The organism is Pedobacter sp. AC212 (assembly GCF_979258625.1).
Window position 1 is genome coordinate 519,045 of record NZ_OZ409870.1, and the last position, 230,686, is coordinate 749,730.

The 230,686-nt window shown below is 38.3% G+C and carries 181 protein-coding genes, 3 tRNA genes and 1 pseudogene (2 of these 185 only partly in view); 87 read left to right on the top strand and 98 right to left on the bottom strand.

Features of this window, described 5'->3' with window-relative positions; genetic code table 11:
- Positions 1–50 carry the 3' portion of a gliding motility lipoprotein GldH gene (locus ACZZZC_RS02290; RefSeq protein ID WP_463486498.1) on the top strand. It extends 439 nt beyond the left edge of the window, so the window shows 50 of its 489 coding nt (coding positions 440–489); its start codon lies beyond the left edge, outside the window; it ends in the stop codon at positions 48–50.
- Positions 51–228: 178 nt separating this feature from the next.
- Positions 229–3,087 carry a TonB-dependent receptor gene (locus ACZZZC_RS02295; protein ID WP_463486499.1) on the top strand — a complete coding sequence of 953 codons (2,859 nt, stop codon included), beginning with the start codon at positions 229–231 and terminating at the stop codon, positions 3,085–3,087.
- A 242-nt stretch (positions 3,088–3,329) separates the two neighbouring features.
- Here the strand turns inward: ACZZZC_RS02295 and ACZZZC_RS02300 are convergent, their stop codons facing one another.
- Positions 3,330–4,631 (bottom strand): UDP-N-acetylmuramoyl-tripeptide--D-alanyl-D-alanine ligase, encoded by a 1,302-nt coding sequence (locus ACZZZC_RS02300; protein ID WP_463484636.1) that lies wholly within the window; start codon positions 4,629–4,631, stop codon positions 3,330–3,332.
- Between the two features lie 87 nt (positions 4,632–4,718).
- Here ACZZZC_RS02300 and ACZZZC_RS02305 point away from each other — a divergent pair, with 87 nt between their 5' ends.
- The 7 genes from ACZZZC_RS02305 (at position 4,719) to ACZZZC_RS02335 (ending at position 22,528) form a co-directional block, all read left to right on the top strand.
- The gene (locus tag ACZZZC_RS02305) at positions 4,719–7,214 is read left to right on the top strand and encodes a M14 family metallopeptidase (protein WP_463484637.1); all 2,496 of its coding nucleotides are present in this window, start codon (positions 4,719–4,721) and stop codon (positions 7,212–7,214) included.
- A gap of 355 nt (positions 7,215–7,569) precedes the next feature.
- Positions 7,570–10,734, top strand: a complete 3,165-nt coding sequence (locus tag ACZZZC_RS02310; protein ID WP_463484638.1) for a SusC/RagA family TonB-linked outer membrane protein — start codon at positions 7,570–7,572, stop codon at positions 10,732–10,734.
- 20 nt (positions 10,735–10,754) lie between these two features.
- Entirely contained in the window at positions 10,755–12,308 is a 1,554-nt protein-coding gene (locus ACZZZC_RS02315) for a SusD/RagB family nutrient-binding outer membrane lipoprotein (RefSeq protein WP_463484639.1), read from the top strand.
- Positions 12,309–12,779: 471 nt separating this feature from the next.
- Positions 12,780–15,755, top strand: coding sequence for a SusC/RagA family TonB-linked outer membrane protein (locus ACZZZC_RS02320; RefSeq protein WP_463484640.1), 2,976 nt, complete (start codon positions 12,780–12,782; stop codon positions 15,753–15,755).
- A 35-nt stretch (positions 15,756–15,790) separates the two neighbouring features.
- Positions 15,791–17,275: a RagB/SusD family nutrient uptake outer membrane protein gene (locus tag ACZZZC_RS02325; RefSeq protein WP_463484641.1), complete on the top strand. Its 1,485-nt coding sequence runs from the start codon at positions 15,791–15,793 to the stop codon at positions 17,273–17,275.
- Positions 17,276–17,917: 642 nt separating this feature from the next.
- Entirely contained in the window at positions 17,918–21,064 is a 3,147-nt protein-coding gene (locus ACZZZC_RS02330; protein ID WP_463484642.1) for a SusC/RagA family TonB-linked outer membrane protein, read from the top strand.
- A 12-nt stretch (positions 21,065–21,076) separates the two neighbouring features.
- Positions 21,077–22,528: a RagB/SusD family nutrient uptake outer membrane protein gene (locus tag ACZZZC_RS02335; protein ID WP_463484643.1), complete on the top strand. Its 1,452-nt coding sequence runs from the start codon at positions 21,077–21,079 to the stop codon at positions 22,526–22,528.
- 63 nt (positions 22,529–22,591) lie between these two features.
- On the opposite strand, the gene ACZZZC_RS02340 is transcribed toward ACZZZC_RS02335, so the two are convergent.
- On the bottom strand, positions 22,592–22,999 hold the full coding sequence (locus tag ACZZZC_RS02340) for a DoxX family protein (protein WP_463484644.1): 408 nt from the start codon (positions 22,997–22,999) through the stop codon (positions 22,592–22,594).
- 1 nt (position 23,000) lies between these two features.
- Positions 23,001–23,900 (bottom strand): S66 peptidase family protein, encoded by a 900-nt coding sequence (locus ACZZZC_RS02345; protein ID WP_463484645.1) that lies wholly within the window; start codon positions 23,898–23,900, stop codon positions 23,001–23,003.
- Positions 23,901–23,940: 40 nt separating this feature from the next.
- Between ACZZZC_RS02345 and metG the strand changes: the two genes are divergently transcribed.
- Entirely contained in the window at positions 23,941–26,049 is a 2,109-nt protein-coding gene (metG, locus tag ACZZZC_RS02350) for a methionine--tRNA ligase (protein WP_463484646.1), read from the top strand.
- 238 nt (positions 26,050–26,287) lie between these two features.
- On the top strand, positions 26,288–26,890 hold the full coding sequence (locus ACZZZC_RS02355) for an FMN-dependent NADH-azoreductase (protein WP_463484647.1): 603 nt from the start codon (positions 26,288–26,290) through the stop codon (positions 26,888–26,890).
- Between the two features lie 117 nt (positions 26,891–27,007).
- Here ACZZZC_RS02355 and ACZZZC_RS02360 read toward each other — a convergent pair whose 3' ends face one another.
- The 6 genes from ACZZZC_RS02360 to ACZZZC_RS02385 all read right to left on the bottom strand — a co-directional run bounded on the left by ACZZZC_RS02360 (position 27,008) and on the right by ACZZZC_RS02385 (position 31,891).
- On the bottom strand, positions 27,008–28,159 hold the full coding sequence (locus ACZZZC_RS02360) for a ligand-binding sensor domain-containing protein (protein ID WP_463484648.1): 1,152 nt from the start codon (positions 28,157–28,159) through the stop codon (positions 27,008–27,010).
- Positions 28,160–28,173: 14 nt separating this feature from the next.
- Positions 28,174–29,022, bottom strand: a complete 849-nt coding sequence (locus ACZZZC_RS02365; protein WP_463484649.1) for a carboxylesterase family protein — start codon at positions 29,020–29,022, stop codon at positions 28,174–28,176.
- Positions 29,023–29,085: 63 nt separating this feature from the next.
- On the bottom strand, positions 29,086–29,379 hold the full coding sequence (locus ACZZZC_RS02370) for a hypothetical protein (protein WP_463484650.1): 294 nt from the start codon (positions 29,377–29,379) through the stop codon (positions 29,086–29,088).
- A 419-nt stretch (positions 29,380–29,798) separates the two neighbouring features.
- On the bottom strand, positions 29,799–30,191 hold the full coding sequence (locus ACZZZC_RS02375) for a VOC family protein (RefSeq protein WP_463484651.1): 393 nt from the start codon (positions 30,189–30,191) through the stop codon (positions 29,799–29,801).
- A gap of 600 nt (positions 30,192–30,791) precedes the next feature.
- Complete coding sequence (locus ACZZZC_RS02380; RefSeq protein ID WP_463486500.1) at positions 30,792–31,079, bottom strand: immunity protein Imm33 domain-containing protein; 288 nt, start codon at positions 31,077–31,079, stop codon at positions 30,792–30,794.
- Between the two features lie 224 nt (positions 31,080–31,303).
- On the bottom strand, positions 31,304–31,891 hold the full coding sequence (locus ACZZZC_RS02385) for a hypothetical protein (protein WP_463484653.1): 588 nt from the start codon (positions 31,889–31,891) through the stop codon (positions 31,304–31,306).
- A 275-nt stretch (positions 31,892–32,166) separates the two neighbouring features.
- On the opposite strand from ACZZZC_RS02385, the gene ACZZZC_RS02390 reads away from it, so the two are divergent.
- Positions 32,167–32,601, top strand: coding sequence for a hypothetical protein (locus ACZZZC_RS02390; protein WP_463486501.1), 435 nt, complete (start codon positions 32,167–32,169; stop codon positions 32,599–32,601).
- 94 nt (positions 32,602–32,695) lie between these two features.
- Here ACZZZC_RS02390 and ACZZZC_RS02395 read toward each other — a convergent pair whose 3' ends face one another.
- Positions 32,696–32,887, bottom strand: coding sequence for a hypothetical protein (locus ACZZZC_RS02395; protein ID WP_463486502.1), 192 nt, complete (start codon positions 32,885–32,887; stop codon positions 32,696–32,698).
- Positions 32,888–33,368: 481 nt separating this feature from the next.
- On the opposite strand from ACZZZC_RS02395, the gene ACZZZC_RS02400 reads away from it, so the two are divergent.
- Positions 33,369–33,440, top strand: a tRNA-Arg gene (locus tag ACZZZC_RS02400).
- Positions 33,441–33,689: 249 nt separating this feature from the next.
- The gene (locus ACZZZC_RS02405) at positions 33,690–34,667 is read left to right on the top strand and encodes a phage integrase SAM-like domain-containing protein (RefSeq protein ID WP_463484655.1); all 978 of its coding nucleotides are present in this window, start codon (positions 33,690–33,692) and stop codon (positions 34,665–34,667) included.
- Positions 34,668–34,688: 21 nt separating this feature from the next.
- Here the strand turns inward: ACZZZC_RS02405 and ACZZZC_RS02410 are convergent, their stop codons facing one another.
- The 10 genes from ACZZZC_RS02410 to ACZZZC_RS02455 all read right to left on the bottom strand — a co-directional run bounded on the left by ACZZZC_RS02410 (position 34,689) and on the right by ACZZZC_RS02455 (position 45,839).
- Entirely contained in the window at positions 34,689–36,947 is a 2,259-nt protein-coding gene (locus ACZZZC_RS02410) for a peptidase domain-containing ABC transporter (protein ID WP_463484656.1), read from the bottom strand.
- Positions 36,944–38,149 (bottom strand): HlyD family secretion protein, encoded by a 1,206-nt coding sequence (locus ACZZZC_RS02415; protein ID WP_463484657.1) that lies wholly within the window; start codon positions 38,147–38,149, stop codon positions 36,944–36,946. The genes ACZZZC_RS02410 and ACZZZC_RS02415 overlap by 4 nt, the downstream gene beginning before the upstream one ends.
- A gap of 87 nt (positions 38,150–38,236) precedes the next feature.
- Positions 38,237–38,452, bottom strand: coding sequence for a hypothetical protein (locus tag ACZZZC_RS02420; RefSeq protein ID WP_463484658.1), 216 nt, complete (start codon positions 38,450–38,452; stop codon positions 38,237–38,239).
- A 74-nt stretch (positions 38,453–38,526) separates the two neighbouring features.
- Positions 38,527–38,760: a hypothetical protein gene (locus ACZZZC_RS02425; protein ID WP_055907032.1), complete on the bottom strand. Its 234-nt coding sequence runs from the start codon at positions 38,758–38,760 to the stop codon at positions 38,527–38,529.
- Between the two features lie 1,271 nt (positions 38,761–40,031).
- Positions 40,032–40,523, bottom strand: a complete 492-nt coding sequence (locus ACZZZC_RS02430; RefSeq protein ID WP_463486503.1) for a hypothetical protein — start codon at positions 40,521–40,523, stop codon at positions 40,032–40,034.
- The gene (locus tag ACZZZC_RS02435) at positions 40,510–41,181 is read right to left on the bottom strand and encodes a C40 family peptidase (RefSeq protein WP_463486504.1); all 672 of its coding nucleotides are present in this window, start codon (positions 41,179–41,181) and stop codon (positions 40,510–40,512) included. The genes ACZZZC_RS02430 and ACZZZC_RS02435 overlap by 14 nt, the downstream gene beginning before the upstream one ends.
- A complete protein-coding gene (locus ACZZZC_RS02440) occupies positions 41,100–41,468 on the bottom strand; it encodes a hypothetical protein (RefSeq protein WP_463486505.1) in 369 nt (122 codons plus the stop codon). The genes ACZZZC_RS02435 and ACZZZC_RS02440 overlap by 82 nt, the downstream gene beginning before the upstream one ends.
- A gap of 96 nt (positions 41,469–41,564) precedes the next feature.
- Positions 41,565–42,203 (bottom strand): DUF6266 family protein, encoded by a 639-nt coding sequence (locus tag ACZZZC_RS02445; RefSeq protein ID WP_463486506.1) that lies wholly within the window; start codon positions 42,201–42,203, stop codon positions 41,565–41,567.
- Between the two features lie 2,292 nt (positions 42,204–44,495).
- On the bottom strand, positions 44,496–44,774 hold the full coding sequence (locus ACZZZC_RS02450; protein ID WP_463484663.1) for a helix-turn-helix domain-containing protein: 279 nt from the start codon (positions 44,772–44,774) through the stop codon (positions 44,496–44,498).
- Positions 44,775–44,963: 189 nt separating this feature from the next.
- A complete protein-coding gene (locus ACZZZC_RS02455; RefSeq protein ID WP_463486507.1) occupies positions 44,964–45,839 on the bottom strand; it encodes a LytTR family transcriptional regulator DNA-binding domain-containing protein in 876 nt (291 codons plus the stop codon).
- Between the two features lie 285 nt (positions 45,840–46,124).
- On the opposite strand from ACZZZC_RS02455, the gene ACZZZC_RS02460 reads away from it, so the two are divergent.
- The 4 genes from ACZZZC_RS02460 (at position 46,125) to ACZZZC_RS02475 (ending at position 48,297) form a co-directional block, all read left to right on the top strand.
- Positions 46,125–46,511: a hypothetical protein gene (locus ACZZZC_RS02460; RefSeq protein ID WP_463484665.1), complete on the top strand. Its 387-nt coding sequence runs from the start codon at positions 46,125–46,127 to the stop codon at positions 46,509–46,511.
- Positions 46,512–46,629: 118 nt separating this feature from the next.
- On the top strand, positions 46,630–47,202 hold the full coding sequence (locus tag ACZZZC_RS02465) for a Crp/Fnr family transcriptional regulator (RefSeq protein WP_463486508.1): 573 nt from the start codon (positions 46,630–46,632) through the stop codon (positions 47,200–47,202).
- Positions 47,203–47,381: 179 nt separating this feature from the next.
- Positions 47,382–47,828 (top strand): MauE/DoxX family redox-associated membrane protein, encoded by a 447-nt coding sequence (locus tag ACZZZC_RS02470; RefSeq protein WP_463486509.1) that lies wholly within the window; start codon positions 47,382–47,384, stop codon positions 47,826–47,828.
- Between the two features lie 85 nt (positions 47,829–47,913).
- Complete coding sequence (locus ACZZZC_RS02475; protein ID WP_463486510.1) at positions 47,914–48,297, top strand: hypothetical protein; 384 nt, start codon at positions 47,914–47,916, stop codon at positions 48,295–48,297.
- Positions 48,298–48,349: 52 nt separating this feature from the next.
- Here ACZZZC_RS02475 and ACZZZC_RS02480 read toward each other — a convergent pair whose 3' ends face one another.
- The 3 genes from ACZZZC_RS02480 to ACZZZC_RS02490 are packed head-to-tail and all read right to left on the bottom strand — an operon-like array spanning position 48,350 to position 53,507.
- Positions 48,350–49,717 carry a RagB/SusD family nutrient uptake outer membrane protein gene (locus ACZZZC_RS02480; RefSeq protein ID WP_463486511.1) on the bottom strand — a complete coding sequence of 456 codons (1,368 nt, stop codon included), beginning with the start codon at positions 49,715–49,717 and terminating at the stop codon, positions 48,350–48,352.
- 11 nt (positions 49,718–49,728) lie between these two features.
- Positions 49,729–52,959 carry a SusC/RagA family TonB-linked outer membrane protein gene (locus ACZZZC_RS02485; RefSeq protein ID WP_463486512.1) on the bottom strand — a complete coding sequence of 1,077 codons (3,231 nt, stop codon included), beginning with the start codon at positions 52,957–52,959 and terminating at the stop codon, positions 49,729–49,731.
- Positions 52,960–52,961: 2 nt separating this feature from the next.
- A complete protein-coding gene (locus ACZZZC_RS02490; RefSeq protein ID WP_463486513.1) occupies positions 52,962–53,507 on the bottom strand; it encodes a TlpA family protein disulfide reductase in 546 nt (181 codons plus the stop codon).
- Positions 53,508–55,770: 2,263 nt separating this feature from the next.
- Here ACZZZC_RS02490 and ACZZZC_RS02495 point away from each other — a divergent pair.
- From ACZZZC_RS02495 to ACZZZC_RS02510, 4 genes are all read left to right on the top strand, one after another.
- Entirely contained in the window at positions 55,771–56,172 is a 402-nt protein-coding gene (locus ACZZZC_RS02495) for a helix-turn-helix domain-containing protein (RefSeq protein ID WP_463486514.1), read from the top strand.
- Between the two features lie 294 nt (positions 56,173–56,466).
- Positions 56,467–57,657, top strand: a complete 1,191-nt coding sequence (locus tag ACZZZC_RS02500) for an HNH endonuclease (protein WP_463486515.1) — start codon at positions 56,467–56,469, stop codon at positions 57,655–57,657.
- Position 57,658: 1 nt separating this feature from the next.
- Positions 57,659–59,434: an AAA family ATPase gene (locus ACZZZC_RS02505; RefSeq protein WP_463486516.1), complete on the top strand. Its 1,776-nt coding sequence runs from the start codon at positions 57,659–57,661 to the stop codon at positions 59,432–59,434.
- The gene (locus ACZZZC_RS02510; protein ID WP_463486517.1) at positions 59,427–61,103 is read left to right on the top strand and encodes a tetratricopeptide repeat protein; all 1,677 of its coding nucleotides are present in this window, start codon (positions 59,427–59,429) and stop codon (positions 61,101–61,103) included. The genes ACZZZC_RS02505 and ACZZZC_RS02510 overlap by 8 nt, the downstream gene beginning before the upstream one ends.
- Here the strand turns inward: ACZZZC_RS02510 and ACZZZC_RS02515 are convergent.
- From ACZZZC_RS02515 to ACZZZC_RS02525, 3 genes are read right to left on the bottom strand one after another with little or no spacing between them, the layout of a single operon-like run.
- The gene (locus ACZZZC_RS02515; RefSeq protein ID WP_463486518.1) at positions 61,093–62,784 is read right to left on the bottom strand and encodes a response regulator receiver domain; all 1,692 of its coding nucleotides are present in this window, start codon (positions 62,782–62,784) and stop codon (positions 61,093–61,095) included. The two genes, ACZZZC_RS02510 and ACZZZC_RS02515, sit on opposite strands and share 11 nt — an antisense overlap.
- Positions 62,777–65,734: an ATP-binding protein gene (locus tag ACZZZC_RS02520; RefSeq protein ID WP_463486519.1), complete on the bottom strand. Its 2,958-nt coding sequence runs from the start codon at positions 65,732–65,734 to the stop codon at positions 62,777–62,779. Before ACZZZC_RS02520 ends, ACZZZC_RS02515 begins: the two co-directional genes overlap by 8 nt.
- On the bottom strand, positions 65,724–66,827 hold the full coding sequence (locus ACZZZC_RS02525; RefSeq protein WP_463486520.1) for a DNA cytosine methyltransferase: 1,104 nt from the start codon (positions 66,825–66,827) through the stop codon (positions 65,724–65,726). The genes ACZZZC_RS02520 and ACZZZC_RS02525 overlap by 11 nt, the downstream gene beginning before the upstream one ends.
- 422 nt (positions 66,828–67,249) lie before the next feature.
- On the opposite strand from ACZZZC_RS02525, the gene ACZZZC_RS02530 reads away from it, so the two are divergent.
- A complete protein-coding gene (locus ACZZZC_RS02530) occupies positions 67,250–68,299 on the top strand; it encodes an HNH endonuclease domain-containing protein (protein WP_463486521.1) in 1,050 nt (349 codons plus the stop codon).
- 3 nt (positions 68,300–68,302) lie between these two features.
- On the opposite strand, the gene ACZZZC_RS02535 is transcribed toward ACZZZC_RS02530, so the two are convergent.
- Together ACZZZC_RS02535 and ACZZZC_RS02540 are read right to left on the bottom strand one after the other, a co-directional pair.
- Positions 68,303–69,532, bottom strand: coding sequence for an AbiH family protein (locus tag ACZZZC_RS02535; protein WP_463486522.1), 1,230 nt, complete (start codon positions 69,530–69,532; stop codon positions 68,303–68,305).
- 314 nt (positions 69,533–69,846) lie between these two features.
- Positions 69,847–70,440: a hypothetical protein gene (locus ACZZZC_RS02540; protein WP_463486523.1), complete on the bottom strand. Its 594-nt coding sequence runs from the start codon at positions 70,438–70,440 to the stop codon at positions 69,847–69,849.
- Between the two features lie 707 nt (positions 70,441–71,147).
- Here ACZZZC_RS02540 and ACZZZC_RS02545 point away from each other — a divergent pair.
- The 3 genes from ACZZZC_RS02545 to ACZZZC_RS02555 all read left to right on the top strand — a co-directional run bounded on the left by ACZZZC_RS02545 (position 71,148) and on the right by ACZZZC_RS02555 (position 76,186).
- The gene (locus tag ACZZZC_RS02545; protein WP_463486524.1) at positions 71,148–71,621 is read left to right on the top strand and encodes a hypothetical protein; all 474 of its coding nucleotides are present in this window, start codon (positions 71,148–71,150) and stop codon (positions 71,619–71,621) included.
- A 140-nt stretch (positions 71,622–71,761) separates the two neighbouring features.
- Complete coding sequence (locus ACZZZC_RS02550; protein WP_463486525.1) at positions 71,762–74,536, top strand: gliding motility-associated C-terminal domain-containing protein; 2,775 nt, start codon at positions 71,762–71,764, stop codon at positions 74,534–74,536.
- Positions 74,537–75,340: 804 nt separating this feature from the next.
- A complete protein-coding gene (locus ACZZZC_RS02555) occupies positions 75,341–76,186 on the top strand; it encodes a PRC-barrel domain-containing protein (protein WP_463484694.1) in 846 nt (281 codons plus the stop codon).
- Between the two features lie 155 nt (positions 76,187–76,341).
- Here the strand turns inward: ACZZZC_RS02555 and ACZZZC_RS02560 are convergent, their stop codons facing one another.
- Complete coding sequence (locus tag ACZZZC_RS02560; protein ID WP_463486526.1) at positions 76,342–76,890, bottom strand: NAD(P)H-dependent oxidoreductase; 549 nt, start codon at positions 76,888–76,890, stop codon at positions 76,342–76,344.
- Positions 76,891–76,984: 94 nt separating this feature from the next.
- Between ACZZZC_RS02560 and ACZZZC_RS02565 the strand changes: the two genes are divergently transcribed.
- Positions 76,985–77,353: a winged helix-turn-helix transcriptional regulator gene (locus ACZZZC_RS02565; protein WP_463486527.1), complete on the top strand. Its 369-nt coding sequence runs from the start codon at positions 76,985–76,987 to the stop codon at positions 77,351–77,353.
- A 1,556-nt stretch (positions 77,354–78,909) separates the two neighbouring features.
- Here ACZZZC_RS02565 and ACZZZC_RS02570 read toward each other — a convergent pair.
- Positions 78,910–79,392 carry a glycosyl-4,4'-diaponeurosporenoate acyltransferase CrtO family protein gene (locus tag ACZZZC_RS02570; RefSeq protein ID WP_463486528.1) on the bottom strand — a complete coding sequence of 161 codons (483 nt, stop codon included), beginning with the start codon at positions 79,390–79,392 and terminating at the stop codon, positions 78,910–78,912.
- Between the two features lie 1,544 nt (positions 79,393–80,936).
- On the opposite strand from ACZZZC_RS02570, the gene ACZZZC_RS02575 reads away from it, so the two are divergent.
- The 3 genes from ACZZZC_RS02575 to ACZZZC_RS02585 all read left to right on the top strand — a co-directional run bounded on the left by ACZZZC_RS02575 (position 80,937) and on the right by ACZZZC_RS02585 (position 83,779).
- Positions 80,937–81,548 carry a GIN domain-containing protein gene (locus tag ACZZZC_RS02575; protein ID WP_463484697.1) on the top strand — a complete coding sequence of 204 codons (612 nt, stop codon included), beginning with the start codon at positions 80,937–80,939 and terminating at the stop codon, positions 81,546–81,548.
- Positions 81,549–81,823: 275 nt separating this feature from the next.
- Positions 81,824–82,828 carry an aldo/keto reductase gene (locus tag ACZZZC_RS02580; RefSeq protein ID WP_463486529.1) on the top strand — a complete coding sequence of 335 codons (1,005 nt, stop codon included), beginning with the start codon at positions 81,824–81,826 and terminating at the stop codon, positions 82,826–82,828.
- Positions 82,829–82,888: 60 nt separating this feature from the next.
- Positions 82,889–83,779 carry a helix-turn-helix domain-containing protein gene (locus ACZZZC_RS02585; protein WP_463486530.1) on the top strand — a complete coding sequence of 297 codons (891 nt, stop codon included), beginning with the start codon at positions 82,889–82,891 and terminating at the stop codon, positions 83,777–83,779.
- A gap of 7 nt (positions 83,780–83,786) precedes the next feature.
- Here the strand turns inward: ACZZZC_RS02585 and ACZZZC_RS02590 are convergent, their stop codons facing one another.
- Positions 83,787–84,044 (bottom strand): hypothetical protein, encoded by a 258-nt coding sequence (locus ACZZZC_RS02590; RefSeq protein WP_463486531.1) that lies wholly within the window; start codon positions 84,042–84,044, stop codon positions 83,787–83,789.
- 259 nt (positions 84,045–84,303) lie between these two features.
- Here ACZZZC_RS02590 and ACZZZC_RS02595 point away from each other — a divergent pair, with 259 nt between their 5' ends.
- Together ACZZZC_RS02595 and ACZZZC_RS02600 are read left to right on the top strand one after the other, a co-directional pair.
- Positions 84,304–85,608, top strand: a complete 1,305-nt coding sequence (locus ACZZZC_RS02595; protein ID WP_463486532.1) for a paraquat-inducible protein A — start codon at positions 84,304–84,306, stop codon at positions 85,606–85,608.
- A 12-nt stretch (positions 85,609–85,620) separates the two neighbouring features.
- Complete coding sequence (locus ACZZZC_RS02600; RefSeq protein ID WP_463486533.1) at positions 85,621–86,955, top strand: paraquat-inducible protein A; 1,335 nt, start codon at positions 85,621–85,623, stop codon at positions 86,953–86,955.
- Between the two features lie 49 nt (positions 86,956–87,004).
- Here ACZZZC_RS02600 and ACZZZC_RS02605 read toward each other — a convergent pair whose 3' ends face one another.
- The 5 genes from ACZZZC_RS02605 to ACZZZC_RS02625 form a co-directional block, all read right to left on the bottom strand.
- Complete coding sequence (locus tag ACZZZC_RS02605; protein WP_463486534.1) at positions 87,005–89,443, bottom strand: outer membrane beta-barrel protein; 2,439 nt, start codon at positions 89,441–89,443, stop codon at positions 87,005–87,007.
- 155 nt (positions 89,444–89,598) lie between these two features.
- A complete protein-coding gene (locus ACZZZC_RS02610) occupies positions 89,599–90,324 on the bottom strand; it encodes a hypothetical protein (protein WP_463486535.1) in 726 nt (241 codons plus the stop codon).
- 56 nt (positions 90,325–90,380) lie between these two features.
- Positions 90,381–91,298, bottom strand: coding sequence for a DUF4097 family beta strand repeat-containing protein (locus tag ACZZZC_RS02615; RefSeq protein ID WP_463486536.1), 918 nt, complete (start codon positions 91,296–91,298; stop codon positions 90,381–90,383).
- A gap of 19 nt (positions 91,299–91,317) precedes the next feature.
- Entirely contained in the window at positions 91,318–92,106 is a 789-nt protein-coding gene (locus ACZZZC_RS02620; protein WP_463486537.1) for a hypothetical protein, read from the bottom strand.
- Positions 92,099–92,656 carry an RNA polymerase sigma factor gene (locus ACZZZC_RS02625; RefSeq protein WP_463484707.1) on the bottom strand — a complete coding sequence of 186 codons (558 nt, stop codon included), beginning with the start codon at positions 92,654–92,656 and terminating at the stop codon, positions 92,099–92,101. The genes ACZZZC_RS02620 and ACZZZC_RS02625 overlap by 8 nt, the downstream gene beginning before the upstream one ends.
- A gap of 329 nt (positions 92,657–92,985) precedes the next feature.
- Here ACZZZC_RS02625 and ACZZZC_RS02630 point away from each other — a divergent pair, with 329 nt between their 5' ends.
- Genes ACZZZC_RS02630 through ACZZZC_RS02640 form a run of 3 tightly spaced genes read left to right on the top strand, consistent with a single transcriptional unit; the run spans position 92,986 to position 98,954 of the window.
- Positions 92,986–96,294, top strand: a complete 3,309-nt coding sequence (locus ACZZZC_RS02630; protein ID WP_463486538.1) for a SusC/RagA family TonB-linked outer membrane protein — start codon at positions 92,986–92,988, stop codon at positions 96,292–96,294.
- A 25-nt stretch (positions 96,295–96,319) separates the two neighbouring features.
- The gene (locus tag ACZZZC_RS02635; RefSeq protein ID WP_463486539.1) at positions 96,320–98,098 is read left to right on the top strand and encodes a RagB/SusD family nutrient uptake outer membrane protein; all 1,779 of its coding nucleotides are present in this window, start codon (positions 96,320–96,322) and stop codon (positions 98,096–98,098) included.
- 16 nt (positions 98,099–98,114) lie between these two features.
- Positions 98,115–98,954 (top strand): endonuclease/exonuclease/phosphatase family protein, encoded by an 840-nt coding sequence (locus tag ACZZZC_RS02640; RefSeq protein ID WP_463486540.1) that lies wholly within the window; start codon positions 98,115–98,117, stop codon positions 98,952–98,954.
- Positions 98,955–99,033: 79 nt separating this feature from the next.
- Here ACZZZC_RS02640 and ACZZZC_RS02645 read toward each other — a convergent pair whose 3' ends face one another.
- The 7 genes from ACZZZC_RS02645 to ACZZZC_RS02675 all read right to left on the bottom strand — a co-directional run bounded on the left by ACZZZC_RS02645 (position 99,034) and on the right by ACZZZC_RS02675 (position 104,730).
- Positions 99,034–99,285, bottom strand: coding sequence for a hypothetical protein (locus ACZZZC_RS02645; protein ID WP_463486541.1), 252 nt, complete (start codon positions 99,283–99,285; stop codon positions 99,034–99,036).
- 102 nt (positions 99,286–99,387) lie between these two features.
- The gene (locus ACZZZC_RS02650) at positions 99,388–99,909 is read right to left on the bottom strand and encodes a thermonuclease family protein (protein WP_463486542.1); all 522 of its coding nucleotides are present in this window, start codon (positions 99,907–99,909) and stop codon (positions 99,388–99,390) included.
- On the bottom strand, positions 99,897–100,106 hold the full coding sequence (locus ACZZZC_RS02655; protein WP_463486543.1) for a hypothetical protein: 210 nt from the start codon (positions 100,104–100,106) through the stop codon (positions 99,897–99,899). The genes ACZZZC_RS02650 and ACZZZC_RS02655 overlap by 13 nt, the downstream gene beginning before the upstream one ends.
- A gap of 222 nt (positions 100,107–100,328) precedes the next feature.
- Positions 100,329–100,688: a hypothetical protein gene (locus ACZZZC_RS02660; RefSeq protein ID WP_463486544.1), complete on the bottom strand. Its 360-nt coding sequence runs from the start codon at positions 100,686–100,688 to the stop codon at positions 100,329–100,331.
- Between the two features lie 246 nt (positions 100,689–100,934).
- Entirely contained in the window at positions 100,935–101,600 is a 666-nt protein-coding gene (locus ACZZZC_RS02665) for a response regulator (protein ID WP_463486545.1), read from the bottom strand.
- Positions 101,601–101,611: 11 nt separating this feature from the next.
- On the bottom strand, positions 101,612–103,279 hold the full coding sequence (locus ACZZZC_RS02670) for a tetratricopeptide repeat-containing sensor histidine kinase (RefSeq protein WP_463486546.1): 1,668 nt from the start codon (positions 103,277–103,279) through the stop codon (positions 101,612–101,614).
- Between the two features lie 167 nt (positions 103,280–103,446).
- Positions 103,447–104,730: an ATP-binding protein gene (locus ACZZZC_RS02675; RefSeq protein WP_463486547.1), complete on the bottom strand. Its 1,284-nt coding sequence runs from the start codon at positions 104,728–104,730 to the stop codon at positions 103,447–103,449.
- 342 nt (positions 104,731–105,072) lie between these two features.
- Between ACZZZC_RS02675 and ACZZZC_RS02680 the strand changes: the two genes are divergently transcribed.
- Positions 105,073–106,689, top strand: a complete 1,617-nt coding sequence (locus ACZZZC_RS02680; protein ID WP_463486548.1) for an ABC-F family ATP-binding cassette domain-containing protein — start codon at positions 105,073–105,075, stop codon at positions 106,687–106,689.
- 147 nt (positions 106,690–106,836) lie between these two features.
- Here the strand turns inward: ACZZZC_RS02680 and ACZZZC_RS02685 are convergent, their stop codons facing one another.
- The 3 genes from ACZZZC_RS02685 to ACZZZC_RS02695 all read right to left on the bottom strand — a co-directional run bounded on the left by ACZZZC_RS02685 (position 106,837) and on the right by ACZZZC_RS02695 (position 109,006).
- On the bottom strand, positions 106,837–107,916 hold the full coding sequence (locus ACZZZC_RS02685) for an acyltransferase family protein (RefSeq protein ID WP_463486549.1): 1,080 nt from the start codon (positions 107,914–107,916) through the stop codon (positions 106,837–106,839).
- Positions 107,917–108,070: 154 nt separating this feature from the next.
- The gene (locus ACZZZC_RS02690) at positions 108,071–108,493 is read right to left on the bottom strand and encodes a VOC family protein (RefSeq protein WP_463486550.1); all 423 of its coding nucleotides are present in this window, start codon (positions 108,491–108,493) and stop codon (positions 108,071–108,073) included.
- A gap of 78 nt (positions 108,494–108,571) precedes the next feature.
- On the bottom strand, positions 108,572–109,006 hold the full coding sequence (locus ACZZZC_RS02695) for an ester cyclase (RefSeq protein ID WP_463484726.1): 435 nt from the start codon (positions 109,004–109,006) through the stop codon (positions 108,572–108,574).
- A 195-nt stretch (positions 109,007–109,201) separates the two neighbouring features.
- On the opposite strand from ACZZZC_RS02695, the gene ACZZZC_RS02700 reads away from it, so the two are divergent.
- Both ACZZZC_RS02700 and ACZZZC_RS02705 read left to right on the top strand, forming a co-directional pair.
- The gene (locus tag ACZZZC_RS02700) at positions 109,202–110,020 is read left to right on the top strand and encodes an endonuclease/exonuclease/phosphatase family protein (protein ID WP_463486551.1); all 819 of its coding nucleotides are present in this window, start codon (positions 109,202–109,204) and stop codon (positions 110,018–110,020) included.
- A gap of 21 nt (positions 110,021–110,041) precedes the next feature.
- Complete coding sequence (locus ACZZZC_RS02705; protein ID WP_463486552.1) at positions 110,042–111,430, top strand: Gfo/Idh/MocA family protein; 1,389 nt, start codon at positions 110,042–110,044, stop codon at positions 111,428–111,430.
- A 432-nt stretch (positions 111,431–111,862) separates the two neighbouring features.
- Here ACZZZC_RS02705 and ACZZZC_RS02710 read toward each other — a convergent pair whose 3' ends face one another.
- Complete coding sequence (locus tag ACZZZC_RS02710; RefSeq protein WP_463486553.1) at positions 111,863–112,729, bottom strand: aldose 1-epimerase family protein; 867 nt, start codon at positions 112,727–112,729, stop codon at positions 111,863–111,865.
- A gap of 153 nt (positions 112,730–112,882) precedes the next feature.
- On the opposite strand from ACZZZC_RS02710, the gene ACZZZC_RS02715 reads away from it, so the two are divergent.
- A complete protein-coding gene (locus ACZZZC_RS02715) occupies positions 112,883–113,206 on the top strand; it encodes a hypothetical protein (protein ID WP_463486554.1) in 324 nt (107 codons plus the stop codon).
- Positions 113,207–113,284: 78 nt separating this feature from the next.
- Here ACZZZC_RS02715 and pepT read toward each other — a convergent pair whose 3' ends face one another.
- The gene (pepT, locus tag ACZZZC_RS02720) at positions 113,285–114,538 is read right to left on the bottom strand and encodes a peptidase T (protein ID WP_463486555.1); all 1,254 of its coding nucleotides are present in this window, start codon (positions 114,536–114,538) and stop codon (positions 113,285–113,287) included.
- A gap of 59 nt (positions 114,539–114,597) precedes the next feature.
- Here pepT and ACZZZC_RS02725 point away from each other — a divergent pair, with 59 nt between their 5' ends.
- The 3 genes from ACZZZC_RS02725 to ACZZZC_RS02735 are packed head-to-tail and all read left to right on the top strand — an operon-like array spanning position 114,598 to position 117,722.
- Positions 114,598–115,329, top strand: a complete 732-nt coding sequence (locus ACZZZC_RS02725; RefSeq protein ID WP_463484731.1) for a hypothetical protein — start codon at positions 114,598–114,600, stop codon at positions 115,327–115,329.
- Between the two features lie 28 nt (positions 115,330–115,357).
- Positions 115,358–117,097 carry a M14 family metallopeptidase gene (locus tag ACZZZC_RS02730; RefSeq protein WP_463486556.1) on the top strand — a complete coding sequence of 580 codons (1,740 nt, stop codon included), beginning with the start codon at positions 115,358–115,360 and terminating at the stop codon, positions 117,095–117,097.
- Between the two features lie 4 nt (positions 117,098–117,101).
- Positions 117,102–117,722 (top strand): rhomboid family intramembrane serine protease, encoded by a 621-nt coding sequence (locus ACZZZC_RS02735; RefSeq protein WP_056849351.1) that lies wholly within the window; start codon positions 117,102–117,104, stop codon positions 117,720–117,722.
- Here the strand turns inward: ACZZZC_RS02735 and ACZZZC_RS02740 are convergent, their stop codons facing one another.
- Together ACZZZC_RS02740 and ACZZZC_RS02745 are read right to left on the bottom strand one after the other, a co-directional pair.
- Positions 117,723–118,688 (bottom strand): hypothetical protein, encoded by a 966-nt coding sequence (locus ACZZZC_RS02740; protein ID WP_463486557.1) that lies wholly within the window; start codon positions 118,686–118,688, stop codon positions 117,723–117,725. It abuts the gene before it with no gap.
- Between the two features lie 683 nt (positions 118,689–119,371).
- Positions 119,372–120,508 carry a hypothetical protein gene (locus ACZZZC_RS02745; protein ID WP_463486558.1) on the bottom strand — a complete coding sequence of 379 codons (1,137 nt, stop codon included), beginning with the start codon at positions 120,506–120,508 and terminating at the stop codon, positions 119,372–119,374.
- Between the two features lie 80 nt (positions 120,509–120,588).
- On the opposite strand from ACZZZC_RS02745, the gene ACZZZC_RS02750 reads away from it, so the two are divergent.
- Complete coding sequence (locus ACZZZC_RS02750; protein ID WP_463486559.1) at positions 120,589–121,620, top strand: dipeptide epimerase; 1,032 nt, start codon at positions 120,589–120,591, stop codon at positions 121,618–121,620.
- On the opposite strand, the gene ACZZZC_RS02755 is transcribed toward ACZZZC_RS02750, so the two are convergent.
- Positions 121,598–121,795 (bottom strand): DUF6358 family protein, encoded by a 198-nt coding sequence (locus ACZZZC_RS02755; protein ID WP_056849219.1) that lies wholly within the window; start codon positions 121,793–121,795, stop codon positions 121,598–121,600. The two genes, ACZZZC_RS02750 and ACZZZC_RS02755, sit on opposite strands and share 23 nt — an antisense overlap.
- Positions 121,796–121,937: 142 nt before the next feature.
- Entirely contained in the window at positions 121,938–122,255 is a 318-nt protein-coding gene (locus ACZZZC_RS02760; protein ID WP_056848082.1) for a rhodanese-like domain-containing protein, read from the bottom strand.
- Positions 122,256–122,380: 125 nt separating this feature from the next.
- On the opposite strand from ACZZZC_RS02760, the gene ACZZZC_RS02765 reads away from it, so the two are divergent.
- From ACZZZC_RS02765 to ACZZZC_RS02775, 3 genes are all read left to right on the top strand, one after another.
- Positions 122,381–123,505: a DUF4407 domain-containing protein gene (locus tag ACZZZC_RS02765; RefSeq protein WP_463486560.1), complete on the top strand. Its 1,125-nt coding sequence runs from the start codon at positions 122,381–122,383 to the stop codon at positions 123,503–123,505.
- 99 nt (positions 123,506–123,604) lie between these two features.
- Positions 123,605–125,437 (top strand): M61 family metallopeptidase, encoded by a 1,833-nt coding sequence (locus ACZZZC_RS02770; RefSeq protein WP_463486561.1) that lies wholly within the window; start codon positions 123,605–123,607, stop codon positions 125,435–125,437.
- Positions 125,438–125,449: 12 nt separating this feature from the next.
- A complete protein-coding gene (locus ACZZZC_RS02775) occupies positions 125,450–126,778 on the top strand; it encodes a M20/M25/M40 family metallo-hydrolase (RefSeq protein ID WP_463486562.1) in 1,329 nt (442 codons plus the stop codon).
- 121 nt (positions 126,779–126,899) lie between these two features.
- On the opposite strand, the gene ACZZZC_RS02780 is transcribed toward ACZZZC_RS02775, so the two are convergent.
- From ACZZZC_RS02780 to ACZZZC_RS02800, 5 genes are all read right to left on the bottom strand, one after another.
- Positions 126,900–127,394: an N-acetyltransferase family protein gene (locus ACZZZC_RS02780; protein ID WP_463486563.1), complete on the bottom strand. Its 495-nt coding sequence runs from the start codon at positions 127,392–127,394 to the stop codon at positions 126,900–126,902.
- Complete coding sequence (locus tag ACZZZC_RS02785; protein ID WP_056848087.1) at positions 127,391–127,951, bottom strand: hypothetical protein; 561 nt, start codon at positions 127,949–127,951, stop codon at positions 127,391–127,393. The genes ACZZZC_RS02780 and ACZZZC_RS02785 overlap by 4 nt, the downstream gene beginning before the upstream one ends.
- Before the next feature lie 61 nt (positions 127,952–128,012).
- Complete coding sequence (locus tag ACZZZC_RS02790; protein ID WP_463486564.1) at positions 128,013–128,645, bottom strand: thiamine phosphate synthase; 633 nt, start codon at positions 128,643–128,645, stop codon at positions 128,013–128,015.
- Between the two features lie 118 nt (positions 128,646–128,763).
- Positions 128,764–131,103: a TonB-dependent receptor gene (locus ACZZZC_RS02795; RefSeq protein ID WP_463488225.1), complete on the bottom strand. Its 2,340-nt coding sequence runs from the start codon at positions 131,101–131,103 to the stop codon at positions 128,764–128,766.
- 604 nt (positions 131,104–131,707) lie between these two features.
- Complete coding sequence (locus tag ACZZZC_RS02800) at positions 131,708–132,238, bottom strand: AAA family ATPase (protein WP_463486565.1); 531 nt, start codon at positions 132,236–132,238, stop codon at positions 131,708–131,710.
- A gap of 469 nt (positions 132,239–132,707) precedes the next feature.
- Here ACZZZC_RS02800 and ACZZZC_RS02805 point away from each other — a divergent pair, with 469 nt between their 5' ends.
- The gene (locus tag ACZZZC_RS02805) at positions 132,708–133,025 is read left to right on the top strand and encodes a carboxypeptidase regulatory-like domain-containing protein (RefSeq protein ID WP_463486566.1); all 318 of its coding nucleotides are present in this window, start codon (positions 132,708–132,710) and stop codon (positions 133,023–133,025) included.
- 14 nt (positions 133,026–133,039) lie between these two features.
- Here ACZZZC_RS02805 and ACZZZC_RS02810 read toward each other — a convergent pair whose 3' ends face one another.
- Together ACZZZC_RS02810 and ACZZZC_RS02815 are read right to left on the bottom strand one after the other, a co-directional pair.
- A complete protein-coding gene (locus ACZZZC_RS02810; protein ID WP_463486567.1) occupies positions 133,040–133,906 on the bottom strand; it encodes a DKNYY domain-containing protein in 867 nt (288 codons plus the stop codon).
- A gap of 18 nt (positions 133,907–133,924) precedes the next feature.
- Entirely contained in the window at positions 133,925–134,461 is a 537-nt protein-coding gene (locus tag ACZZZC_RS02815; RefSeq protein WP_463486568.1) for a hypothetical protein, read from the bottom strand.
- A 472-nt stretch (positions 134,462–134,933) separates the two neighbouring features.
- On the opposite strand from ACZZZC_RS02815, the gene ACZZZC_RS02820 reads away from it, so the two are divergent.
- From ACZZZC_RS02820 to ACZZZC_RS02855, 8 genes are all read left to right on the top strand, one after another.
- Positions 134,934–135,887, top strand: coding sequence for a hypothetical protein (locus ACZZZC_RS02820; RefSeq protein ID WP_463486569.1), 954 nt, complete (start codon positions 134,934–134,936; stop codon positions 135,885–135,887).
- 177 nt (positions 135,888–136,064) lie between these two features.
- Positions 136,065–138,902 carry a carbamoyl-phosphate synthase large subunit gene (gene carB, locus ACZZZC_RS02825; RefSeq protein WP_463486570.1) on the top strand — a complete coding sequence of 946 codons (2,838 nt, stop codon included), beginning with the start codon at positions 136,065–136,067 and terminating at the stop codon, positions 138,900–138,902.
- Between the two features lie 125 nt (positions 138,903–139,027).
- On the top strand, positions 139,028–141,223 hold the full coding sequence (locus tag ACZZZC_RS02830; RefSeq protein ID WP_463486571.1) for a S41 family peptidase: 2,196 nt from the start codon (positions 139,028–139,030) through the stop codon (positions 141,221–141,223).
- A gap of 150 nt (positions 141,224–141,373) precedes the next feature.
- Positions 141,374–141,931 carry an RNA polymerase sigma factor gene (locus tag ACZZZC_RS02835; protein WP_463486572.1) on the top strand — a complete coding sequence of 186 codons (558 nt, stop codon included), beginning with the start codon at positions 141,374–141,376 and terminating at the stop codon, positions 141,929–141,931.
- The gene (locus tag ACZZZC_RS02840; protein WP_235527247.1) at positions 141,924–142,469 is read left to right on the top strand and encodes a hypothetical protein; all 546 of its coding nucleotides are present in this window, start codon (positions 141,924–141,926) and stop codon (positions 142,467–142,469) included. Before ACZZZC_RS02835 ends, ACZZZC_RS02840 begins: the two co-directional genes overlap by 8 nt.
- Before the next feature lie 195 nt (positions 142,470–142,664).
- Positions 142,665–143,951 carry a hypothetical protein gene (locus tag ACZZZC_RS02845; protein ID WP_463486573.1) on the top strand — a complete coding sequence of 429 codons (1,287 nt, stop codon included), beginning with the start codon at positions 142,665–142,667 and terminating at the stop codon, positions 143,949–143,951.
- A gap of 158 nt (positions 143,952–144,109) precedes the next feature.
- Positions 144,110–144,652: a peroxiredoxin family protein gene (locus tag ACZZZC_RS02850; RefSeq protein ID WP_463484750.1), complete on the top strand. Its 543-nt coding sequence runs from the start codon at positions 144,110–144,112 to the stop codon at positions 144,650–144,652.
- Between the two features lie 110 nt (positions 144,653–144,762).
- Positions 144,763–145,368 (top strand): Pr6Pr family membrane protein, encoded by a 606-nt coding sequence (locus ACZZZC_RS02855; protein ID WP_463484751.1) that lies wholly within the window; start codon positions 144,763–144,765, stop codon positions 145,366–145,368.
- Here the strand turns inward: ACZZZC_RS02855 and ACZZZC_RS02860 are convergent.
- The gene (locus tag ACZZZC_RS02860; protein WP_463484752.1) at positions 145,365–146,255 is read right to left on the bottom strand and encodes a bestrophin family protein; all 891 of its coding nucleotides are present in this window, start codon (positions 146,253–146,255) and stop codon (positions 145,365–145,367) included. The two genes, ACZZZC_RS02855 and ACZZZC_RS02860, sit on opposite strands and share 4 nt — an antisense overlap.
- 138 nt (positions 146,256–146,393) lie before the next feature.
- Between ACZZZC_RS02860 and ACZZZC_RS02865 the strand changes: the two genes are divergently transcribed.
- Positions 146,394–147,917: an MFS transporter gene (locus ACZZZC_RS02865; RefSeq protein ID WP_463484753.1), complete on the top strand. Its 1,524-nt coding sequence runs from the start codon at positions 146,394–146,396 to the stop codon at positions 147,915–147,917.
- A gap of 11 nt (positions 147,918–147,928) precedes the next feature.
- Positions 147,929–148,180: a DUF6814 family protein gene (locus ACZZZC_RS02870; protein WP_463484754.1), complete on the top strand. Its 252-nt coding sequence runs from the start codon at positions 147,929–147,931 to the stop codon at positions 148,178–148,180.
- A 378-nt stretch (positions 148,181–148,558) separates the two neighbouring features.
- Here the strand turns inward: ACZZZC_RS02870 and ACZZZC_RS02875 are convergent, their stop codons facing one another.
- Positions 148,559–149,743 (bottom strand): class I SAM-dependent rRNA methyltransferase, encoded by a 1,185-nt coding sequence (locus ACZZZC_RS02875; RefSeq protein WP_463484755.1) that lies wholly within the window; start codon positions 149,741–149,743, stop codon positions 148,559–148,561.
- A gap of 149 nt (positions 149,744–149,892) precedes the next feature.
- Positions 149,893–150,927 (bottom strand): LacI family DNA-binding transcriptional regulator, encoded by a 1,035-nt coding sequence (locus tag ACZZZC_RS02880; RefSeq protein WP_056848099.1) that lies wholly within the window; start codon positions 150,925–150,927, stop codon positions 149,893–149,895.
- Positions 150,928–151,192: 265 nt separating this feature from the next.
- On the opposite strand from ACZZZC_RS02880, the gene ACZZZC_RS02885 reads away from it, so the two are divergent.
- The 5 genes from ACZZZC_RS02885 (at position 151,193) to ACZZZC_RS02905 (ending at position 159,611) form a co-directional block, all read left to right on the top strand.
- Positions 151,193–154,381, top strand: a complete 3,189-nt coding sequence (locus tag ACZZZC_RS02885; RefSeq protein ID WP_463484756.1) for a SusC/RagA family TonB-linked outer membrane protein — start codon at positions 151,193–151,195, stop codon at positions 154,379–154,381.
- An 11-nt stretch (positions 154,382–154,392) separates the two neighbouring features.
- Positions 154,393–156,189: a RagB/SusD family nutrient uptake outer membrane protein gene (locus tag ACZZZC_RS02890; protein ID WP_463484757.1), complete on the top strand. Its 1,797-nt coding sequence runs from the start codon at positions 154,393–154,395 to the stop codon at positions 156,187–156,189.
- Positions 156,190–156,200: 11 nt separating this feature from the next.
- Complete coding sequence (locus ACZZZC_RS02895) at positions 156,201–157,766, top strand: DUF4957 domain-containing protein (RefSeq protein WP_463484758.1); 1,566 nt, start codon at positions 156,201–156,203, stop codon at positions 157,764–157,766.
- 79 nt (positions 157,767–157,845) lie between these two features.
- Positions 157,846–158,868 (top strand): pectinesterase family protein, encoded by a 1,023-nt coding sequence (locus tag ACZZZC_RS02900; RefSeq protein ID WP_463486574.1) that lies wholly within the window; start codon positions 157,846–157,848, stop codon positions 158,866–158,868.
- Positions 158,868–159,611, top strand: coding sequence for a rhamnogalacturonan acetylesterase (locus ACZZZC_RS02905; RefSeq protein ID WP_463486575.1), 744 nt, complete (start codon positions 158,868–158,870; stop codon positions 159,609–159,611). Before ACZZZC_RS02900 ends, ACZZZC_RS02905 begins: the two co-directional genes overlap by 1 nt.
- A gap of 925 nt (positions 159,612–160,536) precedes the next feature.
- Here the strand turns inward: ACZZZC_RS02905 and ACZZZC_RS02910 are convergent.
- The 12 genes from ACZZZC_RS02910 to ACZZZC_RS02965 all read right to left on the bottom strand — a co-directional run bounded on the left by ACZZZC_RS02910 (position 160,537) and on the right by ACZZZC_RS02965 (position 176,404).
- Positions 160,537–162,162, bottom strand: coding sequence for an NADP-dependent glyceraldehyde-3-phosphate dehydrogenase (locus tag ACZZZC_RS02910; RefSeq protein ID WP_463484761.1), 1,626 nt, complete (start codon positions 162,160–162,162; stop codon positions 160,537–160,539).
- A 118-nt stretch (positions 162,163–162,280) separates the two neighbouring features.
- A complete protein-coding gene (locus ACZZZC_RS02915; protein WP_463484762.1) occupies positions 162,281–163,720 on the bottom strand; it encodes an MFS transporter in 1,440 nt (479 codons plus the stop codon).
- Positions 163,721–163,741: 21 nt separating this feature from the next.
- Entirely contained in the window at positions 163,742–164,404 is a 663-nt protein-coding gene (locus ACZZZC_RS02920; RefSeq protein ID WP_463486576.1) for a beta/alpha barrel domain-containing protein, read from the bottom strand.
- Positions 164,397–165,452, bottom strand: a complete 1,056-nt coding sequence (locus ACZZZC_RS02925; protein ID WP_463484763.1) for a PfkB family carbohydrate kinase — start codon at positions 165,450–165,452, stop codon at positions 164,397–164,399. The genes ACZZZC_RS02920 and ACZZZC_RS02925 overlap by 8 nt, the downstream gene beginning before the upstream one ends.
- A 231-nt stretch (positions 165,453–165,683) precedes the next feature.
- Complete coding sequence (gene uxaC / locus ACZZZC_RS02930; protein ID WP_463486577.1) at positions 165,684–167,084, bottom strand: glucuronate isomerase; 1,401 nt, start codon at positions 167,082–167,084, stop codon at positions 165,684–165,686.
- A gap of 257 nt (positions 167,085–167,341) precedes the next feature.
- Positions 167,342–168,988 carry a UxaA family hydrolase gene (locus ACZZZC_RS02935; RefSeq protein ID WP_463486578.1) on the bottom strand — a complete coding sequence of 549 codons (1,647 nt, stop codon included), beginning with the start codon at positions 168,986–168,988 and terminating at the stop codon, positions 167,342–167,344.
- Positions 168,989–169,004: 16 nt separating this feature from the next.
- Positions 169,005–170,501, bottom strand: a complete 1,497-nt coding sequence (locus ACZZZC_RS02940; protein WP_463486579.1) for a tagaturonate reductase — start codon at positions 170,499–170,501, stop codon at positions 169,005–169,007.
- A gap of 51 nt (positions 170,502–170,552) precedes the next feature.
- Positions 170,553–171,569, bottom strand: coding sequence for a pectate lyase (gene pelA, locus ACZZZC_RS02945; protein WP_463486580.1), 1,017 nt, complete (start codon positions 171,567–171,569; stop codon positions 170,553–170,555).
- Positions 171,570–171,676: 107 nt separating this feature from the next.
- On the bottom strand, positions 171,677–173,608 hold the full coding sequence (locus ACZZZC_RS02950; protein WP_463486581.1) for a glycoside hydrolase family 88 protein: 1,932 nt from the start codon (positions 173,606–173,608) through the stop codon (positions 171,677–171,679).
- Positions 173,609–173,613: 5 nt separating this feature from the next.
- Positions 173,614–174,600 carry a glycoside hydrolase family 28 protein gene (locus ACZZZC_RS02955; RefSeq protein ID WP_463488226.1) on the bottom strand — a complete coding sequence of 329 codons (987 nt, stop codon included), beginning with the start codon at positions 174,598–174,600 and terminating at the stop codon, positions 173,614–173,616.
- Complete coding sequence (locus tag ACZZZC_RS02960; RefSeq protein WP_463486582.1) at positions 174,485–175,288, bottom strand: glycoside hydrolase family 28 protein; 804 nt, start codon at positions 175,286–175,288, stop codon at positions 174,485–174,487. The genes ACZZZC_RS02955 and ACZZZC_RS02960 overlap by 116 nt, the downstream gene beginning before the upstream one ends.
- A 159-nt stretch (positions 175,289–175,447) precedes the next feature.
- Positions 175,448–176,404: a pectinesterase family protein gene (locus ACZZZC_RS02965; protein ID WP_463486583.1), complete on the bottom strand. Its 957-nt coding sequence runs from the start codon at positions 176,402–176,404 to the stop codon at positions 175,448–175,450.
- 291 nt (positions 176,405–176,695) lie between these two features.
- On the opposite strand from ACZZZC_RS02965, the gene ACZZZC_RS02970 reads away from it, so the two are divergent.
- A complete protein-coding gene (locus tag ACZZZC_RS02970) occupies positions 176,696–178,327 on the top strand; it encodes a glycoside hydrolase family 43 protein (RefSeq protein ID WP_463486584.1) in 1,632 nt (543 codons plus the stop codon).
- Between the two features lie 484 nt (positions 178,328–178,811).
- Entirely contained in the window at positions 178,812–179,600 is a 789-nt protein-coding gene (locus ACZZZC_RS02975; protein WP_463486585.1) for a rhamnogalacturonan acetylesterase, read from the top strand.
- 37 nt (positions 179,601–179,637) lie between these two features.
- Here ACZZZC_RS02975 and ACZZZC_RS02980 read toward each other — a convergent pair whose 3' ends face one another.
- From ACZZZC_RS02980 to amaB, 5 genes are all read right to left on the bottom strand, one after another.
- Positions 179,638–180,072: a carboxymuconolactone decarboxylase family protein gene (locus ACZZZC_RS02980; protein ID WP_463486586.1), complete on the bottom strand. Its 435-nt coding sequence runs from the start codon at positions 180,070–180,072 to the stop codon at positions 179,638–179,640.
- Positions 180,073–180,165: 93 nt separating this feature from the next.
- The gene (locus ACZZZC_RS02985) at positions 180,166–180,735 is read right to left on the bottom strand and encodes a Crp/Fnr family transcriptional regulator (RefSeq protein WP_463484774.1); all 570 of its coding nucleotides are present in this window, start codon (positions 180,733–180,735) and stop codon (positions 180,166–180,168) included.
- 49 nt (positions 180,736–180,784) lie between these two features.
- Positions 180,785–181,567: a GLPGLI family protein gene (locus tag ACZZZC_RS02990; RefSeq protein ID WP_463484775.1), complete on the bottom strand. Its 783-nt coding sequence runs from the start codon at positions 181,565–181,567 to the stop codon at positions 180,785–180,787.
- 5 nt (positions 181,568–181,572) lie between these two features.
- Positions 181,573–184,392 carry an outer membrane beta-barrel family protein gene (locus ACZZZC_RS02995; protein ID WP_463486587.1) on the bottom strand — a complete coding sequence of 940 codons (2,820 nt, stop codon included), beginning with the start codon at positions 184,390–184,392 and terminating at the stop codon, positions 181,573–181,575.
- A gap of 463 nt (positions 184,393–184,855) precedes the next feature.
- A complete protein-coding gene (gene amaB, locus ACZZZC_RS03000) occupies positions 184,856–186,397 on the bottom strand; it encodes an L-piperidine-6-carboxylate dehydrogenase (RefSeq protein WP_463486588.1) in 1,542 nt (513 codons plus the stop codon).
- A 123-nt stretch (positions 186,398–186,520) separates the two neighbouring features.
- Between amaB and ACZZZC_RS03005 the strand changes: the two genes are divergently transcribed.
- Positions 186,521–189,031 (top strand): M1 family aminopeptidase, encoded by a 2,511-nt coding sequence (locus ACZZZC_RS03005; RefSeq protein WP_463486589.1) that lies wholly within the window; start codon positions 186,521–186,523, stop codon positions 189,029–189,031.
- Between the two features lie 63 nt (positions 189,032–189,094).
- Here ACZZZC_RS03005 and ACZZZC_RS03010 read toward each other — a convergent pair whose 3' ends face one another.
- Positions 189,095–190,543 carry an ATP-binding protein gene (locus tag ACZZZC_RS03010; protein WP_463486590.1) on the bottom strand — a complete coding sequence of 483 codons (1,449 nt, stop codon included), beginning with the start codon at positions 190,541–190,543 and terminating at the stop codon, positions 189,095–189,097.
- Between the two features lie 162 nt (positions 190,544–190,705).
- Positions 190,706–191,170 carry a nuclear transport factor 2 family protein gene (locus tag ACZZZC_RS03015; protein WP_463486591.1) on the bottom strand — a complete coding sequence of 155 codons (465 nt, stop codon included), beginning with the start codon at positions 191,168–191,170 and terminating at the stop codon, positions 190,706–190,708.
- 250 nt (positions 191,171–191,420) lie between these two features.
- Here ACZZZC_RS03015 and ACZZZC_RS03020 point away from each other — a divergent pair, with 250 nt between their 5' ends.
- The 8 genes from ACZZZC_RS03020 (at position 191,421) to ACZZZC_RS03055 (ending at position 198,752) form a co-directional block, all read left to right on the top strand.
- Positions 191,421–192,824 carry a tetratricopeptide repeat protein gene (locus ACZZZC_RS03020; RefSeq protein ID WP_463484780.1) on the top strand — a complete coding sequence of 468 codons (1,404 nt, stop codon included), beginning with the start codon at positions 191,421–191,423 and terminating at the stop codon, positions 192,822–192,824.
- A gap of 60 nt (positions 192,825–192,884) precedes the next feature.
- Entirely contained in the window at positions 192,885–193,652 is a 768-nt protein-coding gene (locus ACZZZC_RS03025) for a phosphosulfolactate synthase (protein ID WP_463484781.1), read from the top strand.
- A gap of 84 nt (positions 193,653–193,736) precedes the next feature.
- Positions 193,737–194,480 (top strand): shikimate dehydrogenase family protein, encoded by a 744-nt coding sequence (locus ACZZZC_RS03030; protein ID WP_463486592.1) that lies wholly within the window; start codon positions 193,737–193,739, stop codon positions 194,478–194,480.
- A 60-nt stretch (positions 194,481–194,540) separates the two neighbouring features.
- Positions 194,541–195,128: a gliding motility lipoprotein GldD gene (gene gldD / locus ACZZZC_RS03035; protein WP_463486593.1), complete on the top strand. Its 588-nt coding sequence runs from the start codon at positions 194,541–194,543 to the stop codon at positions 195,126–195,128.
- Positions 195,129–195,134: 6 nt separating this feature from the next.
- Positions 195,135–196,436 (top strand): alpha/beta hydrolase, encoded by a 1,302-nt coding sequence (locus ACZZZC_RS03040; RefSeq protein WP_463486594.1) that lies wholly within the window; start codon positions 195,135–195,137, stop codon positions 196,434–196,436.
- Positions 196,433–197,071: an MBL fold metallo-hydrolase gene (locus ACZZZC_RS03045; protein WP_463486595.1), complete on the top strand. Its 639-nt coding sequence runs from the start codon at positions 196,433–196,435 to the stop codon at positions 197,069–197,071. Before ACZZZC_RS03040 ends, ACZZZC_RS03045 begins: the two co-directional genes overlap by 4 nt.
- Before the next feature lie 69 nt (positions 197,072–197,140).
- Positions 197,141–198,367 (top strand): ABC transporter permease, encoded by a 1,227-nt coding sequence (locus ACZZZC_RS03050; RefSeq protein WP_463486596.1) that lies wholly within the window; start codon positions 197,141–197,143, stop codon positions 198,365–198,367.
- A 1-nt stretch (position 198,368) separates the two neighbouring features.
- Positions 198,369–198,752: a hypothetical protein gene (locus tag ACZZZC_RS03055; RefSeq protein ID WP_463484786.1), complete on the top strand. Its 384-nt coding sequence runs from the start codon at positions 198,369–198,371 to the stop codon at positions 198,750–198,752.
- A 6-nt stretch (positions 198,753–198,758) separates the two neighbouring features.
- Here ACZZZC_RS03055 and ACZZZC_RS03060 read toward each other — a convergent pair whose 3' ends face one another.
- The 4 genes from ACZZZC_RS03060 to ACZZZC_RS03075 all read right to left on the bottom strand — a co-directional run bounded on the left by ACZZZC_RS03060 (position 198,759) and on the right by ACZZZC_RS03075 (position 203,943).
- A complete protein-coding gene (locus ACZZZC_RS03060; protein WP_463486597.1) occupies positions 198,759–199,130 on the bottom strand; it encodes a VOC family protein in 372 nt (123 codons plus the stop codon).
- A 200-nt stretch (positions 199,131–199,330) separates the two neighbouring features.
- A complete protein-coding gene (locus ACZZZC_RS03065; RefSeq protein WP_463484788.1) occupies positions 199,331–200,998 on the bottom strand; it encodes a sodium/sugar symporter in 1,668 nt (555 codons plus the stop codon).
- 114 nt (positions 200,999–201,112) lie between these two features.
- Positions 201,113–202,444 carry a xylose isomerase gene (xylA, locus tag ACZZZC_RS03070; RefSeq protein ID WP_463484789.1) on the bottom strand — a complete coding sequence of 444 codons (1,332 nt, stop codon included), beginning with the start codon at positions 202,442–202,444 and terminating at the stop codon, positions 201,113–201,115.
- 20 nt (positions 202,445–202,464) lie between these two features.
- Positions 202,465–203,943 carry a xylulokinase gene (locus ACZZZC_RS03075; protein WP_463484790.1) on the bottom strand — a complete coding sequence of 493 codons (1,479 nt, stop codon included), beginning with the start codon at positions 203,941–203,943 and terminating at the stop codon, positions 202,465–202,467.
- Between the two features lie 227 nt (positions 203,944–204,170).
- Here ACZZZC_RS03075 and ACZZZC_RS03080 point away from each other — a divergent pair, with 227 nt between their 5' ends.
- From ACZZZC_RS03080 to ACZZZC_RS03100, 5 genes and pseudogenes are all read left to right on the top strand, one after another.
- Complete coding sequence (locus ACZZZC_RS03080) at positions 204,171–204,506, top strand: tRNA-binding protein (RefSeq protein WP_463484791.1); 336 nt, start codon at positions 204,171–204,173, stop codon at positions 204,504–204,506.
- 159 nt (positions 204,507–204,665) lie between these two features.
- Positions 204,666–205,134 (top strand): annotated as a pseudogene (locus ACZZZC_RS03085) (nucleoside deaminase).
- Between the two features lie 179 nt (positions 205,135–205,313).
- Complete coding sequence (locus ACZZZC_RS03090; protein WP_463484793.1) at positions 205,314–205,922, top strand: superoxide dismutase; 609 nt, start codon at positions 205,314–205,316, stop codon at positions 205,920–205,922.
- 96 nt (positions 205,923–206,018) lie between these two features.
- On the top strand, positions 206,019–206,480 hold the full coding sequence (locus tag ACZZZC_RS03095) for a hypothetical protein (RefSeq protein WP_463484794.1): 462 nt from the start codon (positions 206,019–206,021) through the stop codon (positions 206,478–206,480).
- Positions 206,481–206,488: 8 nt separating this feature from the next.
- The gene (locus ACZZZC_RS03100; protein WP_463484795.1) at positions 206,489–206,707 is read left to right on the top strand and encodes a hypothetical protein; all 219 of its coding nucleotides are present in this window, start codon (positions 206,489–206,491) and stop codon (positions 206,705–206,707) included.
- A 15-nt stretch (positions 206,708–206,722) separates the two neighbouring features.
- Here the strand turns inward: ACZZZC_RS03100 and ACZZZC_RS03105 are convergent, their stop codons facing one another.
- On the bottom strand, positions 206,723–207,202 hold the full coding sequence (locus ACZZZC_RS03105) for a hypothetical protein (RefSeq protein WP_463484796.1): 480 nt from the start codon (positions 207,200–207,202) through the stop codon (positions 206,723–206,725).
- Positions 207,203–207,382: 180 nt separating this feature from the next.
- Between ACZZZC_RS03105 and ACZZZC_RS03110 the strand changes: the two genes are divergently transcribed.
- From ACZZZC_RS03110 to tsf, 5 genes are all read left to right on the top strand, one after another.
- Entirely contained in the window at positions 207,383–207,664 is a 282-nt protein-coding gene (locus ACZZZC_RS03110) for an ORF6N domain-containing protein (RefSeq protein WP_463484797.1), read from the top strand.
- A 476-nt stretch (positions 207,665–208,140) separates the two neighbouring features.
- Positions 208,141–208,584, top strand: coding sequence for a 50S ribosomal protein L13 (rplM, locus tag ACZZZC_RS03115; protein ID WP_010602007.1), 444 nt, complete (start codon positions 208,141–208,143; stop codon positions 208,582–208,584).
- Between the two features lie 3 nt (positions 208,585–208,587).
- Positions 208,588–208,974, top strand: a complete 387-nt coding sequence (gene rpsI / locus ACZZZC_RS03120; RefSeq protein WP_055913282.1) for a 30S ribosomal protein S9 — start codon at positions 208,588–208,590, stop codon at positions 208,972–208,974.
- A gap of 18 nt (positions 208,975–208,992) precedes the next feature.
- Positions 208,993–209,853, top strand: a complete 861-nt coding sequence (gene rpsB / locus ACZZZC_RS03125) for a 30S ribosomal protein S2 (RefSeq protein ID WP_056848141.1) — start codon at positions 208,993–208,995, stop codon at positions 209,851–209,853.
- Between the two features lie 96 nt (positions 209,854–209,949).
- Positions 209,950–210,795, top strand: coding sequence for a translation elongation factor Ts (gene tsf / locus ACZZZC_RS03130; RefSeq protein ID WP_463484798.1), 846 nt, complete (start codon positions 209,950–209,952; stop codon positions 210,793–210,795).
- Between the two features lie 77 nt (positions 210,796–210,872).
- Here tsf and ACZZZC_RS03135 read toward each other — a convergent pair whose 3' ends face one another.
- Positions 210,873–212,906 carry an O-antigen ligase family protein gene (locus ACZZZC_RS03135; protein ID WP_463484799.1) on the bottom strand — a complete coding sequence of 678 codons (2,034 nt, stop codon included), beginning with the start codon at positions 212,904–212,906 and terminating at the stop codon, positions 210,873–210,875.
- Positions 212,907–213,002: 96 nt separating this feature from the next.
- Here ACZZZC_RS03135 and nagA point away from each other — a divergent pair, with 96 nt between their 5' ends.
- The 3 genes from nagA to frr are packed head-to-tail and all read left to right on the top strand — an operon-like array spanning position 213,003 to position 215,471.
- A complete protein-coding gene (nagA, locus tag ACZZZC_RS03140) occupies positions 213,003–214,127 on the top strand; it encodes an N-acetylglucosamine-6-phosphate deacetylase (protein WP_463484800.1) in 1,125 nt (374 codons plus the stop codon).
- A 39-nt stretch (positions 214,128–214,166) separates the two neighbouring features.
- Positions 214,167–214,871 (top strand): UMP kinase, encoded by a 705-nt coding sequence (gene pyrH / locus ACZZZC_RS03145; protein ID WP_265799678.1) that lies wholly within the window; start codon positions 214,167–214,169, stop codon positions 214,869–214,871.
- A 36-nt stretch (positions 214,872–214,907) separates the two neighbouring features.
- A complete protein-coding gene (gene frr, locus ACZZZC_RS03150) occupies positions 214,908–215,471 on the top strand; it encodes a ribosome recycling factor (protein WP_463484801.1) in 564 nt (187 codons plus the stop codon).
- A 42-nt stretch (positions 215,472–215,513) separates the two neighbouring features.
- Here frr and ACZZZC_RS03155 read toward each other — a convergent pair whose 3' ends face one another.
- The 3 genes from ACZZZC_RS03155 to ACZZZC_RS03165 all read right to left on the bottom strand — a co-directional run bounded on the left by ACZZZC_RS03155 (position 215,514) and on the right by ACZZZC_RS03165 (position 217,054).
- Positions 215,514–216,554, bottom strand: a complete 1,041-nt coding sequence (locus ACZZZC_RS03155) for a LacI family DNA-binding transcriptional regulator (protein ID WP_463484802.1) — start codon at positions 216,552–216,554, stop codon at positions 215,514–215,516.
- Between the two features lie 177 nt (positions 216,555–216,731).
- Positions 216,732–216,875 (bottom strand) — tRNA-Asp (locus ACZZZC_RS03160).
- A 69-nt stretch (positions 216,876–216,944) separates the two neighbouring features.
- Positions 216,945–217,054 (bottom strand) — tRNA-Asp (locus tag ACZZZC_RS03165).
- A 156-nt stretch (positions 217,055–217,210) separates the two neighbouring features.
- Between ACZZZC_RS03165 and ACZZZC_RS03170 the strand changes: the two genes are divergently transcribed.
- Positions 217,211–217,687: an Lrp/AsnC ligand binding domain-containing protein gene (locus tag ACZZZC_RS03170; RefSeq protein ID WP_463484803.1), complete on the top strand. Its 477-nt coding sequence runs from the start codon at positions 217,211–217,213 to the stop codon at positions 217,685–217,687.
- A gap of 269 nt (positions 217,688–217,956) precedes the next feature.
- Here the strand turns inward: ACZZZC_RS03170 and feoB are convergent, their stop codons facing one another.
- From feoB to sov, 8 genes are all read right to left on the bottom strand, one after another.
- On the bottom strand, positions 217,957–220,065 hold the full coding sequence (feoB, locus tag ACZZZC_RS03175) for a ferrous iron transport protein B (protein WP_463484804.1): 2,109 nt from the start codon (positions 220,063–220,065) through the stop codon (positions 217,957–217,959).
- A gap of 10 nt (positions 220,066–220,075) precedes the next feature.
- On the bottom strand, positions 220,076–220,291 hold the full coding sequence (locus ACZZZC_RS03180; protein WP_010600239.1) for a FeoA family protein: 216 nt from the start codon (positions 220,289–220,291) through the stop codon (positions 220,076–220,078).
- Between the two features lie 174 nt (positions 220,292–220,465).
- Positions 220,466–223,234 carry an outer membrane beta-barrel protein gene (locus ACZZZC_RS03185; RefSeq protein WP_463486598.1) on the bottom strand — a complete coding sequence of 923 codons (2,769 nt, stop codon included), beginning with the start codon at positions 223,232–223,234 and terminating at the stop codon, positions 220,466–220,468.
- Between the two features lie 162 nt (positions 223,235–223,396).
- A complete protein-coding gene (locus ACZZZC_RS03190) occupies positions 223,397–226,213 on the bottom strand; it encodes an outer membrane beta-barrel family protein (protein WP_463484806.1) in 2,817 nt (938 codons plus the stop codon).
- A gap of 253 nt (positions 226,214–226,466) precedes the next feature.
- Complete coding sequence (locus ACZZZC_RS03195) at positions 226,467–226,865, bottom strand: VanZ family protein (RefSeq protein ID WP_463484807.1); 399 nt, start codon at positions 226,863–226,865, stop codon at positions 226,467–226,469.
- 11 nt (positions 226,866–226,876) lie between these two features.
- A complete protein-coding gene (gene gcvH, locus ACZZZC_RS03200; protein WP_463484808.1) occupies positions 226,877–227,257 on the bottom strand; it encodes a glycine cleavage system protein GcvH in 381 nt (126 codons plus the stop codon).
- 328 nt (positions 227,258–227,585) lie between these two features.
- The gene (locus ACZZZC_RS03205; RefSeq protein ID WP_463484809.1) at positions 227,586–227,816 is read right to left on the bottom strand and encodes a response regulator transcription factor; all 231 of its coding nucleotides are present in this window, start codon (positions 227,814–227,816) and stop codon (positions 227,586–227,588) included.
- Between the two features lie 243 nt (positions 227,817–228,059).
- Positions 228,060–230,686 carry the 3' end of a T9SS outer membrane translocon Sov/SprA gene (gene sov / locus ACZZZC_RS03210; protein ID WP_463484810.1) on the bottom strand. It continues 4,570 nt past the right edge of the window, so the window shows 2,627 of its 7,197 coding nt (coding positions 4,571–7,197); the start codon falls outside the window, past its right edge; the stop codon is at positions 228,060–228,062.

Here is a 230,686-nt window from a genome sequence, read left to right on the forward strand (position 1 = left end):
CTTTAGTGGAAGTGAGCGATGTTGGTATTTTGGTGGAGGAGGTTGAATAAAACTTTTTTATCGCTGTTTTTCTGTGCAGGGATTTAAGTTTGTATGATAAAAGGCGCATAAAATTTTAAAAAAGATTGCCGAAAGAATCGTTTTCGAAATTTTATTTGGAAAAGTGATTGTAAAATATTTGTTATTGTAATAAAATTGTTATCATTGCTGATAAACAAACAATAATTTATGATAAGAAATTTACTCAAAATCTCCCTCCCACTGTTTTTTCTAATTATATCCAGTCAGTTATTTGCACAAAGCTTGCAAGGAAAGGTAGCCGATTCTACCGGCGTGGCCATCCCAGGAGCCAGCGTACAAGTTGTTGGTCAGAAAATTGGAACTTCAACAGATGGCAACGGCCAATATTCATTAAAGTTTCCTGTAGCTGGAACCTATAAAGTTCGTGTCACTTTTACTGGTTACGTTAACGCAGAGCAAGATGTTACCATTGAGAAATCTGTTAAAACGCTAGATTTTACGTTATTGGAAACGAAATCTAATTTAGGAGATGTTGTAGTAATTGGTTCACGATCTACACCGAGAACGAACATTGAAAGTGTTGTTCCTGTAGATTTAATTTCTGCTAAAGATGTTAAGGTATTTGCCCAAACAGATTTAACACAAATTTTAAATTTCGTTGCACCATCTTTTAGTTCAAATAGGCAAACAGTTTCTGATGGTACGGATCACATCGATCCAGCATCTTTACGGGGTTTAGGGCCAGATCAGGTTTTGGTTCTCGTAAACGGAAAACGCCGTCACACTACAGCTTTAGTTAACATTAACGGTACTTTCGGCCGTGGGTCAGTTGGTACAGATTTAAACTCAATTCCAGTTTCGGCAATTGAACGTATTGAAGTTTTGCGTGATGGTGCTGCTGCACAATACGGTTCTGATGCAATTGCAGGCGTAATTAATATCGTGTTAAAAAAGGTTACACCGTATAGCATTTCTACGTCTTTTGGGCAATCATCATCAAGTGCTTTAGGTCGCGATTTTAGCGACGGTAGAACTTTTCAGGTAGATTTTAGCAAAGGCTGGGCTTTTAAAAATGATAAAGGTTTCATCAATTTTGCTGCACAATACTTACAACGTGGTTACACTAACCGGGGTGGTTTAGATACTCGCCCGCTTCTATATTCTGCTAATCCGACTAGAGGAGCAACAGAAACTGAAGCCGCTTTTCAAGCTCGTTTCGCCAGTTTAAAAGCTGCTGACGATGCAAGAGCAGCAGCAAATGGTTTAGATAGAAATAACATGCGTGTTGGCAATTCTGATTCTAAAAATGGAGGAGGTTTCTTAAACGGCCAATTTAATTTTGGTAAAACTACGCAATTGTATTATGCAGCCGGTTTCACACATAAAACGGGTAGCGCAGCTGGTTTCTATCGTTTGCCTACTCAAACTACTCAAATAGATTTGTCAATTTATCCTAATGGATTTTTGCCTTTTATTAATACCTCAATCAATGATTATTCATTTTCGGCCGGTTTAAGAGGTAAAATTGGCACCTGGGATTATGATTTAAGTAATACCAGTGGAGAAAATACTATCAAGTTCAATATCGATAATACGGTTAATGCCTCTTTACCAACTGGTACAAGTCCAAGGTCATTTTATGCTGGAGAATTGTTGTTCAGACAAAACACCAGCAATTTCGATATTAATAAAAAACATGAATTTGAAGGAAGCTTCCTTAGCACGTTAAACACTGCATTCGGTGCTGAATTCAGAATTGATAACTATCAAATCAAAGAAGGTGAATTATTATCCTATTCAAATGGAGGAAGATTAATTGGTACTTCACCAACGGCTTCAGGCTCGCAGGTATTTCCAGGATTTAAACCTAGTAATGCATTAGATAAATCAAGAAATAATGTTGGTGCATATGCAGATTTAGAAGCTGAATTTGGGACGAGAGTAACGATAGGTGCTGCAGGTCGTTACGAACATTACAGCGATTTTGGTTCTAATTTCTCTTATAAGTTTACAGGCAAAATTAAACTGTTTGGTGATGTTTCATTGCGTGGAGCTTATGCCACAGGCTTCAGAGCGCCATCTTTACACCAACAGTATTTTAATAATGAGAGTACGCAATTTGTTGGGACGGCTGCTACACAGGTGCTAACGGTAAATAATAGAAATCCTATTGTAGGTCAATTTGGTGTTGGTGCTTTAAAGCCAGAAATTTCGAAGTCAGGAAGTTTAGGCTTAGCCGGACGAATTGCCAAAACATTTACATTTACCGTTGATGCTTATAACATTGACATTAGCGATCGTATTGTTTTTTCTAGTCAGTATGCTCGTGAACGTTCAGGTGGTGTTCTTGTTCCAACAGGTGTGGTAAATCAAATTTTGAATACAGTAGATCCAGCTGCTCAGGTTAATAGTGTACAATTCTTTACCAATGCCATTAAAACAAATACAGCTGGTATTGATGTAGTTTTAACCAATAAATTTACTTTAGGAACCAAAAGCAGTTTAATTTTAAGCGTTGCTGGAAATATGAATAAAACTGTGGTTAGAAGTATTCAAGGATCCGATAAAATTGAAAGCGACCCAGCATTAAAAGCTAAACTTTTCGATAGGTTAGAACGTTCTCGTTTTGAAAGTTCCGTACCCAAAAACAAATTGAATATTACCGCTACTTATAACGTAGATAAATTATCTTTTGTAGCACGAACTGTTCGTTTTGGCGAGGTAACTTACTTAAACGCTATAGATCCTAATATTCCGGCAAATGGCTTGCCAACTCAATTAGACCAAACTTTCTCTCCTAAATGGGTTTCTGATTTCTCGGTAAGTTATGCGCCAAGTAAAATGTGGACTGTCACTGTAGGAGCGAATAACATTTTTGATGTTTATCCTGATAAGTTATACATCGATGCTCGTAACAATGAAACAAACTTTAACAGTGCTTCTACAAGCAGTTATACAGGAGGATTAGACAATACTTCAAATGGTAGATTTTTATATCCAAGAGCAGTAAGTCAGTTCGGTTTTAGCGGCCGGTATGTTTACGGAAAAATAGCTTGTACTTTTTAAGATAATACAACCAAACAACTAGAAGCGTTGTACAGAAATGTGCAACGCTTTTTTTAGCTCCGAACTCCACCCTATCAATGTTGGTGTTAGGCTAATTTCTGCGTTTCCTTCCCAAAGAGGAGGAAATTGAGAGAATTGTGATTTGAAATTTTTGGTTTAAAGTTCCGTACCCAAAAACTCTCTCGTCTGGAGAGGGCGGTTACAGCATTAGCCAAAAATCTTCCTTTCAATGGGTGAGGCCCCTACAAATACTCTAACAAACTTTCCAGCTTCATTCCCCTTGATCCTTTAAGCAAAACCAGGTTATTCTCTATTCTGTTTGCTACTAAATACGTAGCTGCTGCGGAAGGCGTTTCAAAAAACATACCATCAAAGCTATCTTTAAAAGCATAAAAATGGCTTCCTATAAAAACAATCTTGTTTAAACCGCTTTGAGTAGCTTGTTTTGCAACTAATTCGTGTTGTATAGCAGATTCTGGCCCAAGCTCAAACATATCGCCTAAAATAGCTGTCTTTTTATCTGCAGATAATACGGAAATGTTATTCAAAGCCGCCATCATACTGCTTGGGTTAGCATTGTAAAAATCACAAATCACGGTATTGCGCTCGGTTTTCGTTAACTGAGAGCGGTTATTTTTTGGCTGATAGTTGGCAAGCCCGCTATTAATATCTTCAGGGTCCATATCAAAGAAATCGCCAATGCAAATTGCAGCCAGAATATTCTCAAAATTATAACGGCCGGTTAAATTAGTTTTTACTGCCGTTGAAACGTCATGATTGGTCCATTCAACTTCAATAAAAGGATCACTGCTTTTTAACATTCCTTTAATGGTATTTCCATTTTCAGTGCCATAATAAATGAGTTTACTTAGCCCGGCTTGAGCACTCATTTCCAATAAATAGGCATTATCTCTATTAATAAAAGTATAGCCATTGGTTTCTTTAAGATAAGCATAAAGTTCTGCTTTGCCTTTCTTTACGCCTTCAAAACCGCCAAACCCATCTAAATGCGCCATGCCTACGTTCGTAATAATGCCGTGAGTAGGTTGGGCAATAGTACAAAGCAATTCTATTTCTTTCTGATGGTTTGCGCCCATTTCTATTACCGCAATTTCCACATTGTTAGTAATGGCTAAGATGGAAAGTGGAACGCCAATGTGGTTATTTAGATTGCCAGCCGTTGCAAAAGTTTTATATCGCTCTGCTAAAACGGCATTAACCAACTCCTTACTCGTTGTTTTTCCGTTGCTCCCTGTCAAACCAATCACTGGAATATTTAATTGTTTGCGGTGATGCCGGGCTAAATCCTGTAAGGTAAGAAGAACATCATCAACCAATAAACAGTTCTCATTTACCGCATACTCTTCCTCATCTACTACAGCAAAAGAAGCCCCTTTTTCAATAGCTTGTGCTGCAAAAGTATTGGCATTAAAATTATCGCCTTTCAAAGCAAAGAAGATGCAGCCACCAGAAATATCTCTGGTATCCGTTGAGATAAGCGGATTGTTAAGGAAGTGCTGGTATAATTCGGCTGTTGTAATCATCTTTATTGTTAATAATTATGCTGTAAAATTAAGGTTTAGCAATAACAAAAAGCAAAATTACTACATTAGATAAAATTTAATTGTTTTATGAAAAAAAGCATAACGTTCTGTCTGGTTTTTATGGCTTCTGTTTTGGTTTTGAATGCCCAAATCAAATCGCCTGATGAGTTTTTAGGTTATGAACTTGGTGCGCATTTTACGCCGCATTATAAAGTAGCCGATTACTTTAAACAAACTGCTGTTGCTTCTCCAAAAAACATCAAATTAATCGAATACGGAAAAACAAATGAAGGTAGACCACTATTGGCTGCCGTAATATCTGCGCCTGAAAACATTGCCAGATTAGAGCAAATTAGAACCAATAACTTAAAATTAGCTACTGGTGCAGATAATACAGTTGATATAAAAGCACAACCAGCCATCGTTTGGTTGAGCTATAATGTGCATGGAAATGAAGCAAATTCTACTGAAACTTCTATGAAAATGCTTTACACACTTTCCTCCGGCAAAAATGTGGAAGCCAATAATTGGCTAAAAAATACAATTGTAGTGATAGATCCGTGTTTAAATCCCGATGGAAGAGACCGTTATGTAAATTACTTTAATAGTGTGGTTGGCAAAACGCCTAATTCCGATCCCGCTTCCCGGGAGCATATTGAGCCATGGCCAGGTGGAAGGCCAAATCATTATTACTTTGATTTAAACCGAGATTGGGCTTGGCAAACCCAACTGGAAAGTAAACAACGTTTAGCGCTTTATAATGAGTGGATGCCTCAGGTTCATGTCGATTTTCATGAACAAAGCTATAATGAACCCTATTATTTTGCGCCAGCGGCAGAACCTGTTCATCAGGATATTACCCCTTGGCAAAGAAGTTTTCAAGTGGTTGTAGGGAAAAATAATGCTAAATATTTCGATGCTGAAGGTTGGCAGTATTTCACTAAAGAGCGGTTCGACTTACTTTATCCATCTTACGGCGATACTTATCCCTTGTATAACGGCTCAATCGGTATGACTTATGAGCAAGGAGGGATCAAGGCAGGTTTATCTGTGGTTACAAATGATGGTGATACGCTTACGTTGAAAGATAGAATTGCCCATCATTTCGCAACGGGCATGTCAACGGTCGAAGTATCTTCTCAAAATCAGGCGAAGTTAATGGAGGAATATAAAAAATACTTCCAACAAGAATTGATAGCAGCTCCGGGAGCTTATAAAACCTATATCATTAAGGCAAGTAATATTTCCAGATTGAAAAAATTGGCGGAACTGTTAAGTAAAAATAAAATTCAGTATGCTTATGGCGCAGACAAATCGGGTAGAGGATATGACTACGATACCCAAAAAGAGGAGAATTTCTCTATCGATCGAAACGACTTGATTGTAAATATTCAACAGCCTAGAGCAGTACTGGCCAATGTGTTGCTGGAGCCCCAAACTTTTGTTACCGACTCGAACACCTATGATATAACAGCTTGGGCGCTGCCTTATGTATATGGTTTGAAAGCTTATGCCAGTAAAGAAAGTTTTAAGGGCAAATATCCTGATCTATCTGTTGCCGACCCAACATCTAACGACATTGACAAACCCTTGGCTTGGTTATTTTCTTGGGGATCAGCTGAAGATGCTGGTGTTTTAATTAATTTACAGAAAGAAAATATAAAAGTGAGGCAATCAGATCAAGCCTTCACGGTAGCTGGTAGAGATTATCCTGCCGGAACCTTAATTGTTTTAAGAACTGAAAACGAAAAGACGGTTAAAGGTTTAAAAGATAAGGTTGTAGTGGTGGCGAAGAAATTTGATAAACCCGTACGAGGCATAACCAGTGGTTTTGTAGAAAAGGGGAAAGACTTTGGCTCTAATGTTTATCCTATTTTAAAACAGCCTAAAATTGCAATTGCATCAGGAAATGAGGTTTCTTCTTTAGCTTTTGGCGAGGCTTGGTTTTATTTGGAGCATGATTTAAATCTTTCGCCAAGCATCATTAATGCAAAAGATTTCAACAATTTGGATATCAATAAGGTAAATACTTTGATTCTTCCTGATGGAAGTTACGGTCCTTTTATAGGTGAGGGCTTAACCGCCTGGTTAAATAAAGGTGGAAAACTGATTTTAATGGAGGATGCTATCGAGAGTGTTCTGGAGAAAAAGGGTTATGATATTAAAAAGAAGGAAGCGGTGGTTAAAAAGGATGAAAAACCGGAGCCAAGTAAACTTCTGTTTAAAAACAAAGATAAAGATGATTTCGAATTTGCTATTCCAGGCGCAATCTATAAAGTAAATTTAGATGCATCTCACCCCTTCTCCTACGGTTTGGGTAAATTCTACTATACGCTAAAAACAGATCGTAAAATTTATGAGCCTTTTACAAAAGGTTGGAATGTTGGTCAGGTAAATGATAAAAGTTTAATGGCTGGTGTCGTTGGAAAAAAGGTAAGAGAAGAGCTAAAATCAGGTTTGTTAATTGGTGTCCAGGATTTTGGTAAAGGCCAGGTAGTTTATCTGGCAAACGATCCTCTTTTTAGAAACTTTTGGGAAGGTGGCAAGACACTTTTTGGGAATATTCTATTTTGTAGTTATTAGTAATATGATCTATTGCAGTGAGTTACATTCTTATCTAATTATTAGGGTTTTTTTCTTGATTTTTATCAACAATAAGGCGAAATTCGCTCATAATTGCCTCTTAAATTCTGATAACACTGGTTTATTTTGGCCTTATAAGTTAAAATTATCCAACAAAAAATTCGTAAATCTATTCATTGATTACAGGTGAGTAAAACTGTAATATTCTGATTATTAATTTCTTATGATCGTTTCAGCTCTTTTATTGGAGCAAGATTAAAACTATGTTAAAATATGTTAAGAAAAATTTTCTAACGTGCTCAACAACTCTTAAATTAGGCCAATCATTAATCATTAACTAACTTATTTCGTAAAAATGAAAAAACTTCTACAAAGTTTGTTCATCTTGATGTTCATTTCAGTAACTGCAATGGCTCAAGACCGAACAATCACAGGAACAGTTACTTCCTCGGATGACAAGCAGCCTATCCCAGGGGTAAGTGTAAAAATCCTAGGTGCAGCCGGTGGCACGGTAACAGGTGCTGATGGTAAGTACTCTCTAAGAGTTCCAAGTACTGCGACTTCGCTTGAATTCAGCTATATTGGCTATGTGAAGCAGACAAAATCACTTGGTTCGGCTTCAATAATTAATATTAGTCTGATTTCAGACGCCAAAGTTCTTAATGAAGTGGTTGTGACCGCTGTCGGTATAGAAAAAGATAGAGCGTCACTAGGTTATTCTGCTGATGTTGTTAAAGCACAGGACTTAACAAATGGTAGACAGACCAACTTAATAAATGGATTAACCGGTAAAACTGCTGGAGTTCAAATTGGTCGTTCGAGTGGTGGTGTTAACACTGCAACACGTATTACTATGAGAGGTATCAGGTCTTTACAGGGCGAACAACAGCCATTATTTGTGATTGACGGAGTTCCTATTGATAATGGTGCTAGACAGCCTTCTTCAACTTCAGCAAATCAAGTTGACGTTGGAAACCGTGTAGGTGATATTAATCCTGATGACATTGAATCTGTGACAGTTTTAAAAGGAGCGAATGCTGCCGCATTATACGGTTCTCAAGGTGTAAATGGAGCGATAATCATAACAACAAAAACAGGAAAGGATGCAGCTTCTAGAAATAAAAAAATGGAAATCAATGTTGTTTCAACTTTCCAAATAGATAACGTTCAAAAATTACCAAAAGTTCAAAACGAGTACGGTTCTGGTTATGAAACGGATATTGTTAATGGTGTGTCTGTTACAGAATATGATCCAATCGAGAACACAAACTGGGGGCCAAAATTAGACGGTTCTATCGTTCAGTCTGGTCCTACTCTTGCTAATGGTAATAAACTAATGATTCCTTACAGTGCTGTTGAAGATAACATCAAAAACTTCTTCGATACAGGAACAAATTTTCAGAATTCAGTTTCATTTCAAGGTGGAAGTGAAAAAGGCTCATTTTATGCCTCACTTTCTGACAATGAAGTTAAAGGTGTTGTTCCTGGCGACAAGTTTAGAAGAAACACATTCAAATTATCTGGAGCTACAAAGCTGGCTAATAATTTCAACGTAAGTGCTAACATCAGTTACAATAAGAACCTAACTAATACCTCTTTCGTTGGTGGTGGAAATAATAGTGTTATGGATGCTGTTTTGAATACCAGTCGTCAGATCAATCTTGAAGACTTCAAAGATTGGAAAAACTATGAGTTTGCTACTACACAGGGGTATTTCAATGGATATCAGCCTAACCCTTACTACAATATAGCTAATAATAGATATGCTGATAATCTAGATCGTTTTCTAGGTAGTTTCCAAGTAGGTTACGATCCAACTAAATGGTTGAATGTTACTTGGAGATTGGGAACTGATTATGCCTCTAGCAGAACGAAATCAACATTTGAAAAAACAACCTTTGGTGCAGGACAACGTCCAACTGCAACTCCAGGCGCAATAACTGAAAATGCATTTTCAAACAGGATTATGAACTCAGATTTATTGCTAACATTTAAAAAGGATTTGAATAAAGATTTCAATGCTACATTAATTCTATTGAACAACGTTCGCCAGGTAGATACTCGGAATTTAACTGCTTCAGCAAGTGCGCTTTCTACACCAGGTTTTTTCAATCTCTCTAATAGAGTAGGAGAATTAGGAGGTAGTGAAAGCATTAACAAGAAGCGTTTAATCGGATGGGCAGGAGATCTAACCGTAGGATACAGGAATTATTTATTCTTAAACGGAACTTTAAGAAATGATATTTCTTCTACTCTTCCTGAAGATAATAATTCATATTTCTATCCTTCTGTAAATTTAAGTTTCATTCCTACTTCAGCAATAGAGTCATTAAAAGATAATGACGTGTTATCATATGCGAAAATTAGAGCAAGTTATTCTAAAGTAGGGTCTGATGCCGGTGCATATAGCTTGCAGCCAACATTTGGTCCAGCTACCAACTTCCCTTATAGCTCACTTGCAGCTTTCTCGTTATCTAATACAACGCCAAATCCAAACTTGAAACCTGAATTTACAAAGGCATTTGAGGTTGGAGCTGAATTGTCATTTTTGAAAGATAAGTTAGGTTTAGACTTTACTTATTACAATACTAAAACGGATGGTCAAATCATTAACATTGGTGTGGCATCATCAACAGGTTTCACCGCTGCAACTGTTAATGCTGGTTTAGTTACAAACAAAGGTATTGAGGTGGCGTTGAAAGGTAACCCTTTCGCAAACCGCGATGGTTTTTCTTGGAATTTTAGTTTTACTTATACAAACAATAAAAATATAGTTGAGTCATTATATCAGGATTCTAAGCAGTTATCGCTTGGTGGTGGTGATCCTGTTCCTACAGCAATTGTTGGACAACCAATCTCGTTGGTAGGGGGAGCATATTTAAGAGATTCAGAAGGTAGGGTTGTTGTAGATGCAACCACTGGTTTCATTAGAAAAGATCCGACGTTGAGAAATTTAGGACAAGTTAATCCTAAACATATTTTAGGATTTAACAACACAATCTCTTATAAAGCGTTTTCTCTTTCCACAACTTTGGATTTTCGTTCGGGAAATGTACTTTTTTCAGGAACAAAAAGCCAACTTACCTTTACAGGATCGAGCTTAGAAACTGTTGAATATGGCCGTCAGCCATTTGTTTACCCTAATTCAGTAATAGAGTCTCCGTTAAATTCTGGTAATTTTATCCCGAATACTTCAGTGAAAACACGTAGCGGTAGTTATGATTTTTGGTACGGAAATTATGCCCAAATTGCAGAATCCAATATTATCGACGCAGCATTCTTGAAGTTAAGAGATATCTCTTTAACATATAGACTACCTGCTAATTTATTAAATAAAACTCCTTTTGGAAGAGTGAGCGTTGCTGTATCTGGTGCAAATATTTTATTATGGACTCCAAAATCAAATATTTATGTAGATCCTGAGGCAAGTATTTTCGGTACCAACAATTCACAAGGAAGAGAATTTACTAGTATACCTTCTACACGTACCTTTGGTATTACCTTAAGTGCTAGTTTTTAGTTATAATAAAATCTAAGAAAATGAAAATCAAAAATATCATAAAGGGAGTAGCCTTTTTATCATTAGCAGTCTCGCTAAGTGGTTGTGAAAAAAACTTTTTGGATATTAATAGTAATCCAAATACACCAACAACTACTACTCCAGAACTTGTACTGCCTGCGGCCTTAGCTTCGACAGGGACTGTTGTAAACAACAACTTTAATATACTGGGTAATTTGTTAGCTGGGAATTGGGCTCAGTCTCCTGACTTTGCATTCTACCAACCACAGGAAACGTATGCCTTCACATCATCTACATATGATGGAGTATGGACAACACTTTACGCAGACGCATTAAACGACCTAAAATATGTAGAGACTCAATCAACAATTAACGGAAAAGTAAATGCCCAGGCAATTGCAAAAATTATGCAGGCTTATAATTTTCAATTGTTAGTTGATACTTGGGGAGATGTTCCTTACAAGGACGCTTTGAAGGGTACAGATTTATTATCTGCAAAATATGATAAAGCTGAAGATATATATGATGGAATACTTTCTACTATTGATGCAAGTATTGCCATTATCAATACTACAGCAACAGGCGATAATCCTTCTACATCAAGTGACATCATTTTTGGTAATGGTTCAATAACAACAGCTCCAGCTGTTGCAATGAATAAATGGATAAGATTTGCTAATACACTAAAGCTTCGTGTTCTTTTAAGACAATCTTTGATTCAGTCTAGAGCAACGAAAGTAGCTGCGGGATTTGCGACATTGGCAGGTAAGTCTTTTTTGGCTGCGGGAGAGAATGTAGGAGTTAATCCGGGCTATTTTAATCAGGCCGGGAAGTATAATCCATTATATGGTGCAATTGGCTTCCAAGTTAATGGTGCAGAAACATCAAATTATCAAGCAACCAGAGGCAATAAGTACGCAGTTGACTTTTTATTAGCTAATAATGATCCACGTGTAGGCTTGCTTTACAGACCTGCAGTTACACCGGTAGCACCAGGAGCTACCTATGTTGGAGTATATCCAGGAACAACAGCAACAACGACCACTAAAAAAGATAACTATTCGGCGGTTGGTGCTGGGGTATTACCTTCAAGTGCTAATAGCGGATTTTCTAAACCAGCATATTTAATGACTGCAGCGGAAGGCTTTTTTCTACAAGCTGAAGCTATGTTGAAAGGCTACCTTCCAGGAGGAAACGCAGGTGCTCAAGCAGCATATCAAGCCGGAATCCAAGAGTCTTTCAAGATTTTAGGCTCTACAGCGGCAGCAGCTACAACCTATTACACCACTTCTACACAGCCGCTAGTTAACTGGGCTGTTGCTGGAACTCCAGATAAACAATTTGAAGCGATTATCACTCAAAAGTGGATTGCAAACAATGGCTTCAATGGCCACGAGGCATGGACAGAATATCGTCGGACTGGATTTCCTTCTAACTTGCCTGTAGGTATTAATAATGCTAGTGGAGGTAAATTACCATTACGTATCCCCTATCCTCAAAATGAGCTAGCAAACAACGGTGCGAATGTGCCAATTATTGACATTTTTACCAATAAGATTTTTTGGGAAAAATAATGTTATAAAATTCTAGTAAAATGTAATGCCTCTATAAAGTTATCAGCTTTTTAGAGGCATTTTTTTTTAACTTCCAAAATTTATGGTAAATGATTCACCAACTCTGATAGGTGCAACTTCCCGTTCTCTTCGAAAAGCGGATTATTGTTTAGCTAACTAATCTCAGAAAAAGTGATACATAATATCAAATATCAGTGTAGATTTCTAGTTATCCATACACAATTTTAATATCTGGAAACTGTAAATGTTATACCTGTTCCCATAGGATTTTCCCCTAACCGGCTCAAAGCAATATATAACTCACTCTTTATGTATTTGACTAATACAGTTTTAATACTATCGTAATTTTATTGTCATAGTTGTTTGCTATTCCTATTAATTGTGTTTTTTCTATAGGCTCATGCGAAGAAATCTGTTGTAATATTTAAATTAGATGTTCAAACAAATCAATCACTAACTAACTTAAATTTCATGAAAAAACTTCTACAAAGTTTGTTCGTGTTAATGCTACTTGCTGGATCTGCATGGGCACAAAACCGAACAATTACAGGTACAGTTACCGCTAAAGAGGATGGATTACCTCTCCCTGGTACTAGTATCAGAGTAAAAAATGGTACAGGTGGTACCACCAGCGATGTTAATGGTCGCTATTCGATAAGTGTTGGAGCAGGTGTGGTAGAAATTGAATTTACCTCTGTTGGTTACACAAAAATCACTAAATCTATTCCTGCAAATGGTAATATCTTGAACATTGCTCTTGAAAGTGATTCGAGAGTATTGGACGAGGTTGTAGTTAGCGGTTATGGTTCAGGCAGGAGAATTTCATCTACCGTTGGTACGGTCGCTGTTGTAGGTGCAAGAACCGTAGAGAGTAAGCCGGTAGCAAATGCTTTCGATGCTATGCAAGGTAAAGTTTCAGGATTACAAGTTTTCACATCGTCAGGTGAGCCATCTGCAACATCATCCATAAGATTGCATGGAGTAGGATCTTTGGGTGCGAGTAATGCGCCACTTTTCCTATTGGATGGTATCCAGGTAGATGAATCAACCATTCTGAATACAAATCCAAATGATATCGAAAATATATCGGTTCTAAAAGATGCGTCAGCCACTTCTATTTATGGTGCACGTGCTGCAAATGGTGTTATTTATGTTACGACAAAGCGAGGTAAAATAGGACAAGACGCAACAATTACAGTCCAAGGACAGTATTCGGTTGCAAATCCTGCAAGCGATAAATTTTATAGAAACTTTCTTAATACAGCGCAATTAAGCCAGTTGCAAATTGAGCAAGGCTTAAGAACTGCCGCTCAAACAGCTACACTTCTGGCGCAATACCCTAACGACACTAAATGGTATGATTATTATTTTAAAAAGGATGTGCCTACATACCAAACGGATATAACTGTTTCTGGTGGAGGGGGTAAAACTTCATACTATATTTCAGGAAGTTTTTTCGATAGTGAAGGTAATAGATTCCGTTCAAATTTTGACCGTTATACGTTAAGATCGAATCTCACTACAACCCTGAACGATTACATGAAATTGGGTTTAAATCTTGCTGGTGGTAGTTCTGATACACAAACTAACCCTTTAGCTGGTAATGATACGAACGGTCCGTTGGCTTTGTTAGCCCAGCCTTGGTTCTCTCCTTTCGATGCAAATGGAAATGAGTATTATGGTACGTTAATTCCTGGATGGGGTCGATACAGCCCTAGGTATTTGGCTGACAATACACCTTACAACAGAAATCGTTTAACTTTTACGCCAAGTGGTTTCGTAGAAATTACACCTGTTAAAAATTTGACTTTTAAATCACAAGCTGGTATTGATGGTTTTATTGATAGAACTACAGATGCAAGGTTACCTTCTTATGCAGCATTTCCTGGGGCTGGTACACTTTCTGAGTATTATTCAAGAAGGATCAATAAAACAGTTACCAATACACTAGAATATAAGTTTTCATTAAGTAAAAATAACTTCACTGCTTTAGTTGGCCAGGAATATGTAGATGGAACTACACAAGAATTTGGTGGTAGTACGGTTGGTCTGCCAAATGATAATTTATTTATCTTGCAAAACGGTAATGCTACTAACAGAGGCGTGAGTTCATTTAAAACTGAATACTCATTTAAGTCTTTGTTTGGACGTTTAGAATATAACTACAATAACAGATACTACATTGATGGTTCGATTCGCGAAGATAAATCTTCTCGCTTTGGCGTGAACAATAAAAGCGCAATATTTTGGTCCGTTGGTGGAATGTGGAAGGCTAAAGAAGAGAGTTTCCTTAAAGATGTTGAATGGTTAAATGATTTAACAGTTAGAGCAAGTACAGGAACGAGTGGTAACTCAGCGATTGGTAATTATGACAATTTAGCTACTGCAGCTGGTGGTACTAATTATAATGGTTTATCTACTGTTTTGCAGAATACAGCTGGAAACCCAGATTTGGGATGGGAAAAACAACAAAAAACATCTTTTGGTTTCAGAGCAGAGTTTTTAAAACGTTTCCGATTAGATGTGGAGCTCTATTTCCGCGAAACAAGTAGACAGTTATTCAATGTGCCTCAAGTATTTACAACAGGCTATTCACTGGTTAGAACAAATGTCGGTGCTTTGGAAAATAAAGGTTTAGATGTAAGTTTAAATTTTGATGTTTGGACTAATGACGAGCACAACGCGTTTATTACACCGTACATCAATGCCAACTTTAACAAAAACAAAATCACAGAATTATTTCAGGGTAAGAATTACTTCGTAAATTCTGGAACTGGGGTACTTTGGGCAATAGGCCAACCTGTTTCTTTCGTTTATCCGATGTGGGCGGGTGTTAACCCAGCAAATGGTTTGCCTCAATGGTATATCCCTAATGCAGGCGATGGAAGTATTAATACAAGAACAGATCCTAATGCAGTTACAAGCACGTTCTCGGCAGCTAACTTGCAACAAAATACTGGTATTGAACGCTATCCGTGGTTGAACGGTGGCTTCGGTTTCAATGCTGGCTATGAAGGACTTTCCTTAAGTGTAGACTTCACGTTCTCACAAGGTAAATACTTAATCAATAACGATAGGTATTTCTTTGAGAACCCTACTACATTTTCAGGTTTCAACCAAGCAGTAACAGTCTTAGACTACTGGAAAACTCCTGGGCAAAATGCTACATTTCCGAATCTTACTCAACAGTTTACTCAATTTGACAGCAGATTAATTGAAGATGCTTCTTTTTTAAGATTAAAGAACGTTCAATTGGCATATAACTTACCCCAGTCAATATTGAGCCATACGAAAGTAGTTAAAGGTGCAAAGATTTTCTTTGTATCAAGAAATCTTTTAACATTTACTGATTATACTGGTCCAGATCCAGAGGTAGATTCTAACTTAACCTTAGGCGTTAACCCTAATACCAGACAAGTTGGTTTCGGTATGCAATTGACATTTTAATAAATAAGAGATATACTTTAAAATATAATAAAGTTATGAAAAATATAATTTTGGGATTAGTAGGGGCCGCATTGACTTTTACAGCAATTACTTCATGTAAAAAGCTGGATCTAAAGCCATATGATGCCGTTGATATATCTACCGGTTTTAATAGCGTTCTCGATGCCAAATATTGGAATTCAGGGATATATTCGGCATTAAGAGGCCGTGTTTATGGTAGTTATAACATTTTACAAGAAGTACAAGGAGATCAATTGAATGCTTCAATAGATTTTGGAAACAGAAATGGAGCCCCTCACCGTTGGGGAAGTTTTTTAAATAATGACGATTTCGCTGGTGTTTATCAGGGATATTATTCAGGTTTATCAAATGTTAACGTAGTTATTAAGGGTTACGAGCAAATACAAGCCTCTGCCGGAGCACAAACAGACAGTTTAAACACCTACAAAGCTGATGCGAGAATGGCTAGAGCATACTACTTTCACGAATTAGTGAAAAGATTTGCAAAAGCATATAATCCAGCTACTGCAGCAAGTGATCCTGGTATTCCATTGGTTACCGAATTTGATTTGGCAGCAAAACCTGCAAGGGCTACAGTTAAAGCTACATACGATCAGATTTTAGCAGATTTAGCCTATGCTAAATCTCTCAATACCAAAAGAGCTAATATAAAAGGAGCAAGATATTTCACTCCAGATGCTGTATTGGCATTAGAAGCTAGAGTTAGACTAGATATGCAGGATTGGCAAGGAGCTTATGATGCTGCAAATACCTTAATTGCCTCCGGAAGGTACCCACTTTATACTACTGCTGCTGGATTAAAATCGTATTGGGCTACAGATGCAGCACAAGAAGATATTATGCGTATAAATGCGACATTAGCCGAAACTGTAAATACGAACGCCATATATTTGGGTTTAAATGGTGCAGGTGGCTTTTTCGCTCCAGACTTTATCCCAACACAAACCGTGGTTGATAGCTATGATGCTACTGATATAAGGAAGGGCGTTTATTTCGAGCAAAAGTTGATCCGTATGCAGGGCATCAATTATCCTAATGTTTGGTTAGTTAATAAATTTCCAGGAAATCCAGCCCTGTTTACTACGCAGTTTACTAATTATCAAAATGCAAATAAGATTTTTCGTATAGGTGAGGTTTATGCAATTGCTGCCGAAGCTGCTGCTAATTTAAGTCAAAGTGGCAATGCTTTAACGGCTTTAAATGCACTTCGTACTGCTCGTGGATTAACAGCATTATCTGGCCTAACTGGCCCAGCTTTAATCAACGAGGTAAGAGCCGAACGTACTCGTGAGCTAAATTTTGATGGTTTCCATTTGTTTGATTTGAAACGATGGGGTCAAGGATTTACTAGGGGAACTGCTCAAGTTCCTGCTGCTGTTCAAAATTCGACGGGTTTTACTGGCTTAACAATTGCAGCATCTGATCCGAAATTTGTTTGGGGGTTGCCAACAAATGATATTATCTTAAATCCAAACCTGGTTCAGAATCCAGGATGGTAGGTTAAATCATCTTATTATTTTAAAGGTCTCAGCGTATAGTTGAGACCTTTTTTTGTTTTTAGTAGACTGTGTCCATAGCTATTGCTTGGATTGTCGACATTTAAATAACCTTGTTTTATAGAAAGAACACCATTAGTAAACTCTTATAGTAATCTAAAGTCATAACATCTCTAATCTGTTTTTCTAATTGCGAATCAGGTTGTAATATTTGATTTACAATACTTTAAATATCACATTGGAACTCACAAAGCTTAATAAATCAAACAACTAATTTAAATTCATGAAAAAGCGTTACTGGCGTCAGGATACCTGTGATGTATGCCGAATGTTGTCGAAATCGGTTATAAATCGCATTAAATATTTTTATAAACCTTAAATATTTAATCTTCTCCCACAAGTAAAAAGTTTTGAGCTCATACTTTGATGAAAATTTTTGTTACTGTAGGTTTAATTCGATTATAGTATCTTTTTTTAGATAATATATTAATGGAGTTGGGCTAATTTATGGCTTTATTAGCCTTTTTATATGGCTTTATGCAGCGTTTTAGATTTTTAACGCTTATTTTTTATTATGTAAAATTTGTATTACAGGTTGTTAAATTTTATATTTAGAAAATCATTAACTAAACCAAACAAAATTTTATGAAAAAACTTCTACAAAGTTTGTTCATTCTATTGTTTATAGCAGGAAGTGCTATAGCTCAAGACAGAACAATCACTGGTACAGTTACAGGAAAGGAAGACGGCTTGCCGCTCCCTGGAGTAAGTGTAAAAATTAAAGGGGCTGCAGGCGGAACCACAACAGCTGCAGATGGTAAATATTCAATCAGAATCACCTCACAAGCCTCAGCATTAGAATTTTCTTACATCGGCTTTTCAACTCAAACGCGCCCAATCGGCTCGGGGAATGTGCTTAATGTTACACTATCAGGTGATTCAAAAACCTTATCTGATGTCGTGGTTACAGGTTATACCACTCAGGCCAAAAGAGACGTAACTGGTTCCATCGCCAGCGTAAGTGGTGAGAAACTAAAAAATCAGCCTGTTCAAAGTTTTGAGCAAGCTTTAGCGGGTAAAGCTGCTGGTGTTAACATCATTCAACCAAATGGTTTGTTAAACAACCCGCCTGTATTTAGGGTTCGTGGTGTTAATTCCATCTCTTTAAGTTCTTACCCATTAATCATTGTTGATGGTATTCCCGTTTTTACAGGTGATCAATCTAGTAATAGCGCTGCTGGTAATGCTTTGGGTGATATCAATCCAGCAGATATCGAGTCTATCGACATTTTAAAAGATGCGGCTTCTTCAGCTATTTATGGTTCAAGAGCAGCCAATGGCGTAGTGGTAATCACCACTAAAAAAGGTAAGCAAGGAACAACAAAGGTAAATTACGAAGGATGGGTGGGGTCATCTAAAGCTCAAAATCTTAATCCTTTATTAAATGCCGCAGAATATGTTCAAATCAAAAATGAAGCTAGAACCAATATCGGTTTGGCTCCTGCATTTTTCCTACAAACCAGATCTGATGGTTCTCAGGTTGAGACGAATTGGTATGACTATGCTTATAGAACGGCCACTTCTCAAAACCATGCTTTAAACTTTTCTGGAGCAAGTGAAAAAACTTCTTACTTTGTTTCCTTGGGTTACAGCAACCAGGAGGGTTTCATCATCAATAACTCATTCGAAAGAAAAAATGGCCGCGTAAACTTAGATCATAAGTTGTTTAAAAATGTAACGATCGGAACCAACTTTTCTTACAGTAATACGCTAAATCGTGCACCAAATACAGGTTCACTTCCAGGATCATCATTTAATACAGGTGGTTTAGGTCGTTTGGCGCTAGTTTTGCCACCGAACGTCTCTCCATACAATGAAGATGGCTCGTACAACGTTGCAGGTTCAGCAATAGGTTTAGGGGCAAATTTAATTGCATCTAACTATCCAAATGCTGCTGCTTTGGTTAATATGGATAGGAATACTTCCGAAAGTGACCGCTTAATCGCTAATGGGTATGTTTCGGTTCAAATCCTTAAAGGTTTAACTTTTAAAACCAATTACAGTATTGATAATTTAAAGCTTGATAATAATGTTTTTGTAAATCGCCTGCAGGGTGATGGATTTGCTTATAATGGCGGTGCAACAAGTAACTACGTAAAAAATAGCAGATGGAACTGGTCTAACACTTTAAACTATGCCAATACTTTTGGCGATCATACCGTTGGTGCTTTTATCGGTGCTGAAGATCAGTACACTAAGGCTTATGGTTACGGTGCTACCCGTCAAAATGTAATCGATCCTTTTATTGAGGTTTATCAAGGTTCATTTGGTGCAATTACACCGGCCAACTTAGTACAGTTTGACAACGCTTTCCGTTCATTTTTCGGAAGCGTAAACTATGACTATAAAAAGAAATATTACTTAACGGGCTCATTCCGCCGTGATGGTTACTCTGGTTTATCTGATGGTAACAAATACGGTAACTTTGGTGGCGCTTCGGCTGGTTGGGCTATTTCTGAAGAAAATTTCTACAAAGAATCTGGAATCAGCAAAATATTAACTCGTGTTAAAATTCGTGGTAGTTATGGAGAGGTTGGTAACATTAATATCGGAAACTACCCTGCTTTATATTTATACAGTCCGGGCTTATATGGTTCAGATGCCGCACTGTCTTTCACTCAGGCGGGTAATCCCAACTTAACCTGGGAAACAAGTAAAAAAGCAGATGTTGGTGTAAACTTAGAATTCTTAGGCGGTCGTTTCTCATTGGATGTTGATTATTATCATAATAATATAGATAATTTAGTGCAAAATGCACCTCAATCGCCATCTAAAGGTATTCCTGGAAATGCTATCACAACTAACGTTGGTAAGATGTATAACAAAGGATTTGAGTTTGCAGTTAACTCTAAAAATATAGACAATGATAACTTCTCGTGGTCGACCTCATTTACCTTTAGTACTTTAAAAAATGAAGTGACTGCATTGGGAAATAACAACGCTGACTTATTTGGAGTTACCCAATTGGAAACGGCTAACATTACTCGTGTAGGTTATCCTATCGGATCAATTTATACGGTACCAACTGCAGGTGTTGATCCAGCTACCGGAGAGCGAATTTTTGTAAACAGGTTTGGACAAAAACTAAGGTTTAGCTTTCAAAGAGCAGCAGCAGCCCGTTACCAATATTTAGACGGACCAAATGCAGGAACAAATGCACCAGCAATTGATGCAGCTTTAGATGCCACCATCACCGGTCAGGCAATTCCAAAGTGGTTTGGTGGTTTAGACAATAATTTCCGTTACAAAGCATTCGACTTAACATTAGGTTTAACCTTTTCAGGTGGTAATAAAGTTTATTACGGATCATTGGCAGGTCTTCGCGATCAGCGTTTCTGGAATAATGAAGCCGGAATGATGGACAGATGGACTACACCTGGTCAGGTTACCGATATTCCTCGTTTGGTTTACGGCGATAACGTATCCAATGGTTCTGCGTTTGCACAATCACAAAATGTATTCTCTGGTAACTTTTTAAAGGTTCGTAACCTCGCTTTAGGTTATACTTTACCGAAAGAATTTTTGAATAAATATGGAATTTCTAATGTAAGGGTTTATGCACAATCGAGCAACTTATGGATCATTTCTAACTATCCGGGACCAGATCCTGAGGTGTCGGTGAATGGTAACTCGACAGCCACAGGAAACAGTGGAAGTTTAGCACCTGGTGTGGATAGAAACTCAGTTCCATCTGCGAGAACATTCACTTTTGGTATTAATGTTGGATTTTAAACTTAGGTAAATATGAAAATTAATATAAATAATAAAATAAAATACCTTTTTGTTGCTGCGCCGTTGTTGTTTACAACCGCTTGTAAAAAGGATTTTCTAGATACAGCACCGAAAACATCATTGCCAACTGAAGAGGCATTTTCAAATCCTGATCGAATACTTTCTGAGCTCAGAGGTGTTTACGCAGGAGTAAAAAATGGCAACTTTTATGGGGGGCGTTATTTGGTTTATAACGACATTCGCGGGGAAGAATTTATTGTTAATAAACCAAACGGTGTTACAAACCTAGAAACCTGGCGCTTCAACCTGGTATCTAATACTAGTGAAGTTACTGGTTTGTGGGGTGCCATCTACGCGGCAGTTAACAGAGCTAATTTAGTGATGGAAGGGATCACGGCAAATTCGGCGATTTTGACACCTGCATTATCCAAACAATACATTGCGGAAGCAAAAGTAATGCGGGCATTATGCTATTACAGTCTTTTGCAACTTTATGCTAAACCTTATATCACTGATAACGGCGCAAGTTTAGGCGTACCGTTAAGGCTTAGGGCTGAAAAAGATTTAACAGGAAATGATTTAAAAAGAAGTACCGTAGCTGAGGTTTATACGCAGATTTTGAAAGATTTGAATGAGGCAGAGCCAGATTTGGCTTTAACGCTAATAGCAACCAGAGCCTCGAGAAATACGGCAATCGCATTAAAAACGCGTGTATATTTATCAATGGGCAACCTAGCTTCTGTTGTAACTGAAGCAAACAAAATTGTAACAGCCACCGCACCATTTACTGCTACTACTGGTGTGGCAAATAGATTAGATGCCAGTATTGCTAATGTTTTTGGTGGAAATTATGTTGGGCCTGAAGCGCTTTTATCTTTTCCGATGACGGAGCTTGATGCACCTGGTACACAAAATCAATTGGCTTATTACTACAATTTAGAAAGTTTAGGCGGAAATCAGGAATATTTCCTAAATACCGCTGGTATATTTGGTAATGCTGCATTTGCTGCAGCTTCACCAGATGCTAGAAAAGCCTTAACTACAGCAGTAGGTGCAAATACCTATTTAACCAAGTTTAAAAAACCTTCTCCCTATACAGATTACATTCCAGTAATCAGATATGCCGAAGTTTTATTAAACTTAGCAGAAGCAACAGTAGTAAGTGATCCTAACCGTTCTATCGCATTACTAACCGCAGTTAGACAGCGTTCAAACCCTACTTACGTATTTCCTGCGGCAGACTTATTTCCTGCAAACCTTAAAGCAACCATTCTCACAGAAAGAAGAATAGAACTTTTAGGCGAAGGATTTAGATCTCCAGATATCATGCGTTTAGGTGCGGGTTTCGTAGCTAAAAGTGGTCCGCAGGGTACAGCTCCAGCTATTCCTTTCAATACTGCTGGTTACATTTGGCCGATCTCGGCAACAGAAATACAGAATAACAAATTGGCTACACAAAATTAGTCATGACCATTCTTAACGCAAAAAGCCAGCATTCGCTGGCTTTTTGCGTTAATCAAAAATAACTTACTTCTTATCTACACTATATTTTCCAGGGCCGATAAAAATCAAGCTGAAAAATACAATACCCAACTCTATTGCATGGCTTGCGCCTCTCAGGCCATCGCCTTTTCCAAAATGAACCAAAGCGGCTATAGCCATTGTAAAAACCAATAACATACAGGCAGGGCGAAAAAATAACCCCACAATTAACAAGAAGCCGCCAAAGGTTTCAGCTACGGCAGCCATAAAGCCCCAAAAAACGGGTAAGAAATCAATGCCGACAACTTTCATGCTGCCGCCTAAACCTGCCCAGCCAGAAGGACCGCCAGCCAATTTTGGAAAACCATGAATAATAAACATCACCCCTAAACCAATGCGGAGAATTATTAGGCCAGTATTGCGATACTTACCCAAACTATCAAAAATTGCCATGTTATAAATATTTAAATTGAACGTCGTTTTTTTCTACTTTTAATTCTACTTCAGCCCCTAAAACCATACTTAAATTATTTTCAATATGTCCGGTGGGGAAATTGAAACAAACAGGATAATCGTAATCTTTCACGATATCCCAAATTACCTGCTCTGCCGTTTGGCCAAAAGAGATCTTCTCTTCTGCTATTTCATTAAATGCTCCGATAATTAAGCCTCGAAGGTTTTTTAGCTTTCCGGCACGCTTCAGCATTCTCAGCATTCTATCAATACTGTACTCTTGCTCACCCACATCTTCGAGAAATAAAATTTTATCATCAAAATCCATCTCCGAAACTGATCCCTGCATCATGACAAGTAATGTTAAATTTCCACCTATTAAAATGCCTGTTCCAACACCCGGTTGATTATTAAATTCGCTGTTATAATGATAAGTTTGCCGCTCACCAAAAATCACCTTTTTTAATGATGCTAAAGCTTCAGGGGTAGATTCATCGAAAGTGTAAGGCATTTGCGCATGTAAGCATTGCATCTGGGTTTGCGCTATAATGTGCGATAGTAAAATCGTCACATCACTAAATCCAATAAACCATTTCGGGTTCTGCTTAAACTTTGTAAAATCAAGCTCGTCGATAATTCGGATGGTGCCATAACCTCCGCGACCGCAGATAATCGCTTTCACGGTTTCATCATCCAAAAAACGCTGAATATCTTGGGTTCTCAATTGATCTGTACCGGCAAACTGATGGTGACTTGCATATACGCTTTCGCCCACTATAACTTCTAAGCCCCAATTTTCCAGAATGGAAATTGCACTATCAATGGATTTAGGTAATTTCTTTGCCGGACAAACTATGGCAATCTTATCTCCTTTTTTTAAATACGGGGGCTGCTTAATCATCTTTAAAACACTTATCTTTGCCAAATTAATAAAAATTGTTTTGGATAATAGTAAAATAAAAAGATATACCGTAACGGCAGCGCTTCCATATACCAATGGACCCGTACATATTGGGCACCTTGCGGGTGTTTACATTCCTGCTGATATATATGCTCGCTACCTTCGGTCGAATAAACGCGATGTGAAGTTCATCTGTGGGTCGGATGAAAACGGTGTGCCAATTACTTTGAAGGCAAAACGCGAAGGAATTACTCCTCAGGAAGTAGTAGATAAATACCATAAAATTATCGGCGATTCCTTTAAAGAGTTTGGGGTTTCTTTCGATATTTATCACCGTACCTCTTCTCAAACCCATCATCAAACGGCTTCAGATTTTTTTAAAACCCTTTATGATAAAGGTGTGTTTACCGAAGAAATTACCGAGCAATATTATGATCCTACGGCGAAACAATTTTTAGCCGACCGATACATCACGGGTACTTGCCCAAAATGTGGCAATGAGAACGCCTATGGCGATCAGTGTGAGAATTGTGGTTCTACTTTAAATGCTACCGATTTAATTAATCCAAAATCTACGCTTTCAGGAGATAAACCCATCTTAAAGGAAACTAAAAACTGGTTTTTACCTTTAGATCAATATGAAGATCGCCTTCGGACTTATATTGAAAGCCATAAAGAGTGGCGACCAAATGTTTACGGACAATGCCAAAGCTGGTTGAATGCTGGATTACAGCCCCGGGCCATGACTCGCGATTTAGATTGGGGCGTACGTGTTCCGCTTCGCGATGCCGAAGGTAAAGTATTGTATGTGTGGTTCGATGCACCGATTGGCTATATCTCTGCCACAAAAGAACTTTGTAACTATGCCAAACTCGATGTTTGGAATCCAAAAGCGGAAGAATATTACATCAGTAATTACGAAGCGGATAAATGTGGTTGGGAGGAATATTGGAAAAGTGATGAAACCAAATTGGTACATTTCATTGGCAAGGATAATATTGTTTTTCACTGCATCATTTTCCCGGCCATGTTAATGGCGCATGGCGAGTATACCCTGGCCGACAATGTACCAGCCAATGAGTTTCTAAACCTCGAAGGACAGAAAATTTCTACCTCTAAAAACTGGGCGGTTTGGTTAAACGAATACCTGCGTGAGTTTGAAGGCAAACAAGATGTGTTACGTTATGTACTTACCGCAACAGCACCGGAAACAAAGGATAACGATTTTACCTGGAAAGATTTTCAGGCCAGAAACAATAACGAGCTTGTCGCTATACTTGGCAATTTTGTAAACCGTGTAGTGGTACTTACACATAAATATTTCAATGGGATTGTGCCCACCTGCATGGAAATTACTGAAGTTGATCAAGCTGTAATTGATGAGCTGGCAGGTTATCCGGCAAAAATATCGGCTTCAATTGAGAATTATCGTTTTAGAGAGGCATTATCTGAAGTGATGAATGTTGCCCGTTTGGGGAATAAATATTTAGCAGAAACTGAACCCTGGAAGCTGATTAAAACAGATGAAGACCGTGTAAGGACCATTTTGCACTTGTCGCTCCAAATCGCAGCAAATATTCAAATCTTAATTGAGCCTTTCTTACCGTTTACAGCCGAGAAGTTGATGAAGATGCTGGTGAATGGTGGTCATGATTGGGATGATGCCGGAAGTGTGAGTTTGCTTAAACGCGGTCACCAGATTGGAGAAGGCGTACTTCTTTTCGAGAAAATTGAAGATGCTGAAATCGATTTTCAGATTGAAAAACTGAATCAAAGTAAAGCAACCAATGCCGCGAGTGCTGTTGTGGCTACTCCTGCTAAAGAGAATATTAATTTCGATGATTTTTCTGCAATGGATATCCGTGTGGCAACCATCGTAGCGGCCGAAAAGGTAGAGAAAACCAAAAAGTTATTAAAACTAACCGTAAATACCGGTATTGATGAACGAACCGTAGTTTCAGGTATTGCAGAATATTATAAGCCAGAAGATATTATCGGCAAGCAAGTGAGCATGATTGTTAATCTTGCTCCCCGTGAAATTAAAGGAATTTTATCACAGGGAATGATTTTGATGGCCGAAAATTCGGAAGGTAAATTAACTTTTGTTGCGCCGGTTGAAAAGTTTCAAGAAGGTAGTATTATTCGATAATATATCATTAGGATTTGCATCAAGCCCCGGAGTTATTCGGGGCTTTTTTTGTGCCTGATTTTATTGAGGCTATCCCAAAGGATAGCACTACCCTTTGGGATAGTAAGGAGGTTTGCTCAGGTGTTACGGCTAAATTTGTCTGGTAAATTTAAAAACAGGAAGCCTCATATTTTTTCGAAACCACTTAGTGGAATGAATCAATCTGATCGCTTCATCACCCTTAAAAAAATATATACAGATGAAAAATATCCTTCATATTATTTCAAGTCCTCGTGGAGAGGCCTCCATGAGCATTAAACTAGGTAATGCCATTGTCGATAAAATTCAATCGAAATACCCAGGATCAAAGGTTAAGGAGAGTAATCTTATCAACAAGCATTTCCCTCACCTGGAGGAAGCGCATCTCAACGCTTTTTATATGCCTGTTGAACAGAGAAGTCCTGAAAATCGGCTTGCGGTACAACATTCTGATGAGGCGATTCAGGAAATAAAAGATGCTGACATTTTAGTAATTGGTGTACCTTTTTACAATTTCGGCATCCATTCTACGCTTAAAGCATGGATTGATCACATCGCCAGAGCTGGCGTTACCTTTCAGTACGGAGCAAGCGGACCTGAAGGTTTAGTTAAAGGGAAAAAAGTTTATCTGGCCATTGCCTCTGGTGGCGTATATTCTGATGGGCCGATGCAGGCGTATGATTTTGCCGCACCTTATTTGAAAGCTGTTCTCGGCTTTCTGGGAATGACAGATGTTACTGTTTTCAGAGTAGAAGGCGTAAATATGCCTGATCTAAAAGAAACTGCTTTAGAAAAGGGGATAGAAAATATTGAAATTGCGTAATAATTTTTGCACTGATAAAAAATAAAAAGTTTGATTTCAAACTAAACCTGCCAAGCCATAAGCCACAGTAGCAGCTGCGACCTATTGGCTTGGTAGTTTAACTTACGGATCTAAAGTTCAAAATTTCCTTTCAAACCTATCTCCTGTTAACTGGTATACTCCACTTGGGTTTGCGCCGCCGAACCACAATTCGCCTTGCGGGGTTTTGTAGATTGTCCAGATGTGTTGGCTCTCCAGCCCATCTGCTTTAGTAAAATTTTTCATCAACTTTCCATCATATCGCCATACACCAGATCCTACGGTTCCAAACCAGATATTTCCAGCCTGATCCTCTGCAAGTGCAAAAACTTTTTCTAACGAATTCCCCCCGGTGTCGGCTTTTCTAAGTTTTTGTTCAACAGTAAAATTAACAGTCTTATTGCCGTCGTATCTCAATACACCTATCCCGTTGTTGCCAATCCAAAGGTTGCCTTCACGATCTTCCATGATGGCTCTGGCGTGAAGCCGCCTGGTTTTATCGCTCAAACCCAGAGTCGAGTCGTTCAGAATTTTAAAATTGTTCCCATCATAGCCCACTACTGCGCCATAGGAGCCAAACCAAAGTCTGCCATTTTTGCCTTTCACAAAAGCCGTGGAAATTGAGAAATGATTTTCATGCCCTATTCTGGAACGAATAGGAAATGTACGGTAGTAGAGCTTTTTTCCATCATATTCGTATACGCCGGGGTTGCCTTCAAGCTGATTATAGGCTTCCATCTCATTTCCCTTAAACCAAATACTGTTCTCGTTGAGCTTCCAGTCGTTTTTTTTATGGTAATCCTTCTGGCTATAAACTGCCATTTTACCGTCTTGATATCGGCTTAAGCCCCTGCCGCACTCAAACCAAACGATACCATTTTTATCTTCATAAATGTTCCTTACCTGATGATCACTTAAACCGTTCGCCTTACTAAAATATTGAAATTTCCCTTTATGAAGCAGCGCAACACCCTCCTGGTGACTGCCAAACCAGATATCTCCTTTGCGATCTGCAAAAATAGAGCGGATGCCAGTGGTGTACTTTAGCATTAAAGGGTTGATATTTCTTTGGCTGTATCGATTTTTGACAGTCAATCCGTTAATCCCTTTTCCAGCATTTGGGTCGATCATCGCTGCAACGATTAAGACGATTAATGAGCCGCCAAAAAGTAGCAGGTAAAGCCAAATTCGCTTCGCCTTCAACATCAAATTCCGATTGAACAGATACTGGTTTCCTGCAGGTGCGATCATTGTTTTCTCAAAAATTATTTCCGTTTGCTAAACAGCCATTTTGGAATCTCCTCAGTTAATAAAAAGGGGATTACAATGTTGTTATGGTTTAAATTGGTAAAGGTTGTGAAAACGAGATTTTTGTCGGAAACCAATCGATTAAACAAAGCCAAGCTACTCTGGTAAGGGTTTTCATCGTCTTTTTCGCCATGGATGAGCCAAATGTTTTTTTGACTAATCTTTTGAAGGTTAGAGAAATCTGAAACGGCTGCGATAGAAACTGTTGCTGCAAATTTGTCTGGCGCCAGGTTCAGTAGATTTTGTGCAGTAGAGGCACCCATTGAGTAGCCGATCAGGTAGATTCTATTTCGATCAATATCAGGATATTCATCTGTCAATTGGTCAATCAATTTCAATAAAGCAGAAACATCCGCAGAAGGTTTTGCAATTAAAGTACCCGCCTCATCCTTCGCATAATTGGACGATCGCCTGTTAAATTGCGGTGCCACCACATAGCATGGATAATCATGATAAATTTCAGGTCGGAGCCAGATTTTTGCCAGTGGCTCCAGTTGTTGCTCATTGTCATTTCCAATTCTGGTGGAGTTATGAAAAGTAATCACTAAAGGGTAACTCTTCTTGCCGGGTTTAGGTGCTTTAGGTAAAAGCAGTCGATAAGGAATTTGGATGCTATCAAGAATGAAATCCCTCTTGAGCCATACTTTAGAATTTAAGCTATTTACTATTTTCCTGTTCTGCAAGAAAGTCAAACTATCAACAATGGTTTCCTTTACAATCTTTTTTTGCGCAAAAGCAAGATTTGCATTTATTGTTAACAGGAAAAAAAGAGTGATTAAGATATGGTGGAATATTCGTTGGAGCATTTGTGTGATTAGCTTACTGGAGGCACTTAAATTCGAAATGTTGACAGGAGCAAGTTAGCTTATTTAAGCGATATTCAAATCTTTGTAAGCGGGACATAAATTCTTCCCATTACGTAGCCAATTGTTCTTAGCTTGGTCCATATCGATCGAGTAAAGCCTGCTGCTTTCTGGGTAATACGTTAAGCCAAAGACCTTGTCAAGCTCGGCCATTCGGCGGGCAATTTTAGGATCTTCAAAGCTTAATTTTTTCTCAATTACCTCGGGAATGATTTTGTGGTACAATCCTTCCAGATAATCTTCAAAATTCTGATTAAAATATATGTCGATTAAGCGCAGATTTTTGTTGTCGGATTCCACACTAGGTGCAGAATGCCTCTGAGAGCATAAATAGCAATTATTTTATTATTTCACTAGTACACATCAGCTTGTAAATCCTTCCTGGTTTAAGCCTATTTTTTAATCAAATAATGATATTGTACTCATTCTATGTGTCACTAAATCAATTAAATGAATGATGAGGATGATTTCTGAAAATCCAACTTGAAAGTGAATTCGTATTTAGGAATGTACATCTGGAACTAACTGATGTATAATTTAGGTTAAACACAAGTGAATCGCTCGTGTATTTAAACGTTACCTCAAGCACTTTAGACACACAAGTTAAAAAGTGATCACATCAGCAGATGCACAATATTGCATCTGCTGATTTTTTATGCTATATGTAGGTTAGCCTTTAGCGACTCTTTTCAACGGGTTTTTCGAAAGTAAATTTCAAATTAAGACGGCCAATAAAGCACGTTAAACTTATGTCCGTCTGGATCCGAAAAGCCAAAGGTGTAACCTTTTTGATAATTTTCTTTCCCGGCGTAAATAGTGGCTCCAGCAGCCTTCGTCTTTTCAAACCAGGCATCAACTTCTTCGCGGCTCTCTGCAGAGAGACTAAATATAATTTCAGTTCCGGTGTGAAGCGCCGTGCTTTCTAACTTTGCTGCATTGGTAAATTGCTGTTCCGTAAAGAAATGAATAATGAAATTATTATTGCCAAAAGAAAAGCTCACCAGATCGGTAGTTTGCTCCCCATTTTGTTTAAAGCCAAGCGCATTGTAAAATTCAGCGGTTCGGGCAAGGTCTTTTACGGCCAGATTAGCCCAGATCATTTTCGTATCCATAACAAAAATATGAGGTGAATATATAATGCAACAGATAACATCCGCTATTGTTTAGGATAGCCTCCTCCAAGGATATCATCCGAAACATTGAAAGTTATTTAGTTAAGGTTAAATATTGGTTTTGCGCCAACAGATGCGCCAAATTATATTTACACAACCCAAAATTGTTACCCCTAATAAATAGGTCGTGCGTTGGCTACATGAGCGTTTATGCCGTAGTTCCTTTTGGCGTCTTGGGAAGACAAGCTTAAATTCGTGTATTGTTGTATAGATACTTCCCAGCGTCACTTCTTAATATCCAGCTTTCAATGCTTTTCTTTCTTTTAAGGGGAAGGTTTAACTTATGGATATCAATGGTCAGCCTCTTGCTCACAAGTCAATCACCACCAATGCTCTCTCAACTCATCTTTCAAAAGTGATTCTGAGTTTTGCCTGCATACTTTACAAATACGCTCTAGCCGTTCATCTTCGAAAGCTAAATAGCCACAGGAATAACAACCTCAATTTGTTAAGAGATATGTTCACCTTCGATAGCTCATGTAAAGCTTTTAATGTCACATTTGGGGCAGATGTATAAAGACATCTTTGGTATTTGCTAAATCAATCAAGATTGAAAGGTTCCCATTTACAAGATTGACTTTCGCGGGTTGCACCAATACCCACTGGCATTTCATATAAATCGTTTATAGATTCATCAATTGCAGTTACTTCTTCTAGTGAAATCACTTTGTAATCGTCATCATTTTGATGGTCATCATGCCCACATAAGAATTGCCAAAAGCCATCTTCCGCTTCATGTGTTATATATAGTATTGGTCTTTGTTTGTTAAGAACATGCTTGCAAACAAAGCAAGCTGTGTTTTTTGGATTGTTAAATTTATAGTTCATGATAGTTGAGTAAGTAAGATATACAATATCTAAAATAGTTGCATTAACTAATGTTAAGAGGAAGTTTTGGATATGCTACAGTGCTTTGTTATCGATGTTGTATTTAAGAGGTAAGACGAATACGACTACAACTGTCTACCTTTTATAACGACTAGCAGTAGCGCCCATTTTTATATCGAAGAGATTGATAAAACAGATATGGTAGGAAGTTGTGCTAATCACAACTACCAGAACTTCCACCATGGCCTTGGTTTATCTATAATCTGTGTTTCACTGCTTATTACTGATGGTTGAACATTGTAAAACGAATCGAGTACTTTCTTTGTAAGCAAATCTACTTCGATTTGAAATTGCTTAGTAATATCTTGGTAATCAAAATAGGTTGCATATAGCTTACTACCCGTTATATTAGTCAGCTCAATATCATCGAAGCCGCTATACTCGAATAGACAAGTTTCATTACCGTGTATGTCAACTAATCTTAAGTCAAAACCATTTGAATAGTAAACAATAAGTTGCTCATCATCTACCAAAACCGTTTTAACATATGATGTTTCTGCGTTATAGACTAATTGATGAGTTGCGATATTAATTAGATAGGCTGAACCGCTAGCTATAACAAAAGCATATTTGCGATTATCCATTAGTCTAACTATCAGTGATTGATCAAGCCATCCTTTTTGAAATGAGCCCACCCATTCCTCTCCGTTAATGCTAGTAAATTTAACCCAAGAACAATCAGTATCAGTATTTCCGAAGTGCTTTTCTTGATACTCGCCTGAAGTTGGTCTATCGATAAATTCTGCAAACATTTGAAAAGATAATGTAAGTCAAGATAGTGGTTTTAATTGGATTGTAATTATGCTCACCGCCGGGAAACTGAGAGAATGTGTGAGGATCAGCAGTTGCACCGCAACGGTATCCGATCGACGTTTTAACACAAGCGATTGGTGAGATTTCTGTATCAATTCTACGAACTTATTCTAAGTGTTATCAAATCGTTAATTTGTCAAGTATGGAACGATTTGTTTAGCGAGATTGCTATAATTGCTGCTTACTATATAATATGAAAAACTCCCTCTCAATAATGCTACTAGCCCTTCTATTTGTGAGCTGTAAAAAGGATAGGCCTGACCTAACACTTCAAGGGGAATGGATTAGCAATGGATACAGCATAGCTTACTTCGATTCCAATAACCACCAAATCACTCCTTATATTCCCGAGTCTGATGTCCAGATCAAATTAACCTTTGATGGAGGTAATGTAAGTATTCTGGATTCATATAATAACGCAATAACAATTCCTTTCACCTCAAATAAATATGGCAAAGACATCAATCTTAGTTTAGGAGGGAAAGGTATTTACTTTGTCAATAACTGGAATGTTGTAAAAGAATCCGATGGCTCTTTGGCGCTAACAGGCGATATCACCCATGCGATGAGCCCGCCGTATTATGTTAATGGCAACAAAATAGAAGTAGATCATGTGTTGATCAAGTTGGACTTGAAAAGAGTAAACTGATAGGTTTTTATAAAGAACGCGTACCGAAGATGCGTATTGAGCGACCATCGTTGCAGTAAAGTTCGAAGAACGATGCAACGTTATGTTTTATTCCTTAGTCCTTCGCGGCTGTTACTAGATAAATAAACAGACCGACTCCAGTTCCACCAACTATAAAACCACTAATTAAATATAATGTCCCGTTGCCATTGGCAACCGTCCATGCATTTGATAAACAGTAAAAGCCCAATGCTATTAAAAACAGGGCTAAAATTGATATTAATGCGTTTACTATTGATGATTTCATTAGAACCAAATATAGCGTTTATAGTTGCTCACCGCCTGCGAACTGAGAAAATGTGTGAGAACTGGTAATTGCACAGCAAAGACTAAGCTTTTAAATTTCTCAGTAAACATTGGAAGGCTGTCTTCTTCCTTTTGTGCTTTTAGACGGCGTTCATCTCTTATCTTCTTTCGTCTGTCTCTATCTGCCACTCTATGGTGTATATGTATAAACCTACAAAACTTTACTCTTCATCACTTAAGCCACCCTTTTGAGGAAAGGTTGATAGGGCAGGTTTTATTCATCTTTTATAAGGGGCGAAACTCAGAAATCTGCGTCACCAGATGCGCCAAACCAATCTAAAAATTGGTGTTTTTGAGTTAAAAGTTTTATTATATTTGCAGAAATAATTAATTTTTCAATAGCAATAAATCATTATTTTATGCTGTCAATTAATTGATTATCAGATTGTAATAAACTATTTATTATAAGTTTAATCAAACTTGGTCCCGTAGTTCAACGGATAGAATAGAAGTTTCCTAAACTTTAGATATGAGTTCGATTCTCGTCGGGACCACTTTTATGTGTTTTAAAACGATTCAAAATCCTGTAAATCAATATGTTGCAGGATTTTGTTTTTTATCAAAAACCATCAAAAACAGGCTGTTTTCACCCACTTGGGTGAGTAATTCGGTGAGTTTTGGAAAGAATCGAATTTCTACCACGGATTGAGTCTAAAACACTGATTGTCAGCATGTTCGAATTCCGAACATCTTGATTTAGTCGGGTTGCAAATCTAACTTTGTTAACCTAGTAATTCAAGCGTATGAATCAGAACTTCAGCCTGCTTTTCTATCTGAAAAAGCAAAAAAAACACAGTGAAGATGGCCTTTCACCAATTTACCTTCGCATCAGCACTGGCGGGAAAAGATCAGAGATCTCTATCGGAAGGCAAATTGATCCCGATCAATGGGACAACAGTCGTAACAGGGTCAAGGGTACCCGCAAGGAAAGCCGTGCCCTCAACGATTATATGGGGAGTGTCGTAGGAAAGATCCGAAAGATTCACACTAGCATGATAGATCGTGACGAGGAAATTGATGCTGAGGCGATCCGCAACCATTATCTCGGGAAAGGTACCCGGTCGAAAATGATTCTCGAAATATTTGAGGAGCATAATATAAAGGTTGCCGAACTCATCGGAAATGGCTATAGCAAGAACACACTTAAGACCTACAAGAGCTCGATAAAACATCTGAAAGAATACATCAAAGCAACGTTAGATAAACCTGATTATCCTTTGATCAAAGTAGACTTTGGCTTCATTACCGGATACGAGCATTACCTTAGAGTTGAAAAGCAGTGCATGGCTATATCTGCGCAGAAGTATATCGTTCATTTAAAGAAGATCATATTTTTCAGCCTTGCAAGCGGCTGGATTGTCGCCAACCCTTTTCTTCATTATAAATTAACTGCCAAGCCTTCTCCAAGGACCTTTCTGACGCAGGCAGAGCTAGATGCCATGCGGTCGAAAAGGCTCCATGTACAGCGCCACGTTCAGGTAAGGGACATTTTTGTATTCAGCTGCTACACCGGACTGGCGTACATAGATGTGCAAAAACTCAAGAGAAGTGAGATCCAGATTGGCGATGATGGCAAGAAATGGATATTTACATCCAGGACAAAAACTGAGACACCCTCGCATATCCCTATCCTTCCAGAGGCAAGGGAAATTTTAGAGCGATATAAGGACCATCCCATCTGCGAGATAAAGGCTAAGGTTATTCAAGACTCTCAAAAATAATACAGGAGCCTAAATTAAATTTCAACTTTTAGGCTCAACTTTTCTTGCCTTCGTTTTCTTTATAGCATCGGTAATTGATGGAAATTGTTTATGCCACATGCTGGTATACATTCCATCCAATTTCACCAATTCTTGATGCGTTCCTTCTTCTATTAATTTCCCTTCTTTAAGCACTACAATTTTATCGGCATTAACCACGGTGCTTAGGCGGTGAGCGATTAAAATAATGGTTTTTCCCTGCTCACGAAGTAAAGATATTGCATTGTGAATGTGCTCTTCTGATGAAGAATCTAATGATGATGTGGCTTCATCCAAAATGAGGATTTCAGGATCCCGATATAAGGCCCGGGCAATAGCCAGACGCTGGCGTTGTCCACCAGATAAATTTGTAGCATTCTCACCAAGGTAAGTATCAAATCCGTTTGGCAAACGCTCAATAAAATCCATAATATTTAGTTGCGCACAAATGCGGATAATCTTTTTCATATCTGGCTCCATTTCACCAACAGCTATGTTTTCAATCACATTTCCAGCAAAAAGATGCACATCTTGAGGTACTACGGCAACGAGTTTTCTTAAACTTTCGTTGGTGATGTAATTGATGTCGAACTCACCAATCATAATACTGCCAGATTGCAATGGATAAATATTTTGGAGTAAAGAAAGTAAAGTGGTTTTGCCTGAGCCACTCTCGCCTACCACAGCTGTTATTTTTCCCTTTGGGATGTGGAGGTCGAAACCTTCAAAGACAGTAACCCGTGTACCATACCTAAAATTAACCTTTTTAAATTCAATATCACCAATCATATCAGTGGTAATATCCATCCGGTTTTCAGTCTTCTCCCGCTCCAAATCCATAATTTCAAAAAGCCTGTCTGCTGCAATCCGGGCATCCTGAAACACTTTGTTCATTCCAATTAAACTAATAACCGGACCTGTGAAATAGCCAATAATAGCGTAAAAAGAAAGCAGTTCGCCTGGTGTTATTAGATTTTGAAGTACAAAACTTGCTCCAGCCCAAAGCAAAATAACTGAAAATGTACTCGAAATAAAACCACTCGCATTACCCACCAAAAGAGAGTTAGTACCTGAAGTGTAAACTGTTTTCAGCAAGTTTATAAATCTGATTTCTGTTTTTAAATTAGAAAAATTTTCCAACCCGAAACGTTTAATCGTGCTTACCGAATTAACCGATTCCACCAGTTGATTTTCCAGTTCGGCACTCTTTTCCATCAGCTGCCGTTGTGTAGTCTTATTCAAACGATTCGAAATATAATAAACTAATGCATACAACGGAATAACGGTAAGCATAATTAGCGCAAGTTTCCAGTAATAGGTAAACATTAGCGCAAAAGAGAAAATGAGGATAAAAATATTGACTGCAAAACCCACCAGCACATCATTAATAAAGGCCCTGATTTTTACTGCATCGTTCATCCTGGAAATAATTTCTCCGACCCTCATCGTATCAAAAAATGCCTGTGGCAATTTTAGCAGATGCTTATAATAACCTAAAATCAACCTTGCATCTATTTGCTGACCAGTTTTTATTGTTAAAAGTGTTTTTGCATAGTTGATAAAAATTTGCAGGAGAATGATGATAATCATCACCGTGCCCATCAAATTAAGCAAGTTGGTATTGCCTTCCGGCAGCACATTATCAACTATTTTCTGCAAAAATATGGAAGTAGATAATCCTAAAATAGTGTAAAAAATGGCACCAATTAACACCTGAACCAATATCGACTTATGCGGCATCAAAAGGTATAAAAACCGTTTTTCGAGTGAAATTCGTTCTGTTCCAGCGGTAAAATCATCGCCAGGAAGCAACATAATTAAAACGCCGGTCCATTTTTGCCTAAATTCATTTGGCGTTAATCGCTGCATTTCTCCATAAGCCGGGTCCATTACCTCCACATAATTTTCAGTTACCTTATAAAGTACAATGTAATGGGCTAAGTTATTGTGGTTAACGTGGGCAATAACGGGTGTAGGTATAGTGAAAAGATTGTCATAAGTAGCCTTTACACCCTTTGCCGAAAAACCTAGCCTGGATGAAGCCTCGATCAACCCTAAAACATTAGTTCCTTTTTTATCAGTTCCGGCATATTGCCTTATTCTGGCAATTGGCAAATCCAATCCATAGTGAATGGAAATTGAAGCTAAGCAAGCGGCGCCACAATCTGTTACATCATGCTGTTTGATTATGCTGCGTTTAGCTTTCTTATTTGAAGCGAGTTTTGAGCTAAAAGCCTTAAAAATTTGACTTAATGATTTCATAGGCTAGACACTTGATTTTCTTTGCTTTCTGGTATTACATTTGGGTTCAACCAGTCGTCAGCTTTATCATATAACAATTGAAACAGCGTTCTTCTGGTTACGAAAAACCTTGCCTGCAGCGTCATCCCTTTTTTTATTTTACCCGTATAGCCGTTTTTGAGTTTTAAGCTGTTTTCATCGAGCAAGCAACGGACTTTGAAAAAAGGCTGAGATCCATTTTGCATAAAAACATCGCTGGAAACAGAAATTACTTTTCCGGTCGCCATTCCCCATTCGTTATAATTGTAGGCATCAATCTGGAACCTGGCCTTAGTACCCACTTTTAATAAACCAATATCTTTGGGTTGCACATAAGTTTCCGCAATTAACCCGGAATCTGGAGAAATTTCTCCTAGAATCTCATTTGCAGAAACAGAACTTCCGGGCTGTATTCCTTTTAGTTGTTGTACAGTGCCTGTTAAGGGAGCTTTAATGGTATAAAATTCTTTCTCTTCTTCGTATTGTTTATCTCTGGTGCCAAGTTGCTGGTTTTGGATGGAAAGTTGATTTAGTTCCATCTGCCATTTGCTGCCCTGTTCTTCACCGATTAGCCCCAACTCATTAAAAACGTTGTCTTTTTTAAGTTTCATTTCATCATATTCAACTCCTGAAACAGCCTTGCGGTTATACAAATAAGCATAACGCTCAAAATTTTTCAGCGCCAGTTGATAACGGGCTTTAGCTTCGGTAACCCGCTGCATAAAAAAACTATATTGCTGGCCATAAACGCCAGATTTGAGGGGTAACTTTTTCGACCAATCATTTCGTTTGTAAGCGCTAATCAGCAAACCCAAATCATGTAATTGATCTTTTACGTCGGTTTGCTGAAACTGATTTAAAGCATCCTGACTTTCTATGTTTTCCTTTTTAATGGTAAGTAAAACCTGGCCAGCTTTAACATGCATATTCTCTTTTACAAATAGAGAATCAATCCTCCCAGCAATTAGTGGCTTTATTTCATTTCGCTCTGCAGTAGGCCGGAAAAGGCCTGTGCTTTTAACATTCACATCAACTTTAATTAAAAAGATTGCAAAAAAGGAAATAACAAGGACCACCAGAATAACCTGATAAATTACCTTGGTATAAGAATTATGAGAATGAAAATGGTACTCTGCTGTATTTTCAATAATCTCTTTAGGAAATATGTATTTATCACTGTCCATATCTAAATTTTATATACGCATTTCAATTAATTTGGTTTTCGCGAACATAAAAAAAGACCAATATTCATGGTCTTTTTCTTGATATTTCTATTGATTTCTATTGACGAGCCCTAAGCCGAGATCGATATTGTTCCCTATTGAGATTTTGGTTTCGTTACGGCGATCACCATAATTACTAACAAATGTTATGCTCAATAAACTTTCTGATGATGCATGGATAGAAATTCCGGTAGCATTATAATTATTCCCAAAAATTCCACCCCCATTAATACCCATCATTTGTTCTTTAGATAAATTTTCCATGACGTTCCATTTTTTAATAATGTAAAAAAGGGATTCTGGTAAGAATCCCTTTTAATTAATTGAGCTTAATAAAATTAGCTAGTTAAGCTTTGGAATAACCCTTGTAAGCTTCCACCAATGTTATTCCCTAAAGAGAACGAGGTTTTACTCGATTCATCTCCGTCTTGTGTTTCATTCGAAAATGATAATAAATTACCAATTCCAATTGATCCTAATAATCCACCTGAATTCGATGAATCATTACCACCAAATAAACCACCACCGTTGATTTCTTTCATTTCGTTTAAATTTAACTCTTGAAGTTTCATAACGTTTTAATTTTAATTTTGCCTACTCTGTTTGAGGTTTTCGGCTACTCCTTTAATTTATCGCCTTTAAGTGCGAGGTTAATTAAGAAACGAATGTTATTGACAAACGGTTTTTATAAGTGCCTGATTAGTAACAACAAGAGAGAATAAATTAAACTTTAAGGTTGTTTATTTTTTAACAATATTTATCTGTTTCACCCGTTCGCGTGAAATAACTAATGCTAACGAAAAGATAAAGTTCATTCATCCAAATTAAATTAACTGATCTCCTTCGTCTATTGATCTTAATCAGCTAAAATAAAAGAGGCAAACTGGCTCGGCCTTTTAGAACATTGTTTCCCATTATGAATGACACATTATTGCATATGCGATGGCAAACATATTAACGCACCGCCTAAATTCCTGACGTTACGTAACCCAACTATATATTCTATGGCAAACACTAAGCTTAGTTCGGATTCGTGCAATTTTCAAGGATCTTTATGCTCATATCAATACCCATTATGGATCTAGACATTTGAGATAATATATTCTTTCCCGATTTGGAAATAAATTTATAACTCATTTCAATCTCATCATAAGCAGCCTTCAATAACGTAACATTATTTTTTCCTAAGGGCTTAGTCGAACAGGATGTTAGTATGAAACCAACCTCAAATAACAATATCAGTGTAAAATACTGATATTGATTCAGCGCAAAATTAGTTGACAACGACTTTTTGAGAGCCCTTAATTTGGATATTTCAGTCTTAGATCTAAACAGGGCTCTTATTTTTCCACTTGGCTTTTGATAGGACTTAAGATTCCTTTTAAGTTAATGTCTCAAAAAAGGAACTTAATTTGGGAAATCCAAGGTTGACGCTTTGAGTGTTCAATCTTGCTAGTGTTCATTTGTAATAGTCGATAAAAAAAAGTTCGAGAAGAAAGTGTATCCATATTATTAGCTTGTTTTTCTGATATCTTATTACGAAATTTAGCTCATTAGATATTGCAATATTTAGACTGATATCTGTGGTGAGTAACAGGTGAGTTTTGAATAAAAATATCGTGAAAGGTGCTTCTAAATGCCTTTAAATGCATTGAGTTCGATTCTCGTCGGGACCACTTTTTATATTAGCCCTTAGGCCTTAAAGACCACCTTTAAGGCTTTTTTTATGAGTACCCTAAAAGAAAACGGGAATCATCCAATTTTGGACAATTCCCGTTTGATCTAAATTAACGCTCTCGTATATTATACGGTCAGATACCCCGTTTATTGTGCGCCGTTTAATTTAAATCATTGCCAACTTCTTTCGCAACCTTGAATCCAGGATCACCCAAGCAAGGAATATCCCACCGGCTACTGCAAGCCAAAGCCAAATGGCTGAACCCCAATCTGATTTTTTGAGATGTTCCTCCAATTGAGTCTTCTTTATTTTTGTGGTCTGGGTTTGCCGGTAATTAACGCCAATGAGTTGATTCTCCTGGCGCTTCATCTGCCTTTGTTGCTGTAATTTTCCTTTCCATAACAATTGGCTGGCCATGCCTTTGTATCCGTTAACGGCATCATAAGTGAAAACGCCAAGGGGTGAAATCTCCACCAGGTAATCCTGCCGGGAACTGTCGGTAATTAATTCATTGGTGGTAGCAGCGATCGATAAATCCGTATTTATTTCAATGGCTTCCGCTTCGGAGGTACTTGCTTTCAGAAGCTGTTTATCTTTAATACTCCCACAGGCGGTGGTGAGGCTGATGATCATCAATAACAGTCTAAAATTTCTCATGCTTTGCTTCCTCCTTCCCTTTGGTCCAATCGGCAAAATACTTGACCGTATTCAGCAATCTCCGTTTTCGATACACACCATCACCTTCCCTGCTTCCGGCAACGTTTGTATTGCCTTCAATGGTGATGATCCAGTGCCCCTCCAGGCGCTCTACAAAACCACAATGGGCAATCCTTTTTAAAGCGGGAAAATAGATGCCAAATACAGTTGCAGGTTGGATGTCAGTCGTTCGATTTTGTAGCGGAAACAGCGCAGGGCTCCAGGCGGTTTTAGGCTGACCGAAACCCGCCCTTCCAAATACCCAGCTTACAAAGGCGGCACACCAGGGCGCTCCCTTCTGCTCTCCGGTATAGGCAAGGTATTGCGCTACGTTTAAACCGTCGTTTTTGCCTGTAGCCTCCCGCACACCGATCTGAGATTGTGCTATGGAGATAATGGCATTTTTATCCGCATAAGGGGCTACCTTTCTGGAAATAAGATGCAAAGGCTTTGCTTTTCTGTAAGCCACACTAAAGGCTGGCAACTGCTTACTAGCAACTGCCGACTCCAAAGTTCCAGCTCCAAACCCAGCCCGACCTACAAAACCGCCTCCAGGCAGCCCACTCCAGCCAAAAGCAGCAAGGCAAAAGATGCCCAGTAAAATCCTAATTGTTGCCATGTCATTAATGTTTGAAATTGTGAAACCATCTGTTTAGTTTGGGTGAGGCCGGCCAAGCGCCAAAAACGGTTAAGCAACAACCAGCAGAAAATTAGTAGTATGAAATAGCAAGTAAAACTCAATAGAATTACTTGAACAACTCCGGCATCAAGCAGGCCAGCAGTGGGCTCCAGGTAGCCAATAATCTTTGGGAGGCTGAACCATAAACCTAAAAGAAGCAAAGGCATTACCAGATGAATGAATGGAATTTTGAGCAGCGCCTGGCTGCCTAATAATAGTGTTTTCATGATTTTGATTTTTAAGAAAAGCTGCCTGATGGGGAACATCCCAATTGGCTTTTGGCTTTCAAAAGGTGCCCCATCAAGCAGACTTTAAGTGATTAATTAAGGCATGGTAAACGAACCAAGGTATTGACTGTTGGCTACAACATCGCCTTCTCTTTTTAAAGCAAACGCCCAGGTATAAAATACATCCCCGGCAAATTCAGGCCCTATGCTAACGGTATAGGTTAAATCAGCCCGGCTCATTTCCTCATAAATGAGATACATCATTTTTGTTTCATTGAAAATAATGACAATTAATGCATCATCGGCAAACGAATTGTACCTGTTCAAGATGTTTTGCCAGGTTAAGATTAAATCGCTTCCCTGCAATGTAGAGCCGAGACCATGGAATACTGACAGTGAGCCCTTGCTCATTACCATCTTTGAAAAATCGATTTCAAAATCAGGATAAACCCCACCCACGGCCTGTGTTAAAAATACTTTCACTGCAGCATTATAGCCCGTGATCTTGTTTAACTTTTTATCACCAAAACCAATATTAAGAATGTCTTTGATTGGCCTTAGATAAAGAGGAGCCAGGGCAAATTTTGCCCGTTGTGTAATCTGGTCTATCGTTGCCACTTTGGTGCTTTTTTTCGGTAAACCTTTTAGATAATCAATACTACGCCAGCTACTACCTACAACGCTTCCTACTTTACCAGAGAATGTGCCGTTGGCACCTTTTGAATAACTTCCCATAATGTTAAATTTTAAAATGTGATCATTGTTTAAATGGATGTTGAATACCGGTATATTTTGAAATCCATGATCAAACATAGTCCACATTATTAGGCTGAAATGCATTTTAGGCTGTATTGGGACGAGATGATCTATTATGGGCTGAAGTGAACCATAGACGATGCAATTCTCTTTTACGGATCGAAATCGTTTAGGTTTTGAACCATATAGGCATATAGAACATATAGCTTTTCTCCTTTCATCATTTGCCAGGCTGGATAACATGATTGCTATAGTGATATGCAGAACTACCAATCCCTCATCCAACCAATCCGTCATCTCGACCGCAGCGGAGAGATCTTTTAAAACGGGTATTAATCTCGCCAGTTGTCATCCTGAGCTTGTCGAAGGACCTCTTCAATCTTTCCCAGTAAGATTACAATCATTTAGGTTTTGAACCATGTAGACATATAGAACATATAGTTTTTCTCCTTTCATCATTTGCCAGGCCGGATAACATGATTGCTATAGCGATATGCAGAAATACCAATCTCTCATCCAGCCAGCCCGTTATCTCGGCGGTAGCGGAGAGATCTTTTAAGCTTGGTCCAGCCCTGAGCCGATGTCATCCTGAGCTTGTCGAAGGACCTCTTCAATCTTTCCAAGTAAGATTACAATCAGTTAGGTTTTGAACCATATAGGCATATAGAACATATAGTTTTTCTCTTTTCATCATTTGCCAGGCCGGATAACATGATTGCTATAGCGATATGCAGAAATACCGATCCCTCACCCAACCAGCCCGTTATCTCGAACGTAGCGGAGAGATCTTTTAAGCTTGGTTCAGCCCTGAGCAGTTGTCATCCTGAGCTTGTCGAAGGACCTCTTCAATCTTTCCCAGTAAGATTACAATCAGTTAGGTTTTGAACCATATAGGCATATAGAACATATAGTTTTTCTCCTTTCATCATTTGCCAGGCCGGATTACATGATTGCTATAGTGATATGCAGAAATACCAATCCCTCATCCAACCATTCCGTCATCTTGACCGTAGCGGAGAGATCTTTTAAGACGGGTATTAATCTCGCCAGTTGTCATCCTGAGCTTGTCGAAGGACCTCTTCAATCTTTCCCAGTAAGATTACAATCAGTTAGGTTTTGAACCATATAGGCATATAGAACATATAGTTTTTTTCCTTCATCATTTGCCAGACCGGATAACATGATTGCTATAGCGATATGCAGAAATACCAATCTCTCATCCAGCCAGCCCGTTATCTCGGCGGTAGCGGAGAGATCTTTTAAGCATGGTCCAGCCCTAAGCAGATGTCATCCTGAGCTTGTCGAAGGACCTCTTCAATCTTTCCCAGTAAGATTACAATCTCTCAGGTTTTGAACCATATAGACATATAGAACATATAGTTTTTCTCCTTTCATCATTTGCCAGGCCGGATAACATGATTGCTATAGCGATATGCAGAAATACCAATCTCTCATCCAGCCAGCCCGTTATCTCGGCGGTAGCGGAGAAATCTTTTAAGCATGGTCCAGCCCTAAGCAGATGTCATCCTGAGCTTGTCGAAGGACCTCTTCAATCTTTCCCAGTAAGATTACAATCTCTCAGGTTTGAACCATATAGACATATAGAACATATAGTTTTTCTCCTTTCATCATTTGCCAGGCCGGATAACATGATTGCTATAGCGATATGCAGAAATACCAATCTCTCATCCAGCCAGCCCGTTATCTCGGCGGTAGCGGAGAGATCTTTTAAGCTTGGTCCAGCCCTGAGCCGATGTCATCCTGAGCTTGTCGAAGGACCTCTTCAATCTTTCCCAGTAAGATTACAATCATTTAGGTTTTGAACCATATAGGCATATAGAACATATAGCTTTTCTCCTTTCATCATTTGCCAGGCCTGATAATATGATTGCTATAGCGATATGCAGAAATACCAATCCCTCATCCAACCATTCCGTGATCTCGACGGTAGCGGAGAGATCTTTTAAGACGGGTGTTAATCTCGCCAGTTGTCATCCTGAGCGTAATCGAAGGATCTTTCGCCTCCATGGAAGCAACCTCCATTGTTCTTGATAAAAAAAGCAAAAAATCTCTCTTGTAAATTACGACATGCTTTCCTTGCGCAGCCAGGACAATCTGGTTAGCGCTCGCGAACCAACACCAAAGCTTCACTTAACCTTAAGGGTTACTGCGAGGTAATGAAAGGGTATAGGATAGGTACAGGATAGGTAAAGAAAAGGTTTACATGGGGTAAAGTAAGGGTTAACCTTTGTGCCAGAAAGGGTGAAGAAATTATAATCTTCCTTTTCGATAGCTTTCCTGGAAAGCCGCCAGCAATTCACGCTTGTAAAACCGATCGCCACCAGGCATTTTGATTGGCCTTAATGTGCCATCTTTTACTTTACGCTTGTAGGTGCTCTCGCTAATTTTTAAATAATCTTTAACCTCCTGACGGGTCATTTGTTCCTCTTCAGGCATAAGCGGTGGCGAAGACAATAAAAGATTGGGGTGTTCCTTTAACAAAAGATAAATTTTATAAAGGATTTGAATGAGGGTATCGATCTTTTTCATAATTCAAAGTCTTAATTGCCGGCAACAGCAGTAATCGTTTCATGATTCGATTAAATGTTGCCTAATAATATTACTTGTAACTATGCACTGACCGATGATTAAATTTACTTAAAGAAGGATATAAAAACAGCTATTATTTCAATGAAATTATACACAAAAGCAATCTTTTTAACATATTGAAAAAGGACACTATTGCCTCTCGATATATTCTTTAAAGGCAACTTTAAATTTCGGATAACGGTTTCGCGTTACCGATACAGATCCATCAAAATTAATTCCGCTTTTTAAGATTAGCATACCTCCTTTACCATCGTTTTTATACGTTTCAATAGTGTCGAAACCAATAATCACGTTTCGGTTGATTTTGAAGAAATCTTGTGGATTAAGTTTCGCTTCCAACTCATCGGTTTTGAAATCGATAAACCAAATGGTATTGTCTTTTAAAAGTGCCATGCCTGCATTCGACTCCCGTTTGTAGCAATTTAAATCTCTTACATGAAAAACCCTTTTATTGATTCCCATGCTCCCATTGAACGCCAATAATGGTAACTGTACCGCAGAGGATTCACTCGATTCGCTTCCGGGTGAATCCGGAGGAGCAAGTTCCGGAGAATCATTAGCGATTGGCTGATTGCTGGAATAAACGAAGTAGTACCAGAGATTAAAGCCATAGATCAGTAACTTCACCAATGGAAATTCGGAAGTTAGATAATTGCTTTTTGAGAAATCGTAGCGAAATAACCAAAAAAAGTACTTCACAAGCGCTAAATCAAGTGCAATAGGAAACAAGGCGCAGCAGAGCAATTGAAAAGCCAGGCGTTTGTTGAAGTTGCGGTGCCAGGGATGATAATGATCCAGCGTTTTAGTGCTCTGATGAATGATGGCAATTAAAATGAATGCAATCCCAATACTGAATATGATGGTGATGATTACGTTAGGGTCAAAAATGACAACCCAAACCGGCCTTTGCTGTCCTTCCACTACTATATAAAAAGCAGCAGTAACAGCGAGGATTAAACGGGATGCCAGAGGTAAATAGGTTTTATTGGTTAATCTGGATTTCAATGGTTTTACAGGTTACGTTTCGTTTAGGCTTAAAAGGTATAAAATTTATTTCTTATCCACTGAAAACACCGCTGCTAAACCGCTTATCTACCTTATTTTTAAGCTTACCCAGGTAATTATTATGGACCATTTATACCTGGTTTTGGGCAAATTGCGAGCTATTTGGTGTCAAATAGCGCTGTAAATGGACACTTTATGGTTTTCCCGCTCGTCTGTATTTTGTTGGCTTTAGATTGATCTCTAAGTTTGAAGAGCACAATGGTGTGCAAGATTAAAACGAATACTATGGATAAAAATGAACTTAGTCCCGAAGGTTTATCCGAACTTTTGAGGCAGCTTTACCAATTGCCCGACGCCCAATTAAAGTTTGAAGCAGCAGCAATCATCGCCGATTTCAGGAGGTGGTTAACGGGGAATTTTAACCTGGCCGAAAGCCAGATTATTTTCCTTACTGCATTAAGCAACGAATTTATTGCCATGGCCGCGGTTAAAAGCGCTTACTTTATTGAAAACCGGCTTCCTGTCGTGCTAGTCAAGGCGGCCACTACTGCTGCCCGCTCCGAAACACAAGACAAGGTGGTTATTGTGCATGAAGATACGAAGGGTAAATATTCATCTGTTGAAGGGTTTACACAAGAAGAAACACTCACTTTTACCATTGAATATCAGTAGGCACATCCTGAAATCCGCAGTGCATTGACCGATACTTTGTTGCGGAGAGTAAAACACAACCATCCCTATTAGCTCACATCCCCTGTACATTTGGATCCAATTCATCCTAAATACGACCATGACCACCTTCAATGATTTTACAAAACACCTGAGTCAATACCATCCGCTATCCGAAGGGTTGACTGAATACCTGGAAGAAAGTGTTACCGAAAAAGTATTGCCCAAAAACTCCAAGCTGTTAGAGGCCGGTAAAATTCCAAAACACATCTGGTATCTGCCATCGGGTTCGGCAAGGGTACACCGTGTAGATGAAAATACTGCGGAAGATTTAACTTTATGGTACTGGCAGAATGAGTTGATCTTGCCGCTTGATGGCCTTTTTAGCCAAACCCCAGCCAGAACCACCATCTCACTCGATCAGCAAAGTACGGTAATTGCCCTATCGTATATTCACCTCAAGCACCTCAACCACCTTTTTCCGGAATACTACTTGATTAGTCAGGGCTATCTGGAGCGCATCAATCAAAAACTTAGTGAACATCTTGATTTGATTCAACATGCCGAAAGTGCTGCCCGCTACGCATTCCTGATGAAATACCATTCTTCCTTATTGCTGCATGCCGGCCTGAAAGATATTTCCTCCTTTTTGGGCATGAGCATCAGCACCATCAAACATTTGCGTTATGGCTAAAACCTGCGCATGCAGCTGAAGCCAATATCTCCATGTAAATCATCCATCAGATGGATTAACTCAACCGCCCAAAGCCGAATTGATTATAAGCGCTGCAAATTAAGCTTGCATTCGGTGCAATTCTAGCCCCCGTTACTCTTCCTTATCCGGCTAGCTTTATTCTATTCAAAACGAGGGATATGAAAAGCAGGTTAATCATCGGTAATCTTTTAAATACAGCAGGGTTGATGCTGCTCATCGCTTTGTGGACTTACGCCTTTTTTATCAAAATCATCGATTTTAATCATTACCAAAATCAAATGGCTGATCAGCCTTTTCCCCTCTTTTTTCAGGGCATATTAACTTACGGATTATTGATTAGCGAGGCCTTAGCGGCCTTCCTTTTAATGAGCGGTAAAAAGTTAACCGGCCTAATCCTTTCCTTAGTGCTTTTGATAGCGTTTACCATTTACATTTTACTGGTTCTTAATGGGGCTTTCCCTGAAAGGCCTTGCAGCTGCGGGGGCTTCATTTCCAAAATGAGCTGGAAAAATCATTTAAAATTCAATCTGATTTTAATCGCCATCAATAGTTTTTGTCTTTACACCATGAGCAAAAAAGGAAGGAGGTTAGCCGTTACAGCATAAATTATTTTAAAAAAGGGGCGAAAGCCCAAACCTTAAACTAAACTTTTTCACTGCTTTTTCAAATGCAAACAAGCAGTATTAAAACATGAATACAAACATTAAAAATTTAAGCAAAGGCCTGTTGGCCGCCGCTTTCGGATTAACATTGGTTTTCACAGGATCTGCCTTTAAAACAGAAAGCAGTGCAAAGAGAATCCAATACACCTTTCGTTTCAATGATGCCAATCATAGCGAAGCTAACGTAGAAGATGAAAGCAAATGGGTTTATGATGCAACAGCAGGAGATTGTGATCAGGAGCAGGAACAAGCCTGTTTAATAAAAGTAGATGCGGCCTATGTAAATGCAGGTGCTACCCCAACATTGAAATCTACCTTAAATCTAAATGCGAGTGCCATCTCATCAGCCAATGCGTACGTAGCAGGAAGTGCAGATGCCAGCATGGAAATTCAAAACCGTAGTATTCAATAGTACATCAATTTGATAAAACGGCAAAGGGCAGATAAATTTATCTGCCCTTTTTTTAATTTTGTGGCATGCCCGAAGCCTCAATAATATCTGTGGGGATCGGTAATGCATAATAGCCTGCATTTGGCAAAAGTGTATAGGTTTTGCCGTTCACTAATCTTTTCAGGATAATGTTCGCACCTTCTTTGTTGTATCGCTTCAAATCACCGAAGCGCAGGCCCCGCATTAAAAGCTCCTTTCTCCGTTCTAATCTGATTTTATCCAGGGCATCAATTCTGTCGACTGCCGTTATAGGTACAAAAGCTACTGAGTTTTTCCACCTGCTCTTCAATAAAGTGTTTAAATCGGCCATTGCGCCAGGCAAATCATTAAGATAGGCCTTAGACTCTGCGCTATTTAAATAAAGCTCGTCAGTTGCAAACCCTGAAAAATAAACTGTAGCGCTTCCGGTATAGTTCCCTTTAAATTGCTGGTACGGTGCGGCGGCTTTAAAAAACGCAGTTTTCCTTAAATCATTTGGACCATAACTGGCATATAAATTAGAATCAATCCTTATTCTGGCAGTTGTAGTTACACCAAAACTGGTTGATAATTCTGCATACCAAATGGTTTCTTTATTAAATTTTTTAACAGGTACAGCGTTACTCAATGCTAACAGATCCGTATCGCCGTTGAAATTCATGAGCTTGTTATTTAACTTAAGCGCTTCAGCAGCATATTTTAAAGCCAGATCATATTGATGCATGTAGAGATAACACCGCGAAAGCAAGGCCGCCGCCGCCCCTTTTGATGGGCGCATCACATGCTGCGGATAGTTGGGTAATAAATCGATTGCTCTGGTGGCATCCTCAATCACCTGCTGATAAACCTCGCTCACGCTTGCCCTTACTGATGGGCTGTTAAAATCGGTATTTAAACGCAGCGGAATTCCTGGATTGGAAACTGCTGACTGATCATAGGCTAAACCAAACTGGCTATTCAGCATCAGGAAATAATAGGCCCTGAAAAATAAGGCACTGCCCTTAACATGATCCCAGGCCTCCGCATTTGCCGTATCGCGGGTGATATCATCCAATAGCTCCAGACTTAAATTGCTATTGTAAACGGCAAGGTAGCCCATGCTCCAATCATTTTGATAGCGGTAAGCAGTAGGTTGCCAGGTATAAGCTTCCTGCCCCCGGGTAATAATAGCGTTGTAACTGGCTGGCGGCAGGAAAAAGTCATCGCTTGAAGCCTCGCCAAATGAAGGCGTAGTTCTCAGGTTCATTAAATTCGCATCATCCAGTAATCCCTGCGCATCAGCAAGTGTTTTCGGGATCACAAGCTTCGCATCGGATTTTATTTCCAGATATTTTTTACAGCCCAATATGGCAATGGTGGCATAGAGCCCCATAATGATTGCTATTGTGTATTTCTTTTTCATCGTTTTTGAATTTAAAATGAGCCTCTTAAGCCAAAGGTGAACTGGCGGCCTGGTGGGATGACATGGGTATAATCCGGATCGTAATCATCATGATTGGCTTTCCATAAAATGCCGGCATTTTGCAGGCCTGTATATGCCTCCAGGTTGCGGAAAGGAAACTTCCAGGTTGCTGTACTGAAAGTATAAGCCAAACGAATGTAATCCAGCCTGATGTGATCGCCAGGCATAATGTTGGCGGTTGCGCCTGCATAGAAAGCATCACGGTTACCATTAACAGGATAAATGAAAGCAGGTACATCGGTCGTGCGCTCATCACCTGGTTTTTGCCAGCGTGTGGCAAACTCCTTATTGCCGATCCCATTGCTGATCAACTGACTGTAAGCAATTGCAGGTTTCCGCACCTGATAGCCGAGTTTATAATTGATATTGAAGGATAAGCTCAACTGCTTCCAGCTAAAGGTATTGATTAACGATCCGAAATAGGTAGGGCTGGCAGTTCCTTTATATTCCAGGTTAGCACCAGTTTGCCCGGCCTCTTCGGCAATGGCATTATAGTCTGTACTCAATTGCCCCTTCAGGTAACCTTGCGGATTGCCCTGCCCATCCAAGCCGCCCCATTTGTAGGCTGCAATGGAGTAGAGTGGATAGCCTTCCAGTGGGGTAATAAAGGTGCCTCCCGAGAGGAGACTGACGATATTAACACCATATTGATTATAATACTTGGTTGTTTTACTTTGGTTATAACTAAGGTATAAATCGGTATTCCAACTGAAACGACCCCCATGGATGTTTCTGCTGTGTAAATCCAAATCGAAACCGTAACCTTTCATGTTGGCGATATTCCTCACTAAATCATCTCTGCCGCCCCAGGTGGTATAATCGTAAGGAGCATTGCCGTACAAATCAGCTCCTTTTTTAAGGTACCAGGAAAACGATCCGGTGAATCGCTGCCTCTTCAGTTCAAAATCAACCTTGAAGTTGAGTTGCGACAATTGCTCCCAGCGCAAACTGGGGTTGCCAATGGTGTTTACCCTGGTAATCGGAAAACCGGTTACTGTGTTGTTGGCATATCCGGCAATTGCCGATGCGCTTCTGCTTAAATCTACATTGCCACTATAACCGAAAGTGCTGGTTAATGTGAATACCGGCAGCCAATCCAGGGTATAAAAACTTTCTTCCGCCAGTTTCCATCCCAAACCTGCGCTCCACAAAGGTTTCCATTTATCGTTGGTATTCGCTCCAAATATATTAGAGCCATCACGGCGAACACTGCTGCTTAGGGTATAGCGCCCTTTATAACTGTAGGCAATATTGGCATATAAACTTACAAACCTGTAGTCGGTTTGCGTTATAGTATTGCCTCCTGCCAGCTGACTGTAATTACCGGTTAACAATTCAGGATAAGGGGTTAATTCATCCACCACACTAAAATAGAGCGGATCGGCCTGATAACCCAAACGCCTGCTGGCATGGCCACTGGTGCTTGCCGAACGCATTTCAGCCCCCAAAATGGCATTAATGGCATGCAGGCCCAATAGCTTGTTGTAATTAAACTGCGCCCGCCCGGTTTGAGAATACACTTCCGTTTGATCCATATTCAGGATGCCGCCCTTTGGCACGATATATTTGATCAAGCCTGTACTTTGATCATATTGACTAAAGGTATTTACCAGGTTCCGGGCAGCGTAGCTCTGCGCATCGGCCGTTTGGGTATATGCCGAATTCTGTTTCTGGTATTGGTAGCTCAACTGTAAATTTAAGCCGCTCATGATCTGATAGCGCAAGCCTGCGTTGGCAAAAAATTCCTGCGTTTTTCTTTTATACCCATCATGGTTATAATCGTCGAGCGGATAGTAAGCCCAATCGAGCAATTTGCCTCCTGCCAAAGTATCGGTATAGGCCGAACGGTATTGATAAGCCAATTTATCGCTTGATGCAAAATCGAGATAAGCCGGAAAACGACCGCCAACGGATAAACTGTTATATGCGGGCCGGCCGCTATTCGCTGTACTGTTGGTGTAATAGATATTGGTGCTTAAATCGAGGTTTTTAATAATTTTAAAATCGTTGGCAAAATGAAGGTTCAGTTTGTTATTTGTGGTGTAGGTTTCTCCTTTAGCCCGATCGTAAGCAATTCCAAATAAGTAACTGTTCCGTTCTCCACCACCCTTTACATTCAGATTGTATTGTTGGGTAACTGCATGGGTATAGAAATTATCCAGATACGATTGGCGGGTATCATTTTTGCTCAGGGCTTCCAATTGAGCTGCCCCGCTTTGCTGATTAAGCGACCCATTGCGCATGGCCAATAAAATTTCTACCGCTGGCGTGAGCGCATAAAAAGGCGTGGTGGTGATCCTATCATTAAAATAACCCGCATCAAATAATTGCCGCTCCACCATGATGTAATCACGGGCTTCCAGTTGATTCATTTCTTTCAGCTTAGGCAATGCCTGTGAAAAATAATTGGCTCCAAAGGAAATCTGCATGGCCTGGTTTAATTTTCCACGCTTACTGGTGATCACAATCACTCCATTGCCTGCCCTGGCGCCCCAAATTGATGCAGCCGCCGCATCCTTCAAAACCGAAACACTTTCTACGTCGTTCGGATTGATGTTGCCGATGTCGCCTTCATAAATAAAACCATCGAGTACAATCAGCGGATCCAAAGGGCCATTAATAGTGCCCAGGCCTCGGATGCTCAGGTTGGTGGTGTTTTGAGGATTGCCATTGCTTTTGCCGGTTTGCTGCATCAATCCGCTGCTTTGACCAATAATCCTGTCGAGGATATTGGTACCCACCCGGCTTTGAAGCGCCTGCTCATTAATCAGCGAAACAGCGCCATTAATCTCGTTTGGCTTTACCGTTTGATAACCGGTTTGTACCACCACATCTTCCAGTTGCTTCACTTCTTCGGTCATTTTAATGAGGAGAAAATCGCCCTCCCGATGGTAAACTTTTGTCAGGCTGGTATAGCCCAAAGCAGTAAAGCGTATGGTATCGCCAGGTTTAACAAAAGGGATGGTAAATTCGCCGTTCCTGCCATCGGCAAGCAGCATCCCTCCTTTAAACCTCACACTCGCCCCAACCGGGCGGCCATCTAAATCTGTTACCTTACCTGAAATTTTCGAAGGGTTTTGCGCATAGGCCGTAACAAATGCCAGCATCGATAAGATGATGAGCGTACTGATGATCATGAAGTTCCACTTCATTTTTTTAGCGTTAAAATGATTGTCGTTCATGGCTAGTCTTTTTTAAGTTTGAGGTTAAGCGTTAAGCCTGCAATCAACCGTTCGATGTTTGCAGGCTTAACCTGATCTGCCCGCGTAATGGCTTTAATGCGTCCATCTGCTCCAATCCAGATGTAGTGCGGCATACTTTTGATAGGGAAAACCCTTTTTATGGCTTCACTATATTGCACCAGTGGCATCGAAAAGCCCCTGTCGGCATGCAGCCTCTCTTCTAAAAATGCCTGTAATACAGCTTTCGTGTCTTTGGTATAGGCATCCATTAAAATGATTTGCAGGTTTTTAGCGTACTGGCGTTGCAGGGAGTCCATTTTTGGAAACTCCTTTAAACAGGCTGTACAATAGGTTGCCCAAAAATCAAGAATCACCGCTTTCCCCCTGAATTGTGAGAGCTGAATGGTGCTGTCTTTATAATTGAGTACCGTTGAGAATACTACATTGGGCACTTTATCGCCAACGATTAGGCGTTCCTGGGCCTGTGCGCCTGCCCAAAAATTCAGGAATAGCAATGCCATTACAGTAAAAAGTATTATTTTTTTCATGTTTAGTTTGTTTAGACCTCACCCCCCGCCCTCTCCTTTAAGAGAGGGAGCTCTGGGCGGCTATAGCATTGTGTCATAAATACTTCAATAAATCCCTTCCAACAAATCCGTTATCCTTTCCTTTAAGAGAGGGAGCTCTGGGCGGCTATAGCATTGTGTCGTAAAAGCCCCACCCTAACCCTCCCCAGAAGGGAGGGAACGCAGGACGGCTATAGCATGTTTTCATAAATCCTTAAAATAAATCCCCTCAAATCATCTTCATTGCCTGCCTGCGGTAGGCGGGCGAGGCCGGACAAGAGCGAGCCGAAGCAATCTCCTCGTCTACGCGATGCTTCCCTTAGACAAATTCCGTCCAACAAATCCCTCCCGAAAATCCGTCATCTCGACCGTAGCGGAGAGATCTTTTAAAGCAGGTATTAATCTCGCCAGTTGTCATCCTGAGCTTGTCGAAGGATCTCTTTCGCCTCATCGGCGGCGGCCTCCTACTTTTCTCTTGACAGAAAAGTAGCAAAACCGAGCCCTTCAGCGAGCTCATTAATACCTTGTAAAAAACAATAACAAAGTATTAATACCTCAAGGCTTCCCGATGAATCGGGACACGTGCATCTGATGTCGGCTATCCTCGTCGAAACTTCCATTGCGGCAACGCAAGTATTCCGACGAAGGGGTCGGAACAGAACGCGTTGCCTTGTTCCTGGTAATTCAACGTTAGTGCAAAGGTTTCAACGGGCTATACATCCGTCATTTGCTAGGCCGCATCAAACCTCCCAAACCCAATCCAACAAATCCCGTCCAGCCAATCCGTCATCCGCACTAACCATCCGTCATCTCGACCGTAGCGGAGAGATCTTTTAAAGCAGGTATTAATCTCACCAGTTGTCATCCTGAGCTTGTCGAAGGATCTTTTTCGCCTCATCGGCGGCAGCCTTTTACCTTTTTTCAGTAGTTTTTATTTTGGCTTTGGTCCTCAAGCTTGCTTCGCAGGTTTCTTGATAAAAAGGTAACCAAAAATCAAGGCTTGGATCCAATGTCGGATAAATTCGTCAAAGCTTAAACGTCGGCATCACAAGTCCCGACGAAAGGTCGGGAAGAACGCGATGCCTTGGGCTGTGGTTATTTGAACGTTATTGTAAAAAGCTTTAACGTTTTCTCCTTCCATCGTTTCCTATGCCGGATAGCAAGGAGCAGAAACCCACTCCAAACCCAATCCCACACCACCTTACGTCATTGCCTGCCTGCGGTAGGCGGGCGAAGGAGTATTTCACGACTGCGGCAATCTTCTCTTTTACGCGATGCTTCCCTTCAACAAATCCCCTCCAACCAATCCGTCATCCTCGCGTAGGCGGGGATCTTAAAGCGCTACACATTGAATAGGAAGTGAAAGACAAACCCCACCCGTTCCTTAAACCATTATTAAATCACCAATTTTCTACAAAAAAGAAGGAGCGGGCAGGGCTTGTTCATGCTTTACACAGGGTTTTTTGGCTTCAAAGCAAAGAGCCTGTCGAAAGGATAATGGCTAAATGATTTCATTACACATCGGGTTAATTATTGAGTTTGTTGATAAAAATCAAAGCAATAATCAGCCCCGAGCATACATTTATGTATACTTTACGGTAAACCGTAATAGACATTAGAAAAAAGATGCTTACCTTGGAATCGCGAAACACCTAGTAATACACCTGTGCCTAATCATCACGGGGCTGGTACCAAGTTTAAATTAACCCCTCCTCAAATCGGGTATGCGATCGCCCGCATACTCCCTTTTTATTTAGGGCGCTTTTTATTACCTGGAATTTCTGGCAATCATTAGGATGGAGAACAAATAACGTTCTTTAACAAATTTTGGAGGGAATGATTTTGTGCTACTTCTGTTAAGAAGCAGTAGGGTTTGATGGCGGTTAATTTCTTCGTTTTCATAAACGGTTGTTTTATGTAAAACGATGCTAACTCAAATAAAGCAGATGGAAACCAGATTGGTGAGAAACCAATAGGGCGAACTTCATTGCTTTTGGCAGTGGTACCGTCAAGAACCATTCAGAAGAATCTGAATTCCACAAAAGACTAACATGAAGTCCGCCCTATTGAATAAGATATCACGAAGATAGCAAAACTCAATAGACACGGCGAACTCACGAACATCTCATGTGGAAAGTTTGACGGTTTCTGCCATGAGTGACATCGTTAAAGCCAGATCTAAGCCTCGCTCTATTTGTCGCTAAAAAACTAATAACTAATCAAATATAAATATTACTTGACTATTATGCAAGTTTTTTCTGATATAATGTCTAAGAAGATAAATAAAATAGCTAAAGCCATCAAGGATTCGCCTCTTCAAGTCGCTGCCTTGGCATTATATCTCGATATTGATGATACAACAATAAGCAAATGGAACTCTAATATCGCTCAGCCTAGTTTGAAACGCTTAGATGAAGTTGGAGAGGTTTTGGAGGTCGATAATAGCGAATTGCTTAGTTCCCAAGATAGAAAGCAAACTGGGCTTGCTTCAGCATTACAGATCGAATACAAAAGATTGTTAGCTCTAGGGTTGACCAAGAAAGTGATTGTAAAAGAAAATGGAGCTAGTAAGGAAGTTAATAATCCTGAAATGGTAAAAGCATTACGGGATTTTGCTGAAAACTACAAAAAGAAACTAGGTAGCTAAACAAGCGACGAAGAAAAAAAAATTATTGAGATTATGGAAATAGGTTTTTTTTCAAACTAAAGATGGCGGAATATTGCTCAAAATGCGCAAAAAAATATGGTTTCAAAATAGAAGCCGATCCAGAGCTATGTGAGGGTTGCGGTGAAGTTAGACCGAATAAAAGCAAAAAGCTTTTGTGGGCTATTTTAATACTTGTTGCCTTATTTGTATTAAGATGGTTGGGATGTTGACGTTGTGGTGATAAGAAATATTTTATGAAAAGATTACTAAATCCTATAAATAACTAATACTTGAATGACAGAAACTATCCTTTCTAATATTTATAAAGTTTTAAAAGATGAGGATGGACCCCTAAATGCCAATGACATCCAAACGAGACTTACAAATATTGGCAAAACCAAACAGAATGCTAATCAAATAGGCACCGATCAAATTAGAAAAAGAATAAGAGAAAATCCGTCAGTTTTCAGTATAGACAAAAAGACTTCGCCAAATACTTATAGAGTAAAACCTAAAACAATAAACTTATGGGCATTGAAAACTGTTCCAGAAGATAAAAGAGCTCTACAGACCATTGATAGTTACAAAGATATTTTGGATAAAGCCTATAACTATAACAGTTTCGTCCCTAATCATAAGCAAATTGCAGCGGGGGATATTGCAATTCTAATAGACAAAGACAAAATTTTGGGTTTTGCTAAAATCTCAAAAATTAAAACATCGTTAGGTACGAAAACTTTGAGGAGATGCCCAACATGTGGAGGGACAACAATTGATAAAAGGAAGAATAGCTCTCCTAAATATCGATGCAATAAAGGGCACACTTTTGAAAACCCAGTAGAGGAAGAAAAATCTACTGTTGACTACAACGCTATATTCGATTTTTTTAAAGCCGCAACAAAAGAAAATTCGCTATCGTTGCTAAAGCCATTTTACCTAAATGGCTACAACCAGAACATGTCAATGCAGCTACTAAGCATAGATGCAATTTCTCAGTTTCAAGACATTCACCAAGAATTAACAAAAACGAAGGAATTAAACATTAGTCTACAACCTCAAGAAAGCTATGATGTGATAGATGATGAGCCATATATCGACAACGATTTCGACGAAAGGCAGCAAATACTCAGAGCAATCAAGATACGCAGAGGACAGCAAAGATTTAGACAAAGCTTACTAAACCGTTACAATAATACTTGTGTGATTACTGGTTGTAAAATTATAGATATCCTTGAAGCCGCACATATCAAGCCTTATAGAGGGGGTAATGATAACCATCCTTCAAATGGAATTTTATTGCGAGCAGATATACATACTTTATTTGATTTAAATCTTATGGGGATTGATCCAGAAACACTATTAGTCCATTTCCACACAAAAGTAGCCAGTGAATATTCAAAATACCATTTGCGAAAAATTTTGGTGAATGAGAAAACTTTAAGTTTAACATCCTTAATATGGAGATGGAGTAACAAATCATTTTAAAATGATGAACAAAGAGAAAACAGAAAAAATAATCAAGAGAATAGATCAGGCATTCAGTTCTGGAGCTTTTAAAAATTATATAGAATATATAAGATTTCCTATTTTCAAAAATTTGAAAATAGACAGTCGTATTGATTTTAATTTCCCTTTCACGGTTTTAACTGGAATAAATGGATCTGGTAAAAGTTCGGCTTTACATGCACTTTTTGGAGCCCCACAAGGTAAAAGTACAAGTAGCTTCTGGTTCTCTACTTCCCTAGACCCTATAATAAACGCTGCAGGACGGAAACCCGCATTCATATATGGATATAAAGATAAAGGTGATAATATATTAGAAGTAATAAAAACTAGGGTTGGTAAATCTAAGGGGGCTGATTACTGGGAACCATCTAGACCAATCAAAAAATATGGTATGGATCTTTTACCTGATGGAGCAAGAAATGCTGCATTAGAAAAAGATGTAATTTACTTAGATTTTCGTTCTGAACTTAGTGCGTTTGACAAATATTTCTATTTCGGGAATTTTAATTCAAGCATTACATTGAAGTCCAAACAAGATGTTCTAAGGAAATACTCTAAACATATTGAACGAACAATTAAAGAAAATAAGCAAATAACTTCGAGAAAAAGAAAAAGCAGCATTCCTATAATCCTCTCTCCTACCGCTGTCAGAGCAATAGCTGAAATCTTAGGAAAGCCATACAACGAGTGTAAAATTGTAAATCATGATTTTTACGACGGGAAAGGTTCGACGGTATATTTCACGACGAATCACCTGAATTATTCTGAAGCATTCGCTGGCAGAGGGGAGTATGCTGTTGTAAAGCTTGTACATGCGATTTTAGAGGCTCAAAATCATTCCCTAGTAATATTAGATGAACCCGAAGTGTCATTACATCCAGCGGCACAAGGGAACCTTAAATACTTCCTGTTAGAACAATGTTTGGCTAAGAAGCTACAGATTGTGATATCTACACATGCACCAAAGTTGGTGGAGTTTTTACCTAAAAATGCAATTAAATTATTCTATACTGAAAATGACAAGTTTAATATCATGAATAGCGCAAGTCATTTAGAGGTATTTGACAATATAGGAGAGCGCATAAGTTTAGAACATCAGAAAAATATTGTTGTCGAAGACAAAACAGCAAAAACGCTTATTGAAGCCGTTTTAGAGGAAATAGGCGGGGATTATCCTTTATTATTCAATATATTATTTTTTCCAGGAGGAGCCGATCATGCTAAAAAATCCGCTGTTCTTTATAGCCAGGAGGGTGAACTAAATAAATATCTTCTGCTGGATGGGGATAAAACAAAACCACATTTTGATCCATCAAACTTTACTCTCAAAGAGAGTGATGACCTTACTTTCCTAGATAGCAGATTGTTTGACAGCACCGGTTCTGATTTTAAATCTTTAGGATTTCGAGTAGATGGAAACGCAACTGGAGGAAATCAAACACAAAAGAAACAGAGCATAATAGATTTTTTGCTTTATCAAACTACCAATATGGATTACCTCCCATTAAATATTCCAGAAGAGTTTATTTGGGATGACGACACAGCGAATAGTCTACTCAGAGTCGTTGGAAAAGATGCAGTCGTATATTCAGATGATTTTAAAGAAAAATTTGTAGAATTTTCTGCCCTATTTTTTGGAAATACAGATGGTAAAACAATTGAGGACGCTCAAAAAATTTTTATTAAAAAGTTTATTTCAAAGAAAGACACGCACTATAATGCTATTGTCGAAATACTTGATAAGTTCCATGGATAATTTTTCTACGATAGCTGAAATTGTTACTGAAATAAAAGAAGGTAAATTATCAATTTTTTGTGGCGCAGGAATATCTTTAAATTCTGGATTACCTGTTGTAAATCAATTGCTTGATTTTTTATTTAAAAAAATAGACTTATCTGATATCGAGTGTAATGCCCTTTGGCATAGTGACACCCCATTTGAAAACATAATGGAAAAGCTTTTGAGTGAATCAGAAATAACGGAATTCCAAAATATATTCGCTGAAGGTTCACCAAATACAAATCACTTATTTATTGCAAAATTAATAAAGAGTGGTTTTGTTAAGATCGTCTATACAACAAATTTTGACTTATTAATTGAAACGGCGCTTGTTTCAGAAGGATTAGAATTTGATAAGGATTTTAAAGTTTATAAGACAGAGAAAGAATTCTGTAACATAAACTGGGATGAAGCGTCAGTAAAAATCGTAAAGATTCATGGATGTGCATCTGCTCAAGAAGAGATGGCTATTACTTTATCACAATTAGCGTCTAATAGATATCTTGATTTAAGAACAAATCTTTTAAGACATATCTTTTCTTCGACTACCTGTAGATCTGTAATGGTTTTAGGTTACAGTTGTTCTGACTTTGATCTTGTACCGATTATAGCATCATTGAAAAATCCATCCTCTCAGATTTTTTATATTGAACATAACTCCAGCGATTCTAAAATTGAATCTATTAGATTAAAGATCGAGAAAAATCCTTTCAAGCATTACAATGGTAAAAGGCTAATCCAAAACACAGATGTCTTTATTAAAAATTTGATTGATGCATTTCAACTAGAACTCATACCTGAAGCATGCATTTTAGAAACAAATTGGAAGTCAAAAATAGACTCCTGGTATTCCATAAATACCGAAATAAGTGGAGAGGGATTTAAACATCATATAGCTGCTAGGCTATTGTATGCTATCGGAGAAAATCAACAAACTATTGCGCATGCTGAAAAAGCAATTAAGATTGCTTTTGATGATAATAACGCCAAAGCATATTCAAGTGAACTTGGAACCATGGGGATGGCACATAATCGTCTCGGTAATTTTGAAGAAGCATTACAGTGTTTTGAGAAGGCACTTCCAGTTACAAAGGCAATTGGATATGAATATAATATTTCTGTACAATTACAGGCATATGCTAATATTTTACATCATGTCGGCAGGAACGCAAATGCTATCCAATATTTTAAACAAGCTTTAGATATATCTCGGGCCAACGGCAATAGATATACTGAGAGTAATATATTAGGGAATATAACTAATTGTCATATAGCTCTTAATGAATATTTAAGTGCTCGATATTATGTTTCGAAAGCACTGGAAATATCTCGTCTTATAGGAAACAAACAAGCAGAAAGTAGTCAATTAGGTATTCTAGCTCAGACTCAAACAAAGACTGGTCAAATTACAGAAGCATTAAAAACTATGCTTTCAGCAATAGAAATAAAAAAAATGTTAGCCGATAACAATGAGCTATGTAAACTTTACTTAAATTTAAGTGGAATTTATATTATGCTAAATGACTCTGAACAAGCCTCACGAAGTGCGAATGAATGCTTATTGCTAGCTAGGAAAATCGCAAATCAAAATATTGAGAAAATGATTCGTTTTGTGATTTCTAGCAACAACTTGACTAAATTTTAACAAAGTCAACCCCAACTCTTACAGAATGACCAAATGCGTGATTAGCAATTCTTTGCGCATAGTCGGTTCTAAGAGTAGTTACATACTCAACTTCAATATAATTCAATTTTTGATCAATTACTTCTTCGAAAATTTTATTAGTGATATCCCATATTCTGATTTTATTGTCTATTAACTTATTGTTCTCCACATTAAAAACCTTTGGTTTAATGTAGAACGGTTTATATAGAAAATTCTTATACCCTTTAATTTCATTCTCCAGCTTCCTAAGACGGTATTGATCCATCGTCTCTTCTTGTCTCTTGGGCGCTATCTTTTCCGATTTAGCACTCTCAAGATCACCCCAATATACCGCGGTGTTATTAGGTAGGAAACTGACAAAAGCCGTGTCTCCAAGTCTTAGTGCCGCATCTCTATCCTTTAATACGCTGCCTTTAACAAAATAAAAATTAAATTGAATTTTACCTGGCTCATAACAATCACATAAGGCTGTAATACATAGATAGTGAGTATGGCTACTATCCTTGAATACATCACCAAAGTTCAGATTTGGAATATCATCAACATTAAGACTTTTAACTTTTACTGAGTTGTAAAACACATTTAATTGAAAAAGATCGTCCTTCTCTATGGGCTCACCCCTCAACTCATTGCTCTTAAAGTCGAGAAATTCAGGCTTCAATAATTCAAGCTTGGCAGTCCGCAATTTCAACGTAGCTTGTTCCATCAACAGTTTTTTGATAATTGTTCCAAATGCCTTATCATTCTTCAAATGATTTCTAAAACGAAAAAGAGCTTCAGTAGAACTTTTCAAAATTTCCTCATCGATAAAACGTTCGTTTGAGTTAAATATGGACTGCATTTCTAAACCTAATAGTTGAAAAAAGCTTCCCTTATTCTTAATAATAATTTCTGATATCCTCTTTAAAAGATTGTTATAGTCTGAATCTTCAGCTGCATCTTTTTTTAATGTCAAGATAAATGTATTGTTTATAATAAACGAGTCGTTACCAGCATTTAAAACTTCATGTTGATTTACGGCCACTTCCGGTATCAGAAACTTATCAAGTGACAACGAGATATAGATATATTTAATTAACAGGGCAGCTGGTTTATTCTTTATGCTTGCTACGGGAAATGTTTCCAAATCAATCTGATTTTCTTCAAAAAAGCGATTGACGTCAGAGTCTTCATTATTCCAAAGTTTTAATATTTCTTCTCTTTCAATATATTCATAGCTATCTTTAATATTTTCAAAATCTCCTTTATTCAAGCCAGAGAAATAACCATCCAGAAAAAGTGGGATTTCGGTAAAATTGTTAGAGTTTGAATAGATGCAACAAAAATTTATATGCGAAGTGTTGAGAGCTTTGTTCAATAGCCTTAAAGAGTATTCTTGCCCTGAGAGATCCGCCAATTCCCAATCTAGAAGTATGAGATCACGTCCTTTAAATAAATAATCTAATGTCTTATCGTTGTCCAAATTCGTAGGTTCAAATCGGTGTACAGATAAACTTTTTCCATTATCTTTAAAAGTCTTAAAGAGTTCAATAGATAATGCTTCTTCAGGTATATTATTATTAATGGGCTGATCCGAAAAGAAATCTCGAGCCTTATCATCAATAAAAACAGCGGATGTAATTGATGCATTAAGTATATCGAATGCTTTTTGATTATACATTTTGAGAGGTTAATTTATTTATTACAAAGCATGCACCTTTTAAAGTGTTATAAATTTTATCGTTGGTAGCGTATATTTCCAGTCCAGCATCATTGAGACTTTGTTTAGATAGATATAATCCAATTCCTCTTCCGCTCGGACGTTGTGAATAAAATAGCTCAAAAATTCTTTCTAATCTGTAATCGGGTATTTTTTCACCAGAATTAGCGATAACTATTTCGTCATTTTCTCCTAAATAATCGAGCTTAATACACCTATCTTCTTTATTCCGCATCCAATAAATAGCATTATTAATTATATTGATAAATACAGTGTAAATAACGGGCTCTTTTACATTTATATAATGATTAGCGAAAGCTTCAGAAACATCAAAATAAATGTTATACTCCTTAATTTGGTTCTCAAAAAATTCTTGCAGATAATCTAATATAGCTCCGCATCTTACTTCTTTAAATTGAGCACCGGATATTCTGTATAGAGGAGATAGTAATGCATATTTGTCCTCTAACTGTTTAAAATTCTTTTCTAAAAAATTAAATTCTTTGATATTTTTAACATCAGCATTAGTACTTAAAACATTTAACTGGTTATTAATTTTTGCATAAAGTTGATTAAACTCATGATCAATAATTTCAACTGCAATTCCTAATTGCGCAGTATCACGAGTCTGCTCCCATTGATACTTCATCTGATCAAATTGAGCTTTATAGGCTCCCTGAACCTGCTCTTCGTCAATATCAAAAGACAGTCTACTTATATGTTCTACTAGGGGAAATAATGTTCTTTCCAATTCCTCAGCCAAACCATTATAGTTTTTTTCAACTTCCTGGGTTAACGCAAACACCTGTTCTTTGGAAATTATACTATCAATTATACCATCTTTATTTTCTTTAAGTGCATTGACTAATCTTTTCGACCTTTCGCTGTAATCGTTAGATAAACTTTGCGATTTCATGTGCAATCGTTGTTGATACTGCTTAATTGATTGTTCTAATGCAGAGATATAACCATTATATTTTTTGGTAAAATCGATTTTCAAATCCCTTACTTCTAATTTCTGTTGAGCTCTTTGATTTAACTCTTCCCGTTGTGGATGTACCAACTCGATAAATTTAGTTAGTTTATCTTCAAATTTAAATAAACGTTCTTTTTGAGTTTCAGTAGGTTTGTATCTTTTTGGTACTTTCGGAATTAGTAACTTAAATTCCATGTCCATCTTTTGAAGTTCGTCTAATATTCCTTCTACTTCTGAGTATCCTACGCCAATTTGATTTAATTTTTCATCTAGCTGAGTAAGTAGTTCTTGATATATAGCCTGATGGGCTTCTAATTTTTTTGGATAATCATTTAATGCCTTTGTAAAAGCAATTTTTTCGGCTTTCTCTCTAGCCTTATCTGCTTGCAAAGCTTCATTTTGATCATTTATTTCTTTTTGTTTATCCCTAAATAATGAAAATTTAGGATTCGTTTGAAAATAGTCTTGTGCTAAGGTGACAAAAAAATTGATTGCATCACTTGTAAACGCTCGATATTGGGCATTATTAATTAAGCCTTCTCTGCTTGATTTATCTTTAAGATGTTCATTCCTTTCTCTAGTAAGGTCTAAATATCCATACATTCTACGGTATGAAAAGTAATAAGTTCCGGCTCTTTTTGATCTTCTTTGTTCGAAGTTTAAAAAATCTGCATTTTCCCTACCATAGGGTAAAACTCTAAAATCGTCTCTGAATATATATAACCCACCATATTCTTTTACCTTTGCACTTATATAATCAAATTTAATCTCTTCCAAACTTGTGGATTTTTCTTCCCCTTGCGAATAACCTAGTTCAATTGGTATTATCCCATAGAATGATCGCTTGTCTTTTTTTCTTGGGTTTATATGTGAATAAGCAATAACGTCATTATATATTCTAATTTTTCCGGAAAAGACACCATTGCCATCAAACTCACCTTTAATATAAACATCAGCTAAATCGAAATCAGACTTAGTAAAAAAATTGCCTCTTGAATTTAACAAATCATAACTTTCAGCTTCGCTATAAATATTAAATTCAGTGGAAATTCTAATATCGGTATCTTTGAATGGGTTTGTAAAACCCGTTAGGCTAGAAATAACAAACTGCCTATCTTCTAACCCATCGCTATCACCTTCAGATAGTTCCAAAATTTGATTGATGGGATTGAAGGTAATGAACATTGTTCCATTACCGTCTTCCTTACCGAAAAATTCCTGAATTTTATCCAAAATAGGCAGTTCCAGAATGGCACTTTCCGTTTCATCAATGATAGTTTCTTTTATTTCGTTTTGTTTACCCTGCCAGTCACTTAATTCTTTAATTTCAGATAAATCATCCACTATAATCCCCCAGTTGTTAACTGCATATTTCTCTTGATACGACTCTCCTTTGAAATTAATTAAGAATTCACATTTTATTTTTTTAAAATGATCTTCAATTTCACCTAGGTTATCAATAGTTACTATTGGGATTGCTATATCATCTAAAAATAGATTATAGTTCTCCAATAATCGCCAGTCAAAATATACGGCTTGTAAAGGATAACCCGTTTTTTTAGTGAGCATCAACATTGGATTTCCGAGATAAGCTACAGAAAGTCTGCCAATACCCTTTTCACCAGCCTTAATCCTAGGGCGTTTCCAAAGAGTATCTTCTGATTCTATATCTAATTCTGCACGCGATTTGGAATCAGTTCCTAAAACTAACCATTTATCAAGAATATCTGTACTTGACATCCCTTTGCCATCATCAGAAAGGATAAAATAAGACTTCGATAAACCGTTATAGCCTTGTTTATATAAATCAGCTCTTAAATTATCTGCGTATGCATCATAACCATTTTTCCATAATTCAGTTATAGCTGTAGGCAAATCTGCAATTTGGCCTTTGCCTAATAAATCAACTGCTCTAGCTTTAGTTCTAAATTGCATTCAAATGGTTTTGTATAATTGCTCTACCTACTGCTTCAGCATATTTAGGAGGTACTGCATTTCCAATCATCCTAGCGGTATTTGCTATACTATTGGTTATAAATATGTAATCTTTAGGGAAGGACTGCAAAACTGCACCTTCTCTTAGTGAAATTGCTCTGTCTTCTTCGGGATGAACAAATCTTCCATTGGAGATGCTGAAAAATTTAGTAGTAATAGTTGGAGCAGGCTTGTCCCACCACATTCGGCCATAAATATCCTTAAAACCGTCTGTTTTGCCAAAATGGCAAGGAGCTGCTAATCTTTTATCATACACATAAGCAAGTCTTGTGCCTCCGTCGCGTGGAGTTAATGACAACCTCTCTAAGTTAAGTGCATTCAACCCTGCTACGGCATGCATGAACTTTGATTTGTCGATATGGCCTTGGGTTATTCTAGGAAAACCATTTTCCTCACCTAAAACATCCCTAACGGTTAATTTTCTTCCAGAATTTGCCACTGGAGCAAGTTCATCTTTAGTAACTCGATTTGCTATAAGTGTAAATCTTTTACGATGTTGAGGCACACCATAATTACTGACTTCATGAACTTTAAAATGAACCTTATATTTTTTTTTCTCTAGCCAGCTGATAAACTCATCTAAGCCACTTTCTTTTTTTCTCCTAAGTACGCCAGGGACATTTTCCACTACAACATACCCTGGATTAAAATATTTAACAAAGCGATGAAATTCTTTCAATAGGTTTTTTGACTGAGTAGACTTCTCTTTAGACGTATTTATAATACTCCAAAATTGGCACGGACTGCAGCCAATTAGAAGAAGATTATCATCCCCTTTTTTTAACGAAAGTTTTTCTTGTAAGACTTTCGCCTTTAAATCAAAAACATCAGCGTGAATAAACTCAGCACCTTTGATATTTGCTTTATAAGTTGCCTCGCAATTTTGATCAAAATCTATTCCTGCTAAAATTTCTATTCCTGCTTGCTGCATACCGTAGCTCATGCCGCCGCCAGAGCAGAAAAAATCAACGGCTCTGATTTTCTTTTGAGGTGCGGATAATGGCGTGATAATCGCTGTTAGTGATGAGGTCATGAGTTTTAGATTGTTCAATTTATAACAAAATTACAAACCTACAAAATTTAACACCGATTTAATAAATTAAGATTTTTATGATCTCTATGTAATATATAGTTCTAATCTAAAAAGTGAGCTAGATTATCAGTTAATTTGTAATCGGTATTAGCCCTGCGAAATTTAACTCTGTCTCCATTTATAACTGTATTTTTACCCTAAAGTTATAACCTGGGTTTTTCTAATTCCATATCCAAGTTGCAGCTGTGGTGCAAATCTTTTTCAAATAAAAAAGCTTCTTTTTTAGGGGTTTGTATTTTACCCTTAATCAGCGCATTTTGTAGGAGCAGGTTTCCTTGCTGTGTACATCGGCCATGTTCATAGAACAATCAATTAGTATAAACTTAGTTTGAGATTGATAAGAATCGATATCTTGCACCCTTATGATACCTTATCACGAACGCTTGCCGGTAAACCTTTTAGCTGCCAGTTTTAACAATACTGCTGCAGCCTATAAATTCTATTGGTTTCTGGCTATTTTAGATGAGGTAGAAAAAGGACATTACGCTATTCCGAAGCAAAAATTATTTTCGGGCATGATGGCTGCGAGTTGGTATACCATCAACTATTTTAAGATAAGCTTTGGTAAACAGGATCAATTACACGAAAAGGTAATGGAAATTGCAGGTGTTGAAGGGATCGGCATTGATGAAGATCGAAATAAGATCAAGCAACGTTTGAACGATACCAATATATCGGCAACACAGCGGTTGTTATGGCATTTTGATAAGCAGGTGCCGCATCGTTTTCTAAGTCCGTGGTTACCCTCTGTAGCGGATAAAAAAAATGCAGTCTATCAGGCATCGCAAAATTTTGAGAATGGTTGCCTTTACGCCCTTGATCAAACCCATATTACCATTAACCCGGTTTGGATAGAATACCTTAAGGCAAATGCAGGTATTTTAAAGAGCTTTTGTTATTGGCACCTGAGCCTTTATTTGCAAAAACACAACCCTAATGTTCCGGATATCCCAAACAAGTTGGTTAAACCGGCAAAAAGAAGTGGCCTGGCTAAGCAACGAAAAGTATGGGATGTGGTGATAGCGGAGTTAGGTGGGGTAGATTGCATTTACACCAATACCAGGCTACAAAAAGATAGCTTTGCTGTAGAACATTTTATTCCTTATGCCTTTGTATCGCATGATTTGTTCTGGAACCTGATCCCGGCCTGTCCTTCTTTCAACAGTGTTAAATCCGATAAGTTGCCGCGGCTGGAAAAATACTTTGATGCATTTTATGGGTTACAAAAAAGTGCTATCGAAATTATTAAATATAAGCTGCCGAAAGATAAGCACCTGGAGGATTATTTAAGCATTTTCCCCGATTTAAGTGGGGTGCAGCAATTACCGGAGGCCTATAAGCTGAAATTTAAAAGCACTATTGAGCCTTTGATTACCATTGCCGGGAATAACGGTTTTGAGTATATGCGGTAATGATTAGTCTTTAATTTGTGGAAAAGCATCGGCAACTTTATAGTCAACTATGAGTTTACGCATGTGGCCTTTGTTACTAAAATGCTTACTTACATTGATAACCTTATCATGAAAATCGCCATTGTAATGAAATAACCTGATAGCTTTGCAATTTTCGTGTTCAAAAATTTCTTTAAACATGGTACGGTCTGACAATCCACAAGAGTGGCCCATCACAAATACCTGATAACGGCCACTATTTAAAAACTTTAATAAATTACGGTAATTGGGCGTATGTAGATATTGATAAGATTTGATATGCTCAAAAAGTTCATTATTTCGATTCTCTTCAAATTCCAGATACTGCTTATCATGTTCATCGCCGAAACCAAAAATTATTGGGTTATCCGTTTTGTTCAACTGCCCATGGATATAGTTTATCTCCATATTCGAAAAATCTGTCCTTATTGAGTTTAAAGCATTAAGATACGGCTCTACGCTATCAGTATAATTGAAATTAAGGAAATACAATTTATGAGCTATTTCTGGTTTTACGGTTTTATCATATCCCAATTCCAACCTTGCGTCTTCATAGCCCATTACTGGTTCAAAATCCCCAATATCGAATTTACTGCCCATCGCAGTTAAAAGTTTTGGTATGATATTTACTTTTTCTTGCTGCAAGGCTAAGTATTCCTCTAATTCATTCTTTATGTAAGCGAAGTCGCTATTTAATTGCCTTACCTTTTTCATATCGAACTCACCCTTATACCTACAAAGCTTGAGCTGGTCGAAATATTCATTTTCAATATCCACCCAATTGCAATCTTGGCAATTAATTATTAAGCTTTTTAAAAAATCAGATATAATATGAATATGGAAAGGGTAACCATGGTAATTAATCTTCGGAGGAAAACCGTTGTCACTCACCCTTATGGGTTCGGGTACACTATCTTCATCAATATTCAAAAGTGCTTTTATAGTTTGTTCTTCAAAATGATTAGCTATAAAATCCTTAACATCTTGTTTCGTTACCTTATACACAAATGAACCTGACCCAATGGCAGAAAAGAAATCATTAAAAGAATTTAAATCTTTAAAGGTGATTTTTAACAATCTGTCTTCATGAATTTTTGGGGAATATCCTACGCAGCCAAGAGATTTTGTCAGGTACCAGATTATAAAATCTTTATAGCTCGTTTTCAAGCCATGAGCCAAATCGAAACCGTTGCCAACTAATATTAATCTATTCATAATAGTGAAAGTTTTTTGGTTGTATCAGATTTTTTGCCCTTGTTTAAGGTGGCTAAAGGCTTTAAGGTATTTTTGGAGGGATGTGTTCAAGAGGGTTAAAATGTTTCCAAAGCTAATCAAAAAAGGTATATTTGTGCTCCTTACACTGCCAGTTTCGGAGTGCGGAGTTTCGAAGCCCGATCCATCAAGATATGTACCGGGCTTTGCGGTTTAATACCTTCCGCTATTGTCTGATTTGATCAAACGAATTAAAATCGAACGGCAAGTATAATGGCAACCAAGCAGAATCATAATTGAATATGAATTTTTATTAGCTACTTTTTCCAATAAAGGGTGAGCCTGATTCGCTGCGTTCCGGCAGAAAAAATCAGGTTTAGATCAGCATGATAGTCATCAGTCTCCCAAAGCGTATTCTGGTTAAGATATTTTTGTCCTTCATCATTCACTGTTTTTGGCTGTTCATCAGCCTGATCAGGTTTGCCAAATGATTTAATGAGCTGCTGTCTGATCTGTTCATATTCTTTGAAATAGATTTCCGATTTTCCCGCCTGTTCTTTGCGGCTCTCCAGCATATCTTTTAGGTCGGCGTACCGCCCTTTTTCCCAGTCGTATGAAACCAGGCGCAATAGCGAATCATTTCGCGTATAAAAATATTCTGCATAAACCGGGAGCACACCAAGCGGCTTACGCTGTACAATAACGGGATTTACAGTCTTGTAATGATCTGCAAGGGGATAGTATTCCTTGTAAAGCCCTACATTCTTTGAAAGAAACTTTGCATCTGGATCAAGTTTCTTTTCAAAATCGATCACCTCGGAAATCTTGCGTTGTTTCGTCCAGATGCTTTCCTGAGAAAAACCCGCATGACTACAAAAGAGCAATGCGAGCGCTAAAAAGATTATTTTCATGTTGTGAAGTTACCATATTGTGCGGAAAAAACTTTCTGGTATGAAGTGTTAAGATTCAAGCCTTGAGGTATTAATAATTTGTTATTGTTTTTTTAAAGGTATTCATGAGCTCGCTGAGGGCTCTGTTTTGGTTATTTGTTATCAAGAACAAAGAAGAAGGCTGCTGCCGATGAGGCGAAAGGAATGATTGAAATGATCCTTCGACTACGCTCAGGATGACAAGCGAGGAGGCTAAAATTGGATTAAAGATCTCTCCGCTACGGTCGAGATGACGGATTTGTTGGATGGGGTTGATTGGAAAGATTTGCTGAATGGAAATGCGACGTAAAAGAGGAGATTGTCGCAGTCAGCGAAAGGCACTTCCTTCACCCGCCTACCGCAGGCAGGCAATGACGTCCTTAGGATTAAAGGCTGACATTTTGGGTTTTTAGATTATAAACTGGATTGGAATTTGAGAAAGAAAAACTTATATGTTCTATATGCCTTATATGGTTAATTGAAATTTAAGTTGTCCTCGTGCTTTAAGATCCCCAGTCAAGCTGAGGATGACGGATTTGTTGAGAGCTGGCTAGCTATAGCGGTTTCCCTACAAGGAAGAGATCTTGCAAAGAATTAAGCTTCAAAGGCTCTTTAAACACCTTTCTTCTGCTAATAAAAAAAGGTTAAATTCTATTACATTTGCTTTGTTAACAAACTGCGCCCTCTCCATGTTTCGATTACTGTTTTTGTTGCTATTCTTATCCACCTTTGGTGTGGTCCATGCGGAGATATTTATAGTGAGCAGTCAACTCGACAGCGGGCCGGGCACGTTGAGAGAAGCTTTAGAAAAAGCGGGGGCCAATGGAAGTGCTGAAACTGACTATATACATTTTGCGGCTACAGCCAGGCTCATTAGCTTGAAATCGCCACTAATACTTTCTTCTCATCTTGTTATTGACGGGACTACCCTACCGGGTGCGGTGCTTGGTTTATCTGATGCCAAAGTAACGATCGAAACCGTGATTCCTTATACCGATTATACCGAAAGAACGGCACTGAAAGGGACTGCTGTTAACCATCTTGAAATTTATGGTTTAAGTTTTTCGAATTTTGCGGCTGGAGGCCGGGGGCTAGCCCGATTTATATTGCACAAAGCACCAATATTACCATTGGAGCTGTTGGAAAGGGTAATATTTTCTTAACCTGCGATTACGATGTTTACCTGTTTAAATGTAAAACCATTAAAGTTTCGGCAAATTGGTTTGGCATTGCAGCCGATAAGAGAACAGCGGTTGGCCCTGCCTTTGGCGGTACGCTCAATTTTAGGTTATGTGATGATGTAATGGTTGGAGGCGACACCAAGGAGGAAGGAAACCTCTGGGGTTTTCGTGATTATGGGGTAATGATATCAGGGATTAACCCCACTACACAAGCTGTTGAGGCTACCGGTGAGAAGTGTATTGTTAAAAACAACAGTTTTGGGGTGGAGAGCGTAGGTGTAGGTATTGGCGCCCGCGGGTATATTCAGGATTTTAGGAATGTAGAACTCATCAATAATACCTTTTTGGGGAGTGGTGGTTTCGATTTCAAAAATATTCACAATTCTGGAAAGATACAGGGAAACAGGATGGGGATACGAAGTGATGGAAGCAAATCATATGCTTACAGTACTATAGGCTTGGAAAACTGCTCCAATATGATCATTGGCGGGAAAAATCCTGGAGAAGAAAATGTAATGGCCAACCGGGTAAGCTTTGGGCCGGGAACACCAGGTGTAAGTGCAAATAACTGTGGCGACATTTTATTGCAAAGAAATTCGATTTATTGTATTTCATCCATGCCCATTACCTATAAATCAGAAAAATCAAAAGTAGAAATCCCGGTTATTAAAATTGATGAATACGATAATGGTTCTTTAAAGGGAACCGCTACGCCTAATGCAGAAATTGAAGTGTTTTCGGATGGAGAATGTTACCAGTGTGATGCAAAGAAATATTTAGGAAGTACTTTTGCTGATGGGCAAGGAAACTGGAAGATTACCATTCCTGCAAATGTCGGCTTTACGGCATCGGCTACTTTAAATAATCGTACCTCGGAGTTTTTAGGGATGGGTTTACAAATGGGTAATTACATTATTAAACAGCCTACTTGCAAGCAGGCAAATGGTTCAATTACCGGAATTGTGGTGCAGGGTGCTACAGCCATTGAATGGCGAAACGCAGAAAAAAAATTAATCGGCACCAATGCCGATTTAAAAGACCTGCCACCTGGAACTTATTCTTTTACTGCATTTTTGGGTACGGCCTGTAAAACACAAACTTTTACCTGGGAGCTAAAAGATGTTACGCCACAGTTGTATACCGCTTTGATGAAAACACAGCCTGCTACCTGCAGCATGGAGAATGGTGGAATTAGCAATGTATTTTTATCAAATTTGGAAGCCGCAAAAACGAAGTCTGTTAGTTGGTTAAATGATGCGGATGAGGTTAAGGGAACTGCGCTTACTTTACAAAATGTTAAAGGGGGTAATTACAGACTGAAAGTGGTTACCACCGACAACTGTACAGTTGTTTTTGGCCCCTTTAATATCCCTGCGGAAGGCGCTCCGGTTGCAGATCTTACAAAAATGCTGACTGAACATGCGGATTGTGATCGCAAAAATGGCAACATAACGGGGTTAATTGCTTCGGGAAAAGGAGCCATAACTTTTATATGGCGAAATGAAAGGCAGGATATTTTGGGTACCGAAGCAAATTTACGCGGAGTACCTGCTGGTAAATATACCGTCGAAGTTAAAGACCAGGGTACTTGCGGATCACTTTTTTATCCCTTCATCATTGAGGAAAAAAATGGAATAACAGTTGATGATTCCGCATACGATTTAAGGAATGCAGGATGTACAACCAATGATGGCTGGATAAAAAACCTGAAGATTAGTTCTTCTGAACGGTTAACCTACAAGTGGACAAATGACGCTGGATTGGATATTGGCCATCAAATAGATGTTGTAAACCTTGCGCCAGGTAAGTATACATTAACCATTGCTAATACTTACTGTATCAAAACGCTGGAGTACAACATCATCAGGCAAAGTGCAAAGGTTTTTCCAGAACTGACTTACAAGATTACCGATGCCGCATGTGGTGAAGATTCGGGTATGATCACGGTTCAAACTTCGGGTATTGATGCAGGAACAAAACTGCGTTGGACGGATGCAACAGGTGCTACTATTGGCCATACGAATACGATAACTGGATTGAAAACCGGTAAATACAGTTTGTTTTTAACGGATGAAAAAGAATGTGAACAACATTATAAAGACTATACGGTTTCGCGTATTGAGCCCTTGATGTTGGATTTTGCCCAGGTAAATAATCAAGCTGATCATTGTGCAATGGGCCTTGGAGCAATTAGTAATGTGATGATTAAGGGTGGGGTTGCGCCTTATCAGTACGAGTGGTTGAACAACCAGGAAGAGGTTGTGGGTAGGCAGCCGATATTAGTAAATGTACCATACGGATTTTATAAACTCAAGGTAACTGATAACAGCGGTAGCAGCTGTAATTTTGTAGAAAAAGAATTTGTAATAGACAACATTGGAGAGGAGATTGAAGCGCCAGCAGTAGCTGATGTTAAGCTGTGTAGCGAAGGTGAGGGAACTATAAGGGTGTTAAACCCCGTTGTAGGCAACTATAAACTTTATCAATTTGAAACTGGCGGCCAGGCATTGATGGAAAACAATATGGGTTTATTTACATTGGAAATGGTAAAATCTAAATCGTATTTCATGAGTTTGGCTAATGGAAATTGTGAAAGCAAACGTACTGAAGTGCCGGTTACTTTTGCCGAGAAAGCGGTAGATGTTTCTTCATCATTTTCACCAAATGGTGATGGGGCGAATGATACCTGGATAATTAAGAATATTGAACAGTATCCTCAAGCCATCATAAAGGTTTTTAACCGTTTAGGCAATGTGGTATTTAATAGCAGGGGTTACGGAATCGCATTTGACGGGCAAAGTAATGGGAAAATCCTTCCTGTGGGGGTATATTACTATACTATTCATCTGGCGACAAACTGTAAAAGTATTTCTGGTAGTTTGATGTTGATGAGGTAGGCCCTGTTTTTATGGCAATTTTTTTTAAAGATAATTAATCTGTACGTGCTTTAAGATCCCCAGTCAAAGCTGAGGATGGCGGGATTGGTTGATGGGATTATTTGCGTTAACGAGAAGATTGTCGCAGTCAGCGGAAGGCGTTTCCTTCACCCGCCTACCGCAGGCAGGCAATGACGGCTCTAGGGTTATGGATGACGTTGTGGGTTTTGGGAATTAACGTCTGGGTTGGACCTAAGAGAAAAAAACCTATATGTTCTATATGCCTATATGGTTAATTGAAATTTAAGTTGTCCTCGTGCTTTAAGATCCCCAGTCGAGCTGAGGATGATGGATGTGCTGAGTGTGTTTAGGCTTTCAAGTGTTTAAAGGATATCAGGTTAGACTTTATTTGTCCTGGCCGGACAGGCTTTTTGCTTTTTGATGTCAAAAAGCAACAAAAAACACCGGCTTAAAATTCTTGTATTCAAGTTTCTGCTTAGGCCTTGACGGTGCATCCCCAAGAATTTGTCAGGCCGGATTGAAGGTTAACGGAGATGTTCTGCGTTGGCCTTATTAGGTGGCAAAGCAAAGTCGAATTGCAGGCGGTTGCGTTTTTCTGAATCAAAAATATAGAAGACAAAATTCTAGTTTAGTCCTTTTGCTTAAAGATCCCCAGTCGAGTTAAGGATGAGGGATTGGTTGAATGGTTTACCGACAGAAGACGAAATTTCTAGTACCTACAAATCGGTTGAATAAACCAAAACCATTTACCTGAGGTAATGTTTAAAAGATGGATGAGATTTTTTATCCTCTTAAATATTAGACATGAATTCAGGAAATATAACTTATTTAAACCTCAGAGAATTAGCCCATGAGGATTACGTGATTACAGATGGACAGGCAGATATCACCGGCTGGCCTGTGGTTGATGAAAGCCAAACACCAGTGGGAAAAGTGCGGGATTTACTATTCGATCCCGAGCAAAATGCGGTTCGTTATATCATTGTTGACCTTAATGATCAACATACTGCAATAGAAGATAAGGCTATCCTGATCCCGATCGGGTTTGCCAACCTAGGCGAGGATAAAAAGGAGGTGGTGATCCCGGTTTTGCATGAAGATCAGTACAATGCCATGCCCCGCTACATCATAGGCGAGGTGACGAGAGACACCGAAATGCAAATCAGATCAGCCATTGGAAGTCCGGCGGCATTACGCATAGAAGAAGAAATTCATGAGCTTGATCCTGCAGATTTTTATGCGCATCATCATTTCGATCGTGGTAATGTGATCTCGAGAAGGCAGGAAACTTCGCCATCTGGAGTAATTTCTGATGCGGCCATTGAAAACCGCGAAGAAGAACGACACACCATTCATCAGTTGGTAGAGCATGCGGAGGAAAATAAGGTGGAGCACGACGAGGTGAAGCCCGCTGCTGTATCAGAACATTCAGATTTTACGGTAACCGCAGGGCAGGGAATTTACACCATTTCGCCACAGGAGAACGGTACTTACCGCATTTTTCAAGGTGAAAACAAAATTGGCGTAATCTATGCTGAACCGGGTCATGAAGGTACAAAGTGGCGTACGATGGATCACCTGGATGAAAACCTGGTAAGCAGTTTAGGTCAATCCATTGCGGCACACAACCATTCAAATACTAGTCAGTAAAAATAATACTGGTTAGCAACGAGATCAGCCTTTGGTGATTTGCTAATTGAAAGAACTCATCAATCGTTATTGGTGAGTTCTTTGCGTTTCAGTGGATTTAACTTAAGGTCATTGAATGATCCTCGAGTTACGTCTACGCCTGTCGATCAATAACATTAAAGGGTTTGACCAGCCGATAAATGCTTTAGGTATTCCAGGTATAACGATACGCCTTTATCGATATGGCTTTCATCAACCTGATGTTCCATTCCATAAAAAGCAAACGGTGGCTGATAATTAGCTTTTACATACTCAAAACTGAGTTCAAAGGGTCTAATCAATTCGCTTAGTGGATATTTATAGATGCCAGAAGAACTTAACTCACTTTCTTCTACGCCTAATGATATCGCCAAAGCAATCTTTTTTCCTTTCATTCGGTATCCACTTTTGCTCCCATAGGCCCAGCCATGGGTGAGCACCTCATCAAGCCATTTCTTTAACAGCGCCGGGCAATTAAACCAATAATAGGGGAACTGAAATACAATCTGATCATACTGTTCAATCAGGCGTTGCTCTGCCAAGACATCTATTTTTCCATCTGGATAAGCTTGATGCAATTGGTGAATGGTATAACTTTCAGGGAATTTAGACAGTTCCTCAATCCATCTTTTGTTGATGACGGATTCTGCAATATTGGGATGAGTGACGATGACTAATGTTTTCATTTCTTTCATTTTTTATGATGCTACAAAGTTATTGCCTAACCAGGTGTTTTGTATATTGCCTGCCAATTGTTAGGTACTATATAAAATGTAAGTAATGAGTGAGATCAAAGAAACATCAACCAACTTTGCCAATAAAATCGCCCTGGCGGATGAATGTCCGGAAGCATACGCCTCGAATATCATCGGCGGCCAGTGGACTTTAGTGATTTGCTCCTGGTTGTTGAGTGGAAAAATGAGGTTCGGCGAACTTCGGAAGAAATTACCCAACATTACTGAACGGATGTTAACCTTACAACTTCGAAAGCTGGAGGAGCATAAGATCATCAGCAGAACAATTTATGCCGAGGTTCCGCCCCGTGTAGAATATGAACTCACTCCAATAGGTTATGCGCTAAAACCGGTGATCAAAGCCCTGGAAAGTTGGGGAGAAGAACATAGAGCGGTGTTAAAAAATCAACCGTAGCTCGGAATTTATTGCTACGCTCAGGATGACAAGTTGCGAGATTGATACCTAGCTTAAAAGATCTCTCCGCTACGGTCGAGATGACTATGCCCTAAAAAGTTGGCGCTCGCTATGGCCGCTCTGCTTTCCGGCATAGGAGCTGATGGGCGGGGAAAAACCTCTATCCGCCTATCGGCACCTTTCTCCTTAAAGAGAAAGGCTCGTAAAAGAATGTCATCTCCTCATTGCTATAATAACCCTGCTTCCCGGCATAGGAGATGATGGAAGAGGGAAAACGTTAAAGCTTATGCAGCAACGTTCAAAAACCACAAATCAAGGCATCGCGTATTCTGCGATTTTTCATCGCAGCTTGTGATGCCGCCATAAACGCTTTGACGAATTTACCCGACAGCAGATGCACGTGTCCCGATTCATCGGGAAGCCTTGATGTTATTAATAGTTTATATTGTTTTAAAGGTATTAATGAGCTCGCTGAAGGGCTCGGTTTTGTTTCTTTTGTATCAAGACAAAAGAAAGAGGCCGCTGCTGATGAGGCGAAAGAGATCCTTCGACAAGCTCAGGATGACAAGTTGTGAGATTGATACCTAGCTTAAAAGATCTCTCCGCTACGGTCGAGGATAGATTTCCTTTAGATTAGTTTAAAGAAAACATATATGTTCTATATGCCTACATGGTTAATTAACCCAGAGGAGTTTCTTTATGCGCTTTAAGGTCCCCAGTCAAGCTGAGGATGACGGATTTGGTGAGTGTGTTTAGGCTTTCAAGTGTATAAAGGATATCAGGATAGACTTTATTGTCCTGGCCGGACAGGCTTTTTGCTTTTTGATGTCAAAAAGCAACAAAAAACACCGGCTTAAAATTCTTGTATTCAAGTTTCTGCTTAGGCCTTGACTGTGCATCCCCAAGAATTTGTCCCAAAGGGATTCCTTTGGAATCAGGCCGGATTGAAGGTTAACGGAGATGTTCTGCGTTGGCCTTATTAGGTGGCAAAGCAACGTCGAATTGCAGGCGGTTGCGTTTTTCTGAATCAAAATATAGAAGACAAAATTCTAGTTTAGTCCTTGTGCTTTAGGATTCCCCAGTCAAGCTGAGGATGACGGATTTGTTGAAGGAATTTTTGCATAAACGAGCAGATAGTCGCAGTCAGCGGAAGGCACTTCCTTCACCCGCCTACCGCAGGCAGGCAATGACGGCTCCAGGGTTATGGCTAACGTTGTGGGTTTTGGCAATTATGAAATAGGTTAGACTTTGGAGAGAAAAACCTATATGTTCTATATGCCTATATGGTTAATTGCACCAGAGGAGTTTCTTTATGTGCTTTAAGATCCCCAGTCAAGCTGAGGATGACGGATTTCTTGAATGGGATTTGTTGGATGAGGTTGATTGGAAAGACTTGCTGAATGGAAATGCAACGTAAAAGAGGAGATTGCTTCGGCTCGCTCTAACTTAGCCTTGCAATGACGTAAGCTATTTTGGAATTAGAATAGGTTGAGCCTAAGAGAAAGAAAAACCTATATGTTCTATATGCCTATATGGTTAATTTAACCTGAAAGAGTTTAACCAAATGAAGCAGATCGCTGTTTCAATATCTGAAGATAACGGTCGATTCGCCTTTTGTTTTGCTGTTGTAATAACGTTGGGTAGAGGTTCATGATCAGGTTGACGATCAGCATCACTAGGGCAAACCAATACAGCCCCTGATACAGCCTGAATATGATGAAAGGCACCATAAACAAAAAAGCAAATAGGTGATTAAGTTCTGCCTTCATCATTTCCAATCTGTACGTTCCTAATTCGCTCGCCTTTATTTTCTTACTAAAGGATAGCTTTGGATTAAAATATTTAAAAAAGCTATGCAGGATAATCCATTTAAAAGGTTGCATTCCGAGTGCCGTATTGAGCTTCTCGTTGCTAAGGAAGTTAAGGCTGGAAAGTCGTTGCTGATAAAAATTGGTTTTGGAAAGCAGTGCGGTGATGATCATGCCAACAATCCAGGAGATAAAGGCAATAGATAAGCTGAAAGTGAAATACCTGATCATATAGGAGAATCGTCGTTTTTAGTTGGATGAACAATCGAAAGTAGTGAAAAATTTATGATTCTTTTTTCTTGAAGTTAGCTGTTGGGTTTTTACTGTGGAGAGGGGGAAATTTAATTTGCTTTAAGATCCCCGCCTACGCGAGGATGACGGACTGGTGGAGGGGGATGACGATGAGCAGAAAGGTTCATGTGGTGGTTTTTCCTGTGGTGGCTTCCTGCATTGCGGATGATGAATGGAGAAAGGCTATATGTACTATATACCTATATGGTTTAAAACTGGTTTGAATCAAGGAGAAAAAGAGGTTCTTCGACAAGCTCAGGATGGCAACGGACGAGATTGAGCTTAAAAGATCTCTCCGCTACGGTCGAGATGACGGATTGGTTGGAGTGGGATGATGATGAGCAGAAAGATTCATGTGGCGGTTTTCCTGTAGGGTTTTCCTGTAGGGTTTTCCGGCATTGCGGATGATGAATGGAGAAAGGCTATATGTACTATATACCTATATGGTTTAAAAATGGTTTGATGCCGTATAGGAGAAAAAGAGATCCTTCGACAAGCTCAGGATGACAACGGACGAGATTCAGCTTAAAAGATCTCTCCGCTGCGGTCGAGATGACGGACTGGTTGATGAAGACGACGGATTGATGTTTTTGCAAAATGCTATAGCCATCATGCTATCCGGCCTAGCATATGATGGAAGGAAAGCCTGTTGAAACTTGTGCACTAACGTTAAATACTACCTACAAGGCAACGCGTTCTGTTCCGACCCTTCGTCGGAATACTTGCGTTGCCGCGATGGAAGTTTCGACAAGGATAGCCGACATCAGATGCAAGCCTTGATGTTTTGTTTCTTTTGTATCAAGACAAAAGAAAGAGGCCGCCGCCGATGAGGCGAAAGGAATGATTGAAAGAGATCCTTCGACTAGGCTCAGGATGACAACGGACGAGATTCAGCTTAAAAGATCTCTCCACTGCGGTCTAGATAACGGATTGGTTGGTGGAGATGACGGATTGATGTTTTTGCAAAATGCTATAGCCATCATGCTATCCGGCCTAGCATATGACGGAAGGAAAGCCTGTTGAAACTTGTGCACTAACGTTAAATACTACCTACAAGGCAACGCGTTCTGTTCCGACCCTTCGTCGGAATACTTGCGTTGCCGCGATGGAAGTTTCGACGAGGATAGCCGACATCAGATGCAAGCCTTGATGTTTTGTTTCTTTTGTATCAAGACAAAAGAAAGAGGCCGCCGCCGATGAGGCGAAAGGAATGATTGAAAAGAGATCCTTCGACAAGCTCAGGATGACAACGGACGAGATTCAGCTTAAAAGATTTCTCCACTGCGGTCTAGACAACGAGTTGCGAGTGACATGCTCATCATTGGAAATTTTAATCGCTATACCAACTCCTTTTCGTCGACAAATTACAGGCGTTGGTCTGATCGTTACTTAAGCTGGTATAATACACCATTTTTCCCTGCAACGTTTTGGGGGTGATGGCGTCTTATTATCAGAAAACATTAAGAAACTTAAAATATAAAGTCATGAAAAATTTAACAAAAACATTATTCGCAGTAGCATTAACAGCAGTAGTATTTACTTCATCAGCAATGAGCAGCTTCGCTATAGCGCCAATCAAAAAAGAAACAAAAGTAAACGCAGTTCCTACATTCAAAAGAATTTGGGTAAGTGGAAATGTGAAAATTAACTTAACACAGGGAAGCAGCACGAGCATTTTAGGCGGTGACGGTTACGATGCAACTAAAACGTCGGTAATGAGTGATGGCAGAACACTTTTTATCAACTCTTTAGAAAACAGTCAGGTGACGTTAAACATTACCGTTAAAGATTTGGAAAGAATCGAAGCCTACGGACAATCGGTAGTGCTAAGCACCAATAACCTTGATGTTAAAAACCTCCAGTTATTTTTAAATCAAAGTGCCACGGTAAAAATCAAAGCCACTGCCGGAAGTTTATACACCGTTGTTAAAGAAGACGCAGTACTAAAATTAAATGGTACAGCTGATCAAAGCACGATGGTTGCCAGTAATAACAAAAACGTTAACATTGATAAATTTGCCAGCAAACAATCTGCTTCATACACTTCAGAAGCGATTATGAACGCCGCACAAAATGCAATGGTTTTAGCAAAATAAGCGCTAATTATTTATAGGTAAGCAGCTGTCTGGAAATGGGTAGCTGTTTTTTTATGACCTTATTTTTTTGACTTAGATTAGTGGTGAAAAATTAATAGATGAAAACTATACTTTTATATCTTTAAATAGATTCTGATAATATCAATTTTTTTGATGAATTTTTGTTGTCGGTGATGAATCGAAAATCTCCTTTGTTTTGCATACATTTTTCGGGGTTTTGCAAACATTGATACCAGAACGTAAGCCTAATTTTGGTTATTCAAAAACATCAGAAAATGGAAATTAAAAAGATTAAATTAGGCAATCAAGGTTTAGTTGTACCTCAAATTGGTTTGGGCTGTATGGGGATGACGGGTTTTGAAGATGCCAATATGTACGGAGCGGCAGATGAAACTGAAGCGATTGCTACCATTCACAAATCGCTTGAAATGGGTGGCAATTTTCTAGATACTGCAGATTTGTACGGTCCTTTGAAGAATGAACAGCTTATTGCAAAAGCAATGGGAGCAGATCGGAATAAGTACATCATAGCCACTAAATTCGGCTGGGAAATTAATGAAGAGAATAAAGTAACGTGGGCTATTAACGGGAAAAAGGAATATGTGAAAATGGCGGTAGAACGATCACTTAAAAACCTAAAAACTGATTATATCGATCTATATTACATGCATCGGTTGGATAAAAACACACCAATTGAAGAAACTGTTGGTGCCATGAGTGAACTGGTTAAAGAAGGCAAGATAGGTTATATCGGTTTATCAGAGGTATCTTCCGAAACGGTAAAAAGAGCACATGCTGTGCATCCGATTTCTGCTGTTCAAAGTGAATATTCTTTATTTGAGCGAACAGTAGAAGAGCGGGGCATACTTCAAACGTTAACAGAATTGGGAATCAGTTTCGTAGCATATTCACCACTTGGTCGTGGCTTTTTATCGGGCGATATTAAAAAAATGAGCGATTTACCAGAAAACGATTTCCGAAGGGCAATTCCACGCTTTCAGGAAGCTCACTTCCATAAAAATATCGAATTGGTAGAAGCCATTGAAGCCTTAGCTAAAGATAAAAATGTTAGTGCTTCTCAATTGGCCATTGCCTGGATTATTAATAAAGGAATTGTTCCTATTCCCGGTACTAAAAGAAGAAAGTATTTGGAACAAAATATGGCTGCGGCGAGGATAGAATTAACACCTGCTGATGTAGCTACATTAGAAAGTATAGTGCCTCTTGGTACGGATACCGGCAAAGCCTACGACGAATTTAGTATGGGCTTGCTCGATTAATTTCACGGCTGCACCGTGATGCAGCCGTAATTCTTTCCCTTTTATTTGTAAATTACATCCATGAATGCCATAAATTCGATTTCACAATTTCACCGGTTATTATCGCTTCCGGAACCATTACACCCTTTAGTTAGCGTCATTAATCTGGATCAGGCGATTTTTTTGGAGGATGAAATCTGGAAAGGTTTTATCAATCGTTTCTATTGCGTGGCGTTGAAAAGAGGTGCTACCGGCAAAATAAGGTATGGGCAACAGCATTATGATTACGATAAAGGCGTGCTCAGTTTTACTGCTCCAAACCAGGTTCAGTATCTCGATTTGAATCAAATGGAATGTGGTTCGGGTTATTTGCTCATCTTCCACCCTGATTTTTTACTTCGCCATAGCCTGGCAAACACTATTCACCAATACGGCTTTTTTTCCTACGCGGTAAATGAGGCACTTCATTTATCAGCAGAAGAAGAGGATAACCTAATTGCGATTTTAAACAAAATAAATAAAGAATGTGTGCATATCGATAAACACACCCAGGAAATTATTCTTTCACAAATAGAGCTGCTTCTTAATTATTCAAACCGCTTTTACGAGCGGCAGTTTATTACCAGGAAAAATAACAGCCATGAATTGCTATCCAAATTTGAAAGGTTACTGGAAGATTATTTTGTGAAAAACCAGAACAATGGTTTATTAACGGTACAATATGTGGCGGGGCAAATGAACCTTTCGCCCAATTATTTAAGCGATTTGTTGCGGGTGCATACCGGGCAAAATACACAACAACACATTCATGAAAAGTTAATTGAGAAAGCCAAAGAGAAACTTTCCACCACAAATTTATCGGTGAGTGAAATTGCTTACGATTTAGGTTTTGAGCATGCGCAATCGTTTAGCACCTTATTTAAAAAGAAAACCAATTTTTCTCCACTTGCTTTTAGGCAAGAATTCAACTAACAGAAATTTAGTTGGCTTCGATCTTTGCGGTAATTTCACTTAGCATTTTTTCGCTGAAATTATGATGGCCAGCCAGCCATTTGCTTACTTCTGCCAGCTGCGTATCTACCAGTTGGGCAAAAGTTTCTGCATCTATTCCTTTCTCTATTAAAACCTCGCTTACCTTTCTGGCCGTGTTCTGGTTGATGCTGGTTAATTTTTCAATTGCCGGGTTTCCGTTTTCCTGTATCCAGTTAGATACCATGTCTTCTTTTTCGGTATTCATTCCTTAACGTATCCTATTTTAATGTGGCGGCAAAGATATTGATTAGAAATTTAGGTGCAAAAAAATTGCGCCAGGCTTTGGAGTGCCCGCATTCATTATTTTTCAGGATCAAAACCTTTTAAGCACACCGCTGTTTTATTTGCCGATACCTAACCAAATCGTAAACCCGTTTAGCTGATCAGTTTCAATTAAAAACGATTACGTTAATTTGAGTAGGGGCAATACAAAACCAATCATCTTGCAAACACAACATAACCCTATGGAGAAGAAAAAGTCTTTCTTTCCTAAACTGATGCTTATCCTTTCTCTGGCAGTATTGCTTGGAGTAGAGGGCTATTTCGGTTTTAGGTTGCATCAGCTTTCTGATCAGCAGGAGCATATTAAGGAAGATTATTCCAATATCAACAACATCACCTACGGATTATTTTCTGTGCAAAAATGGAAAGATAATGTATCCAGAATTGTGCATCATCAGGTACGAAACCTGAAAATGACCAAAAAGCAAAAACGCGTTTTGCAACAGGAAGTAGAAAAGGTAATACTTGCTTTAATTGATAAGGCGGAGGCGCTGGTTAATAAACCTAAAAAAACCATTAGCGGTAAAATTCAAAAATTTGCCATCAAGAACTTTGTTAATTCTGACAGCATAAGGGCACAGGTACCCACTTTCGCCAGAAAAATTATTGCCGAGGTTGATGATCCAAAGAATAAGAAAGAGTTGAGTAAAATGGCTATTGGCGAATTTAATGAGCTGGCCACCGAAGAAATGAAAGACAGTGTTTTTGTAGCCAAACAAGCCGAACTGAAAAGGTTGTTTGCAGGTTACAAAGTAAACAACACCGATGAGTTGAACAGCAAATTAAGGGCTTCGCTATCTAAAATACGTACGCAAACCTATCAATATTCTTATGGAATGCTGGCTTGCGTAGCCGTGGTTTTGGCTTTTTGGTGGGGTTTAAGGAAGCGCCGCGATTTACACGTTACCCTTTTTGTGATGTCGCTCCTTTTTGCATTTATGTTGCTTGCCGTTGGCCTAACTGCCTCTATGATTGAAGTGGATGCCCGTATTCGCTCTATAGATTTTGTGTTGCTTGGCGAACATATTGTATTTGAAGATCAGGTGTTGTTTTTCCAGAGTAAGAGTATTATGGATGTGGTGAAGGTTTTGCTTGGTCAGGAAGGGATTGATTCTATCCTGGTAGGGGTGCTGATTCTCGCTTTTAGCATTTTGTTTCCGGTAGTTAAACTTACTTCCACTGGCATTCATTTGCTCGGCAATAAAAAATTGGCGGAGAATGGAGTTGTGAAATATTTCGCCTTCCAATCGGGAAAATGGAGCATGGCTGATGTTATTGTCATTGCGATTTTGATGGCTTACATCGGTTTGAACGGATTGTTAGAAGGGCAGCTCCAGGCACTAAATATTAAAAATGATTCGCTCACCATCCTCACGACAAACAACACGGCTTTGCAACCGGGTTATATCATATTCATCAGTTTTGTGCTTTATGGATTGATTTTATCCACCATACTTAAATTTATTACTCCACACGATGCGCATTAACCGGTTTTAATTATGATGGCGACAAATTCTTCCACTCCCGATACTCCAGGCAGAAAGAGCAAGGCAGCTCCGTTTGTACTCATTGTTGTATTAAGTATCCTGTTGCTTGGCGCAGCCTATGCGGGTTTTCGTTTTTATCAGCTTGCTGTTGAGCAAAAAAGCATTAAAGAAGATTATAGTTTATCTAACAACATCACCTTTGGTATTTTTTCTGTAGACCGCTGGGGCGATAAAATTTCTGCCGTTGCCGACCGTAGGGTGAAGGGTTTCAAACTCACGGGTGAGCAAAAACTGGAAATGCGGAAACAGGTAGAAAAAGAACTTCATGGGCTCATTAATCAGGCTGTTGCCGAAATTACCAAACCACAGAAGGGACTTGGCGGCAAGCTCAAAAAGCTGGCTTTTAACACATTTGTTGATCAGGATGAACTGCATGCCCAGGTACCTTCGTTTGCCAAAACCATTGTAGTGAAAATTACAAGTCCGGGGAGTTTAAAGAAAATTAAAGGCATTGCAACCAGTAAGGTAGATGAGTTGGAGGCGCAAACCTACGACCATAGCGATACCACCATTACTACCGTAGAACGTAACATTTACAAGAAATACCATGCAGCGAATGCTACTGCATTTGATAAAATTATTGAGACCAAATTGGCTTACATTAAAAAGATGACCATGACCTTTGGCTCGATTATGCTTGGCTGCATTTCCATTGCATTTTTAATGTGGTTATTTTTACGCAAACAGGTTCAGTTGCATGCCCCGTTATTTGTCATGTCGTTATTGTTTGCCCTGGTATTGCTTACCGTAGGGATTATCTCGCCAATTATTGAAGTGGATGCCCGAATTAAAACCCTCGAATTCGCTTTGCTGGGTGATAAAATTGCCTTCACCAATCAGGTGTTATTTTTCCAGAGCAAAAGTATTCTCGGCATTATAGGTACTTTGATCGAGCAGCCTAAACTCGATTCGGTATTGGTGGGCGTACTGTTATTGCTTTTTGTAGTGATTTTGCCTTTATTAAGGATTATAGCCAGAGGTTTACATGTAGCCTGTGCCCACCTCTTCGGAAGTAAAAAGGCTTTGCGGTTTTTAGCCTTCGATTTGGGCAAATGGGATATGGCTGATGTAATGGTGGTTGGTATTGCGATGACTTATATCGGCCTGAATGGCATTTTAAAAAGCCAGCTTTCTGGTTTGAATATAGAGAATGAAACCTTGAAAACGGTTACTTCCAATAATTCGGCTTTGCAACTGGGCTTCTTCGTTTTTGTGGCTTATGTTATTTTTGCCAAGATCCTGTCTTACATCCTTAAAAAGATCGACGAACGCAATGGCGAATGTTAATGCTTAGCCAAAGCCTGTTTGCTATGGAAACAGGCTTTGGTATTGAATATTAGCTCCCTGATTTGCTTCCCCCTGATTTCACATCATCGTTACTGATGCTCCGCTGATTTTTTTTAATGGCGTCTTTGAGTTTGCCAAATTTCCAGTTTAAACTTACATTGAAAGAGCGATTATAATTTTGTCCGCGGTATCGCTGCGAAAAATTTGGCCCCTCTGTTAAGGTTTCATAGTAGCGGTATTTCATAAACGGATTGTTAACACCTGCCGAAATGGTCAGCTTATCTTTCACCAGCTCTTTGCTTCCGCTGAACGACATGTAATAATATTGCCCGGATCTGCCCTGCAATAAAACATCGGCAGAGCTGTAGTTAAAACTTGCATTTGCCCGCCAATCTTTTTCAAATTTGTAGCCTGTATTGAGGTAGATACTGCCCGATAAACCTTCATTTTTGGTCGCTAAGCCATTAATTGTGCCTTCCAGCCAGGCGTAACCAGCGTTACCACTTACCGTAAGATTCCACTTTTTGGTAAGCGGATAATTGATGTTGATATTGGCTGTCAGGTTTTTATTACGCCCTACGTTTGCAAAGGTACTGCGGGTAATTTTATCTGCATCGTTGTAAATTGAAATGTTCTGAATGGTGTTGTTGGCAAAGTTATAGCCCACCCCAGCGTTGATAGAACCTTTTTTGAAGCGACTGTAGGTAAGATCAAAATTATTGCTCAAAACGGCTTTAAGATCCGGATTTCCGCTGTATTCGAAGTTTGGCACCGAACGATCGACGAATGGATTTAAATTATCTATTCCCGGGCGTTCAATTCTTTGCGTGAAACCAAAGTTTAAACTGCTTTGATTTTTAAACTTGCGGTTAACTGAAAACGAAGGGATAATGTTAAAATAATCGGTATTTACATTTGAGGCATTGCTGATGAAATCGGCTTTTACAAATGTTTCTTCTATCCTTACCCCAGCTTTGAAACCCCAGTTGGTTAAGTTATAAGCGTAAGAGTTGTAGGCGCCGATCACATCCTGGTTGTTGTTAAAAATGTTTGTCCGGGCCGGATCAATCTGATAATCGCCACCACTAACCTGCCTTTTGAATTCAAAATTACTGTTGTTATCTCTGAGGATCCCTTTCAAACCAGCTTCAATATTCAGTTTTTTTACGGGATGAACATAATCGAGCTGTATAGTCTGCTCCTTCGAGCGGCTTTCATTTTCCTGAATATAATTGGGATCGTTAAAGTTCTGGCGGTTGATGAAATTCAACTCGTTTCTTTGCGGATTAGTTCCGTTGCTGTATTTATAAGAAAAGGTAAGCAAACGTTCTTTGTTGCTTTTAAAACCGAGCTGGTAATTTAAACTTAAATCAATGCCGCCCCAATCGAAACGGTTGTTGCTAATTAAATCATAGGCGGTAACCTGTGCCGGAGAGGTTAGACTAAAAGATTGATTATTTGCCGATTTGTTGTAGCCGCCATAGGGATTGATTTCTGCAGTAATTAAGTTTAAGGTATCTATTTCAAAACTCAATTCTGCACCACCGTAGCGGTAATTATTATTGAATTTTCGGTTTCCGATGTTTAAAAGTTCAGAGGGGTTGGCGCCTGAAGTCGTTCGTGAATTGATATTTTGAGTGGTTGGCGTGCTATAAAATCCAGTTCCACCGTAAGCAGTTACGCCAAATTTCCCTTGTTTTACGGTGAAAAACCCGCCAATGCCGGGACCGCCAGCCGGAAACTGATGTCTTAAATTTAAACTGCCGTTATAACCGTTATCAATTTTTTTATTGGTGATGATGTTGATGATCCCGGATAAACCCTCGCTGTCGTATTTTGCCGGAGGCGTGGTGATGACTTCAATTTTCTGAATGGAAGAGGCTGGCATGGCTCGCAAAACATCTTTAGGACTTCTCGCTACCATGCTCGATGGTTTTCCGTTGATCAGGATTTTATAATTTCCACTTCCTTTCAGTTTGATGTTATCATCAGCATCCAAAGAAAGCAATGGCACCTTGCGCATCATATCCAGGGCGGTCAACACTTTGCTTTCGGGGTCGGCCTGAATATCATAACTGATTCTATCAATTTCCTGCTTAATTACCGGGCGGGTTACACTCACCGAAACCTCATTCAGGTTATTTACCTGCGAAGCCAAAGTAATCTGACCCGCATTGAAATCAGGTTTCTCGGCATTAATTTCGAACGATAAAATCTTTGCATTATAGCCAACAGCAATGGCTGTTAAACTGTATTTGCCGGCAACTATTTTATCAAATTTAAATGTGCCGTTTTCTGCTGTAACGGTTGTTTTAATAGCCTGTCCATCTTTTTTGATGGCCAGTGTAATAAATTCGAGTGCTTTTTTTGAAACAGAATCGATCACTTTTCCTTGTACAATACCACCCTTTTCCTGAGCGGAGGTGTGAAGTACAATTGTGGTCAGTAAAATGGTAAATAAGAGGTGAAAGCGTTTAAAGTAATGCATGAAGGATGAGGATTTCGTAAAATAAAAAGGGAATCGAAAATGATTTAGATTTTAAGTGTTAATTAGATAGAAGACGTTGAATGTTAACAAAGGTTGCATCAAAAAGAAAATTATTTTTCTTTTTGATGCAAATCGGTTGTTTTTGGAAGCAATTATTAAGGCTTCCTTAAATAGATATGGCCATAAGAAGAGCTGAAATCGTAGCTGGCACCTTTGCCTGGATTCGCATTAATGGAAGTAAAAAAACGCTGCTCTTTAATTTCTTCCGGCTTGAAATTAAAGTCAGTATAAATTTTGCCAAAACGGTTAGTCATTTTTAATGAGCCAATAGCTTTCTCCTGAAGCTTGGCATCGATACCACCATAAGTTGCATCAATTTTTATCGGGCCTTCAAAATCAACCAGTTCTACAATCCCATATGTAGAGCTTAAGTTAGTTTTCGTATTAGCCGGAAGCTTGATCTCAATACTAATCTCGATATTTCGACTTTGATAATTCGCTGTCACCGTACTGCCCTTTTCCCTCAAAAAAGCGTTCATTTCTTCTTTGGTATTGAAAATACTTTTCACACCATTTGTAACAGCATAAAAACGTTGTGGAATTTTGGCCATTTCGAGTTTATTTTTAATGGAGATTTGATCTTTGGTTTCAGTTTCAATCAAGCTAAAAACGTCTTCAGCGGCAACACCATCAACTTTAACCGTAGCCACAACAGCAATTTCTTTTTTATCCCAATTACTTATTTTGATGATTTCTGGGAAATCGAAATCGAATTTTACTGTTTGTCCGGTAGTGATTGGATAAGATTTACTGATTGTTTCCTGAGCAAAAGCAATACAAGATACCGTGGCCATTAAAAGCCAGCAAAAAAATGTTCTCATAAGGTGAAGGTTTAGGTTCCAACAGGCACTAAGCCCATTGGAAATTTGAGATTGAATTATTTTACGCGGAGATAAACGTTATCATAGTTGGATTTAAGGATAAAATTGGCACCACCACCATTTATTTTTCCTTTAATATCTTCAGAACTTCTTCCACCATAAACAGCTATTCCGTTTGCAACCCTGATGTTTTTATTATTGGAAATAATTGTTCCGCTACCGCTTGTTAGGCCGGAAATAAGAAGAGCTTCATTCGTTGCCGATTTAATCGTGGTAATTAAATCCTCATCTTTTGGCTTTTCTTCTGCAACATTTTTCTCCAGAACAATTTTAAGTCCGTCGGCAGCATATAATTTTCCATAGCTGGTAGATAGATCTACATTTGCCTTTACACTTACAGGGAGCGATACATCTACATGGCCATAAACAGAAACGATAGAAACCGGACCTTTAATGGGCTCAACAAAACTGGCATCAATGCTTCCGTACAATGATTTAATATTCATCGGTCCAGTATTATTTTCCAGTTTAATTTTATTGTAACTCGTTGATATTTCGAGCTCATTCTTTAAGTTTTTCAGAATGATATCTTCCTGGTAAATGCTGCTCTGATTGGCAAAAGTTACCTTGATGTTTTGTGGTACTTTAATTGTTAAAACACCATCAATTTTCTTGTTCACAACATTCACATTCACTTCAGTTCCCTTTTCTGAAATATCGAGACCTAAACCGCTGTTATCTACAAAACCAGAGCCACTGATTACACGAAGTCCTTTTGCCCGCTCATCTACTTTCTCCGTTTCGCCGGCTGGCAAAGAAAAGATGATTTCGTTTCCGCTATACCCTTCTACTATTGCACCGGCAACATGTAAATTCAGCTGACCACTTGTTTTGCTTATTTTGTATTCTTTCTGTGCAGAGGCGGTTATCGCCAGCGTAAGCAGAGAAAAAAGAACGATAAATTGTTTTTTCATGATTTTATTTTTTTAAATGTTATAATTTGTCTTGGTTTAGTAATACGTTATAAGCTTCATCTCTTACCGCGGCAAAGGTTTCCGGGTTATTCGCAATCGATTTAAGTTGATTATCGATCTTGAGTCCTTTCATTTTACCCAAAAAGCTAATCAGCCCAAGCTGCACAATCGGATCGTCCTGGTTATTTAAAGCGTTAACCAAAAGCGAGGCGGTATAGCGGTCGGCACTGTACTTTTGAAGCACACTCAAAGCTGCCAGGCGAACATTGGTATTTCCATCGTGATTAAGCGTTTTAGAAAGCATGTTCAACACGTGGTTGTTGATGTTTTCTGATTTCTCTATTTCCAAAATGGCGAGCAGCCTTACACTTGCCGAGCTGCTATCTGTTAATGCCTGATAATCGCTATTTGTGGTCTGCTCCGTTGTTGTTTTTGTTTTTAAATGTTTTGTTTGAGGCTGATAGGTCACTGTTTTTTGCACTTCCACTGGTGCCGTTTCGGTTGGTGCGGGTATTGATTCTGCCTTTCTGGTTGTTGGTTGAGGCTGAATCACTTTTGGTTTTACCGCCGTGTAAACCGGGCTTTTTGTCTGCTGCTGATCAAAAATAAACCAGGTTGCTGCAATGGCAATTAATACGGATGCTGCAAGCCACCACTTTTTGTTATTGTAAAGTGATACCGTTTTGGCCTTCGGTGCAGCCTGTGGTGCAACTTGCTGTTTAAAGCGTTGCATATCAAAAACAGGTGCTTCGAGATGATCGAATTCCTCCCTGTTCCGCTCCACAAAATCTTTCAATTGATCATTCATAATAAACTTTATCTTTTAATGATAGTAAAATCTTCTTCTTTGCCCTGTGGTATTGCGTTCTTACATTCGTTGCTGTTAAATCTAACATCACTGCAATTTCCTCATGGTTCAGTTTTTCAAAAACATGCAGGTTAACGATGGTTTTGTAACCAGCAGGAAGCGATTCAATACTCTTCTTCAAATCTTCTACCTTACAATCCAACACCTCAAAATCTTCTTCTACATCAGCTACATTTTCTAAATCCATTTCTTCCATATCAGAAAACAAAATTTTCCTTTTTCTGATGTGTGAAATAGAGCGGTTTATTGCTGCTCTTCTCACCCAAGCCTCAATGTTCAATACGCCATCTAACTTTGCCACTTCACTAAACACCGCACAAAAAGTATCTTGTAAAATATCTTCGGCTTCCCCTGTGTGACTCACAATTCTGCTAATCGAATTATAAACCTTTCTGGCATAACGGTTATACAATCCCGTATAGCCGCCCTCATGCCCGTTAAGGCAAAGGCCAATCAATTCTTTATCCGTTATGTGATCTGCAGACGGCAAGTTCGGAGCTTTTTAATGTGTTAATTAGGTATGTTCTATAGGGTAGTCGCAACTTATTTAAAAGTGTTACACTTTTTTAATTTTTTTTGAAAATAATATTTCAACAAGCTATTGATGATCCGAAAGATCGGGATTTGCATGGAGACCAAAAACCAGAATTTGGCTATATTTTATCAGTAATGGACTTTCATCGTCCGCCCATTCTTCAATTTATAAAATTAAAGAGGTTAAGGTAATTTAACATAGCCTTCATATCGGGCAGGTAGTTTTGCGGCATAATCAAAGCCCCTTGTGGCTAACGAATTCATTTATTGCCAAAAAACCAAACAATGAGAAAACCTTTACTGTTGACGCAGAAGATTGCGGTATATGCTACGTTGGCATGTCTGCTAACGAGTGCCATTACAGCGCCATCCCGGGCCATTGAAAAAATATCCGGCGTTTCCTTATCCAACACGAAACAAAATCCAGGTACCATCAGCGGAAAAATTGTTGATGAAAAAGGCGAGCCGCTTCCTGGTGCCAGTATCGTAATTAAAGAATTAAACAAGGTAGTTCAAGCCAATAACGACGGAAGTTATAGCGTGAGTGTTCCGGCAGGAAATTACAGTGTTGCCGTAAGCTTTATTTCTTATACTACCGCAACCTTAACAAAAATTGCCGTAAAAGCTGGTGAAACAACGCCGCTAAATGTGACGCTGAAAGGCGAAACAGGATCTTTAAACGAGGTTCTGGTAGTGGGTTACGGAACGCAGAAAAGAGAAAATGCTACTGGTGCTGTTGATCAGATTACTTCAAAAAGTTTAGAAAACAGACCCATCTCCAACCTTACGCAAGGCCTTCAGGGTTTACTGCCCAATCTTAATTTAAAGATGATGGACGGTAAGCCAACGCAGTCTCCTAGTTATAATATCCGGGGTACAACTTCCATCGGCCAGGGTGGTAGCGCATTAATCCTTATTGATGGTTTTGAGGGCGACCCAAGTTTGTTAAACCCGAACGACATTGAAAGTGTATCGATATTAAAAGATGCGGCATCGGCAGCTATTTATGGCGCCAGAGGGGTTTTTGGCGTAGTGCTCATCACCACAAAGAAAGCCGAAAAGGGGCGTACGAATGTAAGTTACTCTACCAATTACGCCATTAAAAGTCCGTTGCAGGTACCCGATTTTGTTACTGACGGTTACACCTGGGCAAAGATGTTTGCAGAAGCCTTTGTGAATGGCGATGGTGCTTTTCCACAAAATGCAAATAAAACACAGAAATTTTCACAAGCCTATCTTGATGAGTTTAAAAGACGTGTAGAATCCGGTCAGCCTTATAATCAGGTTGAAGTAAACCCAATTACGGGCGAATACACTTATTACGGTAGCACGGATTACTATGCTGAACTTTACAAGAAAAATACAGCTGCTTTCGAAAATAATCTTTCCGTGAGTGGCGGTAGTGATAAAGCTTCGTTTTTAGTGTCCGGTCGTTTCTTAAGTCAGGATGGTTTGTTCCGCTACAACAGCGATGATTACGATATGAAAAATATCCGTGCCCGAGGATCGGTACAGGTTTTCCCTTGGTTAAGCATCGAAAACAATGCCGATTACTCCATCATGAATTACCATAACCCCATCAACGTGGGTGAAGGCGGTGGGATCTGGAGAAATATTGCCGATGAAGGTAAGCCAACCATGCCCTTGTTCAATCCGGATGGCACTTTAACCTTCGCTTCTGCTTATACTGTAGGTGATTTTTTCTACGGTAAAAACGGAATCGATACCAAGCGTGAAGTTTTCAGAAATATAACCGGTTTAAGAAGTAATTTCTTTGATAATAAATTTAGGGTTAACGCCGATTTTACTTTTAGAAATACAAATAACGACAAAGAACAAAGAAGGGTTCAGGTGCCTTACAGCAGCACTCGTGGCGTTACTTCATTTGTGGGTACCACTACTAACGATTTGTTGTTCGATTTGCGTGAAACCAACTATCTGGCTACAAATATTTATGCAGAGTACGAAAATCGTTTCGGCAGCGACCATTATTTGAAAGCCATGGCGGGTTACAACTACGAACAATCTACCTATAACAGGGTTGCGGTTCAACGTAACGGAATTATTTTCGAAGATGCTACCGATCTTAACTTAGCACTTGGCCAATCTGTTACTACCGGTGGTGGTTACGAGCAATGGGCTATTTTAGGTGGCTTCTCCAGGTTGAACTATTCCTTCAAAGATCGTTATTTAGTGGAAGTAAATGCCCGCTATGATGGTTCATCAAAGTTTCCTGCCGACCAGCGCTACGGATTTTTCCCTTCCGTTTCTGCGGGTTGGAGAATTAACAAAGAGCCGTTTTGGAAAGTTTCGGATAAATTCATCTCTGATTTAAAATTAAGAGCTTCTTACGGATCTTTAGGTAACGGTAACATTGCATCTTATGCTTTTCAGGAGCAATTTAACATTTCGCAATCCGGCCAGATTTTGAATGGCTCGAGACCACAAACTACCCGTAATCCGGCTGTTTTACCTGAAGGTTTAACCTGGGAAACCTCGACAACCAGCAATTTCGGTTTAGATTTAACCATGCTTTCGGGCCGCTTAACTTTTAATGGAGATGCTTACATCCGAAAAACAACCGACATGTTCACCACAGGCCTTACTCCGCCAGCTGTTTTTGGTGCCGATGTGCCTAAAGGAAACTATGCTAACTTAACTACACGTGGCTGGGAAGTATCAGTAAGCTGGAATGACAGGTTTGGCAATGAAAATAAACCTTTCAAATATAATGTAAGGCTTACCCTGGCGGATAATAAAACCAAAATTGATAAGTACAACAATCCAGATAAATTGTTGAATGATTATTATGAAGGGCAAACTTTAGGAGAGATTTGGGGATATGAAACGGAAGGTTTCTTTATTGATGAGGCAGATATCGCTTCGCATGCCAAGCAAGATCCGCAGATGCGTGCCTCTCCAACAGGGCGTTGGTTTCCTGGAGACATTAAATTGAGAGATTTAAACGGCGACGGTTTAATTAATGTTGGCGAGAATAAAGTAGGCAAATCAGGAGATAGAAGAATCATTGGTAATTCTGCTCCAAGATATATGTATGGAATTAATTTGGGTGCAGATTGGAACAATATCTTTTTCTCTGTTTTCTTTCAGGGAATTGGTAAACAACAATGGTACCCTAGTACGGAAACAGAAATGTTTTGGGGGCAATACAACAGGCCGTACAATAACATTCCAACGTTTCATTTAGGCAATATGTGGACACCGGAAAACACAAACGCCTATTTCCCAAGAACAATGTCTAGAGCGGCATCAAGCAATACCAACCGTACCTTAGGTGTGGCACAAACGCGTTACCTGCAAAATGTTGCTTATTTAAGAATGAAAAATATTCAGGTGGGTTATAACTTGCCAACCAAATGGGTTAACCGTATTGGCGCCCGTACGGCAAAGGTGTTTTTCTCTGGTGAGAACTTATTTACCTATTCGCCGATGTACAAAGTGGTGAAAAACACAATTGATGTAGAAAATGCTGTACCAGCAGATCAGGATATCAATAATAATCCCACCAATGGCGATGGTTACAATTATCCACTGATGAAAAGTATTTCATTCGGTTTAAACATTGGATTTTAGAATCAATAAAATAGAAAAATCAACGATGAAAAAACAATATATATGGGCTTTATTGGCTTGCCTGAGTTTGGCAGCTTGTAAAAAGTTAGATCAGAAACCTGAATCAACAGCCACAAAAGATGCCGTTTTTGGCACTGAAAACGGACTGAAATTATATACAAATTCATTTTATAACATGGATTTTTTACCGAAAAACTCTACCAGTCAGGATGCAATGTCTGATTATTTAGCAGTGAGATCGGTTCAGGATTTTATTAGAGAAGGCGGTTTTGGAGCAAATAATAGCTCTGGATGGAGCTGGGGCGATTTGCGAAACATCAATTATTTTATTGCCAATTGTAATAATCCGGCGGTGCCAGCTTCGGTGCGCAATAATTATTTAGGTATCGCCCGTTATTTCAGGGCTTACTTTTATATGGAAAAAGTGAAGCGTTTCGGCGATGTGCCATGGATTGGTAAACCCTTAAACATTGATGATCCGGCATTAAATGCTGGTCGCGATAAAAGGGAACTAGTGATGGATTCAGTATTGGCTGATATTAATTTTGCCTGCGCAAACATTCAAGCGACTAACGATCCAAGTCGTACCACGGTTACCAAATGGGTAGCCCATGCTTATAAATCGAGATTGTGTTTATTTGAAGGAACTTTTAGAAAGTACCACACAGAACTAAATCTGGTTTCAACTGCAAATAAATGGTTGGAAGAGGCGGCTTCGGCAGCAAATGAAATAATCAAAAACGGAGGATATTCCATTAACAATAACGGTGGCCCGGGGTTATCTTATCGCCAGGTATTTACCAGCAACACCCCTGTAACGAATGAGGTATTACAGGCCTCGGTTGCCGATATTAATTTAGGCGTTTTAAATGAGGCCAACTGGTGGTGGACGAGTGGTACCTACGGCGCAAAAGCAAGTTTCACCCGTACATTCATCAACACTTACCTTAAATTAGATGGTACACCATTTACCAATGATCCGGCTTATCGGACCATGGTTTTTAAAGATGAAGTAAAAAACCGCGATTTAAGATTAAAACAAACCATTAGGTTAGGCGATTACAAAAGAATTACCAGCGGTCAGCCAGTGCCTGCCCCACCGGTTTTCTCTTACACCTTTACAGGTTATCAACCTATAAAATGGACTTTAGACGATACCTACTTTGATGCCGGGGCACTTAATACAAACGCCATTGCTTTATTTCGTTATGCTGAAGTTTTGCTGAATTATGCTGAAGCAAAAGCCGAATTGGGTACTTTAACTGATGCAGATTGGGCTTTAACCGTAGGTGCGCTTCGTGCCAGAGCAGGAATAACTGCCGGATTATCTACTAAACCAATATTGGCCGATCCTTATTTAATAGCGAATTATTTTCCTGGCATTACCGATGCGACAATTTTGGAAGTAAGAAGAGAGCGTGGTATCGAATTAAGCTTAGAAGGCTTGCGTTTCCCTGATATTTTGAGATGGAAACGCGGTTCCCTAATGGAACAAGAGTGGAACGGGTTTTACGTTCCTTCGTTAAATACACCCATGGATTTGAATGAAGATGGTATTTTGGATGTTGCATTTTATCAGGGCGCCAGGCCAAATCCAGGTGCAGCAGGTGTAACTTATGTTGATGTTTCGAACACCATCGGCAATGCAACAAACTCGCAAAAGTTGAAAAATGGTACATCAGGTGAGTTGACCTGGATGAATGAAATTCCAAGAAAATGGAATGAGCGGAACTATTATTATCCAATTCCATTAAACGATCTTCAGCGTAACCCGAATTTGAAGCAAAATCCGGGATGGCAATAACATCAACTAGATAGAGATGAAAATAAAAAATATATTAACAGCACTGATGTTATTGACATCAGTTGCTGTTCAGGCGCAAAAAATTACAGTTGGAACATTCAACATCAGGTACGATAATCCGGCAGATAGTGGGAATTTGTGGAAAGACAGGGCTCCAATAGTGGCAAATCTCATCCGTTTTCATCAGTTTGATGTATTGGGGGTGCAAGAAGCACTTAAAAATCAGTTGGCAGATATTTCTTCGGCCTTGCCAGAATACGATCGTTACGGTAAGGGTCGCGATGATGGAAAAGATGGAGGGGAACATTCAGCTATCTATTTCAAGAAAGACAGATTTAAACTGGTAAAGAGCGGCGACTTTTGGCTGTCCCAAACACCGGATAAACCAGGTAAAGGTTGGGATGCAACTTGTTGCAACAGAATCTGCTCGTGGGTATTGCTGGAAGACCTAAAAAACAAACAACAGTTTTATGCTTTTAATGTACATTACGACCATCAGGCTATGGTTGCTCGCAGAGAAAGCAGCAAGTTAATGCTCCAAAAAATTAAGGAAATTGCGGGTAACTCGCCCGTTTTACTAACCGGCGATTTCAATGGCGGCAGAGAAAGTGAGTGGTATCAAACATTGGCCAAATCGGGTGCCATTAGCGATGTTTACGGTGCAGTAAAATATCCTTACGCAAATAACGCTTCAGCTAACGGGTTTAGAACGCCTCGGGGTAATGGTGTTATCGACCATATTTTTATGAGCAAACAATTTACCGCCAGCAGATGGGGAATTTTAACGGATACTTATTTCGGCAAGTTTCCTTCTGATCACTTTCCTGTTTTAGCAGAAGTTGAATTGAAACGTTAAGCTAAAAAAACAGCTATTTACTAAAGAGCATCTCCTCAAGTGGGAGATGCTTTTTTGTTGGAAAACAGCAAAGTAGCGTTTAGCTATGTCCTGTGCCACTAAAATTTGCCTGTATGTCACCGGTTGGGGTATTCATATTATTCGGTATCGTTTCGTTATAGGATGTGGAAACAGCCTCTAAATATTCTTTGAGCTTTGTAATATTTTCATTTACAACCAGCCGATCTGCAGCGGTGTGTTCTGGTGCGCCATCCATAGATTTGATAACCTCAAGGGCATAGTCCATAAAATCTTTAACGTTTTCTGAGAGCAGTGGTTTTGGTGTAATCATCGTGATATGCTTTATTTGTAAAAGGAACAACGAAAGGTTACGAAAGTTTTTCTGAGGGTGGATTGATTGCATTATTTAATGCTCCTGCGAGGCATTTTTCGGCTACATGCTTTTAACCGATGGCCTGTTTTTTGGCTTCCGCCATTCCCATGGCGCAACAGGATGTGCATCGCTCCATAAACCTATTTTGCGTTTCCTTGCGCTGATTTCCAGTTGAGCGTAGAGCGGGTCTGACGAATACTTTTTAAAATGCCAGGCCATGCCCTGTTTAATCATTTCCTGATTGACAATCTGTTTATTTTGATTTGCCACCACAGCGATTAACCTTTTATAGCGGTCGTATTTTTCGCCATATACCTTAACCTGCTGCCCGAAGCATAAATTTGATAAGGCCGTTTTGGCATTATTTCCAAAGGGCTGCGAGCCGCGTTTCTCAGGACAATCGATATGCGCCAGGCGAATTTTTATGGGTGTGTTCTGATATAAAACTTCCATGGTGTCGCCATCCATAATCCTGATGACTTTGGCGCTGAAAGTTGCTTTTTTGAGGTCAGGATCTATTTCTTCAGCGGAAACAAATGGCTTAACCCAAAGCAATAAAATCAGTAAAGTTATTTTTCCCATCCACACTGTGTTTTGCCCTGGCTTTTTGCTTTGTCTAAAGTAGTTTCAATGATTTTATGCTGGCAATTGCTTAAACCACGACAAGTTTTTTTGAAGTGGTATTTTTTACCGCCCTCGCTATCGCAAAGGTACGCCGATTTGGTTTCGATGCAAGCAATGTTGGTAAGAAGGAAAAGGATGAGAGATAGGGATTTCATTGGGGGGATGGATTCAAGACATTTTAAAATGCAAGATTGCCCGCATTCCGTCCCTGAATGTCGAAGCAATCTGCATGTTGTGAGAGTTATTGAGTGTTAATTGTATTATCTTTTGAAAATATCTCTTGGTTTGTTTACAAAAATACAAGTGTAGCACAACCAATTATTACGGGAAACCGTAAAGGAGCAAAAAAATGTAAGAAAGAAATTAGCTGAATTTAACTATTGAACTGATAAGACATTTTGGTCAACAGCTTCCCGGAATTTAACTTCTGATTTTTCTTTCATCCACCAATTGCTATCTAAGCGTTTAATAGAATTGAATGGTCTTTTTACACCAACTTTCATGGTTGCCGCATCAAAATGCTTTTCCCAAACATGAATTAGGGTATCATTTCCGATTTTTACCCACCATAATTTTTTACCAAATCTTTGGGTATTATAAATTTCAGAAATGGTTCCAACAATAACTTTGTTGTTAAAATTAGGCTCCATTAATTGAAAGGTTTGCATTTTACTTTTTTGCGCACTGGCACTTCCGATTATGAAAGTGAAGATTATGGGGGTTAGAAAATTTTTCATCTATCTGTCTTTTAATCATAAACCTGGGATGTGTTAACGGGAGGACGATAGATTTGATAAATACTGCGTTATTGCAGTTATCAATAATAATGTAGTGCCAAAACTACAGAATTAAAAAAGTTTTGATTTACGGGAAACCGTAATGTAGATTGTTTTTTATGTAAAAATTTTGTAGCCGAAATGACCCTAATGGAGAAAAGGGTCTTATTGGAAATTTCGTTGCGAGGGCGTATGGCGGGAAGTGTTTTAGATGATTCCCAAATCTTTACAATAGGCAACCAACTGCTCGTTCTTAGAAAATTCGAGCGAATCTTTAATATTACCCAACCGTTTTTCGAGACTACTTAAGCTTACAGGTTTTATTTTATGCTGTGATAAATAGGTTGGAATATCTTTTTGTGGAGTGCCTTGGGAAAGCAAAGAAATAATGGTTACATCATATTCAGTAAACTCAAAGGCGTTTTTTTGCTTTAGCGAACGACGTAAATCTTCGGATAGATAGGTTTTGTGTTGAGCAATATTCTCAAGGGCCTTTTTCAAATCTTTAGCATCATGGCGGGCCTTGCGTACATAGCCATCAATCCGCAAATTTTTAAACAAACTATCAATTATTGCCGGATTGGTTTCCGCAGAAAATACCAATATTTTGATGAGTGGTTGAGTTTTTTTTACGGCTTCAATTAACGCCAAGCCACCAGAAAGTTTCTGTGTACGATGATCTTCTTCAAAAGAAAGGTCGGTAATGAGCAAATCAAAAGGTTGATCATCGCTTAAGTTTTTTTGAATCTGCATAAATGCATCATCACAATAGTAAGTGTATTCAGTTTTGGAAATTCCTAAATCTTCCAATGTTTTTCTAACTGAAATACTCGTGCTTTCGTGGTCTTCGGCAATTAATACTCTTTTGAACATTTTATTTTAAATTAAGAAACTGGAAAAAAAATATGAACTTTGAGTCCTTTCTCCAGCTTGGTTTCAAAGGTAAGTTTCCCTCCAATTCCATCTATACGGGAAACCGTATTTTTCCATCCATTATTAAAAATTTTATTTTCAGGCATGCCAATTCCGTTATCGGTATAAAAAATATTAACCTGGTTTTCTTCCTGTTCGAATTTCAATACAACGGTTGTGGCGTTACTGTGCTTTTTCATATTAACCATTAACTCCTGTAAAACCTGTTCGAGTTCGTATCGCACATTTGGCTGCACTTTTTCCCACAACTTATTGGAGTTTCCCACAATAAATACTTTGGTTTGTGGCGTAGCAAATGAGGTAAGTATTTCTGATATTTTTACTTCGAAAGATTGTACATCATGTTCGGGTTTATCGTAAGAAATATCTCTCGATTTTTCATAAAGGACCTCAATTTTATCGATGATTGCTTCACGATCAATTTCGGGTTGATTTTCCATTTCACTCATTACGCGGTACAATCCGTTTGCCACAACATCATGAACTTTCTTTGATGTTTTCAATCTGTTTTCCTGAATGGCACTTTCCTTTTCGAGTTCCATTTTTTGTTGTCTTTTTTTATACCAAAAGAAAGCACTAATGGATACTGCAGTAAAAACCACTAAACCAGAAGCCAGCAATAATTCTCGCTTGATAATTTGATATCGTTTTTCGGTATTGTCTTTCTGTAAGATTAAGTTATCGGCCTTGCTCTTTTCGGAATTGTATCTAACTACTGCAAACTGATTTTTAGCCGCACTGCGAGCTGTTTGCAAGCTGTCGTTTAGGTGTTGATACACGTCGAAATATTTCTTGATTTTTTTTGCAGGAGAAAGTTTGATAATTTTTTCTAAAGCTTCCAGCTGATCTGTTGGGCTCTCTAACTTTCTTGCAATTTGGTACATACCCTCAGCATAGAATAATGCCGAATCTGGCTTTTTGGTGGTATAGTAATCTGCCAGGTGAGCGTAGCTGGCATTAAGACCCCATTCATTTCCCAGTTTTCTACGAATATTTAATGCCGCTAGCAACTGTGGAAGGGGATTATATTTTGGATCTTGCAACCATTTTGTTCGTGCTGTATTTGAGGATACACGGGCGTACTCAACTTGATTTATTTTTTGACTGATGATTTGATTATAAATTGTTAAAGCCTTGGCATAATCTTTAACTTTTTGGAAAGCCAGCGCTTTATTATTCTTAATTGTAAGTATTGATTCCGGGTCACTGCTATAATGTATGGCTTGATCATAGTAGCCTATCGCCAATTCATGCAGTTTCAAATCATCATATGTTGAACCTAAGATATTATAGTTTGCGGCAAAACAACTGTAATGTTCCAGATTGTTTTTATTCAAAAATGAAAACGATTGTACTGCACTCTCTTGTGCGCCATAGTAATCGCCGCCATCAGTTTGTATGGTAGCCATATAGTTATAAGCCTTGGCTATCGTCAAACTATCTACGTTAGTATCCGTAGTTACCTTGTTGAAATAGTAAAAAGCTGAATCGTTGTTTAACTCGTAAAGCTTGATTGCTTTTGAGTAATATGAGTTTGCATTTGGAATAGGATGAAAGGCTTTTTCTTTACAGGACAAAAGAATAAGTGAGAGTAGAATTAATAATAGATAATTTTTCAAGAGGGACAAGTTTCTTCAAATATAAAAAAAGAGCGATTTATAATCGCTCTTTTTTTGTTTATGGTTTTGGGTGGATATGACCTTTTTCTCCTCCGGTATCATCTCCGTCAATGTTTACAGCCGTGCCAACACCAGAGAAACACCCATGCTAATCTTTTTTAAAAATTTCAATCAGAAATCAAATGTGTTGCAGACATCAGTCGGTGAAGCTGTTGACTTTCTTCCTCATTGGGTTTTAGTACGTTTTCCAACAGGGCCAACAGCGAATCTGCATCCTTCATTTGGGAAAAGATAAGATTCAAGGTCAGTTTTTCTTGTGCATCATTTAAGCCTTTAAACATGCGTGGCTGAATGCAGTAAATCGCTTTCACCAATTCGATGAAAAGCTCCTTTTGGTTCAAATCGTTATCGTTATTTCCAAATTTGGGCATTGAACCCGATAATAATAACTTTTGAATTAATTCATCAGCAGCATTATTTTTTACAAATTCCTTTTGCTTGTTGACGACAATTTTTTGCAGCTCCTTAATTAACTGTTTAAAAATAGGACTCTGTGGATTGGAACCAAACAGATTTCCCGTTTCTTCTGTATCATTGAAATTAAAAAGATTAAAATAATCTGATTCGATATAAACGCTGTGATAAAAATTAATCGCGTTATTGTTAAAGGATGTGAGCTGTTTAAAAACCTCTTTTTTATCGCTGTTTAAAAAATAGTAGTAAAACTTATCGCCAATTTTTTCGTTCCAGCGAACAAAGGTAATGGTAAACATAAATCTCGATGTGGAAGCATCTACAATTTCCCTTTCAAAAATTTCGTGGTCGGCCAGAAGGTCTTCATATATAATTCTTTCACCATTAATGCACAACTGAAAATTGTGTTTGCTATTTAACAATAAAAACCAGCCAAATTCTGATTTGAGGTGGTTGATAAAGGCATCGTTGGTGAAATTATAGGCAGTTACACCGAAAAGATTTACCAGTTTTAGTCGTGTGCCCGATGCATTCTTTACCCCCTTTTGTTGGTGTTCATCGGCATAAAAATCTTTGTTGCTGGCATTAATGGTGATGTCGTAAGTGGTAAATGCCTGTGTATTTTCATCAAAAAATGTAGTATTCCAAATGGCAGTTTGCGCAAAAGCAATAAAGGAAAAACGACCCTTGCCTTTTTTGCCCCGAACGTAAGATGAACGATGGTCGGTACTGCGTTTTAACGAATCGAGAAATGCCCCAAAGGTTTGGTTAAGATTATTGAGGTTAATGCCACTTCCGTTATCAATAATTTCTATCGATGGAATGAAATCAATTTCATTGGTATCAAAAACAAGATCAATTTTAGTTGCTCCGGCGTCAAAACCATTCCATATCAGCTCTGAAATGGCCTCCATGTAATCTCTGGTAATGCCCGAAAACTCGACACTGTTATTATTGATGCTAACCTTATTTTCCATAATGCGATCTTGATTTTACAAACCGCAAAATACTAAATTAATTAGTAAATAAAAGTAAAAATAATTTGCATTTAAACTGGCTCACTGCAATCCCTTTGAGTAAAAAAGGATACTCTAAACTCCAATTATTGGCAGCAATTTGGTGGTTAACATAGCTGGTCGGTAAACCGTATTCAGGCAAAATTTAGGGAGACAAAGACTTTGAATTTGATTACTTTGGATAAATCACTAAATTTGTCGTAAATCATCGCAGTATAAAATGTAAGAGCAAATTCTTTCGATAAAACAAACGGTATCCAATTGCATTGGATCAGAAATTATTTACGTTTTAACAAAGATATCATGCTTACTTTACAAGGTGTTGCCTACCAACATCCCAATCGGGATATACTATTTTCTAGTTTAAATTTTACCCTTCACGCCCATAACAAAGTAGCCTTAGTTGGTCAAAATGGTTCGGGTAAATCTACTTTGCTCAATCTTTTGGCTGGAACTTTAGAAGTTACTGAAGGTTTGCTACAGGCAGATGATCAACCTTATCTGGTTCCCCAAATTTTTGGTCAGTTTAATGATTTAAGCATTGCAGAAGCACTAAAAATTAATGATCGAATTGCGGCTTTACATGAAATTTTAGATGGCAAGGCAAGTGCAGAAAACTTTGCGCTTCTACAGGATGATTGGACTATTGAAGAGCGTTGCCATGAAGCTTTTGTCTATTGGGGACTTGAAATAGCGGACTTGAATCAAAAGCTGGATTTACTAAGTGGTGGGCAAAAGACCAAGGTTTTCCTGGCTGGAATCTTTATTCATCAACCAGAAATTATTTTGATGGATGAGCCGAGTAATCACCTTGATGTGGAAAGCAGGGATTTACTATACAAGTTTATCCAGGAAACTAATAAAACGTTGCTTATTGTAAGTCACGACCGTATTTTGCTCAATCTTCTTAACCTCACATACGAATTGAGCCAAGGGGAAATCAATACCTACGGAGGAAACTACGATTTCTATTTGGCTCAAAAACAGAGCGAAGAAGAAGCCCTATCTAATGCTCTTAAAGCCAAAGAAAAAACGCTTCGAAAAGCGAAAGTGGTGGCCCGTGAAACTATTGAAAGGGAGCAAAAATTAGATGCCCGGGGAAAGAGGAAACAAGAAAAAGCGGGTTTACCTACCATATCAATGAATACCTTGAAAAACAAGGCTGAGGGCAGTACCGCTCGTGTTAAGCAAATGCATGGTGAAAAAATTAGCAACATCAGTAAAGAATTAACGGAGTTAAGAAGCACTATTCCTTTAGCTGGACAGATGAAAATTGGCTTTGATCAATCCAATCTTCCCTATGGAAAAATACTCATTGAGGCAAGGGAAATTAACTTTGCCTATGGTGATAACAAGCTCTGGCTTTCGGCACTTAATTTTGATATAAAAAGTGGTGAAAGAATTGCATTAAAAGGCATAAATGGATCTGGCAAATCTACTTTGATCAAGATTATTTTAGGAGAGTTGCTCCCTCAAACAGGAACAGTTAAAAACGCCACCTACGATGCAATTTACATCGATCAGGATTATTCTTTAATCAATAATCAACTCACAGTTTATCTGCAGGCACAACAATATAATACCGGCGAGTTACAAGAACATGAAATCAAAATTCGGTTAAATCGGTTTTTGTTTAATAAAGAAGACTGGGATAAGCCTTGCAGTGCATTAAGTGGGGGCGAAAAAATGAGGTTGATGCTTTGCTTGCTAACCATCAAGAATACGGCACCAGATATGATGATCTTCGATGAGCCCACTAACAACCTCGATATTCAAAATGTTGAAATATTAACTGAAGCCATTAACGAATTTAAGGGAACACTTTTAATTGTATCTCACGATACTTATTTTTTGGAACAGATTAATATAGAAAGGGAAATAGTCTTAGATAATAGCTTGGTTAAAAAAGTCTGGAAATGAGAAAGCCTCATATCTCTATGAGGCTATATTGAATGTCTTATAAGTATCCACCGATAAAACTAAACCAAACAAACTATACTATAAACACAGGTGTAATTGGTTTGTTTTAAAATTTTTAAAAAATTTATAAATTTTCTTAAGATGGATTTACAGTGCCTTCATTCGCTTTTTAGAAAGGTATTTTCTAACAGGGATATCAAATATAATCATCGTTAAATAGGCTAGGGAAACTAAGGCGATTACCCCACCTGAAATTACTAAAGCCAATTCTGTTCCTTTTGGTTTGTACGCATTGTAATAATTGGCAAATACCCAAATGGCCATGTAATGTGTCATGTACAAAGGATAAGATATCTTGCCAAAAAAGGTGCATAATTTGGTTAACCCCTGGGTGGCAACGGTTCCGGCACCTAAGGCAACCAAAAGGGGGAAATAAAATAAAACCACTAGTGATTCAGTTAGCCAGTTATAGTTTGAATAAGGCATAAAAAAGGCGAACAACAGCAAGATGGATAAGCCAACAAAACCGAGCTTGTTTTTAATGATCCATTTGGAGCGATAAATTAATAAGCCAGCTGTAAAAGAGTATAATATCCTTGCCCCACCTTCCCAAAAATTTTCTCCGGCCCAACCGCCCAATAATGAACCCGTACGATAAGCAACTACTACCAAAATAATAGCGGCAACGCCAGCGAGTGCCATTAAATACTTTCTGGCCAATTTGTAGAGTACAAATGCATAAACAATGTTCGCCACATATTCCCAAAATAAAGACCAGGCTGGCGCATTTAAACCGAAGTTGTTAAAATAGCGCTCTTCCATTGTTGGAAAAGGAATTAATAAGGCGGAAGTTAAAAACAATAAAGTGATTTTGCCTATGCTATATTGGGCAGCGGTACCGCTAAAGGGATCGAAAATGAAAGTTAGCAGTCCTAATACAGAACCATAAATAACCAGAGGATGTAACCTGATGATCCGGGATTTAAAAAACTCCATAATGCCCATTTTTTCAAGGCGATCATCATAAGCATAGGCGATAACGAAACCCGAAAGGCAAAAGAAAAAATCGACAGCTAAAAACCCATGACCAAGAAAATTTTTGCTGAACTCAAAAACCACTTCCAAAAAATGGAAAGCAACAATAGCCAAAGCAGCCACGCCGCGTAATCCATCAAGAATAATAAAATGTTGTTTGGTTTTTAATAAACCTGGAGTTACGTTGTTCATGGTATGCCCTGTGCTCACATTATTAAAATAAGCAAGAAACAAGAATACGTATTTGACCAGATGATGTCAAATTAAAGCAGACGGGATTTTGATGGTTTGTGTAACAATAAAAGGACCTTCTGTTTGTTTGAAGGTCCTTTTATTGCTTTTTAAGCTAATAACTCCCAAAATTAATCATCCATTGGATCCCAAATTTATCTTTGAAGCTTCCAAAATAATCGCCCCAAAACATATCTTCCATGGGCATTTCTATAGTTCCTCCTGCTGATAAACCATTGAAAAGTTGATCCGCATCTGCCCTGCTTTCTGCAGCGAGATGAACATACATATTATTACCTTCTCTAATAACATGTCCTGCTGAAGGCATACAATCTGATGCCATCAAAATAGTATGCTCATTAATGGGAAGTGCAACATGCATAACCCGATTTCGCTCATTTTCGGATAATTCATCCGCGTTAGGCGCATCACTCATTTTTTTAAAAAAGATAAATTCGCCGCCCAATACCGATTTGTAAAAATTGAAAGCTTCTTCAGCCTGGCCGTCGAAGTTTAAATAAGGATGCATGGTTCTCATAAAATTTTTGCTATTTCTGCTAAGTTAAGCAGTACCTAAATTTTACAAAGGGGGGAGTTGAGACAAATTTGGGGCTTATTAAACTAGATTGTGTACTTCACTTCCTGTTAACTTCTGCATCAAACTATAAATGTCGGCAACTGCCCAATGTTCAATAATTTTTTCATCTCTTAAACGAACGATGTTTACTTCCTCGTACTCGATCTTTTTCCCTGTAGCTGGGATGTTAAGAAACGATTCTTTATGCGTTCCCGTTACAGTGAATTTGCACATCACTTTGTCGCCATCGCCCAAAATGTCGTCGAATTTTATTTTTAAATCAGGAAAACCCAGCTTAAACACCTCAACCGTATCGTAAAAGGCTTTTTCGCCTTCGCGTTGCCAAGGAAATGTTTTATGCACTTTAACTCCACTATCCACGAACTTAGTAATGGCATCCAAATTGGCATTGTTGAGCAGCTCATCAAAAAATACCTTGCAAATCGCTTTGTTTTTCTCTACTTGATTATCCATAATTTTTATATTTTTTGTTGAAGAATTAATAATTAAACAGGATAAAGTACATGTTGTTTCCTCAATTTTGAGATCGTAAAACTCAGAAAGCCATTTGATAAATTGCGTTTTGTTTCTTTTTATAACGATCGTATTACAATTTCTTTCGATTGGTTTTATTTTTTAAATTCGAAAAGCCATTAAGCCAACAAAACAATGACTAGATTTAACTTCGTTACCTATTTTTTACTTCTTACCATTTTGCTTTTTTCTTGCTCTCCTAAAACCAGTATAACAAGGAACGATCAAAGCACCATTCGAGTTTTAACGTATAATATCCATCACGCCAACCCCCCATCCAAAGCAAAAGAAGGCTTGATTGATTTAGATGCCATAGCCAAAGTGATTGAGGCGCAAAAACCAGATTTAGTTGCTTTGCAAGAAGTTGATGTAAACACGAAACGTTCGGGAAACATGAACGAAGCGGTTTTTTTAGCCACCAGGCTGAAGATGAACTTCTATTTTTTTAAAGCGATAGACCATGATGGCGGAGATTACGGGGTAGCAATACTTTCGAAATATCCGTTGAGCGATTCGCAAACCTATAAGTTGCCTAATACCGGCGAAGCGAAAGCAGAACCACGGGTATTGGGAATGGGTACGGCTACACTGCCCGACGGAAGAAAAATCCGTTTTGCGTCAACACATCTCGATGCACAGAAATCTGAAGAGAATAGAATGATGCAGGTAAACGAAATCAATAAGTTAACGGACACAGAAGCCCTTCCGCTGATTATTGCCGGCGATTTAAATGCCAACACTAGCTCGGAGGTGGTTAAAGTTTTCGACAGGCAATTTGTTAGAACCTGTACCGACTGTGGTTTTACAATACCTGTAATCAATCCTAAAAATACCATCGATCACATCGCCTTTAAAAAAGGAAATAATTTCGAGGTGATTTCTCATCAGGTAATTAATGAAACGTATGCTTCTGATCACTTGCCTGTTTTAGCCATACTGAAACTGAATAAATAAATCGACCTAAACCAAACACCTATGAACCGCAGAAATTTACTCAAAACTTTAAGTATAAGTTTAGGCGCAACCGTAGTGAGTACGGATGTACTTGCCCGCTTGGCGGATAATACTTACAGCTATCGTATAGCTGATAATCCTTTGCATAAACCCTTAGAAAAGCCCATTACGGCAATTACTTGTGGTGCAGGAAACCGAGGCACGGTTTATGGTAATTTTGCCGCAAGTTTTCCCGATCAGATAAAAATAATCGGTGTGGCCGAACCGATTGCTTACAGAAACGAACGATACGCTAAAAAGCACAAAATTGCTGATGAAAATCGGTTTAATACCTGGGAGGATGTATTTAAAAAACCTAAAATGGCTGATGCCGTTATTATTTCCATGCCTGATAATTTGCATTACGAACCTTGTATGCAAGCACTAAAGATGGGATACGATATCCTGCTGGAAAAACCCATTGCGCCTACCGAAAAAGAATGTCGTGATATTTTGGCTTTGGCTAAGAAAACGGGAAGAATTGTTGCGGTTTGCCATGTATTGCGGTATGCGCCATATTTTGTAAAGATGAAAGAGTTGATTGCAAAAGGCGCTATTGGCGAGGTAATTAGCATTCAGCATTTCGAACCTATTGAACATACCCACATGGCACATTCTTATGTGCGTGGAAACTGGCATAATTCCAAAGCCACAACGCCTATAATTTTAGCTAAATCTTGTCACGATTTAGATATTATGAAGTGGGTGATTAATAAGAAAGCCCAGCGTATTGTGGCCATGGGCGATTTAAAATGGTTTAAAAAAGAAAATGCGCCTGAAGGAAGTACCGCCCGATGCACTGATGGATGTGCGGTGGAGCGGGAATGTCCGTATTCGGCGATTAAAGAATATGTAGATCGTAACTCACGGACATCGGTTTTGGATATTCCTGAAGGTACAAGCGACAGAAAAGCGGCGATAATGGATAAACTTAAAACAACAAATTATGGTCGTTGTGTTTATCGCATGGATAATGACCAGCCAGACCATTATGTAACCAGTATTCAGTTTAGTGATAGCGTAACCGCAAACTTTTCTATGGAAGCTTTTACTTCATACCATGATAGAAGAACCCGGATTATGGGTTCGATGGGTGATATGGTTGGCGATATGACAGAGTTGGTGGTGCATGATTTTAAGACCAGAAAAGAAACGAAATTTATTCCAAAAGCTGATGATGTAGATGGCTATAAAAATAGCGGGCACGGCGGTGGCGACTGGCTTTTGGTTAAGGATTTTTGCCAAGCCGTATCACAGCAAAACCCTGCATTATTAACCTCCACAATTGATGAATCTATAGAAAGCCATATTATGGGTTTTATGGCAGAGAGCAGCAGAAAGAATGGTAAGGTAATGGATGTAAAGATTTAAATGATTTTCATCATCGTCATCCTAGCAGATGCGAGGATGATGATGATGTTTTTCTATGAGGTTTCTACTGGTTGGTGTCTCCACCAACCAGATTAAATTTCCCGGTGTCAACGCTTAACCGTCATCCTCGCGTATGCGGGGATCTTAAGGCAAAAGATTTAAATTTTTTCTACTGGTCGGTGTCTCCACCAACCAGATTTATAACATCATCTTGCATTAAGATTTCCAATTAAATTGGGAAAGACGACCGTTCGTATCGGGGACTTTTCTAATGGTTAGCCTGTCCGCCCACCAACCAAACTAATTTCCTGGTGTCAACGTTTAGTTGTCATCCTCGCGTATGCGGGGATCTTAAAGCAAAAGATCTACAACATTAAATTCTCTATTGGTTGGTGCCTCCACAAACCAAATAAAAAAGATCTAATTCACTAACTAAAAGCACTCCACCTCCCAAAAACGTGTCCAGTTTTTATGAGGTGCTAAAGAGATAATACCTTCCTTTTGTTGCAGTTCCTGATTATGATTTACGCCATCGGCTACGCCGCACCAAGGCTCCAAACATACAAATGGAGCATCGGGCGCCGCCCAAATGCCAAAAAATGGAAAGTCTTCGAAATGGAAATGCAGGCCGTAATCATTTTTATTGTTCAGCAAACTAATACAGCTGCTTTGCATCGTTTTAAAAACCAATGCATCATTATAAAATAGCTCGTGTTTTAAATTTAATTTATGCCCGTTAAGTTCAATAGACTCAGTTTCATTGGCAACCAAACCATCTTCCAGTTTCCAGTAAGTTAACTTCTCATCTGTATTAAAAGCCAAATAGTAATCTTCGTAGCTGGTGTTTGGCATGTTAGGAACCGCAAATGCAGGGTGCGCACCAATAGAAAATAACATTTCATTGGTACCGGTATTGGTTACTTCGTAAGTTAAATTCAGCTTTCTGTCTATCAATTTATAAATCAGTTTAAGCTCAAAATAAAAAGGATAAACCTTAAGTGTTTCATCGCTTTGCGATAAGGTAAAAACAACTTCAGTATCGCTTATCTTTTCAGCGGCAAAAACATGATCGCGGGCAAAACCATGGCGTGTCAACTTGTATTCAGCGCCATTATATTTGAAATGTTCATCTTTAAGCGACCCAACAATTGGGAATAACACCGGACTATGTTTTGCCCAATATTTTGGGTCGGCATTCCACAAATATTCTATTTTAGTTTCCTTGCTATAAAGGCCTTGAAGTTCTGCACCTTTTGCTGCAATACTTATTTTCAGGTAATTGTTTTCGAGGGTTATCATTACATTTTAAAAGTAATAAATATGCGGTGCTTTGGAAACTATTTTGTTAAATTTGATATGAAATCTCTATGTCTGCCATTAAGCCACTGATTATTTAGGTTGCACTATTTGTTTGCAGTTTAATTTAGGAAGGCACTCGTAAAACAATAAAATATGCCTGTTGATCTCTCTAAAATATCGAATTTAAAAGTTAAAGCTGCAATAAATGCCTTGCAAAAGGGCGATGAGAAAACCTGGTTCTCTTTGTTTGCTGATGATGTTAAATTTTATGACGACGGCAACCAGCTTCAGTTTAATAATTTCTTTAAAAAAGCTTTAGGACATGAACGCTTTACCAGCATTGATCAAGTGGAAAATAATGGCTTAGATGTTTATGGCAATTTCCACTCCGACCAATGGGGCGACTTTAAAACTTTCTTTAAATTTCAAATCGGCAAAGGCGGGAAGATTATCCGGTTGGATATTGGCCAAAGTTGAGTTGGGAATAGTGAGTCTAAAGTCTTTAGTCCAAAGTCGGTAGCTTTAAGACTTCGAACTCCCAACTCCCAACTACCTTCACCCTTTCTCTTCCCAGATTACGGCAATGTTAATAATGGTTTGTACGGCTTTCTCCATATCCTGAACGCTTACCCATTCTTGCTTGCTATGAAAAGCATGTTCTCCTGCAAAAATATTCGGACAAGGTAAGCCCATGTACGATAAGCGTGAGCCATCGGTGCCGCCACGAATGCTTTGTTGCTTGGCTACCACACCTGCCCTTTCAATGGCTTCTATTCCATATTCCACAATCTTTGGATGTTTATCCAGCACTTGTTTCATGTTTCTGTACTGTGGTTTTATCTCCAGATTGTAGGTGGAATTTGGATAATTTTGCAGAACATTTTTTACCGTTACGTCCAAAAATTTACCATGTTCCGCTAGCTTCTCATTCGTAAAATCTCTGATAATAAAATGTGCCTCTGCTTGCTCAACCTGGCCGCTGATACTCACTGGGTGAATGAATCCTTCTTTTTGATGAGTTGCTTCAGGGGTGAGCGTATCTTTTGGTAAAGAAGCAATGATATCAGCTATAATTTTGATGGCACTTTCCATTTTACCTTTGGCAAAACCGGGGTGTGTACTCACGCCATTAACGGTTAATGTTGCTTCATCGGCAGAAAATGTTTCATCCTCAATTGATCCTAAAGTTTCGCCATCTATAGTATAACCAAAATCAGCACCTAATTTTTCAAGATTTGCCTTATCCACACCTCTTCCAATTTCTTCATCGGGGGTAAAAAGAATTTTGATCGTACCGTGTTTAACATCCGGATTATTCATTAAAAAAGCAGCCGCGTCCATAATTTCCGCCAATCCGGCCTTGTTATCGGCACCTAATAAAGTAGTGCCACTTGCAGTAATGATATCGTTTCCAATTTGTTGTTTTAAATCGCGATGTTCTGCAAGTTTAATTACGATATTATTGTCGTCGGGCAATATCAAATCTTGCCCTTGATAATTGTCATGGATAATCGGTTTAACATTTTCTCCGCTGCAATCTGGTGAAGTATCCATGTGCGAACAGAAAAAAATTACAGGAAGATTTTTATCGCTCGTAGCAGGAATGGTTCCATAAACGTATCCATTCTCATCCATTTCAGCATCAGAAATGCCTATTTCCAAAAGCTCCTGAACAAGTACTTTTCCTAAATTCTTTTGCTTCTCTGTTGATGGGCAAGTGGCAGAATTTGGATCAGATTGTGTATCTATTTTGGCATACTTTATAAATCTATGCGCTAATGAATTGTTAAAGTTGATGTAATTGCTCATAATTCAAAGGTAAAAGTTATAGATATTGAATAAACATATTATTTTTGTAAAAAAACAATATGACTTATCGCCTCCCGAAGACAAGTGCGCTAACTGTTTTATTCTCTTTATCATTCATGTTGTCGTTTGCGCAATCAAACTACTTCAAATGGTCGTGGGGTTTAGGCGGCGGTGCCAATTACTCTAAAACCGACGTAGTGGAAGGGAATTGGGGATATACCGCAAAAGGCGAAATCAATTATCATTTTACACCTTTTATTACAGGTGGCTTAGAGGCACAATACGGAATGGTGCAAGGCGGTGATATTGTTACTGACCCACATAATCGACAATTTATTAACAAATACACCAGTATTACCGCAAATCTGAAACTGCATTTGGGTGAATTTATCCCTTACGAGCGAAAACCTTTTTTAGAAGCCATTAAGGGGATTTATGCTGGGATTGGTATAGGTGCAATAAATAACAACATTACTGATATTGTACGTTATAAACCCAGCTGGGCTGCTTTCGATCCTGGTTATGGTCCTTTTCCTGGTGAAGATAAGGGCGTTAATTTAATTGTTCCCATCAACTTAGGATTTAACTACTACCTCAACGATGGTTACGGTTATGTTCGCTATGTGATCAACTTCAATGCACAAAGCAATTTCACTTTCGGCGAAGGTTTAGATGGCTATAACGATCCCTCAACAAAATTTAAAAACTATGATCCTGATACATTTAACGTTTACAGTGTAGGGGTAAAATATTTCTTCGGAAATATAAAGGCGTATCGTAAGTTCTTCTAAACACTATTCATTCTCTTAAATCTTTTGCATGAGAAATTTGTTTGTCATCTGTTTTTTAATCTTATCTTTTGAAACAATGGCACAAAAAACACCTTTCGAAAACAGTGGTAAAAAAGAAACCACCACTTACGATGCAGCAATTGCTTACTACGAGAATATTGCGAAGAACTATCCTCAGGCGAAGCTTTTAACTTATGGAAGTACCGATTTTGGCAAGCCACTCCATTTGCTGGTTTTATCAAAAGATAAAGTTTTTGATCCTGTCGAAATAAAGAAAGGCAATAAGGCTGTTTTGCTTATCAATAATGGAATTCATCCGGGAGAACCTGAAGGTATTGATGCTTCCATGATGCTGGCAAGAGATCTGTTAAAAGAAGATAGACTTCCAAAAGATGTGGTGATTTGCATTATCCCTATTTACAATATTGATGGAAGTTTTAACCGCAGTTCTACCTCAAGAGCAAACCAAAACGGCCCATTGGCCTATGGCTTTCGCGGAAACAGCAAAAATTTAGATTTGAACCGCGATTTCATCAAAACCGATTCAAAAAATTCGGCAGCTTTTCAGTTAATTTTTAACACCTGGCAACCCGAAATTTTTGTAGATACCCATACCAGTAACGGTGCCGATTACCAGTACGTGATGACGCTCATTCCAACACAAAAAGACAAGTTAAATGCTCTTTTATCAAAGTATTTAACTAAAACTTTGGTGCCAGATTTGTATTCGATGATGGAGAAAAAAGGTTACCCGATGATTCCATATGTAAACTCCTTCGGCGAAGTGCCAGAAACGGGAATTGCTGGTTTTATCGAATCGCCCCGCTACTCTACAGGTTATACTACCTTGCACAATACCATTGGTTTTATGCCAGAAACGCATATGCTTAAAGCGTATGACTTGCGGGTTGATGCAACCTATAGACTGCTTCAAACCTATGTTGAAGTTGTTCAGCGTGATGCACAGGTTATTAAAGAAAATAAACGCAAAGCGGATGAGCTGGTGGTAAAACAAACCGAATTTCCACTGGCCTGGAAATTAAACAAATCTTCTTCTAATGATTTGCCCTTTAAAGGTTTTGAGGCCGGTAAAAAGCAAAGTGAAGTAAGTGGTTTTGATCGGTTATATTATGATCGGGATAAGCCGTTTACCAAAACTATAAAAGAGTGGAATAATTATGAACCGGCTATTGCGGTGCAAAAACCAGTAGCTTATATCATTCCGAAAGCATGGGATAGGGTGATCGCATTGCTTAAACTTAATAAAGTGAAGGTTGAAGAGCTCAAAACAGACACCAAAATTTCCGTAGAAAGCTATTACATCACCGATTTTAAAACGGCTACTCGTCCGTATGAAGGGCACTATTTACATTCTGCTGTAATGGTTAATCCAGTTAAAAATACTTTGCAATACTACGCTGGCGATTTTGTGGTGTACGCCAACCAGAAAACGAACCGGTTTATCGTAGAAACCCTGGAGCCACAGGCCACCGACTCTTATTTCAGCTGGAATTTTTTCGATTCCATTTTGGATATGAAGGAACATTTTTCGGCTTATGTTTTTGAAGATACTGCTGCTGATTTGCTCAAAAGCAACCCCGAGTTGAAAAATAAATTAGAGGCTAAAAAGGCATCAGATGCAGACTTTGCCAAGAATGCGGCAGCGCAACTTGATTTTGTGTATAAAAATTCTGATTATTACGAGAAAACACATAACAGATACCCGGTGGCTCGTTTGGAAACAGATGTAAAGCTCAACTTAAAATAAATAAATGGAATACCTCAGCATTGCTCCTGTAGCATCAATCATATTTGTTTTTACAATTGTTACCAGCTTGTATGCCTTTTACGATCAAAGCATATACGGTAAGTTTATGTTACATCCTTACAGTGTATCGAAAGGGAAAAATGTTTATACGCTAATAACCAGCGGGTTAATTCATGCCGATTGGATGCACTTGTTTTTTAACATGTTTACATTCTATGCTTTTGCATTTACCTTAGAGCAAATGATGGGCAGCTGGCAATTTGGCTTAATGTATTTTTTAGCCTTGATATTGAGTGATCTGCCAACTGTATTTAGACATAAAAATGATTTTCACTACAATAGTTTAGGCGCCTCTGGTGCAATTAGCGGCGTATTATTTAGTTTCATCCTTTTTAACCCTATGGCAGGAATTGGGATTTTATTTTTGCCTTTTTCTATTCCAGCAGTAATTTTTGGGGGAATCTATTTAGCCTATTGTGCTTACGCTTCGAAAAACTCGAGAGACAATATTAATCACGATGCCCACTTTTTTGGTGCACTAACCGGATTGATTTTCACTATTATTTTTGTGCCGGGCATCCTCCAAAACTTTTTCGCAATAATAGGCGCAAAGTTAGGAATGTAATTATCCTGCAGCAGGTAAACAGGGTCTTTCGAAAAAGCTCATCGGATGGTCAGGGTCTTTAATGATCTCGAACTTTACATATCCCCAGGGTTTCCAGAAATTTTCCAGCACTTGTGCATAAATTTTGTGCTGCCAAACATCAAATAAAGGCTTGGTCATATTCCCACGAAGCGGCATCGCTTCAATGTAGGTTGTGCCCTCAACAGGCATAAATGTGTATTCTGGCAAGCGGTTAAATAAATAAGCGGAGTAGTAAAAACGAGCGGTAAGCTCTTCAAATTGCTGTGCCGTAAGTGCTTTACCCTTCACCTCACTTATAATTTCCTGATGATAACGTTTATTGGTTCCGTTATCTTGCAAGCAAGCAATAATGCCAAAATCTTTCATCTTCAGCGAAAAGGTAAGCGTATTAATTTCATCTTTGAAACTGAATGGTGTTTGCTCATCTTCCAGCTTTACTACCGTGATCGACCAGGGTGTGAAATCTTCGAACTCGATGCTGGTATACATATTCTGCATCATAAAGTTGAGGTTGGCGAACTTCATCATCAGCGATTGAGACATGTTCAAGCCATCTGCCGTCATTTCCTTGCGTAAAGCAGAATGCATTTCAATGTAAACGAAGCCATATAAAAACTTCCCAACCCAATTAAATAGCTCAAGCTCTGGCAAAGCTGAAACAGCACTATAACCTGTAGCAAAGGCTTGCTGTATTTTTTCTTCCAGCGGATTTAAAAATTGCTCATTTACTTCGCTATTAACAGGAATCACGAGGGTATTATAAGAACGTATGCTTTCATCCAGAAACTGAATTTGCTCCTCGCCTGTTAATCCTGCCTGCTCCAACAACCATTTTGGAATTAGCAGAACCTGGATTACGGGAGAGTTAAAAGTGTTGCCACTTAGGAAACATTTTTTGTATAAGAAATCGAAACTTTGGAAAGGATTGTATAGGCCGGTATTCATCACTGCAATATTAGTTATTATATCGTTATTGCTTGTTAGCGATATTTTATTTTAACCCTGGGATTACAACATGATGGTTTTTGAAGGCTTTGTTTTAGCTCCTCGGTCTATGTCCCCACAGATCGAAAAAGTGTAAAATAATCTGTGAGGACACAGACCATAATTTCTTGAAATTTTGCAATAAGATTGCTTCGTCGGCTGAAAAAGCCTCCTCGCAATGACGAGATGTGGCTTATTTGGTAATTCCTTGCTCCTCGGTCTGTGTCCCCACAGATCGACACTGTAAAATGATCTGTGAGGACACAGACCATGGTTTTAGAAATATTGGAATTGAGATTGCTTCGTCGGCTGAAAAAGCCTCCTCGCAATGACGAAATGTGGGCTAATTTTGTAATTACTTGCTCCGCGGTCTGTGTCCCCACAGATCGACACTGTAAAATGATCTGTGAGGACACAGACCATGGTTTTAGAAATATTGGAATTTAGATTGCTTCCTCGGCCGAAAAGCCTCCTCGCAATGACGAAATGTCGGCTAATTTGGTAATTCCTTGCTCCTCGGTCTGTGTCCTCGCAGACCGAAACTGTAAAATGGTCTGTGAGGACACAGACCATGGTTTTAGAAATATTGGAATTTAGATTGCTTCGTCGGCTGAAAAAGCCTCCTCGCAATGACGAAAGGTGGGCTAATAACTATTATAAAATCCGCTTAAATTATCAATTAGCTGGCTGTAAATTGGCTTCGTAAACTCCAGAAACATCGTGCTTGGCGGTGGCGGAAGAACCTCTCTTTTTCTCGTTATAGCTAACTGATTTTTGTTCAGCGCCCTGTCGTCTCCTTTGTAACTTCCCCAACTGTCTCGCCAAACGAAAGTGCCGGGAAACTTCTGCTGACGAACAATTTTTTTGCTTTGCCAATCCATAATTGTCATGTCTAGCAAACCTGATGAAGAAATATTCTTTTCAAAAATACTCAGCGTAGCACTCACCGTTCCGTAAATAGGTTTACGTTCGCGGGTTTCGCCGATTACCACACTATCGCGTTTAAGCTTTTCTACTCTTTCTTTAACATAAGTTTGGCCGACTACGAAATCATCAAAATTTAAACTTAAAACCTGGTCGGGTATAATTTTTTGAGTAGTTGCCTGTTCTTCGCCATAAAATATCACAAACTTATTCCGCGAATAATTGGCAATAAATTCATCAATTTGCTGCTGAAAATAATCAGCACTCAACTTATACGGCCCGCCGTTCAAAATAATAGGTTGAACAACTACGCGGGTTACGGCAGCCCAATAGGCATCATCCATTTTGGCTTTTACATCTTTATAATTCGGCTGTAGGTTTTGCACTTTTTCAAATTCGTAATATGCCTTTTTTGCAGCTAAGCGGTTACGTTCATTTAAATAACCGATCCCTGAGTTGTACCTCGCAACTGCAGCATTGTATTTGCTTTCTGCAACTTCATTGATATATTTTGATGGTGTTGGAACAACTGCCAAACAAGCCGGACAACTGTTAATCTCATCTGCCAGCTGATTTATTTTCTGATAATCGTACATTACAGATTCCCATCTAAACAAATCGTTCGACATTTTTGCCTCGTTAATTCTGCGTAAATGATCTTGCAGGGCTAAATCATAAGCGGTTTTCAAAACCTGCATGGCCTCGCTGTTTCTGGGCGAATTTTGCAATCTGCTTACCGCCTTTGCAACTGATGCATCGTAATCACCTTTTTGTAAGGCATTTTTTCCTGTGGTACATCCTCCTAAAATTATTAGGGATAAATAAATAAAATACCGTAATCTTGAAATGTTTTTCATGGCAGGAGTGGTTTGCGTTAATAAACAAATATACTTTTGTAAAGCGATATCCGCCCTATTTACTTATTAGACGATAGACAATGAAGATTAGTTGCAAGCAATTCGAATTAGAATTAAAACACCCTTTTTCGATCTCCAAATTTACCCGCACAAGCACACCGGTAATGCTTTTAAAAATCCAGTACGAAAATGTGGTGGGTTACGGAGAAGCTTCAATGGTGCCATACATGGGAGAAAGTTTTGAAACTGCAGCTGCCTTTTTAAAAGAGGTAGATTTGAGCCAATTCGTCCACCCTTTTAATTTCGAAGAGATTATTAGTTATCTGGATCGTATTGCTCCTGGTCAGCCGGCGATAAAAGCGGCCATAGACATTGCTTTAAATGATATAAATGGAAAAATTTTAAACAAACCTTGCTACGAAATTTACGGTGCCAACCCAGCAGAAATGCCGGTAACTTCTTACACTATCGGGATTGATACCCCGGAAGTGATCCGCGAAAAACTGAAAGATGCGGAGAATTTCAAGGTGATAAAAGTTAAATTGGGAAGAGATAACGACCGGGAAATTATTGAAACCATCCGTAGTTTGACAAATGTGCCACTTTACGTGGATGCTAACCAAGGTTGGAGTGATAGAATTAAAGCCATCGATTTAATTTATTGGCTGCATAACCAAGGGGTGGTTTTAATTGAACAGCCTATGGATAAAAACGATTTGGAGGGCAATGCCTGGCTAACGGAACGTAGTCCGGTTCCTTTGCTGGCCGATGAGGCAGTGCAGCGTTTAGCAGATATGGATCAGTTGAAAGGTGCTTACCATGGCATTAACGTAAAACTGATGAAAAGTTGTGGAATGTATGAAGGTCATCAAATGATTCTGAAAGCGCAATCTTTCGGAATGAAAGTATTGATTGGTTGCATGAGCGAAACGAGTTGTGCAACCCTTGCTGCAGCGGCTTTGGCGCCTTTATGTAATTGGGCAGATTTAGATGGCCCCTGGTTAACTAAAAATAATCCTTTTACAGATCCGCCTTTTGAAAATGGGAAATACAGCTTGAAAAACTTACCTGGGCTTGGACTGGAAGGTGTTACTTCTGATCTTTTTCTTTAAAGTTCTTCCGCAGATCTTTCACGAGCTGATATTTAAAATAGGCAAGGCAAGCCGCAACACCAACTAAAAAACCACCTGGTAAAGGTTTGTGGTTGTTGTAACACCAAACTATTCCAAAAATAGAAAGGATGATGGCCAGATTGTAGAAAATATTTAAAGCAAATTTTTTACCCATAGTGGAAATGATTGAATGAGTGAATTTTGAATGAGTGATTTTCGAATGTAAGAAGTCGTCATTGCGAAGCCAGGTTTGAGCGAGCTGAAGCAATCTGATTTTTAAGAGAGATTGCGTCGTACCTCGCAATGACGAATGATTCTTAGTAAACTGGCATATTTGGATCGTAAGCCTCTTGCCAGGCTAAAATCCCACCTTTTAAATTGTATAGGTTTTCGTAACCATACTGCGCTTCAAGTTGCATCACTGCTGCGGCACTTCTTTTTCCGCTGCGGCACTGAATAATTACAGGCTTATCTTTTTCAACTTTATCAGCCTCAATTAAAATCCCGCCTAAAGGAATGTTCTCGCCGTTAAGGTTAGAAACTTCGTATTCGAATGTTTCGCGAACATCAATCAATTGAAAATCTTCTTTATTATCGATTTTTTCTTTTAATTCTTGTACTGATATTTCTTTCATCTTGAAAATTATTTATGCAAATATAGGAAAATCGATTTTAGTAGAATGAACAAAGTGGCGTCATATATTTTCTCAAAAATCTGTAACATATCAAACCCTTAGGCGTTTAATTATAAACATTACAAATGGACAAACTGAACCGTTTCTTTTGGTTTTGCTCTGGCGCTCACATCCCTACGCTGGAAAAGTATCCTACAGAACAAAATAAATATACTGGCATTGGTGCCACCATCTTCTTTACAGGTTTATTTGCCGCTTTATCTGGTGGTTATGCCATGTATTTCGTTTTTAAAGGCGATGATTTAGCTGTTGTTTTTGCCATCATTTTCGGTTTCTTGTGGGGTGCCGCCATTTTTAATATGGACCGGTATATTGTTTCGAGCATCAATAAAAGCGCAAGCACTAATAAACAGCTACTGCAAGCTACCCCAAGGATTTTATTGGCCATAATGATTGGTATGGTCATTTCACGGCCAATTGAATTGAAGATTTTTGACAAGGAAATTAAAGAACGGCTGAAAGTAAGTTATTTAAACGGACAGCGATCAAAAATTGATACCCTAAATAAGGCCTTTGAAAAGAAATACCAGGTAGAATTTGGAAGACTGAACCAGCAAAAAGCCACAAGAGATTCATTAGAGAAGGGAATCAAAGCGGATCGGCAGAAACTTAACTTCGAAATTTTTGGAAATAAAACCAATGAAACATCTGGCGTTATGGGCTACGGTCCGTATGCAAAACGTAAGGAGGTGGAAATTAAACAACGCGAATCAGAACTCGATTCGCTAAAAGCAAATATAAATAAAGCCGAAACTTTTGTTGATAACCGAAAGGAATTTGACGGTTTGTTTAATGAGAAATTATACACCAAAAAACAGCTGGATAGTTTGGCTGATCTTGCAGGTTTTGCCGATAGAAACTGGGCTTTAGGTCAGCTGAAGTTTAACGTTGATGGTACTAAAGATGATAACACCGCAATTGCAGTAACCTTTATTGGTCTGCTGTTTATCTTTTTCGAATGTTTGCCTGTGTTTGTAAAACTAATGAGTGCCCGTGGTCCTTATGATTTCGCTACGGCCGACGGCGATGACGTATCCATCTATCAATCAAAAAAAGACAAAGATTTCCATTTCGAAGTGGCCGATCATATTCATGAAACCCGGGTGGATGCCGAATCGTCAAAACGGAAGGAAATTATTAAGGGCAAAGCCTACCGCGAACTTGAAAAATACGATTGGGATAAGGAGTAGAATAGGAAATGGAAAATAGGGAATAGAGGCAACCCATCAACCATTTTACATCTTACCTGTTTCATTTTTTGTATTTTTCCACCACAAAACCGTTTTTTTATGAAGAAATTTTTAGGCGCCGCTCTGTTGGGTGTGTTGTCGCTCTCTGCGTTTGCTCAGAATGAAATAAGTTACGTGGTTTCATTTCCAAATGCAATCCACCACGAGGCTGAAATTGCCATGAGCATCGCCAATGTTCCGGCCGGAAATTTAAAGGTTAGAATGAGCAGATCATCTCCTGGAAGATATGCCACACACGAATTTGGTAAAAACGTGTATCATTTTAAAGCCTTCGATCAAGGAGGAAAACCACTAAAGATTAATCAAACAGCGGGCGATGTTTACGAAATTCCTTCACATGGAAATGAGGTTAAAATTACTTACACGGTTTTTGGAAACTGGATTGATGGCACTTATGCAGGCTTTGATGAAACCCATGCCCATATGAATATCCCCGCAACTTTTGCTTTCCCTGTGGGGATGGATGCACGGTCCCGAACAGTGCAGTTTAAATACCCTGAAATGCAAGGCTGGAAAGTGGCGACTCAGCTCAAACCCATAGAAAAAAATACTTTTTATGCCGCCAATCTTCAATATTTTATGGATAGCCCCATAGAAATCGCCAATTATAAAACGGCTAAATGGGAGGTGAAAAACCATGATGGAAAAACGCAAACCATCCATTTAATTGCCCACTCAAACGATACACAGGCGGCGATTGATAATTATGCTGGCATGTTGAAAAAAATGGTTGATGAACATTATGCCGTTTGGCGGGATTTTCCAACTTATGATTACGGCAACTATTACTTTTTGGAAGATGTGTATCCTACCAATGCCGGCGATGGAATGGAGCATAGAAACTCTACTTCCATTGTGCAGCGTACTGAAAAAATTGAGGGTTACGAATCCAACTTATTGGGCACTTTTTCTCATGAATATTTTCACAGCTGGAATGTAGAGCGTTTGCGGCCCAAAACATTAGAACCATTTAACTTTGAGCATTCAAATATCAGTGATGAATTATGGCTTGCAGAAGGTTTTACGCAGTATTATGGTGGCTTGCTTTTAACCCGGGCTGGTTTAAAAACGGTTGAGAATGCTGCTCAGGCTTTTAATGGGATGGTAAATGCTGTGCTCACGTCGCCTGGAGCCAAAAACTTCTCACCCATCGAAGCAAGCAGATATGCTGTTTTTGCTGATGCTGGTGTGGCGATTGATCAAACCAACAAGGGAAACATTTTCCTTTCGTATTACACTTATGGCGCCGCTACAGCTTTGGCGCTAGATCTTCGCTTGCGTTCGGAATTTAAACTTACCCTTGATGATTATATGCGGGCTTTATGGAAAGCTTATGGCAAGCCAGAAATTCCATACACCGTTCCTGATTTGGAAAAATCCCTCGCTTCTTTAACAAAAAATGAAGCTTTTGCGAAGGATTTTTTTGGTAGGTACATTTATGGTAAAGAGAAAAACGACTATACAAAGTTGCTATTAAATGCAGGATTTGTTTTGCGCAAATCAAAGCCTGGCCAGGCCTATACAGGTTTGGGGAACTTTAATCAGGCAGATAGCAAAGTAACGCTAATGCAAACATTGCAGGGAACACCGGCTTATCAGGCAGGTTTAGATGTGGGTGATGTTATTTTGAGCATTGACGGACGAAATGTAACGGATGCATCAGTTGTAGACAACATCACAAAATCTCATAAGCCAAGCGATGTGGTAGAAATTAAATATCAATATCGAGGCGAAAATAAAACAACAAAACTAACATTTACCGAAAACCCAGCTTTGGAAATTGTTTCGATAGAGAAAACTGGTGGAACATTAACTCCCGCAATGCAAAATTTCAGAGATAATTGGTTAAACTCGCAAGTGAAATCTAAATAGAAAAAATATATTATGAAAAAAATATTCCTTTTTACGCTTGTCGGTATGGCAAGTTTGCAGCTTCAGGCGCAAAACATTGATAAAATAATTACTAGAGAATACACTGATCATTTAATCAAAACTTTAAGTGGCGATGAAATGCAGGGTCGCGGTACGTTTACGCCGGGAATAGATAAAGCAGCCACGTTTATCGAATCAGAATTTAAGAAAATAGGCTTACAACCTTTAGCTGGTGAGAAAGGTTTCCGTCAGACTTTTTATAAATACCAGGTAGCCAATGTGAACAAAAGCATCAAAATAGATGGAAGCGAAATTTCTTCTGAAAATGTAATTCTTGCAGGTGCTAATGAAGAAAATATCACGCTCAATAAATCAAATGCTACCGTTGTGGTTTTGGATCCGGAGAAGCCTTTCATAAGTCAGTTTAGAGCTATGTTGGCCACGGGCAAAAATCAAATTATTTTGATTGATGATAAGTTTGCGCTAAAGGATGAAAAATTTTTAGAAAACTTCAAACGCTATAAAGCTTACTTTGATAAACCGACAACTTTGGATGAGAAAGATATGGGAGCCGGCAAATCTGCTGTTCAGGTTTTTGTATTAGGCGCTAAAAAAGCTGATGAGTTTACTGTAGAATTGAAAGGAAAAGTTAATAAAATGGCTTTGTTTAATGTTGCTGGAATGATTCCGGGCAAATCAAAAGCAAAAGAGCTGGTTGTTTTTTCTGGCCATTATGATCATTTAGGTGTGATTAAAACGGTAAATGGTGATAGTATAGCGAATGGTGCCGATGATGATGCATCAGGAACAACAGCGATGATTGCATTGGCTAAATACTACAAAGCGCAAAAAAGTAACGAGCGTACATTGATTTTTGTGGCTTTTACCGCAGAAGAAATCGGAGGTTTTGGGGCTAAATATTTCTCAAGCAAATTAAATCCGGATGAAGTTGTCGCCATGTTCAACATCGAAATGATCGGTAAAGATTCGAAATTCGGGAAAAATACCGCTTTCATTACCGGTTACGATAAATCTGATTTTGGAAAAATTCTGCAAAAGAACTTAGCAGGAACAGAATTTACTTTCCACCCTGATCCATACACAGAACAAAATTTATTTTACAGAAGTGATAACGCAACATTAGCTGCTTTAGGGGTTCCGGCGCATACCATCAGTACCGATCAAATTGATGTAGATAAATTTTACCACACCGTTAAGGATGAATACAGCACTTTAGATGTAGAAAATATTCTTTCAACTATCAAAGCAATTGCTAAAAGTGCAACCTCCATTGTAAACGGAACGGATGCGCCAACAAGAATTCCGAAATTGAAGCAATAGGATATAAAACTTTCCTTTCGACCGAAGTGGAGAATTCTTTGAAAAAAGAAAGGCCCCAGATTTGCAGATTAATGATTAGAATCTGTAAATCTGTGGCTTAATTTTATTATCCCGAGAAAATTTAAAACCGATACTCCATCACATAATCATCCATGAAGTAGCCTCCTCCGATATCCAGTTTTACAGATTCTTTGATGTTAAACCCACCTTTTAAATAGAAGTCTTTTGCCTTGTTATGTTTGTTTACATTGAGTTGCAAGGCAGTTCCGCCAGCATCTTTTACCTGATTAAAAACTTCGTTAATCAAGATTTTACCAACGCCCTTTCCATGTGCCGAAGGCAAAACATACAACTTGTGTAATTTGTAAATTCGTTCTTCATGATCGATAATCGAGTAGCCGGCAAAACCAAATTGATTCTCGTTATCTTCTGCAATGATGAAAATGTGGCCCTCTAATAATTGTCCGAGTAATTCCCCTTTACTATACATTTTATCGAGCATGTAATCGATTTGTTCCTGGCCTATAATGTCAAGATAGGTTGATGGCCAGGTTGCAGCGGCAATAGCTCTGATCACCTCAATATCCTGTTCTTTGGCTTTTCTTAGCGTAATCATATCGGCTCACTAATAAAAATGGGTTGTCCTGAAAAAGAAAACTCCACAAATCCATCATTTACCACTTCAAAAACCTCTTCTTCATTTTGCATGAGATTAGTAACTTCCAGGTATCGGTTTCCATGGATGAGAAACTGACTTCCTGCCGGTTTCCAAACAGAAAAGCCAGATTTGATGGGATAATGCTTTGCCCTTTCGGTAAAAACAACAATGTTAATCTTATCTTCAAAACCAGCAAATTTCTCCAGATCGAACTTCCTGGTAATTACATTTACTGCCGGGTATCTTTGTTCATAAAGAAAATTTATAGCGACCATGAGTGCATCAACAGGGCCTTGTACAATCCTGGTATCTTCCTGTACTTCCTGATTGCTTCCGTTAACCAAAACATCTACTTTCAGCCCCAACGAAACGATTTTATCGTAATTTTCGCCGTTGACCAAAAGCGTTGGGCTCCATTCTAAAAGCTGACCTAAAAGTTCTTCATTAAAATTGCCAAGCTCATCAATATATAAGGCAGGCTCTTGTTTTTCTTTTACAATGTGATGTGAAGACATGTTGCGAAGATAAGGTAATTTAAGATTTTAGAATGACGATTTTAGATTTTTTGGGCTATAACTATCCTTTCACCAAATCATAAAAATCCTGATAAGCCTGAATGAAATCATCAGCGGAATAAATCGCTTCAGAAACTGCTATCCCAAAAATTCCAGTTTGCATTAGCGGTTCTACATCATAAATTTTAATCCCGCCAGCGGCCAAAACAGGGATGTTGATATTTAAATCTTTAAGTTGATTTATTGAATTTAAATAGCCATCGATACCTAAAAGCGGAGAACCATTCGTGTTGGTTTCAACTGCAGAGAATGGACCTAAGAAAACGTAATCAACGCCTTGCTCTGCCAAACGAATTATATTTTCAACTGAATTTGCTGTGCCTCCTAAGGTGATATCATCACCTATTAATTTTCGCAAAGCGATGAAATCAGCGTTGCTATCTTCGATGTGGAAACCCTGAATATCTGCTTTTCGATTGAGGTGAATGTGATTGGCAACGATGAGTGTGGTTCCCCAATCATCGCAAATTTCTGCAACCGCATTGATGTCGGTTAAAAGTTCCTCCTCGTTTTTACTTAAACAACGGTATTGGATCCACTTCGCACCGGCTTCACAAGCCAGTTGCACTTGCTCAATATGAGATAAGTCAGGAATGTCGTAGGTAATATATTGAAGCTTCTCAATGTATTTCATGATCAAAAAAATCGTTATTGCCTGCCCGCAGCAGGCAGGCAATGACGAATGTACTAAAGTTTTGCGACTGGTTGCCGTGTTGCTTTTAACTTTAAGCCTATCCTTACGCCCTCTTATTTTAAAACTTCACGTTTAAACTCAATAAAAAGTTGCGGGTAGCTTGCGGATAATAATAGTTTGATCTGCTTAAATCACCGGCATATAAATAGGGATACGTGCCGCCATTACTTTCATATAAAGTGCTGAACACATTGTTGATGAGTAAACTTAGGCCTACATTTTTTGTTCCTACCAAAGGCGTATTGTACATTAAACGAACATCATTCACAAAAAAACTTGAAAGAACTCGTGAATCGGCCGAGGTGTTATCCAGATTTTGCTTGCCCACATATTTGCTTAAAAACGCAATGCTTGCATTTGGTAAAACAGTATAATTAATCTCGCTTGATGCGATAATTGAAGGTGAGAAAGCGATATTGGTATTGTTATAACTAAAAGTAGTTAAAGCGCCGTTGGCGTCATCATAAATAAATTCTGTAAACTCCTTAATTTTGTTCCGACTAAACGTTGCCGTTGCAGCCCACGATAAATTTTTGAAAATCTGCCATTTGCCATCTACCTCAATCCCTGCTCTATAGCTATCAGGAACATTTTGACGGGTTTGGCCCCCAACATCATTTAATTTTCCTGTGTTGATTAGCTGATCTTTATAGAACATGGCAAAACCATTTATACCAACATTGAAATTAGAAAATTGCGTACGGTAACCCGCTTCAATATCTGTTAGGTTTTCTGGTTTCGGGCGACTGTTGATGTTAGAATCCGTGAAATCTCTCCGGTTTGGCTCCTTGTTCCCAACAGCAACTGATGCATACACATTGCTTTTGTCGTTAAAATTATAAGTTATTCCAGCCTTCGGATTGAAAAAGTCCAAAGTCGCATTTTGCTGAGCCGGATCACCATTTGGATCTATACCAAAGTAGGAATAATAGACTCTTCTATATTGCAGATCGCCAAAAAGGTTGAACTTTCCAAGCTGATAATTCGCTCTGCCGAAAACATTGAAATCTGTTTTGAAGGCGTCATTATCATTATACCGGTGGCGGATGGATCCGCTTCCGTCGTAGTTGGCAAATTGTGCCCAAATTACCTCGTCAAAATGGCGGCCTTTATATTCGTTGTAAGCACCACCTAAAACGAAATTCAGGTCGTTTTTTGGTGTATAATTTAGGGAGTAGGTTACGCCATAAAAATCATTATCCAACCACAAGCGGCGAACTAAATCGGATGTGTTTTGTGTAACACCACCCAAAACCACAGGAGGAATTCCATAATCTTCGAGGTTTCGATCTTCCTTGTATTCTTCATAATAACCCCGTCCGTAAGTATAATGCAGGGCGGCATTGCCTACCAGCTGGCTGGTTATATTTCTGGTATAGAATAACTGATAATGATCTTGCTGATAATTATCGGTTTGATTGTCGTACGTAAAATCGTTATGTCTGCGGTTGGTAAGCAGCATTTCTTCGCTTATCCCATTCCAGGCCTGGTAGGTTTTTTCTGTACCGCTGAATACGTTGGCACGAAGGATATCTTTTTTGCCGTAATAAGCTCCGGAAACGAAAAATGATTTTAGGTTTGACGATGCACGATCTACATAGCCATCAGATTTTATCCGTGATAAACGCCCATCAAAAGTAAACTTGTTTGCAATTAAACCAGAGCCGACACTCACCGTGTTTTTCCAGGTATTGTAAGAGCCATAAGTATTGTTCAGTTCGGCATAAGCAGAATCTCGGCGAGTAGTGGTTTGAATATTTAAACTTCCTCCAAAAGCGCCTGCACCATTTGTAGATGTGCCCACACCACGCTGAATTTGGATGTTATCAACTGATGAAGCTAAATCTGGGAGGTTGATAAAAAAACTTCCCTGGCTTTCTGCATCGTTTAATGGAATGCCGTTAAGTGTAACGTTGATCCGTGTAGCATCGCTACCCCTGATACGAAGGCCGGTATAGCCCACACCAGCTCCTGCATCGGAAGTTACCACAACTGAAGGGGTCTGATTTAATAAATAAGGTAAATCCTGGCCCAGATTATTTTTCGCCAGCTCCGCTTTGTCAAGATTTCTAAAAGTTGTAGCAGAGTTCTTCGATGCACGGGTGGCGCTAACCACAACATCGTCGGCCAGAAAGTTTTGCTGAACCAGCTCAAAGTCTAAGCTGGCATTGCCATTTAGATTTACCGCTTTTTCCTGTGTTCGGTAGCCTACATAACTTACTACGATGGTGTAATTGCCACCAGCTAAATTGGCCAGAGTGTAATTTCCATTGGCATCACTTAATACGGCTGTTCGCTGATTTTTGATTTTAATGGTTGCGCCAGGCAAGGCGTTTTGATTGTTATCGGTAACTTTTCCGGTAACCGAATTTTGTGCCGATGCAAATAAAGGCAACATTGCAACAAGGGCTGCAAAAAGTAAATTTTTCAATGTTTTTGTTTTTAGTTAAACCCATCGGAAATAGGGGTACTCCCGATTTCAGTTAAACTTCCATAACTCCAATCCCTACGCCGGCATTACCCGGATCAGGTGCATTCAAGTTAAAAGTTGAGGGTTCAAAGTTGAAAGTTCGATGATTGACCAAACTTTTCACTTTTTACTTTTCACTTTCTACTTAAAATGGGTATGATCTCAGCCCGTTTTTGTGTTTATAACAAACAAGGCACCCCTAATGATGGGGCAAATGTAGAAAATATATTCAAAGATTTATCTTTTTTACTTTTTTAGAAAAGCAATTTCGGTGCGTCATCGGAATTTGCAGTCCCGCTTGCATTACAATCTTTTTATATCAAGTTACTAACCCTATTTAATTTCGCTAGAAGGGTTAGTAACTTGAAAAATATAAAAAGGATTTTCATTTTAATCGGGTTTAGTTAACCTAAAGTTGTGCTGCTAGGTTGCCACATAAACCCGACCCTAGCGAGATGCCCGCAATTTTTCATTGTGGCAGAAGCGGGGGCGGGAACAATTTGCCCTATAACCGCTGCCATTGCTTTCCAAATTATAAAGCTAAAAATTGATCTACTGCTGCAATAGCATGCTGTATCCTAACCTCACCCAAACCACTAATCACTTTATAGTTAGCATTTAGAGCCTGTAGTTCCTTATGCCAAACCTCCATAAAATATTCCCGTTGATTGGGGAAATCTCGCAGAGGGTCATCCTGCCAAGGTAAATCGATATCCATCAGCAGATAAAGATCATATGGTCTTTTCGGCAAAGCATCCAAAACTATTTGTGGCGTTTCGCCCAGCATTTCATCGCTCCAGATTTTTACGGTTACAAATGTGGTATCGCAGATAATGAACTCACTTTCTGTTGTCACTAAAATCGCATCTTCCAAAGCTACCTGACCATAATACATATTTACCTCATCTTGTAAAGTGTAAGGCGCAGTTAAATTTTCGCAGTAGTAGCGGGCATATTCTGGTACCCAGGATACTTTATAATATTTTGCAAGCAGCTGCGACATGGTTGATTTTCCTGTGCTTTCAGGGCCTACAATGGCGATTTTTCTTATAGATCGGCTCACATTAAAATTTTTTACTGTCAAATCAAATGTAAAGGAAAATGGCTGAAAAAGAAAAAATCCGGTTGAGGAGGGCTCCTCTAACCGGATAATAAACCAAACAAACTATTTATGAAGAAATCCTCATTGCGGTTAACTACTCCGCGGAGGAAGCTTTAGATCTTTTTCTAAAGTATATACAAAACGCATATATGTTCTGCTTATTACAACATTATTGCCAATTTTTTCGATACTATGCTTTCATGACGAAAACATGACTTCGTGTGTGTTTAACACTATAGATATGTTACATTCTAATCAGGTTTTAACGCTTTGTTAACTTCTGTAAGGGTTAAATTCTTAAATGTTGTACAAAAATTCAGACAAGGAATTAGCACAATTTTGTCTACTGTGCTAATTCTGCGACAAACAATTTTTGCATATCATACGTTTACTGAGGAAATTTGGATTCTAACTATTAAAATGTATTAAAATGAAAAAGCTAGGAGTTTTTTTAATCGCATTACTGGTATCAACTGTTTTCTTTTTTGCTTTTGCACTGATTAAGCAAGGAGGAATAGTTGGGCGGATTAATCCAACCGATGCTGTTGCAGGCATTTCACTGATTGCCGGAACAGATACAGTTAAGGCGCAGATGAATCAAGGTGCTTTTACTTTTACGAATTTAAAAGAAGGCGTTTATACTATATCTATTAGGGCTAATGCTCCTTACAAGGATTTTTTGATAGAAAAGGTTGCCGTGAAAGATAGTGCAACAACTGATTTAGGCGAAATTAAACTGCAGCAATAGATTGGATTACAGCACTAATTTTTTGTTCTCCCTTCAGGCGTATTATATTCTACCTTTTCCCCTTCTCTTGAAATTGTCCACGTTTTGTTTTTATCGCGATATTCTTTATCATCGAGCATTTCAAAGGTTGTTGCATCAGCTCCATCCAACACGGCATAATCTGCCCTTTCTGTAGCTTCCTTTTGATCTGATTTTAGCCCTCGTGTAATATAATATACTTTGTTTTTATCTTTGGCCACAGTGTAGTTAAGCACAATAAAGGTTGCAGCATCTATCTCTGGGCAAACCTTTATTTTACCCCAATCATCAAAATATACTTTGTTCTTATCTTTTAACCAGTTGTTGTGCAACGATTGTAAAGTAGCTATATCAAGACCAGGAACTTCTACTTTTTCTAAAGGCGGGTCCCCGAAAACATCGATAACATATAAATTTGTTTTATCAGCAAATAGCGTGGTTTGATATCCTAAAGAATGAAAGGTTGCTTGATCATAATCTCCTTTCAAAGGCATCAGTTTGTTTTTTGAATAAAGGGAAGTTTTTTCATAATACAATCCGTTCTTGTCGAAGTAAAATCCTTTATTCAAATTTTTGAATGTCTTACGATCCACAAAGTCAACAGGATTGCCGTTATAATAAACCTTTGTGCAGTCTACAGCTACGCTATAATCAAGCGGTCTAAATTCATTTGCTTTTATGTAACGTAACTCCTTGCCGCCGAAATATACTTTTCCATCTTTAAAATCGTAAAATGCTTTCGGATTAATAAAAAACGGTAAAATGGCAGTCGCTATTGACAACATGAAAATAGCCACCACTATTAAGATTATTTTTTTTTTATTTCGCTTATTCGATGCGTTAATCTGATCAACTAAATTCATGTCTTTATTGTCTTAAAATTAATCTGTATAAGTCTGTGGTTCTGTGATGTCATTGATTTTACCCTCACTAAGCCATTGTTTTAATTTGCTTTTTAAAAAATAGGTTTCCTGCCCTTTGTAATTATCAGAGTCATCAATTTGATAGGCACTTCCGTTTGTTGATTTAGTATTCTCATGTACAAAAACAGTATCGGCTACTACTCTACTCACCAACATGCTTGTATTTACGTCTTTTGCTTTGTGATAGAAAATAACGCAATTAGGTTTCAGGCCAGTTAAATTATTTTCCATGCGTTTTTTATTTTCCTGCGATCCCATAAAAACCAGCACTGTCGCACCAGTTATAAAAAGCAAAAGCAGTATAAGCCCTGAAAAGTGATACCAACGTTTTTTTGTTTGTTTTGTAAATTCAATCGCTTGTTGCTCATAAGCTGGAAATGCGGACGGATAATAGTGAGTGCCACATTTTCCACAACCGATATAGGCTGTTTTTTTGCCTGCAACAAACGGAATGAATAGTATATGATGAATTCTGCAAAAAGTTTCCAATTGCATATCATTTACAGCATCGCATTTTGGACATTTTAGCTGTCCGATTTCTTGTTTGCTGATTAATTTGGAATAATATCCGTGAACCATATTCGATTATTTTAAAAAGAGTAATGTAATAGATAACAAAACTCATTAGGTTTAATGAGTTGTTTGTAATGCAAATAAATATTTTTTATGCTTTTCAAAGTAGCTATTTACTATTCGTTGGTGATCAATTATTATTTGCGATAGATTGCGGAATAGATGAAATATTAAGGAACGGCGATTTGGTAACAAAAGGATTTAAGTTTGACTTTGTATGCACTGAAAGTATTATTCATATGTGGAAGGGGCCTATTAACAGGGGCTTAGCCAAGGCATCTTCGCTTTAGCAATTTAAAGAAAGTGTTTGTAAGATACGGATAAAGACTATGATGCCTTGGAAAGACATTCTAATTGAAAAGATTCCAATGAAATAATGCCTTAACCAATTAATTTGAGGTTAAAATGTTGGGGGAATAACAGAAAAATAATAACTTTATTAAACATCCCATTTATTAATAAAATTATTGGGATGAACCATCTAGATAGTATTAAGAAACAATACGCCAAATTTTCTGATCAAGAACTTCTCAGTTTCTATGAGAAAAACAAGAAAGATTTAATTTTTGAGGCTAAGCAAGCGCTAAATACCGAGCTCATTAAAAGAGGTTTTTTAGAAAATAAACCTATTGAGGAAAGCGGAAACTCTGAACAATCTAATTTTAGTGAATATTGGGATTATGCAATAAATAAACACCAGTATAAAATTGATCACGAAAAAATTTACAATGATTTGCTTAAGATGGGTTGTGAGGAAAAAAAAGCAAAGCGTATAATTAAAAAATTACCTCCTATTAATGAACTCAATACAGAGTTCGAAGAGTTTTTGCGGAAAAAAATATCAGCTGCAAATTTCTCTGCCATGTTTCTTAAGTTCTTAATTTACGCCGTTCCTATTGTTTGTATAAGTTATGCTCTTTTAACTGGAGTATACATTATCATCTTAATCGGCGTAGCTTGGCCTTTAATTATAAGTTCTAGGGGTACCAACTCTAATGGCGCTTTAAAAGGAAGCAGCTACTGGATTGACTTGATATCTTTAAACAGTACAAACATTGTGTGGGTAATGCCTATTGTTGAAAAAACCAAACTCTATTTTGTAGTTACAATTAATGAAGAAAAGAAATTTCAGTTTTTAACCAATGATAATTTGCATGTTACTTTTACCTGCAACACTGATGAAGAAAGAGCAATTTTATTTAGAGGAATAACCCAATTTCTACCAGATGCCCATATTGGCTACTCACCGGATACTGCTAATTTGTACTCAGAAGATCCTGAACGATTTTTTGTAAATATGGTTAGAACTGGTCAATATTATCCCGTTTCGAGACTCTCTTTTACATAAAAATTGACTATTGTTTTATTTTAAAATAATCAATTAAAATACTTCTAAAAAACCTATCTTTGCATCCCGACAGAACAGTTGGGATTTTCCTCCTCAAAAAGCAAAACACCTCCTTGCTTCTTCAGCCTTAACAGGTTAAAAAACTTTAGAATTTTAATTATTGTATTAAACTTTATCATGCCTAAAGACACTTCCATAAGCTCAGTATTAATTATCGGATCGGGACCAATTATTATTGGCCAGGCCTGTGAATTTGATTACTCGGGTTCTCAAGCGGCACTTTCTTTGAAAGAAGAAGGAATCACCGTTTCGATCATCAACTCAAATCCGGCAACCATCATGACGGATAAAGTTATCGGCGACCACGTTTATCTTCGCCCTTTATCTGTTGATTCAATTGAAGTTATTCTTCAAGAACACATTGATTCGCCAGATTTACCAAGAATTGATGCAGTATTGCCAACTATGGGCGGCCAAACTGCGTTGAACTTATGCGTAGAAGCTTCTGAGCGGGGTGTTTGGGAAAAATATGGCGTTAAGGTGATCGGCGTTGATGTTGCAGCCATCGAAAAAACAGAAAATCGTGAAGCCTTCCGCCAGTTAATGGTTGATATAGGTGTAGGCGTAGCGCCATCTAAAATTGCCAATTCATTTTTAGAAGGTAAAGAAGCGGCTCAGGAAATCGGTTTTCCATTGGTAATCCGTCCATCATACACCTTAGGTGGTTCTGGTGGTGGTTTTGTGCACAAAAAAGAAGAATTTGATGCCGCACTTAAACGCGGTTTAGAAGCTTCGCCAACTCACGAAGTTTTAGTAGAACAAGCCGTTTTAGGTTGGAAAGAATACGAATTAGAATTACTTAGAGATAGCAACGATAATGTAATTATTATCTGTTCGATTGAGAACTTCGACCCAATGGGGATTCATACCGGCGACTCTATAACGGTTGCGCCAGCCATGACATTATCTGATCGTTGTTACCAGGATATGCGTAACCAGGCGATTAAAATGATGCGAGCCATCGGAACTTTTGCCGGCGGCTGTAATGTTCAGTTCTCGGTTAATCCTGCAAATGATGATATTATTGCCATCGAAATTAACCCACGTGTATCTCGTTCATCAGCGTTAGCAAGTAAGGCCACTGGTTATCCAATCGCTAAAATTGCAGCCAAATTAGCCATCGGTTACAACTTGGATGAAATCGAGAATCAGATTACAAAAACAACTTCAGCTTATTTCGAACCTACTTTAGATTACGTAATTGTTAAAATCCCTCGTTGGAATTTCGACAAGTTTAAAGACGCTAACAAAGAATTAGGTTTGCAAATGAAATCTGTTGGTGAGGTAATGGCTATCGGTCGTACCTTCATCGAAGCTCTACAAAAAGCTTGTCAGAGTTTAGAGATTGGCCGTGCTGGTTTAGGCGCCGATGGTCGCCAGAACCGCAACATTAACGAAATTATGGACGGTTTGGAGCATGCTTCATGGAACCGTTTGTTCTTAATAAAAGATGCCATGACAATGGGCGTGCCTTTGGAATCTATCCGTAAGGTAACAAAAATTGATAAATGGTTCTTAAATCAAATTCAGGAGCTTGTTGCTTTAGAAGTTGAATTGAAACGTTACTCGCTAAACAACATCCCTCAAGATTTCTTCTTCACGCTTAAAACCAAAGGCTTCTCTGATATTCAGATTGCATGGTTATTGGGCAACGTTACCGAAGATGAAGTTTACGACCGCCGTAAAGCTTTGGGTATAAACAGGGTGTATAAAATGGTGGATACTTGTGCGGCAGAATTCCCGGCAAAAACGCCATACTATTATTCATCTTTCGATGAAGAAAATGAGTCTATTTCATCCGATCGCAAAAAAGTAATCGTATTAGGCTCGGGTCCAAATCGCATTGGCCAGGGTATTGAGTTCGATTACTCTTGTGTACACGGTTTATTGGCAGCCAAAGAATCAGGTTTTGAGGCCATCATGGTTAATTGTAACCCTGAAACGGTTTCTACCGATTTCAACATGGCCGATAAATTATACTTCGAGCCGGTTTTCTGGGAGCATGTTCGCGAGATTATCGAACTAGAAAAACCAGAGGGTGTTATCGTTCAGTTAGGTGGACAAACTGCTTTGAAAATGGCTGAAAAACTAACTGAAAAAGGTATCAAAATCATTGGAACCTCTTTTGAGAACATGGATATCGCCGAAGATCGTGGACGTTTCTCCGACTTGTTAAAAGAACTAGATATTCCTTATCCGAAATACGGTGTAGCAGAAAATGCTGAGGAGGCCATCGTTGTAGCAAACGAAGTGGGCTACCCGGTTCTGGTTCGTCCGAGTTACGTTTTGGGTGGACAAGGTATGAGCATCGTAATTAATGATGAAGACCTTGAAAAAGCAGTGGTGAAATTATTGGGCGATTTACCGGGCAACCGTGTATTAATCGATCACTTTTTAGATAGAGCAGAAGAAGCAGAGTCAGATTCAATTTCTGATGGAGATGATGTTCACATTGTAGGGATGATGGAACACATTGAGCCTGCAGGTATTCACTCGGGAGATTCATTCGCTGTGTTGCCAACCTTCAGCTTACCAGAATCCGTGACTAAATCGATGGAAGAATACTCGATCAAAATAGCGAAAGCTTTAGATGTTCGTGGATTGTTAAACATTCAGTTCGCCATTAAAGATGAGAAAGTTTATGTAATCGAAGCAAATCCAAGAGCTTCACGTACAGTTCCTTTCATCGCGAAGGCTTACGATGTTCCTTACATTAATATTGCCGCTAAAATTATGTTAGGTGTGGCGAAACTGAAAGATTTCACCATCGAGCGTAAACTTCAAGGTTATGCAATTAAAGAGCCCGTTTTCTCTTACGAAAAATTCCCGGAGGTGACGAAAGAGTTAGGTCCGGAAATGAAATCTACCGGTGAAGCAATCCGTTTCATTAAAGACTTGGAAGATCCTTACTTCCGCAAGCTTTACAAAGATAAATCAATGTATTTGAGTAAATAATAGCAAAAGGGCGATGGAAACATCGCCCTTTTTGGTTGATCAGAAATGATGTTAATGTTTGTTAAAACTAAATTTCAAAAAGGATTAGTCGTTATCTTAAGCTGTTTTTAATCAATCATCAGCCAATGCGGTTCCTGTTTACAATCTTCCTAATTATTACTTCTCTGACAGGGTTTACACAAACTCAACGGCAAATCCGCAATTTAACCGCATTTAATAAGCTATATGGCTATATTCAATATTTCCATCCTTCAGATGAAGCTTCGAAAATTGAATGGCAAAGTTTTGCTATTTATGGAAGTCAAAAAATGCTTCATGTTAAAAATGATCAAGAATTAGTTACCACGTTAAATGAATTGTTTCTTCCGCTTGCGCCAACCATAAAAATTTCTGTAAAAGAAAATCTGAAATTTGATGTAAGCCAAATAACACCTTCAACCTTAGTTGGATATACTCCTATTTATTGGCAACATGTTGGTTTAAAGCTTCCTTATTTCACTAATATTTACAATAGCATCCGTATCAATAGGTTTAATCCTGTATCAGAAGAAAGAATTAACCAAAGAGCATTTGCCATAATCTCACCAATTAGTGTAGTAGCATATAAGGGCAAAAAATTTATCTTAAATATTACTGTCAAATCAGATGTTAAAGCTTTGGTTTTAAAGCCTTATATGGGTAAACTCAACTTTGTTAAAGATTCTGTTGTTTCAAGTAGCGAAAAGCAGTATATTTTCGAAGGAATTTTTGACCCTGAATTAGAATTATTTACCATTGCCATAGAAACTAATTTTGGCTCCGGATCTTTGAATTTTGACAACATCAGTTTAAATGTTATAAATGAGGATAAAGGAACAATTATCCCACTGGTTAAAAAAATGGTGGCGTTAAACCAATTGGATTCGAAAATCGATAGAAGAATTATTCGAATTTTTAAACCTCAGGGCGATGAAAAATTTTTTGAAGAAGAGCTTAAAATTGGTGAGATTATAACACAAACCTTAGTGCCTGGGATAAAATGCATTGTTCCTTTGGCCTTGTACGGAAATGAAAAGCATACCTACCCTATAGTGAATGAAAGTCGAGTGGCTGAACTCATCAAACTTGCTTATGATTCGTGGCCGAAAGATGATCAGGGCGAATTTAAAATCAGTGGCGCAGATTTAAAAATTAGATTAGCGGATCTTATCATTCTATATAATGCCTTAAAACATTCTTATCCTTATTGGGATGATGCTTCATTGAATGCCGATGAAATTTGGAGTAAAAGTATATTAAGGGCTTTCTCTGATAAAACAGATCAAGATTTTTTGAAAACATTAAAGTGGATTGCAAATTCCCTCAACGATGGTCACATGTTTGTAGATTTGAATGGCGACTCTAATAAAGACATTGCTACATTACCACTGCTTTTTGATGTTGCAGAGGGAAAGATAGTTGTAAAAAAAGTACTCGACTCTGGATTGATTGATCAGGTTAAAGCAGGTGACGAACTTATTCAAATTAACGGTAAAAAACCATTCGATATTCTTCGATCTACCGATTCGCTTTTTTCTGGTTCGGCACAATGGAAGCTCGCCAAAAGTACAATTGCTCTTACAAAAGGTAAAAAGGATGAAGTTGTTCATTTGAATTTGAAAAGAAAAAACCAAAATATTTCGGTCGATATTTCTAGAACCTACCCATACAGTGAATATACTTCTGGCTCTGATCGAAATAATAGAGGGAAGAGTGAGTGGATATCGAAGGATATCTTCTATATTAATTTAAATAAAACAACAACTGAGGTACACATGGCTGAAATTTTGAAAGCAAAATCCGTAATTGTTGACATGAGAGGTTATTTAAATGAAGATACAGAAACATTTTTATCGCATTTAACGGATAAAAAGCTAACCTCAAATAGTGGAATGTTTACACCTCAAATATTGTATCCAGATTATCAGAAAGTATCATATGCTATAGGGTCTTATACTATTGAACCTGCTTTGCCTATAGTAAAAGCAAAAATATTCCTGTTGGCTGATGCTACCGGTCAAAGCGCTACTGAAAGCTTTTTATCTGCTTATAAGCAATTTAAAGTAGCAACAATTGTGGGGCAGCCAAGTTCTGGTACAAATGGCAATATAAATTTAATCTCGATGCCAGGTGGATATCGCTTTTTTTATTCGGGTATGCTTGTTAAAAACCCTGATGGGAGCAAACACCATTTAAACGGTGTAGTTCCTGATGTGATGGTGAAGAATACGATTAAGGGCATACAGGAAGGAAAAGATGAAATTCTTGAAGAAGCCATTAGATTAGCCACCGCATATAAATAATTATTTCTGCTTTTCTCCTGGTTCTGCACCTATCTATACAAAGTTGAGTTTCCTTATCCTCCTCAAAGTAAGGAGGCTGTTCAATTTTTTTTATACCTTGATGCAACGTTTTAAAATCCCGCCTGTCTTATAATCAGAATATTCAAAATTTTGGAAACCGTTTACGTAGATAAAAACCTAGAGCTAGTTAAAGCATGCATGCAGGGCAGCCGGGCAGCACAGTTTGATTTGTACAAACTGTATGCAAAGGCGATGTATAATGTGGCGTTACGAATTCTGAATTATGAAGAAGAAGCTGAAGATGTTTTACAAGAATCCTTTTTAGATGCATTTACCAGGATTGTAGATTTTAGACAGGAAACTACTTTCGGGCTTTGGCTGAAGCAGATTGTAATCAACAAATCAATCAATTATCTGCGCAAGCGTAAATTTGAATTTGTTGGAACGGAAGAGTTATCAGAAATACCTGATGAAATTTCTGCAGATGAATATGAAGTTAAATTGCAGGCCGAGGAAGTTAGGAATGCCATTTCAGAACTTCCAGATGGTTATCGAGTGGTATTAAATTTGTATTTATTAGAAGGTTACGACCACGAAGAAATTGCACATATTTTAAAAATAAGTGAAAACACAAGTCGCACACAATACATGAGGGCGAAGAAAAAGTTAAAAAGTATTTTAGAACAGAAAGGGATGAGAGATGAATAACAGATTAGAAACTTTTGTTAAAGAGAACCGAAAGGCTTTTGATGTGATGGAGCCACCAGTGGGGCTTTGGGCCAAAATAGAGCTAGAGTTAGATTCAAAACAAAATCAGGTAAAACAAGATAAAAAAAAGCCAGTAAAGTTATACTTATGGATGAGTGTAGCCGCAAGTTTGGTAGTGGTTTTCGGTTTAGTGTGGTTGTACGCCGGAAGGTTGCAAAACAAAGATTTAGAAATCGCGGATGTTAACGAAGCTTATGCACAGAAAGAAGTTCATTTTACGGGATTAATCACCGAGAAAAGAGATAGCCTGGCCATTTTCGCTTCAGCAAACCCAGAGCTTTATAAAAAATTTACTGCTGATTTGGCAAAACTGGATGAAGAATATGAACGACTAAGGTTGGAGCTTCCAACGTCGCCAAACCAAACTTTTGTAGTTAAAGCAATGGTTAAAAACCGCGAAATCCAATTACAACTTTTAAAACAACAATTGCTGATTATCAATCAAGTAGACGATTATAAAAAAGTAAATCAGATTTAGGAGGAGAGTATAAAGTAGTTAGTATAAAGTATAAAGTTTGGGTGGCTTACTTGAACTCTATCATACAACTTAGTAAGTTTAAAACCCAATCTAGCTATTTTATACCAAATACTAAGTATAAGATAATACGCTCACAACATTTCAAGGCAAAACCGGTCGGCAGGTGGAGCCAATAAATGTCTAACAATTAACAACATGAAAACAATTAAAATATTTTTAGCCTTAGTGGCTTTCATTGCCGGAAAAGCGAATGCTCAACAGACTGTAGTGGTAACAGCATCAAACAATACCTACGCGGTGAATAAAACTTCGGTAACTCTTAACAACAGTGTAACTGTGAACGCTGATGTTCAAGCGGGTGCGGATGCCGAACGGTCGAAAAGTTTTTCAAAAAGCTTTAGCGTTGATAATAGCGATAAAGTAAACCTGAATAATCAGTACGGCTCTATCGTGGTAAAAACATGGGATAGGAAGGAAGTTAAAGTAGATATAGACATTAAAGCGTTTAGCAATTCGGATAATGATGTGCAAAAATTGCTGGATGCGGTTAATATTGATGCTACTAAAAGTGGTGATGTGGTTTCGATAAAAACCAATTTGGCTGATAGAAGTGGCCGTTGGGGAAGAGGTGTAAGAAATGGGGTAACTACTTGGCGACGAGAGGTGAAAATTAATTATGTGGTATACATGCCAGCCTCAAACCCACTATCTGTTTTGCAGCAATATGGTAATGTTGAGGTAGGGAATTTCTCCGGACCAACCTCATTAAAAGTACAATATGGAAACTTGGTGGCAGGAAATTTAAGTAACAGCAACAATTACATTAATGTTCAGTACGGCAAGTGCGATATTCAGGATATGAATGCTGCTGTAGTTAAACATGAATACAACGGCCCGGTAACGATCGGTGCTGTAGGAACTTTAGAGTTAGATGCAGAGTACGTTGGGGTAAATATCAACACCATCAGAAGATCGGCAGATATCAAAGTTCAGTATGGTAAAGGTTTAACAGTAGGTAACATTGGCGGCAACCTGTTGTTAAGTGCCGAATATGCTAAAGTAAACATCAACACTGTAAAAGGAAATACCGTAGTTAAGCAGGCCTATGGCGATTTAAATATTGCGGCAGCGGGTAAAATAGCCGTTAATGCAGAATATTCAAACGTAAATTTGGGTACGCTTAATGGCGATGCCAATATCAATATGGATTATAACAGGTTAAACGTAAACGAAATTACTCCAGCCTGCAAAAGCTTCACTTTCGGGGGCGAATATGTTTCGGTAGGACTTGGTTTCGCCGATCGATTTAATGGAAATTTCAATGTTTCAACTTCATACTCTGGCTTTAAATATGGCGCTAATGTTAGTTCCAGTTTAGTGAGTAAAGATGACGAAACCAGAAAATATGCAGGCAAAATCGGCAGCGGCGGTGGAGCAAATGTTAACGTTAAAACTGAGTACGGTTCAATTACTTTCAAATAGTTTTTACAGGCCTGAATTGCAATAATCGCCATTTGGGCTAAGCCGAGAAATCTTTGAAAACAAAATAATCACCAAACAAACTAAGAGTCTTGCTGGAAATTCGGTAAGACTTTTTTGTTTAATGTTGCATTGGCGTATTTGGCTTATCTTTGCTGCTTATGAAAGCCTATTTTTTTTGTTTTATTCTCCTTCTTGGCTTCACCACCAAAGCACAAGAGACCCCAGTGAAATGGGCTACTCAGGAAACTTTTTTCGAAGAATTGATAGGAAAAGATTTACCCTATTTCAAAGGCTTGACAACAAATCGGAAAATGTTTTCAAAAACAAGTTTGAACAATCAAATTGTGGTGATTAACTTCTGGTTTGAAAACTGCCCGCCGTGTATTGCAGAGATGCCAGAACTGAATAAATTAGTGGAGAAATATGCTAAAAAAGGCGTTCGTTTTATAGGCATCACTCACGATGTCCCACTCACAGCCAAACGTTTTCAAACGAAGAACAATTATCAATACGAAATTGTAAGTTTAAGCAAGGCTGACATCGCAAAGCTTAATATTAACCACGGCTTTCCTTCAAATATTCTTGTGGATAAAAACGGTAAAATCATCTCCGCAATGGCCAACATCTCTTTTCTTGATCAAGAATTCAAAGAAAGATCAATTCTATTTGAAGAGAGGCTGCTACAAGCACTGGGTAAATAATCGGTCATGACTTAAATTCGATGTTCCTTATTACTAAGCATTGAGGGTAAATACTTACCTTGCATAACCATCAGCACATCCCTAATATGAAGTCATCTCCTGCTATTAAAATGTATTTAGCATTCGGCGCCGCCGTGGTCTGGTTTGCTTTAATTTTACAATTTATAGTAAGTTTAAAAGCTGCTGACTATGATTTTCTATCAACTACTAAATTATACTTATCCTTTTTTACCATCACTACAAATATTATTGTGGCCATTTGCTTTACTACAATAATTCTGTTTAGCAAGACTAAATTAGGAGTTTTCTTTTCCAGGCCATCAACACAAACAGCAATAACGGTTTACATTGTTGTAGTAGGCATTATATACAACGTGTTGTTACGCGGTTTACTTCGCCCTGTGGGATGGGCCAGGGTTGCTGACGAATTGCTCCATGTTGTTAATCCACTAATATTTCTAGGATTTTGGATGTTATTCGTCAACAAGCAAACGCTGCAATATAGAGATGCTTTCAGTTGGTTGCTTTATCCACTAGCCTACATTATATTTATTGTAATCCGTGGATATTTAATCAACCAATATCCTTACCCATTTATTAATGTGGTTGATTTGGGCTATCCAAAAGCGCTACTGAATGCCTTTGGCTGCCTGTTTCTTTTTTGGATACTCTCCCTATTGTTAATTTGGATAGGGAAAAAGCTAGCTAAAAGCTAAAGTACATATTCTTCATTAATTGGTTTAATAGGCTCTGGAATTTCATTCTCCTCCATCATTTGCAGCAGGTTAATTTCAATTGTTCTGGTAATCTGATTTAATGGAATTCCTGCAGAATTATTCTCAAACGGATCAACCAGGCTCATCCCATTGATTTGAGTGGATACAAACACAAAACCAATCAACCAGCCTAAAAAGATTGATGCCGGTCCTGCATCCTGACTGATCACCAAAGTAAAAGTAACCACGAATAACCAAATAAAAACCTTTGTTAAATAGGAATAGGTAGTTGGGAAAATAGTATTTTTTATCCTTTCGCTCATGCCCATCGAATCCGAGAAACGCACTAACATTTCATTAATCTCAATAAATCTAAACCCATCAATATGGTTTCCTTTCGATAACTTTTGCAGGTCTCGTGATTGAATATTTAGAATTGCATTGTGCGTATTGTTATGCTTTTCAATTTCCTTCAGATCTTCTTCGGGTAGATACTTGATGTATATCTCATCAACGGTGCCTCTCAGGCTAGCCTTTAAAGCATATAAAAATGCAATATGCCTACAAATCATCCGCTTTGCGGTAGCCGGGTCTTCATCAACATAATTAAGCAAAGCCCTTGTAAAAGATCGTGAATCATTTACCAAGGCACCCCAAATTTTGCGGGCTTCCCACCACCTGTCGTAAGCCTGGTTATTATTAAAACCGATAAAAAATGCTATCGCTGTACCCAAAACAGTTGGGATAATGGTGGGGATGACAAAATGGTGGGCAATCAAATATTCTCTAACGAAGTATGCTGCGGTGCAGGAAGCGATCATGATCAGATCAACATGCCAGGTGTTTCTTAAAATTCTACTTAGTCTAATGTTTTGTATTAAAAGCATATCATGTTTAATGGAGATTGAAAATACAAAACAAATGCTGAAATGTTTGCTTGTGTAACAAATATAGTTACAAAGAGCGCAGGTTGCCGATTGTCATGCAAATGTTTATATTGGGAAACCAAATATTCCCAACATCTCATGAGCGAAACTTTACCAAAGAACAATATCTTTAAAGTAATCGGTGCCTCATCACTCGGCACACTAATCGAATGGTACGACTTTTATATTTTCGGCAGCTTAGCTGTTATTATTGGTCATCAACTTTTTCCAGAAGATGCAGGCGCTTCAGCCTTGATTAATACTCTTGCCATTTTTGCGGCTGGTTTTATCGTTCGCCCATTTGGGGCATTGGTTTTTGGTCGCCTGGGCGATTTAATTGGCCGAAAATATACGTTCCTGTTAACCCTTGTATTAATGGGCGGATCTACTTTTTTTATTGGTTTAATACCGTCTTACAAAAGCATCGGCTATGCAGCGCCTATTTTAGTGCTGATTTTACGCTTAATTCAAGGTTTAGCGCTCGGTGGCGAATATGGTGGTGCAGCAACCTATGTGGCAGAACATGCACCAAAAGATAAACGCGGATTTTTTACCAGCTGGATTCAAACTACTGCTACATTAGGGCTGTTTTTGTCGCTCGGCGTTATTGTGATTACCAAGAACATTTTGGGCGCCGAAACTTTTGGCGACTGGGGCTGGAGAATCCCATTCCTGCTTTCTATTTTATTGGTTGTAGTGTCTATCTATATCCGGATGAAGATGCACGAATCGCCGATGTTCTCTAAGCTGAAGGCGGAAGGCAACATCTCTAAAAATCCTTTGAAAGAAAGCTTTAATAACAAAGCCAATTTTAAAATGGTGCTGCTTGCCCTTTTTGGTGCCACTATGGGGCAAGGTGTAATTTGGTATACAGGTCAGTTTTATGCACAATCTTTTTTAGAAAATACCTGTAAGCTCGATTTCAACGATTCACGCTATATTTTACTTTGGGGAATTGCTTTTGCGACACCTTTTTTTGTAATATTCGGAGCATGGAGCGATAAAGTTGGCAGGAAGTGGATTATGTTGAGTGGAATGCTTTTGGGCATCATCTTCTATCGCCCAATTTATCAAACATTTTTAGATGATACTGATTTTAGCAAGGTAGAACAAAGCGATATTTTAACCTCAAAAGCGCTCCCTTCAAGCGCCTTGTTAATTGGCAACAGCACTGATAGCTTAAGAACTTCGGCTACTCAGGTAAGGTTGAAAAATGGTGCCAGCTTTAACGTGGTAAAAACGGATACGGTATCGAGTCAGCGAGGCATCATTTCGGGAGGCGAAATGGTAAAAGATAAAGTGCTGCCAACACCCGTTTTTTGGAAATTTGTAGGCCTGATTTTCTTTCAGATTTTACTGGTAACCATGGTTTATGGTCCAATTGCTGCATTTTTAGTGGAGCTTTTCCCAACAAAAATCCGCTACACCTCTATGTCGCTTCCATACCACATTGGCAATGGTGTTTTCGGCGGATTAGTACCTTTTATTGCTACTTTAATTGCCAGTTTTGCGGGTTCAACGCCATTATCTGGTTTATGGTATCCCATCGGAATTGCGACATTAAGCTTGATCATAGGAACCATTTATCTATCAAACAAAAAGGACGAAAGTATTAACGATTAAATATTTTACAAATGAATGCGTTAAAGAAATTTTTAGGTTTAGTATGGATGATTTTAGGGCCGGTTGCGATGACTTTTTTGTTTATTCAGGCGGTAGAAAAAGTGGGCTTAACCCATACTGATATTGAACGAACAAATACCATGTTGCAATGGGGAATTATTCTTTTTATCTTCCTGCCGATTAGTTTGGGTTTGATGATTTTCGGGTTTTATGCATGGAAGGGCGAATACGATCGTTTGCCGGAAAGTTCGGAAGATATTTAGCATTTTGCTGTTTTAATAATCATCCCCACGCTCGTTTCTAACGAGTGTGTTAATAGCTGTTTTATTCTTGGACTTTACGCGATAGAATCGCTAAACTATTTTGCGCTCGTTAGAAACGAGCGCAGGCGTAAATAACGTTCAAGCTCCGTGATTTCTGTGTTTCAGTGGCTAATAACTTTTTTAAAGTTCAGTCCCACGCTCGTTTCTAACGAGCGTATTAATAGCTGTTTTTAAGAATTTTACGCGATGCAATCGCTATACTATTTTGCGTTCATTAAAAACGAGCGCAGGCATAAATTTTGCCACGGAAACACGGATTAACACGGAAAAGTAACATTCAAGCTCCGTCATTTCTGTGTTTCAGTGGCTAATAATTGTTTATAAAACCCGTAACAACAAACCTTTCAAATATTCTCCTTCAGAAAAAGAAATTCTAACCGGGTGATCTTCAGGTTGACAAAACTGTTTAATGATTTGAACTTCTTTACCTGCATCAAGCGCTGCCCAGGCAATAATTTGTTTGAAAGTTTCGATATCTACGGCGCCAGAACAAGAGAAAGTCGCCAGTAAACCGCCCTTCTCCAGCAAAAGCATACCTAATCTATTCAAATCTTTGTAGGCTCTTGCCGCTCTATCCAAGGCTGAACGAGATGGTGCATATTTTGGTGGATCGAGTACAATTACATCGAATAATTCGCCCGACTCTTTAAAAACTCTCAACTGTTTATTTACATCAGATTGGATGGCTGTAACTTTAGCCGGATCAAATTTGTTAAGCGCTACATTTTGTTTAAGGGTTTCTATGGCTAAGCCAGAACTGTCTACACTGGTAATACTGGCTGCCTCATTTGCTAAACTATTTAAACTGAAACCGCCACTATAACTAAAACAATCCAATACTTTTTTGCCCTTGGTATAACTGGCTAGTATTTTTCTGTTATCGCGTTGATCGCAATAAAAGCCAGATTTTTGACCTTCGGCGATGTTGATATGATAAGCAATACCGTTCTCTTTAACTTCTAAAAACTCTGGCGGATTTTCACCCCAAAGCAAGCCGTTTTCAACTGGTAGACCCTCATGAGTACGGGCAGTAGCATCGCTTTTATCAAAAATTCCTTTGGGTTGAAGTTCCGCTTTTAAAATTTCTACTATATCATTTTTAACGCTCTCGATTCCGGAACTTAAAATTTGTAGAGAGAGAAAATCAGCATATTTATCGACAATCAAACCCGGTAGGAAATCAGCTTCGCTGAATACTAAACGGCAGGTATTGGTTTCCTCGTTAAGGATAGATTGACGGGAAGCAATGGCCTGCTTTAAACGTTTTTCGTACCATTTTTTGTCGATGATTTGTGTTTCATCCCATTCTAATAAACGAACGGCAACTCTAGAATTACTGTTGAAATAGCCATAGGCTAGAAATTCATGATCAAAGGCGGAAACTTTAACCACTTCTCCATTTTCAGGCTTTCCTTTTACTTTTTCAAGTGCGCCCGAAAATACCCATGGATGTCTTTGTAGTGCAGCTTTTTCTTTCCCCTTTTTTAATACGATTTCTACCATGCAGCAAAGGTAATAATTAGTTTGGAGTTGGGAGTTCGGTGTCGTGAGTCATAAGTCTCGATTCGTGAATTACTCAAGCCTCTAAGTTGTGTGGCCGGAAAAATTGAACTTTGGAATCGCTTACCGCAAGACGCCCAACGCAATCCGCTTTACAAAAATCTGTTTCCGATGTTTTTCTGCATTCTTACCAGTTCAGTGTCAAGAATTTTAGTCTCAAATTCAGTAATTTCCCTCTTGGCCTCAATCATCGAAATTAAAAGTTCTGTAGCTACTTGCCCCATTTCAAAAGCGGGCTGTTTTACCGATGTTAGGGATGGAGAAAATAATTCGACCAGGTTGGAGTTGGTAAAACCAGCAATGGCAATTTTATGGGCAACCTCTGGATTGGTTTTTTTCAAAGCCATGATACAACCGGTGGTTAGTCTATCGCTGGAAATAAAAATACCATCAGGTTTATAAGGCAAAAGTTCTTTTACTGCTTGCTCCAGTTCTGCAGAATGCATTCCTCCGTGCTGGCAATATTTTACTAATTCAGGTTTAAATTCGATATGATATTTTGCCAAAGCCGCCTGATAGCCTTTTAAACGCTCTTTGGTGATGGATAAATTCTCAGAATTCGTTAAATGTGCAATCGTTCTCTTCCCCGATAAAATCAGGTGTTCAGTAGCGTCAAAAGAACCTTTGAAGTTGTTGGCAATCACTTTGTGTGTGTCAAAATCTTCCGGTACGCGATCGAAAAAAACGATCGGCAGTCCTTTTGAATATAAATTCCGGAGATACGTGATGTCTTGTGTTTCGGAAGAAAGTGCGATGAGCAAACCATCAATCGATCTTGATGCAAGATGCTCCACGTTAAGTTTTTCCTGCTTGTGCGACTCGTGACTTTGAGAAATAATTACGTGGTAGCCGCGATCATAGGCGATGGATTCTATACCGTTTATTACCTGTGAAAAGAAGTTGTTGGCAATCTCACTCACAATAATGCCGATGGAATAACTTCGCCTTTCCTTTAAACTTAGGGCTATCGGATTGGCCCGATAATTTACCTTTTCCGCATAAGCTAAAACAAGCTTTTTGGTTTCTTCACTAATCTCATAACGATCTCGCAAAGCTCTGGAAACCGTCGAGGTTGATAGTCCGAGCGCCTTGGCAATGTCTTTTATGGTTGAAGTTTCAAATCTCATTTTATGGCAATGCGTACAAGTTACAAAAAATATATTTTATGGCATTCTTGAAAGCTATATTAATAAGCGTTAAAAAGACGTTTTTGGGAACGTTTGCACACTTTTTTGGTTAAATCTGATTTCTAACCATTTTAAGTTTGTAAAATTGTTACATCAATCTAACCAAATATTAACCAACAAAAACATGCTGCAATAGAATTATATTCTTTCTGCAATGAATTACCCAATTCTTTAGCAATTAAATATTCAATAAAATTTAATAATTATGAGCAAATTTCTACTCGTTTTATCATTTCTATCTATTTTTGCGTTTTCTGTAGCCAGGGCACAAACCAAGCAGTTTACGGGAACGGTTAAAGACAAGGCAGACGGACAACCATTAGTGGGCGTTAGTGTAACTGTAAAAGATTCGAAAACCGGTGGCAGTACCGATGCAAATGGCGTATTTAAAGTTACCGTGCCTCAAAAGGGCGGTGTGCTTACGTTTACTTACATTGGGTATAAAACCAGAACCATCACACTTGCTGAACAAAGCAAATTGGATATCACTTTAGAAGAAGATGCCAATACACTGCAAGAAGTAACCGTTAATATTGGTTATGGTGTGGTTAGGAAGAAAGATTTAACCGGAGCGGTTTCTTCTGTTGGTGCAGATGTGATTGCTGCGGCGCCCGTTTCTTCTGCATTAGAAGCCATCCAAGGTAGGGTAGCCGGCATTAACATTGCCACTACTGAAGGTTCGCCCGATGCAGATTTAGTGGTTCGTGTTCGCGGTGGCGGTTCAATCACTGGTGATAATTCTCCACTTTATATTGTTGATGGTTTCCCGGTAGCTTCGATCGCTGATATAGCGCCGCAAGATATCGAGACTATTGACGTATTAAAAGACGCATCATCTACCGCCATTTATGGATCGAGAGGTGCAAACGGGGTAATTTTGGTTACTACGAAAAATAGTAAAGATGGCAAAACATCGGTAAGCTACAACGTTTTTACCGGCGTTAAGCAGTTGGCCAATAAACTGGATGTGTTACCACCAATTGACTATGTTACTTGGCAATATGAAAGGGCGCTTTTAGACAAGACACCAAATGATTACACGCAATATTTTGGCAACTATCAAGATATTGATTTGTATAGAAATGTACCCGCTAACGATTGGCAGGAAATCATTTTCGGTCGTACTGGAACTACGTTTAACCAAAACCTAAACATTAGCGGCGGTGGTGAAAAAACGAAGTACAGCTTAAGTCATAGCTTTGTGAAAGACAAAGCCATTATGCAACTTTCAGATTTCGAAAGACAGAACATCAACTTCAAATTAAATCACAAATTATACAAAGGCTTAACGCTTGATTTCGGTTTGAGATACGCAGATGCTAAAACGAAAGGTGGTGGTGCAAATGAACAAAATGAGGTTTCTTCTGCCGATTCCCGTTTAAAAAATGCCATGCTTTATCCATCATTTCCAGTACCGGGATTAACCACTACTACCGAAACGGACGATGAATTTAATCTCTACAATCCATTGATTTCTATTTCTGATAATGATCAGTATGTACATCGTAAAACCTACAACATTAATGGGGCGATTAGTTATGATATCATCGAAAATTTAAGATTGAGGTCTGAAGTAGGTTATGATGGTTTTAGAAACGATATGGATCGCTTTTATGGCACCACAACTTATTACGTTAGAAATGTGCCGTCCGCGGAGAACCAGAATCTTCCGGCAATTATATTTACCAATACCAATAGAAACAGCATCAGAAACACCAATACCTTAAATTATAATTTCAGTAAAATATTAGGTAAAGATCATAACCTGAATATGTTATTGGGCCAGGAATTTATTAAAACAGAATTGGGTGTTTTAACCAATGTGGTGCATGGATTTCCAAAATCTTTTGGTTTCCAGGAAGCAAGAGTATTATCAACGCAAGGAAAAGCCAACTCAATTGACAATAACTTTTCTCCAGATGATAAGTTACTTTCATTTTTTGGAAGGGCAAACTATGATTTTCAAGGTAAATACTTGTTAAGCGCTACGTTCAGAGCAGATGGTTCATCTAAATTTTCGCCAGAAAATCAATGGGGATATTTTCCTTCAGTTTCTGGTGCCTGGAGAGTTTCGCAAGAAGACTTTATGAAAGGAACCAAAGCATGGTTAACAGATTTGAAACTAAGAGCAAGTTATGGTACGGCTGGTAACAATAATATTCCTCCCGGCCAAATGAACCAGACTTTCCAAAACTCTGTAACCACATGGGTTAATGGCTTTAATAACTACTGGGCAGCATCAAAAACCATGGCTAACCCCGATTTGAAATGGGAAACTACGGTAACTAAAAATATCGGATTGGATTTTTCATTATTCAATTATCAACTTACCGGTACCATTGATGCCTACTTAAACCGTACGAAAGATTTATTACTTCAATTTCCGGTTGCCGGTACTGGTTACGATTTTCAATATCGCAATATTGGCGAAACACAAAACAAAGGACTGGAGTTTTCATTGAACTGGAATGCCATTAAAAAAACAAATTTTGATTTGAGTTTCAGTGCCAACATCAACTTCAACAGAAACAAAATCATCTCATTGGGGGCAATTAAAAACATCAACGGTACATCCAATTGGGCATCAACAGAAATTAATGTCGATTATTTAGTAGAAGAAGGATCATCAGTTGGAAGAATTTATGGCTATCGCAATGCAGGAAGATATGAAGTTTCTGATTTCTCTGGATACAATGCAACCACTGGTGCCTGGACCTTAAAACCAGGCGTAGTTGATGGCAAGGAATTTTTAGGAACGATTCGTCCGGGTACAATGAAAATTGAAGACCTTTCCGGCGATGGCAAAATAGATCTTTCAGACAGAACGGTTATTGGAAATGCAAACCCGTTAAATACCGGAGGTTTTTCAGTTAATTCCAGAATTTATGGCTTTGATATTGGTGCTTACTTCAATTGGAGCTATGGTAATGATATTTACAATGCCAATAAAATTGAGTATACATCAACCAGTAAATACAGTTCCAGAAATATGATTTCCATTATGGAAAGCGGTAGCCGCTGGAATAATCTTCGTGCTGATGGAACCATCAGTAACGATCCTGCTGAACTTACAGCGATGAATGCAAATACTACTTTATGGTCGCCATATATGAAAACTTTCGTTTTAAGTGATTGGGCTGTAGAAGATGGATCTTTCTTGCGTTTATCTACATTAACATTGGGTTATACTTTGCCATCAAGAATATCTGAAAAGCTGAAAATGAAAAAATTAAGGGTTTATGCTTCGGCCTATAACCTTTGGTTGTTAACAAATTACACAGGTTTCGATCCAGAGGTTTCTACCCGCCGTAGAACCAACCTTACGCCGGGAGTAGATTACTCGGCTTACCCTAAAAGCCAGTCGTTTGTATTTGGTTTAAATGTTAATTTCTAATTTTTAAGAATATGAAAAAGATTATATATATCCTGTTTTTCATTGCAGGGATAACTACCTTAAATAGTTGTAAAAAGACGCTGGAAGCACCAACTAAATCATCTTTGGATGAATCAGTAATTTTTTCTACGCCAGGTTTAGCAGAAGGAGCGGTTGCTGGAATTATCCAATCTTTTGGCGAAACCAATTCTTATCGCGGTCGTTTTTTAGTGTTCTATGGCATCAACAATGATACTGAAGTAAATAATGGTTTAAAAGCAACGGCTGATGATAAGTCGCGGCTTTCAAATTACAATGCGAACGTAAATAACGGGCAGATGAATACGGATAACAATGCCTGGGCGAAGTTTTATGAAGGCATTGAACGAGCAAACTTAGCAATTAGAGGTATCCGAACTTATGGTAACATTTCAAGTAGTCCTCAAATGGCACAAATCCTAGGCGAGATATTAACGCTTCGTGCCGTTTTATATAATGATTTAATTAAAGGTTGGGGCGATGTTCCTGCCCGTTTCGAACCGATTACAACAGCTACAACTTATCTGGCCAGAAATGATAGAGATGTGATTTATAAACAACTTTTGAAAGATTTGGATGAAGCAGCAGGTTATCTGCCATGGCCAAATGAAAATGCTACAACTGCTAAAGTAGAGCGTGTAAGCAAGGCTTTTGCAAAAGGTTTAAGAGCACGTTTGGCCTTGGCTGCAGGTGGTTATGCACAACGCTTGGATGGTACAGTTCGTTTAAGTACCGATGCCGATTTATCGAAAGATAAAATGTATGCCATTGCTAAAAAAGAATGTGTAGATATTATTAATAGTGGCAAACTTCGCTTATTGGGTTTCGAGGAAGTTTTTAGAAAACTTAATGAAGAGGCCGGTGCAGCAGGATTAGAATCTATTTGGGAGATTCCTTTTAGTGAAGGTAGAGGCCGCGTGATTTTTGATTTGGGAGTGAAGCATTTAAAAACAGATAAATACACCGGTCAGAATAAAGGTGGCACCAACGGACCTAACCCAATTATGCTTTACGAGTATGAAACAGGTGATGTTAGAAGAGATGTTACCGTTGTACCTTACGAATGGGATGGTGGCACTGGTGATACAGGCGGATATCAGGTTCCCTCGAGTTTAGGCCGTTTATATTTTGGTAAGTACCGTTACGAATGGATGAAAAGACGCGTGACCTCAACCAACGATGACGGCTTGAATTGGATGTATATGCGTTATGCCGATGTAGTTTTAATGGCCGCTGAATCCATCAATGAGTTGGACGGGCCAGCTGCTGCAGCTCCATATCTAAAAATGATCCGCGATCGTGCTTTCCCTGGCAATGCAGCAAAAGTAACTTCATTTATGGCGTCTGCAACGGCATCTAAGCAAACATTTTTTGATGCCATTGTAAACGAAAGAGCATTGGAATTTACAGGCGAAATGTTGAGGAAAGGTGATTTGATTCGCTGGAATTTGCTGAACACAAAAATCGCTGAAGCAAAAACGAAGTTGCAACAATTAGAAAACAGACAAGGTAAATATGCAGCACTTCCGTTAAAAATATATTATAAAACAGCTGCCAATGGAGAAACTGTCGAGATTTATGGTTTAAATTTTGGCGATACCGATGCTCAGGGTGTGGCTTTAGGTTATACTGCTAATAAAGCCTGGACGATGGTGGCTACAGGCGATGCTTCTACTTATTGGGATGCGCTAGCTGTTAAAGATCCAAACGCACAACAGGTTTGGCCGATATGGCAGGTTTTCTTAGACTCATCTAACGGATTGTTGAACAACAAAAACTTGAACTTATAATGAACAAGGTTATGAATAGAAATAAACTATATACCATCGTTTTCTGTGTATTGACCTCAATTAGTTTATTGGGTTGTAAAGATGATGTAACAGAAGAAATTACAAAACTGCAAGTAGACAGGGCATTTTCGCCAACAGGCTTAACTGCTACCATTGTAGATAAAACTGGCGTTAGATTAACCTGGAAGGCAGTTAATAATGCAAAAACTTATACAATTGAAGTTTTTGAAACTGCTGATTTCTCAGGAACGCCAACAAAAACAGTTGATAACATTACATTTCTGCAAGTGCCGTATACCTTGACAGGTTTGGCTGGCGATACGCAATATTCCATCCGTGTAAAGGCGGTTGGCGAAGGGGTAACAGATTCAAAATATGTTACGGCTACTGCTAAAACCGATGCAGAACAAATTTTTCAGAATGTAAATACGGCTAAATTAACGGCCACTTCTGTAGCGCTAAACTGGCCCGCCGGGCAAGCAGCTACTACCATTACCTTAACTCCAGGCAACATTACCCGCACCATTACTGCCGCCGAAGTTGCTGCAGGCGAAGCCGTAGTTACCGGTTTAACAGGCGAAACTTTATACACGGCAAAACTGCTTAACGGTGCGAAAGTTCGTGGAACCATTACTTTTGCAACTCCTCTTGATTTAGGTGGAGCAATTGCCGTAACACCTACAGATAACTTGACTACCTTAATTGCTAACGCAAATGCTGGTGATGTTTTTGCCCTTTTTCCAGGTACTTACAATATCAATGCAGATTTGTTGATCACAAAAACGATCTCGATAAAAGGGGCAAAACCTTCAGATAAGCCAATTATAAAAGGAGCTGTATTTAGAATGAAGGCTAACGCAGGCTTATCGTTAAAAGACCTGGATATTGATGGAACAGGTGCATTGGATGGTAATCAAACCATTGTTTATACCGATGCATCTGATGCTGCTTACGGAAACCTCTCGATTGAAAATAGTAATATCAAAAACTACGTGAAAGGATTTATTTATGTAAATGTTAAAGCGCTAATTGAATCAGTAACGATCAAAGGAAATTTAATCAGCAATATTGAATGTAATGGAGGTGATTTTATCGATTTTAGAACTGGCTTGGCCAAAACACTAAACTTCTCAAATAATACGGTTTATAATTCTGTTCTCGCTAGAGATTTCTTCAGGATGGATCCAACAGGTTCTACGAACTTCCCAGCATTTGCCTCAATTATTACTGTGGCCACAAACACATTAAATGGAGTTTGCAACGGTGCTGCAAATAGATTATTTTATGTTCGTTTGGCTAAGCATGAAATTTATTCTTCTAAAAATATTATAGCCAATTCTGGAGGTATTTTAACCAACCAGGCTTCAACTATTATTGTGCCAGCAAACTTTATTGCAAACAATTATTTCAACGCACCAACCTATATGGCTGGTAGTGCAACATCGGGTGCGAAGTACGATACAGGAACCTTTACTACCTTAAATCCTGGATTTACCAATGCAGCTGCAGGTAACTTTACCATTAGCCAATCAGATTTGAGAACTAATGGGGTCGGAGATCCGAGGTGGAGAAATTAATATCCCTATTTATATTCAAGGGCAGATTTTATCTGCCCTTTTTTATTGGAATTTAAATTCTAGCGTTTAAATTTATAGCATGAGTCAGCCCACATTTTTTAAATACTGCATTATTCTTTTTCTAGCATTTACTTTCATTCAGGCAAATGCTCAGGATCCTAAATACCCTGCAGAAATTACGGTTGCTCAAAATGGAACTGGAAACTACAAAACCATTCAGGAAGCCATCAATTCCATTCGTGATTTAGGAGAAAAACAGCTAATCATCAAAATTAAAGATGGTACCTATCAGGAAAAAATCGTTATTCCTTCCTGGAAGATAAACCTGAAACTGATAGGAGAAAGTAAAGAACATACCATCATCACCAACAGTGATTACTCAGGGAAACCGGTTTCTGTAGGCAAAGATGCATTTGGTTTGGAGAAAATGTCTACTTATACTTCTTACACGATTTTAGTTCAGGGCAATGATGTTTCGTTGGAAAACCTAAGCATTGTAAACGCTGCTGGTCGTGTTGGGCAGGCGGTGGCATTACATGTAGAAGGCGACCGTTTTATAGCGAAGAACTGTAACATTTCAGGCAATCAGGATACGTTGTATGCGGCAACAGAAAGTAGTCGCCAGTTTTACCAGGATTGCTTTATCGAAGGAACAACTGATTTTATTTTCGGGAAATCGACCGTAGTTTTTCAGAATTGTACCATCAAAAATTTAAGCGATTCTTACATTACAGCGGCCTCAACCTCACGAAATCAAACTTTCGGTTTTGTGTTTTTGAATTGCAAAATCATTGCTGATTCTTCCGTCTCCAAAGCTTATTTAGGACGCCCATGGCGGCCATATGCCAAAACGGTTTTCATTCACTGCGAATTAGGAAAACATATTTTACCTGCCGGATGGAATCCCTGGAAAGGTGACAAAATGTTTCCCGATAAGGAACAAACCACACTTTATGCAGAATATCAAAGCGTAGGTTTGGGCGCTTCGCCATCAACCCGACTTCCATGGACTAAACAATTATCAGATAAAGAAGCTAAAAAATACACTCTTAAAAATATCCTCAGCGGATTTGATCACTGGAATCCTTTAACGAATTTATAATGAATAAACCAAAATTTTATGCCGGCTTTGGCATGGCCCTTCTTGTGCTATTATTTGCTTTCAAATCTCAACAGAAACAAATAGTTCTATATATTATTGGCGATTCTACTGCGGCAAATAAAGCAGCAGATAAGTTCCCGGAAACGGGTTGGGGCATGGAATTGCAGCCTTTCTTTAAGGAGGAAGTAAAAGTAGACAACAGGGCTTCAAATGGTAGAAGTACTAAATCTTTCCGTGCTGAAAAGCGTTGGCAACCGGTTTTGGATAATTTGAAAGCGGGCGATTATGTATTTATTGAGTTTGGGCACAATGATGAAAAAATTGATAAGCCAACGGTTGGTGTTTCCTTAGCTGATTTCAAAATCAACCTTGTTAATTATGTTAATGAAACTAGAAGTAAAAAGGCCATTCCCGTATTGCTTACACCAATTTCGAGGAGAAGTTTTAAGGATGGCGTTCTCGTAGATTCGCATGGCGATTATCCAAAAATTACAAGATTGGTTGCCGATTCTTTAAAGGTTCCGCTGATTGATATGCTGGCTAAAACAGAAAAGTTATTGAACAAATTAGGTGATCAGGCATCTATAAAATTGTTTCTGCATGTTGATTCCGGATATGTAAATTACCACAAAGGGAAAAAAGATGATACACATTTAAGTCCAGATGGTGCACAACAAATAGCTGGTCTGGTAGTGCAGGGAATTAAAGAAAACAAATTGAGTTTGGTGAAGAAATTGAAATAAAGGGTTGCTGTAGCCATTTGCGAGTGAGATTACTTTGCTAATATCTTTAACCCAGTCGTTACCCAGAATTTATTTCAGGACCTTATTAACATGTTTAATATTCTTTTCAGATACCAAACCTCTGATTGCCACCCGTATAAATTTCGTTCCGTAGGAACGTTTCATTGGTAGAACATGATAAACGTTATGCCATCGTTCCGTAGGAACGTTTCATGAAGAAAACGATGTAACGAATAGGGCGATTAATGGGTGTTAATTAATTCAAAAAGAAGATCATAAAACGTTCCTACGGAGCGAAATTGAAATTATTATTTTTTCTACCGAGGATACGTTCCTACGGAACGAATGAAGGTTTTTCTAGTGTTAAGATATCATGAAAGGTGTTGAGGTAAATTCCCAACGAAAGATATTGTTAGGTTATTAGCTTAGATGTAGAATATACCTTTTAAGGCTTAAGAGCACATTCTATAACCAATCGTCACCCAGAATTTATTTCAGGGCCTTATTAACATGTTTAATATTCTTTTCAGATACCAAACACCCAATCGCCGCCCGTATAAATTTCGTTCCGTAGGAACGATTCATCGGTAGAACATGATAAACGTTATGTCATCGTTCCGTAGGAACGTATCATGAAGAAAACAACGTCACAAATAGGGCGATTAACGGGTGTTAATTAATTCAAAAAGAAGATCATGAAACGTTCCTACGGAACGAAATTGAAATTATTATTTTTTTTTCTACCGAGGATACGTCCCTACGGGACGAATGAGGTTTTTTTAGTGTTAATATCATGAAAGGTGTTGAAATAAATTCAGCATGATGACTATTCATATCAAGTTGATCATTTATTATTTACGCCAAAAAAGCCGCAAATTCCAAGACTAATCTGTGAATCTGCGGCTAACTTTTTATTAATTATCTGCTAAAAAATATACTTCGTACTTAAGAAGTTAGAATCATTTCCATTCACAATTTCATTTAGTAGTTTTTTGTTGTCATCGGTAAATTTGGTGGCCACCAATGAGCGGATAGAAAAAGAACGTAAAGCATCCACAACAGAAAGTGTTCCTTCGGCACTATCTTTTCGACCTGTAAAAGGAAATACATCTGGCCCACGTTGGCATTGGCAGTTGATGTTTACCCGGCTTACCTGATTAACTAAAGGATCAATTAGTGAAGAAATAACATTTGCATTGCTGCTAAAAATACTTACTTGCTGTCCGTGAGGCGAGCCGATTAAATATTCAATAGGTTCTTCCAAATCATCAAAAGGAACAACAGGAACAATTGGTCCAAACTGCTCTTCTCGATACAGTTTCATGTTGCTATTTACCGGATACACAATGGCAGGATAAACGAACGTTTCAAAAGTTTGACCGCCATTTTTGTTTACCACTTTAGCGCCATGGGCAATGGCATCATCAATGCAGTCTTTTAAATATTCAGGTTTATTTAATTCAGGTAGCGGTGTTAAGTTTACGCCCTTTTCCCAAGGCATTCCGAACTTTAGTTTTTCTACTTCAGCAGAAAGGCGTTTTAAAAATTCTTGTGCAAGACTGCGGTGAACGTAGATAATTTTCAAAGCCGTACAACGCTGGCCGTTGAAGGAAAGCGATCCTAAAACGGTTTCAGAAACCGCCAGATCCAGATCAGCATCTTTAGTAATGATGGCTGCATTTTTAGCATCTAAGCCTAAAATAGCCCTTAAACGATTTACTTTGGGGTGCAACTTCTTAAGCTCGTTTGCCACCTTGCTCGAACCGATCAAAGTTAATACATTGATTTTCCCTGATTTCATTAAACCTGGTACAATGGTATTTCCGCGACCGTAAATGGTATTTACAACTCCTTTTGGAAAGCTTGAACGGAAAGCTTCAAGCAATGGATAATGCAATAATGTTCCGTGTTTAGGTGGTTTGAATAAAAGCGTATTGCCCATAATCAGGGCCGGAATTAAAGTGGTAAAAGTTTCATTTAAAGGATAATTAAATGGCCCCATACACAATACAACGCCCAGCGGCGAACGACGTACCTGCGCTACAATTCCCTGCTCAATTTCGAAACGTGAAGACTGCCTGTCGATATCTTTCAAGGCATCGATGGTTGCGTAAATATATTCAACCGTGCGATCGAATTCTTTGATAGAATCGGCGTAAGACTTACCGATTTCCCACATAATCAGCTTAGCTACAATTTCCTTTTGCTCCAGCATTTTGTGCGTAAAGTTTTCTACACAGCTAATGCGATCAGCTACGCTCATGGTTGGCCATTGCCCGCGACCATTATCGTAAGCTGCTACGGCTGCATCTAAAGCCTCAGTAGATTCTTTTTCCGTACATACTGGAAAACTTCCGATGCGCTTTCTTTTGTATCCTTCGGGAGTTTTGATGCAAACAGGAGAAAAAACCTCGTTAAAAGGTCCGTTCCAGGGTTTCATTTCTCCATTAGATAGAAACTCTTTTTGATTGATTTCTTCTTTGAGCCTAAATTCATCTGGAATTTGGCTCTCTTCAACGAAAATACTTTCGAGGTTTAGCGTGGTGCTCAATGTTGGTTTGGTTGTTAGGGTTTATAATTGTGTTAATCTATAGTTTAAGTATAGATTAATTTTATTTTTAAGGCTGAAGGTTTTGCCTAGTTGGTTCGCAAATCCTTCAGCCTGATAATTATGCTAATTCGATAACTTTATACTTCGGTACCAATGTTTTCATCACTGTCCAGCCGATTAAGTAACAAACCGCACAGATAGAGAAGATAATGAAATAACCGGCTTCTTCACCTTTGAAACCCATAAAAATGATTTCATTTTTACCTGTATAATCAAACAGTAAACCCGATCCTTTATTGATAATGAAAGAGCCGATACCACCTGCCATACCACCGATACCGGTAATAGTTGCAATGGCTTTTTTAGGAAACATATCGCCCACGGTAGAGAAAATATTTGCTGACCAAGCCTGGTGTGCTGCCCCTGCAATACCGATAATAATTACCGGAATCCAATAAGTAATATGACCTAAAGGTTGTGCGGCCAAAGCTAAAAGCGGGAAGAAAGCGAAGATTAACATGGCTCTCATTCTGCCTTCGTAAGGGTTCATGCCTTTTTTATCAACAAAATAAGTAGGCAACCAACCACCGATAATGGATAGCAGCGTAATCATATAAAGTACAAATAAAGGTAAAGCACTTTGGGTAGAGTCCATTCCGTAAACCGATTTAAGGTAGGCTGGTGTCCAGAACAAAAAGAACCACCATACACCGTCTGTCATAAATTTACCAAAGGCAAAAGCCCAGGTTTGTTTGTATTTGAAGCAATCGATAAACGATACTTTTTCTTTGGTTTCTTCTACATAATCGGCCAATTTTCTATCGGCAATTAAATCTTGTTGAATGTAAGCCAACTCTTCTGCGCTTACTCTTTTATGCAATTCTGGTTTATTGTAAACGAAAACCCAAAGGCCCATCCATACAAAACCTAAAGCACCGATGATGATAAAAGACATCTCCCAGCCATAAGCTTTTGCAATAAAAGGAATGGTAATTGGAGCAGCCAAAGCACCCACAGTAGCACCTGCGTTAAAGATACTGGTTGCAAAAGCACGGTCTTTTTTAGGGAAATATTCTGCAGTGGCTTTAATTGCTGCAGGAAAATTCCCGGCTTCACCTACTGCCAAAACAAACCTTGCAAAGATGAACAAAGTAACACTTACCGAAACAACCATTCCAGTATCGTTAACTCTACCAATAATTTCTTTTGCCCCTTCAAAGCCTACAAACCAATTGCCTTCGATGATTCCGGCAGTAGCGATACCGCAGTAAGCGTGTAAACAGGCACCAACCGACCATACACCAATTGCCCATAAAAAGCCTTTTTTGGTATCCAGTTTATCAACCAAACGACCAGCAAAAAGCATTGAAATGGCATAAAATATCGAGAACAATGCAGTAATATTTCCATAATCATTATTATCCCAGTGAAACTCTGGTTTAATAAAATCTGTCCATGTTAACGAAAGTACCTGTCTATCTAAGTAATTTATGGTGGTGGCAAGAAACAGGAGTAAACATATCGTCCATCGGTATTTGCCTATTTTTGGTTGATTCATTTGGTTAGTGGTATTTAAATTTTACTTGCTTTGCTTAATTAAGTCGAGTGCGAGTTTGGTATTGTCTGCCAGTTCTTCATAAAGGCCTTTTGCCATTACATCTTTGCTAATTAATTTGCTGCCCATGCCTACTGCACAAACGCCAGCCTTAAACCAGGTTTTTAAATTGTCAGCATCAATTTCAACGCCACCTGTAGGCATAAATAATTGCCCTGCGAATAAATCTTTTATTGAGGATACGAATTCTGGGCCTAAAATATTGGCAGGGAAAATCTTAATTAACATTGCTTTATGCTGCTGTGCGATACTAATTTCCGTCGGCGTCATACATCCAGGAATCCAAAGCATCCCGATTTTATTCGCTATTTCAGCTACCTCAGGGTTTACGATTGGCGCCACTATAAAATCGGTTCCGGCATCAATAAAAGCATTTGCATCAGCAGCTGTTTTGATGGTACCAATACCCAAATAAAGATCAGGCATTTCAGCATCACGTACTTCTTTTAACTTTTTAAAGTTAGGCAAAGCCGATTTACCACGATTGGTATATTCAAAAACGCGGACACCTGCATTATACAAAGTGCGTAAAATTTCTACACTTCCGGTTTCGCTATCTTGATAGAAAAGCGGAAGCATACCTTGTTCTAAAATGGCATCTAAAATTTTGTGTTTGTTACTAATCATGGCGTATTATTCTTTTTTCAATGTCTGCTACGGTACTAGTCGTGGCATCGCTTGGAATGTATAATTTATCGTAGGCTGCAGCGGTTGCAAAATTTAAAGTTTCTTCCACAGGTAACTGGTTATAAAAACCATAAATTAATCCTGCCATAAAACAATCACCACTGCCTACTTTATCTAAAATTTCATCTGAAACATATTCTTCAGATACCGTTAGTTTCTCTGCTGTGTATATCGCGGTATAGTATTTTATTCCTTTTCCGTTATCGAAACGGAAGGTATTGGCTACAGCCTTACAAGCTGGAAACAAACTTAATATTTCTTTAGAGGTATCCGTTGCTTGTTGTAGTAACGTTTCCTTTGCATAACCTTCTGTTGGCTTTAAATCTTCGTGAAGAGCAGTACCTAACATCTTGTTTGCTGCCCAAACATTGCCCATGATTAAAGTGCAATATTTTGCCAGCTCAGGTAGAACATCTATCGGATCTTTACCATATTTCCAGAGCTTAGCTCTGTAATTTAAGTCTAACGAAATAATAATATTTCTTTCACTTGCTGCTTTTAGGGCTTCAAGGCAAACATCAGCTATCGATTGGTTTATTGCAGGACAGATAGCGCTGAAATGGAACCAGGTAATCCCCTGAAAAACTTTATCCCAATCAATCTGACCAACTTTCAATTCTGCATAAGAAGAATTTGCCCTATCGTAAATTACTCCGGCATTTTTTAAATCTTTCCCTTTTGGAAGATAGTATAGCCCCAATCTATCGCCGCCAAAAACCATTGGCGAGGTATCAATATTTCTAACTTTTAAATACTCTTCAATCTCTCGGGTAACAGAATTATCTGGCATAGCCGATAAATAAGCAGATGGAACGTTCCACAACGCCAATGCAGTGGCCGCATTTAGTTCAGCGCCACCAACGTAAAAAGGCAACTTACTTTCTTTTAACCATTGCCCATCCATATCAGGGCAAATGCGCAAAAGGATTTCTCCGAAACTTAAAACTTTTTCTCCTTTTTTTACCAAGGATGATATCTGGTCACTCATTATATGTTTGATCGGTTTTCTCGCCATGGCCTGTGTCGTCTCAGGCCATTAATTAAATCCAGTTTCGGTCTGTGAGGACACAGGCCGAGGGGTCTGGACTAAAATCTCTTCTCCATGGCCTGTGTCCTCACAGGCCATTAATTAAATCCAGTTTCTATCTATACGGACACAGACCGAGGGGCTGGACTAAAACCTCTTTCCATGGTCTGTGTCCTCACAGACCATTTATATTTAAAACGTAAAGTAATTTTTTGCGTTAAAATAAGAAATATCCTGCACTATCTTGCCTACCCACTCAATATCATTTGGCAATTCCCCATTCTCCACATCTTCGCCAAACAGATTGCAAACAATCCGGCGGAAATATTCATGGCGTGGGAACGACAAGAAACTACGTGAATCTGTCAACATCCCCACCAAACGGCTTAGAAGCCCCATGTTTGATAGTGCATTTAATTGTTTAATCATGCCATCTTTCTGATCTAAAAACCACCATGCAGAACCAAACTGAACTTTACCGGCAACAGAACCATCATTGAAATTTCCAATCATTGTGGCAATGAGTTCATTATCTGCAGGATTTAAGTTGTAGATAATGGTTTTCGCCAGCTTGTCCAGGTTATCTAAACGGTTTAAAAATTTTGAAAGCATTCTCGCCTGACTAAAATCGCCAATGGAATCCCATCCTGTATCAGGACCTAATTGGCGTAACATACGAGCATTGTTATTCCTTAAAGCACCTAAGTGATATTGCTGAACCCAACCTTTTTCATGATCCCATTCTGCAAAATAGATCAGCATAGCTGATTTGAATTTTAAGTTTTCCTCGTAAGAAATCTCCTGATTGCTACGGATTTTATCAAAAATTGAGCTGATTTCTTCATCCGTATAATCTTCGGCATAAATTTGCTCTAGGCCGTGATCTGAAACCGAGCAACCGTTTTCGGCAAAATAATCGTGGCGGCTTTTTAAAGCGTCAATATATTCTTGAAAGTTGGAGATGGATTTACCCACAACACCTTCCAATTTGTTAATGTAATCGTTTAAGCCGGCAACATCATCACTGTTCATTGCCTTATCCGGGCGGAAAGCCGGCAACATTTTTAAGGCTACACCTTCGGCTGCCAATTGCTGGTGGAAGTTTAAGCTATCCAGCGGATCATCAGTTGTACAAACCGCTTCCACATTCATTTTTGCCAACAATCCACGAACAGAATATTCTGGTGTTTGCAACTTTGCAGAACATTCATCGTAAATTTTACGAGCGGTTTTGCCTGATAAAATATCGGTAATTCCAAAATACCTTTGCAGCTCTAAATGAGTCCAATGGTATAAAGGATTGCGCAAAGTGTAAGGTACCGTTTCAGCCCATTTCTCAAATTTCTCAAAGTCAGATGCGTCGCCGGTAATGTATTTTTCATCAACGCCGTTGGCTCTCATGGCTCTCCATTTGTAGTGATCGCCTGCTAACCAAACCTGTGTAATATTTTCAAACTGCTTATCGTTTGCAATTTGCTCCGGAATTAAGTGATTATGATAATCGATAATGGGTAACGATTTTGCGAAATCATGGTAAAGCTTTTCAGCTGTTTCATTTTGCAAAAGGAAATTTTCGTCTAAAAAAGGTTTCATTCTTTTGAGATTTGAGATATTAGATACGAGATTTGAGATTTTCAAAACGCCGATCTTTATATCGTATTTTTTAATGTGGTCTGTGAGGACACAGACCACGGATTTTGTTTTATATCCCTCGTTATTCAAAGGAACAAAGCAATCTTATGAATCAGATTACTTCGTGCCTCGCCTGCCTGCCGCCAGGCAAGCAACAATAGTTTGTGAAAACTCGACTCTGGAATTCGGACTAAAGACTTCCGACTCCAAACCCCCAACTAAAGACTAACGCCTCTTTTCCATGGAATAAAGTCGTCTTGATTTAAGAGTACAGCTTTCGGAATTACTTCGCCACTTGCGGCTTTGATGCAATATTCTAAAATGTCTTCACCCATTTGCTCAATGGTTTTCTCACCTTCAATTACTGGTCCGCAGTTGATATCGATAATATCGCCCATGCGTTTAGTTAAAGCATTATTGGTAGAAACTTTTATGGTTGGGCAAACCGGATTACCTGTTGGTGTACCTAAGCCTGTGGTAAATAAGATCAATGTTGCGCCCGATGCTGCTTTACCAGTAGTAGCTTCCACATCATTTCCTGGTGTACAAACCAAATTTAAACCAGGTTTTGTAGCAGGTTCGGTATAATCCAACACATCTTCCACAGGCGATGTTCCGCCTTTTTTAGCGGCACCAGTACTTTTAATGGCATCAGTAATCAAACCATCTTTAATATTACCGGGAGATGGATTCATAAAAAATCCAGAGCCAACGTTTTCTGCTGCTTGATTGTAAGCCGTCATTAACTGAATAAACTTACGTGCTGCAGTTTCGTCTTTTGTGCGATCGATCAATTGTTGTTCGGCGCCACAAAGTTCTGGAAACTCGGCTAGAAGAACAGTTCCGCCCAGACCTACCAATAAATCAGAAGTATAACCAACTGCTGGGTTAGCGCTAATGCCACTAAAACCATCGCTACCACCACATTTCACACCCAAAACCAGTTTGCTTAATGGCGCTGGCTGACGCTCAATTTTATTAATTTCAGTTAAACCGATAAAGGTTTTTCTAATCGCTTCTTTAACTAATTGTTCTTCGCTTTGCGATTGTTGTTGTTCGAAAATGAATAAGGGTTTATCAAAATTTGGTGAACGCAATTTCAAATCGTCAACAAAATCTTTTACCTGCAAATTCTGGCAGCCCAAGCTTAAAACGGTAACGCCGGCAACATTTGGATGATCAGCATAAGCGGCTAAAAGTTTGCTCAACACAGCAGCATCCTGACGTGTACCACCACAACCACCTTGATGGTTCAAAAACTTTATCCCATCAACGTTTTTGAAAATACGGTTAGCCGCAAGATTCGCTTGTCCGATTGAGCTCGAATCTGCTTCTTCCAGGATTTCACCATTTTTATAAGCCTCAACAAGGTGATGCGCATACGTTTTGTACTTATCGGTTACGGCATAACCCAATTCATTATGTAAGGCTTCGCGAATGACATCAAGGTTGCGGTTTTCGCAAAAAACAGTAGGAATAAATAACCAGTAGTTGGCTGTTCCTACGCGACCATCATTGCGGATATAACCATTGAATGTTCTGCCTTCAAATTTGGATACATCTGGCGCATGCCATTCATAGTGATAAGGTCTAAACTCGTAAGGATCTGAAGCATGTTTAGTGTTTTCAGTATCCATTAAGCCGCCTTTAAGGATAAAATGTTGCGCCTTCCCAACCAGAACACCATACATAATAATGTGATCTCCGGCATTCATATCCTGCATAAAAAATTTATGCTTGGCCTTAATATCATCCTGTAAAGTATATTCTTGGCCATCGTGTATAATGGTTTCGCCTTTTGCAAGATCTTGCAAGGCAACAAGTACGTTATCGTTAGGATGGATTTTTAAAATTCTAGTAACCATTTCAATTTGTTCTTTCTTAGTGCAAGTTACTCAAAGTTTCTTTTGCACCTTTATTTTGTAATAAATCTACATAAGATTTTACCGCAGCATTAAAACCAGGATAGTTATTCAGGTTTTTATCCCAAAGCCTTCTATCGCCCAACGTACTGTCTACTACAGTTTCAGGGTTTTTCCAGTAATTGTGCAATACTTCTGCAAATTCATCTTGTATCGGGAATGATTTTCCATTTATTGTCGACGTATAAGTATCGCCCTCTTTGGCAGCATTCATATAAATGATGTAAGCAGCAACGCCGAGTGCAGTTAATTGAGGAACTTCATTTTTCAATGCATAATATCTTCTAATTAAAGGCATATTACGCATCTGCAATTTTTGCGTGTAATTTAAGGTAATGGCATGCCATTGGTGTGCTAATGATGGATTGCTGAAACGATCGATAACGCTTTCGGCAAAAGCTAATGCTTCTTCTTTGGTAATGTCGCCGCTTTCTACCACAGGAACAATTTCCTCTTTCATCAATTTTAAAACATGATTAGCGAATGCTTTATCTGCCATGGCTTCTTTAACGGTATGGAAACCTGCTAAAATGGCTAATCCGCAACTAATGGTATGTGTACCGTTAAGCAAGCGAAGCTTAAGTTCTTTAAATTTATCGATGGAAGGTACGATGAAAACACCTTTATCAGCCGAAGCAAATGACAATACTTCTTTCACTTTTTCGCTCGCCGATTCGATGGCCCAAAGTCTGAAAGGCTCTGCCATAATCATTAAGCCATCGGTGTAACCCAACTCTGCTTCCAATGCTTTTTGCGATGCTTCAGGCAGTCTTCCAGGAACAATTCTATCTACTAATGTTTTACAAAAATGATTGGCAGTTCTTAACCAGTTTTCGAAATCCCAACCCAACTTGTTTTGAACGGCTAAATCCAAAACAATTTCTTTCAGCTTATCTGCGTTATCGCTGATCAATTCAGTTGGTACGATCACCATTCCACTTTCTTCCGATCCATTGAATGCTTTATACCTTTCATGCAAAAAGGCCAATAGCTTCCCCGGAAAAGATTGTGGTGGAGTATCAGTAATTTTATCTTCGCTTTTCACAATTCCAACTTCTGTGGTATTCGAAATTACCACTTTCAGTTCTGGCTGATGTGCCGTTTTTAAAATCTCTGCCCACTCTGATGTTGCAGATAAAACACGACTAATTGATGAATTGATCATGTTTTCTTCAACCTCAACGCCATCCTCAATACCTTTAACACTTAGCGTATACAAATTATCCTGATCAGCAAAATCATCAACTCCAGCTTTCGAAGTAGTTTTAACCACAACAATTCTTCCGTTGAAAATACCCTGATGATTGGCTTTATCGATAAAATAATCAGGTAAACCGCGTAGCAAAACGCCAGTGCCAAACTGAATTACCTTCTCTGGTAACTCCAACATTTCAGCAGTTGGTTTGATCACCTTTTCTCCGCTGATGTTTTTTAGATTTTCTTTGTTTAAAAGCATGTTTTATTGTTTAATCACCAAGCGCCGAGGCACGAAGTGTGATTTTAATTATTATTGTCCCTTAGTGGCTAACCACTTTGGGTATTCCTTTTCAATTAATTTCTGGCCCCAGCTACCGTACCAGGCGTAGCCATTTCTTCGCTCTGGAATCAACTCTTCTAACTTTAACTTGATTGAGTTATCGCGATCGCCGAAGATGGGAACATTTTTATCCAGATCGTAAAACCGGGCCCAGGCCATGCTGCTATTATCTTGAACCAATGCTGCAGTTTTGCCTTTTTCTCTGTCGAAACGGTAACCCGATATTTTGTAGGTATCAAACCACTTTACTGCAGCTGCAATAGATTTTTTAACTTCTGCTGATGGACTTTTAATACCCATTAAAAAGCGGATAATGCCAACTGATTCGCTTGTAGCCAATGAAGCCGGTTCGAAGTTTCTGGCTTTTGCAGGCAGCATGGTATCCTTATCATATTGAGCGGCCCAAATGCTCAATTCTCCTTTTTGTTTAACCTGAGTTTTTAAAATACAATCGATACCTTTTACAATCGCCTTTTCAGCTCTGCCAACATACCTTTGATCCACTAAATCAAAATCATTTTTTTTCTCTGCTACATCCCGCAGGATGTTCAAAACATTGATCATCGCATCATCATTAAAAGTAATTTGCGATCGATATAAAGATTGGTCGGGATAATATTGTGGCCAGCCTCCATTTGGGTATTGTGCTGCCAAAATATAATCGAGGCCTTTTTCTGCCGCCTTTAAGTAGACTTTATTCTGCGTTTTCTTATAAGCGCCAATTAAATAAACGACTTCTCTACTTGTTGCTTTGTTATCAAATGTAGCATGTTTATCAGTAGTCGCTTTTACTTTTGCTAATAGTTCTGGTGTTAAAGTAGCGCCATAATTAACCACACTTTTATCTTCCAGCTGCTTCGGCCAACCTCCATTACTAAGCTGATAAACCAGCATTTTTTCTGCAGTAGAATCTGTAGGCATTTGCGCATAACAAGAAGCCAATAGAATGCTGCAAGCAATGGTGAATAATGTTTTGATTTTTATCATTTTTGTTTGGTTATTCAACCACACATTTACAATAGATCAACACAAATTGAAACCAGGGTATCTTAGTCCTATGTTATCTGCGTTTATCCTGTTTATTTGTGGTTTAGTTACTTTTTGCCAGGCACTTGCTTGATCAGCCAGTTCACTAAATCATTAGTGGCTTTATAGTTTTCTAAATCCTCCGGCAATTTTCTTCCATCAATGTATTCATTGTAAAACCAAGGATCGCCAACTGCGAAAACAGTTCCTTTACCATATTTTGCTGTCGCGATGAGTACATCTCCATTGTCCGTTAAAGCGGAAACCGCAGGACTTTTAGCCGCAATTGTCGAAATCTCTTTGATGTACACTTTCTTCGCTGTTTTAAAAATCGAGTTTCCTGCAGGGATTTTAACTGCACCCTGCTCAAAATTCTGTCCCTGAACTTTATTGCGGCTATCTTCGTTAAACTTGATTCCGAACAGCTCTGGCAACACGTTGAATTTGGTAATTTCACAGTTACCCACATCATTTAAAAGCAATACTAAAACGCCGCCCGCTTTTACCCATTCTGCAACTTGTTTGGCATGCTCAGCATTCATAAAGTTTGGGTTGGCAGTTTCCGTTTGCGTATCCGGATCGACAATGATATATATGTTGCTACCTTTTAAGTTCGTTGTGGTCGGGGCAGTTTTCAATGTCGACGTTTTTACACCCGCATCATTAAATACTTTGCCGAATAAAGAGAAGCCATTGTTATCATCCTCTTCCCATAAATAATGGAACGGAATTTTATCGCCCGTCGGGCCAGTCATGTACTCATTGTTGAAGAAATTATCTACCGTAACCTTTAAACCCTTTCCAGGTTTTGGCAAGGCAGCAACTTCCATTTCTGCAGCAGCACAAATAAACGCACCCATCCCTTTCGGGTCATTTGTAATTACCTTTTCACTGATGTAATATTCAAAACTTCCGTCGCGATAACGTGGTTTTCCTCCCAAACCAGAAACAGAAACGGTTTTGGTGAGATTAATGCGTTCTTGGCCAGCTTTCTCAACAAATTCTTTTTTTAAACCAGTGTAACCTTTGTTTGCGGCAGTCATAAACGGTTGTGGCAACCATCCGTTTCGCACTCCTTTGGCTAAACCATACACAAACATGCTTGAGGCTGAACTTTCCAGGTAATTACCTTTTCGCGTTGGCATATCTAAAATATCCCACCAAACGCCCGATTTTGCATCCTGATATTTTACAGTTGCTGTTGCTGTACGGTTTAAAATGGCTAACAACTCCTTGTATTTTGGGTGGCCTTTAGGAAAATTATCTAACACATCAACCAGTGCCATAATATACCAACCCATTGCCCTGCCCCAGAAGTTTGGCGAAAGACCTGTTTTTTTATCTGCCCACTTTTCTTCTCTACTTTCATCGTAACCATGGTAAAGCAAACCTGTTTTTGCATCCCGGGCATTTTTCTCCATCCAGATAAACTGATTTGCGATGTCATCGAAATCAGCATCTTTTTTCATCAGCTTTGCATATTCTGCGTAAAAAGGTTGGGCCATGTAAAGTCCATCCAGCCACATTTGGTTAGGATAAATCTTCTTATGCCAGAAACCACCTTCTTTAGTTCTCGGCTGTTTTTTAACTTGATCGTATAACTTATTAACCGCTAACAAATATTTTTGCTGGCCAGTAACTTTATACAACAGTAATAAAGCACGGCCATTTTTAATGTTATCGATATTAAAATCTTCTGCTTTATAAGTAGTGATGTTGCCTTCTTTATCCAAATAGGCATCCATCGAACTTTGGATGTATTTGAAATATTTCCCATCACCGGTATTGCGCCAAACCGCTGCAGCACCTTCCAAAACCACACCCATGTCGTACGACCATTTTGGTCCTTTTTTGCCTTTTAAAATAGTAGTATCCTGCCACAATTGTTCCATTGCGGTTAAGGTTAGCTGCTCAGAAAGTTTCTTTTGAGCAAATACACTTTGAGATAGAATTGAAAACCCTAAAAATGCAATAGCGATATATAAAAGTGATTTCTTCATGTTTGTTATTTTGAGATTTCCAATGCTTTTTTAGCTACTTCAGCTCCAATATTTGATTGTTTTTTGGCTTGCGAAACATTTGTTCCAGAAACTTTAACACCCTTGGTTTTTTCACCAGAAATATCGAACAATAAGGCCGAACCCTCTTTATATTTAAAACCATCAAAGTTGATGTTGTTGCCGTTCTGAATTTTTACCACCGGATTGGTATCCTCTGTAATCACATTTACATTTTTTAAATAAATGCCGGTACCTTCAATAATTTCCACACCTTTTTTTGCCTGGATGGTTACATTTTCCATGTAAATATCTTTAATGTTCATCTCAGGTAAACCCCGAACGAAAATGGCTTTTTCAGCGCCATTGGCTACTACATCTTTGATATAAATATTTTTAAACTGAGGAGTGGCTTCAGTTACCGGCACCACAACTGTTTTTATGGCTTCGCGTTTTTCACCAGCCAAAACAATTGGATCAACGGCAGCATAATACATGTCGAACAGAATCGCTTCACCAGGGATATGAATCATGTTGATGTTATTGATATAAATATTTTCTACTACACCACCTCTACCGCGGGTAGTTTTAAAGCGAATGCCAATATCAGTGCCGATAAATGAGCAATCATAAACCCAAATATTTTTAGCACCACCGCTCATTTCGCTTCCCACAACGAAACCGCCATGTGCGTGATAAACCACGTTGTTTCTGATAATTACGTTTTCAGTCGGTTTGCCACGTTTGCGGCCAGCTTCATCTCTACCCGATTTAATGCAGATTCCATCATCACCAACATCAAAAGTGCTGCCCTCTATTAATACATTTTTGCAAGATTCAATATCAACACCATCGCCATTTTGTGCAAACCATGGGTTTTTAACCTGCAAATTTCTTAATGTTAAGTCTTCGCAAAGCAAAGGATGTAGGTTCCACGCCGGAGAGTTTTGAAATGTAACGCCTTCTAAAAGGATTTTTTTGCAATTGGTTAGCACCAGCAAATTCGGGCGAAGAAAATCTTTTATACTTTGCAAATCGGCAGTGCTTTGTCCTGCGGCAACTACCCCTGCATTTTTGGTTTTCGAGCCTTTTTAGTGTTTTTTCTGAAGGATACCACATTTTTCCGTCTTCACTAACCAAGCCTCCGGAAGCCACTAATTTTTTCCACTGCGATTCGGTAAGTTTATCGCGTTTAACCATGCGCCAGGCACCGCCGTTTCCATCAATAATCCCCGAGCCTGTAATGGCTATGTTTTCTAAATCGAAACCTGAAATAGGGCTTTGGTTACGCCATGCTGGCTGTCCTTCCCAGTTGCCTTCTACTAATTTATATTGATTAAAATCATCAGTAAACTGAAGCAAAGCATCGCGTTTCAGGTGTAAATTTACGTTGCTTTTAAGTTCGATAGGGCCTGTTAACCATAAACCGCCAGGGATTAAAACCACACCGCCGCCTTTCTGACTAACCGCTGCAATAGCTTTGTTAATGCTTTCTGTATTTAACGAAACACCATCGCCTTTGGCACCAAAACTTACAATACTAGTGGTGTCAGCTTTAATATTTACCTGTTGGATAACGGGCATGCTGGGTTTCTGCTGCGCCATTGATGCGCTTACTGAAAACAAACAAATACATGCGAGGGCGATTTTAGAACGGTATAAACTACCAGAAATATGTTTCATTATTTGTACTGTTAAATTATACTTGGTTATCGTAATAACAAGTGTACGTTGTTTGCCGCTAAAAGCGAAGAGAAATCTATGCAAACGTTGCCGGAGAATAAAACAAGATTGAATATTTTAAATGTGATTTATAGATTGATAATCAGCTGCTTAGGTTAGCTATTTCCCTTCCGGATTCCATTCTCGGAAAACGTTTTCCAAAATGTAACTTTTATACTCAACTTCGGTGAGTTGGTGCGACCAATTTACCCGCTTTTTAGCGTTTGCACCTTTTCCTGTACTTTTGTATTCAGCGTAGTAAGCCGTTTGCTCATTGCTTTCTTTACCCCAATTATTCCAACCTTCGGGGCGGATAATTTCTGGAAGTTCACATCCTAAAAAAACAACTTTAGCGTAAGGCCTCCACGGGCGACCAAGATAAAAGCTATTGGCTGCGGCATCGCCAGTAATTTTACATTTATTAAAAACATAGCCATATTTTGTGGTATCGGATGTTGATGCAGCGGTAATATAACCTTGTTTTTTGCAATAAAGGGTGCAGTTTTCAAACCAGGCAGTGGCGGCACCGAAAATATAATCAACCGTACCTTCGATGTAACAGTTTTTGTAGTACTGACGGTTGTTTGCTCCATAAGTATAGAGCGTATCCTGAAATCCCAAAAACCTGCAATTCGTAAAGGTCGATTTATCTCCACCAGCCCAAACCGCTACAGCTTGTCCAACCGGACCAGATGAATTTTCAAATGTGATATTCTCCGCCGAAAATCCTTCACCGTAAATGTAAAAGCTCGATGAACCTGATGTTCCTTTATCTTCGCCAAAGGCATTTTTCTTTTGAGCATAATCATCGTAAGTTAAAATGGTTTCGTTTAAACTTTCGCCAATAAACTTTACATTTTTCTTCGAAGCTGCGAGGATTAATTTTTCTTTATAAATTCCTTTTTTGATAAAAATCACAGTAAGCTTATTTCTGAAGTCAGGCACTGCGTTAATGGCTTCTTGCACAGTTATGAAATTTCCGCTCCCGTCAGTAGCTACAGTGAAATCGGGCTTAACCTCGGTGGCAACTGCTGTTAAAGAAACCAGAGTAAATAAAAACAAGATGAATACTTTCATAAAGATTTGGTTAGCTAAAATTATTATGGGCACTGCAGGGATAAAATTCCAAGTGGCCGTTTTTTTAAAACATGTGATGAACAAGTTTAAACATTAAATCGCTTTCTGAACGAACTTATCTGAACTATAAATGCCGCAAACGATGTCGGGAACGATTGCACAGTAAAGGGTTGCGATAAAGTAAAAAAAGGTTTAATCTTGTTCTTAGCGCTTGAGCAGTCGTTATTTAAAGGCAAATATTTAGTGCTTTCCAAATACGTGATGGCTTTCCTAACCAAAATATAATTGATCATGAAATTCTTATTAACCCTTATTTTTACTTCTTACTTTTGCCTGAATTCTTTCGCACAGGCTCCGAAAGCAACTTATGTGTCTAAAGTTTGGGTTTCTGATCTGGGAAACGGGACCTATAAAAATCCGGTGATCAATGCCGATTATTCTGATCCGGATGCCATCAGGGTTGGTGATGATTTTTATATGATTGCCTCCAGCTTTGATGCTGTTCCAGGTCTTCCCATCTTACATTCAAAAGATTTGGTGAACTGGAAAATTATTGGTCATGCGCTAAAACGCCAGCCACCTTTTGAACATTTCGAAAAAACCCAACATGGAAATGGCGTTTGGGCACCTTCCATCCGGTACCGGAACGGAGAATTTTATATCTACTATCCTGATCCCGATTTCGGAATTTATGTAACTAAATCTAAAACGATAACAGGAGAATGGTCTGCTCCAAAATTGGTTGCCGCTGGCAAAGGATTGATCGACCCTTGTCCGTTTTGGGATGAAGATGGGAAAGCTTATTTAGCTTATGCCTATGCGGGAAGCAGAGCTGGTATTAAAAGTGTTTTGGCGGTAATGCCCCTAAATGCCGATGGTTTAGAAGCTACGGAATCCGGAAGAATTGTTTACGATGGCCATGAATTAGATCCAACCATTGAAGGGCCTAAAGTTTATAAGCGCAATGGGTATTATTATTTATTTGCACCGGCAGGAGGAGTTTCTACAGGTTGGCAATTGATATTGAGGAGCAAAAATGTTTATGGCCCTTATGAAAGAAAGGTGGCGATGGACGAAGGAAAATCTACGGTAAATGGGCCACATCAAGGCGCCTGGGTGAATACCCAAAATGGCGAAGATTGGTTTTTACATTTTCAGGATAAGGACGCTTATGGTAGGGTAGTTCATTTGCAACCCATGAAATGGATAAACAACTGGCCGGTTATTGGTGCAGACAAAGATGGTGATGGGATTGGCGAACCTGTACTCACCTACAAAAAGCCGAACGTGGGCAAGGTTTATCCGATAGAAACACCTGCCGAAAGCGATGAATTTAATTCCTGGCAATTGGGCTTGCAATGGCAATGGCAGGCAAACCAACAACCTACCTGGCTTTTCACAGATGCCAATAAAAGTGTTCTAAAGCTGTACACGGCGAAAATTCCAGACGAAGCTAAAAACTTATGGGATGTGCCGAACTTGTTGATGCAGAAGTTTCCAGCTGATGAATTTACTGTTACCACGAAAGTAAACTTTAAGCCAAATCCGAAGTTGGAAAATGAGCAAACCGGTCTGGTTGTAATGGGCAGAAGCTATGCTAAATTGAGCATCAAAAGTAAAAAAGATGGTATTTATTTATTTTATGGCGTTTGCCAAAGTGCCGACAAAGGAAAAACAGAGAACGAAAAGGAAATTGCAAAGCTTAAATCTGGTGTTGTTCATTTTAGGGTTAAGGTTTCAAACGGCGCCAAATGCCAGTTTAGTTATAGTGAAGATGGAAATAATTACAGCAATGTTGGCGATGAATTTCAGGCAACTGCAGGGCAATGGATTGGCGCAAAAGTGGGTTTGTTTGCCATAAGGGATACGCAGATTAATGATTCGGGCATTGGTGAATACGATTGGTTTAGAGTAGAGAAATAGCAAAGATAATCTGTGTGGAAACAGACCATGGAATGGCCTTGTCGTCATTTCGAGCGCAGCAGAGAAATCTTTGTAATTTAAAGAGCAAATCATGAACTTGACGCGTTTTTTTGTCTCACCAATTGAAATAGTGAAGTGATCTGTGTGGACACAGACCACGGAATAGACTCGTCGTCACTTCGAGCGCAGCCGAGAAATCTTTGTAATTCAAGAGGCAAATCGTGGACTTGACGCTGTTTTTTTGTCTCACCAACTGAAATAGTGAACTGATCTGTGTGGACACAGACTACGGAATAGACTCGTCGTCATTTCGAGCGCAGCCGAGAAATCTTTGTAATTCAAGAGGCAAATCGCGGACTTGACGCTGTTTTGTTGTCTTACCAACTGAAATAGTGAAGTGATCTGTGTGGACACAGACCATGGAATAGAATTTATTAAAGGCTGCAAATAACCAATTTTGCATTCACACAGATCTTATGAAAGCATGAAAAGATATAGATTTATAATCGCCGCAATGGCCATTGCAATAACGTTAATCTCGTTTAGCCCCAAGCCAAATCCTGTAAAAGTTTATCTCATTGGCGATTCTACTGTTGCCGATTATTCTTTGGAAAATAATTATCAACAAAAGCGTTTTCCTTTGATGGGTTGGGGCCAGGTTTTGCAACAGTTTTTAAGAAAGGACAGCCTTAAAAACCTGGGCAATTTACTACGAAGCGACAGTGCATTGGTAGTGGATAAAGCCAAAGGTGGGAGAAGCACCCGAACCTTTTTTAGCGAAGGGCGGTGGAAAGAAGTTACAGATTCTCTAAAGAAAAATGATCTGGTTTTAATCCAGTTTGGGCATAACGATGCCGCTAAAGATAAACCAGAGCGATATGTGGATATCCCCGGCTATAAAAATTTTCTTCGGATGTATGTGCTGGAAACCAAAGCCAAAGGTGCGGTGCCCATACTAATTACGCCCGTAACCAGAAATTATCCCTGGAAAGATGGAAAGTTGGGTAGCGCTCATGGCGAATATCCCCAGGCGGTTAAAGATGTTGCTGCAGAATTAAATGTAGCAATTATTGACTTAACATCACTTTCAGCAGCGCTTTTTACCTCAAAAGGAAATGATTTCGTAACGAAAAACTATTTCATGAATTTGGATTCTGGTAAATACGAGGCTTATCCAAAAGGGCAAAAAGACAATACCCATTTTCAACCTGAAGGCGCAAAAGCGGTGGCTAGATTGGTTTATGAGGAGCTTAAAAAAATGAAATCAAATTAAAAGGCACCAATATGCTTTAGTGCCTTTACTTTAACATTTAACTAACTGTTAATTTGGTGCTAATGGCAATTCTATTCCAGGCATTAATAGTCACAATGGCCATAATAATTTGAGCCAATGTTTTTTCATCAAAAAAGCTTGCCGCCTTGTTGTAAGTTTCGTTCGAAACGTGATTGCTAATCAAGGTAATTTCCTCTGTTAGTGCTAAAACCGCTTCCTCTTCTTTTGTAAATAAAGTAGTTTCTCTCCAGGCATTTAAAAGGTACAGCCGCTGTTCTGTTTCACCCATTTTCCGGGCATCAGCCGAGTGCATGTTCAAGCAAAATGCACAGCCATTAATTTGAGAAGCACGCAATTTAATAAGCTCCAAAAGGATAGGATCTACGGTGCTTGTTGATAAATATTTTTCTAAACCAAACATAGCTTGGTAAGCTGCTGGTTCTACTTTTTGGATGTTAATTCTATTTTCCATTTCTTTTGTTTTTTGATTACGATGTAAAGGTCATCATCTAAAAAATGAAAAAACTTAATGTAGATTAAGAAATGAAAAGGGTGTTTTTTAGGCCTACCGTTTGGCTCTGATTTTACTTAAAAATTCTGGCGTAAAGCCCAGGTAAGAAGCCAGCATATATTGCGGCACCCGCTGTACAAATTCAGGAAAAAGTTTGTTAAAGTTGGTATATCTCTCTTCAGCGGTTTGGCTATACAAATATTTGATTCTGATTTGTGAGGCTTGATGCAGTTTCTGATAAATTAGCCTAAAATATTTTTCCAATTTCGGGAGCTTTTCAAACATTTCCTGATAGTGATGATGTTCGATAGCGATTACTTCCGTTTGCTCGGCCGCCTGGATGAAAAAATCTGATTGCTTTTGAAAGATAAAGCTGGTTAAATCAGATATCCACCAATTTTCGATTGCAAATTGAGTGGTTTGTTCGGCTCCTTTAATGTCTATAAAATAAAGTCTTAAGCAACCTTTTACCACAAAATAATTCGCCCGGCAGGTTTCTCCAGCTTCTAGGAGATAAGCTTTCTTTTTAAACGAAAAAGATTTGAGTAGTGAAGTAAGAATATCTTGTTCTTCGCTACTCAAATCTATAAATTTATTAATATGAGTAAATAGTGCCTGGTACATTCTCGGTGATATAATGATGCTAATTTAGGCATAATTATATCACCGATACTTATAACGAAAAGGCTTTGTAGATGGGATGAGCATACTCTCCCCAATTCTTCATTGCGCCTAATAAAATAGTTTTCAAACCTTTATTATCTGTTGGTTTCCCTTTTACTGGTGCGGTTAAGTCTTTTTCCGGCACTGTAGTTTCGGTTACTTTTGTAGCAAACCAGGTTATATTTTCGTGGGGTAAAGCTAAGCCTAAAATCATCCCAGGCAAACCCGTAAACGACTCAGGGCCACCAGAAACCGCAATTTGATTCGAGTAATAAGCCACTACATAAACCGAATCCATAATCACGGCATTTGCCCGGCGACATTCGTAACCTGCAATTTCTCGTGTTTCATCTGTTATTTTCCAGTTGATTTTACGAACACTATCTTTAACTAAATAAGTATCCTCGTAAACATTCTTTTGAGTAATACTACTTTGCGTATCGAAATTAGTAGCGATGGTGTTTTTCAAATCCCCTAATACATCTGTATTTAACCAGTTATTATTCATTGTTTCTTCAACGGTTGGCCATTTGTATAAGCTTTTATCCCGGTTAAAACTTAAAGTGCTTTTGGCAACTTTAAATTGCGGATTGTTTTTCTTGTATTGCTCAAACGCCTGATTCATGTAGGTTTCATTGTCCTTATTGATTTTTTTCTTTATCAATGCGTACATGTTCGATCTCTTTTCAAACTCAATTACACCGTTTTGAATAAAGTGGATGTTTTGCGCTTGTAAAGTTTTGCTGATGAAAATAACAGCAAATAGAATGATATATTTAAGTGTAGTTTTCATGATGATTATTTTGAAGTTTTTAATCCGCCGCCCATTTTATTAAAATCCCAAATTACAGAGAACATAAAATAGCGCATGATGGTGGTGTAGCTGCTTTGGGTAATGTTTCCGTTGTAGGCTGTTCTATCGAAACCAACATTCTGATTTAGGATATCATTAACCGTCATCATTAATTTAAGGTTGTCTGATTTGAAAAACTTTTTGGTTAATGATGCATTCCAGAGTAAACGAGAGAAGGTTTCGTTAAACGTTTGGGTTTTTCCCCTAAACTCGTATTGTGCATCAGTATTAACTTCAAATTTACCAGGCAGTTGAACATTTCCAGAGGCATATCCGGTCCAGCCCCAACCATCGCTGTTGCCAAAATTACCTACACTTGCCCGTGAAATATTGTACGTTGGCCCAAAACGTGAATAGAAGCTGTATTTTTTCTCTACATATTTATTCAAGTTTATATCAAGCCCATAACTATAATTTTTGGTGTTATTGAGTGCTGTTGTAGCCACCCCATTGTTAACGGTAGTGATGTAATTATACGAAGAGTTGCCATTGCCATTTAATCCGATACCAGCGTTCATATCGAGGCCATTTATTTTTCTACTTGTTTGCGCATAAACATAAAAATTGGATGACATTTTATCGTTGATATTTACCGCTCTATAACTGCTTCTACCTGTATTTGCATCTGTGGTTACATCGCTCACAATTGGATTTGTAGTAAATGAGTAAGATCCGTATAAGTAAACGTTTTGATTTGTAAGTACCTTATATGAATTATAGTTTGCATTGATGTTACTTCTGAAAGATGGCCTTAAATCTGGATTACCCAACGAGATATTCAAGGGATCAGTATTTACACGAATAGGCTGAATCTGATCTAAAGAGGGTTGATTGGTATTACCATTGTAACTGATTCTGATCGATTTCTGTTGAGAGAACCTATACTGATACGAGGCTTGCGGCATATAATTTACAAACTTTCGGTTGTAAGTCACATTGTTGTAAAGGTCGGTTTGCTTAAAATCTACACCACTAAACTTAGAGCCAAAGTTGATTACCGTTTTGCCTTTTTTGTAGTTGAAAATAGCACCTCCTTGATTGATAATTTGATCCAATTCATAATCGTTACTAAATTCAGTATCCAAAATATCGTAGTTACCACTGGCAGATTGGTTGAATGATTTACGATCTGATTTGCCATTCATTAAGCTCAAACCGTAATTTACAATAACCGTCATGGTTTTTGATAAAGGTTCGGTATAGGCCAAATTTGATTTGAAGGCACTATTAGTAATATCGTTAACTTTATATTGATTAATCAAGCTGTCTCTTCTCCCTGTAACTTCATAAAAACTGTTTTCTGAGTTTAAATAGCCATCGCTATTACTCTTTGTAATAGACTGGTTTAAGTTTAATGAAAGTGTACGTCCTTTTTTCTGAAACCGTTTAGTAAGCAAGCCATTGATGTTGAACATCTGCTCATCCACCTTATTCTTTAAGGTTCTTTTTGTGGTGTTAAGTAAATCATTGTTTCCATCTGTACTCGAAGTATTGTAATCGTTAAACGTATTACTTTGTTTCAATGTGCCATCTACATTTACTTTTAATGTAAGTGTCGAATCGAGTTTTACTTCATAAGTTGCATCCAGCTTCTGTCTGAACATATCATTATCCGTATATTGATCAGAAACGTTGTTAATTACGCCAGAACTTAAGTTGTTTTGGCTGATGGTATTTCTATCGCCTTTAACTCTAATGGATCCGATTTTATAATTGGTATTTAGCGATTCTTTATCTTTATTCCATTTGCTATCGAAGTGTAAACCGCCGGTGCGGGCAACTGGAATTCCCTGCCCGTTATATTGTCCGTCGTAGCTATCAAAATCATCCGAACCACCAGAACTGAAATACATTCCACCATCGTCTGTCATCGTCATCCCGCTGGAGCCGCCATATTTATCCCGGTCATCCCAACCTAAACCTACAGTTCCATTGTTCCCTAAAATGCCATAAGCAGAGAATTTTTTCTTGCCCCAAAACTTGTTGAACATGAACTGACCATTATAAAAATCGTCGGTTCCGTATCCGCCCTGCACTTTCCCGAAATAGCCATTCTTTTTATCTTCTTTCAGTTTAACATTAAGGGTTTTGGTTTTTTCGCCATCATCAATTCCGGTAAAACTTGCCTGATCACTTGCTTTATCATACAATTGAACCGATTCTACCATGTCAGCACGAAGGTTTTTCGTCACTAATGTGGGGTCATCACCGAAGAACTCCTCACCATCAACCAGTACCTTTTGAACGGTTTTACCTTGTGCGGTTATTTTTCCATCCTTATCTACCTGAATACCTGGAAACTGTTTAATCAGGTCTTCAACCTTCGAATTTGGTTCAATGTTAAAAGCTTTGGGATCAAACTCCGTGGTATCACCTTTAATTTTAATGGCATTCCTGTTTCCTTTGATAATTACATCAGCAAGAATTTTTGCCATTCCGGTTAAATTGATTTTTCCATAATCTTTAACCTGCGTAGTAGAATCGAGGGTAAAATGATCAACAAAATCGGCGTACTTTGGATAAGAAACCAGGAGAATAAATTTTCCGTTTTTAATTCCGTTAAGTTCGAATGATCCATTTTCAGCTGATCGGGTAAATTTTACAAGTGTAGAATCTTTTGAATTCAAAATGGCGATTGTTGAACCCGCTAGAAGCGTGGTAGATGCCGTGTCGATAGTTCTTCCTTTAATGGAATGTAAACCTTGTGCATTTGCGCTAAAATTAATGAGCACAAAGCCGCACAGCAAGAGGAGAAGGCGTTTCATAGATTTGATTAGTTTTGTTTGCCGAATATAAAACTAATATTTTAGTTAAATTATATGCTTTAACCTTTTTTAACAATTATCTCGAAATCATTACATTACGGCTTGCTTTTCTGTAGCCAATAAAGATTGACTCTTAGATAATTACTGTGTTTTTGCCAGATAGGTCTGGCTTATTGTCGGGGTATATTGAAGGAGATATGCAATTATGGGAAGCGATTCTCAATTAAAATGGACGATTTTACTGTTTAAGAAAGTAATATCAAATCAGTACAAGACCTCGTTTGGCAAGCCATATTATAAAAATAATTTTAAAAGATTTTTGCGAAGATTGAAAAGGAGCTGCTAGGTTTAATCTAGCAGCTTTAATTTTAACGTCATTGCGAGGTACGAAGCAATCCTAATGCATTTCGTCTGAGAACACGTTGATAGGTGTAAGATTGCTTCACAACAACAAACCTCTTATTTACAAATCAAACTTTATGCCTTGAGCCAATGGCAGCGTATTCGAATAATTAATGGTATTGGTTTGTCTTCTCATGTAAGCTCTCCACGCATCAGAACCACTTTCTCTACCACCACCAGTTTCCTTTTCACCACCAAATGCACCACCAATTTCGGCTCCAGAAGTGCCAATATTCACATTTGCAATACCACAATCAGATCCTTTAGCCGATAAAAATTGCTCCGCTTCCCTTAAATTCAAAGTCATGATTGCAGATGATAATCCCTGTGGAACGCCATTTTGCAGAGCAATAGCTTCTTCTAAAGTTTTGTATTTGATCAAATATAAAATTGGCGCAAAAGTTTCATGTTGCACAATTTTAAAATCATTTTGAACCTCGGCAATGCAAGGTTTCACATAACAGCCACTGCTATAATGTTCGCCTGTCAAAATACCACCTTCAACCACAAATTTTCCGCCTTCTGCCTTACATTTTTGTATCGAATCGAGGTAAGCCGCAACCGCATCTTTATCAATCAGCGGACCAACGTGGTTGTTCTGGTCCAGCGGATCGCCAATGCGCAGCTGATCGTATGCTTTAACTAGTTTTTCTTTAAAGGCATCATAAACACTTTCGTGGATAATTAATCTCCTTGTTGATGTGCAACGCTGACCTGCGGTACCCACGGCTCCAAAAACCGCACCGATTAAGCTCATGTCTAAGTCGGCATGTTCGGAGATGATGATGGCATTGTTTCCACCCAGTTCCAATAAACTTTTACCTAAACGGGCTCCCACGGCTGCACCAACCTGTTTCCCCATTCGGGTAGATCCGGTTGCCGAAATTAATGGCACCCGACCATCATGTGTCATGAGTTCGCCAACAGCTTTATCCCCAATAATTAAATTGCAAACCCCCTCAGCAACATCATTCGCTTTTAAAACCTTTGCAATGATATGTTGACAGGCGATAGCCGTTAAAGGCGTTTTTTCTGATGGTTTCCAGATGCAAACATTCCCACAAACCAATGCCAAAGCAGCATTCCATGCCCAAACCGCTACCGGGAAATTAAAAGCAGAAATAATTCCTACAATCCCTAGCGGATGCCATTGCTCGTACATTCGATGGCTTGGGCGCTCACTGTGCATGGTTAAGCCATAAAGCTGACGCGATAAGCCCACAGCAAAATCGCAGATATCAATCATTTCCTGTACTTCGCCAAAACCTTCTTGTAAACTTTTCCCCATTTCGTAAGAAACCAGGGTGCCTAAAGCATCTTTGTTTTCTCTCAATGCATCGCCAAACTGGCGAACAATTTCGCCTCTTTTTGGAGCTGGAATAGTTTTCCAATCATTGAAAGCAATTTGAGCTTTTGCAATAATTGTTTCGTAATCTGTAGCGCTTGCAATTTTTGTTTCTGCAATAAGTTTACCATCAACCGGCGAGAAGCTTTCTAGTTTTTCAGCGTTCAATTCGCCTCCCCAATTGCTTCCGGTGCTGAAAGCAGCATTGCTTTCGGTAACACCCAGTTTGTTTAAAATGGATTGAATATCTGTATTCATATATCTAACGATTTACACAAAAAAACAAAAAATTAACATAAAGCAAGTTACATTTGGTTGTTTACTTTGTCATAATTCTTAACACATCGCTTTAAACACAACTGACTTATTAAAATATAAAATATGAATAAAAAATTTTTCATCTATAGCGCCATACTGGTTTCTATTTTGGCAACAAACACGCTTTCAGCTCAAGAAAAAACTGTAGATCAATCGGCAAATTTATCTGTTTATCGCGTAACGCCCACCAAAGTGAATGATCTGGTACATACCAAACTCGATGTATCTTTTGATTATGCAAAGCGCTATCTGTACGGTAAAGAATGGATAACATTGAAGCCTCATTTCTATGCAACCGATTCGTTAACTTTAGATGCCCAAGGGATGGACATCAAAACGGTTGCATTGGTAGGTGCGAAAGGAAATACCCCGCTAAAATATGTTTACGAAAACAATAAACTGTTTATCACCTTAAACAAAAAATATACAAACGCAGAAAAATATACGGTTTACATCGCTTATACGGCAAAGCCGGATGAATTAAAAGTGCAAGGCAGCGCTGCGATAACTGATGCAAAAGGACTGTATTTTATCAATCCTGACGGTGCAGATAAAGCCAAACCCATCCAAATCTGGACTCAAGGTGAAACGGAATCTTCATCGGCCTGGTTTCCAACAATTGATAAGCCAGATCAGAAAACCACTCAGGAAATTTCGATGACGGTTCAATCGAAATATACTACCTTATCCAATGGGAAATTGATCAGCCAGAAAGCCAATACCAATGGAACCAGAACAGATACCTGGAAAATGGATTTGCCACACTCACCTTATCTGTTTATGATGGCAGTGGGCGATTTCAAAATCACTAAAGATACTTACAAAGGCAAAGAAGTAAATTATTATCTAGAGCCAAAATATGCGCCATTTGCAAAGCAAATTTTCGGTAAAACGCCTACGATGATGAAATTCTATAGTGACATTTTAGGTGTAGATTATCCATGGAATAAATATGCCCAGGTGGTGGCCAGAGATTATGTATCGGGTGCAATGGAGAATACAACCGCTACTTTACATGGCGAACATATTCAAAAAACAGATCGTGAGTTATTAGATGGAAACGAAGAAGGTACCATTGCTCACGAACTTTTTCACCAATGGTTTGGCGATTACGTGACGGCAGAATCCTGGTCTAATTTAACCATGAACGAATCTTTTGCCACCTTTGGCGAAATTATCTGGCATGGATATGATGAAGGAAAAGATGCGGAAGATAAATCGCGATACGAAAAATTGCAGTCGTACATCAGCTCTACAAAAAATGGTGAAAGCCCGATTTTAGCTCGTTTTTATTATAAAGATAAGGAAGATATGTTTGATAATATCAGCTATGCCAAAGGCTCTGTGATTTTATATGCGATGAAAAATCAAATGGGTGATGCGGCTTTTTATAAAGGCTTGAACAAATATTTAACCACAAATGCGTTCAAAAATGGCGAAACACATCAATTGCGCCTGGCCATGGAAGATATTACTGGGAAAGACTGGAGTCCATATTTTAACCAATGGTATTATGCCGGCGGCCACCCAATTTTAGCTGTTGATTTTGGATATGAAAACGAAAAAGCAACGATTAAAGTAAAGCAGACACAAGATGCTGCAGTACAAAATTTTACATTGCCAGTGAAAGTAAATATTTATGCAGGCGGACAAAAAATTTCTAAAGAAATTTTAATCAGCAGCCGGGAACAAACTTTTTCTTTTGAGGTAAGCGCCAAGCCGGATTTAATTGATTTCGATGCCGATAAAATTGTAGTAGGGGAAATTAACGACAACAAAGTTGCCGAGAACTATTATTTCCAATATAAAAATGCACCAACTTATGCCAATAGGATTGAAGCTTTGCAATTTATCATGCAGAGTAAAGCTAAAAGCGGACAGAAAATTTTGTTGGATGCTTTGAAAGATAAATCAGGAGATTTAAGGGCTTTGAGTATTGAAGGGCTGAACTTAGATGATGCAGAAGTTAAAGCTGCTGCATTACCTTTATTACTACAAATGGCAAAAAGTGATAAAAATACCGAAGCAAGAGCGGCGGCAATTAATAAGTTAGCAGAAACAGGCGATCAAACCTACAAAGCCTTATTGGTTGATGGTGTTAAAGACAGATCTTACCGGGTGATTGCAGCCTCGGTAGCGGGTTTAACTAAACTTGAGACAGAAGAAGGATTAACAGCACTTTCCTCTTTAGATCAAGATACGAAAGACCATATTGCGTCATCAATAGCTGCTTTATACATCAGCGATCCAAAGGATGAGCATCAAGCATTTTATGATAATATTATGGAAACTGGCGATAAGAACAAGATTTTTGGAGTCATTGGACAGTATTTCCAGTATTTAAGGGCGAATACCAATCCAGCGGTAACCGAAAAAGGGGTTAAAAGCATAAGCAACGCTATTGAGCGATTGAAGCTGCAAAATTATTTAAACAAACAACTTTCTGGTGCTTACGCGGCAACAGCACAAGGCAAATCACAACAGGCCGGATCGGCTAGTGGTGAGGCGAAAACAAATCTAAATAAGCAAGCCGAAATCTTTAAGAAAGCTGCGGCAGATTTAGGGAAGGAATAATCAAAGAACATTTTCCAAAAAGCAAGCTCTGCAGGTGTGAAAATCTGTGGAGCTTTAATAATATTAAGACGATTTCTTTTCTAATGTGATCGCTCCAATATTGTATGCATAAACAGCTGCAGGAAGAAATGTTAATTCTACATCATCAACGGTTTTATTTGCCGAAATGTCAATACTGGTTACAAGAGAGGCTTTAAATCCATTTTTTTTGCAGAAAAAAAGAAGGCTATTTAGCTCTTTAATTTTATCAAAGTACCGATTGCTCCATTTTATTTCTACACACCACTGTGGTTTAAAAAGTTTATTATCTATTGATACCATATCTACCTCGCCCTCTGATCTTCCCATTTTCCATCTTGCATATTTAAGGTCCATATTTTCCCTATGCATCCACTGTGAAAAGATTGCAGTTTCTACCATATTGCCTGTTTCTTGATCAGTTTCTTCAATAGGCGAAAACAAAGCAGTTCTTAGCGATGGATTAGTTAGGTAGACCTTAAAACTCGTTATTCTTTTAAACCTTTTTGCATTATCGTCGACCTTATAAATTACTTTAATCAAGAAAGCAGCTTCGAGATATTCAAGATATTTCTTGATAATTTCCTTTTGAATACCGCTTTCTTTGGCTATTCTTTCGAATGAAAATTCATGGCCAGTATTATAAGCTAGATAACTAAAAAAGCTATTTAATTCTTGAACATCTTTAATGCCATATAAACTAGGTAAATCCCTCAGCAGTACCTTATCAACGATATCATTTTTCACATATCTGCCCATATCACTCTGTATTTTTTCAGATAATACAACTTCTGGATAACCTCCAAAATTTAGGTATTGAAAAAATTCTTTGTTTAAAGCTTTATTATCATGTGTGGTATAATAGGGTATCTTTTTTCCTGCATATAATATTTCTCTTAGGTGAATAAGATTATTGAGCTCTTTCAAATGGATATATTCATGGAATGTTAGTGGTGGTAGCATAAAATCAGTGAATCGACCAGCACCACTTTCAGAACTTTGTAGTCGCAAAGCTGCTGCTGCTGCTGAACCTGAAACTATGAACTTTGTTGTAGGATATAGGTCGACAAGAACCTTTAAATGCCGTTCCCAATCCTTAAGATATTGGATTTCGTCAAAAAAGATAAAACATCCTTCGAGTGAGTGAAGTTGAATGGCGTTTTGTGATAATATGAGCAAATCTTCTAAGCCCAAATTCATATAAATGGGATTGTCTATTCCAATAAAAACAATTTTCTGTGGATCTACTTTCTCTTTGATTAATTGATCAATAGCATGGAACATCATTACCGTTTTTCCTACTCTACGCGGCCCCATAAGTACAATAGCTCGCTTTATTTCGATTTCTTTTACATGCGGGTAAAATAAATCAAAATAGAGTCTTCTTGACATGTTTTGGTATATAGCCTGAACTTCCCCAGTTCTCCACCAAGGATTTTCATACTGTAAACGTTGTATACGCTTTTCGGTCGGAATAGTGAAGTTTAAATCCATTTTCTTTGTTATATATACGCAAATGTAATAATAGCTTCTTAAATTAACTCTTATTATAACCAAAAAGAAAATTAAGTGGGATTTAATGCTGATAGATTCTTCTAATATTACATGCTATTTACATTACTTGATAACAATTGTTAATGTAGTAGAGACAAATATTTATTGAACTAAAGACCCACAAGCATCTTTCCTCCTTGTATCAATCAGATAAACAATTTGCCAGCCTTTATCGCCTTTTACCAACTGAAACGAATTAACTCCGCAATGGCTAAACTTTTCATCAACATAAAAACCATAATCGGTCCAAACAGAAGCCAGTGGGCCATCTATTAATATTTTGGTAAACACAATTCGCTCATCGAATTTTTCTTTGTGAGGGGAGCCAATAAACTTGATAAAGCCATCTAATTTCTCTGTGCGAACAGCTGTACTGCCATTTTTGTTCACAATGGTTTGCATGATACAATCTTTGGCAAAAGCAGATCTCGCCAGAGTGCTGTCACCATTTTTCATTCCGGTAAACAAATTATTTACAGTTTGCTTAATCTCATTCTCTTCGCTTTGAGCAAATACACCTGTGCCTATAAAACTCAATAAAACTGCTAAAAAGGCGCATCTTTTCATGACTTCTCGATTACGTTACTCCCATAAATTTATATTATTTTTGTGAAAGAAGGGAAAAGGAACCGCGATGTTGATAAAAGGAATTCATTATCCACACATCTTAATCACACTTAATAAGCTTTATTTTCAGCTATTTACGCTTGTTTTAACATTTGATGTTAATAATTATTTATTAAATCGATAATTAAAATCAGTAAAATTATAATGTGTTTTTCTGCGAATTGGCACGGTTCTTTAATAGTTATTAAATATGGAAGAAGAATTCTTTTTTGAATCCAACGAAGACGCACAACGCTCTGTAGAACGTTATGAAGAAATGCTCCGCAACCAGGATCAGTATTTCTTCGATGCCGGTGCTTTCGAATATATTGTAGATTTTTACATCGAAAAAAACGATCCGGTTAAAGCTTTGCAGGTAGTTGAGTTTGCAATTAGCCAGCATCCATATGCAACCGTTTTTTTGATTAAACAAGCACACTTATATATTTTAACCAATAATAATGAGCAGGCATTTATCTCATTGCAGAAAGCCGAATTATTAGAACCATCAGAACCTGATATTTATTTGCTTCGTGGTAATATTTTTCAAAATACCGAGCGTTTTAGCGAGGCTTTGGAAAACTACGAAAAAGCATTACTCCTTGCTGAAAGTACAGACGAAATTCTGTTGCAAATTGCTTATGTACATCAGAGCATGGGCGATTATGAAAGTGCAATTACCTACATTAAGTTAAGCTTGGAGCAAAATATGGAAAACCAGGATGGCTTGTACGAGCTGGCTTTCTGTTATGATGTGCTTGATAAACAAGAAGAAAGCATTAAGTTTTATCAGCAGTACATTGATACCGATCCTTACTCTTATGCCGCCTGGTATAACTTGGGTAACAGTTTTCATAAACTAAATCTTTTTGAAAAAGCAATTGATGCTTATGATTATGCAATCTTAATTAAAGAGGATTTTAGTTCGGCTTATTTTAACAAAGGAAACGCATTAGTGCAGTTGGATAAATACGATGAGGCTATTGAAGTGTACAAGCAAACCTTTGAGTATGAGCAACCCAATGCAGATACTTATTGTGCCATTGGAGAGTGCTATGAAAAGCTCGAGAAGATGGATGAGGCCCGTTCTTATTACAAAAAATCGGTAAAAATGGATCCGAAAATGGCTGATGCCTGGTTCGGAATCGGGGTTACTTTAAACCATGAAGAGCGTTATTTCGAGTCGCTGCATTTTTATAAAAAAGCAATCGATTTGGAAGCGGAGAATGCCGATTTCTGGTTTGCAATGGCTGATGCCTATTACAAACTTGGGCAAATTGAGGAATCGATAGTAGCTTACGAAAAAGTTTTGGAGTACAATCCACTTGATATTGAGGCGTGGCTGGATTTTAGTACGGTGCTTTATGAGCAGGGAAAATTGCTGGAAGCATCGGAAACAATGGCCGAAGCAATAAAAAATAATCCCGAAGCTGCAGAATTATATTACCGAATGGTGGCGTATCTTTTTGCCATGGGAAATTATGCTGATGCACTCGGTTATCTGGAAACTGCTTTAACAACCGATCCTGATAAGCATTATATTTTGTTTGAATATTTGCCACAGTTACAGGATAACAGTGCCATTATCAACGTGATAAACCGATATATCAGGTAACAGTCTTGTGAGAAAAATTTAACAAATAAATCTGAAAATTTTTTTCACTTTTGTACGCATATGAATTACCCATTATTAAACGTTCCTGAACGTCCATCTAAACCTCGCCAAAGCGGCTATACAATGGTTATGGATAAGGGATTAAGCCTTCGCCAGGTAGAAGATTTTATAGAAGTTGCCGGCGTTTATACAGATATCGTAAAATTAGGTTGGGCTACATCACACGTTACACCAAACCTTAAAGAGAAATTAGCTTTATATAAAAGTGCAGGCATTCCTACTTATTTTGGTGGAACGCTTTTCGAAGCCTTTATTATTCGTAATCAATTTGAAGATTATCAGCGCATTTTAGACCAATACGGAATGGAATATGCAGAGGTTTCTGATGGATCAATAGAAATTGAACATGACTTAAAGTGCGGTTACATCAGCGAATTAGCAAAACAGGTAACTGTAATTTCTGAAGTCGGAAGTAAAGATGCAGCAAAAATTTTCGCTCCATACAAATGGATTAAATTAATGCAGGCAGAAATTCAGGCAGGATCTTGGAAAGTAATTGCAGAGGCTCGCGAAGGCGGTAATGTTGGTATTTATCGCGGAAGTGGTGAAGTGAGGGAAGGTTTGGTTGATGAAATATTAACTCAAATTCCAGAAGAAACCATCATTTGGGAAGCACCTCAAAAAGAACAACAGGTTTGGTTTATCAAACTAATTGGAACAAACGTAAACTTGGGCAATATCGCCCCGGCAGAAGTTATTCCTTTAGAAACTATTCGTTTAGGCTTGCGAGGAGATACTTTTGATTACTTCCTCAACCAAACTAAATAATCTATATCGTTACTATCAATTAAAAAGCAATCTTATTGAACGATCAATGGGTTGCTTTTTGATTCGCATAATGCATCATTGCTTATGAAAACATACGGCTTAATTGGATTTCCATTATCCCATTCCTTTTCAAAAAAGTACTTTACCGAAAAGTTTGCCAATGAAAAAATTGCCAATCATCAGTATGAACTTTTCCCCATAGAGGATATAAAATCTTTAGCTGATCTGCTCTCTGAAAATCAGTCGCTTCGCGGATTAAACGTTACTATACCTCACAAAGTTAGTGTATTACCGTTTTTAAATGAGATTGAAGTAGCTGCAGAAAAAATTGGAGCCGTAAATTGTATCTGTATTAAAAGATTTGAAGGCGAAACCTATTTAAAGGGTTTCAACACAGATGCCTATGGCTTTCAGAAATCACTGGAACCTCTTTTAGCTAACCATCACCGTAAAGCATTAATTTTTGGCGATGGTGGTGCCGCGAAGGCCGTTAAGTATGTTTTGGAGAAATTAGGTATTGAATACCGGATAGTGGTTCGCAAACCTGTTGAAGGCACAATTTTATATTCAGAAATTACGGCAGAGATTTTAAAGTCGCATAAATTGCTCATCAATACCACTCCACTGGGCATGTCGCCAAATACAGATAGCTTTCCTGATATCGATTATACTCAACTTGGAGCTGATCATTTGGCTTATGATCTGGTTTATAATCCTTTAGAAACTGCGTTTTTGGCAAAAGCTGCGGTACAGGGCGCTCAAATAAAGAACGGACTGGAAATGCTTTACAAACAGGCAGAAAAAGCCTGGGCTATTTGGAATAAATAGTTTAACTTATCCCTGTTGTCAATTGCTTTTATCTAGGGAAGCAAAATATTCCAGAATGTTATGAAATTCAAACCCTTAATATTTATCGCATTCATTGTAGCCTTGGCCTGTTTTGCTTGTCAAAACAATGATTATAGTCCGAAACCAAAGGGCTACTTCCGAATTGAATTTCCAAAGAAAGCCTACACAGAATTTAACAAGCCTGTTCCCTATCAATTTAAATATCCTGTCTACGCACACTTGGAAAAGGATCAAAGTAGAGATGCTAGGGAGAATTGGTACAACTTACATTTTAAGCAATTTAACGGCTACCTGCACCTCACCTATTACGACGTTTCGGGTAAAGGGGAATACAACCAGATGGTTGAAGATGCGAGGAAACTGGCTTTTAAACATACCATTAAAGCGAGCGCCATCGATCAGCGAATCATCAATTATCCAAAACAAAAGGTCTACGGCATTTATTATGCCATAGAAGGTAATACCGCTTCATCTGTTCAGTTTTTTTTAACTGATAGCGCTAAACATTATTTCAGAGGCGCTTTATATTTTAACGAGCGACCGCAATTTGATTCGATTGCACCGGTAGTGAAATTCATTAAGACGGATATTGATACCTTGATCTCTACGTTTAGATGGAAAAATTAAAGCTTTATGCGTAAAATTCCTTTACTTATTATCGGCTTATTCCTGATTACTCGAACTGCCTATTCACAATTAGATAGTACGCTGGTACAGGCCAATCAATTTTTCAACTTTTTTATTGGTGGAGATATAGAGAAAGCCTACCCTTACTTCGATAATGAGTTTCAATCAAAAGTAAGTTTTGAACAGATTAAATTGTTACAAAGGCAATTTCTAACGAGTTACGGCGATTTTAAATCAGTAATTAAAACAAGTCCTTACACTCAAAAGAATGTAAAATATGTACTTCTTACCGTTGCTTTTGATCGGGCAAAGCCAGTTTTCGCTTTAACAATAAATAATGAAAATAAAATAACCGGACTTTTTACCACAGCCGAGAACTATATTACCAAGTATACTGATCCCAATTATGTGAAAAAGGATAGTTATCTGGAAGAAAGTATAGCTATAGAAACTGGAGAATTCAGATTACCAGGTTTGTTAACACGACCAAAAGTAGGTGAAAATTATCCTGTTGTGGTATTAATTCATGGTTCTGGTCCTCAAAATATGGATGAGCAAACTGGCAACTTAAAGCCATTTCGCGATTTGGCTTTAGGTTTGGCAGCGAAAGGAGTTGCAACAATAAGGTATGATAAACGCACACGTATTTATGGCAAAAAATCGACTGCTGATGGGCAAAATATTGGGGTGAAGGATGAGGTAGTCGATGATGCTACATCTGCAATTTTGTTCGCTCAGAAATTAGATAAAGTAAACCCAAAAAAAATTGGTTTGCTGGGACATAGTTTAGGCGCACAACTGGCCCCAGAAATTGCTTTAAACAATAAGTTATTGTCGGGAATTATAATGTTGGCAGCTCCTGCCCGAACGATTGGTGAAATGCTGAACGAACAATTTCGCTACTTAATAAAGGATTCTGCAACACTGGAGCAAAACTTAAAACTAGCGGCAGAAATTGCTCATGCCGACACGATAAAGAACCAAAATAAAGTGCTTTTAGGAGCAAATGCAAGCTACTTTACTGAGCTTAATAAGCGAAATCAAGTTTTAACAGCGAAAAGATTAAAGTTGCCTATATTAATCTTACAAGGTGAGAGAGATTATCAGGTTACCATAACCGATCTCAATATCTGGAAAAAGGCAATTGGAAAATCCAAAAATGTAGTGATCAAGAGCTATCCAAAGCTCAATCATTCTTTCACTGAGGGAGAGGGTAAGTTAAGTATTCCAACAGAGTATAATATTCCAGCAAATATTCCAGAATATGTTATTATTGATATCTCTAATTTTATTCACAGCAACCTATGATTACCGTAAAAACATTCACATTCAACGCTTACAGTGAAAACACCTATGTTCTTTATGATGAAACCAAAGAATGTGTGATCATCGATCCAGGCATGTACGAAGGTTATGAGCAAAATGAATTAACAGCTTTTGTTAAGCAAGAAAATCTTAAACCAGTTTTGTTGTTAAATACACATTGTCATCTCGATCATGTATTCGGGAACAAGTTTGTATTTGATACATATGGTTTAAAGCCAAAATTTCACAAAGGTGAACTGCAGGTGCTGGAAGCGGTGCCGAGTTATGCGCCGTCTATGGGTTTTGGTAAATATGAAGTTTCGCCCTTACCAGATGAGTTTTTGCCTGAAACCGGAACCGTCGCTTTCGGAGATAGCACATTAGCATTAATTTTTGCTCCAGGGCACTCGCCTGCACATTTATGTTTTTATAGCAAAGCTGATGCGGTTTTGATAGGTGGCGATGTATTATTTTATGGAAGCATAGGAAGAACAGATTTGCCTGGAGGAAATCATCAGCAACTAATTCAAAACATTTCATCAAAACTTTTCGTTTTACCCGATGAAACTAAGGTTTACCCAGGGCATGGTCCTGCCACAACTATTGGTTTCGAAAAACAACACAATCCTTTTTTTTAAAATGCAGAATAGATTTATAGTCTCCTTTACTCTCTAAGCCTTCAATCATTTAATAACTATCTTTACCCGGTGAATACAGCGCTATATATTGCTAAACGTTACTTGTTTGCGGAAAAGTCTACCAATGCCATTAACCTGATATCGGGCATATCAATGGTTGGTGTTATGGTGGGTAGCGCCGCTTTGATTATTATCCTTTCGGTTTTTAATGGTTTAGAAACGGTAGTGCTGGGTATGTTTGATACCATTACACCTCAAATAGCCATTACACCGGCCAAGGGAAAAACCTTCGATCCAAATACGGCCTATTTTAATGCATTAAAGAAAAGCAAAGATGTTTATGCTTTCTCAGAGGTGTTACAAGAGAAGGCGCTTTTAAAATATAATGATAAACAGGCTGTGGGCTTGGTTAAAGGTGTAAGTGCCGATTACTTGAAAAACACAAAATTAGATAGTACCATCAAAGAAGGTAGGTTTGTCCTACAAAATAAAAGTGGCTTTAATGGTGTGATGGGTTCTGCATTGCAAAGTTATTTGGCAGTAAATACGTTAGATCCCTTTACCGAATTGGAAATTTATTCGCCCAAGAAAGATATTTCGGTAAACTCTTTAAATCCTACAGATGATTTTATTGCTAAAAGTATTCGCGTAAGTGGCGTATTTGAGGTACAGCAAGAGTTTGATAATGGCATTATCGTTCCCCTCGCTTTTGCTAGAGAACTACTTGATGAAAGTAAAAATGTTTCTGCCATCGAAATTGATTTCAATCCGAATGTTGATGTAGATAGTTATAAAGATCAGATCGCTGAAAAGCTTGGAACTGCTTTCGTGGTAAAAAATAGGGCAGAACAAAATAGTTCTCTGCATCATATTTTCAATTCAGAAAAAAGTATGGTATACATTATCTTAACATTTATTTTAATAATTGCTATATTTAATATTGTTGGCTCCCTAACCATGTTGGTTATAGATAAAGTAAAAGATATAGCTATTTTAAGTAGTTTAGGCGCAAGCAAAAAACTTATAAAACGTATCTTTTTACTGGAAGGAATGATGATCACCATGTCAGGCTGTGTATTTGGTCTTTTAATTGGTATCGGCTTTTATTATGTTCAACATACATTTGGTCTAATCAAAATGGGCGAAGGAACTTTGGTGAATTCCTATCCTATCGCACTGAAGTGGAAAGACTTTATTTTAGTATTTATCACAGTGGGCACTTTTTCATTTTTGGCATCTGCTTTGTCATCAAATCTTAGTGTTAAAAGGATAGATCAGATTAATCAAAATATATAGGATGAGATTATTTAAACAAGCATTTGTATTTGTTGTGCTCCTTGGCGTGGCGGTTACCGCTTGTAATAGAACAGAAAAGGCTGAGGGTGGAAAAAGTAAATTGAAGATTGTTAAAGGGCTCTATAGTTTTGGGCCTGAAATGAAATCCTTCACCCTTTGTGAAGATGGGAGAGAATATTGGGTTACAGATAGCGTTAAAAATTTAGAGCTCTCTTACAGCAACTTAGGTTTCGAAAAACCTTACGAGCCGGTATATGTGGAGCTGGAGGGATACATTGCAAAATCTGATACTTCAACAGTTTCTGCAGATTTCGATTCTACTTTGGTAGTTACTAAGGTGATTAAAATTAGTAAGGAAATTCCCGATGGCCCTTGTGGACAATAATTTATCCTAGTCAGGAACAGTAACCCACCATACATTTCCCCATTTATCTTCAAAGCCTGCACTTAAGCCATATTCTCTTCTGTCGGGTTCTTGTACTGATTTTGCTCCATAAGCGATCGCCTGCTCATAAAATGCAATTGCCCGTGGAGAAAAAATAAACATGCCGGCAGGGAATGATGGATAATTTTCATTCGCATTTGCGAACATGATTGTTCCCTTATCTATTACGGCTTCAGCATGCATCACCGTTCCATCTTCTCTTGGAACAATCAACCTGATATCTGCATCAAATACAACCTTCAAAAAGTTAATAAATCTTTCTGCATCCTTTACCAATAGGTAAGGCATAATTGGCTGATAATAATCTGGTGCTTTCATAGATAATAAATTTATTAGGGCGTTTTAACACGCTTTCCGCTATATCCCCGATGAAAAATCGGGGGATGCCGCTGCAATCGTTAACGCGAAACCCAAAGCGTTAATCGTTTACAAGCCAACATAAAGTTATCAATTTTCAATTAAACAAAAACGGCCTTCTGGTTTATCCAGAAGGCCGTTCTCAAATCAATACTTCACATCTACCAAAAGATAGAGTAAAGTGCTACTAATATTCCGCAAACCAGTAAAGATCCCACTGCAAATCCTGGATCAACCTTAAACATGCTGCTATCTATCTCTAAACCATTTGATTTATCGCCTTTTTTGTTTTCAATCATACTGATGGTAAACATCACTACAATACAGATTACAAATACAAAGCCCATTCTATCTAAGAAAGGAATTTCGTAAACCCCTTCTGCATTTGCTACAGAGAAACCAAAGTCATGCAAGAATGATAAATCCATCATTCCTGGTAAGAATTTTAATAATACTGATAAACCGAAACCGCCAATAGTAGCGAACAATGCTGCATTCGAGGTCGTTTTTTTCCAGAAGAAACCAAGAATAAACATGGCGAAAATACCAGGACTTACAAATCCTGTATATTCCTGAATAAACTCAAATCCACCTTTTTTATCAATACCCAGGAAAGGAGATATAGCAACTGCAATAGCCATTGCAATAATTACAACCATTCTTCCTGTTCTCACCAAAGTCTTTTCAGAAGCTTCTTTTTGAATGTGTTTCTTGAAAATATCTAATGTATAAATGGTAGATATACTATTAATTTTACCAGCCAATGAAGCCACAATTGCTGCGGTTAAAGCCGCAAATGATAATCCTTTTAAGCCTGTAGGTAAAATGTTAAGCAGTGTTGGATAGGCTCTATCCGGGCGAAGTTCGCCACCAGGCATCATCGAATTTACATCAATACCTGTTTTTTCTTGATACAACATATATACTGCAATACCTGGTAAAACAACTATTAAAGGCATCAACAACTTTAAAAATGCGGCAAATAATATACCCGCTCTGGCTGTTTTTAAATCGGCACCTAAAGCACGTTGAGTGATGTACTGATTACAACCCCAGTAGTTTAAGTTTACAATCCACATACCACCCAACAAAACGGTCATACCTGGTAAAGAAGCGTAATTGGCACTATCCTTTTTGAAAATCATGTGGAAGTGATCTGGTGCTTTTTCTCTTAAAAATGCTAAACCATCTAACACACCATCGCCACCGAAGTGATCACTCACCAGGTTTAATGCTAAATAAGTTGTAGCTAAACCACCAAAAATCAAAAATGCAACTTGGATAACGTCGGTATAACCGATTACCTTCATACCGCCTAAAGCGATTATAACGGCGAAGACTGCTAAACCTGTCATGCAATACCAGAAACCTATACCAGATATACTACTTACGGCCAATGCACCAAGATAGAGGATAGACGTTAAGTTTACTACCACATATAATAACAACCAAAACACCGCCATAATCATGGCAACGGTACCATTGTATCGCTGACTTAAGAATTGCGGCATGGTGTAAATCTTATTTTTAAGATATACCGGGATAAAAAATGTTGCTACAATAACCAGTGTTGCAGCAGCCATCCACTCGTAGGTAGAAATGGCCAATCCCATTTTAAATCCATCGCCACTCATGGCCACAAATTGCTCTGCACTAATGTTAGAGGCAATTAACGACGTTCCAATTGCCCACCACGTAAGCGATCCTTCCGCAAGGAAATAATCCTTACTGCTCATTTGAGCTTGCTTTTTACGGTGGTAAATCCAGAAACCATAAATTGCTACAAGCGCAAAATAGGCTAGAAAAATAATGTAATCTGTTACTTTCATTTAAGATAAGTTATTTGGTTTAGAAGGCTAAATGTAATAAAATCATAAATTAAATTTCAATTTATTTGATTTAAAAATGTTATTAAGACATTTATTATTTCTATTCGCAAGATTTTATATATATCTGTTGATTAAATTTTCTAGATATTCTTGTTTACCACTGCGTACTTCAGGCTCTCCATTTTCGGCAGCGTAGTTTCGTAAATCTTCTAAACTTAACTTCCCTTGTTCAAATTCAGCCCCTTTTCCGCTATCGAATGAAGCATAACGATCTGCTCTTACCTTTTTGTAATCTGATTTTTGAAGAATGGCATCTGCTGTAATTAATGCTCTGGCAAAAATATCCATTCCACCAACATGTGCATAAAACAAATCTTTTGCATCAGTAGAGTTACGACGGATTTTTGCGTCGAAATTCACGCCGCCACCTTGTAAACCGCCACCTTCTAAAATAACCAGCATCGATTCGGTTAATTCATTAATGTCATTCGGGAATTGATCCGTATCCCATCCATTTTGGTAATCGCCTCGATTGGCATCAATAGAACCCAATAACCCATTATCTACTGCAACCTGTAACTCATGCTGGAAAGTATGTCCAGCCAAAGTAGCATGGTTTACCTCCAGGTTTAATTTAAAATCTTTTAACAAATCATATTCCTGCAAAAAGCCTTTAACGGTTGCAGCGTCATAATCATATTGGTGTTTAGATGGCTCACATGGCTTAGGCTCGATGAAGAAAGTTCCTTTAAAACCTTGTTTGCGGGCATAATCTTTTGCAGTGTGTAAAAACTTAGCCAAATGTTCCTGCTCGCGTTTCATGTTGGTGTTAAGCAAGCTCATGTAGCCTTCTCTTCCACCCCAGAAAACATAGTTTTCGCCGCCGAGTGCAATTGTAGCATCTAAAGCTGCTTTAACTTGTGCAGCGCCATGCGCCAAAACATGAAAATCTGGATTGGTTGAAGCGCCGTTCATGTAGCGTTTGTGGCTAAACAAATTTGCTGTTCCCCATAATAATTTTACGCCGCTATCTGCTTGCTTTTGTTTTGCATATTCAACTAAAGCTTGCAGTCTACGTTCATTTTCCGCAACGTTGTCACCATAATCAACCACATCCACATCGTGAAAACAATAGTAAGGCAATTGCATTTTAGTGATAAACTCGAACGCTGCATCCATTTTGTCTTTAGCCCTTTCTACAGCGTCACTTTTTTCATCCCAAGGGAAAACATGTGTTGCACCACCGAATGGGTCAGCTCCATTTCCGTTGAACGAATGCCAGTAGGCACAGGCAAATTTGAAGTGCTCGTTCATGGTTTTGCCAGCCACAATTTTATTTGCGTCATACCATCTAAAGGCTAATGGATTATCGCTTTCTAATCCTTCGAACTGAATTTGATCGATGCCTTTGAAAAATTCTTTTGATCCTGTTACTACTTTTGTCATTGTGATCTTTTTATGTGATTCTACTTTAATGCTTTAATTAATATTTCTTTCCACTCCTGATAAATGGGTTCATATTTTTCCGAATTTTTTGGAGTTAAGGTTTTAATCACTTCATGTTGGGTGAAGGCTTCTTCTGCAGTTTTGAAAATCCCCGCACCAATGCCGGCTCCCAATGCCGCCCCAACACTTCCGTCGTTTTCATAAAGTTCTACGGCTACTCCGGTAACATCAACAAAGGTTTGTGCAAAAACATCGCTTAAAAAAAGGTTTGCCCGCCCTGCTCTAATTACTTTTGGAGTCATGCCGTTCTCTCGCATGATATCCAGACCATACCTGAAAGAAAAAGCGATACCTTCTTGAACTGCCCGAAAAATATCTGATAGATTGTGAGTATTCAAATCGATACCTAAGAGTTGGGCGCCAGTATATTTGTTGTTTAACATACGTTCAGCCCCGTTTCCGAAGGGTAAAACTTTCAAACCCTTACTCCCGATTGGTGCCTGACTGGCCAGATTGTTTAATTCCTGATAAGTTGATTTTGGCGCAAAAGTGTGTTTCGCCCAGCGGTACATGCTTCCTGTTCCATTAATACAAAGCAAAACACCTGTATTTTTTTCCGATAAAGAATAAGTTACATGGGCGAACGTATTTACACGGGATTGTTTATCATAGGTTAAGCTCTCGCTCACACCATAAATTACGCCTGATGTTCCGGCTGTTGCTGCTACTTCTCCAGGTTTTAGCACATTTAGCGAAAGCGCATTGTTTGGCTGATCTCCAGCTTTATAAGCTACAGGAATTCCGGGTGTTAGTCCTAGTAACCTTGCAATGCCTTCCTTTAAAAGGCCGTGAGAAGAAAAAAGTTGATTTACTTCTGGAATAATGCTGTCATCTAATCCATAACAATCGATCACATCTTTGGAAATTTCGTGTTTCTGAAAATCCCAAAAAATCCCCTCTGATAAAGCTGATATGCTAGTGGTTATATCTCCAGTTAATTTCATCGCAATGAAATCTCCTGGCAACATTATTTTATCAATTTTTTGATAAATATCAGGTTCGTTTTCTTTTACCCAGGCAAGTTTTGATGCGGTAAAATTTCCGGGCGAATTTAGCAAACTACTCAAAGCCTTTTCATGTCCGATTTTGTCAAAAGCTTTTTCGCCAATTTCAACTGCCCTGCTATCACACCAGATAATACTATCACGCAAAACATTTTGATCCCGGTCTACCACCACTAAACCATGCATTTGATAGGCAATGCCAATGGCTGCAATATTTTTAGGATCGAATAACTTGGTCGCATTTAGTTTTAAAATCGCTTGCTGCGTATTGTGCCACCAATCTAATGGAGATTGTTCAGCCCACCCGGGTTTAACCGATTTTATCTCTGTTTCTTGTTCAGGATATTGTGCTGTTGCCACACATTTTTGACTAGCCACTTCTACAACTGCAACTTTTATAGACGAAGTGCCAAGATCAATACCTAATAAATACATTTGTTTTGATTAAATTAATATCTGGTTATGCAAACGGTTGCATAAAGATAGTTGTTAAATTATAATTCGCAAATTATTTCCAAAAATCTACCCAAAACAACTCTAAAGTTCCGTGAAAAGGTTATCCACGGTCGATGCAACCGTTTGAATCTTGCTGTATTTTTTAACCGAAACTACATTATACAGTATTTATTAACTTAGCAGACTAAAGCAAAAAAACCAAACTTATGCAACAAATTACTTGGGATGATTTTGAAAAGGTCGATTTGAGAGTTGGAACGGTACTGGAAGCCCTTGAGTTTCCAGAAGCACGCAGGCCAGCCTATAAATTGAGAGTAGATTTTGGAGAACTCGGTATAAAAACCAGTAGTGCACAGATTACTAAACATTATACCTTAGATGAATTACCGGGAAGGCAAATTGTAGGAGTCATAAATTTTCCAAAGAAACAGATTGGCAAGTTTATGTCTGAATTTTTAGTAACGGGTTTCGCTGATGAAAATGGGGATATTGTTTTAACAGCTGTTGATAAAAAGGTTCCGAATGGTAGTAAACTGATTTAATGCTGCAATTATTTGCCCGCAGATTTAAGATGATAAACAACGCTGATTTTCGCAGATAGTTAATGCATATTGAGGTTTAACCAGATCTGCGATTCTTTTCTGTGAAATCTGCTGGGGAGTTGGCCTTAGATCAGCTAAACATTAAACTATATTTGCCGTATGAGTTTTTATAATTTCGAAGAAACCAACCCAGAAGCAGAAGATATTCACTACATGAAACTGGCTTTGGAGGAAGCTAAAAAGGCGTTGGCCGAAGATGAAATCCCTATTGGTGCGATTGTGGTGAGCAAGAACCGAATCGTTGGGCGAGGTTATAATTTAACCGAAAAGTTTAACGATGTAACTGCGCATGCGGAAATGCAAGCTTTTACTTTCGGCGGCTCAAACCCTGGGTGGCAAATACCTTCGAGATTGTACTTTATACGTTACCATCGAGCCTTGTGTAATGTGCGCTGGCGCAAGTTATTGGACCCAAATCAGCAGAATTGTATACGGAGCCCGGGAAGAAAAGCGTGGTTTCATTTCAAAGAATGCAAATTTACTGCATCCTAAAACTGAACTTAAAGGTGGCGTTTTGGCAGATGAAGCCGCAAATCTAATGAAGGATTTCTTTGTTAAAAAGCGATAGTTAAAATTTAGAGTTTAGTAAATTTGATAATCAGATAACTTTTGCAAAGCTTAAATCCTTCCAATTTCTTTGATCACGAATCGAAAGGAAACGATTTGATGATATTTACATGAACAAATCTTAACCTACTAATGTTATATTTGCTACAGAAACATTTTAAAATCTAAAAACATAATACTATGGCTTTTGAATTACCTGCGTTACCGTACGCAACCGACGCATTAGAACCGCATATTGATAAAACTACCATGGAAATTCACCATGATAAACATCATCAAGCTTATGTTACCAACTTAAATAAAGCTGTTGAAGGTAAACCTGAGGCAAGTTTAAGTATTGATGAAATTGTTAAAAACATTTCAAAATATCCTGCAGCAGTAAGAAACAATGGCGGTGGTCATTATAATCACTCATTGTTTTGGAAAGTTTTAGGTCCGAATAAAGGTGGGGAGCCAACTGGCGATTTAGCTAAAGCAATCAATGATACATTTGGTTCATTTGCTGAACTAAAAACTAAATTGCAAGATGCTGGTGCAACTCGTTTCGGTTCTGGTTGGGCTTGGTTATCAGTTGGTGCTGATAAAAAACTTCAAGTTTCTTCTACTCCAAATCAAGATAACCCTTTAATGGATGTTGCTGAAGTGAAAGGTACGCCAATTTTCGGCATCGATGTTTGGGAGCATGCTTATTATTTAAAATATCAAAACAAACGTCCTGATTATTTAGCGGCTATTTGGAATGCTGTTAACTGGGATGCTGTTGCTGAACTTTATAAAAAAGCTTTATAGGTTTTCACTTATGATAAATTTTGAAAGTCTCGATGGAAATCGAGACTTTCTTGTTTTAAGATAAATAAGTAACTTCGCCACTGTAAAATATTCAAAATGAAGAAGATTATATTTTTATTTTTTTTAGTGATTGGGGTGGTAGTTTTGGCAAATGCACAGCAGAATAAGATGCCAACACCAGATGAAATTGCGAAGAAAAATGTGGAGGATTTGGATAAAAGATTGAAGCTGAATGATACTCAAAAGAGTGTAATTTATCGCTTTACCTATAATCAGGCTAAGGAACAAGCCGATTTAATTAAAAGACAACAAGCGGGCAACTCCAGAGATGAGGATGTAGATAAATTTTATAAACTACAGAACGAAACTTCGAAAAATATCCGAAACGTGTTAAAAGGCGAACAGCAAACTGAATACGATAAAGTTATCGAAGAGCGCTTGAGCGGTAAAGCGAATAAAGATAAAAAGAAGAAAAAGAAAAAAGGCGAAGAAGAAGAGGTTGAAAGCGATATCAAAGGATTACTTTCTGCACCCCCGCTTGATCCACAAAAGCAATAAACAAAACCATGCCTGAAATTATAGTAGGCACAATTGTACTTGGGTTATTGTTGTCGCCACAATTGCTAGCCGGTTTTTTAGCCAAACGAACTGGCAGGAATTTCTGGTTTTGGTTTTCGATATCATTTTTAATCCCGATTATTTCATTGATTATCCTGATTTGTTTAGAGGATAAGAATCCGAATAGCGCTGGCTATAAATTAGCCGATCATGTGCGGAAGGATTAAAAAGAGTTCAAGGTTTTAGTGTTTATCGAATTGATACTCACCTTCATTCGGTAATATTAAATTAAGCTGCACTAAGTTTCCTTCTACAAAATATTTCACAATTTGCGGTAGATCCTTCACAAGCACGACATCTGCATGTCTAGCTTCCCAAACTTTCTTCTCTGTTTTGCCGGTAATTAATTTAGTAAACCAACCGTTTTTCTCAAGATGATACCAAGAAAAGGTTACGAGCAGGTTTAAATTTTCCTCATGCAGTTTCCTTTCGTCTATATAATTGGAAGAAACATTAAGGTTTCGCATATTAACCTCATCGGATATATCCAAATACCAATAATCTTCATAATTGATATGCTCATCGCTGCGGTAGGCGTGATAATAACTCTTCCATTCTTGTAGCCAATCAATGTTTTTGCAAAAATTTTGTACATCAAAACTACTACGGTTTAGCAGTTCAGTTTTCTTGCTTAATGAAGATAGAAATTCGATGTTGAACATAAGTTATAGTGTAAGATGTTTTTTAGATGCACCAATGTAAAGAAGAATTTCTAATTTTTTGTTTTCCATTAGGATTTTCAAGCAAAGTAAGAGCATAGATAATTTTAGTTTTTTTACGGCTGCACATTGCTCTCTTAAAACCAAATCGATTTGTATATTCAATTTAATTCCAATATTGATATGACAGTTAAACAAATGCTTTCTATCATCCCTGAAGATATTTTACTAAACAAAATTTATGAAATACGTAGGCATAAATTGATGCTCGATAGTGATTTGGCAGAACTCTATGGAGTTGAAACGAAAGTCTTAAATCAAAGTATTCGTAGAAATATAGAACGATTTCCTGAAAATTTTATGTTTCAACTTACCGAAAGCGAATGGCAATCTTTGAGGTCACAATTTGTGACCTCAAAGATTGGAAGAGGGGGAAGAACCTATTTGCCAAATGTTTTTACTTGAACTAATCAAAAAGAAAGAACAGCTTATAAAATAAACTGGTGATAAGCCTGATGATTTTGTAGATATTGGCAAGTTCACATTAATAGGATTGCAAGCCAAAGTTCTACAAACCCGATTGCAGTGTAAATCCTTTTTTGTTGAACTGAACAAATGAGATTGCTTCATCGTTCCTCCTCGCAATGACGGAAATTTGAAAGGCTATCGAATTAACAAAAAAGATTGCAAACAAAAGGCGGGACGAAGCGAACAAAAGAGCTACTGTTATTGCTTTCCAAATCACTAAAAAACACCCCGCCTTTCAGGTACCCCTCTAAAATAGGGGAATTATCCCTTGTGGCGTTTAGACTTTCAACCTTTAACTTATAACATTCAACTTTTTTCTCTTCAACTATTTGATAATAAAAGTTTTCTATCTATCTTTGCAGTCCCAAATTTAATGGGAATAATAAATTGTTTAATAAATTAAATACAAGCAAGTGAATACGTTAAGTTACAAAACTGTCTCTGCCAATGCGAAAACTGTTAACAAACAGTGGATTGTTGTTGATGCACAAGGCGAGATTTTGGGGCGCTTGTCATCGAAGATCGCTATGATCATCCGTGGTAAAAACAAGCCTGAGTACACCCCACACGTAGACTGCGGAGATAATGTTATTGTTATCAATGCAGACAAGGTTAAATTGACAGGAAACAAATTCAGCGAAAAGCAATATGTTTCTTATACTGGTTATCCAGGTGGTCAGCGTTTTATTTCTCCTAAGGAGTTAATGGCGAAACACCCTCAACGTGTAATCGAGAAAGCGGTACGTGGTATGTTACCGAAAACTAAATTGGGTAAAAAACTTTACACCAATCTTTTTGTGTATGCTGGTGAAACTCACCCTCATGCAGCTCAATCTCCAAAAACCATTAAACTTTAAGAAATGTCAGTTACTAACACTTCAGGAAGAAGAAAAACAGCTGTTGCACGCATCTACTTAAAAGATGGTGCTGGAGCAATTACCGTTAACGGTAAAGATCACAAAGTTTATTTCCCAACTTTACCTTTGCAATATATCGTAAACCAAAGTTTAGAAGTTTCTGAGCTTACTGGCCGTTACGATATCACTGTAAATGTTCAAGGTGGTGGAGTAAAAGGACAAGCAGAAGCTGTTCGTTTAGCTATTGCTAAAGCGATTGTTGAACTAGATGCGGAGAAAAAACCTGCATTACGTGCTAAAGGCCTAATGACGCGTGATATGCGTATGGTTGAGCGTAAAAAACCAGGACGTGCTAAAGCTCGTAAGAAATTCCAATTCAGTAAACGTTAATCACAGGAGGCAAGAACAATGGCAAGAACAACTTATCAAGACTTATTGGATGCAGGTGTACACTTTGGTCACCTTACCCGTAAATGGAATCCAAAAATGGCTCCTTACATTTTCATGGAGCGTAATGGAATTCACATTATAGATTTAAATAAAACTTTAACTAAAACTGAAGAAGCTGCGGCTGCAATTAAACAAATCGTAAAATCAGGACGTAAAGTATTATTTGTTTCAACAAAAAAACAAGCAAAGGGAATCGTAGCTGAGCAAGCTAAAAAAGTAAACATGCCTTTCGTAACCGAGCGTTGGTTAGGTGGTATGTTAACTAACTTCGCTACCGTGCGTAAGTCAATTAAAAAGATGGTTACCATCGATAAAATGACTAAAGATGGTACTTATTCGATACTTTCTAAAAAAGAGCGTTTGATGATTCAACGTGAGCGTATTAAATTAGAATCACTTTTAGGTGGTATTGCTGATTTAAACCGTTTACCTGCAGCTTTATTCTTAATTGATGTTAAGAAAGAACACATTGCAGTAACTGAAGCATTGAAATTAAACATCCCAACTTTTGCGATGGTTGATACAAACTCTGATCCTTCTAACATCGATTTCCCTATTCCAGCGAATGATGATGCTACGAAATCAATCTCTTTAATTACTGATGTAATTATCAAAGCTATTGAAGAAGGTTTAGATGAGCGCAAACGCGAAAAAGATGATGAAGCTGAAAAAGAAGCAGTAGCAGCGAAAGTTGCAGCTGATGCTCCTGAAGCAAAAGAGCCTAGAGCAGCTGGTGAAAAAAGACCAACTACTAAAAAGGTAACTGCTGAAGCAGAAACTGAAGCGCCTTCATCAGAAGAAACTAAAACAGAAGAATAATTAAGTTATAAGTTATAGGTTATAAGTTGTAGGTATATCCCGCAACCTGTAACCTGTAACTTTTAACATTTTAAGGAACTTATAAAATTTTTAAACATGTCTACAGTACAAATTACTGCCGCTGATGTAAATAAACTACGCCAACAAACTGGCGCTGGTATGATGGATTGCAAAAAAGCTTTAGTAGAAGCTAATGGCGATTTCGAAGCAGCTGTTGATTTATTGCGTAAAAAAGGTCAAAAAGTATCTGCCGCTCGTTCTGGTAATGCTACATCTGAAGGTTTGGTATCAATCGCTGTTTCAGCAGATGGTACAAATGGTAAATTAGTTGCTTTGGCTTGCGAAACTGAACCAGTTTCTAAAGTTGAGGATTTCCGTAATCTTGCTCAGGCTGTTTTAGCTGCTGCAGTTGATAACAATCCTGCTACTGCAGAAGAGTTAGAAGCAATTAAATTAGAAGACGGACGTACAGTTGCAGAAACTATAACCGAACTTACTGGTAAAATTGGCGAGAAAATCGTTATCCAAGAGTATGCAAATGTAACAGGCGAGAAAATCGTTTCTTATATTCACTCTAACGGTAAAATGGGTGTTTTGGTAGTATTCCAAGGTGCTAATGGTGTTGACATCACTGACGCTGGTAAAGATGTTGCAATGCAAATTGCTGCAATGAGTCCGGTTGCAGTTGATAAAGACGGTGTTGATCCTGCTACTATTGAGCGTGAAATCGAAATTGCTAAAGACGTAATTCGTCAAGAAGGTAAACCAGAAGAAATGGTTGAGAAAATCGCTGCTGGTAAATTGAACAAATTCTACAAAGACAGTACTTTATTAAACCAAGAGTTTGTTAAAGACGGTTCAATGGATGTTCGTAAATTCTTAGACAATACGGCTAAAGGATTAACTGTAACAGCTTTCAAAAGAGTACAATTAGGAGCTTAATTTAAGCTTTTCAAATATTTAAAAAGTCCCGATGAAAATCGGGACTTTTTTTTGGCTTTAATTTTAGCTATTTAAAATTAAGGTAAGAAACGTTTTAACTCGACCATGGTCGTATCTGCCGGATATTTCTTAAGTCCATCACCTACTATTTTTGATAGCTTTGCTTTGTCGAAATCGCTGTAGTAGAGTGCTTGAGTGTAATAAGAATAAGATTGTTGATCTTGTCTATAACTATCGTAGGTTTTAAATAATTTCTCAACCTCTCTATTATCTTTATGTACCATAGCTAAGTAGGCAGCCATTCGAAAATAATAATATTGCCTAGGTTTAGCATAAAAAGCCTTTTTTCCATATTTGTACGCACTATCTAGTTTTTTCTCTTCTAGATAGATATTGCATTTTAAATAGTCGTCATAAATAATGTGCGGACTTTGTTTGTGTACGCTATCTAACAATTTGATAGCTTCTGCATAACGTTTTTCTTTGTGCAGATACCTGGCTTTTTTATATCCAATCGTTTCAGAATTTTCACCAATGTTTGGTATAGATGGAAACATGTTTTTTACTTCCTCAAACTTAAGCTTAGGTAATGCAGTTGGAATATTATCTATTGCGGCAAAATCATTGTCTGTTATGTATTGAGCTTTGGAGGATGTATACACCATGGCATTAACATAAACAGCCCCAGCACAAACCGTCAACATTATAATTGAAAAGCCTTTCACCCATCCGAAGCTGGCGGGAAGATCTTTCGCTGGCTTTAAACTCATCCAGTTTGTTAAAAGAATAGCTAATGCTAAGGCAAAAAGGAGTTGGATATTAGGTCTTTCTCCTGGGAAGTTGAAAAAGGCATCTACAAAATATCCTGTTAAGGCAGCAAAAGCGATCGAGGCAACTATTTTTGTATTTAAACTAGAATTACTATTTCGAATAGTTTTAATAGTTAACAATAGCGCCAAGGCAAAAATTGAGATAAACAATAAGGAGTTCGGTATCCCCGTTTCTCCAGCAATCTCAATGAAATCGTTATGCGGATGTTTGGAAAATATGTTGTCGTTAAGTAAGGTGCTAGTGTACAGAGGAGCGTAAATTTTCCAATTGCCATAACCTACACCAAGAATTGGGCTTTTTTTGATCAGTTCCAAACTTCCTTTCCAATAGGCTAACCTAATGTTTGAGTTTTCTGAAGTTTGATCAGCAATACCGCTTAATCTTGAAGCTACTGTACCATAAGTATTAGACTTGTTTTTTGTAGCATTCATCAAACTTTTTTGGCTGATAAAAAATGGAAGTACAAATGCCACAACAATAAATGCAAAGCGAACTAGAAACTGCTTTAATTGCTTTTCTTTCCAGTATAGATAAGCAAGTGTGCTTATTAAAATGATTAGGCTCAAAAATATACCTAGAAAAGCGCTTCTGGCATTAATTAAAAATAGAGAGAAAAAACATAGGCTTAGCCCAATAATCGAGAAGAATTTTAGAAATCCTTCCCTGGTAAAAATGCAATAAATTATAAAGGGGATTTTAATTACAAATGCTGCGGCGAATATATTTTTATTCCCACTGGTGCCTTGCAAATTATAAATAAGGGTGTCGATAGGTATTTTTCCAACTTCCCTATAAAACTGAGTTACCGTTTCAAATGCTTGAAAAGCTGCAATAAGGGTAATGATTAATGCAATGTTTTTAAGTATTTGTAATCGCTTCATTAGCAATATGCCAATAACTAAAAAGCATAAAATGGAAGTGAATAATCTACTGTAAACAACAATTCCTTCTACTGGGTTGATGGCAACAAACAACGAAATTCCTGCAATAGCAAAAAAAATCAGGTATAGGATGGATATGCCGTTGCGCAAATAAGTAGCTAGAGATATGGTGTCGATTAAAGATTTATTACTAAAAATATAGAGAAGAGAAACCCCGTTTAGAATGGAAAGAAGTAACCAATGAATACCCATTTGATCTTGAATTTGCAGCTTGGGGGTACATTCTACCAACAAATAAAGGGAGATGATAATAGTGATAACCAGGTTTGTAGCATCTGGTGTTTGATCATCTACTACTCTTGTTGGATTTAAGGCTTTTTTCTTTTCCCTTTTACTCATGTTTTGATAATTAATTTAGAAATTTACGAAATCTAAGAATAAACTCTTAACAAAACTCAAATTCTGGTTTTTACCATATGATTTTTAATTCAAAGTATGATAGCAGTAACTAATAGTTGTTATTTCGATAGCGATAATAAGGTTTCAGGTGAAACTATATTTATAGAGGATGGAAAGATTTTAGAAATTTCCACCAGTGGAGTTCCAAATGGATGCCAGATATTGGATGCAAATGGAGCCTATGTTGTTCCTGCCTTTATCGAATTACAAATTTATGGGAGTGGAGGTAATTTGTTTTCAGCATTTCCTACAGCAGAAACTTTAGCACAAATGGATGCTGATTTAATCAGCAAGGGAACTACAAATTTTTTAGCTTGCGTGGCCACCAATTCTCCAGAAATTGTTCATCAAGCAATTGAGGCTGCAAAGGCGTATCGCCCAATGGCAAAAGGCTTTATGGGGTTGCATTTAGAGGGCCCATATTTAAATGCGAAACGAAGAGGCGCACATATTGCCGAATTCATAAAAAAAGCAACTTTTGAAGAGGTTAAGGCATTACTTGAGCATGCAGATGGTGTTGTAAAAATGACAACTATCGCACCAGAATTACAAGATGATGATGTGATTCAGCTATTACTAGATCATCATGTGGTACTATCTATGGGCCATAGCGATGCAAATTTTGAACAAGCAACTGAGGCTTATAATAAAGGCATAACTACTACCACTCACTTGTTTAATGCAATGCCATCAATTCATCATAGAGCGCCAAATTTGCCAACTGCTTTATTTAATCACCCCACAGCAATGGCAAGTATCATTGCAGATGGTAGCCATGTAGATTTTGAGGTGATTAAAATGAGCCATAAAATAATGCAAAATCGTTTGTTTCTAATCACCGATGCAGTTACAGCTTGCAATATTGGTCCGTACCAACACCAGTTGCAGGGCGATAAATTTATCACGCCTGATGGTACATTATCGGGCTCAAACATTACGTTGTTACAAGCGGTACAGAATTGCGTAAACCATTGCGATATTAAATTGCCCGAAGCCTTGAGGATGGCAAGTCTATATCCTGCGAGAGTTATGGGTTTACAGAATTATATTGGCAAAATTGAAGTCGGTTACACGGCAAATCTTATCATTTTAGATGAGTTGCTTCAGGTTAAGGAAATTTTATTTCAAGGAGAGAAAGTTAATTTCACGTTTCAACATTAATACTTTCCAACATTAAAACATTTACCTATTTTTGAGGTCATGAAGTACAAACGCATCCTACTAAAGCTCAGCGGCGAATCGCTAATGGGCGAAAAACAATACGGTATTGACAATGAGCGTGTTAAACAATATGCTGAAGACATAAAAGCAGTACACGATAAAGGTTTAGAAATTGCAATCGTAATTGGAGGTGGGAATATTTTTAGAGGTTTAAGTGCTGAAAAAAGCGGAATGGACAGAGCCCAAGCAGATTATATGGGCATGCTGGCTACAGTAATTAACTCTATGGCATTGCAAGATGCGTTAGAGAAAGTGGGCATCAAAACGCGTTTGCTTACTGCAATTAAAATGGAACAAATTTGTGAGCCATTTATTCGCCGTAGAGCGGTGCGCCACTTGGAAAAAGGTAGGGTGGTTATTTTTGGAGCCGGAACAGGAAATCCATACTTCACTACTGATTCTGCTGCTGCGTTAAGGGCAATTGAAATTAAAGCAGACGCAGTTCTAAAAGGAACACGAGTTGACGGAATTTACACTGCAGATCCTGAAAAAGATCCTTTAGCGACTAAATACGATGAAATATCGTTTAAAGAAGTATATGCAAAAGGGTTAAATGTAATGGATATGACTGCCTTTACTTTATGTGAAGAAAACCAGGTTCCTATTATTGTGTTTGATATGAATAAACACGGTAATTTCATGAAAATTGCTAATGGAGAACCCATTGGTACTTTGGTGAAATAAAGCTTAAATTATTATTTTTGTAGAAATACACATATTATGAACGAACTCATACAATTGCAATTAATGGATGCCCAGTCTTCTATGGATAAGGCTATCGATCATTGCGAATCAGAATTAACTAAAATTAGAGCTGGTAAGGCTTCTGCAGGAATGCTTGATGGTATTTTTGTAGATTATTATGGTGCTTCAACAGCCTTGTCTCAAGTATCTAGCATTAACACTCCTGATGCCAGAACGATTGTGATTCAGCCTTGGGAAAAATCGTTATTAGTGCCAATAGAAAAAGCTATTCAGGTAGCAAACATCGGTATCAACCCCCAAAATGATGGTATTGTAATTCGTTTAGTTGTACCACCATTAACTGAGGAACGTAGAAAAGACCTGGTTAAAAAAGTAAAGGAAGAGGCAGAACGTGGACGCATAACCGTTCGTAACATTCGCAAAGATGCAAATACCAAAATACAAAAGTTAAAAGGAGAAGGTGTATCTGACGATGAGATAAAGACAGGTGAAGCCGAAGTGCAAAAATTAACTGATGCTTATATCATTAAAGTTGATAAGCATGCAGAAGCAAAGGAAAAAGATGTAATGACCGTTTAGGTTGTCAATCATTAGAATAATAAAAAGGGAATAAGTTCTATCTTATTCCCTTTTTTTATGCTGGTTTTTTGGAAGGGTAGATTCCCGTTCGATTAATTTGGTGGATAACACAATCTGCTTAAAAGCTAATTCCTGTTCTTTCGACTCCAGTTTTGAAAGCAATATTTTCATCAGGTTTTCTGCAATTTCCTGTACAGGCTGGGCAACTGCAGTTATAGGTGGCGTATAAAATTCGAGTAGCTCAAAATCATCAAAAGATAGCAAAGCAGGTTTTAAAGCAGGTGAGATTTCCATTTGTTTCAGCGTTCGCAAGCCATCAAGGCAAATGTAATTAGCAGAGAAAATTACTGCATCAAGCTGCTTTTCCGAAGAAAAAAATGCTGTCATTTGTTCGATCGAAGTTAATTCGGAACGTTGATATTTCACCTTTTTGATAATAGCAGGAAGCTTATGTTCCTCCATGGCTTTTTCATAACCCGCTAACCGATCAACCATTTGTTGTAAATCTGTTTCGAGTGTTACAAAGCCAATATTTTGGTAGCCGTTATTAATCAGGTGTTGTGTAGCGTTAAAGGTTGCCCCTGCATTATCTATCACCACATAATCGGTTTGCAGTTCTGGCACATAGCGATCAAAAAGTACAACAGGAGTATTGGTTTCTATTAGTTTTTTAGTTTCCGCTTCAAATCCCTCTGGCAAGGCCATAATATATCCATCTACATGCCGGTCGCGAAATATCTGGAGTAATTCGATAGCCTTTTCATAACTGTTGTGCGTACTGCTGAAAAGAATCTTGTATCCGTTTTCAGAGGCTTTCTGATCTAAATGATGCGCTATACGGGAAAAGAAAGGTTCAGAAATATCGTCGACAAGAAAACCAATTACATTTGTTTTTCCGGTACGCAAGCTCTTTGCAAGGGTATTGGGCTGGTAGCCCCATTTTTCGACTAAATCAAGGACCTTTTTAGTAACAGCTTTACTTATATTTTTTTCTTGAGCTTTGCCATTGATCACGAAAGAAACGGTAGTGATGGATATATTTAATTCGTTTGCTATATCTTTTATTTGGATTTTCTTTTTCATCAATGTGGTATAACACTTTCAATAGATCGAAATATAGGAAATATTTGAATATTAACTCAATTTTAATATCGGCACCGGATAAGTATAAAGACGACTTCGACCTAAACAGTCTAAAAAAGAAAAAGAGCAACCTATCCAGGATTGCTCGATTAACTAACTTATTATTCATAAAAAATGCTGTTGGGGAAGGAGTCGAACCTTCAAGGGGTAGTTAGCTACAGTTCAAAAAATTAATTGTGGTCAACCCAATAAACTGCGTTTGTCCCATTATTCCCCACCACCGAGACAAGGAGGCGTGTCTGCCAATTTCACCACCCAACATTTTAGTCATCAGTCTGGAGTCGAAAGTACTGAGTCTAAAGACTACTGACTAAGGACTGGACTAAGTCGCTGTAGGGGAAGGAATCGAACCTTCAAGGAGTGGTTAGCCATTGCTGGTTTTCCCATTATTCTCCGCCACCGAGACAAGGAGGTGTGTCTGCCTGTTTCACCACCCTACATTATGTTCAGCAATTGTGAAAGAACGTTCCCTTTTTGTTAATTGCTTGATACAAATGTAAAAGAACTCTCAATACCTTGCAAATATTTTAAACATTTAATTTTATTTTTATAATATTGATAAATATTTGTAAATTCGCTTATCATAATTCAAAAATATGCTTAAAAAAGACAATTCCAATTTAGAAATTGACAACCTCGATATCGATATATTGAAACAGTTAATGCAAGATGCAACGAAACCTTATACGGAAATTGCCAAGGATTTAATCGTATCTGGGGGTACAATCCACGTTAGAATGAAGAAATTGCAGGAGATGGGCATTATAAAAGGGTCTCATCTGATTATCGATCCGCAGAAAGCGGGTTACGATATTTGTGCTTTTTTAGGAATTTACCTGGAGAAGGGAATACAATATAAAGATGCTGTTGCTCAATTATGTAAAATCAAAGAGGTGGTAGAATTACATTATACCACTGGATCTTATAGTATGTTCGCGAAAATTATTTGTAGGGATACGAATCATTTACGCCATGTGCTTAACGAAGAAATTCAGGCGGTTAATGGAATTCAACGGACAGAAACGCTAATTTCTTTGGAAGAAAGCATTAAAAGGCAGATCGAGTTGGGCTAATGTGGAGTTGGGAGTCTTTAGTCTGAAGTCTCATGCGCAGGATTCGAAATCCTATATTAATTGCGATTAAATGGGCAATTGAAGTACAATTGCATGTTAGTTAGATCCGATTGCAGTGAACACGAATCCCGAATTTCTTCGGGAAAAGTAAAACGGAAAGCGGGAACAAACATAAATAGATGGAGGAATTTGCTCTCCAAATCTTAATGATCATATTTATAAGAAGGCCTTTCGGCTTCGCTCAGGGTGACAGTCGAGAAAAAATTAAGCTACTTTAACAACTGATAAGCAAGGAGTGCAGCAAAGTAGGCCATGGCTGTCATGTAAACCAACTGAATGATAGGCCATTTCCAGCCCTTTGTTTCGCGGTAAACAATAGCCACGGTACTCATGCATTGCATTGCGAAAGCGTAAAACAACATCAGCGATACGCCAGTTGCAAAAGTATAAACAGGCAAGTTGGTTCGTGTGTTTTTTGATGCGGCCATGCGCTCACGGATAGTAGAGGTATCTTCATCTCCACCGTCAACGCTATAAATGGTAGCCATTGTACCTACAAAAGCTTCGCGGGCGGCAAACGATGTGATTAGCCCAATACCGATTTTCCAATCGTAACCGAGTGGACGAATGGCAGGTTCGATCCAATGCCCAAGAATGCCCACATAAGAATTTTCGAGCTTTTCTGTTGCGATTAATGTTTCAATATGGGTTGTGTTTTTAGTCGTATCTGCTAATGCTGATTCGTATTTTTTATCAATGTTTTCGAAGCGATCTCCGGGGCCAAATGTCGCCATTACCCAAAGGATAATAGAAATAGCAATAATCACTTTCCCGGCTTCGATTACAAAGGTTTTCGACTTCTCATACATGGTATAGAAAACGTTTTTCCACCTTGGCATTCGGTAAATGGGCAGTTCCATGATGAAGTAAGACCGCTCTTTCGTTTTAATAATGATTTTCATTACCCAGGCAACCAATACCGCTGCAATGATACCCACCAAATACATGATCATTAGCGCTAAACCCTGCATGTTGAAGATGCCTAATACATTCTCTGAAGGGATAATTAATGAGATAATTAGAATGTAAACTGGTAACCTTGCGGAGCAACTTACCAATGGCGTAACCATAATGGTAATCATTCTGTCTTTCCAGTTTTCGATATTTCGGGCGGCCATAATGGAAGGCACTGCGCAGGCCAAACCACCAATCATGGGTACAACAGATTTACCGTTTAAACCCACTTTACTCATGATTTTATCCATCATGAAAGTAACACGAGCCATATAGCCTGTATCTTCTAAAATGGAAATAAAGGCAAATAGAATAGCAATTTGAGGTATGAATACGAATATTCCACCTAAACCAGCAATAATTCCATCGAGTACTAAATCGGTAAGCATGCCTGCTGGTAGATATTTGTGACCAAGTTCAGTGATGAAACCAAAACCACTTTCAATCCAATCCATCGGGTAGGCCGACCATGCAAATATGGCGTTAAAGATTACAAAGAGAATCAGTAGAAAAATGGCAAAACCCCAAACTTTGTGGGTTAAAACTGCATCGAGTTTATCGCTAAAAGAGAATTTTTGCGCCCTGCCGCTATCCGTTACTACATCTGATAGAATTTTACTCAAATGTTGGTAGCGAACAACGGTTTCTGCTGCCTGAATTTTCGACGATTCGAAATGGTGCGATTGTTCTATATGTTCAATTTCTTCTTGTTCTTGAGGGCTGAAGAAAGTTAAATATTCGTGTTGATGCAACACCTGCAAGGCAAAGTAATCATTATCAGAATTCAATTTCGATTTTATGGCGTTGATTGCGGCAGGCGCTAAACTGTTCACATCAACATCTTGAAATTGTGTGGCAATCTTAGTGGTATTGGCGATGGCTTGTTTCAACCGGTCGATACCAATATTATTCCTTGCAGAAATGGATACTACCTGGATGCCTAATTTTTCTGAAAGCTTGTTTAAATCAATACTGATGCCTTGTTTTTCGGCAAGATCAATCATGTTTAAAGCTAAGATTATTGGAATACCCAAATCGGCTACCTGCGAGTACAACAGCATGTTGCGTTTTAGGTTTGAGGAGTCAGCGATAAGTACAATAACATCTGGATGACTACTGTTTTCTTTGTCGGCTAGTACCTGAAATACGATACTTTCATCGCTGCTTTTCGGATATAAGCTATAGGTTCCAGGCAAATCTATAATTTCGGCCTGTTTACCATCAAGCATTTTCATAAATCCTGTTTTTTTATCAACAGTAATGCCTGGAAAGTTTCCGATTTTTTGATTTAACCCCGTTAAACGGTTAAAGAGTGTAGATTTACCTGTATTGGGATTACCAACTAATGCAACTTTAATATCCAAACCAGCTTATTTATTGAATGATAATAACATCAGCTTCGCTTTTGCGCAAACATAACTGATATCCAGCAACTCGAATAGCCATCGGATCGCCGAGCGGAGCAAAACGTTCTACTTCTACCACCTCGCCAGGCAAGCAACCCATTTCCATTAATTTAACAGATAAATCGAGATCTGTAAATGAAATGATAGTGCCCTTTTCGCCTACTTTTAGATTGGAAAGTTTCATTATATGATCTTGTTTACTCGTATTTCGTAGCCTTCGAGTTCTTGATCTTTATCATCCCTTTACTCTTAGGTTATTCATGTGCTGAATTGAGGCGCAAGTTACCCTTTCTTTAGATTTATTCCAAATAACGACTGTTAACATTGCTGTTAAAAATCTTGTTTTACTAAATAATGATTAATTGCGTTGTCGGCCGCCGCCAAAACCTCCTTCACCTCCACGTCGGCGTCCTTCGCCACCTTCATTTCCTCTGATTCGATTTTTGCCACCCATTCTATTAAGCGAGTAAGTAAATGAAAACATGAAATAACGTTTAAGCACATTAAAGCTTACATCTTGTATGGTGTTGTTGTTTGCCGTTCTGCTTATCCCCTGATTTTCATTTAACAAATCGTTTACAGCAGCCTTGAAAGTACCGCGGTTTTTAAAAAACTGTTTGCTAATGTAAGAATTTACCAAAGTGAAATGAGTGTCAAAGGCTTCTCCGCGACCGGTATTCTGATTATAATGGGCATCTACAGACCAGCGGATATCGCCAGGGAAAAGATAACTTACACTTACATTTGGACTGAAGGTATAGAAACGGGTGTTCGAATTTGGTTGAACAGAATAGGTAGCACGATTGATTGAACCATTAACACCAGCCGTTAAATCAAGCTTATCCAAATTAGAAACCAGGCGGTAACCGTTGGTGATAGACCAGCTGTTGGTGATGTTTCTTAATGAATTGGTGAAGTTTACATCGCGATCGTAGTTACCTGAAACGTTAATGTGAAAGTTAAGTTTATTCTCGCTCATTAAAGGGAGGCTTAATGATGAAGACACGCTACCTGCATACACGCCGTTTACGTTTACTGGCGTAATGGCTAGCTTGCCTTGATCTGGTCCACTTTGAATTAAACTACTGCTGTTGGCTATTTTATTTGAGGTTTGGATAAGGTTGATGTTTACAAAAAGCGATCTATTTTTGCCCACGGTGAAAGTGTTGTAGGCAATTCTCAATGTATTATCAAATTCAGGCCTTAAATCGGGGTTACCGACTGGAATATTTTGAGTGTTGGTATTGTTGGGAATAGGTTGCAATTGCTGTATAGTGGGCTGATTGGTTCTGCCCCGATAATTGAAAACCAATCTTTTGCTATTACTAAAGTTATACCTAAACATGGCCGATGGCGTATAGTTAAATACATTCTGCTTTAGGATAAATCCACGGGTAATGTTGTTGTTCGTTCGATCGGTATTTTGAACTGCCATACCCGCATTCCAATTGTATTTTTTTGCTGATTTATTAATACTGAAACCCGCGGTGTTGGTTAAAATAGTGTTCTCATAAGAATTACTAAAAGTTTGATCGAGCAAATCGTATTGTAGTGTTGCAGGATTGAAATTGTATGTAAACCGATCGGATGTGTTGTGGTTATATCCGTTTTGATAATTCAGCTCGAAACTTAATGTATTGCTCAATGGCTCGGTATATACCAAACGCGTATTTTGGTTGATGGATTCACTTTCCTGATCGTTTAACTGGTTGGTGCGTTTTTGAGTGGCTACCGTCCCTTCAATTCTCGTCTCAGGATTATCATTGTAATTTTCACTGTCGTTGTTGTTAATGTTGGTATTTAAATTCAATGATAATGTTCTGCCGCGACGCATGAATTTTTTTCTTAGCAAAATGTTATTACTAATGGAAGGAGATGTACCGTGGTTGGTTAATGTTTGCGACCCATTAATGCGGTAAGTATTGTAATCCCGGGTATATTCACTAAAATTTAGGGATTCGTTATTGGTATAACTGATGTTAGGTTGGATCCTTAATGAAGTAAGTGAGTCGATTTTGGTATCAACCATGAAACCCAAACGGTGGTTCAATCGCTCTGAATTATTCGTTTGATTGTTATTAAATATTGTGGTCACATCACCTAGAAAGTTTTGGGTAACACTATTCCTCAGGATTAGATTTTCAGATTTATTAACGAAGTAGTTAACGCTTACTTCTGTTTGATCGGAATAAGTATCATTATAATTAAAACCTGCAGCTTTTGTATCGGTTATGCCACCTCTGCCTCCATTATTCCCGCCATTTCCACCGCCTAAGCCGCCACCGAAGTTTTGTTTATTTACGTTATTGAATTGAGCAATTACGCTTAGCTTTCTATCCTGATCAAAATGGTTGATATTGGCATTGATATCATATCGATCGTCTGAGCCATAACCAGCTGTGGTATTTCCGAAGTAACCGTTTTTCTTGTCTTTTCGAGTGGTGATGTTAATGATCTTGGTTCGTGTGCCATCGTCAATTCCTGTAAATTGAGCCTGATCAGAAAGTTCATCGATAATCTGAATTTTATCAATCATATCGGCGGGTAAGTTTTTAGTGGCCAATAGTGGATCGTTGCCAAAAAATTCTTTTCCATCTACCCGTACTTTAGTAATGGTTTCACCTTGAGCTTTTACGGTTCCTGCCTTGTCTACTTCAACACCTGGAAGCTTTTTTAGTAAATCTTCTACCACTGCATTTTCCACTACTTTAAATGAGCTTGCATTAAATTCCAGCGTATCCTTTTTTACCACAATCGGTGGAACCTCCGCCTTAATCTCAACGGTTTGAAGATCAATCGCCCCGCCTTCTAGTATAATATCTCCAACATCAGCATTCGGTTTGTCAGCTGTAATCGCGAAATCTTTTGTCGTGTTTTTCAAGCCCAGAAAGGCTGCATATATCCGGTAGTCGCCGGGTTTAAGGCCCTTCAAAATAAATTTTCCATCTTCAGTAGTACTCACCGCACCAACCATGCTCGAGTCTGACAGATTTTTAACGGCTAAAGATGCATAATCTATAGGTTTTTTATCTTTTGATTGAAGTACACGCCCACTTACAGAACCATTGTTTTGGGCAAAGGCATAGCATGAAAATAAAATACAAATTAGGGTAAAGAGTTGTTTCATTCGGTTAGTTTCCTGGTTTAAAAATAGAGACTAACAACGATATTAAAGGTTTATTTGATTTAAGTAACAATTGAAATACATAACTGTTGATTTAACAGTTATAAATTGGAACTAAAAAAAAGTCTCGGCTACTAAACCGAGACTTTAAATAATTTTTTGAGCTTACATTCTCATTCGCTGACCGCCGCCTCCGCCTTGATTTGGCATCTGCATATCGCCACTCATATTTCTTCCGCCGATGCGGGTTAATGAGTAAGTAAACGAGAACATAAAGTATCTCTTTAAAACATTATAATTTAAATCGGTAATGGTATTGTTGGTAGCTGTTCTGCTAATCCCTTGATTCTGGTTAAAAGCATCATTTACTGCAACTTTAAATGTCCCTCTATTTTTAAAGAACTGACGGCTGATGTAAGAGTTTACCAAAGTAAATTCGGTGTTATAACCTTCGCCACGGCCAGTGTTTTTAATATAATCCAAATCAATGGCTAAACGGATATTTCCAGGGAATACATAACTAATATCGAAACTTGGGTTTAGCGTATAAAAGTTTGTGGTTTGACCAGGATTAGCGGAATACGTGGCCCTGTTGTATGTTCCAGAAATACCTCCGGTTAAATCGAACTTATCAAAATTGGTTACCAAACTGTAGCGATTTGTTAATGCGTAAGTATTGGTAATATTTCTTACTAAATCTGCAGGGTTGTTATTGGCTGTAGTAAAGTTTACGTTTCGGTTGTAATTTGCATTTAACGATGCATTTAAATTTAATTTACGTTCAGGGAGAAGTGGTAAACCCACATTTACGCTTCCAGTACCAGAGTAAACACCATCAACATTTACATAGGTAGTTCTGATTTTACCAAAGTCCACATCACTTTGGTCTGTAACCAATTGACTACTGTTTCCAATAGCGTTGAATGTTTGGCTTAAATTGATGAACGCGAAAAACATCCTGCTCTTTGCAAAGTCGAAATTATTGTAATTAATGGTTAAATTATTATTAAAAGCTGGTTTCAATAAAGGGTTACCCACAAATACACTTTGCGTATTGGTATTATCAGGAATTGGTTGAATTTGATTAATGCTTGGCTGTTGTGTGTTTCCTCTGTATCGTATATTTAATCTTCTGGCATTACTAAAGTTGTATCTGAAGTTAGCTGAAGGAGTTAAATTGATAAAGTTTTGAGTTCTAACCATACCAGTGGTCACATTGGTATTTACCCGGTTGGTTTTTTGAGCAGCTAAGCCGATATTCCAATTGTATTTTTTCTCGTTCGTGGTGTAACTTACACCTGCAGCATTTGTTAAAGTCTGGTTTTCGTAAATGTTGGTATAATCTAAATTAACTAAATCATACTGCCCGCTTGCTGAGTTAAAATCCAGAACTTGTCTGCCTTGATTATCATGAGCATAGCCATTTTGGTAATTTAGCTCCAGGCTTGTTGTTTTAGAAAGCGGTTCGGTGTAAACTACTCTTGCCGTGTTATTAATCGAATTGCTATTTACTTTATTCAACTGATCAATAAGTGATGGAGTAGTAACATTATTCACCGTGTTACTTTCAGAGATATAATTGTAAGTATCTGCATCATTGTTATTGATGCTGGTATTTACGTTTAATGATATCGTTCTGCCACGTCTTTTGAACTTCTTACGAATCAATAAATTATTAGCAATGTTTGGCGTGGTTGAATTGCTAATATAGCGCTGATCTCCAGTAGTTGAAGTAGCGATTAAATTTCTGTTGTAAGTACTTAAGTTCGTTGCATCAGATTCTGTAAATGAAACATTTGGCTGAATCTTAATTGTTGTTGATGAATCCAGCTTGGTATCAATCATAAAATTAAACCTATGATTGATTCGATCTGTATTGTTATCTGCGGTATTGTTAACGGTGGTAATCGAGTTTCCCAATAAGTTTTGGGTAAAACTGGTTTGCTGGTTGGATACATCCGATCGGTTAAAAAAGTAACTACCTTGAATTTGAGTTCCGTCTTTATAGGTATCGGCAAAGTTTAAACCGCCAGCATTGGTATTGGTAATACCTCCGCTACCGGCGCCACTACCGCCACCACCAAAGTTGCCACGGCCACCGCCGCCAAAACCATTTCCAACACCGTTACCCTGGCCAAAGCTTTGTTTGTTTACATTGTTAAATTGTCCAATTACGCTGAATTGTTGGTCGTTATCAAATTTGTTTACGTTAATATTGGCATCATATCTTTCGTTGGTTCCATAACCGATGCTGCTATTGCCAAAATAGCCTTTTTTCATTCCAGCTTTGGTAGTAATGTTCAAGATCTTGCTTCGGGTACCATCATCAACGCCAGAAAATTGCGACTGTTCAGACATTTCATCAATCACTTGAATTTTATCAACCATATCTGCAGGAAGGTTTTTTGTAGCCAAAAGCGGATCACTTCCGAAAAATTCCTTGCCATCTACTTTAACCTTCGTAACGGTTTCACCTTGTGCTTTAATACTTCCATCTTTTGCCACTTCTACACCAGGGAGTTTCTTTAAAACATCTTCCACCACGGCATTTTCTCTCACTTTAATTGATTTGGCATCAAATTCTAATGTGTCGGTTTTAACAACCACAGGAATACTTGCCGTAACATTTACATCCTTTAAGTCAAGTCCATCATCGGTCATGGCAATTTCGCCGGCATTAACAGTGGTCTTGGCCACTTCAATATCTTTGGTGGCCGTTTTTAACCCTAAAAAGGCTGCGTAAATGCGGTATTTTCCTGGGGCTATAGCTTTAAAGCTAAACGTTCCATCAGGATCGCTTTGGCCAGAAGCCACAACTGCCGAATCTTTTAAACTTCTTACCGCAATGGTTGCGTAATCAACTGGTTTTTTATCTTTAGCACTGACTACTTTGCCAGTAATAGCGCCGGTATTTTGAGCTTGAGCGAAGTAACCGCAAAAAATAAGAACAATAAAAACTGCTCTTTGAACGTTCTTTTTCATTAGAAAAAATTAGATATTAATACAAAACTAAGCTATCAGACTAAGCGAAGTTTAAAAGGTTTGGTTAAGATGTGTTAAATGCTTGGTAACATTTTAAATACAGCAGGTGGGATGTAGCCGTAAGAGATAATCGAGCGATAGAATTTATCTAATTTGAGAAGGATAAGGTTTATAATAAACTTTTGGACAGTTACAACCTTTTTTAAAAATACTGCAGCCACTTAAGCTTAAGCATGCACCAACGATGAGTAAACTAAGTATTTTTTTCATTAAGATTTAATTTGTGAAGTAATATGTAACTGAATACGGCCATCAAAGCGCCCAACATATCGCAGCCAAAATCCCACCATTCTGCCGAGCGATAGGTGAATACTTTCCACTGTAATATTTCGATGGTACCGCCGATAATGGCATTAATCAAAATGATTTTAAAAATGGTTAACGTTCTAAAACCATAATTATTTTGATATTTTATCTTCCCATAGAATAATAAAACAGAAAGTATAAAGAAAAAGCCCAGGTGGGCCATTTTATCAAAACCTTTGAAGAAAAATCCATTTCCTTCCGAATCGGGTAATTTAATATTACAAAGCACCAAGACAACAATTGTCCAGAAGATGGCCCATTTTTGTCGTTTCAGTGCTTCGTACAAAATATGATAAATTAAGCGCCTACTAAAGCTTGATAAGCTTCTGCAGTTAATAATTCTTCTACTTCAGCTAAATCAGATAATGAAACTTTAACCATCCAACCTTTACCATAAGGGTCGCTATTAACCAACTCTGGATTATCATTTAATTCTGAATTGATCTCTAAAACAGTACCTGTTACCGGCATATATAAATCTGAAACTGTTTTTACTGCTTCAACTGTACCGAAAACTTCTTCTTTAGTTACTTCAGAGCCTACGCTGTTGATGTCAACATAAACGATATCGCCTAATTCGCGTTGTGCGAAATCAGTAATGCCGATAAATGCTTCATTGCCTTCAACCTTAACCCACTCGTGGTCTTTAGTGTATTTTAATTCTGATGGAAAATTCATTTCTTATAAATTAGTTTTGCCAAAGTTAGCTAATATGTTGGAATGTTGAAATGTTATTGTGGTAAAGAATTTTACCAGGTTATCAGTTAGCATCGCCTAAGGTTGGACTTATAGCTTGCTAGGGAAAGATGTGCCTGGCATATGGATAAAAAATAAAATGTTAATGGCCCAAAAAGGCTATTTAGCGAATAAACGAAACTCGATAAGTTTGTAATGTTAATTTATTCGGGACGATAGATTAAATAGTAACGCTTTGCTATGCTTATAGCAGAGCGTTTTTTCTAACCAAATATTTTAAAAGCCTTTTCAAAAAGTTGAGAGGCTTTTATTATATCTTAAGCAAGCCGTACTTATAAGCAAACGACACTAATGAAGCGCTGTTCTTTGTTTTGGTTTTAACCATCAGGTTTTTCCTTATAGATTCAATTTTATTCTCATTTAAGTTGAGTTTTTGGCTAATTTCACTATAGGTCAAACCTTCTGCTATCAATTCAAGTGCTTTAATTTCCTGCTCATCCAGTCCCATAATTTTAGGGATAGCTATATTATTGTTTTCCATTTGAATGAAATGAACAAGAATTTAGCCAGATTGTTTTGTTTCGACTAATTACAACTACAAATTCTAAGATTTATGATTGTTGCGTATAACAGATTAATTAGCTGGTACAGAGTCTGAAGGCATTTTGAAAAGTAATGGTAGCCATAAAGTTATATAGCTCCATTCCTTTATATCGAAGATTTTTTCAATAGGTACTGCTATTTATTTTTGAAATTTCATCCCTAATCACTAGAATGATTTCTTCTAATTCAATGTAAATCTCAAACTGAAACCGAAATTGCTAAAAGCAGTATTAAACGTTTGCGAAGTATAAGGTTTTGTAATGTTTGAATCGTAAAATAATTTGATGTTGAATTTTTGATTCAAAACGTAATCAACACTAGGTCTTAAAGTAATGTTCTTCGCTCCAGATGAAATTTCAGCCTCAGTTACATCGGCACGATAAATAACCGTTTTATTATCACGAATGGCTACGTCCAATTTAAAATCCATATTGTTATCCAGTTTTAGGCTTTTAAACCATCCAAATGGAAAACGGAATTTGTTGGTCCGGTAACCCAAACCTAAAACCATATTGTTTTCAGAAAGCTGAGCCAATTGACTATTAGCCAAACTTAAGCCTAACAACCTCGATCTGTTCAACTCGAAAGTTGCGGTTAGGTTATTTTTAAATCTTGTATCTACACCAATCAATGGAGAAAAATATTCAGAAATGGTAACTTGAGCAAACTGATATTCTGGCAAGAAATTATTATTTGCATCTCTATTTACAGAGAAACCATTACTTTCTTCATACCTCAACAAGGAATTAAAACCATTGATATTATAGGCTGAACGATAACCATGACGAATATCTACAGAAGAAAATTTATCGGCAATGAAAGGGATCCTGGTTAAACCATTATAAGTTAAGGTCCAGTTTGGCAGCGGAATACGAGGGAAAGCATTGAGCTTCATTTTACCAGGATCTTTTCCGGTATATGCTGCCATAAAAGCCGAAATAATTACATCCTGACTTTCCTTACTATAACCGTCTGCATAACCAGCCGTTTGTCCTCCAGAATTTGGATTTTGTGCACCCAGCCTCCTCGAAACAATAATTCGGTTTGCCATAAACTGGTTAAACAAAGTAGAGATGATACTCGAGTTTTTTTCTTTAAACGCTGTTCCCAAGGCGATGTATGAAATGCTATAATCACCGGTGGTGATGGCACTCAAATTCTCAAATGAACCTACGCTGGCCTCGTACCTAAAATTGGTAGAAAAATTTCGGGTTTGTGCTTTATTTGCTCTTAATGTAATGCGCAAATCTTTAAAAGGTTCTATCTGGCCAGTAAACTGCAAATCTTCTCTTAATGTATTTACATATAATTGCGTCTGCAAAGTATCGGTTGTTAACCACCCGTTGTTTAAGGCCATATCACGAATATCGCGTTGACTACCAAAAGCAAATCCTAAACCAGGAGCGCCCGTTGCGTTGTCAATTCCAAAATACTTTGTAGTTGGTAAGTAACCTGGCAAAAATATTCCTTTGGTTTGAACGTAATTGGCATTTAAATTTTTAACACTGGTTAATAAATTAATGAAGAAGTTTTTAACTTTTGCGCCATCTTGATTATTCCCTGCATTTCTGATGAACCCAAATTTGTTGTAAAGCGTAACCAAATTCAAGCTTGGGTTAACCTGAAGATTTCTGCTGTTTTGGATAGTGTTTCCTAAATTGATATTTGGATCTAAAAGGGTAGATAAAGGTTCGGTTTGCCAGTTAAAGTTGGTTCCGTAACGTGTTTTAACCGTTACCCAATTCATGCCTGGAATTTTATCAATTGGCAGGTTGTAAGTTACATTTAAGTTGTGATTATAATCAGTTGTACGGCCTAATCGTTTTAAGTTTTGCCAAACGGTATCGCGTTTTAAACCTTCTAACCTTCCATCTGGTTCATCGATGATGGAGTAGTTGGTGGCATTAAAATCAAGCTGTAATGAGCGGGTTAAATTCCAGGCAATGCCATAAATTCTGCTCATTCTAAAGTTCTTGTTGAAAGTAGTTCCAAACCCATTCTGGTAAATAGGGATGGAATTGTTAGGGTCGTTATTCCTTAAGGTATTTTCTGAATATAAACGGTCAACATCTATTCTAAAATTAATGGCACTAGGGAAAATGCTGAAATTAAAATCGCGAACCAGCGCCAACATATTCGATTTAATAATCTTTTCGAAAGGAGCATAAGTTTTCGCTTCTTTGGCATAGCTATATTGAAGCGAGCCTCTGTAGGTATTCTGAATACTACTTTGATTGATAAAATCGCGGTGATTATATTCAGTGAAAGCATAACTCACTGCAAAGTTTTCAATATCCCAAAGGCGAACCGGTTTACTATTGTTAGTGCGTTCTTTACGCACATTGGTAAAGTTAATTCCTCTACGAATGGTATAATCCTGCGAGAAGTTTAAAATAGAATCTTTTTGCGCTTTTGTAGATTGATCGAGTGCATTTTTTAATTCGATATCTGGTGTACGCGGATTAAACTGCGGCGTAGAAACCTGTTTCGAATAGTTTACAAACATCGGAATTTTGACGCCTGATTTTTGCGGCAAAAATTTACCTAATTCAACCGCCGATGATACATCCAACAGCACATTATCTGCCCGGTTACGTTCGCTCACTTTCGAATCAATGGTTCCGAAACCAATGGTCGATTTACTTCCAGAAATATTAACATCGGCAAAATCTGCGAGTTTTAGGTTCAACCTTGCCGTTGCTGCCCAACCACCGCGTTCATCAAATTCCGTTAAACGCATCTCATTAAACCAAATCAAAGCATTTTTATCCAAACCGTCATCAGCTTCTGCATTGGCTAAACCACGTA

Bases quoted from the DNA above. Each gene is read 5' to 3' on its own strand.
- ACZZZC_RS02295 (WP_463486499.1), top strand. From the start codon at position 229: ATGATAAGAAATTTACTCAAAATCTCCCTCCCACTGTTTTTTCTAATT.
- ACZZZC_RS02300 (WP_463484636.1), bottom strand. From the start codon at position 4,631: ATGATTACAACAGCCGAATTATACCAGCACTTCCTTAACAATCCGCTT.
- ACZZZC_RS02305 (WP_463484637.1), top strand. From the start codon at position 4,719: ATGAAAAAAAGCATAACGTTCTGTCTGGTTTTTATGGCTTCTGTTTTG.
- ACZZZC_RS02310 (WP_463484638.1), top strand. From the start codon at position 7,570: ATGAAAAAACTTCTACAAAGTTTGTTCATCTTGATGTTCATTTCAGTA.
- ACZZZC_RS02315 (WP_463484639.1), top strand. From the start codon at position 10,755: ATGAAAATCAAAAATATCATAAAGGGAGTAGCCTTTTTATCATTAGCA.
- ACZZZC_RS02320 (WP_463484640.1), top strand. From the start codon at position 12,780: ATGAAAAAACTTCTACAAAGTTTGTTCGTGTTAATGCTACTTGCTGGA.
- ACZZZC_RS02325 (WP_463484641.1), top strand. From the start codon at position 15,791: ATGAAAAATATAATTTTGGGATTAGTAGGGGCCGCATTGACTTTTACA.
- ACZZZC_RS02330 (WP_463484642.1), top strand. From the start codon at position 17,918: ATGAAAAAACTTCTACAAAGTTTGTTCATTCTATTGTTTATAGCAGGA.
- ACZZZC_RS02335 (WP_463484643.1), top strand. From the start codon at position 21,077: ATGAAAATTAATATAAATAATAAAATAAAATACCTTTTTGTTGCTGCG.
- ACZZZC_RS02340 (WP_463484644.1), bottom strand. From the start codon at position 22,999: ATGGCAATTTTTGATAGTTTGGGTAAGTATCGCAATACTGGCCTAATA.
- ACZZZC_RS02345 (WP_463484645.1), bottom strand. From the start codon at position 23,900: ATGATTAAGCAGCCCCCGTATTTAAAAAAAGGAGATAAGATTGCCATA.
- ACZZZC_RS02355 (WP_463484647.1), top strand. From the start codon at position 26,288: ATGAAAAATATCCTTCATATTATTTCAAGTCCTCGTGGAGAGGCCTCC.
- ACZZZC_RS02360 (WP_463484648.1), bottom strand. From the start codon at position 28,159: ATGATCGCACCTGCAGGAAACCAGTATCTGTTCAATCGGAATTTGATG.
- ACZZZC_RS02365 (WP_463484649.1), bottom strand. From the start codon at position 29,022: ATGCTCCAACGAATATTCCACCATATCTTAATCACTCTTTTTTTCCTG.
- ACZZZC_RS02375 (WP_463484651.1), bottom strand. From the start codon at position 30,191: ATGGATACGAAAATGATCTGGGCTAATCTGGCCGTAAAAGACCTTGCC.
- ACZZZC_RS02380 (WP_463486500.1), bottom strand. From the start codon at position 31,079: ATGAACTATAAATTTAACAATCCAAAAAACACAGCTTGCTTTGTTTGC.
- ACZZZC_RS02385 (WP_463484653.1), bottom strand. From the start codon at position 31,891: ATGTTTGCAGAATTTATCGATAGACCAACTTCAGGCGAGTATCAAGAA.
- ACZZZC_RS02390 (WP_463486501.1), top strand. From the start codon at position 32,167: ATGCTACTAGCCCTTCTATTTGTGAGCTGTAAAAAGGATAGGCCTGAC.
- ACZZZC_RS02395 (WP_463486502.1), bottom strand. From the start codon at position 32,887: ATGAAATCATCAATAGTAAACGCATTAATATCAATTTTAGCCCTGTTT.
- ACZZZC_RS02405 (WP_463484655.1), top strand. From the start codon at position 33,690: ATGAATCAGAACTTCAGCCTGCTTTTCTATCTGAAAAAGCAAAAAAAA.
- ACZZZC_RS02410 (WP_463484656.1), bottom strand. From the start codon at position 36,947: ATGAAATCATTAAGTCAAATTTTTAAGGCTTTTAGCTCAAAACTCGCT.
- ACZZZC_RS02415 (WP_463484657.1), bottom strand. From the start codon at position 38,149: ATGGACAGTGATAAATACATATTTCCTAAAGAGATTATTGAAAATACA.
- ACZZZC_RS02420 (WP_463484658.1), bottom strand. From the start codon at position 38,452: ATGGAAAATTTATCTAAAGAACAAATGATGGGTATTAATGGGGGTGGA.
- ACZZZC_RS02425 (WP_055907032.1), bottom strand. From the start codon at position 38,760: ATGAAACTTCAAGAGTTAAATTTAAACGAAATGAAAGAAATCAACGGT.
- ACZZZC_RS02430 (WP_463486503.1), bottom strand. From the start codon at position 40,523: ATGAGAAATTTTAGACTGTTATTGATGATCATCAGCCTCACCACCGCC.
- ACZZZC_RS02435 (WP_463486504.1), bottom strand. From the start codon at position 41,181: ATGGCAACAATTAGGATTTTACTGGGCATCTTTTGCCTTGCTGCTTTT.
- ACZZZC_RS02440 (WP_463486505.1), bottom strand. From the start codon at position 41,468: ATGAAAACACTATTATTAGGCAGCCAGGCGCTGCTCAAAATTCCATTC.
- ACZZZC_RS02445 (WP_463486506.1), bottom strand. From the start codon at position 42,203: ATGGGAAGTTATTCAAAAGGTGCCAACGGCACATTCTCTGGTAAAGTA.
- ACZZZC_RS02450 (WP_463484663.1), bottom strand. From the start codon at position 44,774: ATGAAAAAGATCGATACCCTCATTCAAATCCTTTATAAAATTTATCTT.
- ACZZZC_RS02460 (WP_463484665.1), top strand. From the start codon at position 46,125: ATGGATAAAAATGAACTTAGTCCCGAAGGTTTATCCGAACTTTTGAGG.
- ACZZZC_RS02465 (WP_463486508.1), top strand. From the start codon at position 46,630: ATGACCACCTTCAATGATTTTACAAAACACCTGAGTCAATACCATCCG.
- ACZZZC_RS02470 (WP_463486509.1), top strand. From the start codon at position 47,382: ATGAAAAGCAGGTTAATCATCGGTAATCTTTTAAATACAGCAGGGTTG.
- ACZZZC_RS02475 (WP_463486510.1), top strand. From the start codon at position 47,914: ATGAATACAAACATTAAAAATTTAAGCAAAGGCCTGTTGGCCGCCGCT.
- ACZZZC_RS02480 (WP_463486511.1), bottom strand. From the start codon at position 49,717: ATGAAAAAGAAATACACAATAGCAATCATTATGGGGCTCTATGCCACC.
- ACZZZC_RS02485 (WP_463486512.1), bottom strand. From the start codon at position 52,959: ATGAACGACAATCATTTTAACGCTAAAAAAATGAAGTGGAACTTCATG.
- ACZZZC_RS02490 (WP_463486513.1), bottom strand. From the start codon at position 53,507: ATGAAAAAAATAATACTTTTTACTGTAATGGCATTGCTATTCCTGAAT.
- ACZZZC_RS02495 (WP_463486514.1), top strand. From the start codon at position 55,771: ATGCAAGTTTTTTCTGATATAATGTCTAAGAAGATAAATAAAATAGCT.
- ACZZZC_RS02500 (WP_463486515.1), top strand. From the start codon at position 56,467: ATGACAGAAACTATCCTTTCTAATATTTATAAAGTTTTAAAAGATGAG.
- ACZZZC_RS02505 (WP_463486516.1), top strand. From the start codon at position 57,659: ATGATGAACAAAGAGAAAACAGAAAAAATAATCAAGAGAATAGATCAG.
- ACZZZC_RS02510 (WP_463486517.1), top strand. From the start codon at position 59,427: ATGGATAATTTTTCTACGATAGCTGAAATTGTTACTGAAATAAAAGAA.
- ACZZZC_RS02515 (WP_463486518.1), bottom strand. From the start codon at position 62,784: ATGTATAATCAAAAAGCATTCGATATACTTAATGCATCAATTACATCC.
- ACZZZC_RS02520 (WP_463486519.1), bottom strand. From the start codon at position 65,734: ATGCAATTTAGAACTAAAGCTAGAGCAGTTGATTTATTAGGCAAAGGC.
- ACZZZC_RS02525 (WP_463486520.1), bottom strand. From the start codon at position 66,827: ATGACCTCATCACTAACAGCGATTATCACGCCATTATCCGCACCTCAA.
- ACZZZC_RS02530 (WP_463486521.1), top strand. From the start codon at position 67,250: ATGATACCTTATCACGAACGCTTGCCGGTAAACCTTTTAGCTGCCAGT.
- ACZZZC_RS02535 (WP_463486522.1), bottom strand. From the start codon at position 69,532: ATGAATAGATTAATATTAGTTGGCAACGGTTTCGATTTGGCTCATGGC.
- ACZZZC_RS02540 (WP_463486523.1), bottom strand. From the start codon at position 70,440: ATGAAAATAATCTTTTTAGCGCTCGCATTGCTCTTTTGTAGTCATGCG.
- ACZZZC_RS02545 (WP_463486524.1), top strand. From the start codon at position 71,148: ATGTTTCGATTACTGTTTTTGTTGCTATTCTTATCCACCTTTGGTGTG.
- ACZZZC_RS02550 (WP_463486525.1), top strand. From the start codon at position 71,762: ATGGTTGGAGGCGACACCAAGGAGGAAGGAAACCTCTGGGGTTTTCGT.
- ACZZZC_RS02555 (WP_463484694.1), top strand. From the start codon at position 75,341: ATGAATTCAGGAAATATAACTTATTTAAACCTCAGAGAATTAGCCCAT.
- ACZZZC_RS02560 (WP_463486526.1), bottom strand. From the start codon at position 76,890: ATGAAAACATTAGTCATCGTCACTCATCCCAATATTGCAGAATCCGTC.
- ACZZZC_RS02565 (WP_463486527.1), top strand. From the start codon at position 76,985: ATGAGTGAGATCAAAGAAACATCAACCAACTTTGCCAATAAAATCGCC.
- ACZZZC_RS02570 (WP_463486528.1), bottom strand. From the start codon at position 79,392: ATGATCAGGTATTTCACTTTCAGCTTATCTATTGCCTTTATCTCCTGG.
- ACZZZC_RS02575 (WP_463484697.1), top strand. From the start codon at position 80,937: ATGAAAAATTTAACAAAAACATTATTCGCAGTAGCATTAACAGCAGTA.
- ACZZZC_RS02580 (WP_463486529.1), top strand. From the start codon at position 81,824: ATGGAAATTAAAAAGATTAAATTAGGCAATCAAGGTTTAGTTGTACCT.
- ACZZZC_RS02585 (WP_463486530.1), top strand. From the start codon at position 82,889: ATGAATGCCATAAATTCGATTTCACAATTTCACCGGTTATTATCGCTT.
- ACZZZC_RS02590 (WP_463486531.1), bottom strand. From the start codon at position 84,044: ATGAATACCGAAAAAGAAGACATGGTATCTAACTGGATACAGGAAAAC.
- ACZZZC_RS02595 (WP_463486532.1), top strand. From the start codon at position 84,304: ATGGAGAAGAAAAAGTCTTTCTTTCCTAAACTGATGCTTATCCTTTCT.
- ACZZZC_RS02600 (WP_463486533.1), top strand. From the start codon at position 85,621: ATGATGGCGACAAATTCTTCCACTCCCGATACTCCAGGCAGAAAGAGC.
- ACZZZC_RS02605 (WP_463486534.1), bottom strand. From the start codon at position 89,443: ATGCATTACTTTAAACGCTTTCACCTCTTATTTACCATTTTACTGACC.
- ACZZZC_RS02610 (WP_463486535.1), bottom strand. From the start codon at position 90,324: ATGAGAACATTTTTTTGCTGGCTTTTAATGGCCACGGTATCTTGTATT.
- ACZZZC_RS02615 (WP_463486536.1), bottom strand. From the start codon at position 91,298: ATGAAAAAACAATTTATCGTTCTTTTTTCTCTGCTTACGCTGGCGATA.
- ACZZZC_RS02620 (WP_463486537.1), bottom strand. From the start codon at position 92,106: ATGAATGATCAATTGAAAGATTTTGTGGAGCGGAACAGGGAGGAATTC.
- ACZZZC_RS02630 (WP_463486538.1), top strand. From the start codon at position 92,986: ATGAGAAAACCTTTACTGTTGACGCAGAAGATTGCGGTATATGCTACG.
- ACZZZC_RS02635 (WP_463486539.1), top strand. From the start codon at position 96,320: ATGAAAAAACAATATATATGGGCTTTATTGGCTTGCCTGAGTTTGGCA.
- ACZZZC_RS02640 (WP_463486540.1), top strand. From the start codon at position 98,115: ATGAAAATAAAAAATATATTAACAGCACTGATGTTATTGACATCAGTT.
- ACZZZC_RS02645 (WP_463486541.1), bottom strand. From the start codon at position 99,285: ATGATTACACCAAAACCACTGCTCTCAGAAAACGTTAAAGATTTTATG.
- ACZZZC_RS02650 (WP_463486542.1), bottom strand. From the start codon at position 99,909: ATGGGAAAAATAACTTTACTGATTTTATTGCTTTGGGTTAAGCCATTT.
- ACZZZC_RS02655 (WP_463486543.1), bottom strand. From the start codon at position 100,106: ATGAAATCCCTATCTCTCATCCTTTTCCTTCTTACCAACATTGCTTGC.
- ACZZZC_RS02660 (WP_463486544.1), bottom strand. From the start codon at position 100,688: ATGAAAAATTTTCTAACCCCCATAATCTTCACTTTCATAATCGGAAGT.
- ACZZZC_RS02665 (WP_463486545.1), bottom strand. From the start codon at position 101,600: ATGTTCAAAAGAGTATTAATTGCCGAAGACCACGAAAGCACGAGTATT.
- ACZZZC_RS02675 (WP_463486547.1), bottom strand. From the start codon at position 104,730: ATGGAAAATAAGGTTAGCATCAATAATAACAGTGTCGAGTTTTCGGGC.
- ACZZZC_RS02680 (WP_463486548.1), top strand. From the start codon at position 105,073: ATGCTTACTTTACAAGGTGTTGCCTACCAACATCCCAATCGGGATATA.
- ACZZZC_RS02685 (WP_463486549.1), bottom strand. From the start codon at position 107,916: ATGAACAACGTAACTCCAGGTTTATTAAAAACCAAACAACATTTTATT.
- ACZZZC_RS02690 (WP_463486550.1), bottom strand. From the start codon at position 108,493: ATGAGAACCATGCATCCTTATTTAAACTTCGACGGCCAGGCTGAAGAA.
- ACZZZC_RS02695 (WP_463484726.1), bottom strand. From the start codon at position 109,006: ATGGATAATCAAGTAGAGAAAAACAAAGCGATTTGCAAGGTATTTTTT.
- ACZZZC_RS02700 (WP_463486551.1), top strand. From the start codon at position 109,202: ATGACTAGATTTAACTTCGTTACCTATTTTTTACTTCTTACCATTTTG.
- ACZZZC_RS02705 (WP_463486552.1), top strand. From the start codon at position 110,042: ATGAACCGCAGAAATTTACTCAAAACTTTAAGTATAAGTTTAGGCGCA.
- ACZZZC_RS02710 (WP_463486553.1), bottom strand. From the start codon at position 112,729: ATGATAACCCTCGAAAACAATTACCTGAAAATAAGTATTGCAGCAAAA.
- ACZZZC_RS02715 (WP_463486554.1), top strand. From the start codon at position 112,883: ATGCCTGTTGATCTCTCTAAAATATCGAATTTAAAAGTTAAAGCTGCA.
- pepT (WP_463486555.1), bottom strand. From the start codon at position 114,538: ATGAGCAATTACATCAACTTTAACAATTCATTAGCGCATAGATTTATA.
- ACZZZC_RS02725 (WP_463484731.1), top strand. From the start codon at position 114,598: ATGACTTATCGCCTCCCGAAGACAAGTGCGCTAACTGTTTTATTCTCT.
- ACZZZC_RS02730 (WP_463486556.1), top strand. From the start codon at position 115,358: ATGAGAAATTTGTTTGTCATCTGTTTTTTAATCTTATCTTTTGAAACA.
- ACZZZC_RS02735 (WP_056849351.1), top strand. From the start codon at position 117,102: ATGGAATACCTCAGCATTGCTCCTGTAGCATCAATCATATTTGTTTTT.
- ACZZZC_RS02740 (WP_463486557.1), bottom strand. From the start codon at position 118,688: ATGAATACCGGCCTATACAATCCTTTCCAAAGTTTCGATTTCTTATAC.
- ACZZZC_RS02745 (WP_463486558.1), bottom strand. From the start codon at position 120,508: ATGAAAAACATTTCAAGATTACGGTATTTTATTTATTTATCCCTAATA.
- ACZZZC_RS02750 (WP_463486559.1), top strand. From the start codon at position 120,589: ATGAAGATTAGTTGCAAGCAATTCGAATTAGAATTAAAACACCCTTTT.
- ACZZZC_RS02755 (WP_056849219.1), bottom strand. From the start codon at position 121,795: ATGGGTAAAAAATTTGCTTTAAATATTTTCTACAATCTGGCCATCATC.
- ACZZZC_RS02760 (WP_056848082.1), bottom strand. From the start codon at position 122,255: ATGAAAGAAATATCAGTACAAGAATTAAAAGAAAAAATCGATAATAAA.
- ACZZZC_RS02765 (WP_463486560.1), top strand. From the start codon at position 122,381: ATGGACAAACTGAACCGTTTCTTTTGGTTTTGCTCTGGCGCTCACATC.
- ACZZZC_RS02770 (WP_463486561.1), top strand. From the start codon at position 123,605: ATGAAGAAATTTTTAGGCGCCGCTCTGTTGGGTGTGTTGTCGCTCTCT.
- ACZZZC_RS02775 (WP_463486562.1), top strand. From the start codon at position 125,450: ATGAAAAAAATATTCCTTTTTACGCTTGTCGGTATGGCAAGTTTGCAG.
- ACZZZC_RS02780 (WP_463486563.1), bottom strand. From the start codon at position 127,394: ATGATTACGCTAAGAAAAGCCAAAGAACAGGATATTGAGGTGATCAGA.
- ACZZZC_RS02785 (WP_056848087.1), bottom strand. From the start codon at position 127,951: ATGTCTTCACATCACATTGTAAAAGAAAAACAAGAGCCTGCCTTATAT.
- ACZZZC_RS02790 (WP_463486564.1), bottom strand. From the start codon at position 128,645: ATGAAATACATTGAGAAGCTTCAATATATTACCTACGACATTCCTGAC.
- ACZZZC_RS02795 (WP_463488225.1), bottom strand. From the start codon at position 131,103: ATGTTGCCTTTATTTGCATCGGCACAAAATTCGGTTACCGGAAAAGTT.
- ACZZZC_RS02805 (WP_463486566.1), top strand. From the start codon at position 132,708: ATGAAAAAGCTAGGAGTTTTTTTAATCGCATTACTGGTATCAACTGTT.
- ACZZZC_RS02810 (WP_463486567.1), bottom strand. From the start codon at position 133,906: ATGAATTTAGTTGATCAGATTAACGCATCGAATAAGCGAAATAAAAAA.
- ACZZZC_RS02815 (WP_463486568.1), bottom strand. From the start codon at position 134,461: ATGCAATTGGAAACTTTTTGCAGAATTCATCATATACTATTCATTCCG.
- carB (WP_463486570.1), top strand. From the start codon at position 136,065: ATGCCTAAAGACACTTCCATAAGCTCAGTATTAATTATCGGATCGGGA.
- ACZZZC_RS02830 (WP_463486571.1), top strand. From the start codon at position 139,028: ATGCGGTTCCTGTTTACAATCTTCCTAATTATTACTTCTCTGACAGGG.
- ACZZZC_RS02840 (WP_235527247.1), top strand. From the start codon at position 141,924: ATGAATAACAGATTAGAAACTTTTGTTAAAGAGAACCGAAAGGCTTTT.
- ACZZZC_RS02845 (WP_463486573.1), top strand. From the start codon at position 142,665: ATGAAAACAATTAAAATATTTTTAGCCTTAGTGGCTTTCATTGCCGGA.
- ACZZZC_RS02850 (WP_463484750.1), top strand. From the start codon at position 144,110: ATGAAAGCCTATTTTTTTTGTTTTATTCTCCTTCTTGGCTTCACCACC.
- ACZZZC_RS02855 (WP_463484751.1), top strand. From the start codon at position 144,763: ATGTATTTAGCATTCGGCGCCGCCGTGGTCTGGTTTGCTTTAATTTTA.
- ACZZZC_RS02860 (WP_463484752.1), bottom strand. From the start codon at position 146,255: ATGCTTTTAATACAAAACATTAGACTAAGTAGAATTTTAAGAAACACC.
- ACZZZC_RS02865 (WP_463484753.1), top strand. From the start codon at position 146,394: ATGAGCGAAACTTTACCAAAGAACAATATCTTTAAAGTAATCGGTGCC.
- ACZZZC_RS02870 (WP_463484754.1), top strand. From the start codon at position 147,929: ATGAATGCGTTAAAGAAATTTTTAGGTTTAGTATGGATGATTTTAGGG.
- ACZZZC_RS02875 (WP_463484755.1), bottom strand. From the start codon at position 149,743: ATGGTAGAAATCGTATTAAAAAAGGGGAAAGAAAAAGCTGCACTACAA.
- ACZZZC_RS02880 (WP_056848099.1), bottom strand. From the start codon at position 150,927: ATGAGATTTGAAACTTCAACCATAAAAGACATTGCCAAGGCGCTCGGA.
- ACZZZC_RS02885 (WP_463484756.1), top strand. From the start codon at position 151,193: ATGAGCAAATTTCTACTCGTTTTATCATTTCTATCTATTTTTGCGTTT.
- ACZZZC_RS02890 (WP_463484757.1), top strand. From the start codon at position 154,393: ATGAAAAAGATTATATATATCCTGTTTTTCATTGCAGGGATAACTACC.
- ACZZZC_RS02895 (WP_463484758.1), top strand. From the start codon at position 156,201: ATGAATAGAAATAAACTATATACCATCGTTTTCTGTGTATTGACCTCA.
- ACZZZC_RS02900 (WP_463486574.1), top strand. From the start codon at position 157,846: ATGAGTCAGCCCACATTTTTTAAATACTGCATTATTCTTTTTCTAGCA.
- ACZZZC_RS02905 (WP_463486575.1), top strand. From the start codon at position 158,868: ATGAATAAACCAAAATTTTATGCCGGCTTTGGCATGGCCCTTCTTGTG.
- ACZZZC_RS02915 (WP_463484762.1), bottom strand. From the start codon at position 163,720: ATGAATCAACCAAAAATAGGCAAATACCGATGGACGATATGTTTACTC.
- ACZZZC_RS02920 (WP_463486576.1), bottom strand. From the start codon at position 164,404: ATGATTAGTAACAAACACAAAATTTTAGATGCCATTTTAGAACAAGGT.
- ACZZZC_RS02925 (WP_463484763.1), bottom strand. From the start codon at position 165,452: ATGAGTGACCAGATATCATCCTTGGTAAAAAAAGGAGAAAAAGTTTTA.
- uxaC (WP_463486577.1), bottom strand. From the start codon at position 167,084: ATGAAACCTTTTTTAGACGAAAATTTCCTTTTGCAAAATGAAACAGCT.
- ACZZZC_RS02935 (WP_463486578.1), bottom strand. From the start codon at position 168,988: ATGGTTACTAGAATTTTAAAAATCCATCCTAACGATAACGTACTTGTT.
- ACZZZC_RS02940 (WP_463486579.1), bottom strand. From the start codon at position 170,501: ATGCTTTTAAACAAAGAAAATCTAAAAAACATCAGCGGAGAAAAGGTG.
- pelA (WP_463486580.1), bottom strand. From the start codon at position 171,569: ATGATAAAAATCAAAACATTATTCACCATTGCTTGCAGCATTCTATTG.
- ACZZZC_RS02950 (WP_463486581.1), bottom strand. From the start codon at position 173,608: ATGAAGAAATCACTTTTATATATCGCTATTGCATTTTTAGGGTTTTCA.
- ACZZZC_RS02960 (WP_463486582.1), bottom strand. From the start codon at position 175,288: ATGAAACATATTTCTGGTAGTTTATACCGTTCTAAAATCGCCCTCGCA.
- ACZZZC_RS02965 (WP_463486583.1), bottom strand. From the start codon at position 176,404: ATGAAAGTATTCATCTTGTTTTTATTTACTCTGGTTTCTTTAACAGCA.
- ACZZZC_RS02970 (WP_463486584.1), top strand. From the start codon at position 176,696: ATGAAATTCTTATTAACCCTTATTTTTACTTCTTACTTTTGCCTGAAT.
- ACZZZC_RS02975 (WP_463486585.1), top strand. From the start codon at position 178,812: ATGAAAAGATATAGATTTATAATCGCCGCAATGGCCATTGCAATAACG.
- ACZZZC_RS02980 (WP_463486586.1), bottom strand. From the start codon at position 180,072: ATGGAAAATAGAATTAACATCCAAAAAGTAGAACCAGCAGCTTACCAA.
- ACZZZC_RS02985 (WP_463484774.1), bottom strand. From the start codon at position 180,735: ATGTACCAGGCACTATTTACTCATATTAATAAATTTATAGATTTGAGT.
- ACZZZC_RS02990 (WP_463484775.1), bottom strand. From the start codon at position 181,567: ATGAAAACTACACTTAAATATATCATTCTATTTGCTGTTATTTTCATC.
- ACZZZC_RS02995 (WP_463486587.1), bottom strand. From the start codon at position 184,392: ATGAAACGCCTTCTCCTCTTGCTGTGCGGCTTTGTGCTCATTAATTTT.
- amaB (WP_463486588.1), bottom strand. From the start codon at position 186,397: ATGAATACAGATATTCAATCCATTTTAAACAAACTGGGTGTTACCGAA.
- ACZZZC_RS03005 (WP_463486589.1), top strand. From the start codon at position 186,521: ATGAATAAAAAATTTTTCATCTATAGCGCCATACTGGTTTCTATTTTG.
- ACZZZC_RS03010 (WP_463486590.1), bottom strand. From the start codon at position 190,543: ATGGATTTAAACTTCACTATTCCGACCGAAAAGCGTATACAACGTTTA.
- ACZZZC_RS03015 (WP_463486591.1), bottom strand. From the start codon at position 191,170: ATGAAAAGATGCGCCTTTTTAGCAGTTTTATTGAGTTTTATAGGCACA.
- ACZZZC_RS03020 (WP_463484780.1), top strand. From the start codon at position 191,421: ATGGAAGAAGAATTCTTTTTTGAATCCAACGAAGACGCACAACGCTCT.
- ACZZZC_RS03025 (WP_463484781.1), top strand. From the start codon at position 192,885: ATGAATTACCCATTATTAAACGTTCCTGAACGTCCATCTAAACCTCGC.
- ACZZZC_RS03030 (WP_463486592.1), top strand. From the start codon at position 193,737: ATGAAAACATACGGCTTAATTGGATTTCCATTATCCCATTCCTTTTCA.
- gldD (WP_463486593.1), top strand. From the start codon at position 194,541: ATGAAATTCAAACCCTTAATATTTATCGCATTCATTGTAGCCTTGGCC.
- ACZZZC_RS03040 (WP_463486594.1), top strand. From the start codon at position 195,135: ATGCGTAAAATTCCTTTACTTATTATCGGCTTATTCCTGATTACTCGA.
- ACZZZC_RS03045 (WP_463486595.1), top strand. From the start codon at position 196,433: ATGATTACCGTAAAAACATTCACATTCAACGCTTACAGTGAAAACACC.
- ACZZZC_RS03055 (WP_463484786.1), top strand. From the start codon at position 198,369: ATGAGATTATTTAAACAAGCATTTGTATTTGTTGTGCTCCTTGGCGTG.
- ACZZZC_RS03060 (WP_463486597.1), bottom strand. From the start codon at position 199,130: ATGAAAGCACCAGATTATTATCAGCCAATTATGCCTTACCTATTGGTA.
- ACZZZC_RS03065 (WP_463484788.1), bottom strand. From the start codon at position 200,998: ATGAAAGTAACAGATTACATTATTTTTCTAGCCTATTTTGCGCTTGTA.
- xylA (WP_463484789.1), bottom strand. From the start codon at position 202,444: ATGACAAAAGTAGTAACAGGATCAAAAGAATTTTTCAAAGGCATCGAT.
- ACZZZC_RS03075 (WP_463484790.1), bottom strand. From the start codon at position 203,943: ATGTATTTATTAGGTATTGATCTTGGCACTTCGTCTATAAAAGTTGCA.
- ACZZZC_RS03080 (WP_463484791.1), top strand. From the start codon at position 204,171: ATGCAACAAATTACTTGGGATGATTTTGAAAAGGTCGATTTGAGAGTT.
- ACZZZC_RS03090 (WP_463484793.1), top strand. From the start codon at position 205,314: ATGGCTTTTGAATTACCTGCGTTACCGTACGCAACCGACGCATTAGAA.
- ACZZZC_RS03095 (WP_463484794.1), top strand. From the start codon at position 206,019: ATGAAGAAGATTATATTTTTATTTTTTTTAGTGATTGGGGTGGTAGTT.
- ACZZZC_RS03100 (WP_463484795.1), top strand. From the start codon at position 206,489: ATGCCTGAAATTATAGTAGGCACAATTGTACTTGGGTTATTGTTGTCG.
- ACZZZC_RS03105 (WP_463484796.1), bottom strand. From the start codon at position 207,202: ATGTTCAACATCGAATTTCTATCTTCATTAAGCAAGAAAACTGAACTG.
- ACZZZC_RS03110 (WP_463484797.1), top strand. From the start codon at position 207,383: ATGACAGTTAAACAAATGCTTTCTATCATCCCTGAAGATATTTTACTA.
- rpsI (WP_055913282.1), top strand. From the start codon at position 208,588: ATGTCAGTTACTAACACTTCAGGAAGAAGAAAAACAGCTGTTGCACGC.
- rpsB (WP_056848141.1), top strand. From the start codon at position 208,993: ATGGCAAGAACAACTTATCAAGACTTATTGGATGCAGGTGTACACTTT.
- tsf (WP_463484798.1), top strand. From the start codon at position 209,950: ATGTCTACAGTACAAATTACTGCCGCTGATGTAAATAAACTACGCCAA.
- ACZZZC_RS03135 (WP_463484799.1), bottom strand. From the start codon at position 212,906: ATGAGTAAAAGGGAAAAGAAAAAAGCCTTAAATCCAACAAGAGTAGTA.
- nagA (WP_463484800.1), top strand. From the start codon at position 213,003: ATGATAGCAGTAACTAATAGTTGTTATTTCGATAGCGATAATAAGGTT.
- pyrH (WP_265799678.1), top strand. From the start codon at position 214,167: ATGAAGTACAAACGCATCCTACTAAAGCTCAGCGGCGAATCGCTAATG.
- frr (WP_463484801.1), top strand. From the start codon at position 214,908: ATGAACGAACTCATACAATTGCAATTAATGGATGCCCAGTCTTCTATG.
- ACZZZC_RS03155 (WP_463484802.1), bottom strand. From the start codon at position 216,554: ATGAAAAAGAAAATCCAAATAAAAGATATAGCAAACGAATTAAATATA.
- ACZZZC_RS03170 (WP_463484803.1), top strand. From the start codon at position 217,211: ATGCTTAAAAAAGACAATTCCAATTTAGAAATTGACAACCTCGATATC.
- ACZZZC_RS03180 (WP_010600239.1), bottom strand. From the start codon at position 220,291: ATGAAACTTTCCAATCTAAAAGTAGGCGAAAAGGGCACTATCATTTCA.
- ACZZZC_RS03185 (WP_463486598.1), bottom strand. From the start codon at position 223,234: ATGAAACAACTCTTTACCCTAATTTGTATTTTATTTTCATGCTATGCC.
- ACZZZC_RS03190 (WP_463484806.1), bottom strand. From the start codon at position 226,213: ATGAAAAAGAACGTTCAAAGAGCAGTTTTTATTGTTCTTATTTTTTGC.
- gcvH (WP_463484808.1), bottom strand. From the start codon at position 227,257: ATGAATTTTCCATCAGAATTAAAATACACTAAAGACCACGAGTGGGTT.
- ACZZZC_RS03205 (WP_463484809.1), bottom strand. From the start codon at position 227,816: ATGGAAAACAATAATATAGCTATCCCTAAAATTATGGGACTGGATGAG.